The sequence below is a fragment of the Leptolyngbya sp. CALU 1928 genome (assembly GCF_056784215.1).
The window spans coordinates 115343-346028 of record NZ_JBXBCE010000001.1; the positions used below are offsets into that span (position 1 = coordinate 115343).

Annotated in this window: 217 protein-coding genes, 2 tRNA genes, 2 pseudogenes and 1 riboswitch (1 of these 222 only partly in view); of the genes and pseudogenes, 110 read left to right on the plus strand and 111 right to left on the minus strand. The window is 47.9% G+C overall.

Features of this window, described 5'->3' with window-relative positions; genetic code table 11:
• Positions 1-317: the start of a PEP-CTERM sorting domain-containing protein gene (locus AC1S5B_RS00495; RefSeq protein WP_482033761.1), read on the minus strand. 559 nt of this gene lie to the left of the window's left edge; only the first 317 of its 876 coding nucleotides appear in the window; it begins with the start codon at positions 315-317; its stop codon lies off the left edge, out of view.
• A 598-nt stretch (positions 318-915) separates the two neighbouring features.
• Between AC1S5B_RS00495 and cobO the strand changes: the two genes are divergently transcribed.
• Both cobO and pyrR read left to right on the plus strand, forming a co-directional pair.
• Positions 916-1581, plus strand: coding sequence for a cob(I)yrinic acid a,c-diamide adenosyltransferase (gene cobO / locus AC1S5B_RS00500; protein ID WP_482033762.1), 666 nt, complete (start codon positions 916-918; stop codon positions 1579-1581).
• A gap of 53 nt (positions 1582-1634) precedes the next feature.
• The gene (gene pyrR, locus AC1S5B_RS00505; protein ID WP_482033763.1) at positions 1635-2171 is read left to right on the plus strand and encodes a bifunctional pyr operon transcriptional regulator/uracil phosphoribosyltransferase PyrR; all 537 of its coding nucleotides are present in this window, start codon (positions 1635-1637) and stop codon (positions 2169-2171) included.
• Between the two features lie 26 nt (positions 2172-2197).
• Here the strand turns inward: pyrR and AC1S5B_RS00510 are convergent, their stop codons facing one another.
• Positions 2198-2869, minus strand: a complete 672-nt coding sequence (locus AC1S5B_RS00510) for a response regulator (protein ID WP_482033764.1) — start codon at positions 2867-2869, stop codon at positions 2198-2200.
• A gap of 47 nt (positions 2870-2916) precedes the next feature.
• Positions 2917-4086 carry a hybrid sensor histidine kinase/response regulator gene (locus AC1S5B_RS00515; RefSeq protein WP_482033765.1) on the minus strand — a complete coding sequence of 390 codons (1170 nt, stop codon included), beginning with the start codon at positions 4084-4086 and terminating at the stop codon, positions 2917-2919.
• 139 nt (positions 4087-4225) lie between these two features.
• Here AC1S5B_RS00515 and AC1S5B_RS00520 point away from each other — a divergent pair, with 139 nt between their 5' ends.
• The 5 genes from AC1S5B_RS00520 (at position 4226) to AC1S5B_RS00540 (ending at position 7533) form a co-directional block, all read left to right on the plus strand.
• A complete protein-coding gene (locus AC1S5B_RS00520; protein WP_482033766.1) occupies positions 4226-4558 on the plus strand; it encodes a ribbon-helix-helix domain-containing protein in 333 nt (110 codons plus the stop codon).
• Between the two features lie 111 nt (positions 4559-4669).
• On the plus strand, positions 4670-5722 hold the full coding sequence (locus tag AC1S5B_RS00525; protein WP_482033767.1) for an ABC transporter ATP-binding protein: 1053 nt from the start codon (positions 4670-4672) through the stop codon (positions 5720-5722).
• A gap of 42 nt (positions 5723-5764) precedes the next feature.
• Positions 5765-6103 carry a papain fold toxin domain-containing protein gene (locus tag AC1S5B_RS00530; RefSeq protein WP_482036587.1) on the plus strand — a complete coding sequence of 113 codons (339 nt, stop codon included), beginning with the start codon at positions 5765-5767 and terminating at the stop codon, positions 6101-6103.
• Positions 6104-6115: 12 nt separating this feature from the next.
• Positions 6116-6574: a hypothetical protein gene (locus AC1S5B_RS00535; protein WP_482033768.1), complete on the plus strand. Its 459-nt coding sequence runs from the start codon at positions 6116-6118 to the stop codon at positions 6572-6574.
• A gap of 83 nt (positions 6575-6657) precedes the next feature.
• Entirely contained in the window at positions 6658-7533 is an 876-nt protein-coding gene (locus AC1S5B_RS00540; protein WP_482033769.1) for an ABC transporter permease, read from the plus strand.
• A gap of 1 nt (position 7534) precedes the next feature.
• Here AC1S5B_RS00540 and AC1S5B_RS00545 read toward each other — a convergent pair whose 3' ends face one another.
• Positions 7535-8044: a hypothetical protein gene (locus AC1S5B_RS00545; protein WP_482033770.1), complete on the minus strand. Its 510-nt coding sequence runs from the start codon at positions 8042-8044 to the stop codon at positions 7535-7537.
• Between the two features lie 153 nt (positions 8045-8197).
• Complete coding sequence (locus tag AC1S5B_RS00550) at positions 8198-9475, minus strand: S41 family peptidase (RefSeq protein WP_482033771.1); 1278 nt, start codon at positions 9473-9475, stop codon at positions 8198-8200.
• 57 nt (positions 9476-9532) lie between these two features.
• Here AC1S5B_RS00550 and AC1S5B_RS00555 point away from each other — a divergent pair, with 57 nt between their 5' ends.
• A complete protein-coding gene (locus AC1S5B_RS00555; RefSeq protein ID WP_482033772.1) occupies positions 9533-10621 on the plus strand; it encodes a dipeptide epimerase in 1089 nt (362 codons plus the stop codon).
• Between the two features lie 41 nt (positions 10622-10662).
• Complete coding sequence (locus AC1S5B_RS00560; protein ID WP_482033773.1) at positions 10663-11697, plus strand: N-acetyltransferase DgcN family protein; 1035 nt, start codon at positions 10663-10665, stop codon at positions 11695-11697.
• 29 nt (positions 11698-11726) lie between these two features.
• Here the strand turns inward: AC1S5B_RS00560 and AC1S5B_RS00565 are convergent, their stop codons facing one another.
• Positions 11727-12194 carry a hypothetical protein gene (locus tag AC1S5B_RS00565; protein ID WP_482033774.1) on the minus strand — a complete coding sequence of 156 codons (468 nt, stop codon included), beginning with the start codon at positions 12192-12194 and terminating at the stop codon, positions 11727-11729.
• 640 nt (positions 12195-12834) lie between these two features.
• Between AC1S5B_RS00565 and AC1S5B_RS00570 the strand changes: the two genes are divergently transcribed.
• Entirely contained in the window at positions 12835-13635 is an 801-nt protein-coding gene (locus AC1S5B_RS00570) for an FHA domain-containing protein (protein WP_482033775.1), read from the plus strand.
• A gap of 81 nt (positions 13636-13716) precedes the next feature.
• Here AC1S5B_RS00570 and recA read toward each other — a convergent pair whose 3' ends face one another.
• A complete protein-coding gene (gene recA, locus AC1S5B_RS00575) occupies positions 13717-14811 on the minus strand; it encodes a recombinase RecA (protein ID WP_482033776.1) in 1095 nt (364 codons plus the stop codon).
• 249 nt (positions 14812-15060) lie between these two features.
• Between recA and xseA the strand changes: the two genes are divergently transcribed.
• Entirely contained in the window at positions 15061-16302 is a 1242-nt protein-coding gene (xseA, locus tag AC1S5B_RS00580) for an exodeoxyribonuclease VII large subunit (RefSeq protein ID WP_482033777.1), read from the plus strand.
• Between the two features lie 75 nt (positions 16303-16377).
• Positions 16378-16623, plus strand: coding sequence for an exodeoxyribonuclease VII small subunit (gene xseB, locus AC1S5B_RS00585; protein ID WP_482033778.1), 246 nt, complete (start codon positions 16378-16380; stop codon positions 16621-16623).
• Positions 16624-16719: 96 nt separating this feature from the next.
• On the opposite strand, the gene AC1S5B_RS00590 is transcribed toward xseB, so the two are convergent.
• The 3 genes from AC1S5B_RS00590 to AC1S5B_RS00600 all read right to left on the minus strand — a co-directional run bounded on the left by AC1S5B_RS00590 (position 16720) and on the right by AC1S5B_RS00600 (position 21043).
• Complete coding sequence (locus AC1S5B_RS00590) at positions 16720-18489, minus strand: M48 family metalloprotease (RefSeq protein WP_482033779.1); 1770 nt, start codon at positions 18487-18489, stop codon at positions 16720-16722.
• A 261-nt stretch (positions 18490-18750) separates the two neighbouring features.
• Entirely contained in the window at positions 18751-20124 is a 1374-nt protein-coding gene (locus AC1S5B_RS00595) for a TIGR03279 family radical SAM protein (protein WP_482033780.1), read from the minus strand.
• A 40-nt stretch (positions 20125-20164) separates the two neighbouring features.
• Positions 20165-21043: an undecaprenyl-diphosphate phosphatase gene (locus AC1S5B_RS00600; RefSeq protein WP_482033781.1), complete on the minus strand. Its 879-nt coding sequence runs from the start codon at positions 21041-21043 to the stop codon at positions 20165-20167.
• Between the two features lie 528 nt (positions 21044-21571).
• Between AC1S5B_RS00600 and AC1S5B_RS00605 the strand changes: the two genes are divergently transcribed.
• From AC1S5B_RS00605 to AC1S5B_RS00625, 5 genes are all read left to right on the plus strand, one after another.
• The gene (locus tag AC1S5B_RS00605; RefSeq protein WP_482033782.1) at positions 21572-22297 is read left to right on the plus strand and encodes a DUF3120 domain-containing protein; all 726 of its coding nucleotides are present in this window, start codon (positions 21572-21574) and stop codon (positions 22295-22297) included.
• A gap of 147 nt (positions 22298-22444) precedes the next feature.
• Positions 22445-22972 carry a hypothetical protein gene (locus AC1S5B_RS00610; protein WP_482033783.1) on the plus strand — a complete coding sequence of 176 codons (528 nt, stop codon included), beginning with the start codon at positions 22445-22447 and terminating at the stop codon, positions 22970-22972.
• Positions 22973-23034: 62 nt separating this feature from the next.
• On the plus strand, positions 23035-23295 hold the full coding sequence (gene grxC / locus AC1S5B_RS00615; RefSeq protein WP_482033784.1) for a glutaredoxin 3: 261 nt from the start codon (positions 23035-23037) through the stop codon (positions 23293-23295).
• Positions 23296-23505: 210 nt separating this feature from the next.
• On the plus strand, positions 23506-25707 hold the full coding sequence (locus AC1S5B_RS00620) for a GumC family protein (RefSeq protein WP_482033785.1): 2202 nt from the start codon (positions 23506-23508) through the stop codon (positions 25705-25707).
• Positions 25708-25766: 59 nt separating this feature from the next.
• Complete coding sequence (locus AC1S5B_RS00625; RefSeq protein ID WP_482033786.1) at positions 25767-26807, plus strand: NAD-dependent epimerase/dehydratase family protein; 1041 nt, start codon at positions 25767-25769, stop codon at positions 26805-26807.
• 20 nt (positions 26808-26827) lie between these two features.
• Here AC1S5B_RS00625 and AC1S5B_RS00630 read toward each other — a convergent pair whose 3' ends face one another.
• The 8 genes from AC1S5B_RS00630 to AC1S5B_RS00665 all read right to left on the minus strand — a co-directional run bounded on the left by AC1S5B_RS00630 (position 26828) and on the right by AC1S5B_RS00665 (position 38347).
• Positions 26828-28060 carry a glycosyltransferase family 4 protein gene (locus AC1S5B_RS00630; RefSeq protein WP_482033787.1) on the minus strand — a complete coding sequence of 411 codons (1233 nt, stop codon included), beginning with the start codon at positions 28058-28060 and terminating at the stop codon, positions 26828-26830.
• Between the two features lie 107 nt (positions 28061-28167).
• Positions 28168-30027, minus strand: a complete 1860-nt coding sequence (locus tag AC1S5B_RS00635) for a glycoside hydrolase family 9 protein (protein WP_482033788.1) — start codon at positions 30025-30027, stop codon at positions 28168-28170.
• 85 nt (positions 30028-30112) lie between these two features.
• The gene (locus AC1S5B_RS00640; RefSeq protein ID WP_482033789.1) at positions 30113-31258 is read right to left on the minus strand and encodes a glycosyltransferase family 4 protein; all 1146 of its coding nucleotides are present in this window, start codon (positions 31256-31258) and stop codon (positions 30113-30115) included.
• A gap of 172 nt (positions 31259-31430) precedes the next feature.
• Positions 31431-32582, minus strand: coding sequence for a glycosyltransferase family 4 protein (locus tag AC1S5B_RS00645; protein WP_482033790.1), 1152 nt, complete (start codon positions 32580-32582; stop codon positions 31431-31433).
• Positions 32583-33175: 593 nt separating this feature from the next.
• Positions 33176-34099 (minus strand): glycosyltransferase family 2 protein, encoded by a 924-nt coding sequence (locus AC1S5B_RS00650; RefSeq protein ID WP_482033791.1) that lies wholly within the window; start codon positions 34097-34099, stop codon positions 33176-33178.
• Positions 34100-34200: 101 nt separating this feature from the next.
• Positions 34201-35331 carry a Gfo/Idh/MocA family protein gene (locus AC1S5B_RS00655; RefSeq protein ID WP_482033792.1) on the minus strand — a complete coding sequence of 377 codons (1131 nt, stop codon included), beginning with the start codon at positions 35329-35331 and terminating at the stop codon, positions 34201-34203.
• Between the two features lie 85 nt (positions 35332-35416).
• Positions 35417-36715: an oligosaccharide flippase family protein gene (locus tag AC1S5B_RS00660; protein ID WP_482033793.1), complete on the minus strand. Its 1299-nt coding sequence runs from the start codon at positions 36713-36715 to the stop codon at positions 35417-35419.
• A gap of 318 nt (positions 36716-37033) precedes the next feature.
• Positions 37034-38347 carry an O-antigen ligase family protein gene (locus AC1S5B_RS00665; protein ID WP_482033794.1) on the minus strand — a complete coding sequence of 438 codons (1314 nt, stop codon included), beginning with the start codon at positions 38345-38347 and terminating at the stop codon, positions 37034-37036.
• A gap of 711 nt (positions 38348-39058) precedes the next feature.
• Between AC1S5B_RS00665 and gshB the strand changes: the two genes are divergently transcribed.
• The 9 genes from gshB (at position 39059) to AC1S5B_RS00710 (ending at position 52749) form a co-directional block, all read left to right on the plus strand.
• Positions 39059-40021, plus strand: a complete 963-nt coding sequence (gshB, locus tag AC1S5B_RS00670) for a glutathione synthase (RefSeq protein WP_482033795.1) — start codon at positions 39059-39061, stop codon at positions 40019-40021.
• 125 nt (positions 40022-40146) lie between these two features.
• A complete protein-coding gene (locus AC1S5B_RS00675; RefSeq protein ID WP_482033796.1) occupies positions 40147-41295 on the plus strand; it encodes a PEP-CTERM sorting domain-containing protein in 1149 nt (382 codons plus the stop codon).
• 237 nt (positions 41296-41532) lie between these two features.
• The gene (locus AC1S5B_RS00680) at positions 41533-42441 is read left to right on the plus strand and encodes an SDR family NAD(P)-dependent oxidoreductase (RefSeq protein WP_482033797.1); all 909 of its coding nucleotides are present in this window, start codon (positions 41533-41535) and stop codon (positions 42439-42441) included.
• Between the two features lie 198 nt (positions 42442-42639).
• Complete coding sequence (locus AC1S5B_RS00685; protein WP_482033798.1) at positions 42640-43734, plus strand: sugar transferase; 1095 nt, start codon at positions 42640-42642, stop codon at positions 43732-43734.
• 133 nt (positions 43735-43867) lie between these two features.
• A complete protein-coding gene (gene smc, locus AC1S5B_RS00690) occupies positions 43868-47548 on the plus strand; it encodes a chromosome segregation protein SMC (RefSeq protein ID WP_482033799.1) in 3681 nt (1226 codons plus the stop codon).
• Positions 47549-47599: 51 nt separating this feature from the next.
• The gene (locus AC1S5B_RS00695; protein ID WP_482033800.1) at positions 47600-48595 is read left to right on the plus strand and encodes a PRC-barrel domain-containing protein; all 996 of its coding nucleotides are present in this window, start codon (positions 47600-47602) and stop codon (positions 48593-48595) included.
• Positions 48596-48600: 5 nt separating this feature from the next.
• On the plus strand, positions 48601-49245 hold the full coding sequence (locus AC1S5B_RS00700; RefSeq protein ID WP_482033801.1) for an SET domain-containing protein: 645 nt from the start codon (positions 48601-48603) through the stop codon (positions 49243-49245).
• Between the two features lie 133 nt (positions 49246-49378).
• Positions 49379-51553, plus strand: coding sequence for an ATP-binding protein (locus AC1S5B_RS00705; RefSeq protein WP_482033802.1), 2175 nt, complete (start codon positions 49379-49381; stop codon positions 51551-51553).
• A gap of 83 nt (positions 51554-51636) precedes the next feature.
• Positions 51637-52749, plus strand: coding sequence for a TRAP transporter substrate-binding protein (locus tag AC1S5B_RS00710; RefSeq protein ID WP_482033803.1), 1113 nt, complete (start codon positions 51637-51639; stop codon positions 52747-52749).
• Positions 52750-52756: 7 nt separating this feature from the next.
• On the opposite strand, the gene AC1S5B_RS00715 is transcribed toward AC1S5B_RS00710, so the two are convergent.
• From AC1S5B_RS00715 to AC1S5B_RS00725, 3 genes are all read right to left on the minus strand, one after another.
• A complete protein-coding gene (locus AC1S5B_RS00715; RefSeq protein WP_482033804.1) occupies positions 52757-54100 on the minus strand; it encodes a TRAP transporter large permease in 1344 nt (447 codons plus the stop codon).
• A gap of 75 nt (positions 54101-54175) precedes the next feature.
• Positions 54176-54796, minus strand: a complete 621-nt coding sequence (locus AC1S5B_RS00720; RefSeq protein ID WP_482033805.1) for a TRAP transporter small permease subunit — start codon at positions 54794-54796, stop codon at positions 54176-54178.
• A 131-nt stretch (positions 54797-54927) separates the two neighbouring features.
• A complete protein-coding gene (locus AC1S5B_RS00725) occupies positions 54928-55398 on the minus strand; it encodes a hypothetical protein (protein WP_482033806.1) in 471 nt (156 codons plus the stop codon).
• Positions 55399-55742: 344 nt separating this feature from the next.
• Here AC1S5B_RS00725 and AC1S5B_RS00730 point away from each other — a divergent pair, with 344 nt between their 5' ends.
• The 3 genes from AC1S5B_RS00730 (at position 55743) to AC1S5B_RS00740 (ending at position 57902) form a co-directional block, all read left to right on the plus strand.
• A complete protein-coding gene (locus tag AC1S5B_RS00730; protein WP_482033807.1) occupies positions 55743-56759 on the plus strand; it encodes a glycosyltransferase in 1017 nt (338 codons plus the stop codon).
• A complete protein-coding gene (locus AC1S5B_RS00735) occupies positions 56749-56874 on the plus strand; it encodes a hypothetical protein (RefSeq protein ID WP_482033808.1) in 126 nt (41 codons plus the stop codon). Before AC1S5B_RS00730 ends, AC1S5B_RS00735 begins: the two co-directional genes overlap by 11 nt.
• 122 nt (positions 56875-56996) lie before the next feature.
• Entirely contained in the window at positions 56997-57902 is a 906-nt protein-coding gene (locus AC1S5B_RS00740) for a S1 RNA-binding domain-containing protein (protein ID WP_482033809.1), read from the plus strand.
• A gap of 128 nt (positions 57903-58030) precedes the next feature.
• Here AC1S5B_RS00740 and AC1S5B_RS00745 read toward each other — a convergent pair whose 3' ends face one another.
• The 6 genes from AC1S5B_RS00745 to AC1S5B_RS00770 form a co-directional block, all read right to left on the minus strand.
• Positions 58031-58327: a type II toxin-antitoxin system RelE/ParE family toxin gene (locus tag AC1S5B_RS00745; protein ID WP_482033810.1), complete on the minus strand. Its 297-nt coding sequence runs from the start codon at positions 58325-58327 to the stop codon at positions 58031-58033.
• Positions 58324-58548 (minus strand): addiction module protein, encoded by a 225-nt coding sequence (locus AC1S5B_RS00750; protein WP_482033811.1) that lies wholly within the window; start codon positions 58546-58548, stop codon positions 58324-58326. Before AC1S5B_RS00750 ends, AC1S5B_RS00745 begins: the two co-directional genes overlap by 4 nt.
• A gap of 38 nt (positions 58549-58586) precedes the next feature.
• On the minus strand, positions 58587-58934 hold the full coding sequence (locus tag AC1S5B_RS00755; protein WP_482033812.1) for a hypothetical protein: 348 nt from the start codon (positions 58932-58934) through the stop codon (positions 58587-58589).
• A 52-nt stretch (positions 58935-58986) separates the two neighbouring features.
• Positions 58987-59988: a TM2 domain-containing protein gene (locus tag AC1S5B_RS00760; protein WP_482033813.1), complete on the minus strand. Its 1002-nt coding sequence runs from the start codon at positions 59986-59988 to the stop codon at positions 58987-58989.
• Between the two features lie 186 nt (positions 59989-60174).
• The gene (locus AC1S5B_RS00765; RefSeq protein ID WP_482033814.1) at positions 60175-61251 is read right to left on the minus strand and encodes an S-layer homology domain-containing protein; all 1077 of its coding nucleotides are present in this window, start codon (positions 61249-61251) and stop codon (positions 60175-60177) included.
• A 216-nt stretch (positions 61252-61467) separates the two neighbouring features.
• Positions 61468-63063: a B12-binding domain-containing radical SAM protein gene (locus tag AC1S5B_RS00770; protein WP_482033815.1), complete on the minus strand. Its 1596-nt coding sequence runs from the start codon at positions 63061-63063 to the stop codon at positions 61468-61470.
• Between the two features lie 349 nt (positions 63064-63412).
• Between AC1S5B_RS00770 and AC1S5B_RS00775 the strand changes: the two genes are divergently transcribed.
• The 3 genes from AC1S5B_RS00775 (at position 63413) to AC1S5B_RS00785 (ending at position 68866) form a co-directional block, all read left to right on the plus strand.
• Complete coding sequence (locus tag AC1S5B_RS00775) at positions 63413-64273, plus strand: Tab2 family RNA-binding protein (RefSeq protein WP_482033816.1); 861 nt, start codon at positions 63413-63415, stop codon at positions 64271-64273.
• Between the two features lie 89 nt (positions 64274-64362).
• Entirely contained in the window at positions 64363-65691 is a 1329-nt protein-coding gene (locus tag AC1S5B_RS00780) for a TldD/PmbA family protein (protein ID WP_482033817.1), read from the plus strand.
• A 268-nt stretch (positions 65692-65959) separates the two neighbouring features.
• Complete coding sequence (locus AC1S5B_RS00785) at positions 65960-68866, plus strand: ATP-binding protein (protein ID WP_482033818.1); 2907 nt, start codon at positions 65960-65962, stop codon at positions 68864-68866.
• Positions 68867-68872: 6 nt separating this feature from the next.
• Here the strand turns inward: AC1S5B_RS00785 and AC1S5B_RS00790 are convergent, their stop codons facing one another.
• From AC1S5B_RS00790 to AC1S5B_RS00800, 3 genes are read right to left on the minus strand one after another with little or no spacing between them, the layout of a single operon-like run.
• Complete coding sequence (locus AC1S5B_RS00790; RefSeq protein ID WP_482033819.1) at positions 68873-69361, minus strand: hypothetical protein; 489 nt, start codon at positions 69359-69361, stop codon at positions 68873-68875.
• Positions 69362-69416: 55 nt separating this feature from the next.
• Complete coding sequence (locus AC1S5B_RS00795) at positions 69417-70076, minus strand: ligand-gated ion channel (RefSeq protein ID WP_482033820.1); 660 nt, start codon at positions 70074-70076, stop codon at positions 69417-69419.
• A 23-nt stretch (positions 70077-70099) separates the two neighbouring features.
• Positions 70100-70627: a ligand-gated ion channel gene (locus AC1S5B_RS00800; protein WP_482033821.1), complete on the minus strand. Its 528-nt coding sequence runs from the start codon at positions 70625-70627 to the stop codon at positions 70100-70102.
• 165 nt (positions 70628-70792) lie between these two features.
• Here AC1S5B_RS00800 and AC1S5B_RS00805 point away from each other — a divergent pair, with 165 nt between their 5' ends.
• Together AC1S5B_RS00805 and AC1S5B_RS00810 are read left to right on the plus strand one after the other, a co-directional pair.
• On the plus strand, positions 70793-70933 hold the full coding sequence (locus tag AC1S5B_RS00805; protein ID WP_482033822.1) for a hypothetical protein: 141 nt from the start codon (positions 70793-70795) through the stop codon (positions 70931-70933).
• Positions 70934-70985: 52 nt separating this feature from the next.
• Positions 70986-74456 (plus strand): type ISP restriction/modification enzyme, encoded by a 3471-nt coding sequence (locus AC1S5B_RS00810; RefSeq protein ID WP_482033823.1) that lies wholly within the window; start codon positions 70986-70988, stop codon positions 74454-74456.
• Here AC1S5B_RS00810 and AC1S5B_RS00815 read toward each other — a convergent pair.
• The 11 genes from AC1S5B_RS00815 to bchB all read right to left on the minus strand — a co-directional run bounded on the left by AC1S5B_RS00815 (position 74435) and on the right by bchB (position 84170).
• Positions 74435-74569 (minus strand): hypothetical protein, encoded by a 135-nt coding sequence (locus AC1S5B_RS00815; protein ID WP_482033824.1) that lies wholly within the window; start codon positions 74567-74569, stop codon positions 74435-74437. The two genes, AC1S5B_RS00810 and AC1S5B_RS00815, sit on opposite strands and share 22 nt — an antisense overlap.
• Before the next feature lie 36 nt (positions 74570-74605).
• The gene (locus tag AC1S5B_RS00820) at positions 74606-75133 is read right to left on the minus strand and encodes a pentapeptide repeat-containing protein (RefSeq protein WP_482033825.1); all 528 of its coding nucleotides are present in this window, start codon (positions 75131-75133) and stop codon (positions 74606-74608) included.
• A 10-nt stretch (positions 75134-75143) separates the two neighbouring features.
• Positions 75144-76064 (minus strand): alpha/beta hydrolase, encoded by a 921-nt coding sequence (locus AC1S5B_RS00825; protein ID WP_482033826.1) that lies wholly within the window; start codon positions 76062-76064, stop codon positions 75144-75146.
• 100 nt (positions 76065-76164) lie between these two features.
• Positions 76165-77745 (minus strand): mechanosensitive ion channel family protein, encoded by a 1581-nt coding sequence (locus AC1S5B_RS00830; RefSeq protein WP_482033827.1) that lies wholly within the window; start codon positions 77743-77745, stop codon positions 76165-76167.
• A gap of 179 nt (positions 77746-77924) precedes the next feature.
• Positions 77925-79424: a hypothetical protein gene (locus tag AC1S5B_RS00835; protein ID WP_482033828.1), complete on the minus strand. Its 1500-nt coding sequence runs from the start codon at positions 79422-79424 to the stop codon at positions 77925-77927.
• 129 nt (positions 79425-79553) lie between these two features.
• Positions 79554-80027 (minus strand): Spy/CpxP family protein refolding chaperone, encoded by a 474-nt coding sequence (locus tag AC1S5B_RS00840; RefSeq protein ID WP_482033829.1) that lies wholly within the window; start codon positions 80025-80027, stop codon positions 79554-79556.
• Between the two features lie 186 nt (positions 80028-80213).
• On the minus strand, positions 80214-81866 hold the full coding sequence (locus AC1S5B_RS00845; protein WP_482033830.1) for a hypothetical protein: 1653 nt from the start codon (positions 81864-81866) through the stop codon (positions 80214-80216).
• A 34-nt stretch (positions 81867-81900) separates the two neighbouring features.
• Complete coding sequence (locus AC1S5B_RS00850; RefSeq protein WP_482033831.1) at positions 81901-82044, minus strand: hypothetical protein; 144 nt, start codon at positions 82042-82044, stop codon at positions 81901-81903.
• A 66-nt stretch (positions 82045-82110) separates the two neighbouring features.
• Entirely contained in the window at positions 82111-82392 is a 282-nt protein-coding gene (locus AC1S5B_RS00855; protein WP_482033832.1) for a type II toxin-antitoxin system RelE/ParE family toxin, read from the minus strand.
• Entirely contained in the window at positions 82392-82613 is a 222-nt protein-coding gene (locus tag AC1S5B_RS00860) for a hypothetical protein (RefSeq protein ID WP_482033833.1), read from the minus strand. The genes AC1S5B_RS00855 and AC1S5B_RS00860 overlap by 1 nt, the downstream gene beginning before the upstream one ends.
• A 30-nt stretch (positions 82614-82643) precedes the next feature.
• Positions 82644-84170, minus strand: coding sequence for a ferredoxin:protochlorophyllide reductase (ATP-dependent) subunit B (gene bchB / locus AC1S5B_RS00865; RefSeq protein WP_482033834.1), 1527 nt, complete (start codon positions 84168-84170; stop codon positions 82644-82646).
• Between the two features lie 847 nt (positions 84171-85017).
• Between bchB and AC1S5B_RS00870 the strand changes: the two genes are divergently transcribed.
• Positions 85018-85158, plus strand: coding sequence for a PIN domain-containing protein (locus AC1S5B_RS00870; RefSeq protein WP_482033835.1), 141 nt, complete (start codon positions 85018-85020; stop codon positions 85156-85158).
• 213 nt (positions 85159-85371) lie between these two features.
• On the opposite strand, the gene AC1S5B_RS00875 is transcribed toward AC1S5B_RS00870, so the two are convergent.
• The 3 genes from AC1S5B_RS00875 to AC1S5B_RS00885 form a co-directional block, all read right to left on the minus strand.
• Positions 85372-86133 carry a 16S rRNA (uracil(1498)-N(3))-methyltransferase gene (locus AC1S5B_RS00875; protein WP_482033836.1) on the minus strand — a complete coding sequence of 254 codons (762 nt, stop codon included), beginning with the start codon at positions 86131-86133 and terminating at the stop codon, positions 85372-85374.
• Complete coding sequence (gene sir / locus AC1S5B_RS00880) at positions 86133-88076, minus strand: sulfite reductase, ferredoxin dependent (RefSeq protein ID WP_482033837.1); 1944 nt, start codon at positions 88074-88076, stop codon at positions 86133-86135. Before sir ends, AC1S5B_RS00875 begins: the two co-directional genes overlap by 1 nt.
• Before the next feature lie 368 nt (positions 88077-88444).
• Positions 88445-89041, minus strand: a complete 597-nt coding sequence (locus AC1S5B_RS00885) for a hypothetical protein (RefSeq protein ID WP_482033838.1) — start codon at positions 89039-89041, stop codon at positions 88445-88447.
• A gap of 933 nt (positions 89042-89974) precedes the next feature.
• Between AC1S5B_RS00885 and AC1S5B_RS00890 the strand changes: the two genes are divergently transcribed.
• Positions 89975-90229 carry a CRR7 family NDH-1 assembly protein gene (locus AC1S5B_RS00890; RefSeq protein WP_482033839.1) on the plus strand — a complete coding sequence of 85 codons (255 nt, stop codon included), beginning with the start codon at positions 89975-89977 and terminating at the stop codon, positions 90227-90229.
• A 5-nt stretch (positions 90230-90234) separates the two neighbouring features.
• Here the strand turns inward: AC1S5B_RS00890 and AC1S5B_RS00895 are convergent, their stop codons facing one another.
• The 5 genes from AC1S5B_RS00895 to AC1S5B_RS00915 all read right to left on the minus strand — a co-directional run bounded on the left by AC1S5B_RS00895 (position 90235) and on the right by AC1S5B_RS00915 (position 94952).
• On the minus strand, positions 90235-90456 hold the full coding sequence (locus AC1S5B_RS00895; protein WP_482033840.1) for a hypothetical protein: 222 nt from the start codon (positions 90454-90456) through the stop codon (positions 90235-90237).
• A gap of 178 nt (positions 90457-90634) precedes the next feature.
• The gene (locus tag AC1S5B_RS00900; RefSeq protein WP_482033841.1) at positions 90635-91603 is read right to left on the minus strand and encodes an Npun_F2552 family protein; all 969 of its coding nucleotides are present in this window, start codon (positions 91601-91603) and stop codon (positions 90635-90637) included.
• Between the two features lie 26 nt (positions 91604-91629).
• Positions 91630-92097: a single-stranded DNA-binding protein gene (locus tag AC1S5B_RS00905; RefSeq protein ID WP_482033842.1), complete on the minus strand. Its 468-nt coding sequence runs from the start codon at positions 92095-92097 to the stop codon at positions 91630-91632.
• Between the two features lie 145 nt (positions 92098-92242).
• Positions 92243-93256 carry a DUF389 domain-containing protein gene (locus tag AC1S5B_RS00910; protein ID WP_482033843.1) on the minus strand — a complete coding sequence of 338 codons (1014 nt, stop codon included), beginning with the start codon at positions 93254-93256 and terminating at the stop codon, positions 92243-92245.
• 247 nt (positions 93257-93503) lie between these two features.
• Entirely contained in the window at positions 93504-94952 is a 1449-nt protein-coding gene (locus AC1S5B_RS00915) for an isochorismate synthase (RefSeq protein WP_482033844.1), read from the minus strand.
• Between the two features lie 201 nt (positions 94953-95153).
• Between AC1S5B_RS00915 and menA the strand changes: the two genes are divergently transcribed.
• Both menA and AC1S5B_RS00925 read left to right on the plus strand, forming a co-directional pair.
• Complete coding sequence (gene menA / locus AC1S5B_RS00920; protein ID WP_482033845.1) at positions 95154-96077, plus strand: 2-carboxy-1,4-naphthoquinone phytyltransferase; 924 nt, start codon at positions 95154-95156, stop codon at positions 96075-96077.
• Between the two features lie 75 nt (positions 96078-96152).
• Positions 96153-97151, plus strand: a complete 999-nt coding sequence (locus AC1S5B_RS00925; protein WP_482033846.1) for an o-succinylbenzoate synthase — start codon at positions 96153-96155, stop codon at positions 97149-97151.
• 112 nt (positions 97152-97263) lie between these two features.
• On the opposite strand, the gene AC1S5B_RS00930 is transcribed toward AC1S5B_RS00925, so the two are convergent.
• Complete coding sequence (locus AC1S5B_RS00930) at positions 97264-98043, minus strand: HAD family hydrolase (RefSeq protein ID WP_482033847.1); 780 nt, start codon at positions 98041-98043, stop codon at positions 97264-97266.
• Between the two features lie 343 nt (positions 98044-98386).
• On the opposite strand from AC1S5B_RS00930, the gene psbZ reads away from it, so the two are divergent.
• The gene (psbZ, locus tag AC1S5B_RS00935) at positions 98387-98575 is read left to right on the plus strand and encodes a photosystem II reaction center protein PsbZ (RefSeq protein ID WP_482033848.1); all 189 of its coding nucleotides are present in this window, start codon (positions 98387-98389) and stop codon (positions 98573-98575) included.
• Between the two features lie 120 nt (positions 98576-98695).
• Positions 98696-99277: a 6,7-dimethyl-8-ribityllumazine synthase gene (gene ribH, locus AC1S5B_RS00940; protein WP_482033849.1), complete on the plus strand. Its 582-nt coding sequence runs from the start codon at positions 98696-98698 to the stop codon at positions 99275-99277.
• On the opposite strand, the gene AC1S5B_RS00945 is transcribed toward ribH, so the two are convergent.
• Positions 99264-100601 carry a four-carbon acid sugar kinase family protein gene (locus tag AC1S5B_RS00945; RefSeq protein WP_482033850.1) on the minus strand — a complete coding sequence of 446 codons (1338 nt, stop codon included), beginning with the start codon at positions 100599-100601 and terminating at the stop codon, positions 99264-99266. The genes ribH and AC1S5B_RS00945 overlap by 14 nt on opposite strands.
• 231 nt (positions 100602-100832) lie before the next feature.
• Between AC1S5B_RS00945 and rplS the strand changes: the two genes are divergently transcribed.
• Both rplS and AC1S5B_RS00955 read left to right on the plus strand, forming a co-directional pair.
• A complete protein-coding gene (gene rplS / locus AC1S5B_RS00950; protein ID WP_482033851.1) occupies positions 100833-101198 on the plus strand; it encodes a 50S ribosomal protein L19 in 366 nt (121 codons plus the stop codon).
• Between the two features lie 127 nt (positions 101199-101325).
• A tRNA-Trp gene (locus AC1S5B_RS00955) sits at positions 101326-101398 on the plus strand.
• Positions 101399-101586: 188 nt separating this feature from the next.
• Here the strand turns inward: AC1S5B_RS00955 and AC1S5B_RS00960 are convergent.
• Positions 101587-103782, minus strand: a complete 2196-nt coding sequence (locus AC1S5B_RS00960; protein WP_482033852.1) for a recombinase family protein — start codon at positions 103780-103782, stop codon at positions 101587-101589.
• Positions 103783-103874: 92 nt separating this feature from the next.
• Here AC1S5B_RS00960 and AC1S5B_RS00965 point away from each other — a divergent pair, with 92 nt between their 5' ends.
• The gene (locus tag AC1S5B_RS00965; protein ID WP_482033853.1) at positions 103875-105212 is read left to right on the plus strand and encodes a proton extrusion protein PcxA; all 1338 of its coding nucleotides are present in this window, start codon (positions 103875-103877) and stop codon (positions 105210-105212) included.
• A 207-nt stretch (positions 105213-105419) separates the two neighbouring features.
• Positions 105420-106886: a GTP-binding protein gene (locus AC1S5B_RS00970; protein ID WP_482033854.1), complete on the plus strand. Its 1467-nt coding sequence runs from the start codon at positions 105420-105422 to the stop codon at positions 106884-106886.
• A gap of 32 nt (positions 106887-106918) precedes the next feature.
• Here AC1S5B_RS00970 and AC1S5B_RS00975 read toward each other — a convergent pair whose 3' ends face one another.
• The 6 genes from AC1S5B_RS00975 to AC1S5B_RS01000 form a co-directional block, all read right to left on the minus strand.
• The gene (locus AC1S5B_RS00975) at positions 106919-107068 is read right to left on the minus strand and encodes a photosystem I reaction center subunit IX (protein WP_482033855.1); all 150 of its coding nucleotides are present in this window, start codon (positions 107066-107068) and stop codon (positions 106919-106921) included.
• Between the two features lie 229 nt (positions 107069-107297).
• On the minus strand, positions 107298-108392 hold the full coding sequence (locus tag AC1S5B_RS00980; RefSeq protein WP_482033856.1) for an NAD(P)/FAD-dependent oxidoreductase: 1095 nt from the start codon (positions 108390-108392) through the stop codon (positions 107298-107300).
• A 76-nt stretch (positions 108393-108468) separates the two neighbouring features.
• Complete coding sequence (locus tag AC1S5B_RS00985; protein ID WP_482033857.1) at positions 108469-108936, minus strand: MFS transporter; 468 nt, start codon at positions 108934-108936, stop codon at positions 108469-108471.
• Positions 108933-110012: an ISAs1 family transposase gene (locus AC1S5B_RS00990; protein ID WP_482033858.1), complete on the minus strand. Its 1080-nt coding sequence runs from the start codon at positions 110010-110012 to the stop codon at positions 108933-108935. Before AC1S5B_RS00990 ends, AC1S5B_RS00985 begins: the two co-directional genes overlap by 4 nt.
• A 55-nt stretch (positions 110013-110067) precedes the next feature.
• Positions 110068-110922, minus strand: coding sequence for an MFS transporter (locus AC1S5B_RS00995; protein ID WP_482033859.1), 855 nt, complete (start codon positions 110920-110922; stop codon positions 110068-110070).
• A gap of 83 nt (positions 110923-111005) precedes the next feature.
• Positions 111006-112022, minus strand: a complete 1017-nt coding sequence (locus AC1S5B_RS01000) for a zinc-dependent alcohol dehydrogenase family protein (protein ID WP_482036588.1) — start codon at positions 112020-112022, stop codon at positions 111006-111008.
• Between the two features lie 144 nt (positions 112023-112166).
• Between AC1S5B_RS01000 and AC1S5B_RS01005 the strand changes: the two genes are divergently transcribed.
• From AC1S5B_RS01005 to AC1S5B_RS01045, 9 genes are all read left to right on the plus strand, one after another.
• Positions 112167-112424 (plus strand): winged helix-turn-helix transcriptional regulator, encoded by a 258-nt coding sequence (locus tag AC1S5B_RS01005; RefSeq protein WP_482033860.1) that lies wholly within the window; start codon positions 112167-112169, stop codon positions 112422-112424.
• The gene (locus tag AC1S5B_RS01010) at positions 112405-112575 is read left to right on the plus strand and encodes a winged helix-turn-helix transcriptional regulator (protein ID WP_482033861.1); all 171 of its coding nucleotides are present in this window, start codon (positions 112405-112407) and stop codon (positions 112573-112575) included. Before AC1S5B_RS01005 ends, AC1S5B_RS01010 begins: the two co-directional genes overlap by 20 nt.
• Positions 112572-113477 carry a glycine betaine ABC transporter substrate-binding protein gene (locus AC1S5B_RS01015; RefSeq protein WP_482033862.1) on the plus strand — a complete coding sequence of 302 codons (906 nt, stop codon included), beginning with the start codon at positions 112572-112574 and terminating at the stop codon, positions 113475-113477. Before AC1S5B_RS01010 ends, AC1S5B_RS01015 begins: the two co-directional genes overlap by 4 nt.
• A 289-nt stretch (positions 113478-113766) precedes the next feature.
• Positions 113767-114756 (plus strand): PDDEXK family nuclease, encoded by a 990-nt coding sequence (locus AC1S5B_RS01020; protein WP_482033863.1) that lies wholly within the window; start codon positions 113767-113769, stop codon positions 114754-114756.
• Between the two features lie 171 nt (positions 114757-114927).
• Positions 114928-115296 (plus strand): transposase, encoded by a 369-nt coding sequence (locus tag AC1S5B_RS01025; protein ID WP_482033864.1) that lies wholly within the window; start codon positions 114928-114930, stop codon positions 115294-115296.
• A gap of 151 nt (positions 115297-115447) precedes the next feature.
• Complete coding sequence (locus tag AC1S5B_RS01030) at positions 115448-115741, plus strand: transposase (RefSeq protein WP_482033865.1); 294 nt, start codon at positions 115448-115450, stop codon at positions 115739-115741.
• Between the two features lie 81 nt (positions 115742-115822).
• Entirely contained in the window at positions 115823-116296 is a 474-nt protein-coding gene (locus AC1S5B_RS01035; RefSeq protein ID WP_482033866.1) for a type II toxin-antitoxin system VapC family toxin, read from the plus strand.
• A gap of 546 nt (positions 116297-116842) precedes the next feature.
• A complete protein-coding gene (locus AC1S5B_RS01040) occupies positions 116843-117190 on the plus strand; it encodes a PIN domain-containing protein (RefSeq protein WP_482033867.1) in 348 nt (115 codons plus the stop codon).
• Positions 117171-117386: a hypothetical protein gene (locus tag AC1S5B_RS01045; RefSeq protein WP_482033868.1), complete on the plus strand. Its 216-nt coding sequence runs from the start codon at positions 117171-117173 to the stop codon at positions 117384-117386. Before AC1S5B_RS01040 ends, AC1S5B_RS01045 begins: the two co-directional genes overlap by 20 nt.
• Here AC1S5B_RS01045 and AC1S5B_RS01050 read toward each other — a convergent pair whose 3' ends face one another.
• The gene (locus AC1S5B_RS01050) at positions 117387-117542 is read right to left on the minus strand and encodes a hypothetical protein (RefSeq protein WP_482033869.1); all 156 of its coding nucleotides are present in this window, start codon (positions 117540-117542) and stop codon (positions 117387-117389) included.
• A 13-nt stretch (positions 117543-117555) separates the two neighbouring features.
• On the opposite strand from AC1S5B_RS01050, the gene AC1S5B_RS01055 reads away from it, so the two are divergent.
• From AC1S5B_RS01055 to AC1S5B_RS01080, 6 genes are all read left to right on the plus strand, one after another.
• Positions 117556-117810 (plus strand): hypothetical protein, encoded by a 255-nt coding sequence (locus tag AC1S5B_RS01055; protein WP_482033870.1) that lies wholly within the window; start codon positions 117556-117558, stop codon positions 117808-117810.
• Positions 117807-118142, plus strand: coding sequence for a type II toxin-antitoxin system RelE/ParE family toxin (locus tag AC1S5B_RS01060; RefSeq protein WP_482033871.1), 336 nt, complete (start codon positions 117807-117809; stop codon positions 118140-118142). The genes AC1S5B_RS01055 and AC1S5B_RS01060 overlap by 4 nt, the downstream gene beginning before the upstream one ends.
• A 224-nt stretch (positions 118143-118366) precedes the next feature.
• Positions 118367-118717, plus strand: coding sequence for a hypothetical protein (locus tag AC1S5B_RS01065; protein ID WP_482033872.1), 351 nt, complete (start codon positions 118367-118369; stop codon positions 118715-118717).
• Between the two features lie 8 nt (positions 118718-118725).
• On the plus strand, positions 118726-119127 hold the full coding sequence (locus AC1S5B_RS01070; RefSeq protein WP_482033873.1) for an HNH endonuclease: 402 nt from the start codon (positions 118726-118728) through the stop codon (positions 119125-119127).
• Between the two features lie 595 nt (positions 119128-119722).
• The gene (locus tag AC1S5B_RS01075; protein WP_482036589.1) at positions 119723-120739 is read left to right on the plus strand and encodes a sodium-dependent bicarbonate transport family permease; all 1017 of its coding nucleotides are present in this window, start codon (positions 119723-119725) and stop codon (positions 120737-120739) included.
• Between the two features lie 89 nt (positions 120740-120828).
• The gene (locus AC1S5B_RS01080; RefSeq protein WP_482033874.1) at positions 120829-121161 is read left to right on the plus strand and encodes a P-II family nitrogen regulator; all 333 of its coding nucleotides are present in this window, start codon (positions 120829-120831) and stop codon (positions 121159-121161) included.
• 408 nt (positions 121162-121569) lie between these two features.
• Here AC1S5B_RS01080 and AC1S5B_RS01085 read toward each other — a convergent pair whose 3' ends face one another.
• The 3 genes from AC1S5B_RS01085 to AC1S5B_RS01095 form a co-directional block, all read right to left on the minus strand.
• Positions 121570-122790, minus strand: coding sequence for a BaiN/RdsA family NAD(P)/FAD-dependent oxidoreductase (locus AC1S5B_RS01085; RefSeq protein WP_482033875.1), 1221 nt, complete (start codon positions 122788-122790; stop codon positions 121570-121572).
• Positions 122791-122802: 12 nt separating this feature from the next.
• Positions 122803-123711: a hypothetical protein gene (locus AC1S5B_RS01090; RefSeq protein WP_482033876.1), complete on the minus strand. Its 909-nt coding sequence runs from the start codon at positions 123709-123711 to the stop codon at positions 122803-122805.
• A 159-nt stretch (positions 123712-123870) separates the two neighbouring features.
• Complete coding sequence (locus AC1S5B_RS01095) at positions 123871-124518, minus strand: class I SAM-dependent methyltransferase (protein ID WP_482033877.1); 648 nt, start codon at positions 124516-124518, stop codon at positions 123871-123873.
• A 295-nt stretch (positions 124519-124813) separates the two neighbouring features.
• On the opposite strand from AC1S5B_RS01095, the gene AC1S5B_RS01100 reads away from it, so the two are divergent.
• The 4 genes from AC1S5B_RS01100 to AC1S5B_RS01115 all read left to right on the plus strand — a co-directional run bounded on the left by AC1S5B_RS01100 (position 124814) and on the right by AC1S5B_RS01115 (position 127585).
• Positions 124814-126112, plus strand: coding sequence for a glucose-1-phosphate adenylyltransferase (locus tag AC1S5B_RS01100; protein ID WP_482033878.1), 1299 nt, complete (start codon positions 124814-124816; stop codon positions 126110-126112).
• Positions 126113-126204: 92 nt separating this feature from the next.
• Positions 126205-126684, plus strand: coding sequence for a hypothetical protein (locus AC1S5B_RS01105; RefSeq protein WP_482033879.1), 480 nt, complete (start codon positions 126205-126207; stop codon positions 126682-126684).
• A gap of 8 nt (positions 126685-126692) precedes the next feature.
• The gene (locus AC1S5B_RS01110) at positions 126693-127001 is read left to right on the plus strand and encodes an MGMT family protein (protein WP_482033880.1); all 309 of its coding nucleotides are present in this window, start codon (positions 126693-126695) and stop codon (positions 126999-127001) included.
• 98 nt (positions 127002-127099) lie between these two features.
• Positions 127100-127585, plus strand: a complete 486-nt coding sequence (locus AC1S5B_RS01115; protein ID WP_482033881.1) for a universal stress protein — start codon at positions 127100-127102, stop codon at positions 127583-127585.
• Positions 127586-127679: 94 nt separating this feature from the next.
• On the opposite strand, the gene rnc is transcribed toward AC1S5B_RS01115, so the two are convergent.
• Together rnc and AC1S5B_RS01125 are read right to left on the minus strand one after the other, a co-directional pair.
• Positions 127680-128372: a ribonuclease III gene (rnc, locus tag AC1S5B_RS01120; RefSeq protein WP_482033882.1), complete on the minus strand. Its 693-nt coding sequence runs from the start codon at positions 128370-128372 to the stop codon at positions 127680-127682.
• On the minus strand, positions 128373-130382 hold the full coding sequence (locus AC1S5B_RS01125; protein ID WP_482033883.1) for a protein kinase domain-containing protein: 2010 nt from the start codon (positions 130380-130382) through the stop codon (positions 128373-128375).
• Between the two features lie 225 nt (positions 130383-130607).
• Here AC1S5B_RS01125 and AC1S5B_RS01130 point away from each other — a divergent pair, with 225 nt between their 5' ends.
• Together AC1S5B_RS01130 and mscL are read left to right on the plus strand one after the other, a co-directional pair.
• The gene (locus AC1S5B_RS01130) at positions 130608-130934 is read left to right on the plus strand and encodes a hypothetical protein (protein WP_482033884.1); all 327 of its coding nucleotides are present in this window, start codon (positions 130608-130610) and stop codon (positions 130932-130934) included.
• A gap of 46 nt (positions 130935-130980) precedes the next feature.
• Positions 130981-131382 carry a large conductance mechanosensitive channel protein MscL gene (gene mscL, locus AC1S5B_RS01135; protein ID WP_482033885.1) on the plus strand — a complete coding sequence of 134 codons (402 nt, stop codon included), beginning with the start codon at positions 130981-130983 and terminating at the stop codon, positions 131380-131382.
• A 59-nt stretch (positions 131383-131441) separates the two neighbouring features.
• On the opposite strand, the gene AC1S5B_RS01140 is transcribed toward mscL, so the two are convergent.
• Both AC1S5B_RS01140 and AC1S5B_RS01145 read right to left on the minus strand, forming a co-directional pair.
• Complete coding sequence (locus tag AC1S5B_RS01140) at positions 131442-132839, minus strand: mechanosensitive ion channel (protein WP_482033886.1); 1398 nt, start codon at positions 132837-132839, stop codon at positions 131442-131444.
• A gap of 55 nt (positions 132840-132894) precedes the next feature.
• A complete protein-coding gene (locus tag AC1S5B_RS01145) occupies positions 132895-133050 on the minus strand; it encodes a hypothetical protein (protein WP_482033887.1) in 156 nt (51 codons plus the stop codon).
• Between the two features lie 170 nt (positions 133051-133220).
• Between AC1S5B_RS01145 and aqpZ the strand changes: the two genes are divergently transcribed.
• Positions 133221-133997, plus strand: a complete 777-nt coding sequence (gene aqpZ / locus AC1S5B_RS01150) for an aquaporin Z (protein ID WP_482033888.1) — start codon at positions 133221-133223, stop codon at positions 133995-133997.
• 212 nt (positions 133998-134209) lie between these two features.
• Positions 134210-135298, plus strand: coding sequence for a Gfo/Idh/MocA family protein (locus tag AC1S5B_RS01155; RefSeq protein ID WP_482033889.1), 1089 nt, complete (start codon positions 134210-134212; stop codon positions 135296-135298).
• Between the two features lie 78 nt (positions 135299-135376).
• Here the strand turns inward: AC1S5B_RS01155 and AC1S5B_RS01160 are convergent, their stop codons facing one another.
• Positions 135377-136177: an alpha/beta fold hydrolase gene (locus AC1S5B_RS01160; protein ID WP_482033890.1), complete on the minus strand. Its 801-nt coding sequence runs from the start codon at positions 136175-136177 to the stop codon at positions 135377-135379.
• A gap of 334 nt (positions 136178-136511) precedes the next feature.
• Here AC1S5B_RS01160 and AC1S5B_RS01165 point away from each other — a divergent pair, with 334 nt between their 5' ends.
• A complete protein-coding gene (locus AC1S5B_RS01165; RefSeq protein WP_482033891.1) occupies positions 136512-137075 on the plus strand; it encodes a Uma2 family endonuclease in 564 nt (187 codons plus the stop codon).
• 66 nt (positions 137076-137141) lie between these two features.
• Here AC1S5B_RS01165 and AC1S5B_RS01170 read toward each other — a convergent pair whose 3' ends face one another.
• Entirely contained in the window at positions 137142-138362 is a 1221-nt protein-coding gene (locus AC1S5B_RS01170) for an RNA polymerase sigma factor, RpoD/SigA family (protein ID WP_482033892.1), read from the minus strand.
• A gap of 486 nt (positions 138363-138848) precedes the next feature.
• On the opposite strand from AC1S5B_RS01170, the gene AC1S5B_RS01175 reads away from it, so the two are divergent.
• Complete coding sequence (locus AC1S5B_RS01175) at positions 138849-139499, plus strand: RNA polymerase sigma factor (RefSeq protein WP_482033893.1); 651 nt, start codon at positions 138849-138851, stop codon at positions 139497-139499.
• A gap of 45 nt (positions 139500-139544) precedes the next feature.
• Here AC1S5B_RS01175 and AC1S5B_RS01180 read toward each other — a convergent pair whose 3' ends face one another.
• Positions 139545-142127, minus strand: coding sequence for a PAS domain S-box protein (locus tag AC1S5B_RS01180; protein WP_482033894.1), 2583 nt, complete (start codon positions 142125-142127; stop codon positions 139545-139547).
• A gap of 243 nt (positions 142128-142370) precedes the next feature.
• Between AC1S5B_RS01180 and AC1S5B_RS01185 the strand changes: the two genes are divergently transcribed.
• A complete protein-coding gene (locus tag AC1S5B_RS01185) occupies positions 142371-143474 on the plus strand; it encodes a hybrid sensor histidine kinase/response regulator (RefSeq protein WP_482033895.1) in 1104 nt (367 codons plus the stop codon).
• A 74-nt stretch (positions 143475-143548) separates the two neighbouring features.
• Here AC1S5B_RS01185 and obgE read toward each other — a convergent pair whose 3' ends face one another.
• From obgE to AC1S5B_RS01200, 3 genes are all read right to left on the minus strand, one after another.
• Positions 143549-144556 (minus strand): GTPase ObgE, encoded by a 1008-nt coding sequence (obgE, locus tag AC1S5B_RS01190; RefSeq protein ID WP_482033896.1) that lies wholly within the window; start codon positions 144554-144556, stop codon positions 143549-143551.
• 162 nt (positions 144557-144718) lie between these two features.
• Complete coding sequence (locus tag AC1S5B_RS01195) at positions 144719-147082, minus strand: CHAT domain-containing protein (protein ID WP_482033897.1); 2364 nt, start codon at positions 147080-147082, stop codon at positions 144719-144721.
• Between the two features lie 17 nt (positions 147083-147099).
• On the minus strand, positions 147100-147963 hold the full coding sequence (locus AC1S5B_RS01200) for a tetratricopeptide repeat protein (protein WP_482033898.1): 864 nt from the start codon (positions 147961-147963) through the stop codon (positions 147100-147102).
• A 252-nt stretch (positions 147964-148215) separates the two neighbouring features.
• Here AC1S5B_RS01200 and AC1S5B_RS01205 point away from each other — a divergent pair, with 252 nt between their 5' ends.
• Together AC1S5B_RS01205 and AC1S5B_RS01210 are read left to right on the plus strand one after the other, a co-directional pair.
• The gene (locus tag AC1S5B_RS01205) at positions 148216-150537 is read left to right on the plus strand and encodes a protein kinase domain-containing protein (protein WP_482033899.1); all 2322 of its coding nucleotides are present in this window, start codon (positions 148216-148218) and stop codon (positions 150535-150537) included.
• A 95-nt stretch (positions 150538-150632) separates the two neighbouring features.
• Positions 150633-152102 (plus strand): WD40 domain-containing protein, encoded by a 1470-nt coding sequence (locus tag AC1S5B_RS01210; protein WP_482033900.1) that lies wholly within the window; start codon positions 150633-150635, stop codon positions 152100-152102.
• Between the two features lie 8 nt (positions 152103-152110).
• Here AC1S5B_RS01210 and AC1S5B_RS01215 read toward each other — a convergent pair whose 3' ends face one another.
• Together AC1S5B_RS01215 and AC1S5B_RS01220 are read right to left on the minus strand one after the other, a co-directional pair.
• The gene (locus tag AC1S5B_RS01215; protein ID WP_482033901.1) at positions 152111-153238 is read right to left on the minus strand and encodes a geranylgeranyl reductase family protein; all 1128 of its coding nucleotides are present in this window, start codon (positions 153236-153238) and stop codon (positions 152111-152113) included.
• A 265-nt stretch (positions 153239-153503) separates the two neighbouring features.
• Positions 153504-154199, minus strand: coding sequence for an adenine nucleotide alpha hydrolase family protein (locus AC1S5B_RS01220; protein ID WP_482033902.1), 696 nt, complete (start codon positions 154197-154199; stop codon positions 153504-153506).
• Positions 154200-154351: 152 nt separating this feature from the next.
• A riboswitch (cyclic di-AMP (ydaO/yuaA leader) is annotated at positions 154352-154496 on the minus strand.
• A gap of 317 nt (positions 154497-154813) precedes the next feature.
• Between AC1S5B_RS01220 and AC1S5B_RS01225 the strand changes: the two genes are divergently transcribed.
• Positions 154814-157492, plus strand: coding sequence for a DEAD/DEAH box helicase (locus AC1S5B_RS01225; protein WP_482033903.1), 2679 nt, complete (start codon positions 154814-154816; stop codon positions 157490-157492).
• A 7-nt stretch (positions 157493-157499) separates the two neighbouring features.
• On the opposite strand, the gene AC1S5B_RS01230 is transcribed toward AC1S5B_RS01225, so the two are convergent.
• Positions 157500-157721, minus strand: coding sequence for a helix-turn-helix domain-containing protein (locus AC1S5B_RS01230; RefSeq protein ID WP_482033904.1), 222 nt, complete (start codon positions 157719-157721; stop codon positions 157500-157502).
• 246 nt (positions 157722-157967) lie between these two features.
• On the opposite strand from AC1S5B_RS01230, the gene AC1S5B_RS01235 reads away from it, so the two are divergent.
• Positions 157968-160223, plus strand: a complete 2256-nt coding sequence (locus AC1S5B_RS01235; protein ID WP_482033905.1) for a PAS domain-containing protein — start codon at positions 157968-157970, stop codon at positions 160221-160223.
• A 110-nt stretch (positions 160224-160333) separates the two neighbouring features.
• On the opposite strand, the gene AC1S5B_RS01240 is transcribed toward AC1S5B_RS01235, so the two are convergent.
• The 6 genes from AC1S5B_RS01240 to AC1S5B_RS01265 all read right to left on the minus strand — a co-directional run bounded on the left by AC1S5B_RS01240 (position 160334) and on the right by AC1S5B_RS01265 (position 170007).
• Positions 160334-161779, minus strand: coding sequence for a DUF4335 domain-containing protein (locus AC1S5B_RS01240; protein WP_482033906.1), 1446 nt, complete (start codon positions 161777-161779; stop codon positions 160334-160336).
• A complete protein-coding gene (locus AC1S5B_RS01245) occupies positions 161776-162384 on the minus strand; it encodes a DUF3038 domain-containing protein (RefSeq protein WP_482033907.1) in 609 nt (202 codons plus the stop codon). The genes AC1S5B_RS01240 and AC1S5B_RS01245 overlap by 4 nt, the downstream gene beginning before the upstream one ends.
• Before the next feature lie 168 nt (positions 162385-162552).
• On the minus strand, positions 162553-164916 hold the full coding sequence (locus AC1S5B_RS01250; RefSeq protein WP_482033908.1) for a GAF domain-containing protein: 2364 nt from the start codon (positions 164914-164916) through the stop codon (positions 162553-162555).
• 275 nt (positions 164917-165191) lie between these two features.
• The gene (locus AC1S5B_RS01255) at positions 165192-166355 is read right to left on the minus strand and encodes a CO2 hydration protein (RefSeq protein WP_482033909.1); all 1164 of its coding nucleotides are present in this window, start codon (positions 166353-166355) and stop codon (positions 165192-165194) included.
• A 39-nt stretch (positions 166356-166394) separates the two neighbouring features.
• Positions 166395-167993 (minus strand): NADH-quinone oxidoreductase subunit M, encoded by a 1599-nt coding sequence (locus tag AC1S5B_RS01260; RefSeq protein ID WP_482033910.1) that lies wholly within the window; start codon positions 167991-167993, stop codon positions 166395-166397.
• Between the two features lie 178 nt (positions 167994-168171).
• Positions 168172-170007 (minus strand): NAD(P)H-quinone oxidoreductase subunit F, encoded by a 1836-nt coding sequence (locus AC1S5B_RS01265; protein ID WP_482033911.1) that lies wholly within the window; start codon positions 170005-170007, stop codon positions 168172-168174.
• A 643-nt stretch (positions 170008-170650) separates the two neighbouring features.
• Between AC1S5B_RS01265 and AC1S5B_RS01270 the strand changes: the two genes are divergently transcribed.
• From AC1S5B_RS01270 to ccmO, 6 genes are all read left to right on the plus strand, one after another.
• Positions 170651-170959: a carbon dioxide-concentrating mechanism protein CcmK gene (locus AC1S5B_RS01270; protein ID WP_482033912.1), complete on the plus strand. Its 309-nt coding sequence runs from the start codon at positions 170651-170653 to the stop codon at positions 170957-170959.
• 104 nt (positions 170960-171063) lie between these two features.
• Positions 171064-171405, plus strand: coding sequence for a carbon dioxide-concentrating mechanism protein CcmK (locus AC1S5B_RS01275; RefSeq protein WP_171574167.1), 342 nt, complete (start codon positions 171064-171066; stop codon positions 171403-171405).
• 6 nt (positions 171406-171411) lie between these two features.
• Complete coding sequence (gene ccmL / locus AC1S5B_RS01280; RefSeq protein WP_482033913.1) at positions 171412-171714, plus strand: beta-carboxysome shell vertex protein CcmL; 303 nt, start codon at positions 171412-171414, stop codon at positions 171712-171714.
• Between the two features lie 143 nt (positions 171715-171857).
• Positions 171858-173948, plus strand: a complete 2091-nt coding sequence (ccmM, locus tag AC1S5B_RS01285) for a beta-carboxysome scaffolding protein CcmM (RefSeq protein ID WP_482033914.1) — start codon at positions 171858-171860, stop codon at positions 173946-173948.
• A 134-nt stretch (positions 173949-174082) separates the two neighbouring features.
• Positions 174083-174712, plus strand: a complete 630-nt coding sequence (gene ccmN, locus AC1S5B_RS01290; protein WP_482033915.1) for a beta-carboxysome scaffolding protein CcmN — start codon at positions 174083-174085, stop codon at positions 174710-174712.
• Positions 174713-174805: 93 nt separating this feature from the next.
• Positions 174806-175777, plus strand: coding sequence for a beta-carboxysome assembly protein CcmO (ccmO, locus tag AC1S5B_RS01295; protein WP_482033916.1), 972 nt, complete (start codon positions 174806-174808; stop codon positions 175775-175777).
• 47 nt (positions 175778-175824) lie between these two features.
• Here ccmO and AC1S5B_RS01300 read toward each other — a convergent pair whose 3' ends face one another.
• The 4 genes from AC1S5B_RS01300 to AC1S5B_RS01315 all read right to left on the minus strand — a co-directional run bounded on the left by AC1S5B_RS01300 (position 175825) and on the right by AC1S5B_RS01315 (position 179965).
• Positions 175825-176655, minus strand: a complete 831-nt coding sequence (locus AC1S5B_RS01300) for an ABC transporter permease (protein ID WP_482033917.1) — start codon at positions 176653-176655, stop codon at positions 175825-175827.
• The gene (locus tag AC1S5B_RS01305) at positions 176652-177587 is read right to left on the minus strand and encodes an ABC transporter permease (RefSeq protein WP_482033918.1); all 936 of its coding nucleotides are present in this window, start codon (positions 177585-177587) and stop codon (positions 176652-176654) included. Before AC1S5B_RS01305 ends, AC1S5B_RS01300 begins: the two co-directional genes overlap by 4 nt.
• A 39-nt stretch (positions 177588-177626) precedes the next feature.
• The gene (locus AC1S5B_RS01310; RefSeq protein WP_482033919.1) at positions 177627-178739 is read right to left on the minus strand and encodes an ABC transporter substrate-binding protein; all 1113 of its coding nucleotides are present in this window, start codon (positions 178737-178739) and stop codon (positions 177627-177629) included.
• Between the two features lie 89 nt (positions 178740-178828).
• The gene (locus AC1S5B_RS01315; RefSeq protein ID WP_482033920.1) at positions 178829-179965 is read right to left on the minus strand and encodes an ABC transporter ATP-binding protein; all 1137 of its coding nucleotides are present in this window, start codon (positions 179963-179965) and stop codon (positions 178829-178831) included.
• Between the two features lie 455 nt (positions 179966-180420).
• On the opposite strand from AC1S5B_RS01315, the gene mrdA reads away from it, so the two are divergent.
• Together mrdA and trmFO are read left to right on the plus strand one after the other, a co-directional pair.
• Positions 180421-182241, plus strand: a complete 1821-nt coding sequence (gene mrdA, locus AC1S5B_RS01320) for a penicillin-binding protein 2 (protein WP_482033921.1) — start codon at positions 180421-180423, stop codon at positions 182239-182241.
• Positions 182238-183656, plus strand: a complete 1419-nt coding sequence (trmFO, locus tag AC1S5B_RS01325; RefSeq protein ID WP_482033922.1) for an FADH(2)-oxidizing methylenetetrahydrofolate--tRNA-(uracil(54)-C(5))-methyltransferase TrmFO — start codon at positions 182238-182240, stop codon at positions 183654-183656. The genes mrdA and trmFO overlap by 4 nt, the downstream gene beginning before the upstream one ends.
• A gap of 34 nt (positions 183657-183690) precedes the next feature.
• Here the strand turns inward: trmFO and AC1S5B_RS01330 are convergent, their stop codons facing one another.
• The 4 genes from AC1S5B_RS01330 to AC1S5B_RS01345 all read right to left on the minus strand — a co-directional run bounded on the left by AC1S5B_RS01330 (position 183691) and on the right by AC1S5B_RS01345 (position 186240).
• Positions 183691-183927, minus strand: a complete 237-nt coding sequence (locus AC1S5B_RS01330; protein WP_482033923.1) for a hypothetical protein — start codon at positions 183925-183927, stop codon at positions 183691-183693.
• Positions 183928-184025: 98 nt separating this feature from the next.
• Positions 184026-184529, minus strand: coding sequence for a pentapeptide repeat-containing protein (locus AC1S5B_RS01335; protein ID WP_482033924.1), 504 nt, complete (start codon positions 184527-184529; stop codon positions 184026-184028).
• Positions 184530-184624: 95 nt separating this feature from the next.
• On the minus strand, positions 184625-185626 hold the full coding sequence (galE, locus tag AC1S5B_RS01340; protein WP_482033925.1) for a UDP-glucose 4-epimerase GalE: 1002 nt from the start codon (positions 185624-185626) through the stop codon (positions 184625-184627).
• 110 nt (positions 185627-185736) lie between these two features.
• Complete coding sequence (locus tag AC1S5B_RS01345; RefSeq protein WP_482033926.1) at positions 185737-186240, minus strand: hypothetical protein; 504 nt, start codon at positions 186238-186240, stop codon at positions 185737-185739.
• 46 nt (positions 186241-186286) lie between these two features.
• Here AC1S5B_RS01345 and AC1S5B_RS01350 point away from each other — a divergent pair, with 46 nt between their 5' ends.
• Positions 186287-186844 carry a helix-turn-helix domain-containing protein gene (locus AC1S5B_RS01350; RefSeq protein WP_482033699.1) on the plus strand — a complete coding sequence of 186 codons (558 nt, stop codon included), beginning with the start codon at positions 186287-186289 and terminating at the stop codon, positions 186842-186844.
• Positions 186845-186873: 29 nt separating this feature from the next.
• Entirely contained in the window at positions 186874-187620 is a 747-nt protein-coding gene (locus AC1S5B_RS01355; protein ID WP_482033698.1) for a transposase, read from the plus strand.
• A 4-nt stretch (positions 187621-187624) separates the two neighbouring features.
• Here AC1S5B_RS01355 and AC1S5B_RS01360 read toward each other — a convergent pair.
• From AC1S5B_RS01360 to AC1S5B_RS01370, 3 genes and pseudogenes are all read right to left on the minus strand, one after another.
• Positions 187625-188780 (minus strand): annotated as a pseudogene (locus AC1S5B_RS01360) (IS630 family transposase).
• Positions 188781-189136: 356 nt separating this feature from the next.
• The gene (gene hrcA / locus AC1S5B_RS01365; protein WP_482033927.1) at positions 189137-190207 is read right to left on the minus strand and encodes a heat-inducible transcriptional repressor HrcA; all 1071 of its coding nucleotides are present in this window, start codon (positions 190205-190207) and stop codon (positions 189137-189139) included.
• A 201-nt stretch (positions 190208-190408) separates the two neighbouring features.
• Positions 190409-190750, minus strand: a complete 342-nt coding sequence (locus AC1S5B_RS01370; protein WP_482033928.1) for a rhodanese-like domain-containing protein — start codon at positions 190748-190750, stop codon at positions 190409-190411.
• Between the two features lie 381 nt (positions 190751-191131).
• Between AC1S5B_RS01370 and AC1S5B_RS01375 the strand changes: the two genes are divergently transcribed.
• Complete coding sequence (locus AC1S5B_RS01375) at positions 191132-191746, plus strand: hypothetical protein (protein ID WP_482033929.1); 615 nt, start codon at positions 191132-191134, stop codon at positions 191744-191746.
• A 117-nt stretch (positions 191747-191863) separates the two neighbouring features.
• Here AC1S5B_RS01375 and AC1S5B_RS01380 read toward each other — a convergent pair whose 3' ends face one another.
• Together AC1S5B_RS01380 and AC1S5B_RS01385 are read right to left on the minus strand one after the other, a co-directional pair.
• A complete protein-coding gene (locus AC1S5B_RS01380) occupies positions 191864-193507 on the minus strand; it encodes a GspE/PulE family protein (protein WP_482033930.1) in 1644 nt (547 codons plus the stop codon).
• A 90-nt stretch (positions 193508-193597) separates the two neighbouring features.
• A complete protein-coding gene (locus AC1S5B_RS01385) occupies positions 193598-193846 on the minus strand; it encodes a hypothetical protein (RefSeq protein ID WP_482033931.1) in 249 nt (82 codons plus the stop codon).
• Positions 193847-194218: 372 nt separating this feature from the next.
• On the opposite strand from AC1S5B_RS01385, the gene AC1S5B_RS01390 reads away from it, so the two are divergent.
• Positions 194219-195019 carry a hypothetical protein gene (locus tag AC1S5B_RS01390; protein ID WP_482033932.1) on the plus strand — a complete coding sequence of 267 codons (801 nt, stop codon included), beginning with the start codon at positions 194219-194221 and terminating at the stop codon, positions 195017-195019.
• A 134-nt stretch (positions 195020-195153) separates the two neighbouring features.
• Here the strand turns inward: AC1S5B_RS01390 and AC1S5B_RS01395 are convergent.
• Positions 195154-195240, minus strand: a tRNA-Ser gene (locus tag AC1S5B_RS01395).
• An 80-nt stretch (positions 195241-195320) separates the two neighbouring features.
• Between AC1S5B_RS01395 and AC1S5B_RS01400 the strand changes: the two genes are divergently transcribed.
• From AC1S5B_RS01400 to AC1S5B_RS01440, 9 genes are all read left to right on the plus strand, one after another.
• A complete protein-coding gene (locus AC1S5B_RS01400) occupies positions 195321-195686 on the plus strand; it encodes a 2Fe-2S iron-sulfur cluster-binding protein (protein ID WP_482033933.1) in 366 nt (121 codons plus the stop codon).
• Between the two features lie 31 nt (positions 195687-195717).
• Positions 195718-196560, plus strand: coding sequence for an inositol monophosphatase family protein (locus AC1S5B_RS01405; protein ID WP_482033934.1), 843 nt, complete (start codon positions 195718-195720; stop codon positions 196558-196560).
• Positions 196561-196627: 67 nt separating this feature from the next.
• A complete protein-coding gene (locus tag AC1S5B_RS01410; RefSeq protein ID WP_482033935.1) occupies positions 196628-197602 on the plus strand; it encodes a J domain-containing protein in 975 nt (324 codons plus the stop codon).
• Positions 197602-198837 carry an ATP phosphoribosyltransferase regulatory subunit gene (locus AC1S5B_RS01415; protein WP_482033936.1) on the plus strand — a complete coding sequence of 412 codons (1236 nt, stop codon included), beginning with the start codon at positions 197602-197604 and terminating at the stop codon, positions 198835-198837. Before AC1S5B_RS01410 ends, AC1S5B_RS01415 begins: the two co-directional genes overlap by 1 nt.
• A gap of 110 nt (positions 198838-198947) precedes the next feature.
• The gene (locus tag AC1S5B_RS01420) at positions 198948-199175 is read left to right on the plus strand and encodes an indolepyruvate ferredoxin oxidoreductase subunit alpha (protein ID WP_482033937.1); all 228 of its coding nucleotides are present in this window, start codon (positions 198948-198950) and stop codon (positions 199173-199175) included.
• Positions 199176-199212: 37 nt separating this feature from the next.
• The gene (locus AC1S5B_RS01425; protein WP_482033938.1) at positions 199213-199941 is read left to right on the plus strand and encodes an ABC transporter ATP-binding protein; all 729 of its coding nucleotides are present in this window, start codon (positions 199213-199215) and stop codon (positions 199939-199941) included.
• Complete coding sequence (locus AC1S5B_RS01430; RefSeq protein WP_482033939.1) at positions 199938-200453, plus strand: M67 family metallopeptidase; 516 nt, start codon at positions 199938-199940, stop codon at positions 200451-200453. Before AC1S5B_RS01425 ends, AC1S5B_RS01430 begins: the two co-directional genes overlap by 4 nt.
• A gap of 21 nt (positions 200454-200474) precedes the next feature.
• Positions 200475-201647 carry a molybdopterin-synthase adenylyltransferase MoeB gene (moeB, locus tag AC1S5B_RS01435; protein ID WP_482033940.1) on the plus strand — a complete coding sequence of 391 codons (1173 nt, stop codon included), beginning with the start codon at positions 200475-200477 and terminating at the stop codon, positions 201645-201647.
• 57 nt (positions 201648-201704) lie between these two features.
• Positions 201705-202376, plus strand: coding sequence for an ABC transporter ATP-binding protein (locus AC1S5B_RS01440; protein ID WP_482033941.1), 672 nt, complete (start codon positions 201705-201707; stop codon positions 202374-202376).
• 24 nt (positions 202377-202400) lie between these two features.
• Here the strand turns inward: AC1S5B_RS01440 and AC1S5B_RS01445 are convergent, their stop codons facing one another.
• The 3 genes from AC1S5B_RS01445 to AC1S5B_RS01455 form a co-directional block, all read right to left on the minus strand.
• A complete protein-coding gene (locus AC1S5B_RS01445; protein ID WP_482033942.1) occupies positions 202401-203567 on the minus strand; it encodes a serine/threonine protein kinase in 1167 nt (388 codons plus the stop codon).
• A gap of 63 nt (positions 203568-203630) precedes the next feature.
• Positions 203631-204926, minus strand: coding sequence for an FAD-dependent oxidoreductase (locus tag AC1S5B_RS01450; RefSeq protein ID WP_482033943.1), 1296 nt, complete (start codon positions 204924-204926; stop codon positions 203631-203633).
• A gap of 4 nt (positions 204927-204930) precedes the next feature.
• Entirely contained in the window at positions 204931-205161 is a 231-nt protein-coding gene (locus tag AC1S5B_RS01455; protein ID WP_482033944.1) for a hypothetical protein, read from the minus strand.
• Positions 205162-205414: 253 nt separating this feature from the next.
• Between AC1S5B_RS01455 and AC1S5B_RS01460 the strand changes: the two genes are divergently transcribed.
• From AC1S5B_RS01460 to AC1S5B_RS01470, 3 genes are all read left to right on the plus strand, one after another.
• Positions 205415-206146 carry an HNH endonuclease gene (locus AC1S5B_RS01460; protein WP_482033945.1) on the plus strand — a complete coding sequence of 244 codons (732 nt, stop codon included), beginning with the start codon at positions 205415-205417 and terminating at the stop codon, positions 206144-206146.
• A gap of 259 nt (positions 206147-206405) precedes the next feature.
• On the plus strand, positions 206406-206579 hold the full coding sequence (locus AC1S5B_RS01465; RefSeq protein ID WP_482033946.1) for a DUF6888 family protein: 174 nt from the start codon (positions 206406-206408) through the stop codon (positions 206577-206579).
• Positions 206576-206788 carry a DUF6887 family protein gene (locus tag AC1S5B_RS01470; protein WP_482033947.1) on the plus strand — a complete coding sequence of 71 codons (213 nt, stop codon included), beginning with the start codon at positions 206576-206578 and terminating at the stop codon, positions 206786-206788. The genes AC1S5B_RS01465 and AC1S5B_RS01470 overlap by 4 nt, the downstream gene beginning before the upstream one ends.
• A 15-nt stretch (positions 206789-206803) precedes the next feature.
• On the opposite strand, the gene AC1S5B_RS01475 is transcribed toward AC1S5B_RS01470, so the two are convergent.
• Positions 206804-207106 carry a UPF0175 family protein gene (locus AC1S5B_RS01475; RefSeq protein ID WP_482033948.1) on the minus strand — a complete coding sequence of 101 codons (303 nt, stop codon included), beginning with the start codon at positions 207104-207106 and terminating at the stop codon, positions 206804-206806.
• Between the two features lie 376 nt (positions 207107-207482).
• Here AC1S5B_RS01475 and AC1S5B_RS01480 point away from each other — a divergent pair, with 376 nt between their 5' ends.
• The gene (locus AC1S5B_RS01480; protein WP_482033949.1) at positions 207483-207650 is read left to right on the plus strand and encodes a hypothetical protein; all 168 of its coding nucleotides are present in this window, start codon (positions 207483-207485) and stop codon (positions 207648-207650) included.
• A 194-nt stretch (positions 207651-207844) separates the two neighbouring features.
• On the opposite strand, the gene AC1S5B_RS01485 is transcribed toward AC1S5B_RS01480, so the two are convergent.
• From AC1S5B_RS01485 to thrS, 3 genes are read right to left on the minus strand one after another with little or no spacing between them, the layout of a single operon-like run.
• Positions 207845-208042 carry a type II toxin-antitoxin system HicB family antitoxin gene (locus AC1S5B_RS01485; protein ID WP_482033950.1) on the minus strand — a complete coding sequence of 66 codons (198 nt, stop codon included), beginning with the start codon at positions 208040-208042 and terminating at the stop codon, positions 207845-207847.
• 13 nt (positions 208043-208055) lie between these two features.
• The gene (locus AC1S5B_RS01490; protein ID WP_482033951.1) at positions 208056-208286 is read right to left on the minus strand and encodes a type II toxin-antitoxin system HicA family toxin; all 231 of its coding nucleotides are present in this window, start codon (positions 208284-208286) and stop codon (positions 208056-208058) included.
• A gap of 13 nt (positions 208287-208299) precedes the next feature.
• Entirely contained in the window at positions 208300-210111 is a 1812-nt protein-coding gene (gene thrS / locus AC1S5B_RS01495; protein WP_482033952.1) for a threonine--tRNA ligase, read from the minus strand.
• A gap of 334 nt (positions 210112-210445) precedes the next feature.
• On the opposite strand from thrS, the gene crcB (AC1S5B_RS01500) reads away from it, so the two are divergent.
• From crcB (AC1S5B_RS01500) to AC1S5B_RS01515, 4 genes are all read left to right on the plus strand, one after another.
• On the plus strand, positions 210446-210844 hold the full coding sequence (crcB, locus tag AC1S5B_RS01500) for a fluoride efflux transporter CrcB (RefSeq protein ID WP_482033953.1): 399 nt from the start codon (positions 210446-210448) through the stop codon (positions 210842-210844).
• 71 nt (positions 210845-210915) lie between these two features.
• Positions 210916-211338, plus strand: coding sequence for a fluoride efflux transporter CrcB (gene crcB, locus AC1S5B_RS01505; RefSeq protein ID WP_482033954.1), 423 nt, complete (start codon positions 210916-210918; stop codon positions 211336-211338).
• 267 nt (positions 211339-211605) lie between these two features.
• Positions 211606-211863 carry a DUF6737 family protein gene (locus AC1S5B_RS01510; RefSeq protein WP_482033955.1) on the plus strand — a complete coding sequence of 86 codons (258 nt, stop codon included), beginning with the start codon at positions 211606-211608 and terminating at the stop codon, positions 211861-211863.
• 73 nt (positions 211864-211936) lie between these two features.
• Complete coding sequence (locus AC1S5B_RS01515) at positions 211937-212731, plus strand: hypothetical protein (protein ID WP_482033956.1); 795 nt, start codon at positions 211937-211939, stop codon at positions 212729-212731.
• Between the two features lie 138 nt (positions 212732-212869).
• Here the strand turns inward: AC1S5B_RS01515 and AC1S5B_RS01520 are convergent, their stop codons facing one another.
• From AC1S5B_RS01520 to AC1S5B_RS01545, 6 genes are all read right to left on the minus strand, one after another.
• Positions 212870-213082: a DUF2839 domain-containing protein gene (locus AC1S5B_RS01520; protein ID WP_482033957.1), complete on the minus strand. Its 213-nt coding sequence runs from the start codon at positions 213080-213082 to the stop codon at positions 212870-212872.
• 59 nt (positions 213083-213141) lie between these two features.
• Positions 213142-214701: an ATP-dependent DNA helicase gene (locus tag AC1S5B_RS01525; RefSeq protein WP_482033958.1), complete on the minus strand. Its 1560-nt coding sequence runs from the start codon at positions 214699-214701 to the stop codon at positions 213142-213144.
• 136 nt (positions 214702-214837) lie between these two features.
• Positions 214838-216445, minus strand: coding sequence for a pentapeptide repeat-containing protein (locus AC1S5B_RS01530; protein WP_482033959.1), 1608 nt, complete (start codon positions 216443-216445; stop codon positions 214838-214840).
• 301 nt (positions 216446-216746) lie between these two features.
• The gene (locus AC1S5B_RS01535; RefSeq protein ID WP_482033960.1) at positions 216747-219197 is read right to left on the minus strand and encodes a hypothetical protein; all 2451 of its coding nucleotides are present in this window, start codon (positions 219195-219197) and stop codon (positions 216747-216749) included.
• 149 nt (positions 219198-219346) lie between these two features.
• The gene (locus AC1S5B_RS01540) at positions 219347-220249 is read right to left on the minus strand and encodes a carbohydrate ABC transporter permease (protein WP_482033961.1); all 903 of its coding nucleotides are present in this window, start codon (positions 220247-220249) and stop codon (positions 219347-219349) included.
• A gap of 20 nt (positions 220250-220269) precedes the next feature.
• The gene (locus tag AC1S5B_RS01545) at positions 220270-221607 is read right to left on the minus strand and encodes an ABC transporter substrate-binding protein (RefSeq protein ID WP_482033962.1); all 1338 of its coding nucleotides are present in this window, start codon (positions 221605-221607) and stop codon (positions 220270-220272) included.
• 162 nt (positions 221608-221769) lie between these two features.
• On the opposite strand from AC1S5B_RS01545, the gene AC1S5B_RS01550 reads away from it, so the two are divergent.
• The 4 genes and pseudogenes from AC1S5B_RS01550 to AC1S5B_RS01565 all read left to right on the plus strand — a co-directional run bounded on the left by AC1S5B_RS01550 (position 221770) and on the right by AC1S5B_RS01565 (position 224469).
• On the plus strand, positions 221770-222390 hold the full coding sequence (locus AC1S5B_RS01550) for a chorismate lyase (protein WP_482033963.1): 621 nt from the start codon (positions 221770-221772) through the stop codon (positions 222388-222390).
• Positions 222391-222523: 133 nt separating this feature from the next.
• On the plus strand, positions 222524-223027 hold the full coding sequence (locus AC1S5B_RS01555; protein WP_482033964.1) for a Tic20 family protein: 504 nt from the start codon (positions 222524-222526) through the stop codon (positions 223025-223027).
• A 126-nt stretch (positions 223028-223153) separates the two neighbouring features.
• Positions 223154-223306 (plus strand): annotated as a pseudogene (locus tag AC1S5B_RS01560) (hypothetical protein); the annotation flags it as partial.
• A gap of 29 nt (positions 223307-223335) precedes the next feature.
• Positions 223336-224469, plus strand: a complete 1134-nt coding sequence (locus AC1S5B_RS01565; protein ID WP_482033965.1) for a cob(I)yrinic acid a,c-diamide adenosyltransferase — start codon at positions 223336-223338, stop codon at positions 224467-224469.
• Here AC1S5B_RS01565 and AC1S5B_RS01570 read toward each other — a convergent pair.
• Positions 224466-225026, minus strand: coding sequence for a pyridoxamine 5'-phosphate oxidase family protein (locus tag AC1S5B_RS01570; RefSeq protein WP_482033966.1), 561 nt, complete (start codon positions 225024-225026; stop codon positions 224466-224468). The genes AC1S5B_RS01565 and AC1S5B_RS01570 overlap by 4 nt on opposite strands.
• Before the next feature lie 137 nt (positions 225027-225163).
• Here AC1S5B_RS01570 and AC1S5B_RS01575 point away from each other — a divergent pair, with 137 nt between their 5' ends.
• Positions 225164-225346, plus strand: coding sequence for a TLTLP motif-containing protein (locus AC1S5B_RS01575; protein ID WP_482033967.1), 183 nt, complete (start codon positions 225164-225166; stop codon positions 225344-225346).
• A 164-nt stretch (positions 225347-225510) separates the two neighbouring features.
• On the plus strand, positions 225511-226152 hold the full coding sequence (locus AC1S5B_RS01580; protein WP_482033968.1) for a DUF3318 domain-containing protein: 642 nt from the start codon (positions 225511-225513) through the stop codon (positions 226150-226152).
• Positions 226153-226328: 176 nt separating this feature from the next.
• On the opposite strand, the gene guaA is transcribed toward AC1S5B_RS01580, so the two are convergent.
• Positions 226329-227936, minus strand: coding sequence for a glutamine-hydrolyzing GMP synthase (gene guaA / locus AC1S5B_RS01585; protein WP_482033969.1), 1608 nt, complete (start codon positions 227934-227936; stop codon positions 226329-226331).
• Positions 227937-228026: 90 nt separating this feature from the next.
• Positions 228027-229148 (minus strand): cobalt-precorrin-5B (C(1))-methyltransferase CbiD, encoded by a 1122-nt coding sequence (cbiD, locus tag AC1S5B_RS01590; protein WP_482033970.1) that lies wholly within the window; start codon positions 229146-229148, stop codon positions 228027-228029.
• 242 nt (positions 229149-229390) lie between these two features.
• On the opposite strand from cbiD, the gene AC1S5B_RS01595 reads away from it, so the two are divergent.
• Positions 229391-229798 (plus strand): STAS domain-containing protein, encoded by a 408-nt coding sequence (locus AC1S5B_RS01595; RefSeq protein WP_482033971.1) that lies wholly within the window; start codon positions 229391-229393, stop codon positions 229796-229798.
• The last annotated feature ends 888 nt before the right edge of the window (positions 229799-230686 follow it).

Below are 230686 nucleotides of genomic sequence, written 5' to 3' on the forward strand. Positions count from 1 at the left end.
CCAATCCAGGATGTATCTTCAAACACAAAAGCATGTAAAAGTTGTAGAAATGCTCCGGGATTTCCACCCGTTTCAAGGCGCAGCCCAACACCAGTAGATAAGTTGCGAGGTGAGCCAGATGAATACGGATTATCTGTTGTTAAGTGAAATATTTCCCAGTTGGCAAAGTCGCCGTCCACAATCGACACCTTTACTGGGGTGAGTGATGCTGCTGATGTGGGCAGTTGAACCGCAGCAGTGAACCCAAGGGAAGCGATCGCGGCAAAACTCGGTAAAATTCTCGACAGTAATGAATCAGAGGATAAGGGATTGAACATTAGAAAGCTCCTTCAATAAGTGGTTAGCCTTTGGATGCGATCGCGATTTACCTTTTGGGCACAGTCTAATAAGTCAAATCATCCAGAAGGTGATTTGGAACTCACTAACCATCTCGCAGGATAAATGCAATATCTTTATGCGGAGCTAGGTGGTTGTCTATATCAACGGTAAAATTCCAGCTAATTATGCAATTGTGCAATAAACCCGATAACGCTTAGCTGGCGGGTATCTAGCGGGTTAACCCAATTCGGCGCAAAAAGCAATCCGATTATACCTCTCCCTACAAAATAACCTGGGACTTCCGTATAACTTTATGAGAATCTCACAAAACTCTCAGGATAATTACGGGGAGATAAAGCCTTAGATCCAAAGATATTCTGCAAGGGTATTCGGCGATCGATCAAACACCAAGAACACTAGGAGCCTGCACAATCGAAAAGCACCTTAACGCGTCTAGCCAGCTAAATCTCTTGCTTACTCTAGGAAGCAACAAAAAGCCTAATCGATTTGGCATCCCAAACTTTATCGTTTCCTCATCCAAATCGAGCGTGTTTTAATGAACAAGCGGAGCCAGCTAACAAATATTTCTCGACTGCTATGAATGATTCTATAGAATCCCCTCAACTGACTGAAGCGACTGGTCTGACGACTGAGCAATATAAACGGAAGATGGAGCGTCGCAAGGAGGTACAAGATCAGCGGTTGGCAGGGATGGTTGCCGAAAAAGGATTGGTGATTGTGCATACGGGAACGGGCAAGGGCAAAACCACAGCCGCGCTGGGAATGGTGCTGCGATCGCTGGGTCATGGCTATCGAGTGGCGATCATCCAGTTTATTAAAGGAGCCTGGGAGCCTGCAGAAAAAGCTGCGTTTAACCATTGGACTGGGGCGACGGAGAATCATCCGGCTCAACTAGAGTTTCATGCCATGGGGGAAGGCTTTACCTGGGAAACTCAAGATCGAGAGCGAGATACTCAACTAGCCCAGCAAGCTTGGGAAAAAGCTTTGACTTACATTGCAAATCCTGACTTTAAGCTGATCTTTTTAGATGAAGTGAACATTGCTTTAAAACTAGGATATTTATCCGAATCACAAGTGCTGGCTGGGCTAGACCAAAAGCCAGAGCAGTCGCATATCATCTTAACTGGGCGGGGCGCTCTCCAAAGGATAATTGATCGCGCTGATCTAGTAACCGAAATGACCTTAGTGAAACATCCGTTTCGAGAACAAGGGGTAAAAGCTCAGCCGGGAATTGAGTTTTGAGTAATAGAGTTACTCCGTAAAGAAAGTATTCAACGCTAAGGTAAATGCAGCGTATGACCAGCGAAGTGATCGAAATTTTATCGGCTGAAGATATCCGTCGCACGATGACGCGCCTTGCCTCCGAGGTGATTGAGCGATCGGGAGATCTTTCAAAACTGGTGTTGCTGGGAGTGTATACACGCGGGGTGCCGTTGGCTCAACTGCTTGCCCGACAGATTGAAATGCTGGAACAGGTGGCAGTGCCTTTGGGAGCGATCGATATTACGTTTTATCGGGATGACCTGGATGTGATTAGTATTCGCACTCCTGCTAAAACCGAAATCCCGTTTGATTTATCGGGTAAGACAGTGGTGTTGGTGGATGATGTCATTTTTAAGGGGCGCACTGCGCGGGCTGCGTTGGAAGCGGTGAAAGACTATGGTAGACCGGAGGTGGTGCGCTTGGCGGTTTTGGTCGATCGCGGTCATCGTCAATTGCCAATTCACCCGGATTTTACGGGTAAGCTGTTACCCACCGCTCGTGAAGAAGCGGTCAAAGTATATGTACAAGATTTAGATGGGAAGGATAGCGTGGAACTGATAAAACCTTAATTTTACGGTGTGTGCCGCTGCGATCGCTATACCAATCCGGCTCGGAGTGCCACAACTGCCGCTTGGACGCGATCGTCTACTGCCAGTTTATTCATAATTCCCCGCACATGGGTTTTGATCGTATTGGGGCTGAGATAAAGCGACTCGCCAATCTCAGTATTATTTTGCCCTTCTACCAACAGCTTCAACACGTCCATCTCTCGTACAGTCAGATGCCCCACCTGGATATTTGGCGCGGGTGGCTTGAGATTCTCCAATACCGTTCGGGCGATTTGCGGATCGAGGTATACCGCCCCAATTTCAGCCGCAGAAATGGCAGTCATCATCTGCTCAATGCTGGCTCCTTTTACACAATAGGCATCTGCGCCACTGGCTAAGGCTGCCATGACCTGAGTTACATCCGTATGGGAAGTGAGCATCACCACGCGCACAGTTGGTAGCTGCTGTTTAATTTCCTGGGTGGCAGCAATGCCGTCTTTACGGGGCAACCCAATATCCATAATAATCAAGTCGGGCTTGTGCTTCAGTGCCGATCGCACCCCCAAAAAGCCATCCTCCACAATTTCCACAATTTCAAACTGCGGATAGTCTGACAAGATTCGCTCTAGCCCTAGCTGAATCATCGGGTCGTCTTCCACTATCAAAACTCGTAAAGGCTTTACACCAAGGGGCAATGGTGATTTGGCGGGGTCTACCACAGTTCATTCTCCGCAAAAACAGGTGAGTACAGATGCTACTTCACACTCTATAGTGCCCGTTGAAACAGCGGTAGGGTAAACCAGAAAGTCGCGCCCGTTCCAGGATGACTGGCGAGTCCAATTTGTCCACCATGAGCCAAGATGATTTGACGGCAAAGGTAAAGTCCTAACCCTAAACCCACTGTGCGACGCGCTTGTGTTCCTCGCTTATAGAGTTCAAAAATGGTGGCAGATTGTTCAGAGGGAATCCCGATGCCGTCATCTTGAATAGTGCAGCGCATCATGGGAATAGGCTGGGAGACGGGATCAAGTTCAGCCGTTAAAGTGAGAGTCACACCGGGAGGATTGTGTTTGAGAGCGTTGGCAATCAGGTTTTCATAAACACGCCAAAGCTGGTTAGAGTCTGCGTCAATCAGCGGGAGGTCTGGGGAAACTTGATGGTGTAAAACTGATTGATCTTGCTCTAACAGGGGTTGCCACTCGATCGCAAGTTGAGTAACCAACGTAAATAGATCCACGGGTTGACGTTCCAAGGTGATCCCGCTCATCTGATTCGCATGGGTTTCCAACAGGGAATTAATTAGGGCAAGCTGGCGATCGTGGCTTTGAACCATTCTTTGCAAAATTGACCGAGAAACCGCCACGGCTCCCCCCTGCGCCTCTGCTTCTTTTTGCAAACTTTTCAGCACCATTAGCCCGCCTGTAACCGGATTTCGCAGATCGTGGGAAACGGCATGGAGGAAAACCTGCACGGCTTCTTGGGCTTTTTGGCGATCGCAAATTTCGGCTTGCAGTTGCTCAGTTTGAGTTTGAAGCTGATTTTGCAATTTCTGAATCGCCAAGTGCGTATTCACCCGCATTAGCGCCTCTTCGATTTCAAAAGGTTTTGTGATGTAATCCACCGCACCCGCTTGAAACCCTTTGACCTTATCGAAAAGATCGGATAGCGCCGTCATAAAAATAACGGGAATGGCTTGAGTGTCGGGAGCAGCTTTCAAACGGCGACAGGTTTCAAAGCCATCGATTCCTGGCATCATTACGTCTAACAAAATCAGATCTGGCTTGGCGTAGGGAATTTGAGCGATCGCGCTTTCCCCATCCTGAGCCACCCGCACTTTATAGCCCGCCGCACTCAACGATTGAACCAAAATGCTTAAATTAGTGGCATTATCATCCACTAACAAAATCACACTCGCCTCGCCACCGTTGCTACTCATCCAACTTCCACTACTCGAACGCAACAACAGACTAACTTGCAACTTTGCTCTAAAAACAATCTACAGAAAAACTCTGAACCAATGCGAGTTGTATTACAATTGTAGTACGAAATATCTAAAAACTTTGCGGAGGCACTCCATGCATACTCTCACCCGAACATCCACCACCGAAATGGAAGTCACCAGCATTCGTTTAGAACGAGAGCTAAAAGAGAAGCTGAAAGAATTGTCTGGCAATCAAGGCTATCAAGCCCTAATTCGGGACATTTTGTGGAACTATATTCAGCAGAAATCCGGCGAATATCACTCGTCTGTTTCCCTTCCAGAAATTCGCGCCACGATCGCCGCCACTGCCCAACAGGAGGAACGATGCGCCCTCACTGGCAAAGTGATTCCCTTGAATGCGGCGATGCTCTTAGGATTTACGCTGACAGGAACAATGGTTCCCCTTAGTACGGATAGCCTTTCATAGAAAGCAAAGGGTGTCCTGCGGCGGGTGATTTTAGGGCGATCGCATAAAAGCGATCTCAAAAATACTCCCTATTCAGGGATCTCACCCTCAGATGGGTCTTTCCCCATTAAAATGAAGTTGAGATTTGTATCAATCGGGGGGAGTATGGCTCCTGCGGTGTTAATCGAAAAGCTACAAAAGAAGTATGGCGCAGTAGAGGCAGTCAAAGATGTCTCGTTGCAGATTGAGCCAGGAGAAATTTTTGGGTTGCTGGGTCCCAATGGCGCTGGTAAAACCACTGTTTTGCGGTGTTTATGTACATTGGCAGAACCGGATGCTGGCAGAGTGGAAGTGTCTGGGATTTCGGCTTTAGATCATCCCAAGCTGGCGCGGCAAAAGCTAGGATATGTTGCCCAAGAGGTAGCGATCGACAAAGTGCTGACCGGGCGAGAGTTACTGCAACTGCAAGCCGCGCTCTATCACCTGCCCCGTGCTATTTTGAGCGATCGCATTGAATGGGTTATTGAGCGCTTAGGTTTACAAGACTACGCGAATAAAAAAAGCGGCACCTATTCGGGCGGCATCAAAAAGCGACTCGATTTGGCGGCAGGTCTGCTGCATCAACCCGATGTGCTGGTGTTAGATGAACCCACGGTCGGCTTAGATATTGAAAGTCGCTTAGTGGTGTGGGATTTTTTGCGGAGGATTCGCGAGGAGGGCACAACTGTTTTGATCACCAGTCACTATTTAGAAGAAATCGATATGCTGGCGGATCGGGTGGCGATCATCGATAAAGGCGTAGTGATTGCCTGTGGAACTCCCTCAGAATTGAAAGATAAGGTGGGCGGAGATCGCATCACCCTGCGAATTCGCGAGTTTACATCCCCAGCCGAAGCCGAAACCGCAAAATCCTTGCTGGAATCGCTACCATCGGTTCAGGAAGTGATCATCAACACGGCGCAAAGCAACTCCCTAAATCTGGTAGTCACGCCTCAAAGTGATGCGCTGCTCACTGTACAGCAAGCGCTTCAGCAAGCCGGACTACCCACTTTTGGCATTGCCCAATCCCGCCCCAGCCTGGATGATGTCTATCTTGCTGCCACTGGACGGACTCTGCTCGATGCCGAAATTGCCGCCAGCAGCACCCGCGACGAAAAATCCGAACGCAAAAAACAGATGCGGTAAAGGATTTTTTGAATAATGTATGGTTTTGAACTCCATCAGTAAATTACTAAGCTTGCGCAAGAGTTTTACCTATTTGAATGTGTTCAATGTGCCGAAGCAATTAAACAGTTTTTGATCGAGCAAGGAATTAGCGGTCAACATATCAAGTTATTTACAGGCAGCGTCGAAGATCCTTTTAGTAATATTTATCATGAGGTGCTTAAGCAAAATATTTCTACGAACGGTCGGCACGAGGCGATCGCGGTCAATATAAACAATGAAGAATTAATTTTTGACAACATTCATCCTCAAGGAATTTCAAGACAAGATTGGTTAAATAACCTGTATTCGCCGATCAATGACATAGGTAAGGATTTTCAGATTACAGAAGTTGGCTTTTGAGGAAGGAGCATTATGAGTAATTTCTATCAACTCATCTCAAAAATTAAAAGAAGACCTTCTATGTATCTCGGAAAGCCTGCGATCAGTAATCTGCGGTCTTTTCTATCAGGCTATATTTTGGCGCGGCGTGAGTTAGATATTCCCCAAACCCAGGAGGAAAAAGAGTTTTCAGAGTTTCAAGTCTGGATTCAGTCAAAGTTCAAGATTTCATCAGACCAATCTTGGGACAAGACCATTCTTTTTTTCTCAGAAGATGAGCAAAGTGCGATCGCATATTTTTTCAACTTGTTCAATGAATTTGTAGCTTCCAAGGTAGACAAATCTCACCGTGAATTGGAAGAAGTTCAATCCGAACCTTCTATAAAGAGAGGACGTTCTCTCTCTGAAATGGCTGATCTAAAAGGAGCAATTATGGTTGAGGTAAAGAAAGAGGCTGAGGTAGAGAAAAAGACTGAGGTAGAGAAAATGTAGAGAAAAAACAATTCAGCAAACCACTCAGCCTTATTCTTCAAATTCTCTCTAGTTAGTTACTTAGCCCAATCATTGTTAAATTTATGACGACTCTGACTCCCTCGACTTTGAATGGCAAAACGCCTGATGCTTCTGTGCTTCCTTCCAGTTCGTTTGCCGATTTTGTTCAAGAAACCACTGCCTTAACCCGGCGATTATTTATCCAACTTCAGCGTCGCCCTTCAACGTTGATTGCGGGCATTATTCAGCCTGTGATGTGGCTAATTTTATTTGGGGCACTGTTTCAAAATGCACCTCAAGGCTTTTTAGGTAGCAGCGTCAGCTATGGCAAGTTCATTGGTGCCGGAATTATTGTGTTCACTGCCTTTGGCGGTGCGTTGAATGCGGGTTTGCCAGTCATGTTCGATCGCGAGTTTGGCTTCCTCAATCGCTTACTGGTGGCTCCGCTTGCCTCCCGATTCTCGATTGTGATGGCTTCGGCGATTTTCATTACGACTCTCAGCGCCATTCAAACGGTGGCGATCGTCGCCGTGAGCGCGGTTTTAGGTGCCGGGTTGCCCAATGCGTCCGGCTTGGCGTTGATGGCGTTGATTGTGTTGCTGTTGGTTTTAGGCGTAACCGCAATCAGCCTGGGCTTAGCTTTCACTTTGCCGGGACACATTGAGTTGATTGCGGTGATTTTTGTGACTAACTTGCCCTTGCTGTTTGCTAGCACTGCCTTAGTGCCGCTTTCTTTTATGCCCACTTGGTTGCAATGGATCGCGTCGCTGAATCCTTTGAGCTACGCGATTGAACCGATTCGATATGTCTACTTACACCAAAATTGGTCGCTCAGCAGCGTGGTCATGCAGGCACCCTTTGGCGAAGTGACCTTGGGTGCGGCGTTGCTAGTTCTGCTAGGCTTTACCACCGTTGCCCTGCTGAGCATCCAACCTAGATTGCGGCGTGTGTTTGTTTAACCTAAAACTGAATTTGGCTTTTGTGAATGTATCCATTAGTGCCACAAACGTTGGTGCGATACCACGATCCGGTAGGCTCAAACACCTGAATTTGGGTGCGTCCTAGAGAGCAAATGATTCTGCCATTGGGAGTGGCACGAACGTTGGAAGGCGGATCAATCACACGAGCCGTTCGGGAGGTTGTGGAAACATTTCGTGTGCGATCGCAGACAAAATTAACCATATTTTTAGTGGCGGTTGATTGAGGATATTGGGTCTGTTTTTCGGGAAATGTCGTCCAGTTGCGAGCATCGCAGTTGGCTTGGGCAAAAATCCGCTCTTCTCCCAGATAGTAAATAAAATTGACGCTGCGGGCACTGGCGCGATTAATCGAATCAGTATCGACGCGAACGGACTGTCCATTAGAAGCGGTGCCTGCATAAAAAGACTCGGCTTGGGCTGGGGCGATCGCGCCTATGCCAACGGTCAAAGTAGTGGTCAGGGCAGCGGTTAAAAGGGTATTGAATCTCATCAGGAATGTCCTTACAGGTGGGTCTGAGAAGTGTTGGATCTGAGTTGTAATTAGCCATTTGACTTACAAAACAAACAACACCTCTTGACTTCACCATTTCGGATTCTGATTCTTACCCTTACGGGTGAAATTCCTGCAATTACTTTGCCCCGTCTATTCTTTTAGCTGCTGAAGTAAGGTCGCGATCGCCCTCTCTTTCTGTGGGTCTTTGCCTTGAGCATATTCAATCGTCATTGGCACTTCAATATCAGGGATTACCCCTTTTCCTTCGAGTCGCTGTTTGCCATCTAAATACACATCCGCGACCGCGACATAGAGCAAGTTGCCATCTTGCATCAAAAACGCTCGCCCTGCAACCACGGCACCAGGCGTTTTTGCACCCACCACCGTACCGATTTTATATTGCTGAAAGCCATAGGCAAGGATTTCTTTGGCGCTGCGGCTGCCTTCGTTCACAATCATCACCACGGGCTTGTTCCACTGAGCTTTGATCACATTGCGATCGCCACTGCGAGGAATACTCGTCAAGCTCGGACCCCGCGCCGTATAAATATTCAGCGCAGTCAGGGGCGCACCGCCCCACCCGTCCCGTAGATCTAGCACCAACCCATCCGCCTCTCGCAGTTTTCCATAGATTAGATCTTCCTCAAGCTGCTCTTGATATTGGTCGCCTGCATAGGACCAGAGGTGAACATAGCCAATTTTTTTGCTGTCTTGCTGCAAGATACGAGTGCTGGCGCGTTGCGTATCCAAAAACATCGTCAGCGGGTCAAGCAGTTTAGGCGTTACAGAGATATCTTGAGGGGCGCTGTTGGCTGATCGTTGTACTTGGAGAACCACTTTTTGCCCTACCTTGCCTGCAAACGATCGCACCGGATGAAACGGGCGACCCTCCGCACTCAACAGTTCATCACCCAGTTGTAAGCCTGCCTGCGCCGCCGGACTGCCTTCTAACACGCCGCTGATAAAGGTTTTGTTGGCAATCGCTTTCGTGAAAATGCCAATACCGCTATATTCCAGCTTGTTGTTTGGAAAAATCTCCTTGGGCAAGGTTTTCAGTTCCCGACTGCGCGGTTGAAAAATACCCAGCAGTTGGTAATATGCCGTTTCGTTCGGGGTATAAAAGCGGGTATGGGAAGTCTTCAGCTCAGATAGCATGGCATTCACCATCACTGCCAAATCATCCGCCGACTGAGCTTGAGCCGCTTGAAGGGCATATTTTTCGCGTAGGGCTTTCCAATCTACGCCGTTAAATTTGGGATCAAAAAAGTTGTCATTCACGGTTTTCCAAGCTTGTTCAAAGGTTTTGACTTGGGGGGAAGCCGCCTGAGAAATGATGGGAATCATCAGCCAGCCCAGCAACACTAGGGATGCTGCCAAAATGCCAGCAATCCAAGTACGAGTTTTTGTGAGTCTGAAGTGAGAACGCATATTCAATCCAATGCTACGGTAATGAAATTGGAAGTGCCGTTTGAGGGGTGCCTTGTCATGCAGGTTCGGATCGCGACCTTTACGGTGCAGAAGCGGTTTGCGTTAACGATTAGTCGAGGCACTACCGCGCAAACCACCAACATTTGGGTTGAAATTGAGCATGAAGGCATTCAGGGCTGGGGAGAAGCCTCGCCTTTTTCCATTGGGGAAACGCCTCAAACTACCGAACTGATTGCACGATCGCTGCAAAAGTTTGTGCCTTTGCTCAAATCCCTCAGTCCTTTGGAGGGTCAGCGAATTGAGCGATTAATGTTCGATGCGCGACTCCCTTCCGCCGCACGAGCCGCCTTAGATGTGGCATTACACGATTGGGTTGGTAAGTATACTCATCTCCCCCTATGGCAATTCTGGGGCTTAGAGTGCGATCGCATTCCTCCTACCTCCGTCACCATTGGCATCAGTACACCCGAAGCCGCTCAACAGCGGGTGAAAGACTGGCTAGGGAAAGGCGATACGGCGGTTCCTTTTCAGAGTATCCAAGCGTTAAAGGTGAAGCTGGGTAACCCTTTAGGAATTGAAGCAGATCAGGCGATGATGATGGCAATTAAAGAAACCGCTCCTCACATTTCTCAGGTTAGCGTAGATGCGAATGGAGGGTGGAGTTTGGCTGAAGCCTTACACATGGCAGATTGGCTAGTCGAACAAGGCGTGACATACCTAGAACAGCCCCTTGCCAAGGGACAGGAAGGCGACTTACCCGAACTGTATCAGCGATCGTCCCTACCCATTTTTGCGGATGAAAGCTGCTTCACCAGCTACGATATTTTGCCCCTAGCCGATCGCGTCCACGGCATCAACATCAAACTAATGAAATCCGGTGGCTTAACTGAAGCGCTGAGAATGATTCACACTGCCAAAGCATGTGGCTTGAAAGTCATGTTTGGTTGCTACTCCGATAGTGCGTTGCTCAACACTGCCCTATCTCACCTTTCCCCTTTGGCAGATCATATCGACCTCGATAGTCACCTCAATCTAGTCAACGATCCCTTTGCTGGCGCATCCTTTCACAATGGGCGACTTGTGCCCACCGATCAACCGGGCTTGGGTGTTCACCGATATTTGGACGAAAAAAAGGACACGCTTTAAGATGGCGTTTGGGTAAAGCGTTTGAGCAATAGGGGGCTTCTATGATTCAATCTCATCATCGACTGGCGATTCTTTTGCATGAAGGCATTCAAGGCGATCGCGGTAAAACCGGGCTGGCACTATTGCGATACACGGAATCGCCAGTGGTTGCCGTCATCGATCGCCAATCGCCCGGAGCCTCCCTGTCTGATCTCACCGGAATTTCACGTCCTGCGCCCATTGTGGCATCGGTCACAGAGGCACTTGCCTATCAACCGGATGTATTGGTGCTGGGAACCGCTCCGACCGGAGGTGCATTACCCCAGGAGTGGCGGCAGGAAATTAAGCAGGCGATCGCTGCTGGACTGTCGATCGCCAATGGACTCCATACCCAGCTTGCCAGCGATCCCGACTTCCAACCGCTGCAACCCAATCAATGGATTTGGGATATGCGCCAGGAGCCGCCCAACCTACCCATTGGCACTGGAAAAGCGCGATCGCTTGCCTGTCTGCGGGTGTTGACCGTGGGAACTGACATGGCGATCGGCAAAATGTCCACCAGTTTGCAGCTTCACCAGGCATCACTCAAGCGAGGACTGCGCTCAAAATTTGTGGCAACTGGGCAAGCCGGAATGATGATTGCGGGGGATGGCGTGGCTCTCGATGCCGTGCGGGTCGATTTTGCCTCCGGTGCCGTGGAGCAGGTGGTGATGCGGTACGGTAATGATCATGACATTTTGCAGATTGAAGGACAGGGTTCTCTGCTGAATCCGTCTTCTACTGCCACCCTGCCACTGATTCGAGGCAGTCAGCCGACTCACCTAATCCTAGTGCATCGTGCCGGACAAACCCACATCAGCCGCATTCCTGAAGTTCCCATTCCGCCCCTACCCGAAGTGGTGCAGCTTTATGAAGCCGTTGCCAGAGCAGGAGGAGCGTTTGCATCGGTGCCCGTCGCCGCGATCGCCCTCAACACCCATCATTTAGACGAATCTGCTGCCCAAGCTGCGATCGCCCACGTCGAAACTCAGACAAACCTACCCTGCACTGATCCCGTTCGATTTGGAGCCGATAAGTTACTGCAAGCAGTTTTATGAGCAAGGGGACAGAATTCAGATACCAGGTGTCAGGGGTTTGAAAGAAAGTCCTGCAAAAAGGTGAAGGGATCATCTTCCCAGCAGGGTTCTGGTCGCAGTCGAAGCAGCAGTTGAGCCACGTCAGCTTCAATGGCGCTCATTGCATCGGTTGAAAATAATGCTGATAGTGCGGTGAAATCTCTATCCCTTAAGGGAGAAAGCGGTGCAGCAAAGTTTCCGACAAGCTGGTCACCATCAAAAGAAACGACCTCTTTCCGAATTGAGCTATCGCGTCGCTTCTGCTGTTCGCCTAAGTATGCGACTTGACGCAGGGCTTGCAGTTCAGAGGCATTGTCTAGCCGAGCTAGGGGCGATCGCTGTTGAGCCAAGGGTATAACTGAGCGATCGCTCACAGAAAACGATTGCAACTTAGTAGGCGACCGAGCCAAATCTGCGGCACCTCGCACAATCCCTAGGTCAGTAAGGATGGAGCAGTCATTATTTGAATCAATCAACATAGCGCACGTCAACGACTCTGCACACTTGCAGAATTAACAAAAACTAGAGTTTTCTAATGAGATCATGAACAGTCCATCAACCTCATGACTCAGCCGTAGACGCACACCAGAAATGACTATCCCCTCATTGTAAAAAAGGTTTGGGTATTCTGTGTTCGAGCTTACAATACGCAACATTTTTTAAATTAATAATTGCCTCAATCTCTACCCTCACACCGCCCCAAATACCGTTCCAAGCATTACCATGGCAAATATTTTGGCGCTCCCGTACCTTGCCCTAGACACCCTTACCGATCAGCTAATTTATAGTTGAGCAGATTTCCCCAAAAATAAATGAAGAGAACATCGCCAAAAGTTTTACCGTTGGCTCTCAGGCACTAAGTATGATGTTTCTAAGTGGAAGGATTATCAGTAATCGTGCGGATATGTCTTCAGCCTATTCGCTTTACTTTAGGAATGGGAGGTGCGATCGCCCAGCAGATTGGCTGAATCAAACCGTTTTTAGCCAATATTAAAATCCAACACCACAAATAGATTGACTGCTTTGGTGAATTGCAGATATCAAGGTAGTTTGATGAAAACGCTTTTAGAAAGACAAATTTTTACCTTTTTCACCTCGAACAGCTAAATACCGCAGATTATGTTTGACCTAAACTCAATAGCAGACTTTTCGCCAAATTTGCAAAGCCCTGCTGGTCATCCACCTGATTTGGAGCAGCGATTGGGACTGTACCAGGTTTTTCTCAAGTTATATGAACATCATCGCGAACTATTAGATGAAATCATTGAACTGGAGAATACAGACAATCGCCATCGTTTGCGGGGTGTCTGTCAATATGTGCAAGCAGTCATTAATGGCAAACAAGCTTACCTGATGACTAACTTGCTGCCAGACCAGACTCAAATTGTGACCCAATCAGAAAACTTATGGATCATTGGGCGCGATCGCAAAGCTAGTTTGCCCATTCCAGATAAACGCCTATCTCGTCGCCACGCGGTCGTTCAGTATGTTTCTAACAAAGGGTTTTTTCTGATTGATTTAAACAGCACAAATGGCACCTTTGTAAACAGTGAACCCATACGTCAGCCTGTTTTATTAAAAGACGGCGATCGCGTTCGCTTAGGAAGTTTGTCGTTCGTTTTCTTTCTGTGCGAAAGTAGTCGCTGTGCAGAACCCATTCCACCCGATGTCCTCTCTGGCATTAACCTCGTTTCGTCTGGCTTAAAAACTCTCTCTCCTGAAGAGTCGCCAGCAAAGAATGCAATGGAGCTAAAAGTAAATCCACCCGATTGGGATGCGCCCCTACAGGGAAATGAAAAAGAAACCTCAATGTTTCTCAAACCGACTGCCCGTCAACGAGATGAAGCTCCGCAAGCCAGCAATCCTCACCTCAGTCCTTCTCAGCAAGCCGATATTCTGGATCGTTTCTTAAACCGTTAAAAGTTTAACTCAACAAAAAAATCATAGGCTGGGATCTAAACCATCAGTTGCAAATCCCAGCCTACAAAACTGGAGCAAGCCTTATTCTTCCTCCAACCCTTCCTCTTCTTCCTCATTGGTATCGGCATGTCCCACCGAGTTAGCAGAGACGACTGCCCCTGTTTCCAACTTTTGCCGCACTTCTAAGTCAATCTTTTTGGCAAATTCGGGGTTTTCTTCCAGATTTTTAATGGCATTGTCTCTCCCTTGAGCCAAGTTGTCGCCGTTATAGCTATACCAAGCTCCTTTACGGATAATCACGCCCGTTTCTTCTGCCAAATCCACCACACAGCCCAAGCTAGAAATGCCTTTGCCAAAGATAATGTCAAACTCGGCGATCCGGAATGGAGGCGCAACCTTATTTTTTGCAACCTTCACCTTGGCGCGGTTGCCATACTCATCAGTGCCTTTCTTCAGGGTTTGAATGCGGCGAATATCCAGCCGAACTGACGCATAAAACTTCAGCGCTTGCCCGCCAGTAGTAACTTCTGGGTTGCCATAGGTCACCCCAATCTTTTGGCGTAACTGGTTCAGAAAAATTACTGTGCAACCCGATCGCCCCATATTCCCCGTAATTTTTCGCAGGGCTTGGCTCATTAACCGAGCTTGTAACCCAACATGGGTATCCCCCATTTCTCCTTCAATCTCGGCACGAGGCACCAGAGCCGCCACCGAGTCGATCACAATAATATCCACCGCAGTAGAGCGCACCAATTGATCCACAATTTCAAGCCCAGCCTCACCCGTATCAGGCTGAGATACTAGCAAGTTGCCAATATCTACGCCCAATGCTGCGGCATAAGTTGGGTCGAGGGCATGTTCTGCATCTACGAAAGCGGCAACCCCACCTGATTTTTGCACCTCAGCTAAGGCGTGAAGCGCTAGCGTTGTTTTTCCAGAGCTTTCAGGACCATAGATTTCAATGATTCTACCTTTTGGCAATCCGCCCCCAAGCGCCAGATCTAAGGTCAGGGCACCCGTGGGAATTGTTTCAACTTTCATGCGCGTCGCATCGCCTAAACGCATGATGCTGCCCTTACCAAAGTTGCGCTCGATTTGTGAGACGACAAGGTTCAGAGCTTTTTGTTTCTCAGAAGCTTGCTTGTCAGAAGCAGAGTTGTCAGTTTTACTAGCCATGAATACCTCAACGCAGATGTTTGGTCAAAAGGAGTGGAGAAATTGGGTGTCAAAGGACTTCTATTCTATGTCCGTTGCTTCAAAGAAGAAAGGCAACAGCATCCTGTCAGATCTAGAGAAGTCTCGCTACCCTATAAGCAGTTCGTCGTTACAGTCGGTTGTTTTTATCGATTTACCTAGGGAGCCTGGGATGCGTTTTTTGCAATCCCTCTTTAATCGACCCCTTGATTCATTTTCTTATTGCAGGTTATGACCTCCTATCTTTCTGATCTATTAGTTCCTGATACAGCATTATCTGTCGCTGGATTAACGACCTACATTCAAGCACTGTTTGAGCAAGATACGGAGCTTCGGCAGGTTTGGGTAACGGGGGAGGTTTCTAGTGCAACTCAATACCGGAGTGGATTGTTTTTTACGCTACAAGATCCTGATGAAAAAGCGGCGATTAGCTGTGTGGTTTGGAATAGCCAGATTGATCGCCTCACAAATTTGCCCACTCAAGGCGAGCAGTTCATTATTTTGGGTCGCGTTAATGTGCATCCGCAGCGAGGACAATATCAACTGATTGTCTGGCAGGTGTTACCCGCAGGCAAGGGTCTGCGGGCGTTGCGCTATCGACAGTTGCGGCATCGTTTGGAAATAGAGGGCTTGTTTGATTCATTGCGGAAGCAAGCGTTACCCGCTCATCCTAGGGTTGTAGCAGTAGTCACTTCGCCTCAGGCAGCGGCGTGGGGAGACATTCAACGAACGCTGCGGCGACGGTATCCAGGTTTACATGTGTTGTTTTCTCCAGCGTTAGTTCAAGGGGATCAAGCGCCCGATTCGATCGCCCAAGCGATTCGTCGAGTAGTTGCCGACAACAGAGCGGATGTACTAATCCTATCACGCGGAGGTGGTGCAACGGAAGATATGGCGTGTTTTAATGATGAGCGCGTGGTGCGGGCGATCGCAGAGTGCCCGATTCCGATTATTGCGGGAATTGGGCATCAGCGAGATGAATCTCTGGCGGATCTGGTGGCGGACTGTTGCGCTCACACTCCAACGGCGGCGGCAGAGCAAGCGGTGCCTCAATTGGCAGATTTGTCTGCCGAGCATCGAGAACGGACAGTGGCTCTCAGTGATGCTCTTCAGCATCGATTGGAAGTTACCCGCAGTCGCCTGCAACAACTACGAACTCGATTACAACAACTCAAGTTAGACCGCAAATTAGCCTATGAAGTCCAACTGTTAGGCTGGATGCGGCAGCGACTCATTCAAAGCAACGGGGATCAGTTGCAGCAGGCAACCCAACATACTCAGCTTTTGCAGCAAAAATTAAAAACCCTCGATCCGCAAGCAGTTCTGAAGCGAGGCTATGCAGTGGTGCGAGAGGCAAACGGCGGCATTGTGCGATCGGCTGATACGCTAGGATTGGGGCAAGATCTTCTGATTCAGCTAGCCGCAGGACAGGCAATCGTTACTGTAAAAGCAATCTCAGAGACTTCAGACTGAAATTCCCCGCGATCGCAAAATATTTGCAAATATCTGCCTAAATTAGCCCAACAGCTTCTTTTTAAGAGTAATCTCGTGAGCGATTCAAAACCCGATAATAGTGAGCAGCCGTCTGGAATCCTTCAGGATGAATGGCGCTATGAGACAACGGTGAAAAAAATTGAAGCCGCGATCGCTCAAATTGAATCCGGCGAGTTAGATCTTGCCGATGTATTTGACCAGTTTTCAGCCGCCGTTGAAGATTTACGACTCTGCGAAACCTTTTTGAGCGATCGCCAGCAACAAGTTGATCTATTAATTGAAACCCTGAGCGAGGAGTGAATAGATTTCAGGTTTCAGGGATGAATAGGTTTCAGGTTTCGGGTTTCCCAACTCCGTACTCTCAACTTCTGACCCCTGACCCCCGACCCCTAATTCCTACCTTCCTGAACTCCACCAAGATGAACTGGAGTTGCTGCCAATCAGTTGCTGTGCTTTAGCTCGAACTTGAGCATAGCGGTTGCTGCTGCTGCTGTTTATTAGGCTGCCTTGGGTAAAACCAGCAGTAGTAAGTAAGCGAGTGCCGACTTCTTGAGCTTGGCGATTCATTTGAGCCGTGTAGTTAGGTTGAACTGCTTTAGTAATGACATTGCTTAACAAGCCAGTCATCACATTGCCGACTAAGCCGTTACTCAAGCCCAGTTTGGGTGCCACTAGGTTTCCAAGCGTCGGCAGAAGACGAGTGATCGTGTTGGTAGAGTTTGTGCGATTGACCAATTTCATCGGGTGAGAGAGAGAGGCGTGTCCGATTTGGCGCGCTAGTACGTTTGCTAAAGATGCTTCGGAATCAGCATTGGCGATCGCGCCTGCACTAATAAATACCTTACCGCCCGGAAGCGCCAACGCTCCAGTATCGCGGTCTTTCACCACATAAAACTCATAGGGCAAATCGGATCGATTGGAGGCTTGCGCCAACTTTTGCCCAATCTCGTTAATGTAGCTCGTCACCTCCGCATCGTTGACCAGTTCCACTTTGCCCAGCAGTTCTCGCGCCATTTGAGCGCCAATGGAGGCTTCACTTTGGTTGTTGCTTGTCCAAGCAGGAGTTTGCCCAGAAGTCACTGGAGAGGACACTTTGCCTGTAAGTAGATAACCCAGCCCCGCCGTCACCACGTTGCCTAGCAACCCATTTCGGGGTTGGCTTTGACTGATCCCTGAAGTTTGCGGCAGGTTGTTTCCAATCAACCCTGCCAATTCCGTGACGACAGGGCTAGTGGGATATTTGAGAGCAAATTGACGGGCAAGCGAGTTTGCTTCCGTCCAGCGGTTTGCTTTGCCGTAGGTAGACACGAGCGATCGCACCAAATCGGGCTGATTGGGATTTTGAGACAACGCTTGCTGCAAGATAAAAATTGCATCTTGACGGCGGTTGCTCGCTTCAAAAGTTTGCGCTAGGCGGAGATGCCCAGGAATGAATTGGGGATAGCTTTTCACCAACTGCTGCAACAGCGACAACGTTTGACTATCCAACGTTTGGCTATTGGAAATCTGCTGCCAAAAGGCTTGCGCTGCTGGAGGCAAACCATCAGCATTATTACTCAACCCGGTGCTAGGTTGAGTCCAAGGCATCGGCTGCGGATAGCCGACCGTGGGATATCCTGGCGAATAAACTGGAACTCCATACCCACCCGGTTGCATCACCGGATATCCTTGGACAGGCGTGCCTTGGATGGGAACCCCAGCCGGATAGCCTTGGCTTGGATAGGCTTGATTTGGATAGGCTTGATTTGGAATTCCAATTTGAGTGGTCACCTGTACCGAAAAACCGCCAGGAGCATTCTGTGGAACGCCATACCCAGGAGCAGGAACGCCGTATACCGGAACATTAGATGGATAGCCATATTGCGGAGTTGTTACCGGATAGCCATATTGGGGCGCTGCCACTGGATATGCATACTGGGGCGAACCCATTGGCAGATATACGGGCACTTGAGTTGGAGCGATCGCAGACTGCACAGGAGCCGCTGGAGTCGGGGTCGTTGATACCGCAGGTGTAGCCGTCGTGACCGTTGGAACTGGGTTAGAAGTAGTAGTAGTGTCGGTAGGAGTCGGTTGAGTTTGAGCCGACGCGATCGTCGGTGCAAAGAATAGAAGAACCGCGCTTAAAGGTAAGGTGTGGCTGAGCAACAGAGAACAAGAGTTTTTCATAGAGCGTGGAGAGTGGTTGTCAAAGGTAATTAAGGTTGGTAGCCGCACCCTTTGACAGGGCATCTTGCCTGAGCAGATTGCGTTTTAATGAGATGTTGACGAGCAAAAAAGTGCTAGACCCATGAATAGGGCAAGCGCAAAAAACTATTCTCTGAAAGCAATTCACTGATGACGGTTAGCGAGTCGCTTTCATGGATAAATGCTGTCAACTTAGTTAGCTGTCTACTTTGATAGAAAAATCTTGGTAGATGTTCCGCAATGTCAGATTTCTCTCTGGCTTGAACACCCCGGCGATCGCGTTAAAGGTTCTGTGGTGCAGGTTTTAATCAACTCTTCTACATCGCTTACCGCGATCACTTCGGTTTCTAACTGGGCGGCAAGTTCATCCAGGGTCATATCATCGAGAAAGCGGGGATCATCGTGCTTTAACATGACGCTGGGAAGCAGCAGCGCATCGCCCAAATCTTTTCCCTGAAGTGCGCTGAGAATATCTTGTCCGGTGATTAAACCCGTCACGGAAATCTCTTGTCCCCAATAGTGGCTGGCGATCGCCACCATTCGCACCTCTAACCCTTCCACCTCGTTCAAACGCTTCAGCATCGGCTGAAATGCCAACTCTACGGCATTACCTACAATCCAGGTAAAGCGTCGGGTTGGAGAGACGGTTTTTGGAAGATTTTTTGCTGCGTTTTGAAAGGCTTTGAGAAACTGACGAATCGAACCAACGCCATTGCCAATTTGGGGATAGTCTTCGTAGTGCGACTCTGGCGGCAGTTCTCGCCCCGCGATCAAAAACCACTCATCCGCTAGCCACACAAACGTAGAGCCAATCTGCTGTCGAAACTTCGTTTGCAGTGCTTGAACTTGATCAATCACTTCTCGCGCTTTTTCAGGCGTAACGGGGATTAGATCATCGTCAGCCGGACGAAAGCGGGTCAAACCCACAGGCACTACGGCAACCGACGCGATCGCCGGCAGATCGGTTTGGTGAAAGCGAGCTAAATCTAGGAGCGTCTGAGTCAAATGTGATCCATCATTCACACCGGGGCACAGCACCACCTGAGCATGAATCTGCAAATCACGGTCTTGAAACCATTGCAGATGATCCAGCAATTGTGCGGCGCGAGGGTTTTTCAGCAACCGAGTCCGCACCTCTGGCTCTGTCGCATGAACCGACACATACAAGGGCGAGAGGCGGAGTTGCTCAATCCGATCCCATTCTCGCTGGGTTAGATTGGTGAGAGTGAGGTAACTGCCATAGAGAAAGCTGAGACGATAATCATCGTCTTTGAGATAGAGCGTTTCTCGTTTGCCGGGGGGCTGCTGGTCAATGAAGCAGAAGGGACAGCGATTGTTGCATTGAATCAGCCCATCAAACAGAGCAGTGTCAAATTCTAAGCCCAAATCGTCGTCATAGTCTTTTTCGATTTCAACCTGATGCGCTTTGCCGTTGACATCCAGCACTTCCAATTCCAGCACTTCATCGGCGCAGAGGAAGCGATAATCGATTAGATCACGGGGGCGCTCACCGTTGATGGAAACGAGGCGATCGCCTGCTTCAAACCCAATTTCTGCCGCGATCGAGTCGGGCAAAACAGCAGTGATTAAAGCAGGACGAATCGACAGTTCGCTCATTGGAAGAAGTTTTGAGTTAAATAATAATCTTCATTCATTCTTACGTGTTTTTGAGCCAGCCGATCGCAACCGATGCCAGAAGCGTGATGCCAAAGGCTAACCGATACCAGACAAACACCCAAGTGCTTTGACGTTGCAGATATTTCAGCAGCCACGCGATCGCCAGATAGGAAAAAATAAACGTAGAAACCGTGCCTGCCAGCAGCGCAATAATACTGTCAATGTTGCTAAAGGCTTTGCGCGCCTGAAATAGAGTGGCGATCGTTAACGTGGGAATGCCGAGCAAAAAGGAAAACCGGGCAGCCGTTCCTCGCTGTAAACCCAAAAATAAGCCTGTCGTAAGCGTGGAACCAGACCGAGAAGCACCCGGAAGCAGGGCGATCGTTTGTCCTAATCCAACGAGAAGCCCGTCTTGAATAGTGAGGGAGTCAAAATCTCGCTTGCGGCTGCCAATTGTTTCAGCCAATGCCAACAACAATGCCATGACAATCGACATAATTGCAATCAGCACAATGTTGTCGGGCAAAACATCTTTCAACAGAAAGCCGAAAAACAAAGCGGGGATCGTTCCTACAGCGATTCCGACTAAAACTTTCCATTCTTCTCGCTGCCAGTCTTTTTGCCGATAGGCAGCCCATGCGCCGGACAGAATTTGAACAATATCCTTCCAAAAATACATGACGACCGCGATCACGCTGCCAAATTGAATGGCATCCACAAAGTATTTCTGCCCCAGTGCATCCCAGCCCAGAACTTTGGTAAAAACCAGCAAGTGAGCCGTGCTGCTGATTGGCAAAAATTCAGTAATGCCCTGCACTAATCCCAGCGCGATCGCCTGAAGCACTTCTATAATCAACCCAGGGGATTGAGTTGGTTTTGTTGCAGTTTCTATGACTGCCAGCAACATGGTTGAAATCAAGATGAGTCCTCCGCTTTCACTAAAGCCCGTCAATTTTAAGCTGTTAATGTTTTGCACCCGATCGAGTTAACGACCAGCGAGTAAGGCTGTGTCGCAACAGCGCTTTTTCGTAGACAGTATGGCATTCGTTTGATGAAAATTTGCCATTTTCAACAGTCTTGATTCTTATCTTTAATATTTCTGATTGCTAGGGCTGGTGGGGAGACACAATCTCTAGGATTCCCGCGATCAACAGATTGTTTATATCTTCATACGATGTACGAGGTTTTTACACACTGCAAAGCCCACACCCTAGATTCATGCCAGCAGGAGAGGAAAGCAGCGATAACCAAGAAAGCGAACTGGAGAAAAGCTATATCCGTCTCTCGCAGTCTATAATTCAGGATATGCCCCCCATGGGGATAAACGGCTTCCTATGCTATGTTAAATAAAGTAAACTAAATTAGAAATATTACACACTTTCACCGACACCTTACTATTTTTTAACCTACTTTGATTTCCTATCCTCCCCCTTCCCCAAGTAGTTATGTGCCTGAATCACCCTTTTTACCTAAGGTTGAGAGTGCGCTTGACAACATCTCCTTTGCTGAGACCGTTGAAACAAAAGTTATCGACATCACGGGTCAGCACTGGCGTTTGTTTGCCGTAGCGGTGCTGTTGGTATCAGTACCTGTATTTGTTCAGGCTCCATTAGTGCGATCGCATCCCTTTATCAGCCTGCTGGCAACACTGGGGTGGTGGATTTTGTCTAATCGTTTGTCGTCTCAGCCTAAAACTCAGGTTTGGGGAGACTTGTTGTTAGGGTTTACTTGGACTTGGCTCGCAGGCTCTTTATATTGGGGTTGGTTCCGCTGGGAGCCTTATTTTCATTTGCCTCTTGAATCAATCGGCTTACCCTTTGCGATTTGGGGCATTACTCGCAATCAAAATAAAATTGGGCATTTCTTTTACCTAGGGTCCCTTTTAGGAACGGCGATTACAGATATTTATTTTTATCTAGTGGATTTAATTCCCCATTGGCGCGCACTGATGCTAGTGAATGAAGAGTTGGCTCGTCCGATTTTTCATGCTGCGATCGCTCAAGTTCAAACTCCGTGGGGAACTGGCTGGGCTTCAGTTCTAGTCATTTCGCTACTATCTTTTAGTCTCTTGCCCCTTCGTTCTTCCAAGCTGCATTGGTGGGTGTTCAGTGGTGCGGTGTTGAGTACGATTTTAGTAGACGGTTTATTTTGGGTGGCGGCTTGCTTTGCCTAATAATGAACGTCGCGACTATAGCCCTACCCTATTGACCCACTCCCACCCATAAATGAGGTGACTTTGCTTGTTTTTCTATAAGGCAATGATCGACTGCTACAGTTGGGTAAAGGTCAAAAGCGATCTGGTCTAGCCGAGTCGTTCACCATGTCAAAAAACCAGTCTTGGATTGATCAAATCAGCCGAGTGGCTTCCCCCGTTGCGATCTTGGCAATTATTGGCTACGGTACTTGGGACTTAATCGTTCAACCCTTATTCAAAGTTGAGCTATCCAGTCCCGTTTGTACAGCCAGAATTATGAGCGTCTCTGTGAATCGGCTAAGTCTTAGCCCAGAGTTTCCAGATGATGAACCTCAGATTCTTGAGGGGCTTCCTATTGTCATCCCAGCCGGAGAAAAGCGGACAATTACTGTACGGTTAGAGAATCCAGATCGAAAACCCGTACTATTTACTTGGAAAGCCGATCGCGGCAAAATTAGTCCTCAAGGCAGTTCTGCCAGTAATCGCGCGATTTATACAGCACCCAAAACGTTGATGAATGATCCGGTGAGTGTTCTGGTTCAAGTCCAGGGATGCGATTTAGAAGAGCGTTCTTTAACGATGGCAGTGGTGCCTGCAAACCCCATCGCTCCTGTCCCGTTATTGGTTGATCCCCTATCGCTCAGCAAACCGTGATTTATCGCGCTGCGACCTTCCACAAACGAGTAGAATTAAGCTAAACATAAGTGTAAAGAACTATGTCTGCCAACGTTGAAGTGTATACCTGGAGTACCTGCCCCTTTTGCATTCGGGCAAAAGCCTTGTTAACTAAAAAAGGGGTTGAGTTTACAGAATATTGTATTGATGGCGATGAAGCAGCACGGGCGGTTATGGCAGAGCGATCACACGGACGGCGATCGGTACCTCAGATTTTTATCAATGATCACCACATTGGTGGCTGCGATGATTTGTATGCCTTAAACTCTGCGAACAAGCTTGATCCACTATTGATGGCTTAGTTCTTATCGCTTGATAAATCACCTACCGTCCTACAATTTCTATCAATTAGTTGGACGCTTTATGAAGAGACAGTAAATTGTAAACATAGTATTTAGGCGAGTAGGCTACGCTAGTTCTAGGAGAGTTGCATACCTGCTCTCCCAATGCCTGGATGGGTTCATCGTATCAAAATCTACTTACACTCACTTCCTTCATAGGTTTGTAACGTTGTGCACTCTAAAGAGCCATCCATAGAGATCGATCTAAAACAATATTGGTGCACCTTAAAACGGTGGTGGTTACCTGCTCTTGGAGTCTTTGGGCTAGTGGTAGGGTTGGCAACACTTGTGGCGATGAAGCAAGAAACCGTCTATCAGGCAGAGGCGAAGCTCTGGTTCAAAACTAGTCGTAGTCCTGGACTAACAGGTTTAGCAAAAGATATTGATATTGGTCGATTAGAAGCACTCACCTTAGAAAACAACCCCTTAGATACCCAAGCGGAGATTGTTCGCTCGATCCCAGTCTTGCAGGAAGTCGTAAGGTCACTCAAGCTAGATATGACCCCTCAACAGTTGTCGCGTCAGTTGCAGGTTAAGGGTGTTGTTGGCACTGACGTAATGCAAATTGGCTACCAAAACAGAGATCCGAATCTAGCTGCGGCTGTAGTCAATAAGCTTGCAGATGTTTATATTCGTAGCAATGTTCAGGCAAACCGAGCAGAAGCGGCATCCGCTCGCAAATTTATTCAAGCTCAGTTGCCTAGAACAGAAGCGACTGTGGATGAAACCGACTCAAACCTACGACGTTTTCGAGAGCAAAATAATGTCATTCTATTAGATGAGGAAGCCAAAGCTGCTGTTAGAACGATTTCTAACCTTGATGATCAAATTGCTGTGGCAAGAGGACAACTAGCAGATGAGCTTGCCCGCTCACGGCAGTTGAGCAACCAAATTAAATTAAATCCCCAGCAAGCGATTGAATTCACTAAATTAAGTCAATCCCCTGGAGTTCGAGAGGCGTTAACCGCTCTTCAGGCTGCTCAAGCGAAACTAACCGTTCAAAAAACTCGCTTTGTTGGCGGTCCTTCTATCAACACCTTAGAGCTACAAGTGGATGCTTTAGAACGCTTACTCCAAGACCGTATTCGCCAAATCAGCAGTAGCAATGATGGTGTTGGGGCGGGTAATTTGCAGATTGGGGAGTTAGAGTCCACCTTGATCACAGATTTTGTGAAGTCTGAAACCACAAAACGAGGCATTGAACAGCGCATTTCTGAGCTTGCTTTTACTCAGCGTGTTTATCAGGAAAGAATGTCGCGGTTGCCTCGGTTAGATCAAACTCAGCGAGAACTAGAGCGCAAACTCAAAGCAGCCCAATCAACCTATGAAACTTTGCTAACTCGGTTGCAGGAAGTTCAACTAGCAGAAAACCAAAATATTGGGAATGCACGCGTTATTTCGCCTGCTCAAGTACCGGAGCAAGGATCATCTAAAAAGAAAATTATTTTGGCTATGGGCATTGTAGCTGGCGTGTTGTTGGGAATTGCAACTGCTTTCTTCCTTGACTTGCTCGATCAATCAATTAAAACCATAAAACAAGCTAAAGATCGCTTTGGTTACAGCGTATTGGGAGTGATTCCTCTGTACAGTCACTCTAGTGGAAATTATTCTAGTAGTCCTATCAAAGGAGAATTTGATAAAGCACGCTTGATCTTTTCAAGGCGTGACGCTTCGCACGCATTACCTGCGGAAGCTTACCAGATGCTTCAGGCAAACTTGAAATTTGTCAGTTCAGATAAACCCCTTAAAACAATTGTGATCACAAGTTCAGTGAGCAAAGAAGGGAAATCCGAGGTTGCTGCTAATTTGGCGATCGCAATTTCTCAAGTAGGTCGCCGAGTACTGCTGGTGGATGCGGATATGCGATGTCCTACTCAACACGCGACTTGGGGTTTGACCAACAGTGCGGGGCTAACCAATTTGATTGTTGATCGCGTTGCCTTAGATGAGGCAGTGCAGGAGGTGATGCCTAATTTGTGGGTTTTGACCTCAGGAGATATTCCTCCCAATCCGATCGCACTGCTTGACTCACAGCGGCTATCGACTTTAGTGGACGAATTTAGCGATCGCTACGATGTCATTTTGTTTGATACGCCTCCTTTGGCAGGGATTGCGGATGCAGCAGTTTTAGGCAAGATGGTAGATGGGTTGCTGTTGGTTGTTCGTCTTGGCGTTGTTGATTCTAAAAGCGCGATCGCAGTCCAAGAATTTCTGCTCAAATCCAATCAAAATGTTTTGGGCATGGTGATCAATGGGATTGACAGCAAAAATGAATCAGACACCCGCTTTTACTACAACGCGAGTTATCAAAGTAAAAGTCTACAACCATCCGTTAACTTGTCAAAAGAGAAATCAAAATCCTCTCGAATGTAAACTCATCTAACAATTAGCCACAAGTTCCAAGTCAACTTTAAACGCAAGGAGGGGCTAACATGCTAACGGTCGGAATTGTTGGAGCGAGTGGGTTTATTGGTCGTTGGGCAACCCAAATATTTTGCCAGAAGACTGTTGCAGAAGTGCGTCCAATTGTCCGAACAGCATCAAGTGCTATGGCGCTGAATGAACTTGGACTTAAGGCTTCCATTGCAGATGCCACCAATGTTTCATCGCTTAAACCAGCCCTAATAGGCTGCGATGTGGTGGTTCACTGCGCGGCTGGAAGCCCGTGGTTTATTCGTAAAACGGCTGAGGTTACTTACCAAGCTGCTGACCAAGCTGGGGTAAAACGGTTGGTTTACCTCAGTACAGCGTCCGTACATGCACAAGCGCCCACACCCGGTACAGATGAAGAAAGTGTGTTGAGCGATCGCCAGTTTCCTGCCTACAACAACGCCAAAGTGCAAGCAGAACGGACACTCTTACGATTACGAGAACAGGGAACCACTGAAGTGGTAATGATTCGACCTGGAATTGTGACGGGTCCTGGCTCTAGCTGGATAGTTGGGTTTGTGAATGCCTTACTATCAGGAACTGCTTATGTCGGAAATCAGGGAAAAGGCATTTGCAACAGTGTCTATATCGACAACTTGATAGAGCAGATTTACCTCGCTTTAACTGCTGAAAATATTGATCGTCAAGCATTTTTAACGGGCGATCGCGAAACAGTTACCTGGGCAGATCTCTACACCCCCTTTGCCAATGCCTGCGGCTTTAAAATTGAGCAACTTCCTAGTGTTGACTGTGCTAACTACCAGCCAACCAGTAAAGAGCGTCTGCGGGAAGGATTACGGAATACCAAATTGTTAGGAGAAGTGGTATCGCTTACATTAGGTAAACTCAAACAAGCAAAACCTGCTCAATCGCCCCAACAACCCCCGTTGAATTATGAAATGGCAAGGTTATATGACTGTCAATATAAACTGCCCTATCAAAAAGCCCAAAAAATGTTGGGGTATGAGCCAATCGTATCCTTTGGGGAGGGGTGCGATCGCACATTAGAGTGGCTGCAAATGAAGGGATATCCAGTCAAATAGTAGTAGTAGAAACTCAAGTATTAATAGTGCTTGACGGGGTGTAAATCTGATTCATTATTCAGACTACTCATTGCAGAACAACCTCGTTGGTTCTTAGCTACATCTAATAAGATGTGTTCAATTTTATCCATCATTTTTTGAGAACTAAAGTTATCAAGAATATGCTGTCTGCAACCTTGTCCAATATCAGGACGAGAGTATCGCCAGTTTTTCAAGCTAAGTAGTTTTTCTAAAAGCTGCACATGATCACCCGCTTCAAATAACCAGTCTTTAAATGTGGGCATTAATTGTTCAGGAATACCACCCACTGAACTGGCAACAACCGGAGTGCCAACGGCTAAGGACTCAATCACAACTCTTGGAAAAGGATCTGACCAAATACTTGGAACCACAGTTACATCACTCGCCTGATGAATCTTCGCGGTATTAGAAACACGTCCAAGGAAATGGATAAATTCTTCGGCACCCAACTCAACCGCTAATTGTTCAAGGGACTGTTTATACTTAATCCGTGCTTCAGAAGAGTCATCTTTTGGATCTAACACAGGACTCCCTATGATAAATAAATGCATTTTGATACCCTGGCGAACTGCTAGGGCGATCGCTTTAATCGCAACCTCAACGCCCTTGTCCGGGTTTAGCCTTCCTATAAAAGAGACAATCATGTCATCCTTGGAACCATTGGGAAACCCTAACTCTTTCCGAACTGCATCAAGATCGGGTGCAGGTTGAAATATTTCCACATTAGCCCCGTTATAAACTAACTCAGCTTTTGTTTCTGGGACTCCTAGTCTTACCCAACTCTCTTTAGTTTGTTTTGAACAAACAATAAAACGAGCAACTCTAGCAAGCCCAGGTCGCCATTTAAATTTAAATTCACAGGCAGGCAGTAAGACGTGATACACCAAAGGAAGGTTGTTTAAGCGAGCTAGAATGGAACCAAAAAAAATAGAGGAAAAATCGTTACAAAAAATGATCGCATCATCCGTGATAGGAATTTTTTTAACGTCGTTTCTAAGTCCAAGTAAGAACTGAGAATAAGCGTGAATTGTTTTCTCTTTCACAGAGTAGCGCTCAATTAAAACGATGTTTTTACAGAAAAGTTTGTATTTTGGTAGTAAGTCTCCTTCCTCTAGATAGACCAGCGACACACTATGCCCTCGTTGAGCAAGCATACTACTAATTTCATACATGTTAAGCTCTTGCCCACCCAATTGAGACGATGGGGTCTTCTCTAATACAACTACATGCACAGCCTCTTCCTTAAAATTACGTAGATGTCCGTAATTTATTTTGGCAGAAATTTATCAAGATAGCTCCTACTCTTAACTTTCTGAAATGAATCCGCGATCGAATCAAATCATTTAGTTAACCCAGCAAACTTTGAAACGAGCTTGATATAAGCACCTTGATAAACAATGCTTGGTTCTGTCACTTCCCACATTTTCAACTTAGGATCATTGCTATCTAAATAGGCTTTCATTGGGGGTTGTTGATGTAAAGGAGCGGAGCCTGTATAGCCCTTATTCGGACCGCCTGTTATGTAACCTGGTGCCGGACCGTTAGGCGATGTTAATGCGTTACTATAAATTCCTTTGCCAAACCATTCATGATACATTTCGTTGGCAGAATATTCTGCTCCAGACTGATACATATTCGTCAGATAGACAATTCCCAAAGGATTTACCCCATGTAAGTAGTGGAGTGAATCTAATGCCCGATTTGCGTAACGCTGCGCTGAATTAGGGCTAGCTTTGTGAATCAACACATCGTAGTTTGTGTTCCCATAGTTTGCCTTGACAAAATTACTGCCCCAATGATATTGATCATCGGGCATATAAGCACGATAGGGATCTAATGTTCCAGCATCTCCATAAGCACTTAAGTTGGTCTGAATAAGTAGTCTAAACCGCTCCATAATCAGTTTTCGCAAACTATTATTTGCATTTGGCAACTGTGTATAAAACAGCAGTGCATCCCCTTGGGTTGGTTGATAACGCGACCAAACATCATCTAAAAAAGGTTGTGTTTCGGCAAGGTGTTCTTTGATGTAGTCTGTGTACTGAGCTTCGTTAGTTGAAGCAAAGAGATAAGTCGCTGCCGCAACTGCATCTCCAATCTGCTCTTGAACTGTTTTGTCAGCATCCCCAGATTGAATTTCCTGAGTATCACAATTGGTTTCTATCGGGTGCGATTCAAACCATTTCCACGCTTTGTTTGCTTTCTGATTCAAAACATCAGCATATTGAGTGAGTTCAGGAAATTTTCTAAAAACTAGTGCGGCGTGGGAAAACATCCCGGCAACCGAGATCGTGGCAGAAGAGCATTTGGGCGCGTAAAACCGTGGACGCTTATCTAAGCCAGGTTTCTCTGCATAGTCATGATCTAGTGTGCCAACTTTAATAAATACTCCACCATCATCATCTTGCATCCGTTGCAGCCAATCCAATTCAAACCGAATTTCATCAATCACATCAGGAATGCCATTACCCGATTCTGGGAGATTGAAATCATCCGTCCAAGCAGTAGGATTTTGAGTATAAGCATGGAGTAGTTGCTGCACAGGATAGGCTGCAAATGTCACATATTTATTGGTATCTCCCGCGTCAAACCAGCCGCCCCGAAGATCCCTCGCCAGACTAGCATTTTGCTTATCGTTAACAAATCTCGCTTCGGTATCTTGATTGGCCCCTAAAAATGCGGCTTCGTCCTGCCACCGAGCATCTGCATAAGGGAGCCGCTTAGCAAAGCCGCTCCTTTGATAGAAATACATGCGAGTTGCAGCTATCAAAACTTTGCGGTAAACATTGTCAGCAATATCAAATGGAACCGATTTTTCACCCATTTTAGATCGGATGACATATTGACCAGGTTGTTGAATAGATGAAAAGTTGAATTGCCAAACGCGATCGCCCGATTGAGAATGAATTTTTCCTTCGTTCCATAAAGCAGCACGACCCGAATAAACAACCTTTCTAGTTTTCACATTAAAAACTTCAAAATAAGTTGCTGATTTTTCAGATTGGTTGCGGGAGGGACTGATTTCTCTAATAACAGCTACTTTTTGATCGCGCGGTCTATAACCAAACTGATCAACTAAAACAGATGGCGATCGATAAACAACTTGTGACGAAATAAAAAAACAATTTAGGACAACAAGAAGAGATGTAGCTGCAAAGAGTACACCGATTATCAAAAAATATCTCTTTCCAAGTTTCATGAGGTATTTCTATCAATCCTTCGTTACATCCTAATGATCCTAAGAATGATAATTTGGACTCTTACAATGTTTCCTAACAATTTTTTCAAACTAAACGCTGCATACATTGAACAATTTTCTGAGTAAAATTTGTCAGGTTATATCTTTTTTCTGCTAGATACCGCCCTCTCAAACCCATTTCTTGAGCTTCTTCTGGATGATCTATTAAATATTGAACCGCCTGCCTCCAGGCATTTATATCTTTGTGTGGAACCGTAAGACCAATTCCTTCTTTCTCCAGTTCAAAGCCCATATCCTTGTTTTCGGTTGTAATAACCGCTCTACCCATACACATAGCTTCTAACAAGCTAGATAACCCTACAGTGTTATGAGGCTTGTTAAGCGGCAAATCCAAGGGAATAGCAACAGCTAGTGCATTTTTATATTGATTTAACATTTCACCTGTCGTAAGTAGTTTTTCAACAGTTTTAACATTTATGGGAAGCCTTGATGAGCGTAAGCTTTCGCTATATTCTCCCTCTGAAATTGCCTTATAAGGAATAGTAATCTCGACGTTTTCGGGTAAAGTTTCAAGCGAATCAAGAATGTTATTGCTGTAGCCAATAATATTCAGCGGATAATCTAATTCAGAAAAAGCTTCAATTAGAGTTTTATAATCCCTGAATGATTTACCTGTACTCAATATATAGCCGTTTTGTCTGATCTCATCTAGATTCATCGGCTTTGCCTTATGGAAAACCGTATCGTATCCCCATTCAATCACTTCCAATTGCTTGGACGGGAGATTGAAATCTTCTTCAAAATGCTCTTTAATTCCTTCACTTAAACATATTAATTTATCATTTCCACTCACGAATAAATTCACATAAAGGGCTGCCCAGTTGCTCTTACGCGGCGCTTGAAAGGCGATCGCAACAATTGGCTTTCTTAAAATTCCAAATTTCCGCAAAAAGGCTAGGAATGAAGTAGTTATGTAATGTCCTGAATAAATCAGATCGTAATCTTGGTTCGTTGCTAAAACTCGAATTTCCTGATCAAGATCTCCTAAAACTTTAAGCCGCTCACTAAGCTTCTTTAGCAGATTAAACTTTTTATATGGCAACATTGATGCCTGAATTTCATAGTCTTCCATTTTGGTGATTCCCCAGACTTGGTGAGCAGCCTGACCATCACATTGCCACTCCTTCAAAATATATTCAAGATCGTAGTTATTTAAAGTTAAAATCTTCATCTTAATTCTCTGTAAATAAGCTCAACTAGGTCAAAGACTTTGATAGTTTCTAGTTTTTTGTCATAGCCCTGAAAGAAACAAGATCGGAAAGTCATGTTGTAATCATCAATTGAATGGCTGGGGCATCATATATTATCAATTTCAACTGTCTACCTACGTCAACTTCACAGCTTTAGATTGTATCTAGTAAGATATTCTCAATGCCATCCACCATTTTTTGAGAACTAAAATTGTCAAAGATATGTTGTCTACATTTTTGACCAATCGAGGGCTGAGAATATCGCCAGTCTCTCAGGCTCAACAGAATTTCTGAAAGTTGTAAATAATTTCCTGGTTCAAACAACCACTCTTGAAATGTTGGCATCAATTGTTCAGTGATACCACCAATTGAGCTTGCAACAACAGGAGTACCAGTAGCCAATGCTTCAATCACAACTCTTGGGCAAGGGTCAGGCCAAACACTTGGAACAACAGTTACATCACTTGCCTGATAAAGCATAACCGTATTAGAAACATGTCCAAGGAAATGGACATATTTCCCAATCCCCAAATTGACTGCTAATTGCTCTAAAGACTGCTTATATTTAATCCTTGCCTCCGGAGAATCCTCTTGGGGAGACAATACAGGATTGCCTGCAATGAATAGATGTATTCTAATATCTTGTCGGATTACTAGAGCAATGGCTTCAATCAAAGTTTCAACACCCTTATCTCGATTGAGTCGTCCTACATAAGAAATAACCATGGCATCATTTGGAAACTTCAACTCCCTTCGAGTTTCATGAAAGTCATCGGAGGGTTTAAATTTATTTGTATCAATTCCATTGTAAACAACGCTAGCTTTTGCCTCCGAAATTCCTAGCTTTATCCAACTGCCTTTAGTCTGTTTAGAAACTGCAATAAAACGATTAACTTTGGCTAAACCGGGTCGCCACTTAAATTTGAATTCATAGGCAGGTAGTTGAATATAATGAACAAGAGAAATTTTCTTTGATCGAGATAGAATTGAACCGAAAAAGACGGAGGAAAGATCATTACAGAAAATAATTGAATCATTACAAGTAGGAATCTTATGAAGATCTTTTGGCATACCTAAAGAAAATCGAAGAAAACTCCAAATTGTTTTTTCTTTTACACCGTAGCGTCTAACCTGAATCAGATAATTACAGAAGAGTTTATATTTCTCTAATAAGTCGCCTTCTTCTAAATACACCAGTGTTATGGTGTGCCCTCGTTGAGCAAGAGCATTAGTAATCTCATATAAGTTGAGCTCTTGACCACCTAGTTGAGATGAAGGTTTTTGCTCTAATGCAATAAGATGCATAATTCTTCCTTGTGTAGATAGATGCTTGTGATTTTCAGACGAAATGGTTTGCGTGTACTTTAGCTGCCGAATTTTCACTCTGTATCGGAGATACTATGCCGAAATTGCAAGTCTATCAATAATTATTAATTCAGAAGAATTTTACTGTATAAAATCAGACTTCTAATGTTGAATTAACTGGGTTTTAAGATGATCTAGGAAGCTCTGAATTGCTTTAGTACCAAAAAAGAATCTAAAAGTTGTTTTTCTGCTTTTTTATAATTGTTTGTATGCAAACAATTACAGATTTGACAGGCAAAAGAAGGATTATCTTGAGCAATTCTGAAATATTTTCTATCTCTTCTGGCAAGCTAGTTAAGCCTTCAGGAAATGAACTTTCCGTTGCTTCCAACCTACGTCGTTTATTTTTGGAATACAAGGAGTTAAGAATAGAAAACTCATTTTTCTAGCCTAGAACTACTTGTAATTGCCCAGCTAAATAGTAGCTACTGGCTTTTTAACACATTCTGATTAGAATCAAATCTTGATTACTCACTACACCTATTTAATGCACTAAGTTTTAGATACCTTTAACTCATAAGATAGCGCTTTAGTTACCATTGACCTTGAAGCCCGATTAACCCTGAAAATGTTCCTAGCCCACGGGATACATTAATCATCGACCTGGCAATAGATGACTTTCCCTTAAACAAAGAAAACGGCAAACTAAATAGTCCTAAAACAATTAATCCAAGTCCTTTTAATGCACGGATTACTTGTCCTTTTGTAGAGGTAAAAAATTCCTTTTCAAATAGGCTGTAAGAACTCCATCCCCAAAAATTTCGTTGAAGAAGCCAGTTTAATTCAGTGCGAGATGCAGGAATCCATTCGTGGACAATGGCTTGCTTTGCCCAAACAATTTTATGCCCACTACTAGATAACTTCATGAATAAGTAAGAGTCTTCAGCACCCTTGAAAGCAAAACGTTGATCAAATACTGGATTCATCCCCTTTAAACATTCTGCTCTAACCAAAACGTTATTAGTAAAGGCAACATTGAGTAGATGACCAGTTTCATAAGTATGCGGCTCAAAGAATTTTCCTTTTATGATCCAATCCGGCGTATTTGGGTCTTCAAAATGGGGATAGACTGGTCCGGTTACAACATCCGCACTAAATGCAGCTTGAACGCTTAAAAGCTGGTCTAACCACTGGGGATCTGGAACTTCGTCGTCATCAATCATGACAATAAAATTTGTATTGTCGGTAGCATCAGAAATAGTTCGATTTCGAGCATGAGTTACCCCTGGTTCTGGCTCAACACTATATTTAAGATCCCAGCGAATTTGCGATCGCACTTCCTCACAGAATGCCCGTGCAGAACCTGTCGCGTCATTATCTGCAATGATAATTTCTATATTTGGAGGAGCTGTAGTGCTAAATGTTAACTTATTTAAGCCCAAAATAAGCCGCTTCAATCCTGCTGGACGTTTGTAAGTTGCAATGCAAATAGAAACTAAAGTGTCGTGAGCAGTCATAGGTATTGTCAATAGGTTATTTGATCGGCAATCTTAGCATCTGTAATATGTCTAAGCTTTATTAGGATTATTAAAGCCCAATTGCATCGTAAAAGCTTTGACTAAACTTTAGCCCAATCCATAGGCGAGATTGGTTCAAATGACGATTTCATCACATAAGAACTACCCGTTTCAAACGCATTTTGAATCGTTAAAACTAGTTCATTTACATGAAGTGAATATTGAGCCGATAAACGACAGGGACGCTGCTCAAGAATTGCAGAGGCTAACTCATCCACTCCCCGACAAAAGTCCATTTTCTGAGCGCCCTTTTGAGTTAGCTTCGAGGTATTGTCTTCAGTAAGGGAGTATTTTAGCTTCCAAGGACTCAGGATAGTTTTGCGCCGAATATTGTATCTGCGGGTGATACGTACAGGCGATTTGTAATCCCAACAGTCATGGACGTGAAGGATACCCTTGTCTCCAATAATTTTCAAGGAATGATCGTGGGGAGCAATATTACTACAAGTTAACCGTACAACAACTCCCGACTCAAATTTTATGCAAGCAACCGAAAAATCAGGCGCATTCACGTCTAGTGGCTCATCTGTTTCCTTATCAGGAACCAAGCAAGAAGAAAAAGCTGTCACTGTTTGGGCTGGACCAAAAAAGGCAGGAAACCAGGTCAGGTAATACCCCGCGTGTTCTAACGTACATCCGACTTCAAATTCATCTTTATAGGGCCAAGGTGTTCCTGATGCATTTACCCACTTTCGATAAGGCATTCGATGAACAAACCCATCATCCATCTCGGCATATACCAACCGAACTTGCCCAATTACGTTTTCACGTAATGCTTTCCAGACAGACTGAGCCGTTTCACCCAGCAAACTGCAAGGCGCAGAAGCAAGATACAATCCTCGCTCTGTTTCTAAATCAACCAGTGTCTGAGCCTCTTCATAACTCATTGCTAATGGTTTTTCTGAATATACATGTTTATTCGCTTCCAAACAGGCTTTAGAAACCTCAAAGTGGCTTCTAGGATTCGTCAGATTTAAAACAATATCTATACGGGAATCACTTAAAACTTCTTCCAACGATGAATACATCGGAACGGAGTAGAAGGTGGAAAACTTTTCTGCGCGTTCTTGATTTCGATCCATCACCCCTAATAACTTTAAGTGGGGGTAATTGGCTAGGGTATCGATGTAGTAGTCGGCAACGAAACCACACCCGATCATGGCAATGTTCAAAGACTTTTCTCCTAATTGATAATGATTGATTTAATCCAGTAAAATTTTGCGTTAAAACAATAGCTCTTTAGGCTTAAAAAACAATCTATTCAGGGTGTTTGGATATAATATTATGCTTTCGATATAAAAAAGCGATAACTAGCCAAAATCCTAAAGTTTTCAAAGCCTCAGAGGTTAGAGTTGCAGATGCAGCACCCTTCCAAGAAAAAAGTGGAATCAACCATAGGTTCAAGCCTAGGTTTAGAAGAGCGGATGTGACCTGAATGGCACTCCGATACCCTTGAAAGCCTGCTCCTGTTAAAACATCTGCTGCTAATAATTGGATGTAGCTAATTAGATGAATAGGAGATAGCCATTGCAACACTTCTACGGAAGCAAGGTATTCCTTTCCTAACATCAGCGGCACGATAAAAGGAGCAAGAAGAAATAAACTAGCTGAGGTAATAATCCCGTATATCGCAGCAACCGGAAGTAGTTTTTTTGCGAATCCAAAGCTCCCGGTGATACCGGATGCGCCATGTTTAAAGAAACGAGCATAGGTTGCCCCAGATATGGCAAAAATGATGTAGTAGCAGATATCAATAAAACGATAACCTGCGCCATAAGCTCCAGCAATTTGCAAGCCTGCCAAATTAGCCAGCATTGCTTTATCTATGTTTGAACTAATATTTCCTGCGGATGTATCCACTGAAAAAAGAAGACCTTGTGTTAGCTCTGGCTTAAACTTGAGCAAGTTGGGGATCGGTTTATCGAGTGAAAAATGAATTAGTAGCAATGCAATAGTTGCGGGAAAGATTGAACTAATACAATACAAAACTGACCAGATTAATATGCTGGGGTCTTTAACGAACATTACTAATACGATCGCAGCAGCTAATTTACTGAAGTTGTAGAGCATTTTGATTTGGGCTGCTCGTTTCACTTGAAAGACTGCGACAAATGCTGAACTAGAAATCTCTAAAAGTCTAAGACCGATTAAGTCTGCAATTAGCAAAAGGGCGATCGCTGCTAGAGGCAAATTAGCAGGGAATAAAAAAGATGAACTAGCAAGAATAATTAAAATGGCAGGAATGCTAGTGCCAAAACAAATCAGCAAAGTATTGCCCCATTGTTCTCCAAATAGCTCTCTTGCTTTAGAGACATTTTTAATTAGAATATTTGCACTTCCCAATCCAACGAAGGGGAAAATGATAGAAGCAACAGCCGCAACCCCAATAAATGCTCCATAGGAAGCTATATCCAACGTGCGGGCAACTAAAATAAAGTATGTCGCCTGAGTGACAACTCCTATTCCTTGACTAAGCAGCATCCATATACTGTCTTGCACCAATGATTTTTGGAGCAACTGAAGGATATATTGCTTGAAATTTTTTAATTGATTCATTGCTCACAGAGATTTCTTCATAATGCTAATACTGGTGCGTAAAAATGTTGAGCAGGATCTAAAGTTCCAGAGCTGTTTCAATCTAATGAGATTAGTTCTGCACCACAATATTTTTAAGGCTCAGCAACAGGTAGAAGAGTTACAGTTTTGACACGCAAGGAATCATTATGGCAATGGAGTCATCTTTGATTCAAATACTAACCCCCTCCTGGGGATTTTTAAAGACATTGATAGACTGCATTGCATGAAACTTTTTAATTGATGCGGTATTTAAAGATTCTCCTTCACAATCTTAATGTGCGAAAAACTAGACTAAATCTACAGGGCATTGCTCTTTGAAGCGCCAGATTGAAAGCTTCTCTGCTCTAGTGAAAGGGTGAACACTAAAGCCGTATACATTACCCAAATCAATGAATTGCGCTCTAGGAGAGCAGATTCTGTCAGGTTGGACATTATCATAAAGAGCATGAGGAGTAGAGACCATAAGCTAATCCAGGATTGAGTTCTACGGATCCAAAGAACTGAACCTATCAGCGCTTGAAAAAAGCTTGCAGCAAACAATCCAATACCTAATAGCCCAAGATCTATTCCTAAATCGATAAAACCATTATGAGAATTTGGGACTGGCCACTTTAGAGCGCGAACAATAATCGCAGATTCTCCTTTTAAACCATTCCAAAAAACTGCAAATCCATAGCCTAAGAATGGTCGCTGAGAGATTTTCTCAATTGAATAGGGCCAGATATCAGCTCGTCCGGTGCCGGAAAGATCTTTGCCTACCGATCCCACGACTGCCTCGGCAATACTAGTTGAACTCAATGAGAGAACAACTCCGACCGCAATTATGCTCAACAGAACAGGAATTAATAATTTGGTATGAAAACGAAGTATTCGGCTTACCCACACCACAGACACAACAAGTACAGCATTGATTAATGAACTACTTGAACGAGATAGTAGAATCAATAGAAAAGCGAGGCTGAAAAAGAGCCATAGAGTTCGATGATATTTCTTAGCATCATTTGCCAGCAAAAAGAATGTTCCCGAAGCTAATACCATCATTCTGCCCAGCCAGTTTTTATGAGTATAAATGCCGCGCCAAGCGCCTGCATGAACCCCTGCCATGACTCCATATTTACGGAGGGCGATCGCAAACAGAAAGCTAAGAATAATCGATATTATAAAAGACCAGCCTAAAAGCTTAAGTTGTTGCTTAGGAGAGTAGTTGCTGGCTAAGTATAAGCCAAATAAACAAGTGCCGATCATTGCAATTGAGGCACTCAAAGTCTTTCCAGGTTCAACAGACCAAAGAGCTGAGAGCGGAACTAAAGCGACTAACAGCAAAAATAACGCATTAGACCATGACATTAAGGTACATAGGGTTTTCTCCCACCGTAAAATCAGCAAAAATAAAGTGATGAAATAATTGAAGAAAAATAGAAGGCGATTAAGCGCAAAATCAAACTCTTGACTTGAACCTTTTTCTCCTTCACTTGCACCTCCCATTAGAAAAAGAACAACAACTCCTGCGGCATACAGAATTAAGTAGGTAATAACAAAAGCTATTTCAGAAAACTCTAGAACCTTTTTAAATGATTTAACTGGGAAGTTAACTTTGTCGATAACAATCATGTTTATCCTGTTAGTTTAGCTTCGAGCTAAGTTATTCCTTTCTAGTCCCCTAATCTCTGCAATGTTCTTGTGACTACGCACTTAGTCACCATCTAAAGTTTTTAAGATTAAACAAAAAATGGGTGCATCCCACTTTTACAGCCCTCACTCTAAATCTCTCTCCCGCTTTGGGAGAGGGACTTTTATCTGCCCCCCTTCTCTTTTTATTGGGAGAAGGGGTTGGGGTACGGGGGTGAATTTGTGTGATTGGAATCCACTCCAAAAAATTAACTAAGTACAAGATCTCTAAAGAATATGAAAGGGAGTTAATACGCTTTTACAGATTTAAGCCCAGTCATCCAAACATACTGTATCTTTACTGATAATCCAAGTTTTTGCTGATGGAAGGTGCAAGCTCAGTGTAAAGCGTTCTCCGAGCGAAATATTGGGCTCTTCCGTGGTCAGAACTTTGACTAATTGCTGTGCTGAAAATGATGAAACAAGGAAGCGATCGCCATCCGTGCGATCGCTTCCTTGGATTTCTATCAACGATCGCCATTTTGGCGGCTGCAACGACCTGTATGCCCTAGACTCTATAAAGAATAAGCTTGGTAGAAAAGAATAAGCTTGGTAGACTGTTGAGTTGGTTTTTAGCCATTGTTGACCAGAGATTATGAGATTTACTAGATTGGATACTTATCAAAATATTGCTTTCGCTTTAGGAATGACTCTGTGAAATTTGCATTTATCATTGACCCGATCGCCCGCCTAGATCCTGGTCACGACACCAGCGTGGCGTTAATGGAAGCTGCCCAAGTATTGGGGCATGAGGTTTGGATTACTCAGGTCAATTCGCTTGCAGTTAGCGATGGCAAAGCATCGGCATTGCTTCAGTCGGTGCAGCTTACACCAGTCACTTTAGTAGAGGGACTGTGGGTCGCGGCAACGCCTTGGTTTGAAGTAGGTAAACTGGAACGACGACTGCTAGAAGAAATGGATGCCGTTTTCATGCGAACCGATCCGCCCGTCACGGTGCCCTATCTCTATGCGACTTACATTTTAGATTATGTCGATCCGGCAAAAACCCTGGTGATCAATGCGCCCCAAGGCATTCGAGCAGCCAATGAGAAAATGTATGCGCTGCAATTCACTCACGCGATTCCTGAAACCATCGTGAGTCAGGATAAGCAGGTAATTCGGGAATTTTTGGAGCGCCAGGGAGCCGCCATTATCAAGCCGTTGGGCGGCAAGGCAGGGGAAGGAATTTTGTTTCTTGACCCCGGCGATCGCAACTTCAATTCCTTAGTGGAAATCAGCACCTTTCAAGGTCAGGTGCCTGTGATGGTGCAAACCTACTTGCCAGAAGCCAAACTGGGAGACAAGCGGATTATTTTGTTGAACGGCGAACCGATTGGAGCCGTTAACCGCATTCCCACCGGAAAAGAGTTTCGCGGCAATATGGCAGTGGGCGGCAGAGTTGCCCAAACTGAGATTACCGATCGCGAATTAGACATTTGCACTCAGCTTGCACCCACCCTGCGCCGCGATGGACTGCTCTTTGTGGGAATCGATATTATCGGCGGCTACCTGACCGAAGTGAATGTGACCAGCCCCACAGGCATTCGAGAAATCGATCGCCTCGACAATCTCCGCTTAGGACAGCAAGTAGTTGAGTGGATTGGCAAAAGACCCTAAGCTACAATCAGGCAAGCTTCACCGTATCTTTACAGATCACCTTAGAATTTCGTTGTCTTGAATACATCGTAGATATACTGAGACTTCGACAATCAGCATATCTATCGTGCCGATTTGAAAACTTCATGATCAACTCATTCAAAGCTTCTGTTGCATTCAGTGTTTTTACGATCCTAGGCATCACTTCAACGTCAGCAAACGCGGCTCTTCTCGTTGGTAACAGCGCCAGCGATCGCATTATTCGTTTTGATGAGACTACCGGAACTTTCTTAGGAGACTTTACCAGTCCCGGAAGTAACGGATTAGAAGATCCAGACGATCTCACCTTTGGACCCGATGGCAATTTATATGTCAGTGTGGGAGGCGACAGTGGCGGCAATTTATTTGATCCCCTTTATCCCACTAATTCTGCTGTGCTGCGGTTTAGTCCCTACGGGCAATATTTAGGCGTGGCAGCATCGGGCAATGGGCTAACTCGTCCCTATGGCAACGCCTTTGGACCCGATGGCAACCTATATGTCAGTAGTTTCCGTAGCAATCAAATCCTTAAATTTGATGGGACAACGGGCAATTTTTTAAGTGTTTTTGCGTCTGATAACAATGGCGGCTTGGGCAGCCTTAATGGGTTGAATGGTCCGAATGGGCTGCTGTTTGCACCTGATGGCAGTTTATATGTCACCACGGAAGGTACAGTCAATCAGCCGACTGGGGATCTGGGATTTCTCTATGCCAGTCAAGTTCTGCGTTATAGCCCAGAGCAAGTCTTGGGGGTAGCACCGACCACTACGCCCACCGTCTTTATTGATCAACCCGCACTCTTGCCCGAATCACCCGGATTTATCAGCCTTTTGGGATTGGCGATCGCGCCCGATGCTCAAAGTCTTTATGTGAGTGATTTTGCGGGTGGTATTCGCCAGTATGACTTTGCAGGAACTCTTTTGAGCATTCTGTCCACCAATTACACCGGCACCACTCCCAGCAAAAACTTCGTTGGTAGCCTGACGTTTGGTACGGATAGCAACAGCCTGTACGCGATCGGGTTCGATACCCGTAACCAAAACATTGGCTCAATTCTGGCATTTGACCAAGCTCAAGGAAGCGCCTCTGTTTTCTCAGGGGATTTATTTACTGATGGCAGCTTGCTCCGTCCCATCGGCATCACAGCGGTTCCGGCGGAAGCAGTTCCCGAACCTGCAACCATTCTGGGGGCACTATTGGGCTTGGGTGGACTTCGTGCCCTCAAACGCCGACTGAAAACCAGTCAGGGTGCATAGATCTCCGTGACAGTCAGCGAATGCGGAGTCTGGTGTGCAAAGCGGAAAAAACTACAGATGTTTTTCCGCTTGCCTAAAATAGAACCTGAAACCCGACCCCTGAAACCTGAAACCAAAAAATATCTTGATGAAGATACGTTGAAACTCTTTATCCTATGGGCACAATTAGTGCGGTTTACCCCGCAGGATGCCAAGATAGTAGCGTCCTCACCGAATGGATTGGTTTCCTCGTAATTCATGCCTCCATCTCCTAACCTTGCCGAACAAGTCGTTCTAATCACAGGTGCTTCTACCGGAATTGGTGCTGCCCTCGCGCAGGTTTTATCCCAGCAATATCCAGGCATTCGATTAGTTTTAGCGGCTCGTAGCCTCGAAAAACTTGATGCAGTAGCCGCCCTATGCCATAAATTTGGTGCAGAAACGCTAACCGTTGCCACGGATCTAACGCAGCTTGATCAAGTTCAAGCGCTTGCAAAAGTTGCATTAGAGCGTTTTGGTCAGGTGGATGCACTGGTCAATAATGCAGGGTATGGACAAATGGGCGTTTTAGAACTGGTGCCGCCTGAAGCAGCCCGTCGTCAGTTTGAGGTAAATGTGTTAGGTCCGTTGACGCTGATTCAAGCGCTGATCCCGGCAATGCGCGATCGCGGCGGCGGCAAAATTATCAACATCAGTTCCATCGGTGGCAGAACCGCCTTTCCGTTTGGAGGGCTTTATAGCGCTTCCAAATTTGCCCTCGAAGCCCTTAGTGATACTCTGCGAATGGAGCTACAGGCTTTTAACATTCAGGTGAGTGTGATTGAACCGGGTCCCGTCAGCACAAATTTTTTTGAAGTGGTGAGGCAAGAGATTACGAAAATATTTCCCAACCCAGAAGCTACGCCCTATCATGCAGCTTTTCTAAAAATGGAGGCGCTAGAGAAGCAAACAAGCGCTAACGCTTGGACTTCGGAGCAAGTGGCAGGAGTGATTATCAAAGCACTCAATACCCGTCGTCCTCAGCCGCGCTATGTGGCAGCCACGGGAGGTCGGTTTTTATTGTTTTTCCTAACGAAGGTGCTGTCTACTCGAACTGTAGATCGCTTCTGGCAGCATTTCTATGGGCTTGATTTGGTTGCGGAGGATTGGAAGCGATCGCACCAATGATTGGATTTTGCTGTGAGGCTGATTGATCGGTGAATGCTGGTGAAGCGGGTTCAAAAGATCACAAATGACTCGATTTCCACAACTCATTGAACGATCTCATGATGAAAGTGTAGGGTGCAACATTACAGCATATTTCAGTTCAATAGGCTGTCTTATCTACCAATTACATAGTCCACTTACACAAGTTGAGCTAGCGCCGTGGTTGAATCTAACGAAAACCCTAATCAAGTAACAATATTGGATCACGCCTGCTCTATTCGGATTCCGCCCGTTTTTACGGTCAAAAAAGCAGTGGAGTTTAAGCAGATCTTTCAAGAAGTTTGTCAAAATAATCCTGATTTAACGCGGATTGCGCTGGACTTCAGTGAAACCAAGTTTATGGACAGCAGCGGTATTGGTTCCCTCGTTGCCAGCCGCAAAATGGCGCAAAAAACAGGATTTAATCTTGTGTTACAAAATGTGCCGCCACAAGTGATGTCAGCCCTAGCGTTGGCTGATTTAGATAAATTTTTTGTGATTGAACAGGGGGTGCCATCGGTCTTTTCCTCTAGCTCCATGACAGATTCTCAGTCTGCTGCTTCATCTCCAAACTCAATGCAGGGTTCGGCTGAGAATACTCCAGGTCGGTTAATGCCCCAGCGTCTCAGAAATATGGTGAAAGCGGATGAGCAGCCGTTTATTACTCATCCTTCTGTCAAATCGGTGCCCAAGCGGATGATTGATATTGTGGGTTCCATGATTGGGCTACTGATTACGGGTGTGCTAATTATTCCGATCGCGATCGCCATAAAGCTCGACAGCCCTGGCCCCCTGTTTTTTGGGCAAGTCCGCTGCTCTCAAATGGGCAAGCGCTTCAAAATGTGGAAGTTTCGGTCAATGGGGACCGATGCCGAAGCCAAGAAGCACTTGGTTCAAAATGATGCCGAAGGCGCAATCTTTAAGGCGAAAAACGATCCTCGGATTACCCGCGTCGGTCGAATTTTGCGAAAAACCAGCCTAGACGAACTGCCCCAATTTTGGAACGTACTCAAGGGTGAAATGAGCTTGGTGGGCACCCGTCCGCCGACTCCAGATGAAGTGGAAAAATATGAGATTCCTCAGTGGCAGCGGTTGGATATTAAACCCGGCATGACGGGAGAATGGCAAGTAAACGGGCGATCGTCCGTGAAAAACTTTGAAGACATCGTGCAGCTTGACCTGAAATATCAGGAAAACTGGAGCCTAAAATACGATCTAGAGCTAATTGTCAAGACCGTTCTGGTTATCTTCAATAAAAAATCCGGCGCAATGTAGTTTTCTTGTAAGATGCTTGTTCTGGTTTGTGCTACAAGGAAGGAAAATTTCGAGATTTTTGTTTAGTTTCACGGTTAGCCATTACACTTAACACGACTTCTTGCCCTTCTCTAAACCCTAAACCTAACAGGCTGTGTATATTAAGCGCCTGGAACTTTCTAACTTCAAATCTTTCGGCGGCAAGGTGACCATTCCCTTACTGCCGGGGTTCACCGTGGTTTCCGGTCCAAACGGGTCAGGTAAATCTAATTTGATTGATGGATTGCTGTTTTGTTTAGGATTAGCAGGCTCTAAGGGAATGCGGGCGGAACGGCTCCCCGACCTCGTAAACCAGACTCAAAGCACACGCAATCGTTCCACCGTAGAAGCCAGCGTCACCGTCACTTTTGACCTGAGCGATGAGCCACTATCGGTGGATGACCAAATTGAGCAATCGGTGAATGCGGATGGTTCAATGGCGATTGAGTCCGATTCATTGAATGGTGCGGAGCTTAACGAACAGACTGAGCATGGCGCAAAGGGTAACGGGAACGGGCATCAAGCCGCCGCACGAGAATGGAGCGTCACCCGTAAGCTGAGGGTGACCCAACAGGGCACCTACACCTCAAACTATTACATCAATGGCGAACCCTGCACGCTCACCGAACTGCACGACTCCTTAAATCGGCTGCGGGTTTATCCTGAAGGCTACAACGTCGTGCTGCAAGGGGATGTGACGCGAATTATTTCGATGAACTCGCGAGAGCGCCGGGAAATTATTGATGAACTGGCAGGTGTGGCAGCGTTCGATCGCAAAATTGTCCAGGCGCGAGAAAAACTGAATGCTGTCAAAGATCGGGAAGACAAATATCACATCGTTGAGCGAGAACTGATTGACCAGCGCGATCGCCTTGCCCAAGACCGAATTAAGGCTGAAAAATATCAAAAGCTCAGGCAAGAGCTACAGCGCAAAGAACAATGGGATGCGGTGATTCAATATCGCCAATCGACCCGTGCCGTGCTGCAACTGCAACTGCAGCTTAGCAGCGACGAACGGGCGATCGCCGATCTGACTGACCAACTGGCGCTCCTTGCCAGTGAAATTCAGCAATCCACCGCCGCGCTCGACCAACTCAACGTCCGTGTCAAAGCCTTAGGCGAAGAAGAACTGCTGGCATTACAGGCGACTTTGGCAACTCGCGAAGCCGAATTGCGCCAGTTGCAGCGGCAAGAGCAAGAGTTGCAAACGTCTAGCCGCGAGTTGACCGTGAATTTGAGCCGCGCGCAGCAAGAACTACAAGAGCAGCAGCAACAGTTGAATGGTTTGACTCAAGAGCAGAAAATATTAGAGACGCGGGATTTTGTGACGTTGAAGGCAGAGCGCGATCGCGCCCACCAACAGCTAAACCACAGCCGCGAAGTCGCTAGTGCCAGTGCTGCCAGTGCCGAAGCCTGGGTGCAAGAGCAAACAAATCTGCGGCATCAAATTGATGCAATTTTGGCGATTCTAGACCCGCAACGCACGGAGCAAGCCCAACTGCAAGAGCGCATCCACCGATTAGAGCGCCAGATACAAGAGCAAACCCAAAACCAGCAAACTTTAGAACAGCAGATTGCCGCCCAAAAGACTCAGCAAGTTACGGTCGAAACTCAACTCGTGGCGGCTCAACAACAGGTGCAATCCCTAGCGCAAGGATTGGCAAATGCCGAGCAAGAAGTGCAAATTCAACGAGAAACCCGCGATCGCCTGCTCAATGAACAACGGGAAAAACAGCGCCGCCTCGATAAGCTAGAAGCCCAAACTCAGGCGCTCCAAGAAGCCCAAGGCACCCACGCCACCCAGTTGATTCTGCAAATGAACTTGACCGGCGTTTGCGGCTTAGTTGCCCAACTGGGACGGGTGGAACCCCGCTATCGACTGGCGCTAGAAACTGCGGCGGGTGCCCGACTGGGAAATCTGGTCGTGGACGATGATGGCGTTGCTGCCGCCGCCATTGAACTGCTGAAACAGCGCAAAGCCGGACGCGCGACCTTCTTGCCACTGAATAAAATTCAAGCGGGGAGATCGCCCAATCGGGGGACATTGCGATCGATCGCTGGCTGCATTGGCTATGCCCTCGACCTGATTGAATTTGACGATCGCTATCGCGATGTCTTTGCCTATGTCTTCGGCTCCACCGTTGTGTTTGAAACCCTCAGCGATGCTCGTCGTCATCTAGGCGATTACCGGATTGTGACAATTACCGGCGACCTGCTGGAATCTTCTGGAGCCATGACCGGAGGCAGTAGCAACACTCGCTCATCTCTCCACTTTGGCACCATGGATGCGGATGACTCCGATGAAGTGAGAGCGTTGCGCGATCGCCTCCAGGAAATCGATCGCATCCTGATTCACTGCGACAACAGCATTCACCGCGCCACGGATCTGGTTCGAGAGCGAACTCAAGCCCTGACCGAACACCGTCAGCAGCACCGGGAAATCGAGATTCAAAAAAACCAATTGACTAAAGACCTGCAAACCCTAGAAGCCAACGTTGCTCACCTGCACGATCAGCACACCCATCAAACCCAAGAATTCACCACCGCCCGAACCCGCTTACAGGCTTTAGAAGCCGCGATCCCCGTTCAATCAACCCAGTTAAACCAATTACGGCAAACCCTGACTGAGTTAGAGCAATCCCACACCCACAGCGAATGGCAACAAATTCAAACAACTCTGCGATCGCAAGAAGCCGACCTCAGCCAAAAAGAACTGGCACTGCGAACCGTCGAACAACGCCTGCGCGATTTAGATACCCAATTCCAGCGTTTAGCCGAGAAAATTGCTCAGTCTCAGGAGCGTTTACAGGAGTATCGCACCCAGCAAACCGCCCAGCTCCAGCAGCAATCCGCGCTCAGCACTCAGCAGTCCACCATTAACGACCAGATTACCGAGGCACGATCGACCCAAGTTTCCCTGGAAAAACGACTAGGAGCCGAAAAAGGCCAACGAGACAGCGCCGAACGGCACCTGCGCGATCGCCAATTGCAGCAGCAACAGCGAGAATGGGATCGGCAAAAGGTTCAGGAAACTCAGCAAACCCGCCGGGAACAACTCATCGCTTTGCAAGAGCAAGTCCAGGCTCAGCACGCTAACCTGCCCGATCCCCTGCCCGAAGTACCCGAAGACATCGGCTTAGAACAACTCCAGCAAGAACTGCGATCGCTGCAAAAGCGCCTCCAGTCGATGGAACCCGTCAACATGTTGGCATTAGAAGAATACGATCGCACCCAAGCCCGACTGGATGAACTGACCGAAAAACTCCGCACCTTAGAAGAAGAACGCACTGAACTCTTGCTCCGTATTGAAAACTTCACCACCCTTCGACAACGCGCCTTCAAAGAAGCTTTTGATGCCGTCAACGAAAACTTTCAATCCATTTTTGCCATCCTCTCCGATGGCGACGGACATCTGCAACTGGATGATTCCACCGATCCGTTTAACGGGGGCTTAAACTTAGTTGCCCATCCCAAAGGCAAACCTATTCAGCGGCTTGCGTCCATGTCCGGCGGCGAAAAATCCCTCACCGCTCTCAGCTTTATCTTCGCCCTCCAGCGCTACCGTCCCTCCCCGTTTTACGCCTTCGATGAGGTGGATATGTTTCTTGATGGGGCAAATGTAGAGCGATTAGCTAGAATGATCAAACAGCAATCCCAGCAGGCGCAGTTTATTGTCGTGAGTCTTCGTCGTCCTATGATTGAATCTGCCCAGCGTCAAATTGGTGTGACCCAAGCTCGTGGTGCGTTCACCCAAGTTTTAGGAATTGACCTAGTTCCACAAAGAGCCTCTTTGTGATTTGATGTAACATCTAACATGACTCGCGGATTAGGATTCGGGAAAAAATAAATGGCATCTGAAGCAATTCGCCAACGCTCTGACATTCTGGGTACGTTAGTGGTCACTCGCGATAGTGGAAAAAAGCTTGGCGTAGTCAGTCAACTTTGGGTCGATATTGATCAGCGCGAAGTTGTAGCGCTGAGTCTTCGTCCTAATCTGCTCTATGGCACTCCTCAACCGATGCTGCTAACTAGCATTCGGCAAATTGGTGATGTCATTCTGGTAGACGATGAAGATGTGATCGAAGACATTGATACAGAAATTTACAGCAGCTTAATTAACTCTGAAGTGATTACAGAAAGCGGCGAACTACTAGGGAAAGTACGTGGCTTCAAATTTGATGTAGACGACGGCAAAGTTACGTCTTTAATCATCGCGTCTATTGGTCTGCCTTTAATTCCCGATCAAGTCGTTAGCACCTATGAACTGCCGATTGAAGAAATTGTTAGCAGTGGACCCGATCGCCTAATCGTGTTTGAAGGCTCGGAAGACCGCCTAATCCAGCTATCAGTGGGCGTATTAGAGCGGTTAGGGATTGGTAGCCCACCTTGGGAACAAGACGACGACGATGGCTACATTGCCCCAATGCGGTCTGAGAATCAACTGGGAACCGGATTACGAACCCCCGTGAATGCTCAACTGCGGCAGCGGGAGCCTGTGGTTCAAGAAACCTGGGATGACGATAATTGGGGAGAGCCAGAACCCCGCCAGATTCGTCAGCAAGAGCGTCGTGCAGAACCGCTTTATTACGATGACGAGGAGGATGACGGCGATAATTGGAGTGAGAAAACTGCGGGCGATCGCTACGAGCGTGAACCCCAAGCTTCAATCCAACCCTACAGCGAAGGGGACTACGACGACGATTATGATGATCAGTACGATGCGCCATTCGACGATTTAGAAGAAGATGCTTGGGCAGATCAACAAGAGAGTAGCTACAATGCCCCTCGCGTTAATATTCCCGAAAAAGCAAAAACCCCTGAATATGAAGAGGAAGGCTACTAACAATAATGATGCATCCACATACAGAACTTCGATTCATTGACGAATCCATCGGTTATGGTGTGTTTGCAACTCAATTCATCCCAAAAGGCACTATTACCTGGATTTTGGATGAACTCGATCAGAGATTTGACGAAGCTTACGTCATGTCTTTAGATTTACTACTGCGCGATCGCCTGCTTAAATATTGCTTTCGCGACGAACATGGGCAATACATTTTGTGCTGGGATATTGCCCGCTACGTCAATCACAGTTTCAATTCAACCCTAATCGCCACCCCCTATAAATTTGAGCTTGCCGCCAGAGATATTCTTCCCGGCGACGAAATCACAGACGACTACGGCTACTTCAACCTAGATCAACCCTTCTACTGCTTGCCTGAGCCAAACACCACCCGCACCAAGGTCATGCCCGATGACATGCTGCACTACTATCCAGAATGGGATCGCCAAGCTTCAGAAGCAATGCAATACTTCAACCGAGTAGAGCAACCCCTCAAGCACTTGATTGATCCCGTCCATGATGCAAAAGTCAATGCGATCGCAGCGGGAAAAGAAGCGATCGATTCCATCCTCACCTGCTACTATCAAACCCCCAACTTGTTGAAAGAAGAAAAAAGAAAGAAAAAAGAAGAAAGGATAAATATCCTCTGACCCTAGTCACATCAATTTTGTGCCCATCGAGCTAAAACAGAGTAATTTGTAAGAAATCCTTTTTAAGCTGGGCATATTGGTTCAGCGTAGTCATAGGCGGCAGTACCGCTATGCTCAATCCAAGAGTTTCCTTATGCAGACTACTCCCCCACCCAACTCAACCGAGTCTGCCCCTCCTCGCCGCAGTTCCAATTTTGCCATGCTGCGATCGGTCGGATCACGCCTATTTCTCTCCGTGGTGGGTGGCTCCTTAATTGGCTTATTGGGCACTACTTATTGGTCATATCGGGAACTCACCCGGCAATCTGAAAACGAGTTGCTCTCCAATCTTCAGGTAAAAGCTGAAAGTTTAGAAGGCTCATTCAATACTGTTGAATACACTACTAAAACCGTTGCCGATGCATTACAAAGCCTCTACGGGGCGGGTGAACGGCGTGAACAGGTCTATGTAGACTTGATGCGGCGATCGCTAAAAACCTCTCCAGTGGGGACAGGGCTAGGATTCGGGCAACCTCCCACGAGCCGCTTAATCCTGCCAGATCGTCAATTTGCCTACCCCTATGCCGTACGGGATAAAAGCGGTCAAATCACTTCCAAGGGCGGAGAAAGCGATCCGGGTGATTATCAAAAGCGGTACTTTACCGAGCCGATCGCCGCTGGTAAACCCGTTTGGTTAGAGCCAGAATCCTACCTGGAAACAACGCTAAATCCACCTCAGCAACTCGTTAGCACTGCCTATTCTCTCCCCTTCTATACAGACACGCAGAAACTTCTTGGAGTATTAAGCCAAGATTTAGAATTGGGCTTCTTAAGTCAAAAGCTCAACGTGCCTGCTATGCGAAATGCAGGCTACTTTGTTTTGGTTAGTGCGAAAGGCAACCTGCTCGCCTATCCCCCCAATCCTCAAAAAGCCTTGGCTCTCACGCCCTTTCCTCAAATTAGTAACTATCAGGGACTATGGGAAAAAATCCAAACGAATTTAACAGCTGATGAAAAAACGGGCGTACTACGCTGGAAAAATGCCGACGGCAAATCAGAATTTTGGGCGTATCAGCAAATTCCCAATAACAATTGGATTTTAATGGCACAGGTGCCGGAATCAGTAGTGTTGGGACCTGTTTGGCGATTTCTAGCAGCCGGAATTTTAGGAGCCGTCATTGGGGCTTCTTTGGTTCAAGGAGTCGTTGTGTTTTTGTTTGTGCGGCGGTTAAATCAGCGGTTGCAGCCGATTATGGATGAGTGCAATCGCTTGGCGGAAATGAATGCGAAGAGTGAAGAACTGATGAGCCGGGAAGATGAATTAGGACGGCTAACGATTTCTTTTTATGCCTTGCTGGGTCAGGTGACCGTGAACGAGCGGCGGTTGCGGAAGGAAACTGCAAAATCGGCTCAGGCGCTTCAAGCTCTGCAACAAACTCAGGCGCAACTGATTCAAACGGAGAAAATGTCTAGCTTGGGGCAATTGGTGGCGGGGGTTGCCCACGAAATTAACAATCCGATTAACTTCATTTATGGCAATTTGCCTCACGCTTCAGAGTATGCCCAAGATTTGATGAATCTGGTCAAACTGTACGATGAGACCTACACGAATCCTAACCCAGCGATCGCCAGCTACCAACAAGCCATTGACCTAGACTTTTTGATGGAAGATCTACCAAAAATGCTGGAGTCTATGAGCATTGGAGCCGATCGCATTCGAGAAATTGTGTTGTCTCTGCGAAACTTCTCGCGGTTAGACGAAGCCGAAATGAAGCGGGTAAATGTGCATGAAGGTATCGATAGCACCCTGCTAATTTTGCAAAATCGACTGAAAGGCACCGCCGGACAGATCCCGATTGAAGTGGTCAAAGACTACGGAGAACTACCGCTCGTTGAATGCTATGTCGGGCAGTTAAATCAAGTGTTTATGAACATTTTAAGCAACGCGATCGATGCTTTGGATTACTATAACCAGCAGCGATCGCGGGAAGAAATTACTGCCAGCCCGTCAATCATCGCCATCCATACTGAAGTAATTCCTAAAGAGAACTCTGACGCTGCGTCAACTTCCGCACTCCGCTCCGTTCCTAAATCAGTGCTAATCAGCATTCGCGACAATGGATCTGGCATTCCGGCTGCCAACCAATCTCGCCTGTTTGACCCATTTTTTACGACAAAACCGATTGGTAAAGGAACCGGATTGGGCTTGTCAATCAGCTATCAAATCGTGGTCGAAAAACATCGCGGAATGCTCAAATGCATTTCGGAACCCGGAAAAGGCGCAGAATTTCGGATCGAGATTCCGGTATTACAAGAAAATGATGAATAGTTGAGAAGGCTGAGGATGCTTTTTTCCGGATAGTGTAAATCGTAATCGAGTACAATCGAATGATTTTTTACTACAGAAAAAGCGTGAAACGTAAACAGTTTGTCCAGACCGCGATCGCCAGTGCCGCTACCGGTTCAGCCCTGGTTGCTTGTCGAGCCAATACAGGTGCATCCACTGCGAGTGCCTCTTTGCCCACGATTAACTGGCAAATGGCGACGAGTTGGCCAATCGCCTTGGATACTATTTTCGGCGGTGCCAAAACATTTTGCGATCGCGTGGCGGCAATCACTGGAGGCAAATTTAAGATAACTCCGCGTGCAGCCGGTGAACTAGCGCCGCCCCTAGAAGTGCTAAATGTCGTGTCCCAAGGTGCCGTCCCCTGTGGTCATACGGCTGGCTATTATTACGTGGGTAAAAGCCCTGCTGCTGCATTTGGCACCACACTACCCTTTGGCTTAAACGCTCAACAGCAAAACGCTTGGTTGTATGAAGCAGGGGGACTAAAAACGCTGCAAGCTCTGTATGCGCGAAAGTTTGGCGTGATCCAGTTTCCTGCCGGCAATACGGGGGTGCAGATGGGCGGCTGGTTCCGCAAGGAAATCTCGAAGGTGAGCGACCTACAAGGGTTAAAGATGCGAATTCCTGGATTGGGGGGGCAGGTCATGGGCAAACTGGGCGTGACGGTGCAGACTTTACCCGGTGGGGAAATTTTCCAGGCATTGCAAACAGGGGCGATCGATGCGGCGGAGTGGGTGGGTCCCTACGACGACGAAAAGTTAGGACTGCACAAAGTTGCCAAATTTTATTATTACCCTGGCTGGTGGGAACCGGGTCCGACGTTGGAGGTGCAAATTAACCTGAATGAATGGAAAAAACTGCCCGTCGAATATCAAGCAGCGATTCAAGCCGCCGCCTTTGAAGCCAATATCATGATGCTGGCTCGGTATGATGCCCGAAATAATGAAGCACTCCAACGCTTGCTCCAAGACGGTGTTACTTTGCGACCCTACAGCAATGAGATCTTGGCGGCAGCGGAAAAAGCATCATTTGAGTTGTATGACGAATTTTCTGCCAAAGATGCGGATTTCAAAAGTATCTTTGCAGAATGGAAGCCGTTCCGCGATCGCATCTATGCCTGGAACACCATCAACGAAGGCAGTTTTGCCCGACACAGTTATGCCAACCTCAAGCTATAGCCTCAAACTATAAAATTGGCTGTGCAGACAGATCAACTAGCCAGCGAACGGTTTGGGGAAAGCTGATCACCAAGAGCAATATCACCACCTGCAAAACCATAAAAGGCAGCGCACTTTTGTGAATATCAACCGTGCTGACTTCCTTTGGGGCAACACTTTGCAAATAGAACAGAGAAAACCCGACGGGCGGGGAGATGAAAGCGGTTTGCAAATTAATCGCCATCACCACCCCAAACCACACCATATCCAGTCCTAGCTGTTGGGCGGCAGGCACTAACAGGGGCATGGCGATAAAGCAAATTTCGATAAACTCCAAAAAAACACCCAGAATAAAAATCACAATATTACTCACAATCAGAAAGGCAATCTTGCCACCCGGCAAATTGACCAACAGATTGGTAATTAGGGTTTTGCCGCCCAATCCATCAAAAACAATGCTAAAAAACGCCGAGCAAAACAAAATCATCAACACCACCGATGACACCACTGCCGTGGAGTGAGCCGCCGATTTAATTAATGCCCAATTGAGTTTCCGATTCAGCGCCGCCAGCCCACAGGCTCCCACCGCTCCCACTGCGCCTGCCTCCGTCGGCGTGGCAATGCCAAAGAAGATGCTGCCTAACACGGCAAAAATCAGCAGTAAAGGAGGAATGACCGCTTTTATCACCCGTTGCACCAGTGCCATTCCAGTGATTTGTCGAGCTTCTAGGGGCAGTGCAGGCGCGACATTCGGTTTGAGAAATGCGAGTCCCAACACATACAGGGCATAAGATGCCGATAGCATCAATCCTGGAATCAACGCCCCCAAGAAGAGATCACCCACCGATACACCCAACTGATCGCTTAAGACGAGCAGCACCAGACTGGGAGGCAGGAGTTGTGCCAAGGTGCCCGATGCGATGATCACCCCCGCCGCCAGTTGTTTGTCATAGCCATAGCGCAGCATTACTGGTAGTGCCAGCATTCCCATGACGATCACCGTAGCGGCGACAACGCCTGTGGTGGCTGCCAACAAGGTGCCGACAAAAATCACCGCCAGCGCGACCCCACCCCGCAGCGATCCTAGGACAATTCCGATCGTTTCCAGCAGATCTTCTGCCAGCCCCGATTTTTCTAAGACTGCCCCCAAAAACACAAAAAAGGGAATTGCCAACAGCGTGAAGTTGGACATGGTGCCAAACCAATTGTTCGACAATAGCAACAGCCGACTCGGATCGAACGCGCCCACCAGCCAGCCGATCGCCCCAAAAATGATCGCTGTCCCTGCAAACGAAAATGCCACCGGGTAGCCCGTCATTAGGATCAAAAAAAAGCCAACAAACATCGCGATCGCTAACCATTCAAAGCCCATAGTTTTCCTGCTCAAAAGTGATGTTTCGCGGTGTTAGATCATTCAAAGGATTGGAGCCAATTCGATCTATGCGTCCTATTCAATCGGCAATTGTTTGGCATCTTCCTGCAAGATGTGGACACCGTGCGTGTATCCCTTCAAAATCGCCAGATACTTAATCGCTTGGGACATCGCCTGAGCCAGTAACAGGGTGAAGCCAACAATTAGCATGGTTTTGATCGGCGCTCGTGGCAACCCATCAGCATCCGGGGATACTTCCCAACTGCCCAAAGTGCCATCCGGCAAAACTCCCCAAGACTGCAAAACAGGATTGGTACTCACCCAAATTCCCAACACACAAAAGGGAATCAGAAAAAAGACGGTGCCCAGAAAATCGACTAGCGCTTGTCGTTTTTCACTCCAACGGGCATAGAGAAAATCAACTCGGACATTAGCGCCCTGTTTAAGAATGTAGGCAAAACCCAGCAAAAACATTAATGAAAACAAATACCATTGCAGTTCGATTAATGCGTTGGACGATAGTTTGAGTCCAATTAGCCGTCCAATGTAGCGGGCAACGACGTTATAGAACCCAACTGCGATCGTCAGAATCACCATCCACGCACTAAAGCCACCGAGAACGTCCGTGACGCGATCGATAGCTTGAGAAAGTTTAAGGAGGGCACGGATATGAGAAGGCTTGATAAAGGTATGCAAGACTAAGTGCTTCTATAGAGCCTACAAGTTTTGCACACGATAATATCATGTCAGTTCAACGGGGAAGGCGATCGCTCTCAATCGCTCTAAACAATTAAGACAGTTAAGCGATCGCTTTTTAGTTGATTCAGTTATTGTCCAACCGGAGCAGGGGAGGACTCTGGGATCCGCTGTTCTGGCGCTGGCTGGGCTGCTGGAGCAACTGGTGCGGCGGGTGCTTGCGGAGCTACAGGGTTGGGGATCGTCACATTCACATTAGGAGCCGGAGCCGCAGATTGTTGAGGAACGGGAACGATGCGATCGCGTTCAATAATGCGTTCTTTCACTTGAGGCGAAGGGCTGCTTACTGGGTTAGGCGTAATGATAGTCGTATTAGTAGGTCTTTGGTTATTCAAGAAATAATAGGCAGCAGCCCCCAGACCCACTAAGGCAGTTAGCAACATACCTAACATTAATCCGCCAAAGGCATTACTATCTTCGCGATCGCGCTGGGCAGCTTCGGAGGTGCGCTGTTCAGCAAGTCGGCTTTGAGTATCAATATTTTGAGGAGGTACGGAGGTAGAGGGGCGATCGTTGGGCTGCGGGGTATTAAAGTTTGTCATAGTCAATGGCTCAGAACTCAGTCACTTCACGATACTGGTATTTCTTATCACTCCGCCTGTACCCATAAAGCGATTTCAACTCGTCCGAAAGATAGAGTTACGTAGAGCGCATCCGTAATTTTCCACATCTGTCTTCTGGACGATTGAGATTTGAAATAAGAGCGTGATACGGTTCGTATAAACCAATGTGAAGAAATACAACAGTACCTTCACGAGAATATATTCCGTGTGAATGCACCGAGACTCCGTGTGAATACACCGAATTAAATTTTAGAAATTTTAGTTGGACTGACTCTACTACGTAGTGTGTTCGCAGTTTGAAGCTCTGTCAAAAATTTAGGATTATGCACTGGACTGTTGCCGCACCATTTTTTACGCCAAAATCACATCCGACTGCCGTATGGTTGGATAATTTTATTCCAGGCAATCGTCACTTTTTTACTAAGATCTTTCGCCAAGACACTTTGGCAGAGCAAAGCTGGCATCATCGCACCTCTCGCACCACTCAGACTAAAGAATGGCTGGGCTACTGGCAGCAAAGTGGGTTTGCTTGGCAATCTACTACAGGCGGAGTGATTACCGTATTTCCTCAGCTTGCTAGCATGGTGGGTTTAAGAAAACGCTTCTCTCGGAAAGACGTGCCGCTCATTGCTTGGTGTTTCAACCTAGGAACCCTGTATCCCAATCTAAAACAGGCACTTTCTCGAGCAGCGCTTAAAGACGTAGATAAGTTTGTGGTTCACTCCCGGCGAGAGTGCGAAACCCTTAGCGATTGGCTAGGAATGCCTCAAGAAAATTTTGAGTTTGTTCCTCTTCAGCGATCGCCCATTCCAATTCTAGAAACAGAAGATATCGAGAATCCATTTATCTTGGCAATGGGGTCTGCGAATCGAGATTATCAAACCTTTTTTGATGCTGTGGAGCCACTTGGGATACGCACCGTGGTTGTCGCAGGTCATCATGCTCTCAGTCATCTCAAAATTCCTGACAACGTAAAAATTATCTCAGGACTCACAACGGAGGAATGCTATCGTCTGGCTCAAAAAGCCAGGTTGAACGTGATTCCCTTAAAAGATACTGCCACGGCTGCGGGGCAAGTAACTTTAGTTGAAAATATGCGAATGAGCCGCCCCGTGATCGCAACGCACTGTGTTGGCACTGAAGACTACATCCAGCATGGAAAAACAGGACTATTAGTCAAACCCTATTCCACGAGTGCGCTCGTGGATTCTATCGCTCAGCTATGGTCTGATTCCGTCTTTCGCAATGGTCTAGCAAAGCAGGCTGGCACTTATGCCGCAGCAAATTTCTCAGATGAAATCACTGGGTCGCGCTTAGGTAAAATTTTGGATGAATTTTGAAGCGATCGCCCTCAACACTCGCTTGGCATCTCACTCAGCGATCGAAGCACGCACTCTATCGCTGGGATATACTGATCAATCCTGCCAACATGCCGCTTTATTGTTTGATGCGTAAGTGACCTAGGCATTGGAATTACAGTGGCAAAGTCCCCTTGATTATTTCAACCCCACAACTTGTCACACACCACATTTCTCGACAAGCTTTATAGTAGGAAAGCTCACTAATTTGTCAGACCTATGGAACCAAAATCAACTGCCTCCCACTCAGCGGCGGAATCTTTCTCAATGGATGACTTTGCCAAAGCTTTGGAGAACTATGATTATGGATTTAAGAGCGGACAAACGGTATCCGGCAAAGCCATCAGCTATGAAACTGACGGCATTTATATCGACATTGGCGCAAAATCCCTAGCCTTTCTCTCTGCGGATGAAGCGAGTTTGCGAGATATTCGCGATCCAGAAATGATTTTGCCCATTGGAGAATCACGCGACTTTTTGATCATCCGCGAACAGGATGCCGATGGACAGGTGACGCTCTCGCTCAAGCAGCTAGAAATTCGGCAGATGTGGGAACACATGGCAGAGTTGCAAGACAGCACCCAAAGCATGTCTGTTAAGGTAACGGGTGTTAACAAAGGCGGCGTGACGGTAGATGTGCAAGGATTGCGCGGCTTTATTCCGCGATCGCATCTGCTAGAGCGCGATGACCTAGAATCTCTCGTGGGCACCACCCTCACCGCCAATATCTTAGAAATCAATCAGGAAAAGGGGAAACTGGTTCTTTCTAATCGATTAGCAACTCGCTCCGCTGCGGTTAGCCAGTTTGAAATTGGGCAACTTATAGAAGGCAAAATCAGCGGTATTAAACCATTTGGTGTGTTTGTCGATCTGGGCGGCACCAGCGGCTTGCTGCACATCAACCAAATCAGCAAAAACTATGTAGAATCCCTGCCAAATCTGTTTCAAGTCGGGCAAATCATCAAAGCGATGATCGCCGACTTGGACGAAGCAAAGGGCAGAATTTCCCTTTCTACCAAAGTGTTAGAAAACTACCCTGGTGAAATGCTGGAAAAAATGGCAGATGTGATGGCAGAAGCTGAAAACCGCCAGGAGAAAGCTCTCAAGCTGTTAATGAATGGGTAAGCGCAAAATTGTCGAAAGACGAGAAAACGCGGTGGGGGAAGACACGATGACACGGAAATCTGGAATGGCATCCAAACCTTCCTATCGTTCCGGTTGAACGGTTGCCGACTAACTTTGCCACAACGTTGTTAGGTTCGCGTCTGCCCCACTTTCGGATTTCTACGCCCGTGAAAGACTGCGGTTACTATCACTCGACTAGATACGATACGGTAGTAGATGATATAGGGAAAGCGTCGTACTACGGCTCGCCGAACATCACGATAAACAGTAGGGTAAGACTCTGGCATCTGGCAGATTCGATCTAAAGCCTCGTCAACCTGCTCTAGAAAATCGTCGCCTAGCCCTAATTCTTGACTTTCATACCAACTGTACGCTTCATCAAGTTCTTTACGAACTTCTGGGCGGAACACCAGTACATAATTCATCTTCGTGCTTTAACCGAAGCTTTAACTTCTTCCCAAGTCAGCACGTTGTCAGGATTCGCTTCATAATCGTCAATTCGACGATCTAGTTCCTGTTTCTGAAAGTCTGTAAGGTCGAGATAGTCTTGTTCTGCTGCAATACTGTCTAAGATGGCTTGCACGAGGCGAATGCGATCTTGAATACTGAGTGTAATGATCTGATTTAAGGTGGTTGTGATGTCCATACAGCGACCCAAAATGCCAGAGGCGTAGCTATTACATCTTAAATGTAACGGACAGGGTTCTGCCCCACAAACTGAACCGCACAATTAATGATGTGCCCATCTAAAAACTTTATAACGAGCCTACCATCCCCTGATCTATAACTAGCGCTTTGGTCAAATATACCTTCAATCATTTGCGTGCCACCAAAGTTCACAACTTGAATATGAGTAATCTCTTGAACCTTGTCTTCTGCTACAACCCAAGCCGCAGATTCAGACTTGGCAAGTAGATCCAGCAAATTATCGTTTGTTCGGACTTGAAGTGTTAGCCTTTCCATGATGATTTGTAAAGTGATATAACGGCAAAATGCAACCGTGGCAAGCAACATCAGCAACCCCAGCAGCACTTTTGTCCGTCCCCTGCTATGACTTGCTAGCTTGACGACGCTAGAACACGGCTCAAAATTCAATACGACCAAAAGCACCTTGAACTTTCTTGGCTTTGCGCTCAAACTCCATATCCGACATGGTGAGGTAACGAATCCCTAAAATTAGCCCTGCGATTGCAGGAAGATACGTCCAACATAACAGAATAGAGATAAGCCCCCAACCCCAAGCCTCTAAGTAGAAAAAATGGATACCGAGACCACCTAGCAAGATTGCCAAAAGGGATGTTGTAATCCTGGATTTTGATGTTTTAGCTTGTATGGAAGTTCCGTGATTTGCATATGTTGGCACTACTTTGCCATTATCGGTTGTTACTTTTTGGGTGTAGTACATAGCGGAGAAAACAACGCCGATAATTAGCAAAGCCACTCCAGCAATGGGAAAAATAAATAGCATTAACAAACCAAGACCAGCAAAAACAAAGCTCATCTGGTTGTATTTATTGGCTTGTGTAGAAGATTCTTGCTGTTTAACAATAGATTCAATCTCTGCCAACTCCCGCACATACATCCATTTTTTCAGAATGGGATTGTAGGCATAATCAGTTAGAGCAATCTGACCTTTATGAATCCACTCTTTTAACTGCTCAATATCAGATGCAACAAGCTCTTGACCGTTGTGTTTTACTTTAAAGCCTGTTTCATCCTCAGAAGCTAATCTGCTTTTGCTTAAGTAAAGATCAGAGGTTTGTCCCTGATTTTGAGGGGTTGTAGATTGATCTGCTCCTAAAGCAATGATCCGGCTCCAAGATGGTACATCATCTCCTGCTTGCCGCCCAAACACTTGAAGTGTATCAATGCCAACTACTTCAAGTTTTTTGATGCCGTTACAAACAAATTCAACCAGACTTAATTGGTTTAGTACCGCGCTTGATTCCAGCATAATTCTTAGGCAAGAGCCTTTTCTGCTGACTTTTGCAACAATCCCTTTTTGCTGAAGGTTTCGGTTTATTAAAACAGCAATAGCATTAGGGTTTCCCTGTTTAGCTGATTCAAGGACATTTTGCTGGGACATATGAAGCAACCTAAAATTCGGGGAATAGATATTTTGTCGTAGCTTTTTGAGGCATAGAGCAGTGATTTATCTGTTTCAGTATTCCCATGAGTGAGTAAAACCTAACCACCTGTTCTATTGCACCCAACCAGCGATCTTATTGTCTCCATGCTCCCCTGATTGCTGTTCTCCTTTATCTGTCAAGGATTATTTGACATCTTGTTGGTGATTATTGATTAATACCCCTGATGGGGCGATCGCCTGCTGAGTCACAGTTTCCACTGGCTTTGTGGGTTCAGTTTGCTCGATTGGCTGCTGAGCCGTAGGTGCAACTGCCCGAATCACGAGGCGATCGTCCTGCTGCACCATCACATCTGGGCTGCGATCGCTCGTTTGAGCATTTGCTAGATTCACCCGAATCACGTTTGGTTTCCCATCGTCGCCCATTCGATGGATTTCTACCTGCTGGAGATCTGCGGTGGCAAGACTGCCTCCGGCTTGACGAATCGCGTTAGCTACGGTGGGCATACTATTTTTACGTGAAATTCGGGCATCGTTCAGTGCCGCTAAGGAATAGGCACCGGGGCGCACCACTTCGCCGCTGATTTGAATGCTAGTGACGATGGGTGTAGATTCAGTTTGCGTCAAATTCCGATAAATAAAGGCAGCGGCTTCGGCGCGAGAAGGCGTATGGTTTAAGGCGGTTTTTAAGGTGCCATAAGTCATAGACGACGAAGGGTTCCCTTGAAAGGCAAGTTGAGCCATGGTAGAAAATTCTATTTCAGTGACCGCTTGATCGGGGCGAAAACTGCCATCAGGAAACCCTTGGATGACGCTGCGGGAGACTAAGCTTTCAATGTAGTATTCCGCCCAGTGACCAGCAACATCATTTTGGGAAAGCGGCGCGGCGGGGGCAGGATTCTCTTGCTGCAAGCGTTTAATTTCACGTAAAGAAATAGTCTCAGGCGGGGCAGCACTTCTGATGAATTCAGCGGGAAAAGTGCTATTGGGCAGCGGCTTGGGCGATCGCTCCGATTGAGCAACCCTCACCATGGGATTTTTACGAGGCGTTAACTTTTCAGGCTTTGAAATTGCACTCCTGCTACTTGAGGGAGTCGTTTGCTCTGGTTGGATTGCATCTTGCTCGTCATCGGGTGGGCGATTCGTGAAACCATCCCTAGAGGAATCGCCCGTTTCAGTCCCTAATTCGTGAACGGCATTGTAAAGAAAAAACCCTGAAAGTGAGGTCAGGGTTGTCACGGTCATAATCTTTGCAAACTGCATAGGCTGTATCCGCTGTAGAGAACATGAAAAAACTCCAGCAAATTGCTGGCAGTCCACTAACGGATACAGCGTTTTAGCGCGCCATCAGGAAAATACAGCAGGTGTCAGGTGTCAGGTGTCAGGTATCAGGTGTTGGGAGGTAAAGAGGTATGTATACCTAGGTTTACGCCCTATTGCTTGTCCTAACTATTTTGACTACCGCTATATCAGGAACTCCTATGCGACGGGATGGGCGACTTTTTCTTTTTCTTCTACTGGTACGGTTGAATCTTCCTTCAAAAACTCGACGACCTGTGCCTCAATTTCACGGCGAACAATTTCGCGGTATTCAACAAAGTGTTCAATCTGAGCGCAGGTTGAAAGATAGCTGCTAAGACCGCCTCGGTTGTGTTGATACATGCCCCACAGATAGCGCCAAAACATCCAACGAGTATCTCGTACAACCCCTTGCCGCCAAAAAATGATGGCGATCGCTCTCAGGGCTACCCGATCGATTTTCTTCTGGGCTACTTTACCTTTATCTGGGTAGTTGGCTTCACTCAGCAGCATGAAATGGCGGTAGGTGCGTGATAAAAATTTCTTGGGTTCATACAGTTCCCAAAACGCTTCCACAAACTCGTGGGCAATGTCTTCTAAAGGACGGGTGGGCACAAAGTTCATCAAAGCAGTTTGGTTGCCAGAAGTAGACTCACCGCGAAGCCGTCCTTCTTTGATCAACCGATGCCATAGGGCGGTGTCAGGCAACGCTTGCAGCATACTGAATAGCGCCGTTGGAATGGTCGTTTCTTCTACAAATTTGACAATTCGTTGACCAGCCCCCGCTTTTTCACCATCAAACCCGATGATGAATCCTGCCATGACGCGTAATCCAGACCGGGCAATATTCTTGACCGCATCGCTGAGAGGATCTCGCGTGTTTTGAAACTTTTGGGTCATGGCAAGGCTGTCTTCATCCGGGGTTTCAATTCCTAAAAACACCGAGCCAAAGTTGCAAGCGACCATCATGTCCATCAGTTCTTGGTCTTGTGCCAAATCTACCGACGCTTCAGTGGCAAAGGAGAAGGGAAAGGCATGTTCCACCATCCAAGGCTGCATCTGCTTCAAAAACAGCTTGACGTTGCGCTTGTTGCCAATAAAATTGTCATCCACCATGAAGATGCTACGTCGCCAACCCAAGTCATAGAGATACTGAAGTTCGGCAAGAATTTGTTCGGGAGCTTTAGTGCGAGGTTTGCGCCCATACAGGACGATAATGTCGCAGAATTCGCATTGAAAGGGGCATCCCCGCGAAAACTGAACCGACATTTCGGCGTAGGACTCCATTTGCAGCAAATCGAACCGGGGAACGGGAGTGCCTGTGACATCAGGCTTTTCGCCACCTGCCCGAAAAATACCGGCGCGATCGCCCCGCGCGATCGCCTCAACAAACATGGGCAGAGTAATTTCCCCTTCGTCCAAAATCATGTAATCTGCGCCCGCAGCCTTCGCTTCATCGGGCAATGCGGTCGGATAGGGACCACCTACTGCTACTGCCTTACCGCGTCGTTTGCATTCTCGAATTTGGGCGAGTAAATCGTCTTTTTGCACGATCATCGCAGACATGATCACCAGTTCTGACCAGTTCCACTCTGCCTCAGTCGCTTCCCGAATGTTTAAATCAACTAGTTTAAAGTTCCATTCTTGGGGCAAAATTGCTGCCACTGTGATCAGCCCAAGAGGTGGGAGCATCGCTTTTCGGTTGAGCAGGGCTAGCGTCTTTTCAAACGACCAAAAGCTTTTGGGAAACCGAGGATAGAGGAGTAAAACGTTCATTCAAACTCACACATAGTATTAGGAGTTGGGTCGTAGTATGACAGTTAATCCAGTACGATCTGTCCATTATGGCACTGGCTTAAGATGTCATGACCTGGATTAGATTGACTGATGGTATGGGCGGAAGTTCCTACCTTATCTAGACAATGAATACCCATGCTTTACCACGACTCTGGTTTATGATGTCACGACAACCCTTCAATTGACTATTAATCTACAGAAATCTCCTAGGACGATCAACAGATAGCCAGGAAAGTTGTTGAGTCAGCCAGAATTCCGTCACTTCCGCGAAACCTAACTGTGATAGGGTTTACAGGTATCTTGGCTTTGTTCTGCTGGTGGTCCCTATATGACGACAATTTGGGAAATAGATTTTTACTCACGTCCGATTTTAGATGAAGATGGAAAAAAAATTTGGGAAGTGCTGGTTTGTGAGAGTCCGGTTGATATAGGAGCTAAGCCAGAAGACCTGTTTCGCTATGCCGAATATTGTTCTAATGCGGAGGTGAATTCGGTCAAGCTGAAGGAGGTTTTGGAAAACGCGATCGCCCAAGCTCCCAGCCCACCAGATAAAATCCGCTTTTTTCGTCAGGCAATGAACAATATGATCAGTAAAGCCTGCTCGGATCTGGGGGTTTCGGCAACCATGAGCCGGCGAACCTATGCCCTCAACCAATGGATGCAGCAGCGGCTTGAGCAAGACTATCCGAAAATGCCCGGATTTCAGCCTGGAGCGAATCCTACTGTTAGTTTTGGAACGACCACTGCACGCTCTCTACCGGATGCTTTGCAGGGGCAAAAGTGGGCACTGGTGACCTTGCCAGCTCTGGCATTTGATGACTTGGGCGACTGGGATGTTGGGTTTGGCGAATCTTTTCCCCTGAGTTTGGCTGGGTTGACTGAGGCTGCTGTCATTCCAGGTTTGGTGATTTTTTCCGATCGGGCCACTCCTTTGGCAGCGTGGATGTCTGGTTTGGAGTTGGGATACTTTAAATTTGACTCTGATCCGCCTCGGCTGCTGTTAGAAACGGGGGTGAGCGATCGCTGGATTCTTGCCGATTTAGTGAATGCCAGCCTTCAAGCCGAAGCGATCAACTTTGAAACCGCAAAACAGCAGGCAAAAGGAGTGCATTTTTTAGCGGTTCAATCCTCGCCTGATGTAGAGTCGTTTGCTGGATTCTGGTTATTGCAGGAGTCCAATTTAGCGTAAGTTGATGATAGTCGTGAAGTGTTAGTCGGTTAGATCCTAACGGTTGACCCCTTCTCACTCAAAACGCTAATTGCCATCGATTGAAAATTATGAGTTCGCAGGATTTGCAGAAACAAACGCTGGCAGAGCAACTGCTTGAGCTAGCGATGAAATCGGGTGCGGAGGCGGCAGAAGTATTTCAGGCGCAGTCTTTGTCTCGTCCGGTTTTTTTTGAAGCAAATCGGCTAAAACAGCTAGAAAGCGCTCAGGCAGAAGGCTTGGCGCTGCGATTATGGCGGCAGGGCTGCCCTGGGTTAGCGGTTGCCTATGGTCCTGTGGAGCCTCAAGACTTGGTGACGCGGGCGCTGGCACTGAGCGACTTGAATGAGCCAGAAACCATTGAATTGGCAGAGGCGACGGAGGTGCAGTATCCCGATATGGGAGCAGCCGTATCCGTGGAGCAGCTAGTGGACTGGGGCAAACAGGCGATCGCCTTGGTGCGCGATGCCTATCCGGAGGTGCTGTGTGAAGCGGAATGGGAATGTGATGCTGAAACCACGCGGTTGATCACGTCCAAAGGAATGGACTGTGGCTACACTGATACGACGCTGAGCGCTTCGCTATCGGCTGAATGGGTACGCGGGGATGATTTTTTAAGCATTTATGATGGTCAGACTCAGCGCGATCAACTAGATCCCAATGCCTTGGTTGAACAGATCTTGCAGCGCTTGCATTGGGCGACCGACAACATTCAAACGGTGAGTGGACGAATGCCCATTTTGTTTACCTCCAAAGCAGCAGATATGCTGTGGGACACCGTGCAGGCAGCATTAAATGGGAAACAGGTGATTGAAGGCGCTTCACCTTGGAGCGATCGCTTAAATGAGATCGTCACTTCTGAAGCATTGACTCTTTCACAGCATCCCAATCGCGGACCTTTTAGCTGCCCGTTTGACGATGAAGGCGCTCCAACTCGACCCATTACTTTTATTGATAGCGGAGTTTTGAAGCTGTTTTATGCTGATCGCACCACCGGACGAACCCTCGGCAGCGGCACAACGGGCAATGGCTTTCGTTCGGGATTGGGCAGCTATCCTACACCGGGCTTATTTAACCTGATTGTGGAATCCAAAACACCACGATCAACCGATGCAAAATCGTTAGATCAACTGATCTCCAGTTTGGATGACGGCATCATCGTAGATCAAATGCTGGGCGGCGGAGCCGGAATTTCGGGTGAATTTTCAATTAACGTGGATTTAGGCTATCGCGTCAAAAATGGCAAAATTTTAGGGCGAGTGAAAGACACGATGGTGTCAGGCAACGTTTATACGGCACTCAAAAATTTAGTTGAACTAGGCGGCGATGCTGATTGGAATGGCTCTTGCCATACGCCCTCCCTGATCGTGGATGGGTTATCGGTGACGGGGCAAGGTTAGCGATCTCATTTGTCAGCAATTCGAGACAATCTTTATCGAGAATTCAACAATCTCAGCTTACTAGGCAATCTAAATTCCCTTAAATTATTGGGAATGTTAAGTTTAATAGGCTTTTGCGATCGCCTATTGTCACAAAATGCGTAGGTTTTTCTCTAAAAAGCATCTGCCAGTGCGATACGTCTAACTTTTGAACTTTTTGTGTCTTGTCTAGCAGTTTCTAGGCTAGCCGGAGTTTGCATAATTGTTTCTGTAACAACCTGGTTTATTTATGACCTCCCTTGATAGCCCTGCGTTGCGTCAGTCTCCCTTCACCCATCTGACTAGAAGCCTCAGCGCTGCTGAAACCTGGGGCTTTGGGTTGACTGGGCACATTATCTGGATCAATGTCGCGCCGTCGGTGCATGAAGCCCTTGGCTTTCAAGCTATCTATGTTTGGATTCCAGCAACCTTATTTGGCATGTTGCTGAACTACCAGGTGAAGCGATTAGGAACCCACTTTATGGATGTGGCAGGCGGCACCCCCAACTATGCTACGCGCCTACTCAAGGAATATCCTTGGCTTGCGCGCTACGCCGCTATTGGCTATTTTTTTAGCTGGGTATCGGTGCTGCCGATTAATGCGATCGTGCTGACAGATTTGATCAGCGTCAATCTAAATATGCTGGGGATTGCCTGTCCCGAAACACTATTAAAGGTTGGATTTACACTATTGCCGTTTGTGGTGGCATTTAGCGGTACTCGTGCCCTGAGTATTCTGCATTTGTTTTTTGTGATCCCCGCGATCGGATTGCTGCTGGCATTTTGTCTTCAGGGATTGGGTTGGTTGGCGCTTTCTCCAGCAAGTCCGGGCTTTTTTCCCAGCGATTGGACAGGGCTGCAAAGCGTGGCTCCCCCTAGTTTTTTCGAGTGGGCAAAATGGTTTTTGTTTGTCAGCTACGCCTCCTATGCCTGCGAGTCTGCGTCGGCATTTGTGGCGGATAGTCGCAATCCTCAAGGGTCGCTGCGCTTTTTGGGCGTGGCTGCCTGGTTAATGCCCTGTATTTATCTGGGCGGCTCTTGGGTGCTGCTACGGCTTTCTACAGGCACGCACGAAAATCACTTTCTCAGCCTGTTGACGGCGGCTCAGCCTTTTTGGGGCAACTGGGCAGCGTTGATTATTACCTTTTTGCTGGCAGCGGATTGTTTGCTGTGCTGTGCCACCGTTGTCTCCAACTGTCCCCGGATGTTGTATCAGCTTGCGTTGGATCAGCATCTTGCGCCTGTGTTTGCGGTGGTATCTAAACGGGGCGTGTTGGGTCCTGCCTTGACTTTAACCTTGGGGCTGAGTTTGCTCTGCTTGCTTCGGGGCAATGTGGCAGAAACCGTGGTTGTGGGGAATGTGGGCTGGTTAGTTTCGATTATGGCGGTACATTTGGGGCTATGGTTGCAGCGGCATAAACCGGAGGTTTTGTTGCCTTGGGTGGCGATCGCCATTTTTGGTCTGGAAGTGGCGGTGCTATTAGTCGGCGGCATTGCCTGGGGCTGGCAAGCCTTTGTGCTAGGGTTGGCGGTCCCGTTGATCATTTTGGCGATCGATCGGGGAATTCGCCTTGCGCCCGTTGGCATTTGTCAGCCGGAGTGGTGGATTCAGCAATATAAGCGATCGCCATTGACCATCGCCCGCGATTCAGTCGTGGTGCAGGTGACGATGTTAATCGTGTTGCTGTGTGCGGCTATGCTGACGGGCTGGCAATTTCGGGCAATTTTAGATGTCGCTCAGCAAGCGCAAGGTAGCCATCTGATTGTGGTGCTGTTAATGCTGGTGGCGTTCGTGGGAGTCGCGATCGCCTGCTGGACAAGCTTGCCCCAAGTGGTAGCAATGGCAGAAGCTCGTGAATCTGCCGAATATCTGTTTACCATTGCCCAAGATGGCATTGTGGTAGTGGATGAAACGGGAGTGATTCGGCAAGCAAACCCCGCCGCGATCGCTCTCTTTGGGCTACAATCCGCTGACTTAATTGGACATCCCTTAAGCGATCAATTAACTGAGTTAGCCCGTGACCCAGCGCAGTGGAAAGCCAGAAGCGAGCAGCGATTATCTTCTCCAGACTGGCCTCAGACCTTGGAGGTATCCATCTCTGATCGCGCTCAGGAAGATCGGCAAGAATACGTGGTAATTCTACGGGACATTACCGAACGCACCTTAGCAGAAGCATCATTGCGACAATCGGAAGGACAACTGCGGCAACAAACCCAACAGCTAGAAGAAGCGTTGCGCTATGTGCAGCAAACCCAATCCAAACTGGTGCAGAGCGAGAAGATGTCTAGCTTAGGGCAACTGGTGGCAGGGGTTGCCCACGAAATCAATAACCCCGTCAACTTTATTTCTGGCAACCTCAGTCATGCCGACCAATATACTCAAGATTTGCTGGGCTTAATGAAGCTCTATCAGGAACAACTTCCTAACCCCGGAGAAAAGATTCTTGCGGAAGCGGAAACAATTGATCTGGAGTTTATCCTAGAAGATCTGCCCCGGATGCTGAAGTCTATGAAAGTAGGAGCCGATCGCATTCGGCAAATTGTCGTGTCTCTCCGCAACTTTTCTCGCACCGACGAGGCGGCTGTAAAAGAAGTGGATATTCACGATGGCATTGAAGGCACCTTAATGATTTTGCAAAGTCGGCTAAAGGCTAAAGGCGATCGCCCCGATATTCAAATCATTAAAGACTACGGCAAGTTGCCCCTCGTGGAATGCTATGCCGGACAGTTGAATCAAGTATTTATGAATTTGATTAGCAACGCGATCGATGCCCTAGAAGAAAGCCCACAATTCTCAGTATTGAGTTCCACAGAACCTAAAACTCAAAACTTAGAACTTAAAACTCTGCACTCTCCTACCATTCGGATTTACACCGAACTTTCGCCTACAAAACAAATTATTATCCGCATAGCCGATAATGGATGCGGCATTCCAGAAACAGCCCAGCGGCGACTCTTCGACCCTTTCTTTACCACAAAGCCTATCGGCAAGGGCACCGGGTTAGGCTTATCCATCAGCTACGACATTGTGACAGAAAAGCACGGGGGACAACTCAAGTGCATCTCTGCTCCTGGTAAAGGCACAGAATTTATGATTGAAATTCCCCTCTATCAATCACAAGAGGAGATAGAAAAAATACTGAGTGCAGAGTATTAAGATTTTTTATCCTGCTGCTGGAGTTGCTGCCGCGATCGCACGTTGAATTAAACTGAGGTCTTCTTCGCAAGCATGATCAGTGAAAAATACAAAGATTGCGAGAATCTCTGGTTCGCAAAAAACTGGGAATCCAAACCCGGCTTTGAGATTGAATGCTTTCGCAATTTGGTTACGAAGAAAGTAGCCTTCTGACTGTGTAGAAATATCGTTAATCCACTCAGTCTGGCGCGATCGCCAAATCCTTCCCGGCAATCCTTCGTCAATCGATAAAGCGAATTGTTCACTACAGGCTCTAAACTTTCTCAGATCATCCAAGCGATCGCTGCTTCGGTTTTGATTCCCATACCAAACCGGATTGATTTCAAGCAATGTTCCTTCTAGATTCGGCATCCAAACTTCGCCATAGTCCCAATTAATTTCGTGGCAAACCCGACTGAGAGCAGCAGCACAATCTAAATGAAGTATGGAGGCATCGGCACGAACAAAATTAACCATAATTGAGTGAATAATCTGAAGATTTCTACAATCTATAAATAGACAATCAAGAGTTCTAATACACCATTGTGAAAAACAGGAAAATGACACCTATGCAAGCCACATATAACAGTGGATAAGTTTTTCTGAAATTGATGTTGAGCCTTTTAGATAGAACATCTTTTTGCATATATTCTTTCAAGAATATAATTGCACAAGACATGATTAAACTCAGGATTAAAATAAGAACCGTCATCCCAAAAACAGCATCCGTCAACGTAATGTAATTGACAGCAGGAATCTCTTTAGCCAAGGCAAACTTGAGCGTGATGGTTGTCAGAATTAATATGATTGTCCCTAGCACTCGTGGCGCAGTGTGAGGAGCAGTATGGGTTGGGTTAATCCAGGTGACGGCAGCGGCAGCCACAAAAATAATAAATAGTGGGATAAAAAAGTTGAAAATGATGTGTTGCGGCTTATGCTGAATGTCCATTAATAGAACGATCTGGGGAAAACCAAGTTTGGAATCAAGACGGTTAAAACTTCTCGTATTCGCATTAAGTTTTTGCAGCGACCAGCGTCCAATAATCTGTTGGGCTGGATCGGGAGAATTAAACTTGAATTCTTGGACACTAAATCTCACGGTACTGAGATCGTCAAGGGCAGAATTAATCGCTAGCGTAAGTGTTTGGCTACTAAAAGGAAATGTGTGGACATCTGCATCAAATTTCACCACATCATTAAACTGTTCGTAGACTCTTACCCGTTGGAAGCAACCTGAATTGAACGATTTTGTGTTTGTCGTGGCTGAATTTCGTTGTCAATCGTAAAACTTGGCGACCAAATTCTTCCTAAGATTGAATCAACATCATTGCCATTAAACTTTAATAGAGCATTTGTTTCTTTACCGTAAGACTTAATAGCCAATCGACCATCTTGCCATTCCAAAACAACTTCTGCGGATACATTGTAAGTTTTTTCGGGTAGGTTGATTTGTGAAATGGTGTTTAACCTGACATAAACGTAAACAATAGTTGGCTGATAGGGACTGGGCTGACGCACCGAGTTTGATGATTCAGTTTGCCAAAAATTATTTGATGATTCTGTTGGAGCCGATGGGTCAGGAATTTGACTAATAACCTGCAATTCTGGCTCTAATTTTGATAAAACAATTTCGTTTTGTCCTTCTATATTGGAGGCATGAGCCTGATGAGTAGAAGCAATAATGCACCATACGACTGTTAGAACGCAGACTAATATAAATTGGCAAAACCTACGTCTTTTCATTTTCAAAGTTAAGCTTAACCCTCATATAAACAGGCTTGCTCTAATTAGACCACAGCAGTCTGATGAGTTTCAGTAGTTAATGCTTCGACGGGTTGTTTGACTTGCTCCAGCCATTTTCAGCGTTCGAGTAGTTAGCCTCTTGTACCTGTTGGAAACCGCTTCACGATGAGCCAGATTCACTTCAGTTTTAGCGATCGCCATGAACACTTCAAACACATCGTCTGCCTAAAGCCCAAAGTTTTGTGTGTAGAGGCTGACATTCCGGCGCTTGAAGATCAAGGATGGAGAACTAAGTGGGAATACTGAACTCCAGCCTCTGCTTTATTTGGTCTTAGCGTTTGCCTGTGAGAAAATTATCATGAGTGCTTTTGAAACTTACATTCGAGATTTGCAGGAAATACGGGCGACTGGAGCGGCTGTTAAGGAGACTTCCTATTATGGGGCGTTAGAGAAGCTGCTGAATGAGTTGGGTAAGACGCTAAAGCCGAAGGTGCGCTGTGTGATGCAGTTGAAGAATATCGGCGGGGCGGGAATGCCCGATGGGGGTTTGTTTAGCGCTAGTCAGTTTCAGAAGAAGACAGGAGACACGCCCGCTAATCCTACAAATCCAGAGAGAGGCGTGATCGAGATCAAGGGGACGGGGGATGATGCCTGGGTGACGGCTCAAACCAAGCAGGTTTCTAAATATTGGAACCAGTATCGTCAGGTGTTGGTGACGAACTATCGAGATTTTGTGCTGATTGGGCAAGATGCCAGTGGGCAGCCTGCAACGCTGGAAACCTACCGTCTTGCTAAAAATGAGGCGGAGTTTTGGCAGAAGGCAAAGAATCCTAAGCAATTTGCCGAGGAGCAAGAGGAGCAAGTCATTGAATATCTAAAGCGGGTGATGCTTCAGTCTGCCAGCATTGCCAGCCCGCAAGATTTGGCGTGGTTTTTGGCTTCTTATGCAAAGGATGCGAAGGCACGAGTTGAGAAGACGGATCTGCCTGCATTAGAGACGCTGCGAAAGGCGTTAGAAGAGGCGTTGGGGATTGCGTTTACGGGTGATAAGAAAGACCCGAAGAAGGGAGAGCGATTTTTTAAGTCTACGCTGATTCAAACGCTGTTTTATGGCATTTTTTCGGCGTGGGTGTTGTGGCACAAGCAGCAGGAACGGGGACGGTTTGATTGGCGGGTGGCGGGTTATTATCTGCACGTTCCGATGATTAAGGCGTTGTTTGAGAAGGTGGCGACTGCAACCCATGTTCGCAAGCTGGATTTGGAAGAGGTGTTGAATTGGACGGGGGAGGCGTTGAATCGAGTCGATCGCGCTTCGTTTTTCTCGAAGTTTGAGGAAGCCCAAGCGGTGCAGTATTTCTATGAGCCGTTTTTGGAGGCGTTTGATCCGACATTACGCAAGGAGTTAGGGGTTTGGTATACGCCACCGGAGATTGTGCAATATATGGTGGCGCGGGTAGACACAGTATTGCGCGAGGAGTTGCAGATCGAAGATGGGTTGGCTGACCCGAATGTGTATATTCTTGACCCTTGCTGTGGAACGGGCGCGTTTTTGGTGGAAGTGCTGAAGCGAATTGAAGCCAATCTGCAAGACAAAGGCATAGGTGCGCTAGTGGGTTCGCAACTCAAGGATGCCGCAATGAAGCGGGTGTTTGGCTTTGAGATTTTGACGGCTCCGTTTGTGGTGGCGCATTTGCAGTTGGGGTTGCTGTTGCAAAATTTAGGGGTGCCGTTGAGTGATGAAGAGGAACGGGTGGGGGTGTATTTGACGAATGCGCTGACCGGATGGAAACCACCCAGTGAGGAAGGAAAACAACAGCTTCAACAGCTTGCTTTTACATTTCCAGAACTTAAACTCGAACATGATGCAGCAGATCAAGTTAAACAAGAAAAACCAATCTTAGTTGTTCTCGGAAATCCTCCCTACAATGCTTATGCAGGAGTAAGCCCTGAAGAAGAACAAGGTTTAGTAGAGCCTTACAAAGCTGGACTGATTTCTGAATGGGGTATCAAGAAGTTTAATCTTGATGAACTTTACATTCGGTTCTTTCGGTTAGCTGAACAAAGGATCACTGAAAAAACACAAAAAGGAATTGTCTGCTACATCTCTAGCTCTTCGTACCTCAGTGATGCATCATATGTAGTCATGCGAAAGCATTTCCTAAATGAGTTTGATAAGCTCTGGTTTGATTGCATGAATGGAGACAGCCGAGAAACAGGAAAACTGACTCCCGAAGGTAAACCCGATCCATCAGTCTTCTCAACTGAATACAACCGTGAAGGAATTCGAGTGGGAACTGCAATTTCTTTGATGGTTCGTAAAGAAATCCAAGATGAAAAGTCAACCATTAACTTCCGTCATTTTTGGGGAGTTAACAAGAAGATAGAATTACTTGAGAGTTTAACAAAGCCAAACTTCAACCAAGATTATCAAGCATCTTGCCCATCCATAAGTAATCGCTTCTCTCTGCGATCTTCTGACGTTGCTTTACATTACTTAGAATGGGCTAAATTAACTGAGCTATGTGCTGAAACTCCGATTAACGGTCTCTTTGAGAAGCGTGGGGGAGCGTTGATCGACACTGATAAAGATGCTCTCTCACAACGAATGGAGATGTACTACGATTCCGATGTCAGTTGGGAAACGCTCCAAGCATTAAAAACTGGGTTGACTGAAGAAGCTTCTGGATTTGAGCCTAAGAAGGTCAGAACTAAAGTGCAAAATACAGAGAGCTACAGCCTGAAGCGAATCTATAAGTACGCAGTTCGTCCGTTTGATACACGCTGGTGTTATTACAGCGATGTTAGTCCTTTGTGGAATCGGTCGAGACCAACTTTTTATGCCCAGCTTTGGAAAGGCAACTCTTTTCTAATGAGTCGTCCTGCTGGTGCTGCAAGTTCAGAAGGAGTCCCTTTATTTTATTCAAAAACTCTTGGGGATAATGATTTTCTGAGAGGGCACGCGTATTACTTTCCATTGCGATTATGTTCTGCTAACCTCACCACAACCGATCAATCGGTTCGTCAAATGGGGATTAATGGTCTTGATAGTGAAGAAGATCTGAAAACAACTGCAAACCTCTCTGATGCTGCACGTAACTATCTAACCTCATTGAACATCGCAGACATAGACAACGATCCTGAGAATGCTGAGTTGATTTGGATGCACGTTTTAGCAATTGGTTATTCAACTGCTTACTTAACAGAGAATGCAGATGGTGTTCGCCAAGACTGGGCAAGAATTCCCCTACCCGATCGCCGCGAAACTCTAATCGCCTCTGCAACGATCGGTCGTCAAATTGCCGCACTTCTCGATCCAGAAACTCCCGTTCCCGGTGTCACCTCTGGCAAACTTCGCCCCGAACTAAAAACCATTGCCGTCGTCTCCCGTGTGGGCACTGGCAACCTTGACCCCAACACCGACTTCGCCCTCACCGCAGGCTGGGGTCATGCAGGGCAAAACAACGTCACCATGCCCGGAAAAGGAAAAGTCAGCGATCGCCCCTACACATCAGAAGAACAAACCGCGATCGCAGAGGTCATTGAACAACTTGGCACAGCGACCCGCGATATTTACCTCAACGACATCGCCTATTGGAAAAACATCCCCGATCGCGTCTGGAGTTATACGATCGGTGGCTATCAGGTAATCAAAAAATGGTTGAGCTATCGAGAACAGGAATTGCTGGGGCGATCGCTCAAGCCAGAGGAAGTGTTGGAAGTTACCACCATGGCAAGACGTATCGCCGCTATTTTATTGCTGGAACCTGAGTTAGATGCCAATTACCAAGCGGTAAAACAGTCAACCTATCAATGGTTGCAAGAGAAATGAACGACATCATCAGAGGCAATCTGGACTCGACATTTATACTTATCGCGATCGCTCATCGGAAGAGCGATCGCAGAGATTTCGGTTAGATTAATAATGCGTTGACGATCAGGCATGGTAGGAGATAGGAAGGGAATACCGCAGGCTTTGCCTTACCTTGCCTCTCTGCCATCGGGCATTCGTGCGCCCTTCAAAATTGCGCCTTCCAGTTTGACTCCCGCCATCCGCGCTTTTAATAGGTTCGCTTTTTGTAAGTTAGCTCCCCTGAGATCGGCTCTCCGCAGGTCTGCCCCTTCCAATACGGCTCCTTGCAGATTTGCACCTGTTAAATTTGCGTCAGTCAAATCGGCTCCCAGCAAACTCGCGCCTGCAAGGTTGGCTCCGCTTAAATCGGCTTCCTGCAATTTGACCAGCCCTAAGTTTGCTTTTTCCAGTTTGCCATTGGTTAACACGGCGTAATTGAGGTTTGAGCCTTGCAATGCCGCCGAGGTCAGGTCAGCCCCTTTCAAATTAGCTCCCGATAGATCGTAGCTGTAGAGGGCCGCATTAGTCAGAATGCAGCCCTCACATTGGCGAGTGTTGATCAACTGTTGCACTTGCTCAGGGTTGGCAGCGAGAACAGCGGTGGTTAATCCCAAAAAAGATAGGGAGGAAAGCAGAAGGGCAAAAGAAGATTTCATGAATCTCACATCACGAGAGGACTTTAGTCAAAAAAGGCAAAATGCCGCTCATTAAAGTACGAGAATATTCTTCGTGTAATCCCAAAGAACCCGGCATCCGGTAGACTTGCACTCCAGAAAAATGAACCACAAACTCCATTTCTTCACGAGATTTGGGCGGGGTCTGTTCACCGATCACCATTAAGACAGGCACGGGCAGCGGTTGAAAATAGTCGATAAATTCTTGACGGGTGCGAATTGGATCAAGTGCGCCAGTGACGAACGCAGCAGAGGCAAACCGGGCGTTACGCTGTTGAGTGGTGCGCCATTTTGCAGTAATGAGGCTACGAGTAATATTTTTGGGGTCACCGTATACATGGCGGCTGATCATCCGGCGGAGAAACCAAGGAATGGTCGTGAGCAGATAGAGAAATTGCCCCACCACTGGTAGCCCGATCAACTGCTGTAGGCGCTTATAAAACCAGCGGCGATCGCTCATAGTCGGTAGAGGACCGCGCCAAGTGGGAGCAGTGAGGATGACGTAAGACCAGGGGCAGGGATCTTGATGCGCCAGTTGCATGATGAACCCAGCGGAGTGACCGGCGGCGATCGCCACCACGGGCTGGGAAAACATCGATCGCACAAAATCCCGCAGAAACGCATGATATAACGCAGGGCGGTAGTCAATCAGCGGACGAGAAGACTCGCCAAAACCGACCCAATCGACGACAAATACTTGAAATTTCTCAGCAAGCTGTTCGGCTAACCCATGCATTTCAGCCCGACTAGAAATTGTACTGAAGGCAGGCAACAACAACACCGGGCTGCCTTCTCCCCACACTTCATAGGCGATCGTCATGGGCTGCCCCTTCCATGACCAGTTAAATTCTTGCACCCGACGACCCATGCTCAAGTTATTTGGCGATTCCGCTAAAGACGATTGATTAGTCACTACAAATTTACTGTACGACGCACCGCGTTACTAATTTACCGCTGATGTGCAAAGAAATATAGTGAAGAAAATAGAAAAAGGAAACGGCTATCCATTTCAGCTAGAAAACACGTCCTGAACCTGCTGCTCCCATTGAAACGCGCTCTTGGTCAAAGGCATGTTTCAGCCGTTTACGGAGCAAGCGCTGGATATAAAGATGTTTCCCAGGTTTGACTTTGGTCAGGGTACGGAGGAGAAGAGTCTGTTCTCCCATGTTTTCCAGTCCATCTATCTGAGTGGGTTCAAGTACCTCCAAGTAATCTGCCTTGAGTTGCTGTCCCACTGCCTCAATCACCTGGTAGGCTTGATCAAGATTAGCCGTGTGTGAAACCGGAACTTTGACGGTCGCATAGATGTATTGCTTAGAGTAATTAATAATAGAACCGATTTCTCCATTGCGGATAATTTGCAACTGACCATCGGGATGGCGAATATGGGTTGTTCGCAGTTCGATCGCTTCTACAATGCCTTCAACCAAGCGCTCCTCTATTTTGCCCGCTTCAATGTAGTCCCCGACCAGATAGTAGTTCTCAAATAAAACAAAGAACCCGCAGACGATATCATTGATCAGATTTTGTGCCCCAAACCCTATCACAATCCCGACGATTCCTGCCCCTGCCAGCAGCGGAGTGGGATCTAGGTTGATCAACTTAAGCATCGCCAAAGCGGCTGTGAAGTAAATCGTGTATTTGAGGAAACTCTTGAATAAAGGAATGATGGTGAGTCGGCGCTGTTGCTGAAGCTCAGTCAGGTGATCCGTTCTCAGGACTAGATCTTCAAGCACGGCATTGGCAATTTCAATGCCCAGTCCAGTGATAAAGTAAATTCCAATAATGGCAATAATTTCATCGGCGTAGTCTGCGACCCAAGCGATGAAGTCAATGTCTTGAATTACTATGGTAGCGATGCCCACATAAAGGACATACTCCAGGCATTTTTTGAGAACGGGAACCAGATGGCGGAAGCGATCGTAGTGGCGCAGTAGATTGTCGGGGCTGGAATATTGCAGGCTCAACGCATCGAGGGTATCGACCACAACGGAGACGGCTTTGATCAGCAATCGTCCTATGGCGATCGCACCATAGGCTTTCAACCCGATGAACAGATATTTAGGAATTGCGGCGGGCAGATTCAAAAATTGGGTGCAGAGAATCCCAGCAAATATCCAGATGCTAGTGGTGAGAATCTTTTTGAGGGTTTGGAAAAATGCCTCAACGCTGTCATCGTTGGCAGTAATCCGGTCGTAATTTTTGGCGGAGGTCGTTGCCAGATCCAGCAGACGATGCAGCAAGGGTAGACTAAATTTGACCAACAACAGCAGGCTGACACATTGTGCGATCGCGGCAACCAGCGTCATCCAAAATTCGGCTGGAATACTTTGAAGCAGATGGATTTGAAAAGCTAGAACCTCTTTGCCCTGATAGATCAGGACTCCATTGACACTGACGATTAAAAGAATCAACCCAAGCCCCGCCAACAGACACAGTAGGCTGAGGTTTTGCCGCAAACTAACGAGCCGTCGGGCAGTTTTCTCTTTCTGGGAAGCCGCCAACGTTTTGAGGATCTTGCTCAGAAGCCAGTTCAAGAGGGCAAACGCAAAAATTACAACAGTGACTTGAACAATCGTAATTACAATATTCACCGGTCATCCAAAATACCGTTTTGAGTTGCAAGACAAAAAAGCACCGCTGTTTTCAAAAAATCATCTATGAGGTTTCAATTGCAAACTAGGATCACAGCCTGAGTTTGAGGGCGGTACAATTTTTCCTTCAGCGTTAGTATACCTGGAAGTCTTTAGTATCTGAGATGCTCCTGATACCTTTAAATCCAGGGTTCATCGTCTTCATCTTTCACAACCTCCACTACGATGGTTTGCTTGGGTTCAGGTTCAGCGGTTAAGGAGAGCGATCGCGATTCTTCCTGGTCTTCAACCACTTCAGCCGTAGCAGTATAGACAGTCTCAAGCGGATTGAAGTCTGTTGATTCGGGCGGATTAAGGATCTCAGTAGGCGATCGCTCTAATTCTTCAGCTTCTGACTCTTCGGTTTCTACCTTTTCGGTTTCCAACTCCTCAGTTTCTACCTCTTCGGTTTCTAGTGGAAATTCTGAAGCATCCAGCAAAGGAATATTTAAGTTGGTGGGAGGTGGCAATTCAGTAATATCCCAAGGATCGTCGTCCTCATCGTTGACATCCCACTGATCTCCCTTTTTCGCATCCCAAAATTCAACCTTCTCAGCACTCCAAGGCAACTCTTCAATCCAAGGCGCATCTGGACTAGGTGGGGCGACCTCTGCACCGGGCACCTTTGAGACTGGACTGGGTGGAACCCCAAAAATTTCGTCGATTTCGTCAAAAATTTCGTCGATTTCGTCAATGATCAAGTCATCAAGGTTAGCAGTCTCAACGTTTTCTTCAAAGTCGTCTTCAAACCAACTGTCTACTTCAAGATCTGTCTTCGCTGAAGATCGGTTTGAGCGGGGAGGAACAACTTCCTTGCGGGAAGGGCGATCGCTGACTAAATTATCGGCTTGCTCCTGAATCCGTTCCACAAAAGTTTCGGTTGTTTCTTTCGCCTGTTCAACAAACGTTTCTGCTCCGTCTCGGATCTGTTCGTTGAATTCCTGCGCTCTTTCTTTGGCCTGCTCTGCTAGTGATTGCGCCCGATCTTTTGCCTGCTCTGCCAGATTCCTCAACTGAGAAGTGGTTTGCAATCTAGTATCTTGGGCGCGTTGGGCAATGGATCTTAACTCCTGAGTAACCTGCGTGTAGTCTTCTTTAACCGCGTTACTGGCTTTGGAAATTTTTTGTTGAATGCCTTCGCGATACAAGGGAAAAGATTGAATGGTGCGATCGCTCACTAAAACTCGTTTTCGACCCAAACTGCTGATGCGATTGATCGGCAAACGATAAATGGTGCCAGCCAAGGTACTCAGGCGATCTCCCACCATGAGATACTCTGAAATCGCCCCAGTTTGCAAATTAAAAACACAATCAATAATCTTGCCCACCTTCTCGCCGCCATTGCTCCACACTTCAGAGTGAATCAATGACTCAAGCTGTCGAACCCGCTCAGCATCAGTGGCATCGGGCTGGGAATGAGTCAAAATGCCGTTGATCCCGATCGCCTCAATTTGGGATAGCTTAAACGCCGATTTTTGATTGCCTAAAAACCCCGATTTGCAAATAAACCCCAAAACGCGATGGGCGGGAGGATACATCCACAGTATCTCTACCCGCCCAAACTCTTCCAATGTGGCGCGGTTTAGCACCAACTGATTGAGTAATTCGCTGTGTCTGATCGCTTCAGGGACAGTGGTCATGGAAGAAGATTAGGGGGCAGGTGTCGGGTGTCAGGGGTCGGGTTATCAGTGATAAGACAAACCTGGCTACCTCGAACAACCCTACCAACTTTTTAACACTATTCCCTGTTCCCTAATCTCTATCTCCTATTAAATTCCTGATTGAACAGGTGCTTGTCCAGGTTGGAATTGTCCGGGTTGAGCTTGACGGCGTTGCTGCCCACGGTTCTTCATGTTGCCGCGACGTTGTTGCATCATGGCTTTTTGCTCAGGAGTCAACAGCGCTTGAACCTGTTGTTTCCCTTTTTCGCGGATTGCCTTGATTTGTGCCTTTTGAGCGTCACTTAGATTGAGCGATCGCATTCCTTCGCGAGGATTTTGTCCTTGAGGAACGGTAATTCCTTGAGATTGCAAATAGGCATCAACTTCAGCCTTTGTTGCCTGCTTAATTTGCTGCATTTGGGTCTTCTGAGCCTCTGTCAAGTTCAAACGATCCATGCCCCGTTTGGCGGGAGACGCTTGATTAGGCGCAGGTTGATTTTGAGCAAATGCGGGTATGAAAGGCACAGCGGCAAGAGTTAGCGCTAACACGCCTGGGAGTAGCAAGATAGATTTAATGTTCATAGCTCAGTAGTAGAAACTGTTAAAGGATTCGTAACGTTCATTCAAATGGTGAATGTAGTTTTTAAGACTGTTTCAATTTAAAAAAGGTTCACGAGTTGCCAATATTTGAGACTACAAAGCGGCTAAGTTAGCCCATAAATCAGGTCGTTCCTTTCTGCTTGCACCCTTTAGCCTACTGAGTTGATCTCACTGTTTGGGGTTGGCGCGGATAAAATCTGTCAAACCGAGATATTTCGGAGCAGTGTTGATATCCTGATTTTGATATTCCAGTGCGCCCCAGAAGCCCCATTTACTCGGCGCTGCCACATCGTTGAACTGATTAAATAGCTTGCCACCGCTTTGCTTCCACTGATTGAGATAGGCTGTGTACACGCCTCTCATGCGAGGGTTGCGATTGACGGCGGTAAATAAGGTGGTCATTTTAGCCACTTTGTCTGGAGGAAACTGATAGCTCGTCAGGTGTGGACCGCCTTCATAGGCAACTAGGTCAACTCCAAAACGTTTGGCAACCGTGGCATTGCCATCGAGCATCGCTTTGATTTCTGTGGAAATTTCGTGCATCATGCCATCAATAATTTGGTCAGGCGTGAGGTTGACGGTGGTGTTGATGTTTTTGACATCGTTGATGTTTTTCCAACCGCCTTTGCCGTCATTGCTTAAGCCATACAAATAGGGCGCGATCGCATAGACATCAGCGTGTTTATAGGCATCTTTCCAGCCTAAGATTTGTTCTGCTGTCCAAGGATTGACTGCTTGACCTGCCAACACTCGTACTAAGCGCGGTTTACGGTTTGTGCCAAAGACATCTTCCCAAATTTTGAATATTTCCACGGAACGCTCTGAGTAATAGCGCAACCCTGCACCCCAACTCTTGTCATCCAGTCTCCGCTCCAGCCCTTTCTCTCCCACATATTTTGCCTGACTGAATATGCTGTTCCAAACTTCGTTGGAATATTCCACATGCACTTTGAGGGATGGATCGAGGCGATCGCGCACCATCATCGCAAACTGACGCACATAGTCATCACTCGCTTGGGCGGGCAATGTGAACCATGGATCGATTTTGAGCGTGTTTGCCAGTTGAATCAGGTGTTCCAGCGCAACCCCATTGCCGCTTGCCTGAGTTGCACTGTTGGGAGTCGTGCGATCGCTCCAGTTGACCAGTTTGGAATTATTCGTGGCTCCCCAATCCATAAACCTAAGCGTTTTGAATGGTTTCAAGCGCTCCAAAAACACGGGATGAAATGGCTGAGTTTGATAGGTTTTCTCAAATCCCGGCATGATGAAGCGGATATTGCGAATGGGATTGCTAGGATTCGTCTCCAAGATTTTTAGAAACACGCCTTCCCCATCGATCGCCACATCTACCACCATTTTTCCGGGGGCTTGACTGATGATTTTGGCGGTTTTGAAGGTGAACCCCAGTTTGCCGCTCCCCTCATACAGCAATGTATATTTACCAGCGGGAAAATGTTTGCCAATCATCATCACCGTTTCGGCAGTTTGACCGGGTTCCAGGGAGGCAATCCAGCCCTCACGGGTGAGCTTAAGGGTGCCGCCTTTCCCCCAAGGTGCGCCCTGTCGCTGGGGAATCCACGCGCGTGAGGTCTTAAACGCATCCACAAATGCCCACTGGCTCGACCAATCGGCAATGCCTGACAAGTTTATGCCTACGCTGACTTTTGGGTCTACCGCGATCGCATTGGCACTATCATCATTTTTGGTGGCAAGCGATTGCAGCGGATTACTGCCTTGTTTCACAAACCAGGCAAGCCCAAGGCTAAGCAGTAGGGCAGTGCTAATCAAAACAATAGTTCTGCGACGGTTGCTGTGTCTCATGGGGATGTTATGGCTAAAACTCTGCGTTCTCAGGCTACCCAGATTCACCGCTAGCATAACTTGCAGTTAACGGATTTGGGTTAGAAAGCGCGATCGCATCAGTAAAACCATTTATTTCGGCGAGCTTCAGACCAAATTGCTGTTTCAGTCCTTCAATCGTGAAGTCACTGTATGCCATCGCTTTACCTCAAGCAAAAAGGATAACCCGAAGGCTATTCCTAGAATAACGAAAAGCAAGTTGCGGCTAATACACATCATCGTGTGAGCCAATGTCTACCAGCAAGATAAAGCTCTCATCAGAATCGTTATTTTGTTGAAACTCAAAAGTGATTCTGCAATCATATTCAACAGAGCAAGCCCACAAGCCTTGAAGATTTCCTTTAAGCTTATGAGTTTTCAAGGTTGGGGTGAAAGGATCTTGAGCCAAATCATCAAGAGTGTTTAGAATACCTTGCTGTATCCCAGGATTTTTGCGAACCAACCGTTTGAATGCTCTGCGAAAGTACTCGCTCCAAACGATTGTCATTAATCCTCCCGCAATAGATCAGCTTTTAAGTCTTCAAATGAACCTCGTTTAGCAATTCCAGCTTTGAAATCTGCTCGAAGTTGTGCCGCATTTTCGGCGATTTCTGCTCGTCGCTTTTCGATGCGGCGTTTACGAATCAGGTCAAACAGCATCTCTTGATCGTCTGTGGAGAGTTCGTCAACATACTCGACGAGTTCATGAAACAAAACTGAGCGAGTCATCAAAATCTCTCCACAAAACGACTACCCCTATTATGCGCCAACGGCTTCTTTGGCAGCGTAGAGAACTTCAGCGGTGATCACTTCGATGTTGCGATCGCGGGCAAATTTCTCGGTATTGCGCTTCACCTTGCCGCGTACAAAACCAGGGATTTTGTTCAGTTCTGCCGTACCGTCCTTGCTCCAGTTCATATCAGAGTCAGCAGACATTCCCCGCGTGATCACTTCTTTGGTGTCATGACCGCCGAAGATTTCCAGCAGGTGGTCTTCCATGCCCAAGGTGAAGGAGTTGTAGATTAAATCCACAAGCTGATTGGTGCCTTCATAGCCGAGGAATGGCTTGTAGCCGATCGGGAAGTTTTGCACATGAATCGGGGACGAAATCACGCCGCAGGGAATATCCAACCGCTTACCCACATGGCGTTCCATTTGGGTGCCAAAAATAGCAGAGGGTTCCACACGGGCAACTGCATCGCCGACCACGCCGTGATCATCGGTGATGATGACTTCATCGCAATAGCCGCTAACCTGTTCCCGGAACCACTCTTCGTCATATTTGCAGAAGGTGCCTGCCCAAACGACGTGAATCCCCATTTCGCGGGAGAGGACTTTGGTTATAGCGGCGGCGTGGGTGCTATCACCATACACCACGGCTTTTTTGCCCGTCAGGTTTTGGCAGTCGATCGATCGCGAGAACCAGGCAGCTTGAGAGATATTTACAGTTTGGTTTTCGATGTAGTCATTGTAATCAACGGCTCCACCCTGAGCATTGATCACTTGCTGAATTGTGCGAATGCAGCGCGCCGTTTCCACTACACCCATCGGCGTAATGTCGATGTAGGGCATGCCAAATTCTTGCTCTAAATACTCCGCCGTCATCATGCCCAGTTCCCGATAGGGCACCAGGTTAAACCAGGCTTTGGGCAGATTTTTCAGATTGTGAACCGAAGCGCCTTCAGGGATGATTTCGTTGACCTCAATGCCCAAGTCTGCCATCAGCCGTTTTAGCTCGGTGCAGTCGTGGTTATTGTGAAAACCTAAGGTGGAAATGCCGATGATGTTAACAGAAGGCTTTTCGGTTTTGGCGGTAGCGATGTCGCCTTTTTTACGGGCCTTTTCAATGTAAAACTGAACAATTTGATGCAGAGTGCGATCGGCGGCTTGCAGTTCGTTGACGCGATAGTGGTTCACATCTGCCAGCAATACGTCGCCTTTCGCCTCGATTTGGGCGCGCTGGACAAAGTTTTCCAGGTCTTCTTGCAAAATGCTGGAGGTGCAAGTGGGAGTTAGCACAATCAAGTCAGGATGTTCTTCGGCATCTTTGCGGACGATGTTGTCTACTACTTTTTCTTGAGAACCACGCGCCAATACATGGCGATCGACCACGCTAGTCGTCACGGGAGTAAAATCTTTTTCTCGCGACAGCATCGATCGCATGACGTTGAAATAATCATCACCAATGGGGGCATGCATGATGGCATGGACGTTTTTGAAGGAGGTGGCAACGCGGAGAGTGCCAATGTGCGCTGGACCTGCGTACATCCAATAAGCCAGTTTCATAGAGTGTCTCTTTTAGGGAATAGGGGACAGGGAATCAGGGGGAAGCAGACGATGCGTTTAAGGCGGGAATTCGGAGTTTTGAGTTTTAAGGTTTGTTCGCGTAGCGTTGACCTAGGAGATATTTTAAGGTTTGAATTGATATTTTTCTCAGGACTCAACACTCTGTATTCCAGTGTTGCTTATTGATTGTCTCAAAGACGGCGATGATAGTGGAAAACTATTTGAGTTTCTTTAGATGATTTGAGAGCAATCAAGATCAATAAACAAAGTAGATAAAAGCTCTTGTATGATGAGGTTACAAGAGTTTTGATTCAACTGAATATCAGGTGCTTTCTGACATGATTCTTATTGTATTTCGCCTGCTGGAATAGGCTCGCATTGAAATTTTACTGGGATTGCTTGGCTTTGGGTTTGCTTAGCAGAAACCACCAAAGCTCTAAGCTGATTAGGAACAGCCCCCCTGCTGCGATACCCAGCTTGACTTCTAGAGGTTGCTCAATTCGTTCAAATTCTCTCTGAGGGGTTGTCTGAGGGGTTGAATGATCCATTGGCATTTCAGCCGCAGTGATGCCAGAAGGCTGTCCTTAAAAGTAGCCCTACACCCGCTAAACTGCCTAAAATCTGCTGCTTGTTGAACATTGAAACTCCTGAGTATTAAGTTAATGGCTTAGGTTGAAAATTTCGGAGTCGTAAGGCATTCGTTACGACTGAAACAGAACTAAATGCCATGGCGGCTCCCGCAACGATGGGGCTGAGCAACCAGCCAAAGGGTGGTGTTCTAGACTTGTTGCTTCGCCTTAACTGGTTAACCCAAATTCAAACCGATTGATGAATAGGCAACGCTGTTGTGTTTTGGACAGACCGAAACCAAGTTGAAGCACTTCGAGCAGGTTTAGATCCAGGTGAAGCCGAAGCCATTGGGTTGGCGATTGAACTCAATGCCGCCCTGTTGATTATTGACGAAAGACTCGGCAGAGCGATCGCCTGACAAGAGCGATCGTCTGACAAAGGAGTATTCCGATCATCGGTGTATTGGGCGTATTCCTGGAAGCGAAGCAGCAAGGGTTTATCGTTGCTGTCAAACGCTGTCAAACCTTTGGTTGATCGCCTGATCAACGAACTAGCTTTTCGGGTCAGCAGTCAGCCATACAAGGTAGTTTTAAAGTCTGCTGGTGAGGATTAATAGGCGATTTACGGCTTCTCAATCTAGATCGCCCTTGAGACTGGCATTTCTTTCCTGCACTGCGGAGATCAGGGAGAGGGCGACAATGGGAGCGGTGACGGCACGCAGGATGCGGGAACCAAGGGAGACGGGTTGATAGCCAGCCGCGATCGCCTGCTCAACTTCGGCATCCGTCCAGCCGCCTTCGCAGCCAATAGCGAGGGAAAGGGAGGCGAGAGATGAAGGGCAAGGGGCGAGGGAAAGCAAGCAATTGAGCAGGTGGGGAACGGTGCGGCGGGTGACACAGAGGTAGTGAGGGTCTGAGGGTGTGAGATGGGTGAGGGATTGAGTGAAAGGGATTGGATCTTGAAGAGTGGGAACCTGTTGCCGTTCGGATTGCTCGGCGGCTTCTTGGGCAATGCGTCGCCAGCGATCGCATTTTTGGGGGCTGGGTTTCAGCAAGGTGCGATCGCTGAGCACGGGCACAATATAGGCGACACCCAGTTCGGTTGCCTGCCGTACTACGTCATCAAAGCCGTTTCCTTTGGGCAAAGCCATCACCAGCGTGACACGAATCGGCAATTCGGTGTGGGTTTGTAGAGGCTCAATAATTTCTGCCTGAAGTTGATCGTTTAAAGTGATCAAGCTTGCTAGCCAGGACTGTCCTTGTCCATCCATGGCAATAAAGCGATCGCCCGCTTGCAGCCGCAACACCCGTCCTAAATAGTGCTGCTGATCTTGGGTCAGGGCGATCGCTTTCAGGCAAATTTGGCAGGGATCAATCACAACCCGCTGGTACACTAGCCCAAACTCTTGAGATAGTCCTCGATCGCAGTTGTCGCGAGTTTGCTAATCGGCTTTCCTTCCCGAAATGCCACTTCTTGTAGGCGGCTGTAGACTTCGGGGGACACGCTGACCCGATGGCGCTTTTTGTCCGGGGTGATGCTGGGATGAATGCTAGAGTCAGCGATCTCAGTTTCCACACTGGGTTGATAGGTGGAGGCAAACTGATGTAACCCTTCCATACCCACGCGATCGCAGAAATCACCAAAACTTTCACTGAGATTGCGCGATTGTTTGAAGTAAACCAGCAATGGCTCCAAGGTCAATTCCAACTCGTCAATTGGCATCTTTTCCAGATAGACCTGCGCCAACCGAGTTTGGTTAGGCGATGCGCCGAGCCAGAGTTGATAAGTACCGGGTCCGTTACCCACAAACGCAACTTCCGCCAGATAAGGACGGGCACAGCCATTAGGACAGCCCGTCATCCGAACGATAAAGTGTTCGTTGGGGAGATCTACGCGATCCAGCAACAGACGAATTCGTTCAAGCACGCTGGGCATGACGCGCTCCGATTCGGTGGTCGCCAAGCCGCAAGTCGGCAAAGCAGGACACGCCATGGAATCGCGCACGAGGGAATCGATTTCATCCTCGCGCTTAATGCCGCAGCGCACCAAAATTTGTTGAATTTCGGCTTTGTTCGCGGGATCAATTTCATACAGCAACACGTTTTGGCTGGCAGTGATCCGCATCGGTAAATGGAATTTTTCCACAATTTCCCGCAGCGCAGTCTTTAGCTGGAAATCGCCTTCGTCTTTAACCCGTCCGTTTTCAATGGACAAGCCCAAAAACAGCTTGCCGTCGCCCTGTTCCTGCCAGCCCAGAAAGTTCAAAAACTTAAAGTCGGGAGTCGGTTTGAGCGGCTGAATTGGCTTACCCAAATATTGCTCTACCCGAGCCTGAAATTTGGCTACGCCCCAATCCGCAATCAGATATTTCATTCGGGCATGGCGACGATCGCTGCGATCGCCATAGTCCCGCTGGGTTGCCACAACCGCCTTCACCAGATCAAACACATCTGCCTTATCGACATAGCCGATTGGATCTGCCACCCGTGGGAAGGTTTCCTCTTTATTGTGGGTGCGTCCCAAACCACCGCCCGCGTAGACATTAAAGCCTTCTAGTTCGCCTTGGGGATTTGTGATCACGACCAAACTTAAATCTTGGGAAAACAAATCCACGGAGTTATCTCCAGGCACCGTAACACTGCACTTAAATTTGCGCGGCATATAGTGGGTGCCATAGATTGGCTCCACGGAATCATGAATAATCGTGCCGTTGCCATTCCGCTGACGAGCTGCAACCACTGCCGGATCTTCTTCCGCAGAAATCGCCTTTTCGCCATCTAACCAAATTTCGTAGTAAGCGCCTGCTTGAGGCGTAAGCAAGTCGGCGACGCTGTCGGCATACTCCCAGGCATACCCATACTCAGGACGATTTTTGTAAGGCACAACGGGAGCCATGACGTTACGGTTTAAGTCGCCACAGGCACCCAAGGTTGATCCCAGATTGTTCACGATCGCCGCGATCGCGGCTTTCAGGTTTTTCTTAAGAATGCCGTGAAGCTGAAACCCTTGTCGGGTTGTCGCTCTAAGGGTATGGTTGCCATACTCATCCGAAAGCTGATCCAATGCTAGGTAAAGCTCTGGCGGAATAAACCCACCTGGATTCCGCGTCCGTAGCATAAACTGATAATCTTTCTCCTGCCCCTTAATCCGATTATCTCGGTTGTCCTGTTGATAGGAGCCATGAAATTTGAGGATCTGAGTGGCATCCTCAGTAAAATGAGTTGTGTCCAACAGCAATTCAGACGCGACAGGCTCGCGTAAAAAATTGCTGCGCTCTTTCAAGCCTTCTACTTTGGAAGGTTTACGAACTATGGGAAGGGCGGAAGTGTTGACCATCGGGACTGCTGCAAAGTGTTGAGGGATCGTTATTATAACGGGTTGCATTCCTGAGCAATTTTCTAGGAAAACTATCTGTTCAGGATTGCCGCGCAACCGGACGGAGTCAAACTAGACTGAAAATTCCCGGTAAGCCGATAGGAATTTGATAGATAAGTTAATCGTAGCACTGCCTTTATGCACCCTATCGCGTTCTTAGGAATTCTGACCAGGACTTAAGAGGATTTTTATAGTTAGAAACACCGTTAGAAACAGCCACATAATTGCTGCGACTTTAAAGAACAGATTGAAAATCAAAAAAATAGGCTCCTGCCGATGCAAGAGCCTCATAAATTGGTCTACTTCGATTATTTGCAAATCATTTGAAGCTAGAAGCGATACCCAACACCCGCTTGGAAACTGAGCGCACTAGCTGGGCTGTTTTCATAAGCTTTAATACCTAGTTTGGCATCCCCGTAAACAACGATGTCGCGAGTGACACTGCTTTCAGCTCCGACGGTGATAACAGGAGCGTTTTTATTGCCCAATGGTGTTGGTTTGCCATTCTGCTCAACGAAAGAGTAGCCACCCCCGACATAAAGGTTAGTGTTGGCAGCAATCGGCAAATCATAAGTGACTAAGGGCATAATTGCGGTGGTTTCCTTGCCAAATAGAATTGCAGCCCGCGCTGAAACCGGAACGTTGGCAAAGGGCGCAATTCGACCTTGAATGTTGCCACCAAAGGTTGCCGCGTCGCCATTCTGTCCACCGTTGGTCACGCCAGCAGAAACACCGCCCCCAACGTAGGCACCGCTAAAGCCGCGAGTTGGAGTATTGACTACAACAACGTTTGTGTTGCCAGACTCAACATTGACGGTTTGATTAACGGATTGAGCCGAGGCGATGCCAGCAGATAGGATAGCGGAGCTAGCAGCAGCGGCGGAGAGTAGCGCGATCGCTTTAGAAACAGTCTGAGAGAGTGTCATTTGAATAGCCCTCAATTCTCTTTTGTATGGTGTATGCGGTTATAGATTCAAAGTCGAAAGAATGGTCGAATATGTTCCAAAGATTTTTAGAAAAAAGGATTAAATAAAAAATCTTAGCTGTAGAAAGCCCTGCGAAAAAGTCTTTAATCAAGCAGGTTTTTATCTGTAATCTATTTTAACCTGATTTCTATAGACGGAATCAGAAAAACCTTAGCTGATGTTTATCACCCTGTAAATCACAAGGGAACGTGGCAACTATCCCCCTATCTAACAAAATGATTGACAAAGCTGTAATCTCTCTGAGAACTAGTTACGCCAGAAGATTCAAGCGATCGCTTTCCTCGCAAAAATCTATTTTTAAGGGTGTTCGAGCTTTTTGAGGGTGGCTCTAGCTGAAGGCGTACTTTCCTCTAAAACGAGGTTTTCCCGACTGTCTCCCTAAATTAAAGCGCCGAATCAAATGACCCAGTTAAATTAGTTAACTAATACTCTACTTGGCTAAATCGACTAATCAGGAGAAAACTGAAAATAAAAACTTACAACTTTTAGACTACTTAACTTTTTCCTCAAACAATGAAGGATTCAACGGGTTCTAAAATTATTTCATGCCTAAGACATGCCTAAGAATTTAGTGTTTTAAAGTGAGCAATTCTAATGGGTAAGCGGGTGTAATCCAAACTGCCGAAACAAGAGGCTTAAGCCCCTTGTTCAAAAAGCTTTCTGAGTTTTTAAGGGTTCCAACTAAATAATGATTAGTTTATAAATCCACTAACGCAGTAAATTAGCCGTTTGAGGACGATTTTAGCCGCGTAAATTATAGAGTTAATTTCTCGACTTGATCAAAATATTTGACCGAGGAATGAATAGTTGGGGAGCGATCGCGTAAACCTGCAAAAATAGAGGTATTTCCTCCATGATTGAAAAAGTGATGCCATGCCAGATCCACGATTATATGAAAGTGATACCTATGTCGTGCTTGAGCCAGACCAACCTGAGCAGTTTTTAACAACCGCAGAACTGCACGAAAAGTTGCAGGCAGTCTTGGCAACACAAGAAGAATTGCCCGCCGAACTCCAGCGATTTTCATCGTTATCAGAACAAGCCAAACATCTCCTGGAAACCGCCTGCGAATTTGACTTGGGTCCAGGCACATTTATCCAGTGGTATGTGGTGAGATTGGAAAAATGAAGAGACTAAACCAAGGCGTGACGGCTTTGGGCAACATCGCGAATCAAGGGCAGACGCGATTGCAAATAATCGCTGAGCAGGTTGGCTTCGTGAGAATCGAGCGATCGCTGGTTCGCGACTTGGCGCAGCAGCCAGTCCACCAAACTTTCATCGTCTAGGTTCAAGAGGACTTGGGATTGTGTGGTTTCAACCAAACCCCAAATTTGTCGCAGCAGGAGTGGAGACATGCAGCAAGTTCCTAGCGAAGTGAGCAAAAGCGAATTAGCGAATTATTTAATCTTATTTATAGGAGATATGAAAAGCATTTTATGTGCTTGACTCACAATATCCAATCTTCGACAGATTGGAAAGCAAAACAATAAGACGATACAACAGTTACCAAACGGTAATGAGCTTTCTCAGAATCTACCGGGCTGAATAGGCTGCCATCGGTTCTTTGATGAAACGAATGTAAAGATGCTTAAAGGTGGATTGAAAGACGCGTGGCATCCCAAAATCGATCGGCATCATTTTATCCGGCAAGCGCCAATCTGCAATGGCTAACTCGTGAGGATGACACTGAGGAAAGGCGATCGCGTCCAGTGCCGGATCAATCCCCAAGAGTTGAGCAGCGGAGATCGTGGGTATAGTCGCCGGATTCACCTGCAAAATTTCTACAATGGCGCGATCGAGGGCAAAAACATTCGGCGACGCAGCCAGAATACCTAAATTGCGGGGTTCGCCGCCGCTGGGCCCATTCCCTTCATGCCCAATAATGCCGTCCAAAATCGTTAGGTTTGGGTTAATGGTGCGCGCCGTCTCGACCAACATGGCTCCAAAGCGCTCTTTGCTCTTGCCTGCTTCCATATGCCACCAGGCTTTCATTTTGCCCGGAACGCAACCAAATAAGTTTTTCACTCCCATCGTCAGCGTCAGTTGCACATGGGATTTCACCTTAGGCAGGTTAATCACCACATCCGCATCCATCGCTTCTTTCGACAGCAGCAAATGGTTAAATTCTTGGCTAACGGTTTCATAACGCTTGCCGTGAAATTCCACGATGGGTAGCCCCAACTCTTCAACCAAGGGCATATAGCCGTTTGCCCGGGCTACGCCCTCAGCGCTGCCAAAGGCAGGTCCATCGCCCAAAAATGGAATGCCTCCTGCTTCTCGTACCAGTTGGGCGACGCAATAAACCATTTCGGGACGAGTAACGCATTCTTTCGTGGGACGCGCACCCGTGAGCAAATTGGGTTTGAGCAAAACGCGATCGCCTGGTTTGACAAATGCCGCCATCCCTCCCAAGGGCTGCAACACCGTTTCAATTGACTGACGAAGTGAAGCGCGATCGTAGGATTGAGCGCGAATCAGGCTAACAATGGGCTGGGAAGTCATAGGAATTTGGCTGGCTAATGGGTTGGCTAAAAGGGAATGTCATCTAAATTGGATTCTGGCTGCGGTTGAAACGTGCCAACGGGTTCTTTAGCTTTATAATCTGCCGCAGGAGAGGCTTTTGGGGTGTTAGGGGCAGGTTGGCTAGAACTGTTCGTGGACAGGACTGTCGTGGTAGATGTGGCGACTGTATCCGATGCTAACCGATGCACCCGTGTGGCGGTCATTTCTGCTCGTTTTTCTTTAAAGCCTTCTGGGCGATCGATGGTATTCATATTGAGACGACCCTCAATCACCACGCGATCGCCCTCGTGGTAAGTCGCCTGAATTTCTTGCGCCAAGTTGCCCCAGCCAATCACCTTGAGGGTAGAAGGCGGATCTTCAGGACGCATCCCGGCAAACTGCACGACCATTTCTGCCAGTGGCGTTTGATTATCTGCGGTGTAGCGCAGTTCCGGTTCTTGAATAATGTCCGCCATTAAAATGCATTGGTTCATTGAGCAACCCCAAAAAGTAAATTTATTAGTACAGTTGAATTAATTTAGCTCTAGCATCGATCTTAACAATTTTTGCTTGAGGTGAATAGAGGAAATGGCGAAGGGCACTTCTTGGATGGGATAGGTTCTGGTTCGAGAACGACTTTTAACTTTGCTTTAAGACGGGAGACTCTTCCCGACGGATTTCTTCAACTTGTCCAACCACAAAGATTAATGTAAAAGGCTGTTCCATTTCGCGGCTCACAAATTCTTCCAAAAGTTTAACCTGCCTGGGGGTAATGGGTTCTCTAGCTCGTACATTCAATCGGACTTTTGGGGGCTTGGCTAACCAATTTGTGTTAATGCTCAACAAATCAACCTGTTGGAAAGTAAGAGTGCGATTTATTAATGCTTGTTGTAAATTGGCTTCTAGGTGCGCCTGCCTCACTAACAGAGTGAAGCTAAACCCCAAAGGAATTAGCAACACTGCGGTGAAAGTCAAGGTCAAGGTCAGTGCTTTACGGGCGTGGTGAAAGGAAACATAGCCAGCCAGCAGAAAAGTGACCATGCAGGATAGGGTGATACCCAGCAGATTTGTGAGATACAGCAGCATAGCTCCCTGGCTGAGGTTCCAGTTTGCCTGAGACAGTCCTAAGCCGATCACACAGAGGGGCGGCATTAGGGCAACTGAGATCGCCGTTCCCGCAAGACTTTCTGAGATTTTTGGTTGCACCTTTGCATACCCACTAATTCCTCCAGCCGCAACCGCAATTCCCAAATCCAGCAGGGTGGGTTCTGATCGTGCCAACACTTCGCTGTCAAAACTGGCAATGCCAACCAATTTACCCAACATCAAAGCCAATACTATTGCCAGGGTAGTTCCTATCGCCAGGGCAGCCAACCCACGCCGAAACAGTATGCCATTTCCTTTGAGTGCCCCAAATGCCAGCCCCCGAATCGGCAGCATCAGCGGCGCAATAATCATCGCGCCAATAATGACCGCCGTGCTATTTGACAACAAACCGAAGGTCGCGATCGCGCAAGAACCCACAATCAAGATCAAGTACGACAGGTCGGGCGTTGATTCTGCCAGCAATTCTGTTTCAAGCTGCTGTAGCTGAATGAAGCCCTTTTCCTGGTTTTTCATCTGACGGAGGCGATCGCGAATAGTGGTTAGCACTTCAACTCGTCCTTTTAAGATGAGAATCCTATTGCATCGAGAGTGTACGCAATTGAAGTGATGACCTCAACATCTCAATATAGATATTGTCAGCATCTTGAGCCGTAATATCCTTGGCTTCTGGGGCTGAGCGCCGCTCTTGGGACTACGCGGTACTAAAATTCGCATTATTACTCAATTTTCATTTATAGACATTCCTTCAAAACGGACAATGTGGCTCTTGATTCAGCAATGCCGAGATACAACCTCAAACCAAAGCTGATAGAAGAGCCTGTAGTTTAAGCTGCACTTCTGCTAGCTCTCGCTCTGGCGCTGAGCCAGCGACAATTCCCGCTCCAGCAAATAGACGGGCAGTACATCCATCAATCAGGGCAGATCGAATCCCGACGGCAAATTCCCCTTCGCCCCGGTAATTTACCCAGCCAATCGGTGCGGCATAGAGCGATCGCTCAAACGGTTCATAGCGATGAATCTGCTCACAGGTAATCTCTCTCGGTCTTCCGGCAACGGCGGGAGTGGGATGTAGCGCTGCCACCACATCAAGCAAATGGATTTCCGATGGCACGATCGCCCGAATCGGCGTGTGCAAATGTTGAATATTGGATAATTGCAGCAAGCGCAGGGGGGAACAGGATGGCTCCAAGCCTAGCTGGGCAAGCTGATGGATGATGAAATCAATCACCACTTGATGTTCGTGCAGTTCTTTGATGCTGTGGAGCAAAATATTGGCTAACCGGGCATCGTCACAGGTCGTTTTGCCTCGTGGGGCTGAACCTGCCAAGGCATCGGTGATCAGGTGATGGTTTTGCACACTGACCAATCGTTCTGGGCTAGCCCCCACGAAATGCTGTCCTTGAGCGTTGGTTGTGGAAAAGATGTAGCAATCTGGATACTGAGTTCGCAAATTGTTGAGGGAAAAAATTCGATGAAAGGGAAGTGGCGAAACCACATCCACCGCATGAGCAAGGACAATTTTATCAAAGTGGTCTGCGTGAATTGATTTTAGCGCGCTACAGACAGAGTTTTGAAACGTTTCGGTGCCTGCAACAGAGTATTGTTTTAACCAATTAGAAGTATGCAGAATGGGATTAATCAGTTCATATTGAACAGCATTGATTTTTTGCAAATTTTTCCACAGCCTTTCAACCGTTGAAGCGAGACAAGTTTGAGCATCGATCGCAACATTGGCAACAATCATGCTGCGATGATTCCAATAGGAAATTTGCCAGCTTGGAAGAAACACAGTTGCTGCTGCAAAACCATTATCAGCTTGATTAGAGAGGCGATCGCCGAAGGAAAAACTGCAAAAGAAATGGGGTCCAGAGAACGGAAAGTCTGATGTTCCAGCCATGATTGTGTTTGCCAAGATGTCTTGAATAAAGGCTTTAACCTGTTCAAAACGTTGGCTCCCATCAGTCTGAAATTGAACGACAGAATTGATCGCCGCGATCGCGACTTTATCATCGTTAAAATCTGTTTTTCTAGACAGATCTTGTTTTTCAAAGTAAAAACTTAGCTGACCCAGTTCAGCCATTTCATGTAAAACTGTGAGGGGATCAACTGCATCAACTTCTAATGAGATACTAGCAATTTGAGCCTGATTTTTCTCACAAGAAACTTGCTGGCAATTTGACAGGAATTGATAAAGATCCCGCTGAGTTTTAAACTGCTGATTGCAACAAAGTGTGACTGGCATGTAATAGAAGACAACACAATTTTATAACCAGTATAGTTCCGTAAATGTCTACGGGTCGCCATTTACAGTCTACAAGCGCATCATTTCTTAACATGTTTCAAAGTTTAAACTCTTCCCCTATTTTCTCAGTCTGGGAATTGTTGGATCATAGAATGATTAGGCAACTTTACGCTGAAAGATGTCCACTTAACAACATCTAAAATGGTTACAAAAACTGTTGATTTACATACTAATAATGATTTGCCTGCAAAAAAGCTATGGTTAGCCGCCATTAAGCCGCCCATGTACAGCGTTGCCATTATGCCTATTTGGGTGGGCACGGCGATCGCCTACGCAGAAACGAGGCTGTTCCATGCCGAAATTTTTGTTACATTTCTTGTCTCGGCAATTTTGATCTTGGCTTGGGAAAATCTTAGCAACGATGTATTTGATGCCGAAACTGGCGTAGATGTAAACAAAGTAAATTCCCTCGTTAACATCACCGGGAACAAGTCGCTAATTTTTTGGATCAGTAACGGCTGCTTGGCATTGGGGCTACTTGGCATTGGGGCGATCGCGTTTTGGCAGCAAGACCTGACGGTGATTGGGCTGATTTTGCTCTGCTGCGCGATCGGCTATATCTACCAAGGACCGCCCTTTCGCCTCAGCTATCAGGGCATGGGTGAAATTCTTTGCTTCTTTGCCTTTGGTCCAATCGCCTTTGCTGCCGTTTACTATAGCCAGACGGAATCTTGGTCACTCACCAACTTTGCCGCTTCCGTCGTGATTGGCATTGCCACCAGTCTGATTCTCTTTTGCTCTCACTTCAATCAGGTGAATGATGATGCCGCCGTGGGGAAGCGATCGCCCGTGGTGCGCCTAGGTGCCAAACGCGCTGCCGAGCTTCTTCCCTGGATTTGCGGCAGCGTCTATGGGCTGACTATTCTATTTATCTCGATTAAACTCTTTCCTATTTGGACGCTACTGGTGTTTGCCAGCCTGCCCTACGCCGTCAAACTGTGCCGAACGATCGCTGCGAACTATCATCAACCCGAAACCCTTCTGCGGTGCCGATTGATCGCCGTTTCGTTTCACTTTGTCACTGGCTTAATGCTGGGTTTAGGATTTGTTCTCTCCAAAGTCTAAGATTAATCAAACCCAAGATTTTTGTATACGCATAAATCTTAGAGAACGCTTCCGCTATAGCCTTTCACACACTTGATGCTTTATCAGGTTCAGTTTCAGCCTTACCAGCGACCCTTCAAAGTTCCTCTGCAAACTAGCCACGGAACTTGGAAGGTACGCGAAGGGATTTTACTCCAACTGACCAATCAAACGGGGCAAGTTGGCAGCGGCGAAATTGCTCCTTTGCCGTGGTTTGGCTCTGAAACCTTAGAGCAAGCGCTAGATTTTTGTCGCCAGTTGCCCACTGTTTTCAGGTCGGATACCATTTTTGATATTCCTGACACTTTGCCAGCCTGTCAATTTGGCTTTGAAATGGCGTGGGAGCAGGGAACAGGTTTCAGGGAACAGGTTTCAGGGAACAGGGAACAGGAGGAAGAAGACAGGAACAAACACTCCGTACTCTACACTCCGCACTCCACACTCCTGCAAAGCGCGTTGCTGCCTGCGGGAAAAGGTGCAGTGTCAAGCTGGGAAGCGTTGTGGGCAGAAGGCTATCGGACGTTTAAGTGGAAGATTGGCGTGGAAGCGCTGGAAATAGAGTTGGCATTATTGGAAAGGCTGGCTCACGAGTTACCCCAAGCGGCGCGGCTGCGGTTAGATGCCAATGGTGGATTAAGTATAGAAACTGCGATCGCCTGGTTGTCAGCGTGCGATAGCGTAAGCGCTGACTTGTCAGTTCGCAGCCCCAGGATCGAATATTTAGAGCAGCCGCTTCCTCCTAGCCAATTGGCTCAAATGCTGGAGTTAAGCAAACAGCATTCCACACCTTTAGCACTAGATGAATCGGTGGCAACGCTAGCTCACCTGCAAGATTGCCATACTCAAGGCTGGCGTGGAATTTTTGTGATTAAACCCGCGATCGCAGGTTCACCCCGTCGTCTGCGCCAGTTTTTTCAAGCTCATGCTATCGATGCCGTTTTTTCCTCAGTATTTGAAACCGCCATTGGACGACAGGCAGGCTTGAGATTGGCGGCAGAACTGGGAAATTGCGATCGCGCCATGGGCTATGGCACAGATCACTGGTTTGACGAATGACGTAAAATCTGCGATCGCGTAGGGTGCTGTTGAGTCATGCGAAACGCACCACTCATAGCCATCCAACTCATAGCCATCCAACTCATAGCCATCCAACTCATAGCCATCCAACTCATAGCCATCCAGTAAAATCTCCAGCAAATTGAGCCAACGAAATCAATTGAATGCGGGAATCATTCACCGTTTGTTCGCGATCGCGCGGGGTGTTGTAGCCCCAATCCGCCAGAAACAGTTGAACGGTATTGAGTTCCGGTTTTTTAGTAATGCTTTGCAACGTTTTCAGGCGGTCTTCAACAAACCAAAAAGTGGCATCGTTGCCAAACACCTGCATTAACTCAAACAAAATTTCACTTTTAGGACGTTTTACCTCTTTGCCGAACAGTTGCAGATCGGTTAAATCGATGCCTTGTTGTGCCAATAGCTGTTGAATAAACCGCCCTTCTTTCGTGCTGATGATGGCAACTTGGGTATCCGTTTGCAGGGTTGCTTTCAGGCGATCGCACACCCCCGGATAAAACCGATGCTCTGCCAGCCAACTGTCCACATCTGCCGCAATCCACTGATCCCGAATGCCATCCACTTCTGCAATCAATGCTGCCGGATCTAACTGCTCTGTGGCGATGAGTTGCAGAGCGATCGCTGTCCAATTTTGCAGCACAGCCGCCTCCGACACTCCTTGCAGCACCGCATGAAGCACCAACGGCATTTCCCATCCCGTTTCAACCACGGGGCGCAACCGATAAAACGATTCAGCCAAACCCTCTGGCGGCACCAAACTTGTGGGCTGCCAAAGAGTGCAGTAGGCTTGCCATGACGTTTTGAAGTACTCTCTCAAGCCGTCGCACAATACCCCATCAAAATCAAGCGCTAAAACGGTCGGAGTCAGAATCATCGTCCATTTCTCATCTCAGGAACCCTGCCGCCTCAAGATACCGCAATAATCCTCTGACAGACGAGTATTCTTAGACAGATTTCACCCAACGTGCGACTTTTGTGGCTTACCTGTATGGGCGCACGGGTAGGGGAATGATGGCGCTTGCGGGCATGGTCTTCTAGGCTGCGGGCGCGTACCATAGGTAATCTGGCTCCTCTATTTTGCCGCTTGACTTTTGAGCTTAAACCTTAACCTTTCACAATTGCCCGACACCTGACACCTGATATTTTGGGTCATTTTTTTGATAGGTTAGTGAGTAACCTTACTTGCCTAGTTTATTGCCCTATCGGGAGACGCGACCATGACAATCCTTTTTCAGCTTGCGCTAGCAGCCTTAGTTTTTCTATCTTTTGTGATGATTATTGGGACACCCGTTGCCCTAGCCACCCCACAAAACTGGGATCAATCCAGACGCGTAATCTTTTTGGGTTCTGGCGTTTGGGCGATATTGGTGATTGTGGTTGGCATTCTTAACTACCTGGTCATCTAAGTAAAATGCGATCGCCCTCTTTCCACGATCGCCCATTTAATCCGCCTACCTTTGATCAATATCCAAAACCCGTGAGCCTTATAATGATGAGGATTACGGGTTTTTTATGCCGGAGCAGCAATGGCAGTTTTTGAAGGAACATTTACCCAAACAGATTCTTTTCGGTTTGCGATCGTCATTGGTCGCTTCAATGACTTGGTAACCACCAAATTGCTGGAAGGCTGCCAAGATTGCCTTAAACGGCACGGCGTAAACGTTGATCCTCAGGGAACGCAAGTGGATTATGCCTGGGTTCCCGGCAGTTTTGAAGTCCCCATTGTGGCGCGTCAGTTAGCGCTTAGCGATCGCTACGATGCCATCATTTGTCTGGGTGCCATTATCAAGGGGCAAACTCCCCACTTTGACTATGTAGCCGCAGAAGTCTCCAAAGGGATTGCTGCCGTGGGGTTCCAAACTGGCGTTCCCGTAGTTTTTGGAGTTTTAACCACCGATACCCTCCAGCAGGCTCTAGAACGGGCAGGCATCAAAAGTAACTTGGGCTGGAACTATGCCATGAGCGCCCTAGAAATGGCAAGTCTGATGAAACAGATGAAAAGTGTGCCAGCGGCGGAAAATGGCAGTAATCATCTTGCAGCCGGCACAGCAGCAACCCTCCCCGCAACCGCTTTAAAGAGTGCTTCACCGGAGCCTACTGTGGGCTAGACGAAGGATTCGATAAGCGCTGGTAGGCGATCGTCAAAGCGGTAGCATCGCCCACGTTTCCTGGAAACAACACAACGGGCAAATTGGGAAACTGGGGATGGTCGGCGGCAGTTCGCACCATCGAAACACCGGGTAGTACTTGCCCTAGTAACCATGCCGTTCTCAGGGCTAACCCAGTACTCAAAGTGTCGTTAGAGGTAATGCCGCCTTTGCTAATTAAGAAACCGATCGCGCTTGGCAGGTTTTGTAGCACATCCATCAGCAAACCAGAAACCGCTTCCCCAAAATTTAATCGAGTTTGAGCATCGTCGAAGGTGAGCTCTTGCCGACTGGTATAGACGACTGAAGTTTTGCCATCGGTATAGATTGCGTTTGTCCGATCCACAATTTCGGCTAGAAGTTGCAATCGCGCCTCATCTCTATCGGGTGCCAACAGCCGCGCCACATCCACTTGCACCCCAACAATTCCAGGTTGTTCTAATAAGTGCTGGAGTTGTTCCGTGGTTTTTTGGACGTGAGAACCGACAATCACCGCCCCTGGTTTGCCGCACCGAACATACTGCGCCATGGCTTCCGGGGCGATCGCTTGGGCAGGCAACGCCGCCAACGCCGTCAGCAAACTAGCAGCACTCCGAAACAAAAACCGTTTTCCTTGAGCGGCAGCAGCAAGGATATCAGTGGCGAATCGGTTCAAATCCGCTTGCGTCTCTGCATCCACCACACAGCACTGGTTATCGTGCAGGTTCAGCAATCGCTCCAATACACCCTGCCGAATGTCTGCTAGCAAAAAGCGCTCAACCTGCTCGGCTTGAATGCGTCCTTGAGTCTTTTCTTCCACATAATCTGGCAAATAGCTATGGCTGTAGCCAAACACAGAATCGTGGGCAAACTCAGTTTCATGCACTGGAGTCTCCACGCCAGCCACCTTTAAGTAATGAACGCTATCACGGGTAGTGCGTCCTCCTTCAAAAAAAGCTGGAGTCAAAAAGTGAGCATCGAAAGCGCCCAGTTCCGAAGCGATCACATCGGTTTCAATGGGATAGTGTCCGCGCAAGGTGGAATCTGAGCGACTCACCACCAAAAAATCTTGAATATTCTCTAAATCAAGCGCTTGCTTCAGATTTTGGCAGGTTTCGCGGGTAACGGCAGCCGCTTTCTCAGGAGTCAGCGATCGCGTGTTCGTCAGCACAAAAAATATTGGTGCGTCATCCTGCAATCCCAGCCTGAGCGTTTCCACATCCCACTGCATCAACAACAAGCAGCTATGCACCGTTTGAGAGCCAGTCGGGTCATCATCTAAAACAATAATTTTGGGGCGAGTCATTTTTGTTAATGCGGCTGAAGTAGCTGTATACCATTATTGAGCTAGGCGAGTCCTCTTTTATAGTTGGGTGATACGATCACTTCAATAAATACTGTAGTGAGTCAGCCTGCGATCGCTGCGACAAATCGATCCCACTTGCTAATTCACTGAAAATAAACCCTCCCCCCTATAGACGTTTCCCCCCTTGCTACTGTACAGTGGAAGACTGTGAGTTTTTGACCCGCGAGACTTATGCTGCACGCCCAAGAAATTATCCGCTCGATTGAAGCGGAACAAATGAAATCGGATCTGCCAGTTATTTATGTTGGCGATACCGTTAAAGTCGGTGTGATTATTCAAGAAGGTGGGAAAGAACGCACTCAGCCTTATGAAGGAGTTGTCATTGCCAAACGCGGCTCTGGCATCAACCAAAATCTTACCGTTCGTAAGGTTTTTCAAGGAATCGGAGTAGAGCGCGTTTTCCCAATTCATTCTCCTCAGATTGAAAGCATCAAAGTGCTGCGCCGTGGTAAAGCCCGTCGTGCTAAGCTTTACTACCTACGCGATCGCGTAGGTAAGGCAACTCGCCTGAAGCAACGGTTTGACAGAGCGTTGTAAAGTTTTGCAATTAGCTTTCAGTTCGTAGTGACTACCTGAAGTTCCTCGCTGAAAGCTAATTACTCAATGCTAAGCTAACTGTAATAACTGATGTATTGAGTTTCACTTTCTCGATTTTTACTGTTTTGCGCTCTTAGTTCAGTTGGTAGAACGCAGGTCTCCAAAACCTGATGTCTGGGGTTCAAGTCCTCAAGGGCGCGCTTTTTTACATAAAGAAATAACCTAGAACCCCTGCTAGTCAAAAGCTTTAGACTTTACTGAAACTTTTGACTATAGCTGATAGGATTCCATTTAATTGGATATAGCCTGTAAATCTAAGCAAGATTTAAGCAAGGGGAGGAGATGGGCAAAGTGCAGAGTGATTTTCTTTGCGGGTTTCCTATTTGCTTCATACGGCTGTCATGGGAGTAGCTGAATTGACCAGCGTTAATAAAGTGCCTGTTTGTTCTTGTCCATTGGTTGCCAAATCGCTGTGACATAGATAAATTTGCTGTTCTGTGCGGGCTTGCAAATCGAGTAAAATCCGGCGTAGGCGTTGCTCGTTGGCATCCATAGCATTGGCGGCAGTCCACAAACCGCCCGACCAATGCTGCAAAAACAATGGAGCCGCAAATAATGCATCCACACCGCTCAGCCAGCGGGGAGAAGCCGCATCCAACCAGAAGTGCCAGCGATGGCTGCGACGGCTAGAACGGTATTGAAAGACAGTAGCTAAGGTGACGGCATTACTGGCTGCCCCCATGGGACGCACTGGATAAGGATTGGCGGTGACAGTGCTGTTGCGTAAAAGTTGAATAAAGGGGCTGATGGTTGCAGCAGATGGAGAATCTTGGCGTGTCGTGCCGCGATCGCTGAGGTTCACATCACTACGGCGCAGCCGATCTGCGACTTCCCAATAGTGTTGTGCCGTTTCCAGCAGTTGACGGAGGGCAGACAATTGATCAAAGGCTAAAGCACTGCCGCCCAAGAGAAAATGTTGGATGGCGCGATCGAGCAATGAAACGGCATTCGGGATCAGACGTTGCTCTAGCTGAGATTGCTGAGTTTCGATCCACTGAATCACTGCCTGGTATGCCTCTGCGGTTTGATAACCCAACCGATCCCACCGAGGAAAGGTAGTGGCGGGTAATAAACGAGGACGCTCTGGATGGGGGGCAAAGCAATAGTCGGCGAGTAAGCCAGCGCGAACGGGATCAATGGCGAGAGTGGGCGGTGAGGGAGCGGCTGAGCGGCTGTCAATCGTTTGCCCTTGATTGCCCAGCACAACGAGCATTTCAGCGATCGCATCTCGATCCACTAAGCGACCTAAGCCAGGATAGATCAGCGTTAGCAACGTCAGCAACGCCCGAACGATGGCAAAGCTAATCAAGGGACGCTGATCATTGAGTGATTCGACTGGAATTTGGTGTTTGGTCAGAATATTGATCAGGGCATATCGAGCGATCGCGTCCAAACCAGGACTGATGACCGCCAAGTGTCGCGGCTCCACTTGCCCCGCTTGCACGGCGGTAATAATCGTCTCTGCCGTTTGACGTAGCAAATCAGAGCGCGAGACCGTTTGGATCGCTTGAATTGACTCTGGTAATGCCAGAAATATCATGGGATTCATCGCGAAATCTACTAGGGTTTCACCCAGATCATTCGATAAGCTTGGGGTTGAGCGATCGCGCAATTCTACAACTTCACACCGATGGGCTAAGTCTGCTAAATAGGCAGGATCGGCTCCCAACCCTAAGCGCACTGCACCATCAGGGTTAAAGGTGAATACGGCAGAGGCTCCCGCATTGAGCAGTGTTTCAAACAGATGCCGAGCGATCGCGGGATATTCATCCACATCATCCGCCAAAATTAGCGGGTAGCGCTGAACCAAGTGCGATTGATAAGTGGGATGCTCTAGCAACCATTGCCAATACAGCCCTGCCGTAATCCCATAGGTCAACAGACCCCGATCCAAACACCACTGCTGCCATTGCTGCAACATCATTCCAACCGTTTCAAACGGAATCGGCAGTTCGCTATTTTGCGACCCTAAGCCCTGTTGCAATCGAAGTGGAATAGTTTCAACGGGAATGCCAGCTAATCCAGCAAGCTGTAGCAAATCCAAAATTTTTCTGACGAGGCGCGCCTCATTCACCGCTGCTTGCGCCCCGATCGCCCGATCAATCTCCGGTTGCCACAATCGCGCCGCAAGCTCCTGCTCATTTTCTGGATTAAGCCTGAGGGGAAACTGTGCTTTCAAATCAAGCTGCTGAATTAGCAAGGGCCAAAACAGCGTCACTTCGTCTTGAAAAAAACCCAGCGGAGTGGTGGAGTAAAAAGAATATTGACCTTGAGTGGCGGTAACTAAGCGATCGACTAGATCAATTCGGTTATCCCCAATCGCTGCAAAGAGCAACACTCCTGGCAGTTCTGTAGAGGGCTGTAGGCTTGCAGGGGTTTGACTCTCTGGAAGTAAGGATGTTGACACCTGGGCAGACACCGCCGCCTCAGGTTGAGCAACCCATTGGCAAAACTGGCGAATCAGGTAACTTGTTTTACCGACTCGCGTTGCTCCTGTAATCCAGATTTGTCTGTTGTTAACCAATTGTTTTTAGGTGATTTTGCTAGAATCTCTCGTACCTTAACTTAAATGACTGGTCTAACAAATAATATCTAAACGATGAACCTGTTCCCATTATGAGATCATCCTTTCTAACATCGATCAGTCGATATTTACGCGGGGCTAACCACTGGCTCCTACAAACACCCGAAAGAGCGCTTGATCAAGCCTATGAAGCGGCTTTAATGATCAAAGCGATTGAAGACCAACATTTTGATGGTGAAAAAATTTCTAAAAAATCCACGAAGCACAGTGAAAATGTGCTTACTTATTTTCAATCTGAACTGAATAAATATTTGAAGTTTGCCGAGGTTCGTCTCACAGAGTTTAGAGCGAGCCGCATCATTGTAGATTCTACGAATGCTACCCTTTATAATCGCCGCAGTTCTTATATCAGCACGCATGAGCAAGCAGCAACCGTATTAGAAAAACTGGCGTTTATTGATCAGATTCTCGATCGCTACAAACCTTCGCCAGTGAATTCAACGGCTTTAGTTCCGCTAACTCAAGGAAATAATATCAATCTTTCTGGAACGATAATTGATCAAAATACGGGCGATCGCCTGTACAACCAGGCGATCAATACGGACAACGACGATGGCGGCATTCTAGATAAAACAGGTGTGCTACCCCGCTCAATTTTAGGCACGCTGAATCGAATTAAGCGAGATTTAGACCCAAATTCTGAAGAACAAGTGGTTCAAACTTTTCGGTTTTCTAAAGCAAAAACCTTAATATCCATTCGGCTAATCTTGCTGTTAATTATTGTGCCGTTGCTGACTCAGCAAATTTCTAAGGCGTTTGTCGTAGGTCCTTTGGTGGATCGAGTTTGGCAACCAGAGCAAGTCGGCATTTTTCTTAACACGGAGTTAGAAGAAGAAGCGCTAAGAGAATTTAATTTGTTTAAAGAACGATTAGAGTTCGATCGCTTTCTGAGTGCGGCTCAACCTGAGCGGCTTCCAGAAAACACCGATGCTGAGATTCTTTTGAAAGAAAAGGCTCAGGAAATTTCAGAGATTTATTCTAAGCTGAGTGCCCGTGCCATCAAAAATGTGTTTGCAGACTTACTTTCTGCGATCGCATTTGCGATCGTGTTGATGACTAATAGCAGAGGGATAGAAACGCTGAAATCTTTTATCGATGAAACCGTTTATGGATTAAGTGACAGCGCCAAAGCTTTTATTATCATTTTATTTACAGATATGTTTGTTGGCTTTCACTCGCCTCATGGCTGGGAGGTAATTTTAGAAGGGGTTGCCAAGCATTTTGGATTGCCTGCCAATCGAGATTTTAACTTTCTGTTCATCGCCACATTTCCTGTGATTTTGGACACCGTTTTTAAATACTGGATCTTCCGCTATCTCAACCGCATTTCTCCGTCTGCCGTGGCGACTTATAAAAATATGAATGAATAATAAAAAACCTGTGAATAGAGAAAACAACCATTCGCCAGCGCTCACACAAGCCATTTAGCTTAAAGGTGATTGCTATGAACCAAATAATCCTCTTGCTTAGGCAGAGGAATGTCTAGGATGGAAGAAATTGTATTAGCCGCGATTCCATAAGAAGTCTTTGGGACGCTTCCCTAATTTCACGAATCCTGAACTTTTCCTTGTTGCTCCATGCCTGACTCCCCCGATTTGAATCACGCTCCATTTTTGACCCAACACGAACTGGATGAAGCCATCCACAACTTTGACACGATTCAAGGAGAGCTTAATTATCGACAAGCGCAAACCGCTCTACGGGACTTAGTTGAAGGGTTAGATTTGACGGCTCAAGAACGACGGGGGTTGGAACCCGAAATTACTGGGCTGGAATCGATGCTGGATAAGCTCGATCGCCAGATTGTCCACATCGCGGCGTTTGGCATGGTGGGGCGCGGCAAATCATCTCTGTTGAATGCGCTGCTGGGCGAGTCGGTGTTTGAGACGGGGGCGATTCATGGTGTCACCCAGATTCGGCAAACTGCTAACTGGACGGTGACGAATGAGGCGATCGCGGGCAGTGAGCAATCTTTGACGCGGGTAACAATGAACGCGATCGACAACTCTCAAATTCAACTGATCGACACTCCCGGTATCGATGAAGTGGATGGCGAAGCGCGGGAAGCACTGGCGCGCCAAGTTGCTCAACAAGCCGATCTGATCCTGTTTATCGTTGCGGGAGACATGACCAAAGTAGAATATCAGGCGCTATCAGCTTTGCGGACTGCCAGCAAGCCGATCATTTTGGTATTCAACAAAATTGACCAATATCCCGATGTCGATCGCCAACTGATTTACCGCAAAATTCGGGATGAGCGCGTCAAAGAACTGCTGTCACCGGATGAGATTGTGATGGCGGCAGCCTCTCCCCTGGTCGCAAAAGCAGTCCGTCGGGCAGATGGTCGCGTGGCAGCTCAACTCAGTGCTGGAACGCCCCAAATCGATGATTTAAAGCTGAAAATCCTTGAAATTCTGGATCGAGAAGGCAAGTCACTGGTGGCAGTCAACTCGCTGCTGTTTGCCAATGATATTAACGATCGCTTGGTGGATCGCAAAATGGCAATTCGGGAGCAAAGCGCCAATCGAATTATTTGGAATGCGACGATGACAAAGGCAGTGGCGATCGCCCTCAATCCCATCACAGTGGTAGATATTCTCAGTAGTGCAGTGATTGATGTGGCGCTGATCCTGACGCTCTCCAAGCTCTACGGCATTCCCATGACCCAGCCCGGAGCCTTAGCCCTGCTGAAAAAAATCGCCCTGACCATGGGCGGCATCAGCGCCAGCGAATTGGTTGCCAACCTAGGATTAAGTTCGCTCAAGGGTTTGCTAGGGCTATCCGCTCCGGCAACGGGGGGAGTGACGCTGGCTGCCTATGCGTCGGTGGCAGTGACGCAGGCAGGCGTGGCAGGTGTTTCAACCTACGCGATCGGTCAAGTGACGAAAACTTACCTCGCGAATGACGCGTCTTGGGGAGTCGATGGACCCAAAGCTGTGGTCACTCGCATTCTTGCATCCCTGGATGAAGACTCGATTTTAAGCCGGATCAAAGGTGAACTCCGCGCCAAGCTCAATCTCAATCAGCCGCGATCGCGTCCTTAAACAAAATCAGCAACCAGTCGCTGAGAATCGCTTTATGGTGTTGGATAAAACAGCAGATCGGGAAAAAAGTAATTGATGACTGCCCAAGTAGAAAAGGCGACAGAGGTTGCAATGATTGTTAGAACAGGCGCAGTAGAAAGATATCGCAGGAAAAAATTAACTTGGTTGTTTTCTTTTGCCATGATGCGGTGCTAGATGACTGTAGAACCCTTTTAGCCTAACGAGAACAGCGATCGCTGTTCTCGACCATAAGAAGGATTCAATTCGATTTTTGACCGTTAGGGTCGTCAATATTTTCCCCATGGAGTGATCAGTTTTAACAAACATCGGTATCCTCCCAGTCACTCTACCTTAGAGTACGCCAATTTTTTGGTGATGGTGAAAGACCGCTGATGAAGGCGATCGCTCAGTCTACATCGCTTGCCAAAATCGAGGGGTGGTAATCGCGCGATCGCCCATTTGCGGGTTGAGATACTCTGCGGCTGACAGTCCAGACAACAGAGCGCTTTCTACCCGCATCCCGCCGCACCAATCGCCCGCACAAACCAAGGGGGCAGTTGTTTCGGCTGACCAATAGCGATCGCTCAACGGGGTCGCTGGAAAGGAGTAGCGCCAGCGATGCACTTGCTTCCATTCGGGTGTTGCTAACCAGGGAAGCAGTAAGTCTGCGGCAGATTGCAAGAGTTTTTGTCCTACTGGAGACAGGTCGGCAGCGTCCAAAAATTGGTTGGCAAATGCCGCCGTACTTTGAACGACAAATATGGGCTGAGAGGAACTGCCCCGTTTGCTGCTATCTAGACCAATCCAACCTAAATCTGGATGTTGAACCGCGATCGCCTTCACATCGCCATAGGTTGCCTGCCACTGTTGTAAGCAATCTTCTGGATAACCTGCCATGACTGCAATACAGGGATCAAACTCCACCGATTTCAGTTGGCAGATTAATTCACTGGAAACAATAGTTTGTTCGAGCGGTTCCAGTAAAGTGACCGCTTGAGGCGCGGGGATAGCGACCAGCACGGCATTCGCTAATAAAGTTGATGTCGCTGCGGCATCTGGCTGAGTATTTTCGATAGTCAATGTCCAAGTTTGGTTAGAGGCTAGCTCTAATCCAATCACGCGCTGACTAAATCGAATATCGAGTCCTGTTGCTAGATATTTGGCGATCGCGCTCATGCCGTCGGGTGCCACATAGCGAGGGATGCTATCAGAGCTGGGGTGCAGAGTGCGATCGCGATCCAGTGTATAAGCCGTATCCGTCCAAACCTGAACTACATTTTTTTCTAGTAAATGTGCGATCAAGTCCCCAAATAATTCCCCTTTCGGCGAAAGATAGCAGGTGCCATGATCGGCGCGATCGTGGGGAAGGCGACGAGTTGCCAACCGTCCACCGACTCCGCGAGATTTTTCTAGCACTGCCACTCGGTAGCCTGCTTGCTGTAACTGTTGAGCGCAGGTTAACCCGGCAATGCCTGCCCCCACAATGGCAATATCAACCGCTTCCAATCCGGTTTACTCCTAAATAAATCCCTATTTAAGCCTATCCCGACTTTTCAGCAGGCGTTGTAGCGGATTGACTATTTTATTCGCTTTTCATGTCTAGCTTGCTTCGTTGGGTTTCAAACAGGCGCAACACGAGCAGCCCCAGGCTTGTACTAGCGGCGACTGCTAGCCAAAAATTGTGGGCGATGTTGGCAGGCTGATCCATTGCCCAACCGCCAACCAAAGGACCGATAAAATAGCCGATCGCCCAACATTGAGAACTGACCGCCACATAGGCACCCCGCAAATTTTCTGGCGCGAGTTCTGAGACGATCGCAGCGGCAAACGGTTTGTAGGTGACGGAGGCGATCGCCATGATACAAAAAGCCGCCACGCCAGTCCAATACTGGTAGGCTGCAACTGTGCCAGTCACCCATAACAAGCCAAACCCAAAGCTAGAAAGCAGCATGGCAATCATCAGCACGCGTACACAGGGAACCGCAGTAAACGCTTGGGCGATCGGCAGTTGAGCCACGGCTCCCACGCCGATATAGCAGGGCTGATTCATTGGCAGAAGGAAAATAGGCGAGGGATATCATGAGCAACCTGTCGAATCGCCTGAGTCAAAGAGTCAAACCCATGCTGCCGGAAGAGATTAAGGGCAAAGGTTCGCACAATTGCCATATTAATCAAAGCGTGACCCTCACACAGTGGAGTCGTATCTTCTTGAAAGACCACATCTTTACACCAGTGGAGGCGATTCTCAATGTGCCAATGCTGCCGGATACGACGGGCAAACTCGGCGGCATCGGTTGCCAGCGAACTGATATAAAACACCGTCTGTGAAACGGGTATGCCTGCTCTTAGTCCGGTGCGTTCGACCCGAATCACTCGTTTAAGAGCGACCCAACTTGGGTCAATGGTGGCACTTGGCTCCAATACACACACACGGCGTTGGGTTGAGCGATTGCGCGTCCGCTCTGAGTCCACGTGACAACTGAGGGGAGACGAGTGTTCAAACTGCTGCTGGATTTGGGCTAATAATTTGGGTTGATTCCCTTTGATGGCAATTAAGTAGTGGTTCTGACTGGCTATAATTTGCTGAACTGTTTTTTTTTTGGCGTGCAGGGCATCAAAACTAAAACACACCCCTTGCAACTGAAGGTGCTCCAACAAGGTTTGTACCGTTACAATTTCACTACTCGTTTTGTTGTGCATGGATTGCACCCCAACGACCAGTCCCAGTCGAGTGCTGACCACCGACACCACACTGACAAAATCTTGATACGCCTGGTCGTAATCTCTCAGACTGACTCGGATGCTCTTGCCGTCAACGGCACAAGCGGCTTGCTCTTCCAGCTCAACCGTTTCCTGTGCCCATTGATTGAAAACCTCGGTTAACGCCTCAAAGTCCACTCGCACCAAAGCGCGGCGAATCGTCGAGTAGCAGGGTAACCGCTCATAGGGCACTTCGAGTACCCCTAACAATTGGGTTTGATGGCGCTCCACAAAGCACGCGATCGCTCGATACCCCACACACCCGCTCATCGTTGCCATCAGTACCAGCAACAAAATCACCCACAATGGATACTGGGGTTGGGTTCGATAGTCTCGTACTTGTTTGAGAGCATCAATCAGGCTCATGGCTAGCTAGGGGTGAAAGAGCATCACCCATTATCATTTTTCTACCACTGATGAACTAGCCCTGCACGCCGATATAGCACCAGGTAAATAGGCTGGCGGTGCTTGATAGCGATGCGTTGGGATTGGCTCCCATGGCGGGAATAAAATTGGTGAAATAAAGCGGCACTGTGGTCGTGACGAGCGCTACATAGGTGGTGAACAGCAGGTTCGCCAGAATGAACGTGAGCAAAGCTTTGTCTTGCAATGCGACCAAAAAACCTTGGGTCGGGGTATGGGGGGTAGTCGTGACCTGTCGGGTTTCTGCGATCGCGGTTTGTACCAAGATTAAAAACAGCAGAAAAATTAGCCCACAGCCCAAAAACAGTAGTTCGTGACGTTGATTGGCGATCGTCAACAGTACGCCGCCGCCCAATACACCAATCCCCACGCCCACATTTTCCGCCACGCTCATGATGGCAAACGCCTGATGCCGCTCTTCTGGCAGCGTCACATCCATCACTGCTGCATCTGCCGCCGTCCAGTAAAAGCCCACGCTTAGCCCCAGCAGCAAACTTGCCACAATCAACATCGGTAGGGTTTGGGTGACTGCCAGCACCAACGACACGAAAACACCCAGTCCGGCAGAAATAGACAGCGTGGTTTTGCGCCCAAATCGAGGCGAATCTGCCAACGCGCCGCCCAGCAGGTGTCCGGCAACGCCAGCTAGAGAGCTAATGCCGACGCTCAACCCGACGGAGGTGGCAGACAGCCCCACCTGATTGACGAACACGAGGGGAATGTAGAAGTAAATCAAGCCGGAAGCGACTTGGCACAGCGATCGCCCCGCAGCTTGAATCCAAATTTGCCGATTATCAAGCTGGAGCGCTGTTAGGAAGGATGCTGATGCGGTTGGTGGAGTGTCTAGGGACATGAAGTATACAGATGCGATCCGCACCCAACGTTAAAAATAGGAAACCCGTTCAGCTTAACGCAGGCATTGATCCGCACAGTGGACTAGCCAATTTGAATCACGACTTTACCAAAGTGGGAGCCACTTTCAAGGTAGGCATAGGCATCTTTCGCCGCATGAAAGGGGAAGGTGCGATCAATCACAGGATGCAGTCTTGCTTGAGCGATCGCCCGATTCATGTCCTCAAAAATATCGCGGGAGCCGACATAAATCCCCTGGACTTGCACCTGTTTATGCAAAATTGATGCGGTGCTGATATCCCCCGCCAAGCCCGTCAACACGCCGATTAGCTCAATCTTGCCGCCATAGCGCACCGCCCGTAAGGACTTGGCAAACGTGCCTGCGCCGCCCACTTCCACCACATGATCAACCCCGCGCCCTTGGGTCAGTTCCCACACCTGCTCTTCCCAGTTGGGCGTAGTGGCATAGTTAATCCCCACATCGGCACCTAGTTTTTTAGCACGTTCCAGTTTCTGATCGCTGCTGCTGGTGATGATCACCCGTGCGCCCATGAGCTTGGCAAACTGAAGCGCAAAGATTGATACGCCCCCTGTTCCTAACAGCAATACGGTGTCTCCCGCTTTCAGGTGCCCCTGGGTGATCAAGGCATTCCAAGCAGTGACAGCGGCACAGGGCAAAGCTGCGGCTTCTTCGTAGGATAAGTGATCAGGAATTTTGACTAGACCTGCTTGATCAAAAACCTTGTATTCTGCCAGCACTCCGTCGATCGCGCCCCCCAACGCAGACTGGGCTTTTTCGGCAGTCAATTCTCCGGCGATGAACTGCTGCATGAAGATACCCGCGACGCGATCGCCCACCTGCACCCGCGTTACGCCCTCACCCACGGCAACCACTTCACCCGCCCCATCCGACAAGGGCGCGATCGGCTCCGTTTGTTTAGCTCCATAGGTTCCCTTTGCCACCAGCAAATCGCGATAGTTCAACGAGGCGGCGTGCATTTTCACCAACACTTGATTGGCGTTTGGCGTGGGGTCAGGACGCTCCACTACCGTCAAGGCATCCAATCCCGGTTGGTCATTGCGGAGTTCGTAGGCTTTCATCAACACTTACCTCAGATTACGTTACCTACTGATTTTGGATGCTTGGTTTGAAGTTGCCAAGTATGTACATTTTTGTTAGATACTATTCAATCTGTAGCATACTTACAAAAAGTATCCTGTTAAAGTCCACACTGCTCAAAAACAATGGTTAAACGATCTTCTGAGAGTCGCTATGGCTGTGCGGTGGAAGCCACGCTAGACGTGATTGGCGGACGCTGGAAGGGAGTGATTTTATTTCATCTACTCGCGGGAACCCAGCGCTTCAATCAACTGCATCGCCTGATTGACGGCTGCACCCAACGAATGCTGACGCTGCAACTGCGGGAATCTGGAGCAGGATGGCGTAGTCGATCGCAAGGTTTACGCCGAAGTGCCGCCCAAGGTGGAATACTCACTCACTGAGTTTGGTCGCAGTTTAGAACCAATTTTGCTGTTGATGCGAGAATGGGGTGAACAATACACGGCTCAATTGGCGCAGAAACCAATCCAGGATGCGTTATCGATTGATCCGTTATCGATCTCCGTTGAACCTCCCGTTGAGAAAGTCTTGTGAAGCGATATCCTGTGATTTTTGTGATCGTGTTGGTGGTGTTGATGGGGGCGATCGCAGCTTGTCAGCCCAACCTCAGCAATAGCGGTGGTGGCGATATCATCGTTGCCTCTAAAGACTTCACTGAACAGGATGTGTTGGGTGAACTGTTGGCGCAGCAGATTGAAAATAAGGCAGGGCTGAAGGTCGATCGCAAATCTCGCCTGGGTGGTTCTTATGTATGCCATCAGGCGATCATTAACGGCAAAATTGATGCCTATGTGGAATACACCGGAACTGCCGCCACCGTCAGCAAACTGTTTGAAAATCAGCCGATTCCCTCGGAACCCAAAGCGCTGTTTCAGCAGCTAAAAGACGGCTATGCCCAAAAATTTAATCTGACCGTGATGCCCGGTCTTGGCTTTGAAAACACCTTCGCCATCATCATTCGCGGCGACGATGCCAAACGAGATGACATTCAAACCCTGTCCCAAGCGGCACAATTTACCCCGCAATGGCGCGGCGGCTTCGGCTACGAATTTTCTGAACGGCAGGATGGTCTGGCAGGCTTATCCAAAACCTATAACTTTCAGTTTGCCAACCCCCCGCAAATCATGGATCTAGGGCTAATCTATCGGGCACTGATCCAAAAACAGGTAGACCTCGTGGCAGGCAACTCCACCGATGGGCAAATTGCCCGACTGGGCTTGGTGGTGCTGAAGGACGACAAACGCTACTTTCCACCCTACGAAGCCGTGCCGATAGTGCGCGAAGCCACTCTACAAAAATATCCCAAACTCCGCACTGCCCTAGCAGAACTCAGCGGACTCGTCACCGCCGCCGAAATGCAGCGAATGAATTACGAAGTCGAAGGCGAATTCCGCGATGTAAAACAAGTCGTCAAAGAGTTTTTGGCATCCAAATAATGATGCAGTTTTGAAGGATTTTGATTGTAAATAATAGCCAGAAATGCTTTACCTATTAATCTATTTCTGAGCATTATCCAGGATCTTTCTACCCATTTACTCACTTTTAAGTGTTATTCAAAAACCGTCTACCCACGTTACCCAATTTGGGATTTTATCCAGAAACTTCAGTCTAATAATAGTTAGGTGGCTCAGATCTGGGTTGGGCAGTAGCCCATGTAAACTGTGTTGGCGTTAAGATGATCAAGTCTTAGATCTGATTGCCAAATGAATATATAAGTTGGTTGTTATGGATGAATCACAGCGCAATCGAATAACCGCAATCATCAAAAACCGTAATCACCAATACCTAAGCTCTTTAACAAGTTTAGATTATTACCCAAAATTTCAACAAAGGTTTACTAATTTAACTCGTAAAACTCGATCTCTAACACGTAAAGACTATGGCTCCGCAAACTCCATATCAGAAGTTTCGCGTTTAGGTCGGCTCATAGCAGGATTCATGGAGGATATGAGGCAGAAGAAAGCACCTGTCTTTGATTTCCTTGAATACAAGAGTGTGCTTAATGAATATCTGATCAATTACTTGGAAGCTAAGCGAAAAAGTAATTATGATGGTCGATGTGCTTCCTATGGAGAAACATTATTCGTCCTGTATCTAGATTTGTTCATTACTGCGACTATCAATGAGATAGATAGAGAACTACAAGTTAATCCGCCATTTCTTATTAATCCTAAAACTTCAGCAATTCTGGAAATAGATGTCTTCTTTGAAATCTTTAAACTAGCTTTTGAATTTCAAGGAGAACATCATTATACTGATTCAAAAACTCAAGAAAAAGATTTATTCAAGCTAACTGAATGCCGAAATAAGGGGATTGTCTTAATTCCTGTAAATATCTCACAATTGAACAGCAAGATACTTCAGGCTCTTATTATTAACTCAGTTAAAGATTTCTTGGGAATTCATGATCTCTTTACGTCAAAGAAAGACGCATTCAAGCCAACAACCGCCCTTAAACCAAAGCAATTGCTGAACTTTTGCAAAATTACTGACAGGTTATACACTTCTACCGTTATATTTGATGCTTCTGCTGCGTGGCTTGACAGTAAAGCTGAAAAATATATAAGCAATATTCAGTTCAGAAGCCCAATATCAAGTACAGCACCTGCGCCCAGACAAATCCCACCAATGGGAGATTTTGATATTGTTACTCTATACAGAGGATTGAAAGATATTGCAGTTTTTCGTAAAACGTTTCGCAAAGCTACAAGATAATTTGTATGAGAAGGGATCGCGGATTTGAAAATGCGAGCCGCAGGATAGAATGGGCTGGATTTGCCTCACGCGATCGCCCTAAGAGAGTGTTTGTAAATAAACATTGCGAAAGTATTTACGAAATCTAGTTAAAAAGCGTACTAAGAAGCCAGAGTTGAGTGAGGTTGAGAGATGGGAGCACTTAAAACCTACAGCAGTGATTTAACCGATGCCGAGTGGCACAGAATTGAGCCTTTATTACCCACAGAAAAACCCGTAGGACGCTTGCGGGAAGTGGATTTACGGCAGGTGTTAGATGCCATTTTCTACCGGGTTGAAAATGGAGTGAAGTGGCGCAACCTACCGGCTGATTTTCCAGCTTGGCAAACGGTGTATGGCTACTTTCGCTTGTGGGTGCGTTTGGGGATATGGGAATCGATTAATCAGGCTTTAGTCAAACAGGTACGATGCTCAGTCGGACGAGCAGAAGCACCCCGTTTGGGCATCATTGATAGCCAGTCAGTCAGATTGGGAGAAAAAGGGGGGAGCACATTGGTGTAGATGGCTTCAAAAAGATCAAAGGTCGAAAGCGAACGATTGTTGTTGATGTCTTAGGACTGGTGCTCAAGTGTCATGTGGGAGCGGCGAATCAAGCGGATGTGAAAGCGGGGCTCCATGGGTATTATTTAGGGCAATAGACACGTATGGGCGATTGGCTAAGGTTCTAGCAGACCAGGGCTATCGAGGAGACCTAGAAGTTGATTTAGCCCAGGTCTATGAGGTTGACTTTGAGATTGTGGAGCATCAGGGAAAAGGATTCTCAGTCCAACCAAAGCGCTGGATTGTGGAACGAACTTGGGCGTGGTTAGAAAATTGTCGAGGATTAACCCGCGACTACGAACGATTGCCAGAGAACCATGAGGGGTTGGTGTATGTTGCCATGATTCGGTTGATGCTGCGACGACTAGACAATAATCGCAGAAGGTGGAAGAAAGAAACTCCTTAACACTCTTTTACAAACATCCTCTAAAGACCCGTTGCAAACGCGATCTCCGTACACAATTAAAGCTGACTCAAGACATCCGCTATGACTGAAACTGTTTACATTGAAACCAGTATCGTCGGCTACTTGTCTGCTAGATCCAGCAATAATCTGATTTTGATGGCAAATGTGGAAGCAACGCGGCAATGGTGGGATAGTCGCCGTTTTCAGTTTGCACTTTACATTTCGCAAGTGGTTTTGGATGAGGTGGCACGAGGGGATAGCGCTATCGCCGCTCAGCGGATTGAAATCCTGCGTGACTTTCCCTTACTTGAAGTTGATCAAGCAGTGCAAAATCTGGCAGCACAATTTCTGAGTCAGAGTAATCTTCCACCCAAAGCCTCTGATGACGCACTCCATATCGCAGTTGCAACTGTTTACGGCTTGGACTATCTGCTAACGTGGAATTGTAAGCATATTGCGAATGCTCAAATTCAAAAAAAGTTAGCTCAAATTAGCCTCAACGCCGGATATGAACTGCCAACAATTTGTACACCCTATGAGCTAATGGGAGAGTAAAAATGTGGAGAGATGAAATCCTCGAAGAAATTCACAAAATTCGAGAAGAACACGCTAAAGCTTTCAACTATAACTTACAAGCAATCTGTGATGATCTACGACAAAGACAAGCTGAAAGCGGCAGATCAATGATTTCAAGCCCTTTGAAACAACCTCGTCAACGCCAACAGTCCAACAATTTGAAGCAGCCAACTGTTTAAGTCGTCACTTTACAGGTTTATTGATGAGGACAATAGCAGATATGAGGGAAGCTGTGATCGCCCCAGAGGTTCATTACTGACTGCGATCGTGGGTTGGAATGCGATCGCCCCAAAGACTCATTGATGATTGAGATCGCGGATTTGAAAATGCGATCGCTCCAGAAATTCATTGATGACTGCGATCGCGGGTTGGAAATGCGAGCCGCAGGATAGAATGGGCTGGATTTGCCTCACGCGATCGCATGATAAGAATTTATCTAGATACCAGTGCCTACAACCGCCCATTTGACGATCAAACCCAACCCAAATATTCCTCGAATCACAAGCTGTTGTCATTATCTTAGAAATGATTGAAACAGGAATGGTCGAACTGGCAAGTTCTTCAGCGTTGGAGTATGAAAATAGTCGAAATCCTTACCCTATCAAGCAGCAAGCCATGAGCCGTTCACTTCAAATGGCTGAGTTAAGGCAAGTAGTAAATGAAGCCATTCAACAAAGAGCCGAGCAATTAGAACAGAATGGACTAAAGTCACTGGATGCCTTACATATTGCCTGTGCTGAAGCAGTCAATAGCGATTGGTTCATTACCTGTGACAAACGGCTGATCAATCGATGTTCAGGGTTGACAATGAAAGTGATAAATCCAGTCAATTTTGTCTTGGAGATGAGCAGCAATGATTCAAGTGAAGAATGAGCAACAAGTCTTACAGGAAGGACTACAGGTTCTTTTAGCCAACATGGAACCATCCAAAGTTGCTCGGTTTTGGGCAGCTTGTAATGTTGGAAGTGGCGATTACTTGCAACTTAAGGATGAGCTTTTTGGGCAAGAATCAGTGAAAAGTTTATCTGCCAAAATTTTGGAGTTTCAGGAATCGAAGCCCAAAGCTTGATCACTCTAACGGGGTGGATACTGTTAGGTTTTTGATTTTATGGCAAAGGTGAGCGATCGCGGGTTGAGAATGCGATCGCATATAAATACACACTTCTGAATTTAGGGCTGGTTTAACTGTTGTTAATGGATTGCTAGAATAGTGACTTGCTGCCAAAGGATATATTCCGATGTCGATTGTTGTGACTCTTAGCCCAGAATTAGAAGCCATACTGCGGGATAAAGCTGCTCAGAAAGGTCAAGATGTCAGTCTTGTCGCATCAGAATTGCTTGCTAACATTCTAGAGTGGGAAGAACAAGATTTAGTAGAGTCTGTTCAAGGGATTCAAAAGGGGCTAGATGATTTTAAGGTAGGTCGGTTTCAGTCCTTCCAGGAGTTTGCCGAAGAACAACGCTGCAAGTACAATCTGTCAGCAGATGAATGAAGTACCGCATCGAAATTTCAAGCGTGGCAGAGTCTGAAGCAGACAGCGCATTTCTCCGGTTATCCCAAACCACGTCTCCCACTAAGGCACGTCAATGGTATTCAGGGTTGCTTCAAGCAATTGAATCTCTATCTCAAATGCCGAAACGCTGCCCACTCGTACGAGAGGATGAGTATTTTAGCCAAGAGATTCGGCAGTTACTCTACGGCAGAGGACGTAGTTCATACCGAATTCTTTTCACTATTTTGGAAGAGCAGGAAGCGTCCACAATTCGCATTTTGCACATTCGCCATGGTACGCAACAAACCCTTGGTCAAGACCCAAAAACCTAATAACCCTATGGGAATATTAGCGAAATTCGCTGATAGATTGGGACACTGTGCCAGGTGCGCTGTGAGATCGCTTCAGAGGTTCATTGAAGACTGCGATCTCGCCTGGAAATGCGATCGCCCCAGATTATTGATAACTGCAATCTCGCTTGAAAATGTGATCGCTGAAATCTTGGGTAGAGTTGCCTAGAGCTATAATCTGAAGCAAATGATCTCAGGCTAAAAGCATGACTACAGTAGCGATCTTGCCCATCTCTGATGCTAGTGGTGAGAAATTCTATCGAGCGATCGCGGGAGATAAATACTCTGTTGGTAAAACGGCGGGGCAAGCTTTAGATGCATTAACCATCCAGCTTGGTGAGATTGAATTTAGCGCGCTACTGGTTATTCAAAGTTTCCGCCCAGACTCCTTTTTCAGCGCCGAGCAACAAGAACAGTTATCAGAGTTGATGAATTTATGGCGGGTAGCCAGAGATCAGGGGCAGGAATTGCCACCAGAACAACAAGCAGAGCTAGATAGGTTAGTTGAAGCTGAATTGAGAGCGGCAACAGCCCGCACTGCCGCATTGATGCAGTAAGGAAATTCATGAATCCTGATTATCCTGCGATCGCGGAACGAGCTAACCATCGTTGTGAATACTGCCAAGCTCCTGAAATGATTTTCAATTTTCCGTTTGAAGTGGCACATATTGTCCCAGTCTCACGGCAAGGTGGAAATGATGAAGCGAATCTAGCTCTTGCCTGTCGCTCCTGCAACCTCCGTAAAGGAAATCGTGTCAGCGGCACGATACCTGATTACAACACTGAGGTTCGATTCTTTCATCCAAGAGAAGATCAGTGGGGTAAGCATTTTCAGGCGAGTATTGAATCTGGCAAGATTACAGGTACGACCTCGATTGGAAAGGTCACTGTGAAATATTTAGAGATGAACAGTTCTACTCAGGTAACAGCACGACAATTATGGATTTGTTTAGGTTTGTTTCCGTAATTATTGCGTTTTTGGTTAGGGAGATCGCGGGTTGAAAATGCGATCTCTCCAGAAATTCATTGATGACTGAGATGGCGGGTGAAAATGCGATCGCTTGGATCACGAATTCAAAATACTCACCGCTGAGCGAGTTGCGTCATTGACTAGCTATAACTTCATTTTAGAAGCTTTATTTCATGCAGCCCTATAGAGAATTGGTATTAGTTTTTTAGGATTGCAACTTAAATGACGATTAGCTTATGAGAGTTTCCCGAAATAACAGAAGAGAAACTTATTGCTTAAATTTTATGTTGCGCCTCAAATCATATCAAGGAGCGCAAAAAACTGTATATTTTAGGATAAGCTTAAGCGCATAAAGATTCAGATACTCATAGACAAAATTCTATGCAAGGTGGTGTAGGACAACTATGCTTTCTCGCTCTACTCGCAGAGTGGCTAGCGTTGTACACCCTGTTGCTGGGTTTCCATGCAACACATGTTGCTCTGGAGGTGAAGTACTTCACCTTTGATCTTTAAAAATGCTCATCTATCACAATAATTAACTCCTCGTCAGAGGCAGAAGGAGGTTTTAGTGGATTTCTTGTCCAATTTCATGATGGACTTCGTTAAGCAATTGCAGTCCCCAACACTCAGCTTTTTGATTGGCGGGATGGTGATTGCCGCTCTCGGCAGCCAATTGGTGATTCCAGAGGCGATTTGTCAGATCATCGTCTTTATGCTGCTTACCAAAATCGGTCTAACCGGTGGTATGGCGATCCGCAATTCCAATCTGACGGAGATGATTTTACCCGCAGCGTTTTCTGTAATATCAGGCATTCTCATTGTATTCATCGCGCGCTATACACTAGCCAAACTGCCGAAGGTCAGAACTGTGGATGCGATCGCGACCGGGGGGTTGTTTGGTGCTGTGAGTGGCTCTACGATGGCTGCCGCCCTGACGCTTCTAGAAGAACAAAAGATGCCATACGAGGCATGGGCTGGCGCGCTCTATCCCTTCATGGATATTCCAGCACTCGTAACTGCGATTGTAGTGGCAAACATTTATCTCAACAACAAGAAGCGTGGTGCAGCAGGCGAGTCTCTCGGCAAGCAGCAGAGTCCTGCGGATAGTCGGGTTAAGATCTGGCCGATCGTGAAGGAAAGCCTCCAAGGGCCGGCTCTATCGGCAATGTTGCTGGGCGTTGCGCTTGGACTGATCGCCCGACCGGAAAGTGTCTATGAAAGCTTCTTCGATCCCCTTTTCCGCGGATTGCTCTCGATCTTGATGCTGGTCATGGGTATGGAGGCCTGGTCAAGGGTTAACGAACTACGCAAGGTTGCCCAGTGGTACGTTGTGTATAGTGTCGTGGCACCGATAGTACATGGATTCATCGCCTTCGGTTTTGGCATGATTGCCCACTACGCTACAGGATTCAGCCTAGGCGGGGTGGTGATTCTGGCGGTCATCGCTGCGTCCAGTTCAGACATCTCAGGTCCACCCACGTTACGAGCCGGTATCCCATCGGCTAATCCCTCTGCCTACATTGGTGCCTCCACAGCCATCGGTACGCCAATTGCGATCGGCATAGCAATACCGCTCTTCCTCGGAATTGCCCAGACGCTCGGCGGCTAATTTCAAACGGGTTGCAGTCTGCCCGATCAAAGGATTGCTAACAGGCTAAGTAAACTGACATACATTTGTTACATGAGGAGGTAGCCACTATGGCTAAGCCAGCTAAAAAGCTCGTTATCGTCACGGAAAAGATTCTGTTGAAAAAGATCGCCAAAATCATCGAGGAAGCCGGGGCGACCGGTTATACAGTGGTGGACACTGGCGGTAAAGGCAGCCGCAATGTGCGATCGTCGGGACAACCCAACGTTTCTGACACCCAGGCGAATGTAAAGTTTGAGGTGCTCACCGAAAATCGAGATATGGCTGAGAATATTGCGGATCAGATCGCAGTGAAGTTTTTCATCGATTATGCGGGCATTGCCTATATCTGCGACGCTGAGGTACTGTACGCTCACACTTTTTGCGGTCCAGACGGCTGTTGAATCGAGACGACTCAGACCTAAAAAGCTGGGACATGCCCCCCAGTCTTTGGTTGACCGTATTTCTTGCCTGCATGACGTTAACATCAGCGAAGCAGGCATTGGTTCACTCACACATATATATGCGCGGCGGTTGAATGGAAACGACCTAGATCTTGACATAGCCGCCGCGACAGAAACACAGAAAAATGGTAGCCTTGCTTGCTATCGTGCGAATCCGAGTGGATGAAGGGAATACCATCGCGTTAACATACACGTTGCGTCTAATCCCAATTTGAAATTGAAACGTGACAGATAGCTTTCTAAAAACGGTAATCCCTCTGTATTTTAGAACTCAAGACTCACACTGGTATCAGTAGCCCCCTCAACATAGTCCAAGCTTGAACTACTGCTAATCAAATCGTGTAGAACTCATTCCCCTATTGCTTGACCTGCTAACCAGCCCGTTGTCCAAGCACTTTGGAAGTTGAAGCCCCCCGTCACGCCGTCAATATCTAAGATTTCGCCTGCAAGGTAAAGTCCGGGACATTGGCGACTTTCCATGGTTTTGAAATCTACTTGATTCAGCTTAATGCCACCACAGGTGACAAATTCTTCTTTGAATATGCCTTTACCGCTGATGGTGTACTGTCCTTGGGTCAGTTCTTGGATCAGTTGATTTAGGGTTTTGTTTGATACATCTGCCCAGCGAGTTTCATCTTGATCAATGCCAACAGTAGCGATTAATCGTTCCCATAGACGACGTGGAATAGGCACTGGGCAACTGGTGGCAACGAGTCGGCGGGCAAGTTGAGATCGCACTGCCATCATTTGTTCGCGGATGACCTCTGGGTTCATTTGAGGCAGTAAATTAATCCGCAGGGTGGCGTGATATTGCTGCTCGTGTAGCGCTCTTGCTCCCCAAGCAGACAGTTTTAGCACAGCAGGACCGCTCAAACCCCAATGGGTGATTAACAGCGCTCCCGTTTGCTTGAGTGAGGTTTTATCGTCTAGTTGAAGCTGAAGTTGAGCAGAGGATACCGATACTCCCGCCAAATCATCGAACCGCGAGTCTTTGACATTAAATGTAAACAGGGACGGAACAGGTGGCTCGATCGCGTGTCCCAATGATTGGGCGATCGCGTAGCCTTGTGGGCTGCTTCCGGTTGCCAGCAGAAGGCGATCGCTGTATATCAGTTCTTCTGACTTTAGCTGAATCTCAAATCCGTTTTTATGACGGCTCACCTGCTGCACTTGCGCACCCGTGTGAATGACTACACCCGCCTTCTTTGCCGCCCACATCAAGCAGTCTACAATCGTGCCAGAATCGTCCGTGGTTGGAAACATCCGTCCATCGGCTTCGGTTTTGAGTTCCACGTCTTGCTGTTGAAACCACTCCACCGTGTCTTTTGCCTGAAATCGACTAAAAGCTCCCCGCAGCGCTTTGCCGCCACGAGGATAGTTTTGCACCAGTAATGCCGGATCAAAGCAGGCATGGGTAACATTGCAGCGCCCTCCACCCGACACTCGCACTTTGGATAAGGGCTGACGAGCAGCTTCCAGCAAGGTAACCTGCGTGTGAGGATGGGCTTGGGCACAGGTGATCGCGCCAAAAAAGCCTGCCGCGCCTCCGCCAATAACCACAACATTCATGAGAAAACCACTTTAAACAAATTCGCTATCCACCAAAAAGCCATAGCACGAAGCCACCAAAGAATCTTCACGACCATTCATCAAACATTCTCGCCGCCCACAGTCTAAACAGTCTGCCTGCATGGGCAACACCAAATCCATCGCTGGATATAGGCTGACACCTTGATGAATAAACGCTTGGGCTTCTAGATCAGAAATTGTATTGCAAATCAGAATCGCCTGTTTGCTACCCAACGCTGAGCGCTGTTGGTTCAATTGTTGCAGCGTTTCTCCAAACCCTTGTTCTTCATCCCGAATCGCTACCAGCACCTGTTGAGAAAGGCTGGTGAAACAGGTGGGCTTTTCACTTTCAAAAAAATCTTTATATTGTAGGGTCAGCGTGCCATCTGGGTAATGCAAGGTGCGAAGGCAGCGCAAAAAAGGGATGGTGAAACGCTCCTCTGCATCCAAGGCAACCCACCACGATTTATGCCAAGCATAATGGGGCAAGCGTAGGATTTCTTGAATGTGGGGCGGTGAAAAGCCAACGTTTGCCAGCAGCGAGATCGCCGGAGCCAAGGGCAAACGCTGAGCGATCGTCTGCATATCAGATTCGTGCTGAGTCAGCCTTGCTACTTCCTTGCTGTCACTTGTCCAAGCGCTGGTGCTATGGTCTAACTGGAGCTGCGTCTGTGCCAGCCGACAATGAATCGCTTCAAAGTGTAAAATCCCGTCTGCCGCCACGCGATCGCCCATGGGAACTCCAACCTCGCTGACAATCATGCCGAGCCGCTCCGGTTGAATGATTGCAGGGAGGCATTGAGTCAACAGAGCTTTGAGCAAATTCAAATCGGCGATCGCCAGCGCCATCTGAATCTGGTCTCGCCCACTGACCGACCTCACTTGCTGATTAATCGGATGAAATAGCGGATTATTCGGCATTGCAGGAGACCTCCTACCAGCACTGGGCAATCAATTGAAAAATTCTAACTTGCTTAATATATTGACAAAGTATCCCAATCATCATTCCAGACCTAACAGCATTCTCGCAATTCCGCTTGATTCTCTTAAGATTGCTCAGTTGAAAGCAAAGCTCTAAGTTTAATCATCACGGTAAGCCACGATCGCATAAAAAGGATCACCACCCGACATTCCTAGCCACTGCAACATCGCCGGAGCTTGCGATTGCCGCGCAATCACTTCTGGCTTGCTAAATCCTGGCACTGCTTCAAAATAGCGCTTCACCAGCGCCACTCGGCTTGCCTCAGAACCCTCTCGCCATGCTGCGATCGCCTTTTGGTAGAACATCCGGTTCGAGAAGCTAATAATTGCGATGCCACCCGGTTTCAAAACTCGATGAATTTCAGAAAAAATGGCTTCAGGATATTGAACATACTGCACTGACACTGTGTTCAAAACCGCATCAAAAGATTGATCTTCTAAGGGCAACTTCGGATCTTGATTCAAATTCTGGACAAAATAGTGATTGAGCCGCTGGTTGCGCGCTAACTCCTCACCATTGAGTCCATGCCCTTCCACATGGGCAAATTCCATGTCTGGCAAGTGAGACACCCAACTGCTCATCATGTCAAAAACTCGCGTGTTGGGCTTGAGGCGATCGCGATATAAATCAGTCAGTTGTTGAATAAAGCCATCATCCACATGGGTGACGAATCGGGGGGAGTCATAAAACTCGGTGTCGTCGGTGTCATCCAGTTTCGTGCGTTGATTGGGGTTAAGCAGAACCATAGGGCAAAGAGTGATTACAGAACATGATTACAGAACAACTATGAACTTATGTTAACAATTTGCTGGTCTGTAAGGACTTAAAGCCAGAAAGTAAGTGCGCGTCTCTCATTTAGCGAGTTCTAACGCACGTTTAGATAGAGTATTTCAGCTTGAAATGCCCAATTGTGAGGGCGATCGCGTGATCTAGCCATAAAAACTTTTCAGTTGATTCTTGTATTATCTAGCCCTTGCCAAGGAAGCCATACCGCATCACACTAGTGGTGAGAGAACGGCAGAGGCAGAGGGAGGTTATTTGGTGAAGCGAGTACTGGCAATTATTTTGGGTGGCGGCGCAGGAACCCGTCTCTATCCACTCACTAAAATGCGGGCAAAACCAGCCGTGCCACTAGCCGGCAAATATCGACTGATCGATATTCCGGTAAGCAACTGCATTAACTCCGAAATTTATAAGATTTACGTTCTAACCCAGTTCAACTCCGCATCTCTCAATCGTCATTTATCTCGCTCTTATACATTTTCTGGCTTTAATGACGGGTTTGTTGAAGTCCTAGCAGCGCAACAAACCCCTGAAAACGCCAATTGGTTTCAAGGAACAGCCGATGCGGTGCGGCAATATCTTTCTCTTTTTGAAGAGTGTAATGTTGATGAGTTCTTAATTCTATCCGGCGACCATTTATACCGGATGGACTACAGCAAGTTTGTGCAGCGCCATCAGGAAACCAACGCCGATATCACCATTTCAGTCGTGCCCATGGATGAACGTCGTGCGTCTGACTTTGGGTTGATGAAAGTTGATAGCGCTGGGCGCGTAATCGATTTTAGCGAAAAGCCTAAAGGCGATGCGTTGACTGAAATGCGGGTCGATACGAGTGCCTTAGGACTGAATCCCGAAGATGCGAAGCAAAATCCCTACATCGCCTCAATGGGAATTTATGTTTTCAAAAAAGAAATCTTAATTAAAGTCCTTAAAGAATCCCTAGAGCGAACCGATTTTGGGAAAGAAGTGATTCCTGATGCGGCGGCGAAGCATAACGTTCAGGCGTACTTATTTAACGGATATTGGGAAGACATTGGAACGATTGAATCATTTTATGACGCAAACATGGCGCTGACTCAGCAGCCCCTGCCGCCCTTCAGTTTCTACGATGAAAAAGCGCCAATCTATACTCGCCCTCGCTACCTGCCGCCGACGAAGCTGCTGGATTGCCACATCAAAGAATCATTGATTGCCGAAGGCTGCATTTTAAAAGAATGCTCGATCAATCATTCGGTGGTGGGGGTACGCACTCGGATTGAATCCGGTTGTTTGATTGAAGACACCATGATTATGGGTGCTGACTACTATCAACCGTTGGCAGAGCGTCAATCCGGTACAATGATCTACTCTGCGGCAGATGTGCCTTTAGGAATTGGCAAGGACACGATTATTCGGCGTGCCATTATTGATAAAAATGCTCGAATTGGAAGCAATGTGCGAATTGTCAACAAAGACAATGTGCAGGAAGCTGAGCGAGAAAATCTTGGTTTTTTCATCCGCAGCGGCATTGTGGTGGTGTTAAAAGGTGCCAGCATTCCAGATGACATGGTGATTTAGGAAAAGTGAAAAAACTGTCTCTTTGATGCCACGACAATAACTAGGACGCGCTACCTTGAAGAAGATAAGCTTAATCGCCTAGGAGAGTAGCAGTGTTGAGTCAGATGTGGGGCAAGGTTGGCAAACTGCTGGGTGGATTGAGCTTAGTGAGCGGCGGTACGGTTTCTGTCGGAATTTTGCTAGGGGTGGCGATCGCTCATCCAAGCGGCATTTTGCTGACTGTCCTATTGACCTTGCTCGTGTTTTTTGGCTTGGCTCCAATGGCAATCGGCGGTTTGCTGCTCTACAGCGGTTTTAAGGCAGAGCATTACGCCATTCGCGATCGCTTCTTCCAGGTGTTACGCCTCAGCCAAGGACGAATGACCGTGCTAGATTTTGCGGCGGCGGCTCGTTTAGAACCCCTACTTGCCCGTCGCCATTTAGATAGTTGGGCAAAAGAGTTTGATGCCAACTTTGATGTGAGTGATGAGGGCGATGTCTATTATGTGTTTCCGCCGCAACTGACTGCCCTACCCGAAAGCCGTTTTCAAGCCGTTGGTCAGGCGGTACGCGAAGTTTTGCGATCGCTGTAGAGAAATGAATGGCAGCTTACGAAACAATTTATGCGATCGTCCGGCAAATTCCTGCTGGGCAAGTGGCAACCTATGGACAGGTCGCAGATTTAGCCAATATGCCCGGAAGAGCGCGGCTAGTTGGCTATGCTCTGTTTCGGGTTGCACCAGATTCTGATATTCCCTGGCATCGAGTGATCAACGCAAAAGGTGAGATTTCAGAATCGCCAGAGCGCTTTGGATCGGATTATTTACAGCGATCGCTGTTAGAAGCAGAAGGCATTCAATTTACACCGCAAGGCAAAATCAGCCTGCGAGATTACCGCTGGCTTGGTTAGACTCTGCCAGTTTAGAGAACTTAATGTGTTGTTAGTCTTCAGCATTTATTGTTTAGATTATCAGCAATAAAATTTAGGTTTTTATCAAGAGAATTCTTATGTTTAAACGCATCATCGTTGCAATTACACCCGTTAAAGACAACGATCATATTTTGGAAGAGGCGATCGCCTTGGCAAGGCTCACAGATGGCGAACTGATGCTATTGCATGTTTTATCTCCTAGCGATGACGGCTATCCTGCGCCCATCTATCCCAGCATTGGCAGTATTTATGAAGGTGCATTAAGAGAAGACGCTATTAAAACCTATGCCCAGCAATGGGAGTCTTATGAGCGAGACAACTTTGATTTCATTAAAGCCTTAACGGCTCAGGCAGCCAATGCTGGGGTGAAAGCTGAATTTACTCAAGCCCCAGGCGATGCAGGAAATATGATTTGCAAACTCGCTGAAACCTGGAATGCCGACCTGATTATGCTAGGTCGCCGTGGACACTCTGGGTTGAAAGAATTATTTCTCGGCAGCGTCAGTAATTATGTCTTGCATCACGCACCTTGCTCTGTCTTGACCATTCAGGGCGCAAGTTAAGGGCAGGCAGAAGCTTTGGCGTTCTGGCGATCGAGCAAGAAATCGAGAATTGGGAAAGCAAGAAAAGACCTTACTTTTTTCTTGCTTCCCCGATTCACAAAATCCCTAATTTCTTTAATGCCTCTTTTGCAGCATTTTTTTCTGCCTCTTGCTTTTTGTGCCCTATTCCTCGCCCGTAGACGTTGCTGCTAATGTGAACTTCCACCTCAAATTCCTTAGCATGATCCGGTCCCAATGCTGAAATAGTGATGTACTGGGGATTTTCGCCCTTACGGACCTGCGCCCACTCTTGAAGTCGGCTTTTGAAATTGACAGTTGAGGCATTCGTCTCTAGGCGATCGCACACCGACTCAAAAAAAGGCTGCACAAACTGCCGCACGGGTTCCACATCAGAATCGCAGTCTAGGAAATAAGCGCCCACCACCGCCTCAAAAGTGCTGCTGAGCAAATTAGGATTAGTGCGTCCTCCGTCTCGATCTGCACCTTTCCCTAGCCGAATCCGTCCGCCCAAATTTAACTCCCTGGCAAATTTTGCCAACTGCACCTCGTCTACCAGCAGCGATCGCATCGGGGTTAGCGCTCCTTCTGGCTTTTCACGATAGCGCTGAAACAAAAACTCCCCACTCAAAAAGTTCAGCACCGCATCCCCCAAAAACTCCAGCCGCTCATTATCTTCTAATCCTGAATTTTCATTCGCATAGGATGTATGCGTCAATGCCTGTTGAAACAGAGCGGAATTTTTGAACTTTGGTAGTTCTGGCGATCGTTCTGGCTCCGTGTGTCTCACCTATCTCACCTGCCACACTTTTACAGTATTGTCTGAACTGCCACTGGCGATCCGATAGCCATTAGGACTGATGCTCACGGCATTCACGCCACTAATGTGGTCGCCGAGGGTTGCCTTCAAGTCGCCTGTTTCCACGTTCCATAGTCGGATAGTAGTGTCGCTGCTGCCGCTGACTAAGGTTTTGCCATCGGTGCTGAGGGCGATCGCGTTGACTGAATCGGTGTGTCCGCTGAGGGTGCGAATCACTTCACCTGTGGCGAGGTTCCAAATTTTGATAGTTTTATCTTTACTGCCGCTAATGAGAGTTTTGCTGTTGGGGGCGATCGCGATCGCATTCACCGCCCCAAAGTGGTTTCTGGGTAGCGTTTGGATTAGATTCCCTGTTTTGAGGCTCCATAGCTTGATTTGGTTATCCAATCCACCGCTAGCCAACAGTTGGCTATCGGGACTCACCGCCACCGCTCGAATCATCCCTGCCGTATTAGAAAAAACTCGGAGGGCTTCCCCCGTTGCCAGTTGCCAAATCCGGGCTGTCCGGTCTTCGCCACCACTGGCAAGCAGGTGACCCACGCCATAAAACGCCACTGACTTCACATCATCAGAGTGTCCCGTTAAGGTGTGAAGCAAACTGCCATTGGTCAAGTTCCACAGCTTAATCGTATGATCATCGCTGCCACTCGCCAACATGCGGCTATCGGGACTGATGGATAAACAGTTGACGGCTTTAGTATGTGCTTTCAAGGTTTGCATCAAACTGCCCGTTTCCAAATTCCAGACCCGAATCGCATCATCTAATCCACCGCTGATGACCGATTGACTATCTGGACTGATGCACACTGCCATCACCCAGCGAGAATGCCCAGTCAAGGTATATAAACAGCGATTTCCTTGACCGCTAGAGGGGGGAGTTGACATGCGCCCTGCCGATACGCTGGGTTTGGAGATGGCAGCACCGCCAGATTGACTGCGAGATTGCCCAGAGCGCGCGCCAGGACTGGAGGCTGGAGAAGGCGGGGTGCTGCGAGGCTGAGAAGGCGGCGGCGAAGAGGCTGGCTGGCGTGTTTGGGAGACAGACGCACTAGCGGAAGTGGGCGCTGAGCCTGCTGCTGGACGGGACAATGCCGATCGCAAATCTCGCATGACCGCATCAGCAGATGGATAGCGTTCGCTAACTAAATCTTTCAGCATTTTGTCGAGAATTTGAGCGATCGCATTACTGATGCTGCCGCCTTGCTGATACAGGCGATCGCGCCACAGCCAACGTCCCTCCATCGGGTCATACAAATCATCGGGTTTAACATGAGTCATCAAAAAAATGCAGGTTGCCGCCAAGCTATAAATATCACTAGCGGGATAGGCTTTTCCGCCGCGCAATTGTTCCATCGGCGCATAGCCCTCGGTTCCAATCCGTGTTCCTGGTTGCCCGGTGGCTTCTGCCGACAGCAGTTTTGCCACGCCAAAATCAATCAGCACCAGTTTGTTGTCGCTTGCCCGCCGAATGATGTTAGACGGCGTAATGTCGCGGTGGATGACGTGATGATCATGCACAAACTTGAGCAATGGCAGTAAGCCCACCAACACCTCCCGAATTCGCCGTTCGCCAAAATGTCCATATTGTATGGTTTCTTGCAGCAAGGTTTGTCCTTCAACGAACTGCTGTACCAGATAAAGCCGCTGCTCATGCTCAAAATAGGCAAGCAGGTTTGGAATTTGGGGATGCTCGCCCAGTTCGTTGAGCCGCTCTGCTTCCTGCTGAAAGAGTTGCACGGCTTTATCCAGCGACTTTGTGCCTTTCACTTGGGGCGAAAATTGTTTGATGACGCACTGAGCGTTGAGGCGATCGCTATCCAGCGCCAAATAAGTTCTGCCAAAGCCTCCTTGCCCAATCGGACGCATAACCCGATAGCGACCTCGCAATATGGGAATTAGCTTGGCACCACAACTCAGACAAAATTCAACATCAGTAGCATTTTGCGGCTGCTGGCATTCAGGATTTAAGCAACAGGTCATACACAGACATCCAGGACATATCTATCATTTTCGCCTGTTCCCAAGATTTACAGCGATTTTTAGAGAAAGAAGGCAAAAAAGGGATTGAAGTAAAAAGATTCACGGACATTTTGTCTGTATCAAAATGCTTTCATCGCTAGCAATTAAAGTGACCTCTAGCTTAAGATTTTCTCAATACTTCTGATTGCCAAGACAATGCTAAAGAATCTGCTTCTGTTGATAAGTATGGCTTTTTTGGTAACGGTTCCCGCATCCTATTCTCAAGATGCCACTTATGGCTATAGGTCGCAGGGAAAACTTTTGAACAAGAGCTACGAAGGTTGTATGAAAATTGCCAAGCAAGCAGTCAGCTTAGTATCTGAAGCTAAACCTCAAGCCGATGATCGCACCTACTACGGTTGGGCGAGTGGTAATAATGTCTCTATTCAAGTTTCGTGCTTGCAGATTGATCAGAATCGTTCAGTTGCTCTTATATTTACAGTTTACGTAGGTCGCGGGCTTTCAGTAGGAAATAAAATTTTCAGCAAAGTGTACAGCTTTTTTGAAGAATAAATGTGATTACGCAAGTTTGTTTGCAGTGTGCAAGGAGTTAATGATTATGACAAGACGAGCAAGAACGAGTGCAACGGGTTTCCTGAGAGACTTTCAAGAGTTTATTTTGCGCGGCAATGTGATTGAGTTGGCAGTTGCCGTAATCGTCGGGGGTGCCTTTGGCAAAATTGTAGATGCGTTTGTCACTTGGCTCATGTCTGTTGCGTTGAAACCAGTCCTAGAAGCGGCAAATGTCAATCAACTGAAGGATCTCCCCTTTGGGTTGGGCGATTTAGCGATCGCGATCGTCAATTTCGTAATCATTGCTTTTGTCGTCTTTTTGATCATTCGCGCACTCGAAAAGTTTATGCGAAAGCAAGACGCAGACACTCCCCCTGACCCGATGCTGGAATCTCAGGAGCGTCTGACAGCGGCGATCGATCGTTTAACTGACACCATGCAGCGTTAGGCACCTTGCAAACAAAAGGCACCTGCTAGCAGGTGCCTTTTGTTTAAGATTTAGGATTTCTACTGGCGCTTAAACTTGGTAAGCCATTCCCGCAGTTGCTCAGAGGCAACATCCCGTCCGCCTAAACCAAAGGCGATCGCGATCGCCACCGAAATTGCGCCGAGCAGCAAGCCAAACGCTAGATTAATAATATCGGGCGCAATCCCTACTTGCCGCAGTGCCAAGGCTGACACCAGCACCAAAATCGAAATTCTTGCCGTTTGCCCCAATATCTTAGATTGAGGGGTGCCAGAGCTAGCAATTAAATTGTAGGCAAGGTTGGCAAAATATAACCCCACTGCAAAAATTGCTAGACCCACCAAAATTTGCCCGAAAATCACCAACAGCCCACTGACCAAAACGGTCAAAGCAGGAATATTTAAAACGTCGATCGCCGCCACTGCTGCAATCAGCAAAATGCCAATCAGCGTCACGATTCCGGCAATTTCAGAAGGAGTACGGGTCGAAATCCCTCTGCCTGCATCGGGTTCAATGAGCAAGGGATCGTTGTTGTAAGGGCGATCGATCGGGGGCGGTGGGGGAATGACAACACCTTGGGACGGCAACCCTAACCAGACCAAAATATTGTTAAACCCAATGCTAGTCAGAAGATTAGTGACCAACTTCTGGACAAATTGCCCCACCACGTAGCCCGCTACCAGAATGAAAATCGCGGTGAGGATTTGCGGGATCGCTGCCAAAAATTGGTTGAGCAGACGCTGCACCGGCTGCAAGGGTCCTTGAAGGTCTAATACGTCAAAGAACGCAGGCAAGAAAAACAGCAGAATAAACCAGTAGAGAATGTCTCCTAAGGTTTCGCTGAGTCGCATCTGCCCCGATCGCGCAGTGGGACGATCGGTCGCTTGGTTTAACTTGTCATCCAATGAAAAAGAGTGAGCAATCCGAATTGCCACTAGTCGAGTAATGGTTGCCACCAACCACGCGATCGCTGCAATAATTGCCGCCCCACCAATCCGAGGCAGGTAAGCAAAAATTTGGTTGAGAAAATTATTCAGGGGTTGCGAAACGGTATTGAGGTTGAGTACGTTCAACGCTGCGACCACCGCGAGGATCATCACGATCCAAAACACAACCGTTGAGGCAATCCCCTCAATGCTAGTTTCGTTTTCTGGACTACCCGTCAGGTTCGTAATCCGATTATCTAAGTTTGTGCTGTTGAGCAGCTTGCGAACTAGGGATGCCAAAAATGCCGCAATCGCCCAACCAATTAGGAAGATGGCGATCGCTCCTACCAAATTGAAGAGCAATCCTGGTAAATCTCTTGTGATGTTGTCGAAAGCATCAGGAGCCGATGTAGTGGGAGTCACCACGGTAGGCGTTTGCCCAAGCAGTAGATTAAAACTCCTCATCGCACCACTGGCGATCGAGTACCCAGTACCCAAAGAACATTGAATCATGGTGCCCCTTTGAAAATTTCTAACGTCAAACAGCCTACAAAAGCCGTGAATCGCTCTAGTTTGCGCTAAAAAGCAAGGTTTGAGGATTTTTGTCGTTATTTATGCCGTGTTTCATTGCCAATAATACGGCAATCGCCAGAATTTCTTTGCTTTTCTCAACACGAATAAATACTGAGTTACGCGATCGCCATGCGATATACCCAATAGCCAAGATTGCCAGTGACCCCAATCGTCTGCACCTTAGAAAAAGGTAAGCCCACTAGAAACATTTAATAATTTACATTCTATTGATACTATTCAAGAGCTAAAAAAAAGCTTGGTAGCATAGATTACCAAATGCCGCATTTAGCAATTTGATTTTATTTGGAAGGATGAGCCGATATGCCTCTAACAAAAAAACTTCTTGCAGAATTTATTGGAACCTTCTGGTTAGTCTTGGGCGGCTGCGGTAGTGCTGTGCTTGCAGCCGCGTTTACGGGTGGAAAACTGACGGATCAAATTCCCTTTCCTTTAGGAATTGGGCTATTAGGCGTTTCGCTTGCCTTTGGTTTAACCGTTTTCACGGGGGCTTATGCGTTGGGTCATGTCTCCGGCGGTCATTTTAATCCAGCCGTGTCGTTTGGGCTGTGGGCTGGCAAGCGCTTTCCTGGCTCCGAATTGTTGCCCTACATCGTGGCTCAAGTACTGGGCGGAATTTTGGGCGCTGGCGTTCTCTATGTGATTGCGAGTGGTAAGCCAGGATTTGCGATTGATTCAACGGCGGCAGGTGTTTTCGCCACGAATGGATATGAGGCTTTTTCTCCCGGTGGCTTCAGTTTGCTTGCCTGCTTTGTCACTGAGTTTGTTTTGACTTTCATTTTCTTAATCGTCATTCTAGGGGCAACCGATCACCGCGCTCCTGTTGGGTTTGCGGGTTCTGCCATCGGCTTAGCGTTAACTCTGATTCACCTAATCAGCATTCCAGTGACGAATACTTCTGTGAATCCTGCTCGGAGTCTAGCGCCTGCTTTGTTTGTGGGTGGCACTCCTCTGGCACAGGTGTGGCTCTTCTGGTTGGCTCCAATTTTGGGCGCGATCGCCGCTGGCTTTTTGTACTACAACTTCTTTGAGCATCCTCGTCGAGTAGATACTCTAGATGAAGTCGCTAGCATCCGTTAGGGGGCTAACGACTGAGTTGAAGATTTTGATCAGGAGCGGTCAGTTTTTAGAAGGCGCGATCGCTCCTTTTTACGAATCGTCAGGATATATGCGGCACTTCCCCCAACAACCGCAGCGCAAATGATGGGAAAATAGGTTTTGCGGAGTGGAACCTCTGTTGGGGCACATTATCGGGAATCAAATAGTCAATTTTCTTTTTTCCCTTTTCTTTTATGTCTAAAATTGGCGTTGCGATTGTCGGCACTGGCTTTGGTCAAAAAGTCCATATTCCTGGGTTCCAGGCTCATCACCGAACTCGGATTGTGGCGGTCTATCATCGAGACTTGGCAAAGGCTGAAGCGATCGCCCATGCCCACAATATTCCCCGTGCTTGCAACAGTGTTGAGGCGATCGCGGCGTTGCCAGAGGTGCAGTCAGTCAGCATTTCGACCCCGCCGTTTCTGCATTATGAGATGGCAAAAACGGTTTTGAATGCCGGAAAACATTTGCTGCTGGAAAAACCGATGACGTTGAATGTGGCGGAGGCGGAAGAACTGCACGATCTAGCGATCGCCCAAGAACTCGTTACCACCATGAATTTTGAGTTTCGCTGTATTCCGGCGTGGCTGCGGTTGCAAGAATTATTGACCGAAGGCTATGTCGGAAAACCACGGCTGATCAAAGTAGATTGGTTGGTTTCTGGTCGAGCCGATGCTTCGCGTCCTTGGAATTGGTACGCCCAGAAAGAGTTAGGTGGCGGTGCTTTGGGGGCGATCGGTTCCCATACTTTTGATTACATTGCTTGGCTGTTTGGCTCCGTGCGGCGGCTGAATGCTCGATTAAGCGTGGCAGTCACCCAGCGACCCGATCCCCTCAGCGGTGCGCTGAAACCAGTCGATGCCGATGATGTTTGCCAGATTATGCTGGAGTTAGCAGACGGCACCCCTTGCCAAATCACCCTCAGCGCCGCTACCTATCAAGGGCGGGGGCATTGGCTGGAAGTATACGGCGATCGCGGTACGTTGATTTTGGGCAGCGCCAACCAAAAAGATTATGTCCATGGCTTCAACCTCATGGGCAGCCAAGCCGGGGAACCGCTCACAACCCTAGAAATTCCCGATCGCCTCGCCTTTCCGCACACTTGGGACGATGGACGGATTGCGCCCTTTGTTCGCATCATCGATCGCTGGGTTCAAGGCATCGATCAGGGAAAATCCCTAGCGCCATCCTTGCAAGAAGGGGTTTATTCTCAACTGTTAATGGATCTCGCCCACCAATCGAATCAATCTGGAACCTGGATCGAGGTTCCTCAATACCATTAAGGCAGATGACCGTAGGGGCGCGGCATGGGGGAAATTTTCTGGAACCCACTCACAATTTTGATACCCAATGCTACGCCCTTAATGACCCAAAGGCAGGGTGCAAACATTCTCCTCGATCAATAGTTTTTCTAGCAAATCGGAGATTTCGGCGGCTTGATTCATCACCATCAAATGTCCACCTGTGGTCAGGATGTAATCCGGCTTGATGAAGCGCATGAGAAAAATGCGATCGCCCGCACCATGAATATGCTGGAGATTTTCAGGAATCACATTATTTTTCCAGGTCACCACTTTATGGAACGACCACTTCAAAAAATGAGGATCAATATCTCGCAAGATTGCTTTGAGCATTTGTCGTTCTTCTATAGTCTTCAAGCTGAAAAACCAGTAGGCAAGCCAATATTCCGCCCAGAGCAAACTTTTAAAGGGAAACACACGATGAATTGGGAACCAGCGAAACATCCTGAAGTAGAACGGAACTTCACAGCAGGTTTTAATGCTAGAAATCAAGATTACTTTCTCGGTTTCAATTTGCTTAGCAATTTCAATCGCCATCATGCCGCCAAAAGACAACCCCACAATAATCGGGCGATCACAGTGAATTTGGGCAGTCAACCGCTGGGCATAGTCTGGCATCGTCTCGCCTCGCTCTGGCGGCACCCAATGAATATGCACTGGTCGATAGCCCTCACATTGCAACAGGCGAAACACCCGCTCATCGGTGCCTAACCCGCTGACGAAGTAGACATCTTTAAGCGACTTCTCAAGCTGATCTGTTGCCTCAGCCTGCCGAACAATTTCCTCTACCACTTGTTCCGGCGCTTGAGCTAGCTCAGCTTTTACCGATTCTAGAACAGCATTAGACTGGATCTCTGTCATCGCGATCGTTCTCTTAAAAGCCCATTTCCCTATTGTCAGGTTTTACCCCAAAAATGCAATAAACAATCCGTTAGGGCACCTCGATTCATTGGGGTACAGCAAGTTGAGAGTCAAACCCAATCTCACATCTAGAATGACTCAAATGACTCACTCGATGAACCAAGACTCCCCAGTCGCCCGCGTGAGGAGTGTCAAGATCTCACCTCTTTCTCGATTTGGGACACTCATTTTCGGATTTTTTGAGGTGCCCTGCATCTACAGAGTCAAATGCTATTCCATGGGCTTCTGTCTTAGAATTGACCCAAAGCCTCCAAACTTCTTGATCAAGCAGGTCATGGTACAAACCCCATCTAAATCTATAACTTTAGAGAGTTTCCTCACGCTGCCAGAAACCAAACCTGCCAGCGAATATATTGATGGACAAATCATCCAGAAGCCAATGCCACAAGGAAAACACAGCGCAATTCAAACTGAGTTTTCCACTCGCATCAACGCAACTCTCAAACCGCCCCAAGCTGCACGAGCATTTTCAGAGCTACGGTGTACATTTGGTGGACGCTCAATTATTCCAGATGTGTCTGTGTTTACGTGGGAGAGGATTCCACGGGATCAAAGTGGTGAGGTTGCTAATACTGTTCTAGTGGCTCCTGACTGGGCAATTGAGATTCTGTCGCCCGACCAAAGCCAAACGAAAGTGACCAAAAACATTTTGCACTGCCTCAATCATGGAACGCAAATGGGTTGGTTGATTGACCCCACCGAGCGAACTATTTTTATGTATCTGCCCAAGCAACAACTGCAAGTATTTGATGAACCGGGGCAAAAACTTTCAGTTCCAGCCTTTGCTCATGACTTACAACTCAATATCAAGTCTATATTTGACTGGTTGTTAGAGTAGCTTTTACCATGCGGGAAGCAAAAACTATAGCCACACCTGCGCGATCGCCCTTGATTCAGTTGCCCTTCAACCCAGCCAGCCCTTCAACTTTTCTGCCACTTGAGGACGACGCAGCTTTCGCATTGCTTTGCTTTGAATTTGGCGAACGCGCTCCCGTGAAAGGTTGAACAATCTGCCCACTTCTTCCAAAGTACAAGGCTTGCTGGAGCTTAAGCCATAGCGCAATGAGATAATGTCTTTTTCGCGCTCCGTGAGGACATTGCCCAACACTTCCCAAATGTCTTGTCGCAGCATGGTTTCGCTAATTTGTGATTCCGGCGATCGCGTATCAGAATCTTCTAGCAAATCCACTAGCTCGGTGTCTTCATCTTTGCCAATGCGATAGTTGAGTGAAAGCGATCGCCGATGCACCTGATGCAAGTTTTGCAGTTGCTCTGGGGTCACATCCAACGCCTGCGCCAGTTCTGTTTCAGTAGGATTCCGATTTAAGGAGCGCTTTAAATCTCGCTGGATCACCTTGAGCTTATTCAACTTTTCGACAATGTGAATCGGCAGACGAATAATCCGAGAATCATTGGCGATCGTTCGAGTAATGCCTTGCCGAATCCACCAATAGGCATAGGTCGAAAACTTATAGCCCTTTTCGGGATCAAACTTTTCAGTAGCGCGATTCAGCCCCAGGGCACCTTCTTGAATCAGATCTAGAAAGGGAACACCGCGATTGAGATAGCGTTTGGCAATAGAAACCACCAAGCGCAGATTGGAGCGAATCATGGTGCGCTTGGCAACCCGACTGCGATGAAGCTGGTGATCTAATTGGCGTTCGGTAAGCTGCATTTCTTGGGCAAGGGTTGCCTTGCTGGGCAATTGCCCTGAGTCACTTTGCAAGCGCGATCGCGTGGTTTCTACCTCTGCCATAAACTGAATGCGTTGGGCTAGTTCCAACTCCTCGTCAGCGGTTAATAACGGATACCGCGCCATCTCCTTAAAAAAAGCACCTACCCCGTCATCGGTTAACACTTTGCTATGACCCGACGGGCGCGCCGACGCAATTTCCTCTTCATGACTATCAATCAAATGATCAATGATCAAATCAGAATCCAGGTCTGGTTCAGGAGGGAGATCTAAACCTTCTAATACGCTCCCTTCTCGTGAAATATCATCCTCTACCAAGGGGGTAAGAGCATCCGCCAACTCAACTTCAGATAAATTTGACCGTTCTTCCACCTTGCCCAATGAGTAAGATAGCCTTGCAGAAGCATTGGAGGGTTTCATCGCTGGGGACATATGCATCTCAACTCGGTAAAGGGGAATTTGCCTGAACAACTTGAAGCGCGATGCCAAGACAATAAAAAATTGGGCGCAGGATATCTGCATATCTTAGCGACTCTAAAACCAAACCGCCTTAAACCTAGGACAGAGCAATTATGCTGAATACTAATGTGCTTGAGATTGCATCACTAGGTTTTGCAAAAGTCCTCTTTAGCTAAAATACTGGAAGTGAGTTTCTAAGTTGTTCCTAGAGTTACCAATGCGGGGTCTGAATCAAGATTTCACATTAAATGCGGTTTGCGAAATGCAAGGTGTCAAACCTGCATCTGCAATGTTTCTGGAATGACGCGCCATGCTCACATTGGCGACTGGGCATTCAGGCGACTGGGCATTCGTTCGAGGCATTCTCCACACTGAGTTAGGACAAACCATCAAAAAAGTTTTGTTGTTTGGCAAAAAAGGCGTATAGTAGGGGACATTTCGCTGTCACACGTGGTCAATATGGTGACTATTCCTACGTTTCCTGAAGCCAATCATCCCCTAATCAAATCCTTGGCGCACTACAGCGATCAGGAACTGCTGACCTTGTTTCAACGCCATTCCGATGCAGGGCAATACTTTACCGCGATTTTCTGCCGCTATAGTTCAATGGTTTATACCTTGATTCGCCACTCGGCGCGATCGCCCGTACAAGCCGATTACCTATTTGCCACCACTTGGCGACACATTTTTTATGAACTCGGCGGGTTAGATTTGCGATCTGCCACGGGCGAACCCATTTTGACGCTGCAAGCTTGGCTGCTCAACATTACGGCAATCTGCATCAACCAGGCTGATCTGCCTGCCGTGGAAACCATTCACTATAGCCTCAAAGAAGCCCCGCCGCCGCTCTGGTGCTACATTGAGCAAGCGTTAGACCAGATTCCGCCCGTGCTGCGGTTGATTGTGCTGATGGCGCAAACCTTTGGCTGGAGCGAAACCCGGATCTCTGCTTATTTGCAGGCAGAAGGGGAAGGCATGTCAGCGGCTGAAGTGCGGGTACGGCTGCAAGAAGGCTATCAGCGTTTAGAAGAAAACTTACCCGAAGATATTCGCGCGATTTATTTGGTTACTGAACAGTGGACGCAGGGCGATCGCGTGGCTGTGGTTTAGGCAAGGCAGGTTTCAGGTTTCGGGGACTGAATTTGCCATTTGCTTTCAGGCTTCGTTTGCGATCGCAAATGTAACTTGAAAAGCCGTTCCTGATCCGGGTAAGAGCGTTATATTTCCCTTAAGTTGATGAACCAGATTCCGCACAATTCGCATTCCTAAAGAGGGGGAATTTTGCCAATCCACAGCAATAGGAATGCCGACCCCGCTATCGCTCACTAACAGGGTGACCTGACATAGGTTAAGGGGCTGCTTAAAAACAGAAGTAAGACAAATTTTGATTTCCCCGAATTGCTCGTTGGGAAATGCATATTTCAAAGAATTGGAAACGAGTTCATTGATGATTAAGCCGCAGGAAATGGCAGTGTTGAGATCTAAATAGGTGTTGTGGGTTTCGATGCTGAAGGTGACTTGGTGAGAGTGGATGCCATAGGAACGGAGAAGATTGTTAACCAAGCTATGGAGATATTCATTCAGGTCAATCTCGGCTAGGTTGGACGATTGATAAAGTTGCTCATGAATCAATGCCATGGATTGCACTCGATTTTGAGCTTCTTGCAGGATGGTGAAGGTTTGTAGATTTTCTACTTTGCGGGATTGCATTCGCAGCAGACTTGAGACAATTTGCAGGTTATTCTTTACCCGATGATGGACTTCTTTGAGCAGCACTTCTTTTTCTTGCAGCGATTTTCTGAGGCTGGCTTCGGCTCGTTTACGATCGCCCAATTCGGTCTGCACTTGCTGATAAAGCGCGGCTTGTTGAATTCGCAGTAGTTGTTCGCGATCGGCTTGCTGGCGTAGGGTTTCTTCTGCTTGCTTGCGATCGGTAATATCGAGGGCAACCCCAAACAGGCGAGTCACTTGACCCGCAGCATTGCATTCTACCTGCCCCAAGCTAGATATCCAGGCAATAGAACCATCGGGACGAACAATGCGATGATCCACGGCATGGGGTTCGCCCTGCTCAAATGCCCGTTGTATCACCTGAGAATACAGGGCGCGATCGCTGGGGTGAATCAATTGGAGAATCTCTGCTATCGTGGGTTTGGGGCGATTGGGATCTAGCCCAAACAGGCGAAACAGTTCCGCAGACCAAACGCCTTGCTGGGTAATCAAATCGACTTCCCAACTGCCCACATGAGCAACACGTTGGGCTTCTGATAAACTTGCCTGACTGCGCCGCAGGGCTTCCTCGGTTTGGCGGCGCTCGGCATCTAACCGCTTGGCTTTAGTGATATCTTGGGGCATACAGAGGCTATATAATGGCTCACCTTGGGTGTCATAAACTAAGGCAACGGTCAGATCGACCCAGATGAAGTCGCCATTTTTGCATCGGTAGCGCTTTTCCAGGTGGAAGCGGGAGATTGAACCGGCTAAAAGTTGATCAAATAGGGTTAAGTCAGCAGTAATATCGTCGGGATGGGTGAGATCCATAAACGTCATCTGACAAAGTTCAAGGTCGCTATAGCCCAGCATTTCTTGATATTTGGCGTTGCTGCGTACCATGTAATGATCGTCTAGGGTCGCCAGCCCGATCGCCATGGGTGAGTTTTCAAAAAATGCGCGAAACTGCTCTTCACTCTGGCGCAAGGCTGCTTCGGTTTGCTTGAGCGTGGTGATGTCGCGCTCAATCACCAGAATGGATACCAGATTGCCATCCGGATCAAATTCAGGAATATTGTGAGATTGGAACCATTGCCCGTTGTTATAATTTGGGGTAAAAAATTCAACCGTCACGAGTTCGCGGTGTTGCACCACCATTTGCAGCGTTTTCTCCCAAAGTGCGACTGTCTCGGTCGGTAAGTTCAATTCGCGATCGCTTTTGCCTAACACTCGCGATCGCGGTAGTCCTAGAGTCCTTTCAGCCGCCGGGTTGAGATAGAGGTAGCAAAACGCGAGATCAAAGCGAAAAATCGCATCGGGGGAGTTTTCGGCAAGGGTGCGAAATTCTTGCTCTTGTTGGCGCAGGCTAGCTTCTGAAGCTTGCAGTTGCTGAGTTTGGGCTTGCACGTGCCGTGCTAGTTCAGCGTTTAGATCATGATAGGCTTCTTCGATCGCTTTAGACTCAGTAACGTCCATCGAAACTCCTAACATTTGCACCGGCTGTCCGGCGGAGTCATAGCGCCAACGGGTACGGTCAACAAGCCAGTGAATGCTGCCATCCGGGTGAATGACTCGATAGTCTATCTGGCGCACTGATCGGGTTTGGATTGCCTGTGCAGGCGTTGTTTCAACTCGCTCTCGATCGTCTGGATGCAGGCGATCGAGCCACCGTTCATAGCTGGGTTCCACTTCCCCCGGTTCATAGCCCAGTAGCTGATAGTTCGCCGCATTCCATTCCGTCTTTCCGGTGGCACGATCCCAAGCCCACAAGCTAACCTGGTTTAGGTCGATCGCCAGCCGTAGCCATATTTCACTTTGATCTAAGGTGGCAGCGATTTGCAGATGTTCGGCTTCATAACGCTGCTGATCAATCGCTTTTACAGTAGAAGCCGCTTTTATCTGCGCTAATTCTTGCCGACACTGCGCCAATTCTGCCTGTAGATCAGCGTTTTGAGTTTGCACGATAGATAAAGAATGGGCGATCGCCGCAGATTCAGAATCACCTTTAAAGTGGAAAAAGTCAGCCATAACTCAAACGGGTGAAAGATAAATAATCACACTACACATAAACTGTAGGGGCAGCAAGCCACAGTTATTGGTAAAAAGTCCTGATCCAACCGAGCGGCGGCTTTTGATGGAAATAGCAGCCAGAATAGGGCTCTTTCAGTATCCCCAAACTCTCTTGACTTATTATCTTCATGTCAGATTTTAAGTGGACTTTAACAATCAACTGTCCTGATCATATGGTTTTCACTGGGGGCACACGGGTTCATGACAACAATTTTGGTGATTGACGACGATGTATCGGTGCGAGAATCTCTCAAAGATCTGTTGGAAATGGAGGGATTTCAGGCGATCGTGGCGGACAACGGCATTGCGGGGGTGATGCTGGCTGAGCAACAAGTTCCTGATGCGATTTTGTGCGATGTGCAAATGCCAGACATGGATGGCTATCAAGTGCTGCAAACCCTTCAGGAAAGCTCGACGACTGCAACGATTCCATTCATTTTTTTAACCGCCAATGCGAGCAAGGAGAGCGTGCGCCGGGGCATGACTCAAGGAGCCGATGATTACCTGGTTAAGCCCTGCACCACTGAGGAATTGTTGGCAGCGATCGCCTCCCGCCTAACCAAACACACCGTCTTCCAATCCCAGTCTGAAAAACAGTTGAATAACCTCCGCAGCAGCATTTCGCTTTCTCTGCCCCATGAATTTCGCACTCCCCTAAGTGCCATTCTCACCTCGGCAGAACTGCTGGGTGGGATTGCGGATGAAGCGACTCCAGAAGAAATTTTAGAAATTGCCCAAACCATTCAATCGGGCACTAAAAAGCTATATCGCCTCGTTCAAAACTTTTTGTTGTATGCCAAGCTAGAACTGCTTCTGCGCGACGATACGCGATCGCAGACGCTGCCACAGGGCGAAACCTACGAACCGAGTAGTTTGATTACAGAAATCGCTACAAGACTGGCAAAACAGCGCGATCGCGCCGACGACCTGCAAATAAACCTAGATAATGCCATACTTGCCTGTCCTCACTTTGAGGTAGAAAAAGTAATAACGGAGTTGACGGATAACGCCTTCAAGTTCTCCCAACCCAGAACCCCCGTTCAAGTTTCAAGCCATCACGATCACACTGCCTATCACGTCACCATCATCAATCAAGGGCGCGGCATGACCCACGCTCAAATTGCTAGCATCGGTGCCTATATCCAGTTTGAGCGACAATATTATGAACAGCAAGGCGTAGGACTCGGACTCGCGATCGCCCATCGCTTGCTCAGCCTCTACAACGGACAGTTGATCATCAACAGCATCCCCAATCAATCAACCTGCGTAAAAGCCAGCTTTCCGCTATGGCAAGGTGAAGAGTAGGGGTCAGGGGTCAGGGGTCAGATATTTATGCCTCTCCGAAACCTGAAACCCGAAACCTGCTGTGAAACCTGACGTTATTCAACACTCGTCAATTGTTCTAGCTGTTGCCATACTTGATTCAGAACGCCATCCAATCCTTGGCGGGTGGCGGCGGAAATTTTGAAGATGGGGGCATGGCTGAGTTGATGCAGTTGGGCAGCGATCTCGTCTATATCCACAGATTCATCCACGGCATCTAGTTTGCTGAGTGCCACAATTTGAGGACGATCCGCTAAGCCGCGATCGTAGGCGTGGAGTTCGGCTTGAATCGTTTGATAGTTGGCGATCGGGTCTTCGCTGGTCACATCAATCAGGTGGAGCAATAGGCGAGTGCGTTCAATGTGACGCAAGAAGTCAAATCCTAGCCCAATGCCCAAATGTGCCCCTTCAATCAATCCCGGAATATCAGCAAACACGGTGCCGTCGCCCGTGGGTTTCCGTACTACGCCTAGATTAGGCACCAGCGTTGTAAAGGGATAGTCGGCAATTTTGGGTCGCGCGGCTGAGACTGCTGAAATGAACGTAGACTTTCCGGCATTGGGCAACCCGATAATCCCCACTTCTGCCAGTAATTTCAACTCTAACCGCAGCATCCGACCATCTCCGGGCAATCCGGGCAGGGCTATTTCGGGAGCGCGATTGTGATTGGTCAAAAAACAGGCGTTGCCTAAACCACCTTTGCCGCCCTTCGCTACACATACGGTTTGTTCGGGTTCTACTAAGTCGCCCAGTAATTCTTCGGTTTCTGCATCAAAAATGATGGTGCCACAGGGAACTTCAATAATGCGATCGTGCCCCGATGCTCCTGTGCATTTATTCGGTCCACCCCGAACCCCGTCATCTGCCTTATACAAACGGTTGTAGCGAAAATCTAGCAAAGTTTGCAGGTTCTCTACAGCTTTCACCAGCACCGAGCCACCCCTGCCCCCCGTGCCGCCGGAAGGTCCACCCGCAGGCACATACTTTTCTCGCCGGAAAGCAACCATTCCGTCGCCGCCATCCCCTGCCTTCACTTGAATTTCGGACTGATCAATAAATTGCATAGAACGCTCAGAATTCTCTCAATAGCAGGGTTCGATGGCGATAGTATTCACTTAAAGATATGAACTAGACACTATCGCAGCGATCCACCATTATACACGCAAACCAAGCCCCCTGTTTTGATGGTAAGTCGTGCATCCTTGATTCGGCAAATAGGCTGAACATCACAGCCCGTTTCCCGTCAAAACAAACGGTGCCCAGTAATAGGGATGCTGATAATTGGGATGGTCAATTAAGCTCAACTGCGCTCGTCGCAGGGCTGATGATTGCGTCACCGGTGCTGAGGGTGTGCTTTTGGCAAGCTGACTATAAAACTCATGCATCAGCCCTTGGGTGCTGGCATCATCCACTAGCCAGAGCGATGCCAGCACCGTACCCGCACCGCGAGTGAGGAAGTAGGAACTTAATCCCGAAATTTCGATGCCGTCTTGGTCTGCGCCTCCCAATGCCGTTTGACACGCCGATAGCACCACCAGCGCCACTTGGTTCAAGTACTGCAACGTTTGAATTTCAGGAATGGTCAGCTTTTTGCCGTTGCCCAAAAGTAGGTAGGAATCTTCGGGGCGACCCGGCACAACCGCCGCATGAGTCGCCATATGCAAGACTTGATGTCCTATTAACTTATCTCGCAAAATAGGGAAGTTAAACGATTGATTGAGAAACTTCAAGCCGGGATAAATGCCTTGGGGATCGGTGCCATTTTGCCGGACGATCGCATCTAATTCCTTCGGGACATTTGGCAACGCTCGTTCCTCTTTAAATTCAGAGGCACCCAATGCCAAAACGCGAGTATCGGCAACTCGGACGGGTAGGCGTTTAGTCAGATCGGTTGATCCGGCAGTCAGAATGGTAGAAACAATGTAGGTTTCAATCAGGTATTGCTTGCCGTCAAACAGGGCAGCCATTGGAATGTAGCGGGTGACGCGATCGAGGGAAAATACCAGGTTTTTGATTTGGTTTGCTTTGAGTTCTTTTTCAATCGGCTGAATGAGCCACTTGTATAGCACTTGCCCTTTTTCTCGGACTGTTTTCTGCCCCAAGCTATATTGGGACACCGCTTCCCGAAACTCCAGTACGGCTTTGCCCAATTCCTTCCGACTCACGGGCACTTCCTGACTTTTCAAAATGCCGCCCTTCGATGCCCACAGCAGCCACAGTTTCTCGTCTTGAACAAAGGGATAAATCAATACTGTGTCGGGTTGGGCTTCTACAATTTGCCGGATTTTGCCCGTGTGCGTGGGGTTTAATGCATCGGGATCACCCCGCTTTGCTAAATCTTTGACCAGTGCGTTGGCAGTTTGAATGTATTGCCCGATCAGCATATCGAGTTGGTCGCGCAGTTGAGTTTGCTGGGCACACTGGGTGCGATCGCACTCGTACAGTTTTTTGCCAAACGCGATCAGGCTGCCATGCTGTTGCTGAATCGTAGTTTCGATTTTGGTCAGGGCGATCGCGGTGGGGTTGGTGGATGGATTAGCATTACGAGTGAACTCTCTGAGTTCTTGAACTTTCAGCAGTTCCAACACAGCTTGCGCTTCTAAAATGCGCCCTTGGGAGAGCAGTAAGTCGGCGAGGGTTCGATAGGTCTCGGCAACCGTCTGAGTGTAAGACTCTTGATCATCTTGGGGCAGTTGGCGTAGATTGCGCCGGATGGCTTCGCGCGTATTGACGGATTGTTTGTAGAAAGCGATCGCTAAATCTGGCTGCTGTTGAATTTGCGCCACGGTGCCAATGTTGCTCAAAACCGTTGCCTCCCCTGCGCGATCGCCCACTTCCATATAAATGCCCAACGCGTGCCGAAAGGGTATGAGTGCTTGAGAATACTGCTGAAGTTGAAACTGAGTGACCCCACTGTAATTGAGCAAATTAGCCTGGTTTGGGCGATCGCCAATGGCTTGATAGACTTTAAGCGATTGCTGATAGCGCTCCAACGCTTGAGGATATTCCTGCAAAAAATAGTGAATTAGCCCCAACATCGTCAAGTTTCTGGCTTCACTCTGGCGATCGCCCGATTTTTGCGCCGATGCCAAATCTTTTTGCACAATGTCTCGCCGTTTCAGCAACTCTTGAGAGGTCGGCTTTTGATGCAACCGTGCATCTGTTTTGCCAGCCACTACCAGTGCCGTCTGATAAAACTGAATCCAAGGGGATGTATCGGGACGCTTAGAAAGTCGGTTAACAAAATCGGTGAGTGGATCATTTTTCCCCAATTTGCGGTAAACCAGCGCTAGCTTACCCTGGATCATTACCTGCCCAATCCTGTCATTATTTTCTTCAAAAAAGTTGTCTGCCTGTTTGTAGGTCGCTAGAGCATTGGCATATTGCCCTTGAATATCTTGAATATCGGCGATCGCCATCAGCGTTGCTCCAGCCGATGAGTGATAGCCCAGCTCTTTCCGCAAGGCAAGGGCGCGACGATAGATCTCCAGCGCTTCGGGATATCGTCCTTGGGCTTGATATACCTCACCGATGTTGTGCAATGCCTGTGCTTTCTGTCCCTTGGATGATCTCTGTTCGGCGATCGCCAATGCCGCTTGATATGCCTCTAGCGCTTTGGGGTATTGAGCTTTTTTTTTTGCAGTTCGCCAATGTTGTTCAAAATTTCGGTTTCTATTTTAGACTCCGGTATCGTTTTGGCGATCTCTAACGCTTTTTGATACAGTTCTAAAGCTTGAGCATCTTGCTTCTGCTCGGAATATACTTTCCCCATGGCATTTAGAATGGTCGCTTCCCACAATGCCTTTTCAGGAATATCCTGAGCCGCTGTAATGGATTGTTGATAAAACGAGAGTGCCTGATCAGTCTGCTTAAGCTTGCGATAAGCTGCCCCCATGCCAAACAGCGCAAGAGATTCTCCCCGCTTATCCTGCGCTAGTCTAAACAGCGTCAACGCTTCACGATACGATTCCAACACTTTGGCATGTTGTTTAGTATCTTGCTGCAAGTTGGCGATCGATAACAACACAAGACCTACTCTTGAGGGCTGGTTTAACGCTTTACGAATTGCCAATGCTTTCTGATAAGCCTCCATCGCTTCTGCTGTTTGTTTTTGGGCTTTATGTAGGGTGCCTATTTTTTGCAGAATGGTGCTTTCTAGGGCGCGATCGCCTGTTTGTTCCGCCTGTTTCAGCGCTTGACGGTAGGTTGCTAGCGCTTCTCGAAATTGCTTGGTTGTTTGCTGCTGTTCCGCTTGCTGCATCAACTGACGCATTTCGGTTTTAGCTTGGACAATGAACTGTTTCCGAGCGTCTTTCGCAAACTGATTCGCCTCTAAACGGCTGTCTGCCCTGGTTGGGTCTGCAATCGTTTGAGCATTTGCAGCGCGTGGAGTAAAAAGCGGCAGCGGAGCCAAGAAAAAGCAAAGGAGAGAAGCCGGGATAAAAATCAGCCAGCGGTGAAGTAGGTTCATAGAACGGGGTGAATAGAGTAAATCACTAAGCTAGTGCTGCTCAATTTATCATCAGGGAACCCAAAAAATATGCAGGTTTATCTCATACCGTTTTGAGTTTTGAGTTCTAAAACACAGAGGCATTGCCGTTTTCAGAAAGCCATCTGTCACGTTTCAATTTCAATTTCAAATTGGCATTACAACTGTCTTGAGATTGGCAGAGGCGAAAGCTAGCAAACGGCTATCATAGGCTGTACTTGGTGACTACCAGTCATGACCTATTGCCTCAACCCTGATTGCCAAAAGACGCGCAATCCTGATAGTGCAAAAATCTGCCGCAACTGTGGAGCAACGCTGTGGCTGAAGGATCGCTATCGGGCGATCGCCGCGATCGGTCAAGGGGGTTTTGGCAGAACCTTTTTGGCGGTGGATGAAGACAAGCCCTCCAAGCCGCGCTGTGTGATCAAGCAGTTTTTGCCTGTTGCCCAAAATCCACGCAATCTCAAGAAAGCCGCCGATTTATTTGAAAAAGAGGCGGTGCGGCTGGAAGAACTGGGGCATCATCCGCAGATTCCCGAACTGTTCGCCTACTTTCGCCAAGACGGACAGCAGTATTTGATTCAAGAATTTATCTATGGCACAACCCTTGCCGATCTGCTGACCCAAGGAGCCTTTGCCGAAGGACAGGTGCGGGAAGTGCTGACTAGCCTTTTGCCTGTGCTGGAGTTTATCCACGGGCATAACGTGATTCATCGGGACATTAAACCCGGCAATATTATCAGCATGACCAATGCACGGGGCGATTTGGCATTTCCCCCACCCGGCAAACTCGACTGGACAACATTGCAGCAAGCTCTTGCGACTGAAGCCGCTCAGGGTTTTCGGAATGTCATCAGTCCGTCCTACCGATTTCATGAATTGCTTAGTTTTAGTTTGTCTCAACTGCCGAGAGAGTTTGCGATCGCGCTACAAACCTACGGTGAACAACTCTCTGCCCAATTCATTCGCTATCCCGCTCTACCCCTAGCCCAACGTCAATATCTGGTTGCCGATGCCAATCGCTTGGTGTTTGAACTACGGCAAGCATCCGAATCTAAACGGGAAGAAGTGGCGATTCCCGCAGGGATCGTTCCACGAATCGGGCGCTTAGGGCTGGTGGATTTTGGAGCCGCCAAATCGGTGAAGGGGTTGGAGCCGATGCAAACAGGAACCACGATCGGCAGTCCAGAGTATGTGGCACCGGAACAGGCGCGTGGGAAAGCTGTTTTTGCCAGTGATTTATATAGCTTGGGCGTAACTTGTATTCACTTATTGACCCAGCTTTCGCCCTATGACTTGTTTGATCCCCATGAAAACTCCTGGATTTGGCGTAAGTCCTTAACCTATCCCGTCAGCGACAAGCTGGGGTTTGTTTTAGATAAACTGCTGGAACCTGCCCTTCCCCGGCGATATCACTCTGCAATCGAAGTATTACAGGATTTAGAGGGAGCGACTCCCGTAGGGATTCCTGTGGAAAGCTTTGCGAACGTTCCACGAATCGCCGTCTCCGCCGCCGCCCTATCCGCTGCATCCATGCCGATCGCCATCTCCCCGGCTCAGCCCTCGTTTCAAATTACTCCCCGCCCCCGCTTAATCTCTCCCGGATTAGCACCTGCCTTGGAAGCCGATCCGACAATTTTGAATGCGCCGCCAGAACCACCAAAGTCAAAGCGTAAAGTTTCACCAAGCTGGCACTGCACTCATACCTTCGAGGCGATGGGCAGAATTTATGCGATCGCCCTCAGCCCCAAGGAACCCATTTTGGCAAGCGCGATTGGCAACACGATTAAACTCTGGGATCTCGACACCCTCCAACCCCTCCGCACGCTCACCGGACATCTGGATATTATTCCCGCGATCGTCATCAGTCCCGACGGCAATCTGTTGATTAGCGGCAGTGCCGACAAAGCCATTACCTTCTGGGACATTGCTACTGGCAGGCGGCTGGCAAATCTGCCCCTACACGCCGATACCGTATTAGCCCTCGCCGTATCGCCCGTGGAAAAACTCCTTGCCAGCAGCAGTTTTTACGATCCCATCACCCTATGGGATATGGCGTTGGGGCACAAACGTCATGGCTTGTTAGGGCATTCTACCCGGATTGATGCGCTGGCGTTTAACCCTGATGGCACCCTACTGGCAAGCGGCAGTGGCGATCGGACGATCAAACTCTGGAGTACAGATACTGGCGAAGAATTCCGTACTCTTACGGGACATACTCATCAAATTTCCAGTCTGGCGTTTAGTCCCGATGGCAATACTTTGGCAAGCGCCAGTTGGGATGGCACGGTCAAACTATGGAACTTGAAAACCCGCCGCCCAGGACGGTCTCTAGAGGCATCGGGACGCGTGAATAGTCTGGCATGGAGCGCTGATGGTAATAAATTGGCGATCGCCAGCGACACTCTCCAAATTTGGACTCCTGCCTCTCGGAAAACCAATCCCGTCCTATCGGGACATACGGATGCTATTACTGCCGTGATTTTTGGACGCGATGACTTTACTCTGATTAGCGCTAGTGGCGATCGCACCATCAAACTTTGGCGTTGGGAATAGGCTCAATTTGCTGTGGACTCGTTACAGCAAAATCAATTAAGGGAACGCTAAGTACTACGTCTCACGAGTTTTCTTTAGCATTGCAAATTTGCTGCATGGTGGAAATCAACCGCTACTACACAATCCTAGGACTTGCCCCCAACGCACCTCTCGCAGAAGTCAAACAAGCTTACCGAACTCTGGCAAAAATTTGGCATCCCGATCGACTTAGCCAAGAACCTCAGCTAAAGCTACAGGCGGAAGCAAAGATCAAGCTGATTAATGAAGCCTATCAACACCTCAAAGATCACCTGTCCACGCCGATGCCCGTCGATCGCGCCACTCTTGAATCACCGCCAGCATCACCGCCAGCCTCTACGGAAGTCTCCACTAGGCACACTAGACCAGAGATTTACTACAACCAAGGAGCCGAACACGCTAAAGACGGTCGCTATAAAGAAGCTTTGCATGACTTCAGCATGGCAATTCGACTGAATCCTAACTATGCTGAAGCCTATCGCTATCGGGGGTTTATAAACTCAATGTTGGGATTTGAGTTGGGCGCAGAAGCCGATTTGCAGAAGGCAAAAACACTTGGATTAAAAAAATCATCCACTGCCCAAAATACCTCAGCCAAGCAACAAACGCCTGCGGCTCATGCTTCAACAACACCATCACCCACAGCGAAGAAAGCGCCTTTTTCTCAATCGTGGAAATGTGTGCAAACCTGGCAAGACCCCTCAGGGGCTGTGACAACTATTGCCCTCAGTCCAGATGGGAAAATGCTGGCAAGTAGCAGCACAGACAACACGGTGAAACTTTGGAACCTGCGAACGGGCAAAGTATTTTGCAGCCTAACGGGTCATACGGCTTGGGTTCTATCGATCGCATTTAGCCCCGATGGGCAAGTGCTTGCTAGCGCCAGCGAGGATCACACTATTAAACTTTGGCACCTAAAAACTGGCTCGTTAATCCGCACCTTCACTGGGCATACCCAAGCGATCGCAACTATTGCCTTTAATCCAAATAGACAAACTCTGATCAGCGCAGGTCAGGATGGACTAATCAAAGTGTGGAATTTATCTGCTGGAAAATTTTCTCACGATCTGCCCTTACCGATGATTCCAGTTCGGGCGATCGCCATTAGCCCTGATGGTCAGATATTGGCGATTGCGAACCGCGATCGCACACTCATACTGTGGCATTTACCGCTCAATCAAATTCTCCGAACCTTAATCTGGGACAGTGACTTAACTGCTAACGTCACTTTTAGCAACAGGGGTCGATATCTGGCTTTTGCCAACGCCGACCACACTATCAAAATTTGGGATGTGCAATCAAACGCGATCAAACACACTATTTCTGCCCACTCAGACTTAATCAAAGCGCTGGCATTTAGCCCTAATGAAAAAGTGCTTGCCAGTGGCAGCAAAAATCAAACCATCAAACTGTGGAACATGGAAACAGGCAAGTCATTAGACACTCTAAAGGGTCATCGAGACACCATTAAATCAGTTGCATTCAGCCCAGACGGTCAAACTTTATGGAGCGCCAGTTTCGACAAAAGCATCAACCTATGGCGTTGAGAATAGGCTCATCCCATACCAGGAATTAAACCACCGCTCAAGCGGCTCATTGCAGTACTAGCGATATCAGAATAGCGAAGTTGACCGCATAGAATTTTCCCAAAGGCAGCCGTTGCTGTGGGTCGCTTAATGCCTTTTTTGTAGGCAAGCCCTGGAAATCGGTAAAAAGCTCCGGCAATGCGCTGTGCCCAAAGCATTTCTGATCCCCAGCGATCGTGGATTACCTGAGTGTAGTTTTCTAATGCGTTTAATTTGCCCACCAGCGCTTGGTCGATCGCCTCGGCTGCTTTTACACCCGTAAACATTGCCGGACGAACTCCCTCGGCAATCAATGGATCGACCATGCAAGCGGCTTCTCCTGCCAACACAGCATTTTGCGTGTGCAGCTTTTGGTTGCCATCCCATAAACAAATCGGCTGCACAAACTGCTGACAGTCCGCCGGATTAATTCCCGTTTGCTTAGCAAAGTCTGCCATGATAACGTGCAAGTCCGACGGCTCGTTTCCGCGAAAAGTTGCCCCCGCAATCGAGCAGCGATCGCCCTTGGGAAAGCTAGAAATATAGCCATTTTTGACCATGCCAAATTCAAACTTGGCGATATGAGGCTGGTTGCCAGCAGTAGAGGATTCTAGGATCGTTCCCATCCGTTGTTTAGCCTGTTTGAATCCCAACCATTGCCGCATTGAACCAGCGGCTCCATCGGCAGCAATCAAATAGCGGGCTTCAATCGTGCCATTGGCGGTTCTAACGTGCCAGCGATCGCCCTTAAACTCAATGCCCGTTGCAGTTGTGTTATCTCGTAGTTCCACGCCTTGCGCTTGCGCCTGCTGCACCAAGAAATGGTCAAAAACATCCCGCTGCACCATCCACATGGGTTCTGTGGCTTCGAGATGCGCTTCCACTGGATCTTCTAACTTCCACGTATATCGCAGGTTTTCGACCTTGCAAGCGATCGCGGGTGAAAAGTCAAAATCAAACCATTGGGCAACTTCAGGAGATACGCCACCCGCACAAGGTTTGTATCGAGGGAGTGCCTGCTTTTCTAGCAAAATTACCGAACGTCCACGTTTTGCTAAGTGATAGGCGGCAGAAGCACCCGCCGGACCTGCCCCTACAACGATACAATCAAACGCCATGACGGAACACTCCTCTAAATTAATCCAACTGCACTGTATTTTGCCAAGTTAGCTTACCGCCGCCCTATCAAACAATGGTTTAGAAAAGAGTTCTTTAAAGCTCCATAGAAGCGCTATTTTAAGGCGCAACACCCCGTTTATGAAACAGATTATTTGCTGCGCCCAACGCTCAAAACACTATCCTCCCTAGCTTAGAGAAGCCAATATATTTACAGGTGTTTAGTAAAGGAGCTTTACATTCTCAGGCGATCACTCAGGCGATCGCCTAAGGAAAAGATGGAATTCCTAACACTGGGCAAGGAAAGTCATGGACAAACTGCTGCACTAACGGGTGATTGGCAAACTGGCATCCTAAAACTAAAACAGTTGCAGACTCTGCTTGAACAACTTGACGAAGCTCGTCTGCCAAATTGCCAAACCGCAGATGGGTTTTAAGAGAACCCCGCCACTCGTTGGCTAGATGACGCGCTTGCCACAAAATATGATCTGCCTGTTCAAATTGATGCATTTGCCAATCAAAAGCACTGCAACTATCATCCTGAGCCAAGGGCAATTCAGCCACCAAGCTAGTACTCGCTTTATGGATAGCCTGAGCCTGAATAGATTCACCACACTTGCGAATCGGCAATGAATACGCCGGATCTTTTGTCAGATCGGGGCGATCAAGGAGATCTAAATAGCCGGTGCGATCGCTCCCCTCCAAGCTTCGATCCACCACATAAATGACCTGAACCATTACCGACTTTTGGGTTGCTAAGCGTGTTTGATGAGCAATCCATAAAGTCAAATCTAGCGCCGTCTGGCTATTTGGAGAGGCATTGTAGCCAACTAAAAGATTAATTTCATTAGGATTTGACAACGCAGCGTTATTTCCCTGGTTGGAAACTAGCACCATTCGCTTTGCCATTTCAGAACAGCCCAGTGCGTTTTCAAGACGCACCAACATTGGAAGAATTTCCACAGTATTTATCCCCTCTTAGACATTGGTTTACGAGAGGTGGGTCAAAGCGATAAACATGTTTAGACTCTGTGCTAGATGGCTATCCAGCATTAGAGGTCAACTACATATCTATCAGGAGGCACCAATAACCACGACTAGAAAGCCTCAGCATTGGGCGCTCCTTCCATTGCCGACGGAGTTAGCTGACGGGCTAAGACTGGAAGGTGTCTCTCTTACGAGCTTACAAGTCGCAAGATTCGCCCCAAAGAAACCGGTTCCTCCGCTCTGATACGTGCGTCAGTTTAGCTTAATTAAAAGCTATTACACTGCACCTCAGATTAGGCTACCCACTAAATTGACAGGTGAAGCTGATAGGTGAAGTTGATAAAGACGCTGATGTTGGGTAACGTTTATGAACTATTCCCCAGTTTATGGGAACTCATTGCACAAAACTGCCACCTTCAAAACAATCAGCCTTATGATGGATCGAATCTAGCCTAACAAATACCCTCCGCTAATATAGCCTGCTGATTTTAAAACAGCTATGTTTCTTCGGGATGGTTACAGCGACTATAGAATATGCACAACACCCGATTCGACGATAGATTTCTTGTACGTAATTGGATTTTTTGGGCGTGACTTCCCTTACAACTTCAGGACTTGACTTAAACCAATTGTTTCCGTTTAATCTAGATGATTTCCAGATTCAGGCGATCGCCGCACTAGAGTCAGGCAAATCGGTGGTCGTGTGTGCGCCTACGGGTTCTGGCAAAACGTTGGTTGGAGAATATGCGATTCATCGAGCGATCGCACGTGGACGGCGGGTTTTCTACACCACACCCCTCAAAGCCTTATCCAACCAAAAGCTGCGAGATTTTCGTGAAATGTTTGGGTTTGACCAAGTGGGGCTGCTCACGGGGGATATCTCCATCAACCGCGATGCCCCCGTATTGGTGATGACCACCGAAATCTTTCGCAATATGCTTTACGGCACGCCGATTGGAGAAGTGGGCACCTCGCTCACGGGCGTAGAAGCCGTAGTGCTAGATGAATGCCATTACATGAACGATCGCCAGCGAGGCACCGTTTGGGAAGAATCCATCATCTATTGCCCACCAGAAATTCAACTCGTTGCTCTTTCCGCCACGGTTGCCAATAGCGATCAATTGACGGATTGGATTCATCAAGTGCATGGACCCACCGAGTTGATCTATTCTGATTTTCGCCCCGTGCCCCTCAGCTTTCACTTTTGTAATCCCAAGGGGTTGTTTCCCCTGCTCGACGTTAGTCAAAAGCGGATTCATCCCCGGCTCAAACCTAAGGGCGGCAAAATGGCGGGTCGGATGGGGGGCAGTCAGCGATCGCCCAAACAAGACAGCCCCTCCTTGGCATATTTGGTCAGCCAGTTACAACAGCGGGATATGCTACCCGCGATTTATTTCATCTTCAGTCGGCGGAACTGCGACCAGGCAATTGATCAAGTGCGTCACTTATCCTTGGTCAACCGTGATGAAGCCGCGCGGCTGAAGCAGCAAATCGATGATTTCTTGGAACGCAACCCCGAAGCCGGACGAGCCGGACAGGTGGAGCCGCTGTATCACGGGATTGCCGCCCACCATGCGGGCATATTACCTGCCTGGAAAGGATTGGTAGAAGAACTATTTCAGCAGGGGTTAATTAAGGTCGTGTTTGCCACGGAAACTCTGGCAGCGGGAATTAATATGCCAGCCCGAACAACGGTGATTTCTAGCCTTTCCAAGCGGACGGATTTGGGACATCGCTTGCTGAACGCGTCTGAGTTTTTGCAGATGGCAGGACGCGCCGGACGACGCGGCATGGATGTGCAAGGCTATGTGGTGACGGCGCAAACGCAATTTGAAGGCGCACGGGAAGCTGCCTATCTAGCCACAGCGGCAGCCGATCCCTTGGTGAGTCAGTTCACTCCCAGCTATGGCATGGTGCTAAACCTGCTGCAAACTCACAGTTTGGAAGAAACCCAGGAATTAATCGAGCGCAGTTTTGGACAATACCTCTCGACGCTATACCTCCGTCCTCAACAGGAGGCGATCGCACAACTGGATGCGGAGCTTGCCCAGATTAACGCTCAAATTGAAGAGGTGGATTGGAACCTGTTAGGGCAATACGAAAAACTGCAAGAGCGGTTGAAGGAAGAGCGTCGCTTATTGAAGATCTTGCAGCAGCAGGCAAATGAGGTGCGATCAACCGATATGGGCATGGCGCTTTCCTTCGCCGTCGCCGGAACGATTATTAGCCTAAAAAGTTCGCAAAATGGCAGTCCTCACCAACTCGCTGCCGTTCTAGTGATGAAGATTGCGGGATCAGGGCAGTTTCCTTATCTGGTTTGCCTTGGCAAAGACAATCGCTGGTATATCGCCACGGTGGGTGATGTGGCAGAGTTGCGTGGCGAGATTCCTCGAATGACTGAGGTGGATGACCTGACTCCGCCGTCTGATATGCCGCCCAAACCCGGACAAACTCGTAAAGGTGATGAAAAAACTGGGGCGATCGCTCAAAAAATCCCCCCAGCCCCCGCTCTGGCAGATCATGCCCCGGAAGTGCATACCCAACAACAACGGATGCAGGGCGTAGAAGCTGAAATGCAGGCGCATCCCGTGCATCAATGGGGCAATCGCGCCACCATTCAAAAGCGCCAAAAACGCATGATTTCTATTCGCGACGAATTGAGCGATCGCCGCAACAAACTCAATCATCAAGCCCATCGCTATTGGGAAGCCTTCCTCGACCTGATCGACATCCTGCGCGATTTCGGCTGTCTAGATGACCTGATTCCCACGCCTCTAGGTCAATCCACCGCTGCTATTCGCGGCGACAACGAGCTTTGGCTAGGCTTAGCCCTAACCTCTGGCGAACTAGGGTCATTGGCTCCCCATCACCTCGCTGCCGCCTGCGCCGCCCTCATCACCGAGGTTTCTCGCCCAGATATGTGGACTCACTATAAAACTCCGGGTGAGGTAGAAGAAGCCCTAAATGGACTCCGCACTACTCGTCAGCGCTTATTTCAGCGCCAGCGGCGGCTTCAGGTGGTGCTGCCTGTGTGGCTAGAGTATGAATTTGTCGGCATTGTGGAACAGTGGGCGCTAGGCATTGAGTGGACTGAGATTTGCGCCAACACGAGCTTGGATGAAGGCGACGTGGTAAGAATTCTGCGCCGCACATTGGATTTTCTCTCCCAAATCCCCCATGTGCCCCACTTGCCCAACGAGCTAAAACGAAACGCCGTCAGAGCCATTCAACTGATCGATCGTTTTCCCGTCAGTGGCGCAATCGAATAAAGGAGAGTTATCCAGCATCAGCAATGACCTGTCCAATTTCTTGGGGGGTCGCACCGATCGCTAGCATTGCTCGGATCAACAATTCAATAGAAACTGAAGCATCGCCATTTTCTGCATTCGCAATCCGGGGTTGGCTAGAATGCATTTTTTCTGCCAACTCAGCCTGGGTCATCGTTTTTTGCCTGCGTTCTTTCAGATGGCGGCTAAGCGATAACTTGATCTCAATCAAAGCAGTTTCTTCTGAAGTTAGCTCTAAGAAATCGGAAACGGTGCCAACCTTTCAACCCTTCGCTTCTAAATGCTCTTTCTGAATCTGATCCATCGCTAGCCCTCCACTCTTTGTCATATTAATCTGATAAATATTTTTCTCTTACAAATCACTATCCAATGTGTCTAGTATTAATGCATAAGGGCGGTATCATGCAGGGCATACTGAAAACGCCGACTAGCGATCGCGGAGTTTTGTACAGCAGATATGAAGCAAGCGGCATATCAGGATATTAATCCAGTATCTTCACCGTCCCACTTACAAGCTTTCTTTAACTGTTCTAGCGATGTCATCATCGAGTATGACCCAGCGCTTAGATGTTTAGCGGTTAACCCAGCCGGAGTCTTGGTGTTGCAAATTTTGCCGCAGGACTTTATTGGTAAAACTAGCCAGGAATTTATTAATCATCAGCTAGACCCTTTACCGCATTTGTCGTTCTTTCAAGCCCTATCAGCTTGCCTCGAACAAGTGCTACAAACGGGAGCGCCGATGCAGTCTCTTCACGAAATTACTGGAGAGCAAGAAACTCGTTTCTATGAATTTTCTTATACCCCGATTCAATCTGCCACGGGCATTGTTGCGATCGTCAGCGTAGGACGGGAGGTCACCGCTTCTCAGCTACGACAAAAGCAGATTGACCAGGTATTACGCAGGGCACAAACCCGACTGTTGTCGTTAATCCGAACGATCAATTCCTGCAACCTTGCCCATGAATCGCTACGGCAGCGAGAGGCAGTGCTGCAAACCGTTTTGGATAATATGCCTCAATACATTTTTTGGAAGGATGCGGAGTCGATTTATCAAGGGTGTAATCGGCAGTGGGCAGATTTGGTAGGCATTGCCAACGCCGATGAAATTGTGGGTAAAACCGACTACTCTTTTGCCTGGAGCCGAGAGGAGGCTGATAGCTACCGAGCATTTGATCAAACCGTCATAGGCAGCGGAGTGCCCCAACTGCGTGTATTGACTTCTCGGCTGCATGTCAATGGAGAGCAAATTTGGTTCAATGGCAACAAAATTCCCATTCAGGGACGTGATGGTAAGGTGATGGGAATTCTTTGTATGTTTGAAAATATCAGCGATCGCCAACGAGCAGACGAACTGAATAAAAGCGCTGAACTTCTGCAACTGGTACTCGACAATATTCCCCAAGCATTATTTTGGAAAGATAGAGAGTTAGTATATCTTGGTTGCAATCGCAACTGGGGCAAGGCGGCTGGTCTTGAAAACCCACTAGAAGTCGTGGGCAAAACTGATTACGACCTAATTTGGAAAGAGGAAGCCGAACTGTATCGCGAACAAGATCGTCAGGTGATGGAAACGGATACGCCCGTTTTGCACCTGATTGAACATCGTCATAATGCCGATGAACAGGAAGCCTGGATTGATGTAAATAAGCTGCCAATTCATGATGCTGATGGCAATGTGATTGGTATTCTGGGCACGATCGAAGATATTACTGAACGGAAACTGGCTGAAATTGCCTTACAGAAGTCGGAAGCTCAACTACGACAGCAAACCGAACAATTAGCCCAAACTCTGCGCGACCTGAAAAAGGCGCAGGCGCAGCTTGTGCAAACCGAAAAAATGTCGAGCTTAGGGCAATTGGTGGCGGGAGTTGCCCATGAAATCAATAATCCAGTTAATTTTATCTATGGCAACGTCAATCATGCCCACGACTATACTCAAGATTTATTGGGTTTGATCGAGCTTTATCAGCACCATTACCCGACCCCAGTACTCGCTGTGCAGCAAGAAATTGACGCGATCGACCTAGATTTCTTGCTGGAAGATTTGCCTAAGAGCTTGTCTTCGATGAAATTGGGGGCTGAGCGCATTCAAACGATTGTTTTGGCGCTCCGCAATTTCTCTCGCATGGACGAGGCAGCGGTAAAAGTGGTGGATATTCACGAGGGAATTGACAGCACGCTGATGATTTTGCACAGCCGTCTCAAGACTAAATCCAACATTCCTGATATTACAGTCATTAAAGAATATGGAAACCTGCCGAATGTGGAATGCTATGCAGGGCAACTTAACCAGGTGTTTATGAACATTTTGGCGAACGCGATCGATGCTTTGGAAGAGGGATCAGGGGTTAGAGATCGGGGGGCAGACAACAATCGACCTGCGACGATTCGCATCCGCACGGAAGTCACTGAGCATCAGCACGTGCGAATTTGCATTGCCGATAATGGGGTGGGTATGACAAAGGAAATCCAAAATCGCCTGTTTGATCCATTTTTTACCACCAAGGTTGTAGGCAAAGGAACCGGACTAGGACTTTCCATTAGCTATCAGATTGTTGTAGACCTGCATAAAGGACGCTTGCAGTGTTCTTCGGAACCAGGACAAGGCTGTGAGTTTTTGATTGAGGTGCCCATCAATCAAATGATGCCAGAAGACACTAAGTCCAGCATTGTTGAGGCTTTTTGTGCCGAGCCAACCCAGGATATTACGTGATCAGTAGGGGGAAATTAATTGCTGCTAGGACGCGATCGCCCTCAGCCCGCAATAGTTCACTTCATTTGAACCGAAGCTGTATCTGACACCTGACACCTGACTGAATATCTCTAGTTCTGCCAGCCACGCCAAGGATTAATTTCTACTGCCCCTTCTGGGGGCGTAAACACCACCTTGTAAAGAGCAAGAGGTTCTTGCACGGGTGCAGGTTTACCATCGGTGATTAATTTGCCTAGCTTGCTCAGTGGGGTTTCTTGGGCATAGCGAGCCGCCGCATCATTTTCGGCGCTGTAGTCCACCACGGTGCCATCTTCTTTAACCCGCACTTTATAAATGAGATCCTCACTAAAATTGGGAGCCGTTGTCCAGCCTTGATTAATTTGGCTCCGTAGTTTGGGCAAAATTGCTTCTAATTTGGCGGATTCTGTGATTTCGGTAATGCCTGTAATGGGCGAGGTCATCGTCTGTTTCCAGGGTGTGACTTCCAAATTACCGCTGGGGGTAAAAACTACTTTGAAGCGGGCGAGTGGATCGGTCGCGGGGCGATCGCCCTGACGAGCCACCAAACCCAGCAAGGGCGTTTTCGCAGCATTGTCTAAAGCGGCAGAATTTATTGGCTTATAGCCCAAGATTTCACCATCCTTACCCACGCCAACCTGGTAAGTTAGGTCTTGAGAAATGGCAGGTTTGGGAGTCCCCTGCTGCTCAATTTTTCCACGAAGTTGATCGCCTAGCTGCTCTAAAGTGGCACTATCTGTAATTTCAGGAGCCGCTACTAACGCTGCTTCCAGCTTTTGCAGATCGGCGGCAGGGCTAGGGCTAGGGCTTGAACTGACCGCGCTGGCGCTAGGCGATGGAGTCGGTTGGGGTGTGGAAGGAGTTGGAGATCCGGAAGGCGCGGGAGTGAGGGAGTTTGCAGCCTCGCCCGATCGCACGGGGTATAAATCTTTTGGCGGTTCTACTTTAGGGAAAGGCAGCAGCGAAAAGGCAAAAGCCGCCGCCGCTAAACTTGCCAGCCCGATCGCCCCTGGCACAACTTGCTTCGTGACGGGTTCAGTTTTGGCAATTTCTTTACGCGATAGGGGCTTTAAATTAAGCGATAAATCGGGCAGAGTTTGCGTATCTGCCAAAAGTTGATCGATCGCTTCCACCAGATCAAACAATTCGACGGTGCTGAGATCAATTTGGGTTGGATTAGGAGCGGTGATGTTCGTGCTGCTATCTAATACCATGGGCGATCGCAGACTAAGGCGATGGGTATTGTCATTCACCCGCTCAAGCTGCACTATTCCGATAGCCGCCTGCTTAGGCAGTCTCGTGGCGTGTAATCCACTCAAAAACTCTTGCGCGTATTGACTCACCACCGCGACTAAACTGTCTAAAAACTCCCGCCCCCCAGTTAAGGGCTTTTCCAATCGTGCCAACCGACATTCCGCATTGATCAAAATCGACAGTAACGGACGAAATTCAGTTGAATTTAGCAAAAAACTGTCGCTAAAGCCTTCTAGCATCAAGCTACAGTTAGGCAAGCTATACAAACGCTGAATCGTTGTCATGCTACTTCTCCATCAAACAAGCTGAACCAAAATCGCTGAATTCCATAGGTGCCCGTGCAGAATAAAAGCTGAGACAGGAGACTGAGGGCAAGCTGATTTAGCTTTTCATCCGAGTAATTATCTGCTACAGCAGCGCGACGGGGGTTCATTCGCGATCGAAAATGGGCGCGAAATCGCTCTAGATAGTCATTCAGGCGAAAGTGATGTTCCATAGACAACTGCTTTTCGGTCAGTTGATCATAGGCAATTAATAATTGTCGAATCAGCACCGTTAATTGTCTTGCAAGAGAACAGCCGACAATCACTAGCGCTTTGGCTTCCGTTAAGGTCAAGTCTCGGCGTTGATTATGACGGCGCAGCGGATTGGTGTTCCGTAAGCGCCAAAGAGCTACCCGATCCTTAATAATTTCGTCCAGTTCTAGCTCTTTTGAAGTCTGCAAAATGGCTTCTGAGCCATCAAGTTCTAAAGCTTCGATCGCCAATAGCAATAGATCAATTTCTATACGGGCACGCCGAGGACAGGTTTGATCGGGAATTGGGGGATCGGGCAAACTACCCAAGATGACGGGGGGGGAAGACTGGACGAGTGGACTATTCAACTGCATCACGCTCACAAAAGACGGTGTTTCTGACTATCTGACACAAACTCAAGTTCAAACGAACATAACAAGGCACTCAGTCGCATTCTATCGAAATCGGTGCATTTCAGGATAATCCTATTCTTGCGGTTGACAACACGATCATTCAGGGTTGCTTAGGGAAGTTGGATCAAACTAGTCTGGGGTTTGGTGCAACGGTAAGTCAAGCACAAAGCGGGTCAGGCGATCGCAACTGCTGGCTTGAATACTTCCTCCTAGTGGCTCCACCAGTTTTTTAACCAGTGCCAACCCTAGCCCAGTTCCGCCATGTTTCCACGGATCATTGTTTGGAATCCGATAAAACTTATCAAAAATATGGGTGAGTTGCTCTGGCGAAATTTCTACCCCAGAATTGCTGATTTGAAAACTCCAGCGTGGTTTAGTAGACGCGATCGCGCTCTGCGCTCTGTAGCCATTTGCCATAGTCTTTGGCAGTATTCTCCCATTGTTTCCGGACATCACACTCGTTTCCTGAAATACCTCTTGGCTCAAAGCGATTGCTTCTGGCTGAATTAGCTGAACCGATAAGGTGATTGTCTCACCAGTCGGCGTGTATTTACAGGCGTTACTGAGCAATTCACTCAGAATCCGCTCCAATCGGGAAGGATCGGTGATGAAAGGGGGCAAGCTAGGGGGCACATCTAGCTGAAAGAGTTGGTTTTGGCTATGGGCGCGTTCTAAAAAGGGTTGCGCTAGCCTGAGTATCCAGGTAGCAAGGTCTATTGTTTGCCAGGTAGGGCTATCCGCCCCAGTTTCTAGCCGAGAGAGATCGAGCAAGTCATTAATCAAGCTAATCTCTCGCTGACATTCATTTTTTAAGATTTGAAAATATCGAACCAAGGAACTGGAGGGGTTATCGAGCAAATGTTGGCTTTCCAAGTTGATTTCTAACATTTGAGTTGCCAGTTTAATGTTAGAGATTGGCGTTCGCAGTTCGTGGGATACGGTACTCAAAAAATCATCTTTGAGCAGATTTAAGGTTTCTAACGCTTCAACTTGAGCCTGCGCTTTTTGGTAGAGTCTTGCCTGCCGAATGGCGATCGCGCATTGATTCGCGACCTGCTGCACCAGGCGAATATCTTGGTCATTGAAGGCGCGATGTTTTTGACTCACCAGCCACAAATCTCCTAGGACTCCTTGATCATCCAAAATAGGGCAGGCAAGCATGGCAACATGCCCTCGGAGCGGGTTGGGCACCAAAGAGCAAAACTGAAAATAATAGCCCTGAAGCAATTGGCGATATCCTTCAGGAAAATTATCCATAATCACCGTTCGCCCTTGTAAAGGCACGATTGAATCGGTGTATTCATAGGAAACTTTGGACGTGCGGTTTTCTAGGTCATAGATTGCGGCATTACAGCCCGTTACCCCAATGCCGATCGCCAATTCCCGTACAGCGGTTTGCAAAATTTGGTCTTCATCCAAATTGTCCCGCACGCGATCAGTGATTCGCTTTAAGGTGGCTTCAAATTCTGAGGCAAGCTGTAATTCTGCCGTGCGAATTTGCACCTGACGTTCTAGCTCTGCATTGGTGCGCTGCACCTGCTGATAAATTTCTGATTGTTCAATCGATCTGCCGACCTGAGAGGTTAATTGCTTCAAAGAGTCAATTTCAAAGGCTGTCCAGGAGCGCGGGGCACAGCAGTGATGGATTACCAGTAGCCCCCACAGTTGATCTTGGTGCAAAATGGGCAGGGTTAAAATAGCCCTCACCTGAAGGGTTTCTAAAAAGGTGAAATAGCAGGGTGTCAGGTTGGCGGTGTGAATATCCGAGATCGCCTTAATTTGCCCTTGCTGATAAAAGCGCTTGGAATTAACAAAACAGGGATCTTCAAAGGTTTTACCGAGCAGAGTTTCCCAGCCTACAGCAATGGATTCGCTTAAAACCATGCCGCTCCAGTTGGGGCGAAACCGAAATACTCCGACGCGATCAGTTTGCAAAAATTCACGAATGCCGTTTACATACAGGCTAAAGATTTCCTTCAACTCAAGCGATTCGCGAATTTGATTGGCAATTTGGGTCAGTCGATGAGTTTGTTCTGCTTGCTGCTGCCGACTTGTTTCTGCCTGTTTTTGATCTGAGATGTCTTCAATCACATACAGAACACAGAGCAACTGGTTTTCGTCAGGCTGGTTTTCTACAAGCTGATCACCTTCAACCAGAGGCACTCGCACGATTTTTAGAGTTTTCTGTTTTTCAGCAGGGTATTCAATGGTTTCTTCAACCGTTGTTTGAATTCCTTGCTGCAATACGATGCGATCGCACACTTCCATGCGATCGGCTAAGGTCTGTGGTAAAAAACTATGTAGGGTTGTGCCATGCACCTGTTCCGCAGCGATGCCAAACAGTAACTCTGCCTGTTTATTCCAGAACGTGATCACGCCATTCTGTGCCTTAACAAAAACAGCGACAGGAAAATGCTGATATAGGCGTTGCGCTAAATCGTGAGAAGCAGCGTGAGGTTTAGTCACAGATGGCAATAGTGGCGGTTCAACCAAGACAGATGATTCTCCAATATGGGGGGCGAGGCAAACTACTATTCAACCGCTGATTTGCTGAAACCTTGGAACTTATAGTTTGGCAGCCGATTCCCCTAGTATTGACCATATAAAGATAGTTTGTATCTACCAGTTCGAGAAGGTTTAAACGAAAAGATCGTTTAAACCTGCTTTTTCTTTCTGATGGATGGTCATTTTTTAAAGCTAACCATTTGCGATCTTTTATGCCACCTCTAAACAGTTATTTGACTGCCAACTTTCGAGTGAGATGTCCCCTAAATCGTTGAGGCTCTAGATGTCGAGGCTTGTAACGTGGGCAGCCGCGAGTCTACTAACCGATCCAACCAGGCTTCTAGATAAACTTGATTGGTTTGCTGCTGATCCAGGTCGGTTGTATCGATTGGATAAGGCATTAATCCCAATATGGCAGCAGTCATCACACAAAACATAGATTTCTGAAAGCTGACGCAAATCAGCACCCGCAGGTTTTCTTCGCCTCTAGGCGATCGCTGGTAAATTGTGTGTAGATAATCTGGCAAATAATGGCGCATATCCTGCATTAGCAGCGTCGGAGGAATGCCCGCCCCGCCGACTGGCAAGGGATCGGCATATAGAGCCCCGTAGTTAAAACGACCGGGATCGGGAGAAATCTGGCGAGCTTGGGCGTTATAGGAGATGGTGCCCATGAAGGGAAACGAGCGAAAAAACACCGCTTCGATGTAGGGGACGGCGGTGTCCATTAAAAAGGTGATTTCGGCAGATTTAGGAATAATGTCGTAGTTTTGGTCGCCAATTTTGACGGCGTAGGTGATGGGCTGATTGGCGGCTTCTACCAAGGCTGCCAAAATGTGGGCGACGATATCGGGAATGGTCTTAATGTCTCCTTGATCATAGCGATCGGACAAGCTGAGAAACATGGCGCTCATCACGTTCCAAAACTGCCCTAAAGCGCTGTAATAGGCTGATTGTCGAATTTGTTCTGGCAAAAATTCAGGGAACGTATTAGAAAGCCCCTGCATCAAAAAGTTACCTTTCAGTTTTGCCGCGATCGCCTGCTGTGCCAGTTCGTTAAACTCAGGTGTATCTAAGTACGCGTCTAGCTTGCCGCCCCCGTGATACATCATGGATTTCATGCAGTATTCGGCAAATTCGTAGTTAATGCGATCGTGTCCCCAATGCTTTAAAAGCTTATTGAGCGACAAGTCACCATTAAAGTATTTGAAAAAAGGAAAAAGCTCCAAAAACTGATGTTCTGAAATGTAGATGAGATTTTTCCAATAGGCATCTAAAACAATGCCATAGCTTTTGAGAATGCCAACGACCTCAATCACATTTTCTGGCGAATCGGGCAGTAACGCTCCTCCCGCTTGCATCTGATGAATAATCTCGATGAGGGGATGGCTAGACGTGGATGGTTTGGGGGCGATCGTCCTGTTCATAGTGAGGAAGTTGAAAAATCAGTAGTTAAAATAGGTGCCTTAGGGAGAATTTGCGGCAGAGGTCGATTGAACAATCGGCAGTAAAATTGCAGGCTGCTTGGGCAGTGGGGGGATTTGTGGAGCAATTGCGATTGCGGATGGGGGTGCCAGTAGTGCCGTCGTCGTCTCGCTCCAATACCCTAGCCAATTGGGCTGCAAGCCGAGGACTACGATTAAAAGCGCTAGAGCAAAGGCAGGTAAGCGTTCCGACCAAGCAACTCTGGGTAAATTAGCAAACTGTTCAGGTAAGCGTCCAAAAAAGGTGCGATTTACCAGCAGCAAAAAATAGACGGCTGTTAGCCCAGTACCAATCATAGAAATGAGAGTTTGCACCGGGAAGACCGGAAAACTGCCTCGGAAGATCAAAAACTCAGAAATAAACCCCGTCATGCCCGGAATTCCGGCACTTGCCATGACTCCTATCACCATGAGCGAACCAACGATGGGCATTCCCCGCTCAGGATTGAGCAATCCGCACAGAACGGTAATATCACGGGTGCCTGTCTTTTTATAAACCACTCCCACTAACAGAAACAGCATGGCAGAAATCAGCCCATGGCTCACCATTTGGAACACCGTACCCAAAATGCTCAAGGGGGTAGCAGCGGCTCCAGCGAGCAACACATAGCCCATGTGCGCGAGGGAACTGTAAGCAACCATCTTTTTCATATCAATCTGGGCGATCGCGGCAAACGCACCATACAGCACACTCACCACTGCCCAAGTTGCTAACCAAGGCGATAGCACCGTCCAGGCTTCAGGCAGTAATCCCAGTCCAAACCGCAATAGCCCGTAGGTGCCCAGTTTAAGTAGCACCCCTGCCAACAGCACCGAAATTGGGGTAGACGCTTCCACATGGGCATCGGGCAACCAAGTGTGAAAGGGGAAAAGCGGAATTTTGATGCCAAAACCCACCAGCAGCAGCCCCAGTAATAAACATTGGGTGATTAAGGGCAGTGATTCAGTATGAATATCCGCATAATCAAACGTGGATGACTGGCTCAGCCAAACGATTCCTAAAAATGCCGCCAGAATAAGAATGCCCGAAACAGCCGTATAGATTAAAAATTTGGTTGCCGCATAGCTCCGTTGAGCGCCACCCCAAATTGCAATCAGGAAGTATAGCGGAATTAACTCCAACTCATAAAACAGGAAAAATAATAGTAAGTTCTCTGATAAAAAGGCTCCAGCCACACCCGTGTTGAGCAACAGTACCAAAATGTAATACAAGCGAGGACGCTGAATTGATTTTTCTGTACTGTAAATGGCAATCCAGGTCAACAACCCGTTTAAGACGACTAACGGCAGGGATAAGCCATCCAGTCCTAGCTGATAATTGAGTCCTAGCGGCTCAAGCCAAGGAATCTGTTCTTGAAACTGAGACGGGAGGCTGCTCGAATCAAACTGGAGTGCCAAAGAGATCGATAGCACAAAGGTGATTGCGGCTGTAATCAGGGCAATGAGTCGCTCAGCGTTAGAGAGCAGCGATTCCCATAGGGATTGTTTCACGAATCGTGCGGTTGTTGACTCATCAGTTTGCGGCAACAGTCCAATTAAGACGGCTCCAAGTACGGGAATCCAAACTAGGGCACTGAGCATATCAAAAGAGAATAAAGAATAAATGAACTAGTTAGGGCAAACAATCAGTAAAGGAGTGAAAGAGTAAAACCGTGAAGGAGTCCCTAATCCTGTAATGCTTTCCCTCTAGCCAAAGTTGATAGGCTTTTACAGAGTAAAGTTTGGATGCCCGGGGGTTTGGGTTGCGTTGTTTTCAAACTTACCAGAGACGATAAGTGAGTAAAACTCCTAACACACTCACTCCAGTGAGAATTGTGAATAGATAAAGCTGCGATTGTCCAGAAGCGCTATATTTCAAGCTTTCACCGCTGAAAATTGAAGCGATGCCAATGAAATTAACGAAGCCATCTACTACGACGCGATCGCACCATGCGCTCAGCCGCGACACCATAGCTACAAATCCAACCACTGTCACGCGATAAAGCTGATCCACATAAAAGTCATACGCCAATAAGTCTTGAATCAACTTAAACGGCATTTGAACCGGACGAGACCAGACGCGAGTAAAAGGAACGAAACACCCAGCAAGAAAACCACCCAAACCCGATAGCATTAGCAAAAGAACCGCCCTATGGTTCAAATATGCCCAATCGGGAACCAGCGAGAGCCGCTGTAGCATGGCGGGAACTAATAGGGTCATGATAGTTAGCGATACCATGGGGACTGCCATTGTCCAAGGCACTTCTGGAGCGCGGCGAGTTTTGACCTGAGGATCACCCAAAAAGACAAGTCGAAAAACACGGGTCAAGTTAAAAGTGGTTAAGGCATTGACTACCAGCACCACAACCACCAACCAAGGGTTGTCATACCAAAATGCATTCACTCCTTCTCGCAGTGCCCAGAAACCGCCTAATGGAAACAGCCCAACCAAGCCAGCACTGCCGACTAAAAATGCTGTGGTTGTTGCTGGCATTCGTGACCATAATCCACCCATTTCGGTTACATCTTGAGTCACAGTAGTAGTGATGATGGAGCCAATGCTCATAAATATTAAGGCTTTTGCGATCGCGTGAGTAAATAGAATTAGCAGGGCAACATCACTCCACTGCATGCCAATGGCAATAAACACCAGCCCTAGATAAGCACTGGTGGAGTGGGCAAGGGCACGCTTGATATCAATTTGGGCGATCGCCACCAAAGAAGCGCCGATCGCGGTCATGGTTCCAATGACCACAAGCGCAATCGATGACACTGGAGACAAAATTAAAATCGGTTGGAGTTTAATTAAGACGTAAGCTCCGCAAGAGACCACCACCGAATTTCGCAGAATAGACGCTGGGTTAGGTCCTTCCATCGCTTCATCTAGCCACCCATGGAGCGGAAACTGCGCGCACTTTCCGGTTGGTCCTGCAATCAGCGCCAAGCCTAACAACGTGGCAACAGTGGGGGGCAACAATGCTGTTTCAGACCATTCGTATAAATCCACAAAGTTTAGCGATCCCGCAAAGGTTGCCAGCGTCACCACTCCCATGAGCAACAACACATCCCCCACCCGCTTGGTCAAGAACGCATCTCGTGCGGCGGTCACCACTAAAGGCTGAGCGTACCAAAACCCCACCAATAGATAAGTAGACAGGGTGAGGGTTTCCAGTAAGGCATAGGTCAAAAACAGGGAGTCACTGAGCGCTAAACCCGTCATGGCAGCTTCAAAAAAGCCCATTAAGGCGAAGAAGCGGGCGATCGCCCAGTCTTTCTCCATATATCCTAAGGAAAAAATCTGAGCTAAAAGGCTGAGTGTACCCACCAGTTCGGCAGCACCCAAACTCACCGAAGAGATATCGATCGCGAAGGTAAGCTCAAGATCGGCAGCATGGAACCAATGAAACTGAATGAGTTGCGGATCAACCTGTAGACTCGTCCGAAATGCGATCGTGCCATGCACTAACGCCGCCAATGTCATCAGAATATTAAAATATGCAGCTGGGCGAGGACCTGTTCGACGAACGTATCCGATTGACCAAGGCAGCGTCAACACCGCTCCTATCAATCCATAGATTGGAAGACACCAGCTTGTTTGCAGTAGAAACTCGCCCATCCAGACAGCCTTCTATTAAGTACTTTATGGTAATGACTACAGCGACACAGACAACTGAACGCACCCTATCAGAGCTAAAAATCAGTTAATCTGCGTCTTAGCAAATCTTAATTAATATTTAAGCTATCTTGCTTGCAATTCCCTCACCATATCAATGTTTGTCTAGGAAAAACAATCTTAGCGAACTGCTAACTTATTTGCATAAATGTAACTTATGTCTACGTAATGTTTTCTTGAACATTGTTTAGAAAAAGTCTAGGCTGACTCAAGAGCTACTGGTTACAAAAATTGATGGGCGATCGCGCTGATATCATCCCTTGTTAAGCCCTTAAAGCATTGATAGACGTAAATTTCAGCATTTTAAATCCATTTTTTAGAGATATAAAAGATAGGGCACAAAATGTGAGAAGATCCATGTCAGAGCTGAAATAGTGGCAAAAATTACAATTCCACTAATTTGATAAGCTTCTCTGATGTCCAAGATTTGCAACTATCATTGGTCTTTATATTGCATAAGTGTCGGTTCCGCCTCTATGCTTGTTATGCCTAGTGAAAAACTCGACAAGCCTTGGAATCGTGGGATCTCCGTCAAAATTTTCACTCTTGTTCACAATGATTAGTTTCACTTATCAGGAGACTAGGGATGCCGATTGCAGTTGGAATGTTAGAAACCCGGGGTTTCCCGGCAGTTGTTGAAGCCGCAGATGCCATGGTGAAAGCCGCTCGCGTCACATTAGTAGGGTATGAGAAGATCGGCAGTGGTCGCGTTACCGTGATTATTCGAGGTGACGTGTCCGAAGTTCAGGCTTCGATAGCCGCTGGTGTTGAAAACGTCAAGCGAGTCAATGGAGGTGAAGTTCTTTCCACTCACATCATTGCCCGCCCTCACGAAAACCTGGAATATGTTCTACCGATTCGCTACACCGAAGCCGTAGATCAATTTCGCAGCTAATGCTTAAACAGTGCAACTCCGTTTTCGGGCGGTAGAAGTAGGTTCAAGTTTTGTTTGGTCATATCACACATTGCTTAAAGTTTATTTGGAAGGGAATTTATACAATGGCAATCGCAGTTGGAATGGTTGAAACCCTAGGTTTCCCAGCAGTAGTCGAAGCCGCAGACGCAATGGTAAAAGCGGCTCGCGTTACCCTGGTCGGCTACGAAAAAATTGGCAGTGGTCGCGTGACGGTCATTGTCCGGGGTGATGTCTCTGAAGTGCAAGCTTCTGTGGCAGCAGGTATTGAAAACGTCAAGCGGGTTAACGGTGGACAGGTTCTTTCCACTCACATCATTGCTCGCCCTCATGAAAACCTGGAATATGTTCTGCCCATTCGTTACACCGAAGCCGTAGAGCCATTCCGTGAGAGCGTCAGCGGTATTCGTCCTCTTAACCGTCCGTAACGTCGAATGCAGATTGCCAGAGTTCTTGGCACGGTTACCAGCACGCAAAAAGAACCCACTCTCAGGGGTATTAAGTTCCTCGTCCTTCAATTCATTGACGATGATGGGGAACCGCTTCCTGGGTATGAGGTTGCAGCGGATAACGTCGGTGCTGGTATTGATGAATGGGTGTTAGTGAGTCATGGTAGTGCCGCTCGTCAAGTCTCAGGAAGTGAACAGCGTCCTGTTGATGCAGCAGTGATTGCCATTATTGATACAGTTAGCCTTGAAAATCGGCTTCTCTACAGCAAGCGAGATCAAGATCGCTAGCGTAAACGAAGCGTCTTCATCTAAGGCGTTTATGGTTAGAGCTTGGTTTTCCAAACTCAAATTCTGTTCTACGCTTCGCTTTAGGCATTGGCACAGGCTGTAACGCCAACTCACTACGGTTTCAGTTTGGAGAGTTTGATTCTATGGTAGCCCGTGGTTATGCGGATGCTCCGACATCTCGTGCAAACCTAGTCAATGATTTGGTTGATGAAACAGCTCATATCCATTCATTCTCTAATGTCATGGGGGATGTTCGGGTGGGTGCCAATGTTGTAATTGCGCCGGGTGTTTCTATCCGAGCAGACAAGGGGAATTCGTTCCGAATTGGTACAGGATCTAAAGTTCAAGATGGTGTGGTAATTCATGGGCTAGAGCAAGCTCGTGTGGTTGGGGATGATGGCAATTCCTATTCTGTTTGGATTGGGCAAAACGCATCTATTGCTCATATGGCATTGGTTCATGGACCTGCTTATATCGGAGATGGATGTTTTGTTGGGTTTCGCTCAACAATATTTAATGCTCGAATTGGACGCGGCTGTATTGTGATGATGCACGCTTTGGTTCAAGATGTGGAAATTCCACCGGGGAAGTTTGTGCCTTCGGGGGCAATTATTACTAGCCAGCAACAAGCAGATCAGCTACCAAATGTACGGGAATCTGATAAACAGTTCGTGGTTCAGGTGATGGGTGTTAATGATGCGCTGCGATCGGGCTATCACTCTGCCGAAAGTGTTGCCCCTGTAACATCATTTCAAGAAAGGCAACAGTCTACCGCAACTAAGGCAAGTGAGGGCGGTGAATCTCACAGCCGTCTTACAAAGGGAGGAAGTATGGATACAGAGGTCATGGGTCAGGTGCGTCAACTGTTGGCGCAGGGATATCGGATCGGAACAGAACACGCGGATAAGCGACAGTTCCAAACGGGTTCTTGGAAAAGTTGTGCGCCTATCCAGACAACGCGTGAATCCGAAGTTGTGGCGGGCTTACAAGCTTGTCTTTCAGAACACACAGGGCAATATGTGCGCCTAATTGGGATCGATCCACAGGCGAAAAAGCGGGTAGTAGAAACGATTATTCAGCGTCCTCAGGATCAGCCTGGTCAACCCTCAACTAGTTCTAGTCGTGGCAGTTCTGACTATTCTGCCAAGAGTTATGCGATTCCTAAAGCAGCCCCTAATGTTGGGACTCATAATGGGCAGTCTCCGTCTGGCAAGTTGGCAGCAGAGGTGGTTGCTCAAGTGCGAAACCTGTTGATGCAGGGCGCACGAATTGGGATGGAACATGCCGATACACGGCGATTCCAGACTAGTTCGTGGACAAGTTGTTCCCCCATTCAATCAACGCGAGAAAGCGATGTGCTGGCGGGTTTGGAAGCTTGTATTCGTGAGCATTCTGGCGAATATGTGCGGTTGATTGGGATTGATCCACAGGCAAAGCGGCGGTTGGCTGAGATGATTATCCAGCGTCCCGATGGGAAAACGTCTCAGGGTGCTAATCAAAGTACGGGTTCGGCTCAAAGCTCTGCTCATGCGGCTAGCAATCCGTCTTCCTATGCAACTTCTTCTAGTAGTATGGGTTCTGATTTGTCGAAGCAGGTTGGGCAATTGATTGCTCAGGGCTATCACATTGGAGTGGAGTATGCGGATGAGCGGCGCTACAAGACCAGTTCTTGGCAAAATGCACCGATGATCCAAGCGCGACGTGAAGCGGATGCGATCGCGGAGATTGAATCATTCATCAGTGCCCATAACCGTGATTATGTTCGGCTGGTTGGGATCGATCCCAAAGTGAAAAAGCGAATGGTGGAAATGATTGTGCATCGTCCTAACGGCAAGACTGGCACAACACCGGCGGCGGCTCCCAATCGATCAGCTTCTAGCCACAGTAGTCACGCTCATAATAATCACGCTCATAATAATCAAGCCCAGAGTCATCGTTCGAGCAATGGCGCTCAAAAAGATGGGGCGATCGCTGAACAAGTGCGTCATTTATTAGCTCAAGGCTTTAAGATTAGCACTGAATATGCGGATGAGCGGCGCTACAAAACCAGTTCTTGGCAAGGTGGAACTGCCATGCAGGGAACTCGTGAGGCGGATGTAATGACGGCGCTAGATGGGTTTATGAACCAACATGCGGGTGAATATGTCCGGTTGATTGGCACTGATCCCAAAGCAAAGCGTCGAGTAGTTGAAAAGGTGATTCAACAGCCCGGTAAGCAACCAGCCAGTCGCTAGTGATGAATCTGAGAGTCTTGCGGGGTTGGTTGTGGGTTTCGTTCGCGTAGCATCTCCGTAGGAGATATTTTTGAGTTTTGAGTTAAAAGATGAATTGATTTAACTCAAAACTTCAGACTCCATCAAGGGGGATTATGTCTTTGCTATCTTTGCAACTGCGACCCATCAGCATATCGCACTACTACATTAGTGGCGATGTGACGATTCAGGAAGGAGTTGCGATCGCTCCCGGTGTTCTAATTCAGGCAGATCCTGATAGTTGTGTGATCATTAAAACCGGAGCTTGTATTGGCATCGGTGCGATTCTTCATGCGTCCAAGGGCATCTTGGAGATTGGAGAAGGTGCAAACATTGGAGCGGAAGCGTTGCTTGTTGGGCAGGTTTCGATTGGCAGAAATGCCTGTATTGGGGCTGCTTCAACGATTCTGAATAGCTCAGTTGCATCGGGCATCTTGATTCCCTCCGGTTCAGTGATAGGCGATTTAAGCCGTCCGCCTGATGAGTTGCAGGTGACCGAAACCGTATTTTATCCGCCTGCCGAATCAGTGCCCCCAGCGAAAACGCCACCCCCAAAGCCAGACTTTGCCCAAGCCCCAGAGTCCACGCTGGTCAATAATTCCGATCCTTCAGCCCAAAGCCTAAACGTATATGGGCAAGTGTATGTCAACCAGCTTCTAGTGAAGATGTTTCCCCATCACCAACTCAATCAGCCCCCCCCTTCATCCACTCAGCTATCCAATGCGGATGATCCTTGGGAAGATTAAGCGGTTAACGGTTGGGTGAAAGACGCTATTTCAACGCTTCTCTTGGTTAATTGCAGTTAGGATAAGAGTACCGATGGATACCCGCTTTCACGCATGAGCAACCGACAAGATTTCACCGATACCGCGTTGGGTTTGGTTTCTGCCCAGAGCTTTCCTGCAATTGTTGGAATTGCCGATCACATGCTGAAGTCCTCTGGGGTGACGCTCGTGGGCTATGAAAAGATTGGCAGTGGTCACTGTACGGCGATCGTGCGAGGCTCCGTTGCGGATGTGCGCCTAGCGGTGCAGGAAGGCGCTGAACGAGCGCAGCAATTTGGGCAAAAACTTTCGACCCTTGTGGTGCCGCGCCCCATGCCTAACCTAGAAGTGGTGCTGCCGATTGGGAATCGACTCGCGCAGATCGCCACAGGTCGCGGACATAGCAAGTTGAGCAATCAAGCCGTGGGCTTGCTAGAAACACGCGGCTTCCCGGCTATGGTCGGGGCAGCAGATGCCATGATGAAATCGGCAGATGTGGTGCTTGCGGCTTACGAAACAATTGGCGCAGGATTATGTACGGCGATTATTCGAGGGTCAGTAGCAAATGTAGCCATGGCGCTGGATGCTGGCATGATCGAGGCTGAGCGTATTGGTGAACTGCACGCCGTCATGCTCGTTCCCCGACCGCTGGAAGATCTCGACCAAACCCTACCGCTGGCAAGCTGCTGGATTGAGGAAGTTCAACCCCTACGGATTCCGCTAACGGTAAAAGAAACGGAAAAGGAGCTGGTGGCACTGCCCGAACTGGTGCAAGATGCTCAGCCCTTAGCTATACCACTGGAGCAGAAACGGTTAGAACCGATTCAAACTGCTCCAGAGTTTAACCCGATCGCCGCTGAACCGAGGGAAGTTGAGCCTAAGGAGGTGGAAGTTTTGCAGGATATAGCCGCCCCCGATCCGCTGCTGACCCTGGAAGTGGATGCTCCAACCCTCGACGTTAGCGCGGCTTCAGAGGTTGATGCAGCTTCATCTGCAATCGCCAAAGTGCGCCCTAAACATCATCGCCACCGTTTCCGTCACAAGTAAGCGCCAGAATAAATGCCAGAGCAAGGCATTCTACTCGGACTCATGCTTCACTTCAACCGCCTTTGTTCACTTTGGTAGCGGAAGTATTCAGCAATCACGAAGAGAAAGCCAGATGCGCTAATGAGGATGACGCTAAGGGCATTAATATCGGGTTTAACTCCTGTGCGAATGCGGCTAAAAATCTCCATAGGCAGAGTGTTTGCACCGCCGCCTGCGGTAAAACTGGCTATTAGAAAATCATCCAGGCTGAGGACAAAGGCAAGTAGGCAACCAGAGACGATCGCCGGGGTGAGTTCGGGCAGCAATACTTGAATAAAGGCTTGAAAAGGGGTTGCGCCTAAATCTAGCGCAGCTTCTTCCAAATGGGGATCAATGTTGGTGAGCCGGGTAGAGACAACGAGCGCAACATAAGAGATGCAAAACACCACATGAGCAGCCACGATCGTACCCAGGCTAAGTTGGATTAAGCCACCGCTCCAAGGAATGGCAACTGCTGCCAGGAAAACCAAAGTGGAAACGGCGATCGCAATGTCAGGAATGATCAGCGGTAAATAAGCAACGCCTTGATAGAGGTCTTTACCCGGAAAGCGATAGCGCGACAAACCGACTACCATCAGGGTGCCCACCACCGCCGCGATCGCCACCGCACACAGCGCCACAATTAAGCTGGTACGCAGCGCCGCAATAATTCGCTCATCGCCAAAAAACTTTTGATACCACGTTAGCGTAAAGCCAGTCCAGCCAGCACTATAGGGCGATTCATTAAAACTATAAAATGTCAGCACCAAAATCGGCAAATACATAAAGCCAAACATCAGCAGGGTGAAAAGTGCCTGCCAAGGGAGTGAAAACCGAGGGGTGTTTTTGGAGGTAATCATAAATTTGCACTACTCCGATCGCCATATTTCAGCAGCAACCCAATCGAAATACTCACCGCAAAAATGATAATCATGCTCAGGGCTGATCCAAATCCCCAGTTTTGGCTGGCTCCTAAAAATTGGTTATAAATTAAACGAGCTAGTGTCATACTAGACGCGCCTCCCAATAATTCTGGGTCTATAAAATCGCCAATGCTGGTAATGAAAACCAACAGCGATGCGGCAGCAATTCCCGGCAATACTTGAGGAATGGTCACTTTCCAAAACGCTTGTATGGGAGTGGCTCCTAGGTCAGCGGCAGCTTCCAACAACCGTCTATCCAGCTTTTCCAGGGAAGCATAAAGAATCAGCACCATGTAGGGAAGCAAGCTGTAAGTCATGCCAATGTAGACCGCCGGGGGGCGATTGAGCAGGTTCAAAGCCGGTAGCCCAATTGCCGTGAGGATACTGTTTAAAACTCCTGTTGGGCGCAAAATCGTAATCCAAGCATAGGAGCGCAGCAGGGAAGAAGTCCACAGGGGTAAGACAAACCCGACCAGCAGAAGGTTTCGCCAGTTTTTTGGCGCTTTGATGGCGATGAAATAAGCCACGGGAAAGCCCAATAGCAGACACATGAGCGTGGTTCCGATCGCAAATGATAGCGATCGCCAAATCACCTTTAGATAGACAAATGATGTCACAGCGGGTTCAGTAGCGGTAGCTGGTTTAATTTCTACCGCTTGAAAAATTTTCAGATAATTATCTAACCCCGAAGGATTGACCACTTCTCCAGGGCGGATTCCTGGCACCAAACTTAACTGAAAAATTAACAGGGTTGGAATGACGAGTAACAACCCTAGCCAAATTCCAGCGGGAGCCAGCAACGCGATCGGTTCTAGCCACTGGGGCATAGATTTGGAACTGGTTTCTGACGTGGCGGGGGGGGAAGTCATGGGAGTTGCGAGTTACGAATGGCAAAGTGGGAAATATAGTTAGCTGCTGGTGAGAATTGTCCAGTATTTTTCGTAAAGTGCTTCTGCGGCACGGGGCAAGGGCACAATGCCCTCAGAGTGTTGCAGGACGCTATCGGGCGGAAATAAGGCTTCGTTGTTGCGGACTGGAGCAGGCAGTTGATCAAAGGCGGCTTTGTTGGGAGTCGCAAAAAAGAGACGCTCAGTGACTTGGGAGGCAACGGCGGGTTGCAACATATAGTTGATCCAAGCGTAAGCCGCATCTGGATTGGGCGCATTTTTAGGAATCACCATGGCATCACTCCACAATGAGGTGCCACTTTTCGGAACGACATAGTCTATTTTTGGGTTTTGTTGGGCAACCAGTACGCCATCGATCGAAAAGCCCATTGCCATGACTAAATCTCCAGCTAATAGCTGATCTCGCCATGCGTCGGTGGTAAAGCTAGCGATCGCAGGTTTTAGCACCTTCAGTTTTTCAAAGGCTGCCTGGATTTCCTGAGGATTCGTAGAATTATAAGAGTAACCCAGAGATCGCAGCGCCGCCCCAAATACTTCCCGCGTATCGTTTAAGAGCGTGATTCGACCACTTAATTTTTCCTGATTTTCCCAAAGATAATTCCAATCTTCAGGTGGCGGGTCAATCTTATCGCTGTTATAGATTAAGCCCGTGGTGCCCCAACTGATCGGCACATGATGACGATTGCCAGGATCGTGGACGGAAGCCCGAAATTTAGGCAAAATATTTTCCAAGCCTGAAATTTTAGATTCTTCTAACTCTTTCAGCAGCTTGAGTTCCAGCATTTTGGCAACCGAATAGTCCGACGGGTAAACAATGCTGTAGGCGGCTCCTTTACCTGCCTGAAACGTTGCCAGCATGGTTTCATTCGCATCAAAGGTATCCGCAATCACCCGAATTCCAGTTTGGGCAGTAAACTCCCGCAGCAAATCAGCATCAATATAGTTAGACCAGGTATAAATATAAAGTTCATTCGCTGCGCCTGATTTCCCTTGCACTGGGCGCACTTCTGCCAATGTCCAGCCACAGCCCGATAGCGCTAACCCAGAAGCAGACGCGATCGCGGTCTGCAAAAACTGACGACGACCCAGATGATGAGATGAAGAGTGATGCAAAATTGCTGTGTATCTCCCTATCTAACTATCTAACTATCTAACACCTGATACCCGATACCTGACACCTGATGCCTGATACCTGCCTCCTATTACCTTTCTCCCGTCAACGGGAGCGCCAGACAGTCATCCATCTCCCATACAAGATAGAGCGGAGTATCTTCGCCAGGGAGGTCACCAGAGAAGCTAGGCTGTCTAACAGTGAGGCGATCGCCCGATGCTAACTCCACCACATAGTGAACATGGGTTCCTAGATACATCACGGTGCGAAGCCGCCCTTCAAAAGTGTTGGCTTCGTGGTCAAAGGGCGATAGACTCAAGCGAATTTTTTCAGGGCGGACACTCACAACCACCGAGCCAGAAGTCAGGGATTCTCCATTGGATGGCTTTGCCTTCATTTTCAACCCGTTATCGGTAATTAGCCATAGGACATTCGCAGAAAAACCCTCGATTTTGCCATAGAACAGATTAGTATCCCCAATGAAGTCTGCCACAAAGGATGTTTTGGGATGTTCATAAATCCGTTCTGGAGAATCAATTTGCTCAATGTTGCCTTGATTCATGACTGCAATGCGATCGCTCAAACTCATCGCTTCTTCTTGGTCGTGAGTCACCATCACAAAGGTCAAACCCAGTTCCTGATGAAGCGTCGATAGCTCTACCTGCATTTCTTTCCGCAGTTTCAAATCGAGCGCGCCCAAAGGTTCATCCAACAACAGCACCGCAGGGCGATTAATTAAGGCTCTTGCCAACGCCACCCGTTGCTGTTGTCCACCAGAGAGTTGGGCGGGAAATCGCTTGGCAAACCCGTCCATTTTGACCAGATTTAACGCCTGATCTACTTGACTTTGTACTTCTGCCTTACTTTGTTTTTTAAGTCGAAGCCCAAAGGCGACATTTTCCCAAACCGTGAGATGGCTAAACAACGCATAGCTTTGAAAGACGGTGTTCACTGGGCGACGATAGGGCGGCACTCGATTGACCGACTGACCTCGAATTAAAACTTCTCCTGAAGAGGGAGTCTCAAAACCCGCAACCAAGCGCAGCGTGGTAGTTTTGCCACAGCCAGAGGGACCTAGGATGCTAAAAAATTCTCCTCGACGAATGGTCAAATCAATGCCGCGAACGACAGGGTCGTGATTATAAACTTTGGAGACCTTACGAAGCTCGACATCGAATTCGGTGTCGGCTGTCGTGAAAGTTCGATTTTGGATTGCAGCCTGAGACATAGGGGAAGATGTTCCTGTAAGCGTTCAATCCTCATCTCGTAATTTGATAAGGTATTAAAGCAGACATTTGGTTTATTGTATCCATTCATTCTCTGTTCACAAAGCCAGGTTAAGCCCACCTAGCTTGCAATTACGCCATACGTTCATCTAGACCGCACCCAAAGTAGACTATCCTAGCAATCTAGAGGAATTGCAAATTTCTTTAGATTGAATGATTATAAGATGCCCAACTCGCAAAGAGAGTTATCAACTAGTCATTTTTCTTTTGCGTTGCGCCTATCGAACTTTCTAGGGCACAAGGGGAAACTTTATCACTTTGATACTGGTAATGCACTGGTACTAGTGATGCACTGATATCTGTGATGCACGAATGGCAATCACCTCTTGCGTTAGGGTTTATGTTTACTCAGTGGGTCTTGGCTGCTAAGTGAACACGTTGTTACTGTTGCTGGTTCATGACGCTAACTCAATCGCCTTTTACGACAGCTACTCAATCTGAAACCCGCACGGTGGGACAGCGCTATCGCTCGATTTTTTTGATGGCGATCGCATCTTTCCTGGTATTGGGAGGGTTGGGCGGTCGCCTAGTCTATCTACAGCTTTTAGACGGAGCGACTAATCGAAAACTCGCTGAAAACAATCGCATTCGGCTAATTCCGAAGCAACCTGAGCGCGGCAAGGTTTTGGATCGCAAAGGTCGGATATTAGCAGGAAGCCGATTGTCGCATTCAGTTTTCTTGTGGCCCCTAGCTCGCAAAAAAGGAGAATGGGGTAGCACAGTGAAGCGGCTAGCTCAAATTCTCAAAATTCCTGAAACGGTTGTTCAATCCCGCCTTGATCAGGCAGGGTATAACTCACCGTTTTTGGTACGGATGGCACGGGGCATCAGTCCGGCGCAAGTGACGGCTCTCACCGAATATAGTGCAGAGTTGGACGGGGTGCAGGTAGATGCGGAGGCGGTGCGCTACTACCCGAATGGAGATCTGGCAGCCCATATATTGGGCTATACGGGCGAACTCAGCGATGAGGAACTGAAGCAGCGCAAAGACGATGGCTATCGATTGGGCGATGTGACGGGGCAAATGGGAATTGAATTGGCATACGAGAATTTGCTGCGGGGAGAATGGGGCGGTCAGCAGGTGGAGGTAGACGGTGCCGGACAGGTAGTGCGAATTTTGGGGCAGAAAGCTACTAAGGCAGGACAGGATGTGACACTGACGCTGGATGTGGATTTGCAAAAGGTGGCAGAGCAGGCATTGGGCGATCGCAAAGGGGCGATCGTGGCGCTTGATCCTCGCAATGGGGCTGTTTTGGCAATGGTGAGTCGTCCCGCATTCGATCCTAATTTGTTTTCAACCCGGATCACCGATGCCCAATGGAAACAGTTACAAAGTGCGGATCATCCCTTTGTGAATCGAGCATTGCAAGCCTTTCAACCCGCGAGTACGTTTAAGATTGTGACCACGGCGGCAGGTCTGGAGTCTGGCAAGTTTGGTCCAGATACCGTATTGCCGACCTATCCGTCCCTCACCATTGGCGGCATTGTATTTAATGATTGGAACCGGGCAGGCTTTGGTCCGTTAGGTTTTCCGGGGGCGATCGCCCATAGCAGCGACACTTTTTTCTACCAAGTCGCAATGACGGTGGGCGACAAAACCCTGATCGACTGGACTCGGCGCTTTGGCTTTGGGCGCAAAACAGGGATTGAGCTAGGGGTTGAAGAGTCTCCTGGGTTGGTGCCCGATGATGCTTGGAAGCGCAAGGAATTGAAGGAAGGCTGGTTTTTGGGCGATACCGTAAATATGTCGATCGGGCAAGGTTACCTGTTAACCTCGCCGCTGCAAGTTGCCGTGATGTTTGCGGTGCCTGCCAATGGCGGCTTTTTGGTGAAGCCTCACTTGCTCAAAGACAATGAAGAATCGAAAAACTGGCGAGAATCTTTAAATATGCTGCCGACCACATCGCAAAAGATTCGTGAAGGGCTGCGAGAAGTTGTGACTTATGGCACGGGCGGGGCAGTGGATGATCCAAGTTTACCCGCGATCGCGGGTAAAAGCGGCACTTCTGAAGATATGGGCGATGGATCGGATACGTGGTTTGGTGCCTATTCCCCCGCAGAATCGCCTGAAATTGTGGTAGTCGCTTTTGCTGAAAAATCCGGGGGTGGGGGTGGCTCTGTGGGTGCGCCGATTGTCCGGCAAGTGCTGAAGGCATACTTTAATTTGAAGAAAAAAGGTGCTTCTGCGCCTAAATCTGAAGCCAATCTAGTACGGTGAAAAGAGGCAATCAGAACAGTTCAGAACAGTATGGAGAAGCGGGTGGTATGCAGCAACCCATTCATGTGATTGGCGGCGGATTGGCAGGAACCGAGGCAGCATGGCAAATTGCTCAAGCAGGCGTGCCTGTGATTTTGCACGAAATGCGCCCCCAGCGGCTGAGTCCGGCGCATCACTCCGAGCATTTGGCAGAATTGGTTTGCAGTAATTCCTTTGGGGCACAGGCAAGCGATCGCGCCTCTGGACTATTGCATGAAGAACTGCGTCGGCTTGGTGCGATCGTGATTTCCACTGCTGACAGTCACTCCGTTCCGGCTGGAGGAGCCTTAGCCGTAGATCGCGCCGTCTTCAGCCAAACTTTGACCGAAACCCTGGCTAATCATCCGTTGATTGAACTGCGACGAGGCGAAGTTCGCACCATTCCTGCGGATGGGGTTGTCGTGCTGACCACAGGACCTTTAACCAGTCCCGATTTAACGGACGATCTGCGTCGCTTGACGGGCATGGATTATATGAGCTTTTTTGATGCAGCAAGCCCAATTGTGGTTGGCGAATCGATTAACTATGATCTTGCTTTTTTGGCGTCTCGGTACGATCGCGGCGAAGCAGCCTATCTCAACTGCCCCATGAACCGGGAGCAATACCTGCACTTTTGGCAAGAACTTTGCCAAGCAGAACAGGCAGAATTAAAAGACTTTGAGCGAGAAACCGCCAAGTTTTTTGAAGCCTGCCTGCCGATTGAAGAAATGGCGCGACGGGGCGAAGATACCATGCGCTACGGTCCACTCAAACCCGTCGGCTTGTTTGATCCCCGCCTAGGAGATTTTCGCGAACCCGAAAACAAGGCGAAGCGCCCCTATGCGGTGGTGCAACTGCGGCAAGAAGATAAGGCGGGTCAATTGTGGAATATGGTTGGGTTCCAGACCAACCTGCGCTGGGGCGAACAAAAACGGGTATTCAAGTTAATTCCGGGTTTAGAAAACGCTGAATTTGTGCGAATGGGGGTGATGCACCGCAATACGTTTATCAATGCGCCGGAATTGCTGCACCCAACCCTGCAATTTAAACAGCGCTCAACCTTACTGGCGGCGGGGCAGTTGGTGGGCACAGAAGGTTACACGGCAGCAGCGGCGGGTGGTTGGCTGGCGGGAACCAACGCGGCAAGGGTGGCATTGGGGCAAACACCCCTCGTGTTGCCGGGGACGACGATGATCGGAGCGCTGTTTGAGTTTATTAGTTCGGCATCGCCCAAACATTTTCAGCCGATGCCGCCAAACTTTGGCATTTTGCCTGCGCTGCCCGATCGCATTCGCAATAAACAAGAACGCTATGGCATCTATCGCGATCGCTCCTTTGCTGATCTAACCCTTTGGAGCCAACATCGAGCCGGAGCAAGGCTAGAAGCAGCGATTTGACGGGACATGGCTACCCGATCTCATCATTTTGAGGTCAGTTTGGGGTACGGGGTAGGGCGTTTTGTTCTCGTTGGGCGGTGACTGTCCATCGTCGATACCGCTGAGGATAGACGCAGCCTGTACTGTAAACACTTTCTAAATTGCTGCCCGACACCATGCGGAGACAGGTTGGATATCTGCCAAGTTGCCAGTAAGCAACGGCAATGCCGCCCAGCAAAAGACTAAGTCCCCCCGCGATCGCGGCAGATTTAACTGAAGGATTAAATTGCATAATGGCAGCTTCTCAAACTCAGCCTCATCTGTCAGTTACATAGGGAACGGTTTAGTTTAGAATTCGGAGTTTTGAGTTGGGGAGTTGAAGTTTTGAGATCAGTTCTCTGCCCTCCGCACTTTGTCCTCCTGCCGTACCCCACTAGCGCCATCTAAATCTGCTTGAAGCAGGTTCGCTCCGGTGAGATTAGCGGCTTCTAAATCGGCAAATCGTAAGCTTGTTTGTTCCAAGGATGCATTTTGGAGGTTGGCTTGGGAGAGAATTGCCCCACTGAGATCCGTTTTTTCTAGACTAGCACTCAATAAATTGGTGTTAGCAAGGTTAGCAAGACTGAGATCTGAATCTTGCAAGCTCACCTGAGTCAGATTCGCTCCCTGTAAGTTCGCTTCACTGAGGTTGATGCGGTTTAGTTTAGCGTTCTGCAAATTGGCATTTTGCAAATTGGCTCTTGGCAACTGTGCGCCCTGCAAATCGCAGCCAGGGCAATATCGAGTGACAATCAGCCATATCACTCGTACTTCTAGCGATCGCGCCATGCTAACAACCCCGCCCCCCAGCAATAGCCCCATGATTACAAGCCCGATGATTTTACGCTGAGGCATTTCTTTTTTCCATATGGCAATTTTCTAGGGTGCGTTTCGATTTCACTCAACGCACCCACGGCGATCGCTTTTTTTCATTCGTCACTCAACCGTTGTCAAGCACCATTTCCGTGTCGTTTTTGGTGCCACTTCCAGGCATGGGCAATGATCTGTTTCAGGTCAGCGTATTGGGGATTCCAGCCTAAGATGCTGCGGGCGCGATCGCTGCTGCCCACTAGCGCAGGTGGATCGCCAGGACGACGGGGAGATTCGACTACTTTAATCTCACGATCAGTAATTTGACGCGCCGTTTCAATCACCTCTTTGACTGAAAAACCGTTGCCATTGCCCAAGTTGAATACCGTCGTCTCGCCGCCTTTGAGCAAATACTCCAGCCCTAACACATGAGCCTCTGCCAAATCGGTGACGTGAATATAATCGCGAACGCAAGTGCCATCGGGAGTTGGGTAATCGGTGCCAAAAATAGAAATAGACTCTCGTTTGCCCAAAGCCGTCAGCAACACAAGGGGAATTAGATGAGTTTCGGGAACATGATCCTCGCCTAATCGCCCTGCCGGATCAGCCCCCGCAGCGTTGAAATAGCGAAAACGAACGGATTTAAACTGATAAGCGCTGTCGAAATCTTGGAGTACTTGCTCAACCATCAGTTTGCTAACCCCATAAGGGCTAATTGGATCTTGGGGATGATCTTCTGGGATGGGAACAGTTTTAGGAACACCGTAGGTTGCACAAGTGGATGAAAAGACAAACTTATCAATGGAAGCCGCCATCATCGCTTCCAGCAGTGTGAGGGTGCCCACAAAGTTGTTGCGATAGTATTTTGCTGGATCGGTAACCGATTCGCCGACATAGGTAAAGGCAGCAAAATGTATCACAGCAGCAATATCGCGAGTAGCAAAGAGGTTATCCAATAGCGGGCGATCGCAGGTATCCCCCACCACCATCTCCACCTTCAACACATCCTTTGCAATATCTTGATGCCCATAGGCAAGATTATCTAGCACCACCACCCCATAGCCTGCCTGCTGTAATGCCAGCACCGCGTGGGAGCCAATGTAACCTGCTCCGCCCGTTACTAAGATCGTTGGTTGCGCCATGATTCTGTTGCTTCCTACTTTTATCCATACCAGACTAGCTTTTCAAGTACAGAATGCCCAAGTTCAAAATAAGCTGTTTGCCTGACACATCTCGGTAAATTCCAAGCACATCAAGTTTTACAGGTTAATGACCGGACACGAGAAAACCAAATTTCGTCGTAGAAATCTCGCTCTGCCCGTTTCGAGGCAAACACAGGTTGCGGATCTTTCGGCAGTAGTGGAACTGGAGTGAGCAGATTCCGTCCTTTATGAACCACCCCTTTCAACCACCTGAGACCAATTTTGAGATAGCTAATGCCACGCCGCCAGTGCGGGTCAACCTGCTGACGCAAGCCCGCGATTTGCACCGACATTCCCTGCGCGGTGGCATAGAGCAGAGTTAATGCAGCCACCAGATAGAGTCGTTCCAAGGCGGCTTCACGCCGTAAGCGAGAATCTTCTAACTCAAATGCCCCTGACTTGCTATCCAAAAACAATTCTCCGACTCGAAACCGCAGCGCGTATTGCCATAAGGTTCGCAACAAGGGCATCTCATCGGTGGCGACTGCCCAGGATTCTTTAGCTCCTTTAACGCTCGCCAGCACTAGTGGGTCATTTGCTACGGTTGCTGCCATTCTCTAAAGGCTCGAAAATGATGACATTCTAGCGTGAGGTGAGGCTATGACTCGTCATCAAAAACATCCCCTTCGGAGTCTCACTCCAGAAGAGCAGCAATATTTAGAAAAAGTGAGTCGGTCGCAAAGTGAAAGCGCCAGTCGAGTTACCCGCGCCAAACTATTACTGGCGGTAGCAGAGGGTTGCGATTACACGGATGCAGCTCGAAGAGTCGGACGACGCTCTGGAGATGCAGTTGCCCAATTAGTGGCACGGTTCAACCAAGAAGGGATTACAGCACTGAACTTCCGACATGGAGGAGGCCCTGAAGTTGTGTATGGGAGTGAACAACGCTCCAAAATCCTTCAGGCAGTGCAACGCAAACCGGAACGACTAACCGATGGAACGGCAACCTGGAGCTTGAGTACTCTACAGCGGAGCATTCGAGAGCAGGAACCAGAGTTATCGCGGGTGAGTACCTACACCTTACACAAGGTGTTGAAAGAGTCAGGATGGAGTTGGCAGAAGAACCGGAGTTGGTGTGAAACCGGGAAAGTGGTGCGAAAACGAAAATCGGGAGTGGTGACAGTGGTAGACCCGGATGGTGAAGCAAAAAAGCATTAATTGAGCAAGCCTATACCGTCGCAGAGGCAATGGGATTAGCCGTTTGGTGTGAAGATGAAGCAGGTCCGTTTACCACGGTTCCTTACCCAGGCGAGAGTTGGCAACCCCAGGAACATCCAGCAACTTATTCGCATGAGTATGTCAAAGATGGGACTGCCAAGCTGTTAACACTCTTTCATCCCAGGGACGGGAAAGTCCGAGTCAAAGGGGTACAAAGCTGTACCAATCAGGTATTACATCCTTGGTTGAAACAAGAATTAGCAGAGATTGTCCAATCTCTACCTGCCCCGATTGCTGCAACGAGTGCAACGGATACGCGTTTATTATGGCAACGATGGCGCGAAAATCTGAGCATCAAATTTACATTGCCCCAACCACTGCCGCCCTTAAGAATGCTGTTAATTTGCGACAATCTGGCAGGACATAAAACACCTGAGTTTGTCCTCTGGCTATGCGCTCATGGCATCTTACCCCTTTACACTCCTTTGGGCGGAAGTTGGCTCAATATGGCAGAATCCATCCAACGGATTTTGAAACGACGAGCCTTATCTGGGCAACATCCCCAAACCCCTCAGCAAATTATGGATTGGTTTGAAGCAGTTGCTCAAGCTTGGAATCAGCATCCAACTCCCTTTGAGTGGAGTGGCAAACGGTCTGCGCGACGACAGAGAGCACGAATCCGACGGCAGCATCAGTTGGGTGGTTCAGGTGCTTGTACGGCTTCCCCAATTTCTAGAAATCGTCCCTCTAAATATGGCAATACTCATGCCAAATGACCCACTAGTGGTTTACCAAGCTAACGTTGCTGGGTTCAACGACAGAATACAATCGCCCTAATTTAACTCGCGCATCGGTCGTTTTGAAGCGCCAATTGACCGTTGCTTTTTGCCGATTCCGTTGCTGTTGCCAAGTGCTAATTTCGTCGCTCAATTCCTGCTGAGTTGGAATACGACGGTTTAGACATTGGCGTGAGAGCACCGAGAATTCAATTTCGACTTGATTGAGCCAACTGGCGTGCTTAGGGGTGTAGTGAAATTCTAGTCTCTTGAGAATGCGATTAGCTTCCTTTGGGGCAAGCGTCTCATACAGAGCAGACGGATGATGAATGTTGAGATTGTCCACGACTAAGCGGATGTAGTCTACATCAGGACGATGAATGTCTACGAAACCCTTCATTTGTTGAGCAAAGTCAGTCTTGGTGCGGCTATTGGTGACTTCCATCTGTCGCCATCGAGCTAGCGGTTCAAATAAGCCAAACAGATTAACCACGCCATTGCGTTTGTACTCATAGTCATAGCGCTGGGGCTGTTTCGGTCGAGCGGGAATGTGCGTTCTCATTTCCTCAATGAGCACACAGGGACGTTCATCCAAACAAATGACAGGGCGTTTGGGGTCCTAGGCTTCTCCATAAAAGTCGAGTAAATCTTCCATTCGCCAGACATGGACGGCATCGACTTTGGGAATGCACTATTGCTCCTTCAGCCACGGTTGGATGTCGTTTTTTTCAGCGTTTGCCGCACGGTCTCATCCGATATTGACTCGATATTGACTCCACCATTCCCACTTCGACTAAACGGTCTGCCAATCGCTGCATCGTCCACTCTGCTCGCCCAGTTGGTGCATCCGAACAGGCGGTGGCAATTAAAAACGCTTCAGCGCTGGCATCAAGTTTGCGGGCTTTGGCTGGCTGGGGTCGGTCTTTGAGCGCTGTTTCCAGGCTACCTGCAAATACATATTTCTCGCGGGTACGTTCGACCGTTGAGACATTGACTCGTAGATTTTCGGCGATGGCTTGGTCAGTTTGTCCTTTATGCACTTGCAGCAAAATCCGCGCACGGCTCTGCCTCCGAGCCGAATGCTTTCCAGCTCTCAACAGGGCTTCTAACTCATTGACTTCTTTATCGCTTAGGTTCACGGTATATTTCTTCTGGCTCATACACTCTCTGTTTTTTAAGTCAGAGTACCAGCCGCCATTGAACTAGGCAAAACTCCTTTGGTAGACTGCTAGTAAGGCGAATGGGATTAACACTTGTAGCTTTGCCTTCTGGCTTACGGTTTGAGCATACCGCAGACTTTTTGCTAATATTCTTCACTCTCGCTGATCTCGATCTTCAACGATCGCGCCATAAACAATCGGCTTCACGACTCTACGCCCTATTCTATGCTTCTTAAAATAGAGTTGGTATGACAAAGTTGATCGATCTAGTACGCGCAACGGTGAGAAGTGCAGTCAAAAGTTTTGAGTTTTGAATTTGTCCTTCGCCACCTAGCCCCTACCCACTGTTCCCGCTCTTAACTAATTGCCTCTGAAATATAGTCGGCAGTGGCTTCTACTAAGGCGATCGCGTTTTCATACGCCATCCGCGTGGGTCCTAACATGCCAACGCTGCCCACAGGGGTTTTGCCTTTGCAGTAGGTGGATGAAATTAGGGTGCAAGCGCGAATCGGCTCTAGAGAATTTTCCGAGCCAATCCGAATGGAGACGCGCTTGCCGAAAGGAGAGGGTTCAAAAATCAGGGGAATGAGTTGATCTTGCTCATCTTCAAGCAAATGCACAATAGTTTGAACCTGATGCACTTCGGAAAATTCGGGTTGGCGCATCACTTCTGATATCCCACTCATCATCAGTTGGGTTGGCGCAGGAGACTGAGAGCGGCGCGTCAGTTCGGTTAAGATGTTTTTGAGAAAATCGCCATACCGTTGAAATTCGCGATCGAGTTCAGTCCAATCCATTTGGGTAAGTTCTGCGATCGCCTTACCGCGCAAATGGCTATTCAGAAAATTGGACAAAATCTGCAATTCACGTTCCAGCAGTTCTGCTTCGGCAGGTGTGTTGTCTTCTCCCGTTGCCAGATCTAACAGAGCCGACTGGGTTTCGTATGAATCGGTGACAAAGATGAGCATCACCCGATTGGAATCAACCAGCACCAGTTGAATGTGATGTAGCCGCGCCGTGTAGGTTTGAGGCATGGTAATCAGGGCAATATAGCCGCTGACAGTTGCCAAAATGTGAGCGGCTCCCCGCAGCATCGCTTCCAAGCTGCCATCTTCGCGGGTGCGGCGATCGCTTAACAACTGCTCGATCTGAAGTGCGAAGTCACTGGATGGGGTCAGCAGCTTGTCTACATAAATTCGATAGCCCGAATCGGAAGGCACTCTGCCCGCAGAAATATGAGGCTGATAAAGCAGTCCGACTTTTTCCAATACGCCCATTGAGTTACGAATTGTGGCAGAACTAACGCTCAGGTTATATTCCTTCAGCAATGCTTCGGAGCCAACGGGTTCTGCGGTGGCAATGTAGTGACGAACGGTTGCCCAAAGCACCTGCTGCTGACGATTTGTAAGTTTGATGGGTGACGACATGAGGGTAAGGCGCGAATTCTAAAGGGATGGCATTCAGGGCGATCGCACGGCTCATCGCTATGTATAGAAAATCATTATGAGTGAAATGCTGAATGAAAGGCGTTCTCAGCGAACTATTGAGTAGATGGCTTCTAAATCCACTATAAGGTGGAAAGTTATTGACATGCCACTTTTGGCAAACCATACTGCCAAACCTCAACCTTAATATCGAGGAATGGCAGCATCAACGACGCAGGAGTAAGCATCAATGCCGCCTGTCACATTTTTTACATTCGTAAAACCCTGATTCATCAGCCACTGGCACATCTGAGCAGAGCGCATCCCGTGATGGCACAACACCAAAGTTTCTTTATTCGCATCCAAGCGGCTATGAATGTCGGTTGACCACTCACCATGCTGACTTAGGGGCAAGTTGACAAAGCCCTCTAACTGAGCCAATTCCAATTCATGAGGTTCCCGCACATCGACAAACTGGAGATCGCCCCCTTCCTGTAACAGAGTCGCCAATTGATCAACCGTAATTTCTGGCAGCGATGTAAACATAACAGTAATGCCCTAAAAAGGTAGGATAGCGTACCGTAAGAGGCTTTCACACTGCGATCGCCCCTAACACTTTAGGGTTCGCTTTTTGCCCTCCGGAAATCCCCGTCACTCCAGCGATTTCATACCTTCATCATGGAGTTTGCGCTTTAAGACTTTTACTGTTTCGCCACGTTGCAGATCCCACAATTGAGTTGCTTGCTTGAGAAAGGCGATCGCGCTGCGGAAAAAGGGAGCGATCGCAGTGGTATTGACAAAATTTCTGGAAATAGGGTGCTAAGACAGTGTAATTGTTGATTGGGGGAGCTTGAAAGCTGTGGGCACATTGCCAGCAAAACTAAAGTCTCACCCCACTTCTGCCCATTCACAAACGGAAAACGAGCGATGAAACTGACTAATGCCCTCTTGATTTCACTCTGTGTGTCGGGTGTCTCTCTACTTTATTTAGGCAATGTGTCTGCAAAAGCTTCTGATTTAGCATCAGTTACGCCCGCTAGGACGATCGCCTTGAAACCGATCGCTCAAGCTAAGCCAAGTTTGGCAGTGTTAGCCCTCGACTCCCAGGGCTTACGAGTGGTGAATAAGTCTACGGGAGCCACTCGGTCGATCGAGTTTGGCACCAAGGAAGCCGATGTGGTTTCAATCCTGACGAACTTACGGGGAACCCCCCGCAATCGCGGCGTGAATCAAGAGTGCGGAGCGGGTCCACTTGGCTTTGCCAGTTGGGCAGATGGATTGTCCCTCCAGTTTAATAAAGGTCTCTTTGCTGGATGGAGCATCAATAGTCGCAGCAAAGGAGCCAATAAACTGACGACTATCTCTGGAATTGGCACTGGCTCAACTCGAACTCAACTCAATAAGGCTTACACCGTCAAAGTAAGCCAAAGTTCTCTAGGAACCGAATTTTCTGCGGGTGGTCTGGGAGGGTTGCTGAGTGGGAACAAACCAACCGATCGCGTGACCAGCCTATGGAGCGGCACCACCTGCTTTTTCCGGTGATGTAGCGTTTCAAATGCCTTTTTGCCCGGTTGCAAATCCCATAGTTGAATGGGTTGTTCCACACAAGCGATCCTTCACAGACGGGCACTATGACCATGATTTCGCAAGCAACAGATATCAGGATAAGTTGACAGAGCGGCGACTCATGGCGCTGTGGGGCAAAACGCGCAGCACTTCTTGAAGGGTGGTGATGCCGCTGGTGACTTTGGCGATCGCTGCCATCCGAAACGACTCAAACCCCGACTCTGCAAGGTAGCGATACATCTGAGTCATGGTGCCTTCATAGATAATCTGCCGCAGCGTATCATCCACATCCAGCAATTCGATAATTGCCTCCCGCCCGGAATAGCCAGAGTGAAAACAGCGAGCGCAGCCCTTACCCATCCGCCACTCCTCTGGTTTTGCCTTGTCTGGATGAAGCCCTAGCAGTTTCAAATCAGACTGCGTAGGCGTATAGGGAGTTGCACAATGAGGGCACACTTTGCGGACGAGTCGCTGTGCCACAATTCCCAGCAGCGCATCACTAATCAAACCGGGATCGGGACCAATATCTTTGAGCCGAGGAATGGCACTGGCAGCATCATTGGTGTGGAGTGTGGTTAGAACTAAGTGCCCAGTCAACGCGGCTCGGAAGGCAGTTTCGGCAGTTTCGTGATCTCGGATTTCTCCTAGCATAATGATATCGGGGTCTTGTCGCAAAATGGCGCGGAGTCCGGCGGCAAAGGTCATTCCTGCCAGTTCATGCACTTGGGTTTGGGTGATGCGGGGCAGAATATATTCCACTGGGTCTTCCACGGTCACCACATTCACATATTCGGTCGCCACGGTTTGCAGGCTGGTGTAGAGGGTGCTAGTTTTGCCGGAGCCAGTGGGTCCAGTAAAAATAATCATGCCTTGAGGTTGCTTCAGCCAGCCTTTGTAAAGAGCGAGGGTGCGATCGCTAAAACCCAACTCATCCATGCCAGTAAACGGATTTTCGCGCGGCAGCAAGCGAATCACCGCTTTTTCACCGCCGACGCAGGGTAAGGTGCTAACTCGCATATCCAGACCCAAGTCGGACTCAGAGCCGCTAGTATATTTATCGCCAATCCGGGCATCTTGAGGACGGCGGCTTTCGGCAATATCCATATCCGCCATGACTTTCAATGCGACGATCGCTCGTCGGCTAATCTCCGGCGGCAACAGGGTAATATCTCGCAAAATGCCGTCGATCCGATAGCGAATTCGCAAGCCGTCGGTGGTGGGTTCTAAGTGAATATCACTGGCACGGTTCCGCAAGGCTCCCGAAATGATGGTTTTGATCCGTCCAATTTGATCGACGGCTTTTGCCAGCAGTTCACGGGTAATCTCGCTAATGTTTTCCTGCTCATGTTCTCCCGTCAGCGGATTGATGAATGGCTGAGAACTGAGGCAGTTTGCATCAATATTTTGGGTGCGATACCAGGTAGTGTAGCTTTTGTCGGTGATGGGAATGATTTTGATGTTGGTGAAGGTGCGATCGCTCAACTTGCGAATCGTATCCAGCGAGACAGGCACCGGACAGCCCAGGTAAAAGCAGTTTTGCCACAACAACAGTGGCAGCAAGGGCGGCAGCGTCGAGCGATCAGGAAACTCTCGCAAAAAGCGGTAGCTAACTTCAATATCCAGCAAACTTAAGGTAACAGTGCCATCTTCATCAACAAGCCATCGCAACGCTTCTTCACAAGTAATTTCGCGCTTTTTAAGCTGTTGCCAAACGGAGAGGGTCGAGGTGGAATTCATTTAAAAATGACGAGTGATAAATGACGAGAGTACAGATAAACAACAGATAAGCATTGGACACTAGCACCTCACACCTCACACCTGTATAACCTATTCCCGGTTCTCTTCTCTTCTCTGTTGAATCACAAATTGTTTTAGCGCAGTTTGGCGGTTTTCCATAAAGCGGTTCCAGAAGCCTGGAATTAAGCCGTCCATGGTGTGAGCGATCGCCCAAACTTCTAGCGCCATTGAGTTATAAAGAGCGCGATCGCTATGGCGCAGCCGTTCAAGCCATTGGTCAATATCCATGTAGGCAGCCGATTCAAGGAAGTCGTTTTCAGGAATTGAGTTCTTAGACATAGGATTGGGTGTGCCCTAGTGGCTGACAGGTTTTTCAAAGCCTTGTTTTTAGCGCCTTGAATATGGGCAATTTGCAGTTACCCCTTGCTCTCAGTCTAGAGTCTTCCCTGTCTGGTGTGATTCAAGGAATGCTATGGAGCATGACTTTATCACCACGAATCTATTGATCAAGTGGCGCGATCGCGGTTTGAAGTGCCGGGGCACTCAGGCTTCAGGTGTTTTCATTGGTTTGACCCATTCTCACCCGGACAATCACCCTCTCGTAACGTTTTTTATCTGCTTACCTCACTTCTGCCTACCTCACTGATGGCAGAGTAAAATTTAATTACATTGATCTAAGCAATCATCAGGGTTTTGCTAAAGGATTGACGGATGGCACTGCTCAAGCAAAAAAATAGTCCAAGATGGTTGGGATTCGTCGGGCTAGGAGCGATCGCCCTTGCTGCTCTGGTTGGCGTGATTGTGATGCAGCGATCGCAGCTTGATCAACCATCCCAATGGGCAGAAAACCCAAAACAGGCTGAAGAGCAAGAAACCCTAAAATTAAAGTTGTTGAGCCGTACTCCCACTTTTGGGTTTGATAATGTCTTGTCGGATTGGGTATTCCTCAACTTTTTGCAGTACTACGGCGATGAGGACGCACGCAAAAAAACCGGGTACGCTCTCAGCCCCCAGTATTTTGACATTGTGACCCGGCTTGATCCTCAGTTTATTGATGTTTATATGTTTATTTCGGGTGCCGTGTCTTATCAATTGGGCAAGCCCGACCTTGCCGTTGACCTGATGAAGCGGGGTACAGCCGCTCTTTCGCCCAAAGCAAATCCAAAGGCGTTTCAAGTCTGGCGGTTTATGGGGCTAGATCAATTGTTATTGCAAGGAGATGTTCCCGGCTCCATTCGTTCCCACGAGATGGCAGCCAAGTGGGTCAAAGGATCACCAGATGAGGATCTCGCGCCGCTTTTTCAAGGAACTGCAAATTTTCTCCGCAAAGATCCTAATAGCATCCCTGTACGAGTTTCTGCATGGGGATCAATTTATGAACAGGCGCAAATGGTGGGCGATCGGCAAACTCAAAAACGGGCAAAAAAAGAAATTGAAAAGCTAGGGGGCAAGATTTTTGAAAAAGATGGAAAAATGATGATTCAGCCCCCGGTGAGTAAGCCAAAGAAATAAGAGAGAAGAAAAACTAGGACAAGCATGATTCCTCAATGAGTGCAGCAGGCGTTTCAAGAAGAAACTAGAAAGATGCTGCAAAACCTCAGAAAACAACGGTCAGAAAAAACTGCAAGACTTGTAAAGTTTGGGAACGGAGAGAGAGGGATTCGAACCCTCGTTAAAGTTACCCCTAAACAGCATTTCCAGTGCTGCGCCTTCAACCACTCGGCCATCTCTCCAAAAAGTTGTGCTGTGTAAACAGCCATGAGAGAACTATAGTAGCAAAACAAGTGTCATTTTGGTAATAAAGACTGAATTCATGCCTTTTCACACTATTCAAATTCGCGATCGCCGAACCAATACGCTTCACACTGTTCAAATTCCTGAAGATCGCTACATTCTGCAAACGGCGGAAAATCAAGGGGTTCCACTTCCTTTTGCCTGTCGCAATGGAGCCTGCACCACCTGTGCCGTTCGGGTTGTTTCGGGTGAGCTATACCAGCCTGAAGCCATGGGTCTGTCTCCCGCTTTGCAGCGTCAGGGCTATGCGTTGCTCTGCGTTAGCTACCCACGTTCCGATCTAAAAGTAGAAACTCAAGATGAAGATGAAGTGTATGAGTTGCAATTTGGGCGATACTTTGGCAAGGGTAAAGTCAAACGCAGACTTCCCCTTGATGAAGAATAGTGTGTCCGTCAGATCTCGTCCTTAAGTTTCTATGCCGCTCTCTCCTAGTCAACTTCAAATCTTTCTGGATATTGCCACTGAAGCCGCCTTAGCCGCAGGCGCAATTTTGCAGCAGCACTGGGGCAACTTGGAACGTGTGGAAGAAAAAGGGCGCTCTGGAGATCTGGTGACGATCGCCGATCGCCAAGCAGAGGCGGCAGTTTTGCAGGTGCTTCAACGCCATGTGCCAGATCACAACATTTTGGCTGAAGAATCGGGGCAACTGGGCAATTCAGAAAGCGAATTTTTATGGGCGATCGATCCATTGGATGGCACCACCAACTATGCCCACTCCTATCCTGTCTCTGCCGTGTCGATCGGTCTCATGCTAGACGGAGTGCCGATTGTTGGAGCTATTTTTGACCCATTTCGGCAAGAGTTATTTCGGGCAGCGGCAGGGCAAGGAGCTACCTGCAACCGCCGCCCCATTCGCGTCTCCAAAACCGCTGACCTGAGCCAAAGTTTGCTGGTGACGGGCTTTGCCTACGATCGCTGCCAAACTACCGATAACAACTATGCTGAATTTTGCTACCTCACCCACCTGACCCATGGCGTGCGGCGCAGCGGCTCGGCTGCGATGGATCTCGCCTATGTTGCCTGCGGTAGGCTGGATGGCTATTGGGAGCGGGGCTTAGCTCCTTGGGATATGACCGCCGGGGTCATTCTGCTGCAAGAAGCAGGCGGCACAGTCACAGCTTACGATCAATCCCCTTTACAGATTAATTCTGGGCGCATTTTGGCAACGAATGGAACCATTCACGTTAATCTTAGCCAAGCACTGCAACAGGTTCCTCCGTTAGCAACCTGGGCAGATTCCACCAAGTTTGTTGGCTGACCTTAGCGCAGACCATGAACAGTCAGATTACACTAGAGAAAATTCCACGGCAGGCAAGCAGTACACCATGTCTTTCCAATTTGAGCGAGGGTTGTTTCTATTAGATTTTGTAGACCATCACGCCATACTAGGGGTGCCCATTGATGCAGATGTGCAAACCATTCGGAAACGCTATCTTAAAGTGGCTCGTAAGCTGCACCCTGACAGCGGGGCCCTAGAGGGGGAAGCAGACAAAAAGCTGGCTAGCGAATTGTTATCAAAGCTAGTGAATCCTGCCTGGGAAAAGCTTTCTCAAGAAAAAGACCGCACAGAATACGGCATCGTGTTGAATTTGAAAGGGCAGCAAGCGAGTCGTCGGGGAAACTGGGAATTGGGCAATTTGGGCAAAGAGATTGCCAATGCCAGCAATCCTGAGCATTTTTATCGCGCTTCGTTGAAAGGGCTTGTCGATAAACAGTATGAGCACTTAGAACAAGCGCTAGAAATTACAGGGCAAATCAGCGAACTCAATATGGTCTATTTGATGCGGAAGGAAAGCCAAGGTGGGCTTAGCACGGGCGAACCTCAACGAACAATTTACACGGGTAGCAATCTACCAGATTCTTCGCAATCCTCCACTAGACCCGCCGCAACCCAGCAACCGCAGGCAGCACGCCCAGAGTCAGTCGCCGATCAATATTACCGTCGGGCAGAAGGCTATATGGCAAAAAACAATTATGCTAAAGCAGTTTTGGAACTGCGAGATGCCCTCCAGCTTGAACCCAGAAATAGCAGTTGCCATGCGTTGCTAGGCGCAGTTCACTTAAAGCAAGGTCAGGCAACCATGGCAAAAATTCACTTTAATAAGGCGCTGGAGTTTGATCCGACGAATGAAATCGCGCTTGAAGGGAAACAGAAGTTAGAAAAAGCAACGGGCACTTCAACAAACTCCAAACAATCGACCCAGAAACCCGACGATAAAAAAAATAAGTCAGGCAACAAAAATAAACCCGACGATAACGCAGGTGGCGGTCTATTTGGTTTATTTGGGAAAAAGAAGTAATGGTCTATCAACCGCCTGCGGGAGCCAGAGATTTGCTCCCTTTAGATGTTGCTCAAAAGCGTTGGATTGAAGAGCGCTTGCAGCAAGTGTTTCATCAGTGGGGCTACCACCGCATCATCACCTCAACCCTAGAGCGCTTAGACACCTTGATGGCAGGGGGAGCCATTCAGCGGTCAACCGTGTTGCAGCTACAGGGGCTAGATGAGGAAGATTTGGGATTACGCCCTGAATTAACCGCCTCGATCGCCAGAACGGTCGTAACGCGCATGGCAGACGCAACCTACCCGCTCCGGCTCTACTACAATGCCAACATCTTTCGCCGCGCCCAAGAAACCAGCCACACGCGCCAGCAGGAGTTTTATCAGGCAGGGGTCGAGCTACTCGGCAGCGGGGGATTGCTGGCTGACGCAGAAACATTATTGCTATTGATGGATTGTCTCCAAAGCCTGGGCTTGAGCCAGTGGTCGATTGTGCTAGGCGAAGCCGGATTAACGCGATCGCTGCTGTCTGTGTTTCCATCAACCATACAAGCAGCCGTGCGGCAGGCGATCGCCACTCTGGATCGCATTACCCTCGAAACCTTGCCCATGAGTCAGGAACTCCGCGATCGCGCCTTGCTATTGCTCGATCTGCGCGGCACTCCTGCTGAAGTTTTGCAAAAAGTATCTAGTTTAGATCTTAACCCAACCCAGCAGACCGCCCTAGATAACCTCAAATCCCTAATTGACCTATTACAAAATACGCCCGACACCCGACACCCGACACCTTATGCCCTCGTTCTCGACCTCAGCTTAATCCAAACCTTGGACTACTACACCGGCATTGTGTTTGAAGTGGTTAGCGATACTCCTAATGGGCAGCAAGTATTGGGGCAAGGCGGACGCTATGATCAACTACTAGGGTTGTATCATCCCCAAGGCGAAACCGCTCCAGGGATTGGATTTGCCTTACAAATTGAACAACTGCATCAAGCGATCGCCCTCACGAACCAAATTCCTCAGCACATTTCCACCAGCGATTGGCTCGTGGTTCCAGAAAATCCCCAAGCCTACACTGCGGCTCTTGCCCATACTCAAAAACTTCGGACAACTTCAGATACAGTAAGAGTCGAACTAGATTTAGGAGGACGCACTCCCGCCGAAATTCATGATTATGCCCAGCATCGTCAAATTGCCGCGATCGCCTGGATTTCGCCAGACGGCACCGCCAAAATTGAACCCGTCAAACTGGAATAATTGAGTAACGAAATGGGGATGAGGTTTCGGGTTTCAGTTTTCAGATAATGAGAAAGCCCTGACCTCTGCCCCTAGTCCCCTCGCCCTTTGCCCCCTGTTGGAGATTCTCTGTGCCCCATTCAATTGTGACTGAAACCTGTGAAGGCGTAGCAGATTGTGTTGATGCCTGCCCCGTTGCCTGTATTCATCCAAGTTCTGGCAAAAACCTGAAAGGAATGGATTGGTATTGGATCGATTTTTCCACCTGCATCGACTGTGGTATTTGCCTGCAAGTGTGCCCCGTGGAAGGCGCGATCATTCCAGAAGAGCGCCCCGACCTGCAACAAACACCTCTTTAATGAACTCTCTTTTGCCTATTCCCTATCCCCTCTTGCCATGCCCGACTCTGCACCCCTACTCGAAGTTGAAAATGTATACGCTGGCTATGTCAAAGATTTAAACATTTTGCAGGGCGTGAATTTTCGGATTCATCCAGGGGAACTGGTGGCGGTGATTGGTCCTAACGGAGCCGGAAAATCGACCCTAGCAAAAACAATTTTTGGCTTGTTGACTCCTGAGAAGGGCAGCATCGTGTTTGCTGGCAAAAGCATTGTGGGCTTGAAGTCAGACGAAATTGTGCAGCAGGGCATGTGTTATGTGCCGCAAATCTCTAACGTGTTTCGATCACTCACTGTGGAAGAAAATCTAGAAATGGGTGCCTTTGTGCTGGATCAGCCCATCCAACCGCTAAAAGATGAGATTTTTACGCGCTTTCCTAAACTGGCAGAACGCCGTAACCAACGGGCTGGAACCTTGTCTGGTGGAGAACGGCAAATGCTGGCAATGGGCAGAGCGCTAATGCTAAAACCCAAACTGCTGCTGCTGGATGAACCGTCTGCGGCATTATCGCCTTTGTTGGTAGACAGTGTGTTTGAGCAAATTCGAGAAATTAATCGGACGGGAACCGCGATCGCTTTAGTGGAACAAAACGCCCGTAAAGCTTTGGAGATGGCAGATCGGGGCTATGTGCTGGAGGCAGGACGCGATCGCTTTGAAGGGCGGGGAATTGATCTGCTCAATGATCCCAAGGTGGGCGAATTATATTTGGGAGCGACTAAACGATGACGCTAAGGCTAAGCGCTGATCACATCCAGGCGATGACGACCCATGCCGAACGCGCTTATCCTGAAGAGTGCTGTGGTTTGATGCTGGGCAAAGTTCAGGAGAGGAATCTCGCTGACGAATCCATGCGGGTTGTGACCGCGCTCTATCCCGTTGAAAATAGCTGGGATCAGCACGTAGCCACCGATCTCCAAGATGAATCACCCTCCAAAACCCGCCGATACGCGATCGCGCCCGAAGAAATGTTAAAGGCAATGCAAGATGCACGCCGCCGTAATTTAGCTATTATTGGGATCTATCACTCCCATCCCGATCATCCAGCAGTGCCCTCAGAGTGCGATCGTCGCCTCGCATGGCACCACTATTCTTACAGTATTATTTCCGTTCAGCAGGGAAAAGCCACAGAGTTTTATAGTTGGAGTCTAGATGTAAATCATCAGTTCCAATCGGAAGTGGTGATCCAGGAAGCCATTCCTCATGAATCTATACTCTGCCCCCTGATCCCCAATCCCTGATCCCTATTTCTTATCACCGCTATGCTAAATCCAAATCTGGACGACATCCAGTTAGACAAAGAAGAATATGAGCGCTATTCGCGCCACCTGATTTTGCCCGAAGTGGGTCTAGAAGGACAAAAACGCCTCAAAGCCGCCAGCGTTTTGTGCATTGGTAGCGGCGGCTTAGGGTCACCCCTCCTGCTCTATCTCGCTGCCGCTGGCGTTGGGCGCATTGGGCTGGTAGATTTTGATGTGGTCGATCGCTCCAATCTGCAACGTCAAGTGATCCACGGGACTTCCTGGGTCGGCAAGCCTAAGATTCAGTCTGCCAAAGATCGGATTTTAGAAATTAACCCCTACTGCCAGATTGATTTGTATGAAACGCGCCTGAGTTCCGAAAACGCTCTGCAAATCATGGAACCCTACGACATCGTAGTGGATGGCACCGATAACTTTCCGACTCGCTATTTGGTGAATGATGCCTGTGTGCTGCTGGACAAACCCAATGTTTACGGCTCTATCTACCGATTTGAAGGACAGGCAACCGTCTTCAACTACGAAGGTGGACCCAACTACCGCGACTTGTATCCCGAACCACCCCCACCTGGATTGGTGCCCTCCTGTGCCGAAGGTGGCGTATTGGGCATTTTGCCGGGGATCATTGGCGTGATTCAAGCCACAGAAACGGTCAAGATCATTTTGGGTAAGGGCACCACCTTGAACGGTCGCCTGTTGCTCTATAACGCGCTGGATATGACATTCCGTGAGTTGAAACTGCGCCCCAATCCCGTCCGCCCCGTGATCGAAAAGCTGATTGACTATGAAATGTTCTGTGGCATTCCGCAAGCAAAAGCAGCGGAAGCAGAACAACAGTCCGCGCTCAAAGAAATGACTGTCACCGAGTTAAAACAACTGTTTGATAGCGGTGCAGATGATTTCGTGTTGATTGATGTTCGCAATCCAAATGAGTATGAAATTGCCCGAATTCCCGGTGCGGTGCTGATTCCGCTGCCCGACATCGAAAACGGCGCTGGTGTGCAGCAAGTCAAAGAGGCGTTGAATGGTCACAAATTGATTGCCCATTGCAAACTGGGTGGGCGATCGGCGAAGGCGTTGGGCATCCTCAAGCAGGCTGGCATCGACGGAATCAATGTCACAGGCGGAATTACGGCTTGGAGCCGAGAAGTCGATCCATCGGTTCCAGAATACTAAAGGGCTGTAGAGACGCGAAATTTCGCGCCTCTACCGTCGCGGCTAGGAGGCGGTGAGATGGCAACGATGATCTGGATGGAAAACATCACGAAAACCTACCGATTGGGTGAGGTGGATGTGCCTGTGCTAAAAGGGATTGACCTGACGATTGAAGAAGGGGAATATGTCTCGATTATGGGGGTTTCTGGGTCGGGCAAATCGACGCTAATGAATATCTTGGGTTGCCTCGATCGCCCAACTCAGGGGCATTATGTGCTGGAAGGCAGAAACCTGACCACACTCAATAATGATGAACTAGCTTACATTCGCAATCGTCGGATTGGCTTTGTTTTTCAGCAGTTCAACTTGTTGGCTCGTGCAACCGCACTAGATAACGTAATGCTGCCGATGGTCTATGCCAATGTCTCCAAGTCGCAGCGCAAACAGCGGGCAGAGGAAGCCCTGAGCCGTGTAGGGTTGGCAGAACGGATGAAAAACCGTCCTAATCAGCTATCGGGAGGGCAACAGCAGCGAGTAGCGATCGCCCGTGCTTTGGTCAATCGTCCCGCGTTGGTGCTGGCGGATGAACCCACAGGAGCCTTAGATACTGAAACTTCTCAAGAAGTAATGCACCTGTTGGCAGACCTCAACTATCAGGGCATTACGATTATCATCGTCACTCACGAACCTGATATTGCGGCTCAAACCCAACGAGTCATTCATGTTAAAGATGGCTTAGTTGTGGATTGAAGTAGAAGAATCGATAAGCTGTGCTCAACGGCTGATCGGCACTTTTAGCCAAGTGGAAAGCTCATAGGTCAGCCAGTCCAGTTCAGGTTTAGTAAAGGATGGCGTACTTTTGAGTTCATATTTTTGGGTGCCTGCCCAAATGATCAAAATAGCCTCTCCATCCGCCGATTGCGAACATGCCAATTGAGTGATGTCTTTGCGGGGTGAAGTTTGCGATCGCCCGGTTTGAATGCCCAATCGTTTCTGGGTTAGGGAGATCTGTTGCTGATCAATTTGCAGTTGAATTTGCCCCATACGAGAGGGTAGGGTGACTTCTAAAAAGGTCGGTTCCTTCTTCAAAGTAATTTTAGTATCAGCAGGTTTTCGGGCTGGGGGAATTTTGGCGGGTGTTGCCTCAATCTGCCGTCCGTGATCCAACGCGTGAAGGGCTTCCTGCGTTGACTTTGCCCGCCGATCTAAATTGGGTTCATAGAGCCAGCCTAGCCAATCGGCAAACTCTGGGCTGATATTGGGCAGTTTCGCATAGTCGATTTTGGTGCCCAGACGCGGCAGGCTGGAGGGGTGAGTGCCAGTGATCAATGCCAACAAAGTCGCCCCTAAACTAAATAAATCGGATGCAGTAACGGCTCTGCCGCTGAACTGTTCGGGTGCCATATAGCCATAGGTGCCCACAACCGTGAAGGCGGTGGTATCGTTCCCAGAGACACGCTTGACGGAACCAAAATCGGTTAGATAAAGCTGGCGATTGGCGAGTAACACGTTGCTCGGTTTCAGATCCCGATGAATGATCGGCGGTTGCCTTCCGTGCAGATAGGTCAAAATCCCCAACAAAGCTTTGGCAATCTGCTTCGTTTCTGGTTCAGTAAACAATCGCCCCTGCTGCAAGCATTGCTCTAGGGATTTGCCTTCCACATAGGTTTGAATCAGCGTCAGCGCTTTGGCGTTGGGTAGCTCGTGTTCAAAGTAGCCCAAATAAGATGGGATCGATGGGTGGGAAAGAGCTTGAAGGATTTCGACCTCGCGCTCAAATAGCTTCAGGTCATCCCATTGCAGTTGCTCATCAATAAATAGCAACTTCAAGACAACCAATTCCTGGGTTTGAAGGTCACGGGCAAGCAGCGTCCAGCGCCCGGTTTGTTTACCGATCTGCCGCTCAACTTGGTAGCGATCGCCCAAAATTTGACCCGCCATGTCTTTCTCTCCAGCGCCTATAGCTTCTTATCTTCGTAGCAAAAGGTAGCAAAAGATTTTATTCTAGTCGAGTTTATGGATACGATCAGCTTCTCGCCAGCCTGAAAGCAGCGCCCCGTGAACGGTTGCGGCATATTGTCGAGAAGTCGCTTCTCCTGCAAAAAACAGGCGATCGCCCACGGGTTCCGCCAGCCTATCGTAATCTTCATCGGTGGCGTGAGTTGCCAAAAACGAGTAGGCACCGTGAGCAAACGGATCTGCGCCCCAACGCGTAATGGCGTAATGGGTGGGGTCGGGGACTTTTGCACCGTAGATTGTTCGCAGGGTTTGCATCGCGGCGGCTACGATTTTCTCATCCGACCAGTCTTCCAAAGTTTGGGCATAGCTACCGGCATTAAACCCAACCAGAATCGGCTTTCCAGTAGTGTGATAAAGATTAAAAAATTCGACCCATTCACCCTTTTTCTTCGGAATGTAGCCAATCACTTCTGCCGACTTCTCCCAAAACACCTTGGAAAAGCGCAAAACAACTTTATTCAGCCCCCCCATCCCCAAGCGGTGAATCGCTTTTTGCTTATCGTCCGGCAAGGCTGGAGAGAACGTGACTGAACCTGCCTTCAAGACTCCCAGTGGCACCGTAACGATCGCATAATCGGCTTCAAACGTGGCATCATCACACTGCACCCGCACACCCGTTTTTCTGTACTCCACCGTTTGCACAAGATGCTCTAACCGAATATCTAAATCCTCTGCCACTGCGGTCACAAGCTGATCGTAACCTTTGGAAAACAGGCAATCCTCGCCGTCAAATTCTTCGCCTTCATCCCAGTAATAGCAAGAAAGATCAGCACTGTCGGCGGCATATTCATGTTCGATCAACGAGGCAATCGCATAATCCAACTCGCGCCGATCTTGGGCAGAAAGTTCCCACTTGCTCAACACAATGTCCAATGCAGTTTGCAAAGAAATATCCGCTTCATCTGCCTCCTCCATTTGCTCGACGAGTTCTTCCACCTCATCCAGAACTTCCCAAAATTGATCCTCTAGCTCTACTTGATCGTCATCTTCCAAGACAACGCCCTTGGTGTCGTGCAGCCAAAGGTTTTCATAATCCGTAATCACCGTTTCCAGATCCCATTGCTGCGCCAGATCCATCACCGGGTTGCCATCCATGCCATGCACCCACGTTGCCCCCAGTTCTATGGGAACGCCCCAGCCGCGATCAGTGTGGATTCTGCCGCCAATGCGATCGCGCCCTTCCAATACAATCACGCTATATCCAAAGGACTGAAGCCTGCTAGCCGCCGCCAGCCCCGCAATTCCAGCACCCACCACAATCACACTGCTCGTTTTAGACATACGCTCAACTCAATCCACAGCCACTTGCACCCACGCCTTTAATCCTATTACAAAGACCTGACACAACTACGGCATATGTTGAAGGGCGATCGCGCTTCTCCCCCAACCACGGCTGATCAAGAACTAGATGGTGATCGTTAAGTTTGTGACAGGTTTTTTGTCCATTTACCAACACAATACCCAACGCAGAAAGTTTCCGCCGCTCTCCCGTTTTATGGTGATACGCAAAACTCATCTGTCTATTCGCCTAATTCAGGATGATATACGGAAATTTCCTTACTAAATTAATTTGATTCGCAGAGGCGTTTTTGAGGACAGTCTTTCAAGATTGCCTGTTGGTGGTTAAGCTCAATTTACGATCAAGTTACTATGAAGCAATCTAGAAAAGGTATTTGTAAAGACAAGTCCAAGCTGCGTATGCTTATTAGATAGATTGTTACACTGATTCATAAATTCATCTTCCACATTATTTCACTAACGCAATTGCAATGGCTTTCCCTGCTAATATCGCTGAAAAGGCACTTCTAGATTGTGGTAGATGCTGTAGCATATGTCACAAGTTTTGTGGTTTCAAAATAGAGCTTCATCACATTATTCAGAGATCAGAAAAAGGTGAAGACTCCTATGAGAACTGCATTCCGCTTTGCTTAGATTGTCATGCGGAGGTGAAAGCTTACGATCCCAAGCATCCAAAAGGACGAAAATATACAGAGTCAGAGTTGATAGAACATAGAAATAGATGGTACGAAAAAGTAAGAAATGATTGTTTGTTGCTTTTTCATCCAGAATGTATTGAACTAGATCGAAAGCTTTTTCTTAAGATTAAAGAGATTCTTCCAGTAACAGGAGGATCAATTGCTTTCATTCGCAATCATGATTATGCGGTTCCTTGGTTTTTTGAAGCGCATGATGATTTGAAGAATTATAGATTGTATTGTCAAAATCCTGATTTTGAGTTCATCGACTTAGATTTAGAGATTCATAGATGCCAATTAACAAAATGTATAGAAAAATTCATAGAAACATTGTTTAGAGTCGGTTTTACAACTGATAGATGGACAGAAAAGTATCCAGAAATAGCGGTTTATCCTGACATCAAAAATTCTAAGCACGACATATACAAAAAAGCTATTGATGATATGCATCAGACTACCAACCAAATTTGTTCTGCTTATGACAATCTGATTCGGCTGGGTCGTAAGAAACTAGCAGTTGAGTAGTGATTTCAGACTAACAATCGAGTACATCGGCATGATTGGCGACTATATGCTTGGTTCAAGATTTGTGCCGTTTTAAGAACAATGCCGCCGAAAGAATCGAGGTGTAATTTCAGGCATCACTGAGTTACTATTCACATTTTTATGCCCACCAAAATTCCGCGAGATCATCTACTTTTAACAGGATTTAAAAAGCTTACTTTATGTTTTCCCTTTAGCTGCTACTCTAGGCAGAGCGATTTGGTTGTGAGGAATATAGATTTTGCCAACTGCTGAACAAGGAATTAGGTGTGTTGTATTGTGCCAATCCTTAACTAATACATTTACTCCCATTTTTGTGGTTCGTCTCGACGATCGCACAGGCAATGTGTTTATTTTGGCAGGAGATAACATAGAGATAGAAATCTATCGCAATGGTCTTTGGAGGTTCTTGTGATTCAGCCTGATTTTAATGCAATGACCAAAGTCGAACTAAGAACTTATGTCATTGCTCATCCTGATGATAAGGCAGCGTTTCGTGCCTTTGTAGATCGCTTCACCTCTGATGCATCCTCAGAGACTTTTGATATTCCAAAATCAAATGCTGAGTTTGAGGAAGTTGACATCTTGATTAGGCAAAAGTTAGAACAACTGAAGACGGGCTAACGCTTAGCAGTTGCTTTAAGCGATCGTTACAAGCATCTGTTCTGCGTCAGTGATTATGACTGAGGTTACTTGAAACCGCAATCCCAGCGACTGAAGCGTTTTAATGTCAGATTGAAAATCTTCCACATCGTAGTTAATATACAGTCCCCGTTTTGCCAATTCGTGTTGGAACTCAATGACGGTTAGCCCTGTCCAAGCCCGAAGTTTACCACTGCTGATTTGTTGTTGCTCGTACAGCATGATGGCAATTTCTAATTTCAATTCATCCTCGGTCATCTTAATCGATTGGAGGATGTCATTAGGGATTACAACACTCATCGGTTTTTGGTAGAAGAGATTGGGCTATCTTAGCTTTAAGGATAAGCGATCTCTAAGCAGTAGCGCGATCGCTTTTAGCTAACCCGCCAACCATAGACTACTGCATCAGTTGAGCGATAATTTCAAGCATTGGTTCTGCGGTAAGTAGTTACGACTGAGTTGCTTGAAATCGCGATCGCTCTTTTTGGGTTTCTGTTTCTAATCGAGATCGCCCTACTGCCCGTTCTGTAGCAACTGCACCAGTTTTGAGAGATCAATATCACAACTGCAAGAGTTTAAGATCACTTCAGGAATTAGAGCGATCCTAGATGATGATCACTGTAGGCACTTAAAGCAACATCTCACATCATAGTTCCTACCTAACTAGGAGGTTCCCATGCAACCGAGTTCTGAATTTCCACTCTTTTTTCAAACCGCGATCGCGCTCTTTGGTTTTCTGTTTCTAATTGCGATCGCGTCTTCTATCCCCATTCAAAAAACTCAACCTAGCACTACACTAGGCGCTACCCTACAAGTTGCCAAAAACTTAAAGATTTCTTTCTGAAAACTTGAGTTTTACTCATCTTCAAAATAATCAGAAACTTTTTTATCCTTTTAGAGTTGCTGCTAATAATCCTAGCAACACCTCTAGCGGAGTGAGAGAAGCCTCATTCAGGTCGAATATTATGTAGTTCCTTCCAGTTTCAGAAATCGACAAATGCTGCCCGTGGTGACGATGCCGTAAACCGAGGACGACTTCTAGGCGGCTTCACAAACAGTCGGTTTTGGTAAGGATTCACCCGTCGCTTCATAAGCCATGATCAGCGACTCCAACGCTTCAATACCATTACTGACGGCTAGTTCATAGGTGTTGCCATGCGTTCGCCAGCGTTGCCCTGGAAAGTCGGGAAACCCAACTAAAAAGCAGTCGTCTTCATCAGACCATTGGATTACCATTGAGTACTTCAGTTTAGCCATCGTCTTCCATTGCCTCAACTGCTTCAATTGCTTGTTCTATTTCCTTTTCTTGATAGCGTTTAGCATCTGCGCCGTCTTTACCAGAAACCGTGATTTTTCCAGCATACAAAGGATGAATCCAGTTCGTATGGCTTCCTTTACCAGGAAGTTGGCTAAACCAGCCTAACGTAACATCTGCTTTAACTCTCGGATCTTTTTGGGCATGATGTGAAGTCAAAGGCATCCTTGTAGTTAGGCTAAAAGTTGCCGTGGGATTGGTTGGCAATGTTCAGGCGATCGCAGACTTCCGCGACCGGCAAGGCACCCAGTTCACCAGCGGCGCGGGTGCGGATGCTGAGGGCATTGGCTTCTACTTCTTTTGCGCCGATTACTGCCATGACGGGAATTTTGGCTTTCTCAGCATTGCGGATTAGTTTGCCAAGGCGATCTCCGCTGGTGTCGGCTTCCGCCCGAATCCCCAGCAGTTGCATCTCAGTCGCCACCTGTTTCGCAAAGGGCAATTGCTCCTCGCCCACGGCTAACAGGCGCACCTGAATTGGAGCCAACCATAGGGGAAAATCTCCGGCATACTCTTCAATCAAAATGCCGATCAGCCGTTCTAAAGAGCCAAAGGGCGCACGATGAATCATCACCGGGCGTTTGCGGGTGCCATCTTCTGCCACATACTCTAGTTCAAACCGCTCTGGCAAGTTGTAATCCACCTGCACGGTGCCCAGTTGCCACTCTCGATCTAGCGCATCCTGGAAAATAAAATCTAGCTTGGGACCATAAAACGCGGCTTCGCCAATGCCCTCAAAGTGATCCATGCCCAAAGTTTCCACCGCACGCCGGATTGCCCCTTCCGCTTTTTCCCAGGCATCATCGGAGCCAATATATTTGTCAGAGGTCGGATCGCGAAAACTGAGACGGGCGCGGAAATTTTTAAGCTGCAAACTTTTGAAAACTTCCAGGATCAAATCTACAACACTGAGAAATTCCGAGTCCAATTGTTCAGGGGTGACGAAGAGATGCGAGTCATCCACCGTGAAGCCGCGCACACGGGTTAAGCCGCCCAATTCGCCGGATTGCTCATAGCGATAAACCGTGCCAAATTCTGCCAGTCGCATGGGCAATTCGCGGTAAGAGCGCAACTCACTTTTATAAATTTGAATGTGAAACGGACAGTTCATCGGCTTCATCACAAAGCCCTGTTCTTGGGCGCGATCGCCGTCACTATCCGCCATCATCGGGAACATATCTTCGCTGTACTTTTGCCAGTGCCCCGACAGTTTGAACAGGTCTACGCGGGCAATGTGGGGCGTAACGACGGGTAAATAGCCGCGCTTCACCTGTTCTTTTTTCAAAAAGTCTTCCAGGAGCGATCGCAAAATGGTTCCCTTGGGAGTCCACAGGGGCAAACCGGGACCAACGGGATCGGCAAAGATGAACAGCCCCAATTCTTTACCCAGCTTGCGGTGATCCCGGCGCAGAGCTTCTTCCTTGCGGCGTTGATATTCTGCCAGTTGCTCAGGGGTTTCCCAGGCGGTGCCATAGATGCGTTGCAGTTGGGCTTTGGTTTCGTCGCCCCGCCAATAGGCTCCCGCCACACTTTCTAGGGCGATCGCGTCCGGGTTCAACTCTGCGGTGGTTTCCACATGAGGTCCGGCGCACAAATCCCACCATTCTTCGCCCAAGTGATATAGCGTGATTGGGTCTTGCAGCCCTTCTAGAATCTCTAGCTTGTAAGGCTCGTTGACTGCTCGAATGCGGCGATCGGCTTCTTCTCGGCTAACTTCTTCCCGACTAACCGGTAACTTTCGCCGAATGATCTTTGCCATTTCTTTCTTAATGGCTTTCAAATCCTTCTCAGTGAAGGGGTCTGGACTGTCAAAGTCGTAATAGAACCCATTTTCAATAAACGGACCAATCGTCACCTGGGCTTTGGGAAACAGCTTTTGCACCGCCATCGCCATCACATGGGAGGTGGTATGCCGAATCTTTTTAAGCTGCTCGGATTCGCTGGTTTTGGGCAGATGAATTTTTTCAGGTTGAGTTTCTATTGCAGGCATGGGAATCGCTCCAAATTTCTAGACCATTTGCAGAATGACAGGCTAAGTGAATGAGTGGGGCTATAAACCTTGCCCCTAGCTAGTTCGCTCGATGCCATTTGCAATGAGAAAGGAGACAAGCTGGATTTGGAATTCCCAAAAAATCATGGTTTTGCTGATTTCTGCACAGCTATTAAGTCTAACCTAAGTCTGCCAAGGCACACCGCAAATTGACAAGCTGAATTAATCTTTCAGAGATTGCCCCTAGAGAGAAGTGTGAACTTAGATATTCACAGCATTATATTTTTGGTGATCAGTTTCTCGCCACCTATGAATTCAGCTAGGAGCCTCTTCAGTGCTACAGAATGTTACTGTGCTTGGTTTGTTTGCGATCGCGATCGGTGCGATTCCAGGGGCTGTGAGCCGCTATTATTTGACTGAGTTTTGCAAAAGCGCCATCGGTACAAACTTTCCTTATGGCACTTTTATTATCAATGTGACAGGCTGTTTACTCATGGGATTTTTCTTCACCTTATTTAAAGGGATTCCAGGCTTTCCACCTGAGATAGACTTGCTGGTCAGAACGGGTTTCTTGGGTGCTCATACCACCTTCTCAACCTATGGATACGATACATTGGCGCTGTGGCGAAATAACAAGCCAGGAGCCACCCTATTCTATTGGGCTGGTAGTGCAGTGTTAGGAGTAGTGGGGACTGCGGTAGGTCGCTCTTTAGCCATGCTATTTGTGAAATAGTAACCGTTCACACAACCGAAACGAACACTCCAGTTCTGACCAAGTCTGAATCAATTTCAGGAACTCCTTGCATGACGAAAAACACGTCTATTCCCACTATCATCGCGATTAGTGCGGGTGCGATTCCGGGCGCTTTAGGACGCTACCTCATCACTGAATTAGCCAAAGCAATGTTTGGCAAAGATTTTTCTTACTACGGTACGTTTTTTGTTAATGTGACGGGCTGTTTTATCATTGCTCTGTTTTACACCTTGAACGAACACCGGATTAGCAAATTTCCACCTGGCGTTCGGCTGGCGATCGCAACTGGGTTTTGCGGTGTTTACACCACGTTTTCCGCCTATGGATTAGAGACATTCAATCTAATCGATCAAGGGAATACAACCATTGCTTTAATTTATTGGTTCGGGAGTGTGCTCGTTGGCATGATTGGTGTGAAGTTGGGTGTCATGTTAGGAAGGTTGAATTCTGAGTCTAATCAAGCCGATATTTAGCGATATCAACATCTGCTTGGGGTAAGGCAATCCTTCTATAGCATTTTGCAATTTTTGTTGATGTCTTCGCTCACCAGTGGGCAATTGATTTCTCCTGGGATGCACTCACGATCGCCTCTAGATCCAAAAGCTAAAGCTGCGATCGTTCAAGGTATAATTTCTCAACCTCCGCGATCGCACGTTAACGATACCTACAGACACTCAACTTAAGACAAGCAGGCTTAAGACTCTTTATCGCATGACATATCTAATCTAAGTCCTAACATTATGACAACGGCTATACCAACTGTTTGGAGCTATAAGCCATGGTGGTGTCAGCCCTGGTCAATTTTACTGACGGGCTGCTGCCTAATCGTCGGCAGTTGGGGGCTATTCCATCCCATCCATGTTAGTACAGGGATTGTGGCAATCCCTGTACTAACATGGATGGGATTTTTTCTCTTAGTCTATCCCCAGCTAATGAAGCGTGAAGCAATAGTGGAAGATACACTCGTAAAGGATGGTGATGAAGCCGATAGTCGGTGAGTCAAACTGGGAATATTAAGCGAACAGTCTATCCCGTTTGTTTGTCACGTTGTTTCAATGGCGCTTTTTTGCCATGCCTATTCAAACTATTTCGCTTGATGCTTGTCAAAAAGTTCGTCAGCATATTACCAACGCTTTGAGGGTGCCCAATGCGGAAAACCATCCGCGATCGCAGGGGTTAACCGATGATGAACCGCCAGAACCAGATTCTCTGAGCGATTTGGGCGGTCTGTTTAGCCTGGGTGGAATGCCCGAATTAGAAACCTATGCTCCTAACTGTAACGGGCAGTGGTTTGTTAGCGCTGCCGATCCGGGAGCCGCTTTGATGAAACTACCGGGGTTAAAACTAAAACCTACTTTGCGGTTAGTTACCTATTTACTTCGATCTGGAACAGACGGCATGGGAGCCGTTTGGGCAGTACCAGAAAAGTTCAGTACTACGGCTCACTTGCAAGAAGCACTGGTCGGAGGCACAGGTGTTTCCAAAACTCCTCAACCAAACGGATGTTTAGCTGATGTGATGGATGCGCTGGAGGGCGATCGCTCCCCACTGTCCTATGTGATTGCCTCTATATTGCGGCACGAATTCAAGGAAATGGGTGCCCTAGGAAAATCTTGTGATTGGTCGCATCATCGTTTGATCAACGCCTTACCCAGTCAGCGAAATTGGCAATGGCGAGTGCCAACTCCACCCAAAGACCTATCGCCTAAGGTAATGATTTATCCAGATAAGCGAGCTACTACAGAGTTTTTTACCTGTCGGATCACTGCGCCTGTGGCAATCTATCAACATGTGGATCAGTATGCTGCTGATCACTACAAAGCGAATAGCATTAGCCGCGCGATCGCGATCCCCCAAAAAGCCTAACAAAAGGACTCAGGCTGGAAGCGCGTATCCATTCAAAACTCAAAATATCTCCTACCCTTCGAGAAGCCAAAGCTAGGTCAACGCTGAGTGCAATACACACGCTGCGCGAACGCGAACAAAACTGTTAAAGTGCTTCCACTAATCAACCTGCCACCAGCCTAGAGCGGGACCAATGAACCGGACACTCAGCCACCAGGCAACTAGCAGCACAATACCGCCCCACGCTCCGCGGCTACTCCACTTCACAAAGTCACCTGACTGGGCTTTTGTTATCGGCAGCCAGGGAAAAATTCGAGGAGACTGTCCATATTCTTCGCCCAGGCTATCTTTTCGTCGTTTTGCTTCGCCCATGATTTGTTAGCCGTTGATCAACTCTATCTATTTAGTCTAAAACGATTGGTCTCAGACTTTCAGTCTAAAACGGAATAGTCTGACCGAGAAAACAAGCTGGCATCAATATAGTTGATCCGTGCTACGGGGTTCATTGCCGCCAGCACATGGTGTCCATAGCTTCGATGAATCACGCGGCTATCGAGTAGGGCAACAACTCCTTGCCGTTCACGAACGGGGGCGATCGCCCGTTGCAGTTCACTCAAGGCAGTGGGCAGCAAATATAACCGGAACCAATCTTGGCGCAGTTTTTTGTAATAGTTGACTCGTCCCGCCACCAAGGGATCTTCCAGGGAGGGAATGGGTAAGGTGGCGATCGCCAATAGACGCGGCGACGGCAACACCTGCTGATGCTGTCGCCAAAAATCCCATCCCGTCACCAATACGCCATTCTCATCCAGACAGGTGCGTTCGACTTGAACGCGTGAGCCAAACTCCGAGGCTAAAAGCGACCCTACTTGGGCTTTCAACGGCATATCGCCTACTAACAGCACCGTTAGCCCTGGCGTGCCTGAGCTTACCCGGAGCAGGGTATGCATTTCCTGAATTAAGGCAGTCTGAAACTGGGGAGTATTAGGCAGGGGCAGTTTTTCAGGCAAATAAAGCTGAATCAGTTCGTCTTGGCGATCGGGCGAGAACTTGAGACAGGTGACATCCCCCACGCCCAACCGCTGACGGTAGACGGTTGCCTCTGCTTCCAAATCTAGGGCACCCCCCACTAACACAATCGGCTGCCGCTGCCAAATCGGCTCCATGATTGCGGCAATATCTGCCAAGCCACAGTGGAGGGAAAAAGCGCCCTGCTGGCGGGTGAGGGTTGCCCAAGTGAGAGCTTCTTGACGCTGAAGAGCATCCCAAAATGCTTGCCATGGAGTGGGCAAAGCTGGAACACTCGGAGGCTCAGAAATGGCGGAAGTAGCTGGCACCAAAGTTTGAAAAAAGTTTTGAAGCAGAGTTTGTTCGGGTGGCTCAATCAGGTAGCAATCGTAAGGATTAGCAGGACGCTGAAAAATAGCTTTGGTCAACTGCACTCGCGCATCTCGAATCACATTGCACTGTTCAGGGCAAGCCAACATGAGGGCATCCCAATCCCCAGGCTGAAGGTGGTGAGTCAGTTGCGATCGCGCCCAAGTTTCCAAATCATCCACCCCATCAATAATGATGGGAATGCCATCAGGAAAGCGACCTTGGGGATTAAGCCGATCGCTCAGCCATGCTTCGGGAGTCGTCAACAGCAAGCCCTGAAAGCCTCCAGCGGGAACGCGATCGCCCACTTGAATCGACTTCGGAAAGCGAATCCACTGGCGTAGCTGAGGAATTTCCACCATGAGCAACCGCTGCTGAACGGCTTCAGATGCGACCACAACCACGGGCGCTTGCCACATTAAAACGGGCACCAAATAGCTGAGGCGATAGCGCTCGTGATACCCAGAAAATGCACTAGTTTGAATCAGCGCACTTCTGCCCAACCGCAGCGCTCGTGCCACCAATCGCGCCATCGTTAAATGGTGGTGCCAGTGAGGTTCACCCTGCTGCCGCAAAAAGGCGCGTAACTGCTGATGAACTTCTACCTCAATCACAAGCGATCGCTCTTCTGAAATGAATGCCCTTCAATTTTGACATATGCAGTCCTGATCATTGTGAGATTGAACACGACACACCATGGATCGCCCATAGCCATGACATTGCTTCTCAACTGTCTGGAGTGGCAATTACTCAGCTAACTCTATCGCCTAACTCTATCGCCGGCTGGGGCGATCGCTCTATTGCAATTTCCTGAAAACTATGAATAAACTCGATTAACAGCCCAATAGCAGGCAAGCTAGGTTGCTTCTCTTCTAGAGCGATCATGGGTAGGGTATTGCCTACATTGCCTACCGCTTGCTTTGACCGCTTGCCAAAATGAGGATTGTTGTAAATGGCGAGAGAGTGATTTTTTGAAGTAATTAACGTCATTTGAGTCGGCGAATCAAAAAACTTCACTTTAGCCAGCAGGGTTGCTAGTTCAGATCCAAAAGTGAATAGCTCAGTATTGCCTCTAATGCTATTTAGCGTGCGATCGACCCAATGAACCAGGTTAGAGTTTTTGAGTTTACCGCCGCTGTTGGCAGATTGCAGAATATCCAGCACTGCTAGCAAGTTGCTCTGAGCATAAACAGCATCATTAAACGGGCAAATTGCTAAATAGGCGGTCATAAATAACTGAGTATCATCTTGTATTTCAAACGTTAGCGTGGTTCTGCGTCGTCCGAGCCGAATGTTAGGCGGCTCCATAGGCACTTGATAGTGCGTTGCTAACTGGCGATAGGCGATCGCCAAAGCATAGTGAGCGTCTTGGTCAAAAGTCGCATCCACCGTCAGGCTAACCGTTGGCGGTGCCTCATGAAAAAAGGTATTAATACTGACGGCATCTAGCTTATAAATTTTGCTTTGATCGCCGTTGGGGCTAAGGTCTACCCATTCACAAATCATGCCTTCTGTTTTAATGCCAAACCGCAACACCCCATACAATTTAGCGCCGCTGAGGGTCGCGCCACTCAAATCGGCTCCTGCCCAATCCACATCGATTAGACTGGCGCGGGTGAGATCCGCATGAACCAAAATAGTGCCCAAAAGATTGGCATTGCTCAGGTTGACTCCCGTCAGGTTGGCACCACTTAGCCGCGCACCGCTCAGATCTGCCCAGCTTAAATCTGCACCGCTCAGATCTGCCCAGCGTAAATTGGCTCCGCTCAAGTTAACACCCTGAAGGTTTGCCCGACTCAAGGTGGCTTGGCGTAGTTCGGTATGGTTAAGGTCGGCACCGCTCAGATCTGCACTGCTCAAATCGGCACCGTGCAGATTTGCCATTGAGAGATTGGCACCCGTGAAAGTTGCCCATTTCATGTCTGCCCGACTCAAGTTGGCATGGCTCAAGTTGACACTCCTCAACTTGGCATCTTTCAAATCTGCCCCCGATAAATTGGCATAGCTCAGATTTGCCCCACTCAAATCAGCCCGTGCCATTTCGGCTCGAACCAAAGACGCTTGGCGCATTTCCGCGTTACTCAAGTCTGCTAAGGTCAAGTTGGCAACGTTAAGGTTCGCTTCATACAAATTGGCTTTGGTCAAATTTGCGCCGCTCAGTTTTGCCACATTTAGCTTAGCTTTGCTGAGATCCACTTCACTCAAGTTACTGCCACACAAGTTCGCTACGGTGAGATTGGCTCCACTCAGGTTTGCTTTGCTCAGGTTCACTCCACTTAAGTTCGCTTCAGTCAGGTTTACGGCTGAAAAATTGCGTTCTCCTGTGGCGTACTGTTTTAAGATTTCTTCGGCGTTCATCAGGTACTCCTCTGCAATTATCCCTGGCTGTCTTTCCTCAGGATTCCCTAACCCGCTTATTTCACACTCTAAGCATAGATTTATTCGATGGGTTTCAAGCGGATTTGGAGCTAGATCTATCTATAGTGCCTGTGGAGCACAGATTTAGTGTGCTTTTTAGAAAACATTCGCTTTATGAAGTCGCGATCGCACTCTTCATCGAAAGAATAAATTTTAGCAGCATAAAAATAAATCCGTGCCTGCCTTAGGAGGTAACACGCTCAAATCAACCGGAGAAACTAAAAGACTTTTCAAACATCCCCTAATAACTACCTAAAGCTGAAATGAGCCAATAATCATTCAAATAAGAAGTCAGGACTCGCAAAGCCACTGCCAAATCAACTTCTAAATCTCTTTCTTGAATATCAATAATCAGGTTGTAAGTCAGGTCAAAATTTACTCGATCGCTCTGCTCACTAATGAGAAATTGACCATTTCGGCTGTGGTTCAGTTTTGCAATTTCATCTGAGCCGACTTTCCCAGTAATTGCAGATTCACGGGCATCTCTAACTAAAAAAAACTTAGTTCGGGGGTAACTAGTTACTAATTGGTTAAAGTTTTTGATGCGAGCCGTAAAGCCACTTCCACTGGCATTGAGGAAGCCAATCACAATTTCTCCTTGGGAAGTCTTAATATTAAAATGCTCTGGTAATTTACTCTTTCCTAGCCGCAGAGGATAAAACTCTAATGCTCGATAAAGCTTAAAAGCCTCAGCGATCGCAGCTAACTTTCCGATATCATCCGCATCATTAATGATGGTGGGTTTATTATAGGCATCGAGCAAATCATCTTTCTTGTATTCTAGATATTCAAGAATCGAGTCTTCTACAGAAAGCTGCCTTCTTGGAGTTACTACCATCTGAGGTTGATTGCGAAGATCAACGGGTGAGTTATTGACTGCTTGCGCAGCAGTTGAGGGTATTTCTAGACCTTCAATGTTGGAGACAGCTTCTATAGATGGGCTGTTTATAAAAGGTCGAACAAGATTTCCAATCTGAGAAATTACCTGTTCAAGTTGTTCGACTCTAAACTCGATCGAAGGCTTTTCGGTATCGGTAGAGGGTTGATGGTCGATCGGTACTGGAATATTGTGGACTTTGTAGCGAAAGTAAGCACTTGCACGATTAAAAACCGCCCGAATTGAGTTTTGATTAAGAATATTATTAAGTTCTGATGAATTGAAAAGATCGGCTAACTCAAGCCCCACAGATGTTGCTTTAAGGACTAAAAGTTTCTCTAGTTGCTCAGTGCTAGGGCGTTCTAATCTGACGATACATTCAGAAACTCTATCAATCACAGAACCATCGAAAAATGTTTTGAATTGCTCCCAGCGCTCAGGAAATAAATTAAGAATAACCAAACTATTGGGAACATGCGTCAAAATTTCTTTGACAGCAGATCCAAAACTCTCCAAAATGGGTGCGTTATGAGCTAATCCCAAGCTTTCTAGCTGATCAAAAACAATAATTAGAGGTTCATCAAGAGTTGATAGTTTGCCAAATACGCTAATTGCTTCTAGCGCAAACTCTTCTCGGCTAATATCTGACTGCCAATCGTCTAAACCAATGCTTTGGGCTTGCCCCTCTTCAAGCTCGTAAGCAGCTAACCATCGTCTTACCAAGTCTTTTTTATTTAAGTCACTATAGGTACAAAACTTGATAATCCCTTTGAGGATTGTTGTAGAATAACCAGCCGCTGTGTACTTTTGACTCCACCATTCGTTGAGATGACGCTCAATATATTGCCAGTTTTCTCGATTGCGTTGGGTATCTTCTCCTCCTAAACGACTGTAAAGATTTAGACTGTTATTCTCAAGCGCAGCGAGAATCTCCTGTCCCCTTTGAGTGCCAGTCACCATAGGGAGTGAATTAAGAATTTTGACAAAACTATTCGCAATTAGCAGTTCGAGTTGAGTCCGATCGCTGCCGACTACCTTCTCAGCGAAAGATTCCAAAATTCGAGAATAGGTGTGGTGTAGAACATGCTCGGCGTTGTTGGGTTGTCGGATGAACAGTAGGCGATTGGTACGCAATAGTTCCTTAGCCATCCGCATGATCAGGTGAGTCTTGCCCGAACCGGGTTCACCGATGACGATCGCGCCTTTGCTTTGTTGATTAGGGTCAGCTTTAATGTCACCTAGACTAGACTTAAGAAGTTCAAATTCAGTGTGATAAATTGATTGGAAATCAACGTGATCTTGAAAAGGGGTATCAACACGACTACTGCTAAACGGATTGGCGGTGGAATGCGATTGGATTTGTGTCATTGCCTGCTGATTGTCTAGAATTTTTAAGTAGAGTTGATATGTAAACTCTGCATCATACCGAGCAGTGTGAGCCTGATTTGAATTGAAGCGCTTGCCGTTGACTTTGAGATGTAAATATTTGCTTAGGTGGTCTAACGAATAGCTATCTACCTGAAATTGTTGTTTGGCAAGTTCCCAAGTACAGGCAAAAGCAACGTCTATCCAAGGGACTTGCGCTTTGTAAAAGCTATGTTGTAACACTTCTCGATCATGTTTGGCATAGTGGCAGATTACACGCCTCGATTGGATGATTTTGGCGACATCTTGAACAATTTTATTCAGCGGCTTCAGGTTGAGTCGGATGTTATAGTTTTCGAGATGATCAGAAGAAAAAGCTTCATAGATCAGATGTCCTTGACAGTTGAGAATTGCAATCTCCCGAAGTTCTGGACTACCTTCCGTATCCATCACAATAAAATCCAAACTGCTTTGCTCCTATGCCTATTGCGATCGCACTTTTTTACAGCATAAAAATAAAACGAATCAGCCTTCTATAAAAGTGCAGTGGGGTAGTGAATCAAGCGGTAAGCTACGGTGCATTAATAGCTTTTGCAAATCTATTCATTGACCGAAGTCGATCGCTGGATCAGCCAACTGCTCAACAAAATGGCAATTACTAGCAGCAAAAAGGTGACAACGATCAGGGCAGAAGCATAGCCAAAATCTAGGTAGCGCATGGCATTTGCGTAAATGTAGAGCGATACTACTTCCGTAGAGCCGCCGGGACCGCCGCCCGTCATTACTTGCACTAGATCAAAAATGCCAAAGGCTTGGGCAAACCGAAACAGCGCCGCGATCACAATTTGAGGGAGCAAAAGCGGCAGCGTAATTTGCCAAAAGCTTTGCCAGGAAGAAGCCCCATCCAAAGAATGAGCTTCGTAGAGATCGCCTGAAATGGATTGCAACCCTGCCAGCAGCAAAATGCTGACGAAGGGGGTCGTTTTCCAAACATCTGCCACGATCAGCGCTAGGGTTGCGGTGAAGGGTTCTCCTAACCAGTTGATCCCCGACTGCACCAGATTCAGCCGGAGTAAAATATCGTTAGCAATGCCGTACTGATCGTTAAAAATCCACGTCCAGCCCAGTGCAATTAGCGCGGTGGGCAATGCCCAGGGAAGCAGGGCGATCGCCCTTACCGCATTTCTCCCACGAAACGTCTGGTTTAGGATTAGCGCAATGCCAATGCCCAAGATCACTTCCAGCAGCACCGATAACACTGTAAATCGCACCGTAATCCCAAACGTTTGCCAAAAGTGTCCATCCCCAAAAATGCGAGCATAGTTACTGATGCCCACAAAAACAGGTTTCAACTCGGTTCCCAAGTTTTGGGCAAAAAAACCTAACCACAGCGATCGCCCAATTGGATAGGCAAACACCAGCAGTAAAATCGCGAGGGCAGGCAATATCAGGTACAGCCCAGTACGTTGTTCTTGCGATCGCAGAGTTGATTGGTTGGTCATTGGGTTTCAGGTTCCAGGTTTCAGGTTTCAGATTTCACCCCTCTCCCCGCTTCCACCAGTCGCCGTGTCTCTGCTGCGGCACCTTTCATCGCCTGCTCAGAAGATTGCTGATTGGTGAGGGCGGCGCTGAGATAGCGCTGAAGGATATCGGAGGCTTGGGCATATTGGGCGACCGGGGGACGCAGCACGCCGTTTTGTACCACTTTTTGTAATTCAGGATAGTGGTTATATTTGGCGACTACGGCGGTATCGGTGAATAGGGCTTCACGAGTTGGCACATAGCCAGCATCCAGCACGACTTGCTTTTGGGCAGTTTCACCTATCAAAAACCGAATTGCCTTGAGCGCTTCCTTTGGATGTTTGGAGGTTTTGGAAATGCCTAAGCCCCACCCACCTAAGCACGATCCGCCCGTTTGCCCAGCAGCAGGAATCATTGGCATAATGCCCACTTTTCCTTTAACCGGGGAGTTATCTGCATTCAGCAACGACCAAGCGTAGGGCCAATTTCGCAAAAAAGCAGCCTCTCCATTTTGAAAAATCCGGCGCGTGTCTTCTTCCCCATAGGTCGTTACGCCGGGAGGAGAAATGCCCTGACTGACGGTGTTGCGAAGAAACTCGACGGCACGAATCGCGGCGGGTTGATCTAGCCCCACTGCCAGCGTGTCGGGATTCACCCAAAAGCCACCAAAGCCTTGGAGTACCTCGACAAACATGGCGGCGGCACCTTCATATTGTTTGCCCTGCCACAAGTAGCCCCAACGAACGGCTTTCTGCTGTTGCAATGCTTTAGAAATACGTTCTACATCTTCAAAGGTTCTGGGTGGGTCAAAGCCTGCCGCTTGTAGTAAATCTTTGCGATAGTACAACATTCCGGCATCGCTGCGAGTTGGCAAGCGATAGAGCCGATTTTGGTAGCGTCCACCCGCGATCGCAGAGGGTGAAAAAGGGGCTAAATCCTGCTCCGAAAACTCCTCTGTCAGATCTTTTAGCCAACCTGCTGCCGCAAACTTGGGAGTCCAGACAATATCCATGCTGACCAGATCGTAAGGAGAATCGCCCAACAAAAACGCCGTAGTGTATAGGTCTTCTAGCAAACTGACATTGTTCGGACCTTCGATCACTTGCAGACGAATTCCTGGATTCTGCGCCTCAAACTCCTTCACCAGATAATTTGTCCAAGGTGGGACATCGGGCGCACTCATCAGCAATTTCAGCGTCACGGGCTGCTGAGACAGCACCGGTACGGCAACCAAAAGCGCAGTCAGTAAACAGAGAATTACCCAGCCTACCCTACGAGACGCTTTGGCTGAAGGAATGAGAGAGATGAGAAAGCGGGCGATCGCAGAGAAAAAAAGCATGGGCGGCAGATGGGGAGTTTTGAGTTTTGCCTAGATCGCATCTTAACGCTGAAACTTTTCTCTCTGCCTACTTCTCAACAAATCACAGCACTCCAATGAAATTCGCAATTCCCCACTCGTCACGGGTTATGATTGAGAGGAGGTTAAGTTGTGTAAAGAAAATTGACTGCAACCTTTATTCCCACGGACAGCGCCCTATTGCCAAAGACTTGGCATTCTCTAACCCCACTTTGGCAGGCAACTGAGACAGACATTCAACGAGGATTGCCCCACGATCAGCTTTCTCCCGCATGGCAAATATTAATGTTGGGCGATGGTTCTCCCACCCGGCATCTTCAGCTTTTGACTGGCGAACCGACGGAAGTAGATGTGATTGATATGTCAGCGATCGGCATGGAATCAGATGGAGCGCCAAAGCAAATCCAGGTGCTTCCCAGCCCACGCTTGCGCCGTCAAGTCTGGCTGCGAACGGCTTCGGGTCAGCGTCTCGCCTATGCTACATCCTGGTGGGAAGCCAGTCACGTGGATGAATATCTACAAAATCGATCGCTCCCTATTTGGGCAAGCCTCGCCCGGTTGCGAACGGAACTGTATCGAGACGTACAAGGTGTGTACTATGGACATTCTGTTGAACTAGAACAAGCTTTTGAACAACCGGGTCCTTTGTGGGGACGGCACTATCTCTTCTGGCATCATGGGCAGCCGCTCACGCTGATCTATGAAGTGTTTTCGCCCTATCTAGAAAAATATTTGGGCGCGGCAACTACAGGCACTAGTTCCTAAGGCACTAATTCCTGAAACCCAATACCCAACAACCCATTCCGTAGGCACCTGCGCTATCCTTAGCAGTATTCAAGATTAACAATATCCAAGAATTTGTTAGCGTCACTAACCCCACAAATCGGAGAAATAAAATATGTCTTGGCGTGGTTCTGTCTCCCCTTCTGATCGCATTTTTTCCTGTCTGGCTTATCTATTGCCTTTGCTGGATGTTTTTGGGGTTGTTGTTGGGGTTATTGTTGGCTCAGGCTCTTTTCTTGCGCCCTTGTTGATTCTCATCTTTGCACCATTGCAGCCGCTGATAAGCATCTACTACGGCTTTGGCGGATTTATGCCGCTGATAATTTTCTTTGCGCTGTATATGCTGGTCGTTCGGAACGACAAAGTTTCACATTTTATCCGCTTCAACGTCATGCAGGCGATTCTGATTGGAATCGTGCTCAGCCTATTTTCAATTGTCTGGCGGTTGGTGCTTGCGCCCATTTTTCCAACCACTAGCATTGTGACGCAGACTCTTTTCAACACGCTATTTTTAGCAGCAGTCGGCGCGGCTGGCTATTCGATTGTGCAGTCTGCGCTGGGTCGCTATGCAGAAATTCCCACGATTTCAGAAGCCGCCTACAGCCAAGTTCGCTACTAAGGAGATTTCCAGGAACAAATCTACCCACCAGCAGGTTGAACCAGGATGTCCCATTTGGGGAAGTCTGGATTGCGCTGCAATCGAGTTTCAATTTCACGCATCGCTGATTTTGAGAGTGAGATACCAGTGTCTCGCTTGGTTCGCAAAACCTTATCTTTCTCAAAATCAGTAGAGAATCACATTGGTGCCATTTGGTATTTCATCCATCACTACAACGCATCACTACAACGCATCATTACTTGTGTAGCACTACCCAGCAGCGAAGTGGATATTCGCTAGGATGAAGCAGCAGGGAAATAGTGAGAACAATGACACGAAGCGGAGTGGGCATTCGGACGGCTCAAACCAGATCGGAGCGCTTGACGGGGCAAATCCATGTTTACGATGGGGCTGGAAAAGGCAAATCTCAAGCGGCATTAGGCGTAGTGTTGCGATCGATTGGATTGGGCATTCACAGCGATTTGCAAACCCGCGTGTTGTTGTTGCGCTTCCTCAAAGGTCCAGGGCGCACCTACGATGAAGATGCCGCGATCGAAGCTTTACAACGGGGCTTCCCGCATCTCATTGATCAGGTGCGCACTGGACGGGCTGAATTTTTTGGAGTCGAGCAAATTACTCGATTTGACACGCTAGAAGCGCAGCGGGGTTGGGATGTGGCGAAAGGCGCGATCGCCTCTGGGCTATATTCCGTTGTGGTGCTAGACGAGTTGAATCCGGTTCTCGATCTAGGTTTGCTGCCTGTGGATGAGGTGGTCAGCACATTGCAACGCAAACCTGATCACATGGAAGTGATTGCCACCGGGCGCGCTGCACCCCAACCCTTGCTAGATATTGCCGATTTGCACTCAGAAATGCGTCCTCACTATCACTCCAAGGCGCAGAATAACGGCATTGAGGGGATTGAAATTTATACGGGCGAGGGCAAGGGTAAGTCTACCAGTGCTTTGGGCAAGGCGCTTCAGGCGATCGGGCGCGGCATTAGTCAGGATAAATCCCATCGGGTGCTGATCATGCAGTGGCTCAAAGGTGGCTCAGGCTATACCGAGGATGCCGCGATCGCTGCCCTGCGCCAAAGCTATCCCAATCTAGTGGATCATCAGCGCTGTGGACGGGATGCGATCGTCTGGCGGGGACAGCAACAAGAATTAGACTATGTGGAAGCGGAGCGGGGCTGGGAAATTGCTAGAGCTGCGATCGCCTCTGGACTTTACAAAACTTTGATTTTGGATGAACTCAATCCCACTGTTGATCTCGAACTGTTGCCCGAAGAACCGATTGTGCAGGCACTCCTCCGCAAACCCCGCGACACTGAAATCATTATTACTGGGCGCTGCAAAAACTTGCCCGCCTACTTTGATCTGGCAAGCGTTCACTCTGAAATGATCTGCCACAAACACTATGCTGAAAAAGGCGTAGACCTGAAGCGAGGCGTAGACTTTTAATCAATATTTTGATGGGCAAGGGGAGTCGGTGAGCCATCTACGCTAACGGAATTTTTTTGCTGGCGATAGTCTTGTAACCCGTCTTCTCCCTTTTTCGTTGCCCACTCTAATAAGCGCGATCGCTGGTCTTGCAGTTCATACAGCGGCACGCCCAAGCCACAAGACGTTTGCACCCGATCAACTTCTGCCACAATAATTTGGCGCGCTCCGGGCAAAGGAGAAAACATCGAGTAGATCTCCTGCCAATCGGAGTCATGCGGCAGCACGACGCGCCCCTGACCATAGAGCCGCAGAATCAGAGGCGGTTCCTGAAAAGCGCAAAACATCAGCGTGATCCGTCCGTTTTCCAGCAGGTGTGCCGATGTTTCATTGCCGCTGCCTGTCAAATCGAGATAGGCAACTCGATTCGGCGACAAGACCCGCAAGCTATCCAATCCTTTGGGCGACAGGTTGACATGCCCAGTGGCGCTGAGTGGAGCCGTTGCCACAAAGAAGAGGGGCTGCTGACGAATAAAGTCTTGCAACTCATCAGAAATGCGATCGTACACTTTTGCCATAGTTGTCCAAGGGTTGATTGAGATTAGTGACTAAGAGAGACACTTCTAAAATCTCTCGTTAAGATAGGATATGACGGGAACGTTACATCACACCGTTATTTAACCCCTTACTTCAAGATTTCACTCGAACATCATTTATGGATATTGGCAGTCGTTCTAATCGTGCATCTCAACAGTCTGATCATCAAGTCGCAAATGTCGTAGGAACCCTAATTGCTGTCTTAACGCTGATATTACCCGCTTTTGTGATTCTCTACTATTCTCAGTTCAATTCTGAAGCCCCTTCAAACAGCAATTATGCGCTAACGCGATTCCCGTAGGAGTCCTGTGAAAAGCCTCGCTAACATTTCACAAATCGCAAACCTCTTAGCGTCCTCTTCAGCTTTTATTAATCAAAAATTATTTTACTCCCCAAATTGGCACCAAGATCGCTATGATCCTAGAGATAAAGTTGTATTGATTTTGGAAGTATTTTAAGTTGTCCATGGCATCTTATGCATCCTCTACGGCAAGAGCCGAAATGAGCGAATTGCGACGACTGCGGGGTCTGCTGCCTCCAGAGTTGCAAAGTTGGGTTTCAGTGGAAGCGACGACTGCTGTCAACCCCGCGCTGATTCTTTCTGAAGAAATCGGCAAAGATGAGGTTGAAGTTCAGATTGATATGGTTAAGTGGGAACAGTTGGCAACCGACCAGCGCAACCTGCTGTTTTGGCATGAGGTTGGGCGCATTCAAAACGACACTATTCCACGAGATGGGTGGGAAATGGCGGCGCTGGCGATCGGCTTAGGTGGTGCGGTGGGTGAGCTATGGGTACAAGATGGCTTGCTGCTTGTGCTGGCTTTGTCTCTGTGCGGCGTGTCGGGCTGGCGGCTTTGGCAAAAAAATAACAATGAAAAAACGTTGCAGGAGCTAACGGATGCGGATGAGCGCGCGATCGCCCTTGCCACCCGGTTTGGCTATACGTTACCCAATGCTTACAAAAGTTTGGGAAGTGCCTTAAAAGTACTAATCGAGCAATCTCCTAAAAAGAAGCTCCGATCAAAGTATGAAGCACGGCTTAATGCTTTAAAGAAAAGCGCTGCAAAAGCCAAGTCGAAGATCAAAGAGACAGAAGAAGCCCTTTAGGGAAAAGCATCTACTATCACTTTCTAAAACTTAGATGCCAGAAACAGGTGGGCAGTTTCTCTTTGTTTCTGGCTTTCTTTTCCCCAAACTAATACAGGGGTTTTCCACAGGAGACATGCACAATATGCAGGTTTTCCACAGATTCTTTCAAGTTTTCCACAGTTCTTTGAATAAACTCACTCCCATTCAATGGTTCCAGGCGGCTTGGATGTAATGTCGTACACCACTCGATTGACTCCTTTCACCTCATTCACAATCCGGTTGGAAATGGTCTCCAATAAATCGTAAGGTGCCCGTGACCAGTCTGCCGTCATGCCGTCTTCACTGCTGACAAACCGCAACACAATGGGATACGCATAGGTGCGCTGATCGCCCATGACTCCCACGCTACGAATGGGCAACAGAACCGCAAATGCCTGCCAAAAATCGTCATATACTCCATTACGGTTGATTTCTTGCCGAACAATTAGATCGGCATCTCGCAGAATTTCTAAGCGCTCTTCAGTCACCTCACCTAAGATCCGAATCGCTAAACCGGGACCGGGAAACGGATGACGTTTGATAATTTCGTCAGGCAAGCCGATCGAAGTCCCCACTCTGCGAACTTCATCTTTAAATAGTTTTCGCAGCGGTTCTACTAGCTTAAAGCGCAAATCCTTAGGCAATCCGCCCACATTGTGGTGACTTTTAATTTTTACGGCAACGCGATCGCCCGTTTTAGGATCAACATTGGTATCCGCCGATTCGATCACATCGGGATACAGTGTGCCTTGCGCCAAATAGTCAAACGGTCCCAAGCGCTTAGATTCTTCTTCAAAAACGCTAATAAATTCGTGACCAATACGTTTGCGCTTTTCCTCCGGATCGGTAACACCTGCAACCGCTGCCAAAAAGCGATCGCGTGCATCCACGTACTCCACTGGAATATGAAACTGCTCATGAAATAACTTGACCAAGCGTTCTGGCTCCAGTTTTCGCATAAAGCCTTGGTCGATAAACATGCAGGTGAGTTTATCGCCGATCGCCTGATGCAGCAAAAACGCCAGCGTTGAGGAATCAACCCCGCCCGATAGCGCCAGCAGCACCCGCTTATCCCCCACCTTTGCCTGAATATCTCTCGTCGCTTGTTCGACAAAGGCGGCAGTCGTCCACGTCGGTTCACAATTGCAAATGTGATAAACAAAATTGCGAATCAGCGCCTGTCCCCCGATCGAATGCACGACTTCTGGATGAAACTGCACGCCATAGAGTTTTTTCTCATGATGGGCGATCGCGGCAGAAGGCGTATTGTCTGTATGCGCCAAAACCTCGAAACCCTCTGGCAAATGGGTTACCGAATCGCCGTGGCTCATCCACATAGTTGTGAGATCGTCCACATTGGTCAGCAGGTCAGTGGCATCATCAATCACCAGAGACGCTTTGCCATACTCGCCCCGTTCCGACTGTTCCACGCCGCCGCCCAACTGCTGCACCATCAACTGCATCCCATAGCAAACCCCCAAAATGGGAATGCCTAAGCTCCAAATTTTAGGATCACAGTGGGGGGCACGCTCTCCATACACAGAACTGGGACCACCCGATAAGATAATGCCTTTAGGCGCAACCTCCTGAATCTCTTCAGCGGTTGTGCGATAGGACAACACTTCGGAATAAACTTGGGTTTCGCGAATGCGGCGAGCAATCAACTCAGAATATTGAGAGCCAAAATCCAAAATGATAATGATTTGGCGATCAAGCTTCTCTACCGATTCAGCTTGTTCTTGTTGAGTTTGTAGAGTCACCATAATTCTGATTTGAGTAAATGTGAGCAAGAATTTAATTTAAAGGTCTGCCTAGAGAGGGCTTTACAAATATTAAAAGTTAATCCTTTTATTCTAACCCGACTCAATCAATCGTTTAAGTAAACCTGCTCCTGTTTTGCTGGCTACAATAATTTTTCGATGACGATCAAACAAAACGCTGCCAATCGTCAGCGCGCGATCGCTGTGGGCATGAACGTAGGTCTGCGATCGCTGATCAATCGCTTCAGCAATTTCGCCATAGACCTGTTCTGTCCACGTTGTACCGCTGCTTGCATCCAGATTTCTTAAATACTTCAACCCATCCTCAGCGGTCGGCACCGCAAAAATAATTGGCAAGTCAGCAGCAGGCACCCCCACTTTTGCACAGTGCGCCGTCAAAATTTCCATGCGCCCATCGGCAACATGATGATGGGTATGAAAAATTCCACCTGCCAGTTTCAATAGTTTTCCATGATAGCCAAACAAAAGAATGGACTGCACCCCTTGGAGCGCCGCTTCCACTAACATGGGTCCTAACCAGTTTGCAGTTTTCACCAAGCGGTTCGGCTCGATCCCAAGCTGTTGTGCCAAATCCAGACCGTTTTCACCAATGCAAAACACCAATTCATTAAACTGAGTCTGCTTTTGTTTGAGATCTGCTCGAAAGAGTTCCAACTGCCCTGGAGCGCTCAACGGCTGGGAAATGCCGCTCGTTCCCAACAGCGACAATCCTTCAACCACGCCAAAGGCTTCATTGGAGGTACGTTTTGCTAACTGCCTCCCTTCCGGCAAAATCACGGTGACCCTGAGCTTTTTTCCAGGTGGCAGTAAAGGCAGCAGGTTTTCTAGCAGTAGCCGTTTTGCATAGGCATAAAAAGCCGCCTGTCCATCGGCAAGCCGCCCCACGCCCTCTCCACCCTGCAACGAGATCGCGTCGGTTTGCTCAGCGGTGCCCCATTCCACAAGCGCCCAAATGGGAGTATGACGGGTGAGATCTAAGTTATCGCCCGGATCGCTGCGAGTTACGGCAAGGGCAACTCCCGGCTGTAAACAAACCGCTTGCTCGATCGCAATTTCTACCCGTTTGGGCGGTTCAATCAAGTTGAGAAAAACCGATGGAACCGGATCAGGATCTTGCAGTTTTTGCAAAGCTGCGATCGCCGCCGCACAAGCAAAAACCGGCAGCGTATATCCAGCGCGAGGGGGAGTAGGCATAAAAACAATGAATAGGGGTGATATGTGATCTAGATCCTAGGGAAAGGTGATAAACAACACGCGATCGCAGGACATAAAACACGCCCTATCATGACCAGCGGCACACTTTGAACTGATGGAAAACACAAAAAGGTGTGACCCAGCAATAGGCTTTTTCCATGCAATTATCCCACTGTAGAGGAGTGAGAACTTCTCCTTTCCACTGTCTATCGTCACCCATTCAAATTTTTAATCAGGTTCCTATGGAAAGCACACTTCGTCGCCCAGAAATCCCCTTTGAAATTGACCCATTCAATTCCTGCAACCCACAAACTATCGTGCTTCAGCCCAATAATGACCTGGACTCTTTTTCTAGCAACAGTTTTCAACACTCCTTAGAAGAAGCGCTAGATTTAGCCGGAGAGAGTGTAATTGTAGATTTTCTGTGGGGGGATGTCACTGACTCTAAAGGAATAAAAGCATTAGTGGCAGGGTTGGAAAAAGCAACTATTCTAGGAAAATCCCTTTCTTTTCAGTCAATGAATCCTCAAACCCGCACTTTAGTAGAAGCGGAATGGGATCGCCAGCGCAACCTTCGATTTGGCGCTTGGGATGATGTTTTTGAATTAGAGTTAGAGCGTTTTTTAGATGCTATTCACCATGCCTCTTAACTAAAGCTACTTCTGAGAGGCAGTCTTAAAAGTCCAGGCATAAGATCAGGTGGGATTAAAGCAGCCCTCATCCTCAAACCTGTCAGAAGAAATAGCGCTAGACAGAAAAATGAGAGGGATGAAACTATCCTATCCGACTGACAGGAGCCAAGAGCAATGGAACTTCTGTCTACATCGTTGCCCTCGGCAAAATCGGGTGGACGACCCCGACGGTCTATCGCGACTTTCAACGAATGCACGAAGTCCAGCCCCTACCAATTGAATCCTGGATATCATCGAACCTGATTGAGCGATCGCTTGAGGTGTCCTCGCTGTTCCGTTCTACTCAAAATGCCCCTCATCCATCCGCCACCCTCAGAAAAAAACTGACTTTTTCATGACTTTTTACCGACCGCCAAACCCTATCTCAGGCAGTTAAGTTGTTTGGAAGGTTCGTTCTAATGAGGGTTTAAGTTCAATGATGAAGCACAAAGGAATTTATATTGCTGTAGCTGCATCGCTTACCGTCGCAGAGTTTTGTCGCCTTTCAGCATCAACTGTCTTTGCTCAGTCATCAAGGGACTTAGTTTTCGTTGGTATAGTTCGGAGCGAGATGAAGAGATTCTAGATAGTGAAGTTTATGCGATTCAGGGCTGGAGTCTTCATCTAGATTAGTCAGAAAAGTATGGAACCAAAAGGCGATCGCTCTAGCTTCATCCGATGCGCGATCGCGTCGTTCCCATCAGTATTTCGCGTTCCTCAACTCAACACTCATGCAATGAACATGGGTGTTGTTTTCTTGACATCAACTCAATCTATCTACTGCCAATCAAAATACTTTTATAGATTACAAGTTTGCAGGATTTCTAAAGCAATCAGGAGCGATCGCCCTTGATTGCCAAAACGCAC

Excerpts from the sequence above, each read along its gene's own strand:
- AC1S5B_RS00595 (WP_482033780.1), bottom strand. The coding sequence starts at position 20,124 with ATGAGCGAACTGTCGATTCGTCCTGCTTTAATCACTGCTGTTTTGCCC.
- thrS (WP_482033952.1), bottom strand. The coding sequence starts at position 210,111 with ATGCCTGCAATAGAAACTCAACCTGAAAAAATTCATCTGCCCAAAACC.
- AC1S5B_RS00730 (WP_482033807.1), top strand. The coding sequence starts at position 55,743 with ATGCACTGGACTGTTGCCGCACCATTTTTTACGCCAAAATCACATCCG.
- AC1S5B_RS01000 (WP_482036588.1), bottom strand. The coding sequence starts at position 112,022 with ATGAAAGCCTACGAACTCCGCAATGACCAACCGGGATTGGATGCCTTG.
- AC1S5B_RS01455 (WP_482033944.1), bottom strand. The coding sequence starts at position 205,161 with ATGAGTTTTGCGTATCACCATAAAACGGGAGAGCGGCGGAAACTTTCT.
- ribH (WP_482033849.1), top strand. The coding sequence starts at position 98,696 with ATGGCAGTTTTTGAAGGAACATTTACCCAAACAGATTCTTTTCGGTTT.
- AC1S5B_RS01370 (WP_482033928.1), bottom strand. The coding sequence starts at position 190,750 with ATGTTTACATCGCTGCCAGAAATTACGGTTGATCAATTGGCGACTCTG.
- AC1S5B_RS01475 (WP_482033948.1), bottom strand. The coding sequence starts at position 207,106 with ATGAGTGTTGTAATCCCTAATGACATCCTCCAATCGATTAAGATGACC.
- AC1S5B_RS01200 (WP_482033898.1), bottom strand. The coding sequence starts at position 147,963 with ATGAACCTACTTCACCGCTGGCTGATTTTTATCCCGGCTTCTCTCCTT.
- AC1S5B_RS01025 (WP_482033864.1), top strand. The coding sequence starts at position 114,928 with ATGGGAGCACTTAAAACCTACAGCAGTGATTTAACCGATGCCGAGTGG.
- AC1S5B_RS00725 (WP_482033806.1), bottom strand. The coding sequence starts at position 55,398 with ATGACAAACTTTAATACCCCGCAGCCCAACGATCGCCCCTCTACCTCC.
- guaA (WP_482033969.1), bottom strand. The coding sequence starts at position 227,936 with ATGGTGACTCTACAAACTCAACAAGAACAAGCTGAATCGGTAGAGAAG.
- AC1S5B_RS01040 (WP_482033867.1), top strand. The coding sequence starts at position 116,843 with ATGATTGAAACAGGAATGGTCGAACTGGCAAGTTCTTCAGCGTTGGAG.
- obgE (WP_482033896.1), bottom strand. The coding sequence starts at position 144,556 with ATGCAATTTATTGATCAGTCCGAAATTCAAGTGAAGGCAGGGGATGGC.
- AC1S5B_RS00975 (WP_482033855.1), bottom strand. The coding sequence starts at position 107,068 with ATGGCAAAAGAAAACAACCAAGTTAATTTTTTCCTGCGATATCTTTCT.
- AC1S5B_RS00775 (WP_482033816.1), top strand. The coding sequence starts at position 63,413 with ATGACGACAATTTGGGAAATAGATTTTTACTCACGTCCGATTTTAGAT.
- AC1S5B_RS00645 (WP_482033790.1), bottom strand. The coding sequence starts at position 32,582 with ATGCATCTTATTGCATTAGAGCAAAAACCTTCATCTCAACTAGGTGGT.
- AC1S5B_RS01160 (WP_482033890.1), bottom strand. The coding sequence starts at position 136,177 with ATGACAGAGATCCAGTCTAATGCTGTTCTAGAATCGGTAAAAGCTGAG.
- AC1S5B_RS01055 (WP_482033870.1), top strand. The coding sequence starts at position 117,556 with ATGTCGATTGTTGTGACTCTTAGCCCAGAATTAGAAGCCATACTGCGG.
- AC1S5B_RS01440 (WP_482033941.1), top strand. The coding sequence starts at position 201,705 with ATGGCAACGATGATCTGGATGGAAAACATCACGAAAACCTACCGATTG.
- ccmM (WP_482033914.1), top strand. The coding sequence starts at position 171,858 with ATGGTAGCCCGTGGTTATGCGGATGCTCCGACATCTCGTGCAAACCTA.
- AC1S5B_RS01035 (WP_482033866.1), top strand. The coding sequence starts at position 115,823 with ATGACTGAAACTGTTTACATTGAAACCAGTATCGTCGGCTACTTGTCT.
- AC1S5B_RS00740 (WP_482033809.1), top strand. The coding sequence starts at position 56,997 with ATGGAACCAAAATCAACTGCCTCCCACTCAGCGGCGGAATCTTTCTCA.
- AC1S5B_RS00835 (WP_482033828.1), bottom strand. The coding sequence starts at position 79,424 with ATGACCACTGTCCCTGAAGCGATCAGACACAGCGAATTACTCAATCAG.
- AC1S5B_RS01385 (WP_482033931.1), bottom strand. The coding sequence starts at position 193,846 with ATGTCTAAGAACTCAATTCCTGAAAACGACTTCCTTGAATCGGCTGCC.
- AC1S5B_RS01430 (WP_482033939.1), top strand. The coding sequence starts at position 199,938 with ATGACGCTAAGGCTAAGCGCTGATCACATCCAGGCGATGACGACCCAT.
- AC1S5B_RS01515 (WP_482033956.1), top strand. The coding sequence starts at position 211,937 with ATGCCTATTCAAACTATTTCGCTTGATGCTTGTCAAAAAGTTCGTCAG.
- AC1S5B_RS01595 (WP_482033971.1), top strand. The coding sequence starts at position 229,391 with ATGGAAAGCACACTTCGTCGCCCAGAAATCCCCTTTGAAATTGACCCA.
- AC1S5B_RS01545 (WP_482033962.1), bottom strand. The coding sequence starts at position 221,607 with ATGCTTTTTTTCTCTGCGATCGCCCGCTTTCTCATCTCTCTCATTCCT.
- mscL (WP_482033885.1), top strand. The coding sequence starts at position 130,981 with ATGACAAGACGAGCAAGAACGAGTGCAACGGGTTTCCTGAGAGACTTT.
- bchB (WP_482033834.1), bottom strand. The coding sequence starts at position 84,170 with ATGAAACTGGCTTATTGGATGTACGCAGGTCCAGCGCACATTGGCACT.
- AC1S5B_RS00855 (WP_482033832.1), bottom strand. The coding sequence starts at position 82,392 with ATGACAATCGTTTGGAGCGAGTACTTTCGCAGAGCATTCAAACGGTTG.
- AC1S5B_RS00565 (WP_482033774.1), bottom strand. The coding sequence starts at position 12,194 with ATGTTGATTGATTCAAATAATGACTGCTCCATCCTTACTGACCTAGGG.
- AC1S5B_RS00535 (WP_482033768.1), top strand. The coding sequence starts at position 6,116 with ATGAGTAATTTCTATCAACTCATCTCAAAAATTAAAAGAAGACCTTCT.
- AC1S5B_RS01125 (WP_482033883.1), bottom strand. The coding sequence starts at position 130,382 with ATGACCTGTTGCTTAAATCCTGAATGCCAGCAGCCGCAAAATGCTACT.
- AC1S5B_RS01265 (WP_482033911.1), bottom strand. The coding sequence starts at position 170,007 with ATGGGCGAGTTTCTACTGCAAACAAGCTGGTGTCTTCCAATCTATGGA.
- xseA (WP_482033777.1), top strand. The coding sequence starts at position 15,061 with ATGACCTCCTATCTTTCTGATCTATTAGTTCCTGATACAGCATTATCT.
- AC1S5B_RS01345 (WP_482033926.1), bottom strand. The coding sequence starts at position 186,240 with ATGGCAGCAACCGTAGCAAATGACCCACTAGTGCTGGCGAGCGTTAAA.
- AC1S5B_RS01460 (WP_482033945.1), top strand. The coding sequence starts at position 205,415 with ATGGCTTTCCCTGCTAATATCGCTGAAAAGGCACTTCTAGATTGTGGT.
- galE (WP_482033925.1), bottom strand. The coding sequence starts at position 185,626 with ATGGCGCAACCAACGATCTTAGTAACGGGCGGAGCAGGTTACATTGGC.
- AC1S5B_RS00815 (WP_482033824.1), bottom strand. The coding sequence starts at position 74,569 with ATGCCTGATCGTCAACGCATTATTAATCTAACCGAAATCTCTGCGATC.
- AC1S5B_RS00900 (WP_482033841.1), bottom strand. The coding sequence starts at position 91,603 with ATGACTTCCCAGCCCATTGTTAGCCTGATTCGCGCTCAATCCTACGAT.
- recA (WP_482033776.1), bottom strand. The coding sequence starts at position 14,811 with ATGGCTAGTAAAACTGACAACTCTGCTTCTGACAAGCAAGCTTCTGAG.
- AC1S5B_RS01355 (WP_482033698.1), top strand. The coding sequence starts at position 186,874 with ATGGGATTAGCCGTTTGGTGTGAAGATGAAGCAGGTCCGTTTACCACG.
- AC1S5B_RS00985 (WP_482033857.1), bottom strand. The coding sequence starts at position 108,936 with ATGAATCAGCCCTGCTATATCGGCGTGGGAGCCGTGGCTCAACTGCCG.
- AC1S5B_RS01065 (WP_482033872.1), top strand. The coding sequence starts at position 118,367 with ATGACTACAGTAGCGATCTTGCCCATCTCTGATGCTAGTGGTGAGAAA.
- AC1S5B_RS01580 (WP_482033968.1), top strand. The coding sequence starts at position 225,511 with ATGGCATCTTATGCATCCTCTACGGCAAGAGCCGAAATGAGCGAATTG.
- AC1S5B_RS00550 (WP_482033771.1), bottom strand. The coding sequence starts at position 9,475 with ATGCGTTCTCACTTCAGACTCACAAAAACTCGTACTTGGATTGCTGGC.
- AC1S5B_RS00905 (WP_482033842.1), bottom strand. The coding sequence starts at position 92,097 with ATGAACCAATGCATTTTAATGGCGGACATTATTCAAGAACCGGAACTG.
- AC1S5B_RS01075 (WP_482036589.1), top strand. The coding sequence starts at position 119,723 with ATGGACTTCGTTAAGCAATTGCAGTCCCCAACACTCAGCTTTTTGATT.
- AC1S5B_RS01445 (WP_482033942.1), bottom strand. The coding sequence starts at position 203,567 with ATGGCGGGTCAAATTTTGGGCGATCGCTACCAAGTTGAGCGGCAGATC.
- AC1S5B_RS01415 (WP_482033936.1), top strand. The coding sequence starts at position 197,602 with ATGGTCTATCAACCGCCTGCGGGAGCCAGAGATTTGCTCCCTTTAGAT.
- AC1S5B_RS00650 (WP_482033791.1), bottom strand. The coding sequence starts at position 34,099 with ATGACTGCTCACGACACTTTAGTTTCTATTTGCATTGCAACTTACAAA.
- AC1S5B_RS01540 (WP_482033961.1), bottom strand. The coding sequence starts at position 220,249 with ATGACCAACCAATCAACTCTGCGATCGCAAGAACAACGTACTGGGCTG.
- AC1S5B_RS01170 (WP_482033892.1), bottom strand. The coding sequence starts at position 138,362 with ATGTCCCCAGCGATGAAACCCTCCAATGCTTCTGCAAGGCTATCTTAC.
- AC1S5B_RS00540 (WP_482033769.1), top strand. The coding sequence starts at position 6,658 with ATGACGACTCTGACTCCCTCGACTTTGAATGGCAAAACGCCTGATGCT.
- AC1S5B_RS00925 (WP_482033846.1), top strand. The coding sequence starts at position 96,153 with ATGCTTTATCAGGTTCAGTTTCAGCCTTACCAGCGACCCTTCAAAGTT.
- AC1S5B_RS00965 (WP_482033853.1), top strand. The coding sequence starts at position 103,875 with ATGAGATCATCCTTTCTAACATCGATCAGTCGATATTTACGCGGGGCT.
- AC1S5B_RS00780 (WP_482033817.1), top strand. The coding sequence starts at position 64,363 with ATGAGTTCGCAGGATTTGCAGAAACAAACGCTGGCAGAGCAACTGCTT.
- AC1S5B_RS01215 (WP_482033901.1), bottom strand. The coding sequence starts at position 153,238 with ATGGCGTTTGATTGTATCGTTGTAGGGGCAGGTCCGGCGGGTGCTTCT.
- cobO (WP_482033762.1), top strand. The coding sequence starts at position 916 with ATGAATGATTCTATAGAATCCCCTCAACTGACTGAAGCGACTGGTCTG.
- AC1S5B_RS01080 (WP_482033874.1), top strand. The coding sequence starts at position 120,829 with ATGGCTAAGCCAGCTAAAAAGCTCGTTATCGTCACGGAAAAGATTCTG.
- AC1S5B_RS01450 (WP_482033943.1), bottom strand. The coding sequence starts at position 204,926 with ATGTCTAAAACGAGCAGTGTGATTGTGGTGGGTGCTGGAATTGCGGGG.
- AC1S5B_RS01110 (WP_482033880.1), top strand. The coding sequence starts at position 126,693 with ATGGCAGCTTACGAAACAATTTATGCGATCGTCCGGCAAATTCCTGCT.
- AC1S5B_RS00735 (WP_482033808.1), top strand. The coding sequence starts at position 56,749 with ATGAATTTTGAAGCGATCGCCCTCAACACTCGCTTGGCATCTCACTCA.
- AC1S5B_RS01380 (WP_482033930.1), bottom strand. The coding sequence starts at position 193,507 with ATGAATTCCACCTCGACCCTCTCCGTTTGGCAACAGCTTAAAAAGCGC.
- AC1S5B_RS01255 (WP_482033909.1), bottom strand. The coding sequence starts at position 166,355 with ATGAACAGGACGATCGCCCCCAAACCATCCACGTCTAGCCATCCCCTC.
- hrcA (WP_482033927.1), bottom strand. The coding sequence starts at position 190,207 with ATGTCGTCACCCATCAAACTTACAAATCGTCAGCAGCAGGTGCTTTGG.
- AC1S5B_RS01510 (WP_482033955.1), top strand. The coding sequence starts at position 211,606 with ATGACAACGGCTATACCAACTGTTTGGAGCTATAAGCCATGGTGGTGT.
- AC1S5B_RS00660 (WP_482033793.1), bottom strand. The coding sequence starts at position 36,715 with ATGAATCAATTAAAAAATTTCAAGCAATATATCCTTCAGTTGCTCCAA.
- AC1S5B_RS00635 (WP_482033788.1), bottom strand. The coding sequence starts at position 30,027 with ATGAAACTTGGAAAGAGATATTTTTTGATAATCGGTGTACTCTTTGCA.
- AC1S5B_RS01020 (WP_482033863.1), top strand. The coding sequence starts at position 113,767 with ATGGATGAATCACAGCGCAATCGAATAACCGCAATCATCAAAAACCGT.
- AC1S5B_RS01400 (WP_482033933.1), top strand. The coding sequence starts at position 195,321 with ATGCCTTTTCACACTATTCAAATTCGCGATCGCCGAACCAATACGCTT.
- AC1S5B_RS01300 (WP_482033917.1), bottom strand. The coding sequence starts at position 176,655 with ATGATTACCTCCAAAAACACCCCTCGGTTTTCACTCCCTTGGCAGGCA.
- AC1S5B_RS00590 (WP_482033779.1), bottom strand. The coding sequence starts at position 18,489 with ATGAAAAACTCTTGTTCTCTGTTGCTCAGCCACACCTTACCTTTAAGC.
- crcB (WP_482033954.1), top strand. The coding sequence starts at position 210,916 with ATGACGAAAAACACGTCTATTCCCACTATCATCGCGATTAGTGCGGGT.
- AC1S5B_RS01565 (WP_482033965.1), top strand. The coding sequence starts at position 223,336 with ATGACACGAAGCGGAGTGGGCATTCGGACGGCTCAAACCAGATCGGAG.
- AC1S5B_RS00845 (WP_482033830.1), bottom strand. The coding sequence starts at position 81,866 with ATGAGACACAGCAACCGTCGCAGAACTATTGTTTTGATTAGCACTGCC.
- AC1S5B_RS01535 (WP_482033960.1), bottom strand. The coding sequence starts at position 219,197 with ATGGATACGGAAGGTAGTCCAGAACTTCGGGAGATTGCAATTCTCAAC.
- AC1S5B_RS00570 (WP_482033775.1), top strand. The coding sequence starts at position 12,835 with ATGTTTGACCTAAACTCAATAGCAGACTTTTCGCCAAATTTGCAAAGC.
- AC1S5B_RS01240 (WP_482033906.1), bottom strand. The coding sequence starts at position 161,779 with ATGACAACGATTCAGCGTTTGTATAGCTTGCCTAACTGTAGCTTGATG.
- AC1S5B_RS00675 (WP_482033796.1), top strand. The coding sequence starts at position 40,147 with ATGATCAACTCATTCAAAGCTTCTGTTGCATTCAGTGTTTTTACGATC.
- ccmN (WP_482033915.1), top strand. The coding sequence starts at position 174,083 with ATGTCTTTGCTATCTTTGCAACTGCGACCCATCAGCATATCGCACTAC.
- ccmL (WP_482033913.1), top strand. The coding sequence starts at position 171,412 with ATGCAGATTGCCAGAGTTCTTGGCACGGTTACCAGCACGCAAAAAGAA.
- AC1S5B_RS01115 (WP_482033881.1), top strand. The coding sequence starts at position 127,100 with ATGTTTAAACGCATCATCGTTGCAATTACACCCGTTAAAGACAACGAT.
- AC1S5B_RS00515 (WP_482033765.1), bottom strand. The coding sequence starts at position 4,086 with ATGAGTAGCAACGGTGGCGAGGCGAGTGTGATTTTGTTAGTGGATGAT.
- AC1S5B_RS00915 (WP_482033844.1), bottom strand. The coding sequence starts at position 94,952 with ATGCCAGTCACACTTTGTTGCAATCAGCAGTTTAAAACTCAGCGGGAT.
- sir (WP_482033837.1), bottom strand. The coding sequence starts at position 88,076 with ATGGTCAACACTTCCGCCCTTCCCATAGTTCGTAAACCTTCCAAAGTA.
- AC1S5B_RS01070 (WP_482033873.1), top strand. The coding sequence starts at position 118,726 with ATGAATCCTGATTATCCTGCGATCGCGGAACGAGCTAACCATCGTTGT.
- AC1S5B_RS01490 (WP_482033951.1), bottom strand. The coding sequence starts at position 208,286 with ATGCCTTTGACTTCACATCATGCCCAAAAAGATCCGAGAGTTAAAGCA.
- AC1S5B_RS00695 (WP_482033800.1), top strand. The coding sequence starts at position 47,600 with ATGGCATCTGAAGCAATTCGCCAACGCTCTGACATTCTGGGTACGTTA.
- AC1S5B_RS01155 (WP_482033889.1), top strand. The coding sequence starts at position 134,210 with ATGTCTAAAATTGGCGTTGCGATTGTCGGCACTGGCTTTGGTCAAAAA.
- AC1S5B_RS00640 (WP_482033789.1), bottom strand. The coding sequence starts at position 31,258 with ATGAAGATTTTAACTTTAAATAACTACGATCTTGAATATATTTTGAAG.
- AC1S5B_RS00930 (WP_482033847.1), bottom strand. The coding sequence starts at position 98,043 with ATGATTCTGACTCCGACCGTTTTAGCGCTTGATTTTGATGGGGTATTG.
- AC1S5B_RS00850 (WP_482033831.1), bottom strand. The coding sequence starts at position 82,044 with ATGGCATACAGTGACTTCACGATTGAAGGACTGAAACAGCAATTTGGT.
- ccmO (WP_482033916.1), top strand. The coding sequence starts at position 174,806 with ATGAGCAACCGACAAGATTTCACCGATACCGCGTTGGGTTTGGTTTCT.
- AC1S5B_RS00800 (WP_482033821.1), bottom strand. The coding sequence starts at position 70,627 with ATGAAAAGACGTAGGTTTTGCCAATTTATATTAGTCTGCGTTCTAACA.
- AC1S5B_RS00885 (WP_482033838.1), bottom strand. The coding sequence starts at position 89,041 with ATGACACTCTCTCAGACTGTTTCTAAAGCGATCGCGCTACTCTCCGCC.
- AC1S5B_RS00750 (WP_482033811.1), bottom strand. The coding sequence starts at position 58,548 with ATGGACATCACAACCACCTTAAATCAGATCATTACACTCAGTATTCAA.
- AC1S5B_RS01260 (WP_482033910.1), bottom strand. The coding sequence starts at position 167,993 with ATGCTCAGTGCCCTAGTTTGGATTCCCGTACTTGGAGCCGTCTTAATT.
- AC1S5B_RS00680 (WP_482033797.1), top strand. The coding sequence starts at position 41,533 with ATGCCTCCATCTCCTAACCTTGCCGAACAAGTCGTTCTAATCACAGGT.
- AC1S5B_RS00945 (WP_482033850.1), bottom strand. The coding sequence starts at position 100,601 with ATGACTCGCCCCAAAATTATTGTTTTAGATGATGACCCGACTGGCTCT.
- AC1S5B_RS01270 (WP_482033912.1), top strand. The coding sequence starts at position 170,651 with ATGCCGATTGCAGTTGGAATGTTAGAAACCCGGGGTTTCCCGGCAGTT.
- AC1S5B_RS00805 (WP_482033822.1), top strand. The coding sequence starts at position 70,793 with ATGAGCCAGATTCACTTCAGTTTTAGCGATCGCCATGAACACTTCAAA.
- AC1S5B_RS01060 (WP_482033871.1), top strand. The coding sequence starts at position 117,807 with ATGAAGTACCGCATCGAAATTTCAAGCGTGGCAGAGTCTGAAGCAGAC.
- AC1S5B_RS00895 (WP_482033840.1), bottom strand. The coding sequence starts at position 90,456 with ATGTCTCCACTCCTGCTGCGACAAATTTGGGGTTTGGTTGAAACCACA.
- AC1S5B_RS01575 (WP_482033967.1), top strand. The coding sequence starts at position 225,164 with ATGGATATTGGCAGTCGTTCTAATCGTGCATCTCAACAGTCTGATCAT.
- AC1S5B_RS00840 (WP_482033829.1), bottom strand. The coding sequence starts at position 80,027 with ATGAACATTAAATCTATCTTGCTACTCCCAGGCGTGTTAGCGCTAACT.
- moeB (WP_482033940.1), top strand. The coding sequence starts at position 200,475 with ATGCTAAATCCAAATCTGGACGACATCCAGTTAGACAAAGAAGAATAT.
- AC1S5B_RS01180 (WP_482033894.1), bottom strand. The coding sequence starts at position 142,127 with ATGGCTGACTTTTTCCACTTTAAAGGTGATTCTGAATCTGCGGCGATC.
- AC1S5B_RS01085 (WP_482033875.1), bottom strand. The coding sequence starts at position 122,790 with ATGAATGTTGTGGTTATTGGCGGAGGCGCGGCAGGCTTTTTTGGCGCG.
- AC1S5B_RS00770 (WP_482033815.1), bottom strand. The coding sequence starts at position 63,063 with ATGAACGTTTTACTCCTCTATCCTCGGTTTCCCAAAAGCTTTTGGTCG.
- AC1S5B_RS01005 (WP_482033860.1), top strand. The coding sequence starts at position 112,167 with ATGGTTAAACGATCTTCTGAGAGTCGCTATGGCTGTGCGGTGGAAGCC.
- AC1S5B_RS01520 (WP_482033957.1), bottom strand. The coding sequence starts at position 213,082 with ATGGGCGAAGCAAAACGACGAAAAGATAGCCTGGGCGAAGAATATGGA.
- AC1S5B_RS00785 (WP_482033818.1), top strand. The coding sequence starts at position 65,960 with ATGACCTCCCTTGATAGCCCTGCGTTGCGTCAGTCTCCCTTCACCCAT.
- AC1S5B_RS01410 (WP_482033935.1), top strand. The coding sequence starts at position 196,628 with ATGTCTTTCCAATTTGAGCGAGGGTTGTTTCTATTAGATTTTGTAGAC.
- AC1S5B_RS00715 (WP_482033804.1), bottom strand. The coding sequence starts at position 54,100 with ATGGGCTTTGAATGGTTAGCGATCGCGATGTTTGTTGGCTTTTTTTTG.
- AC1S5B_RS00560 (WP_482033773.1), top strand. The coding sequence starts at position 10,663 with ATGATTCAATCTCATCATCGACTGGCGATTCTTTTGCATGAAGGCATT.
- AC1S5B_RS01480 (WP_482033949.1), top strand. The coding sequence starts at position 207,483 with ATGCAACCGAGTTCTGAATTTCCACTCTTTTTTCAAACCGCGATCGCG.
- AC1S5B_RS00555 (WP_482033772.1), top strand. The coding sequence starts at position 9,533 with ATGCAGGTTCGGATCGCGACCTTTACGGTGCAGAAGCGGTTTGCGTTA.
- AC1S5B_RS01245 (WP_482033907.1), bottom strand. The coding sequence starts at position 162,384 with ATGCAGTTGAATAGTCCACTCGTCCAGTCTTCCCCCCCCGTCATCTTG.
- pyrR (WP_482033763.1), top strand. The coding sequence starts at position 1,635 with ATGACCAGCGAAGTGATCGAAATTTTATCGGCTGAAGATATCCGTCGC.
- AC1S5B_RS00990 (WP_482033858.1), bottom strand. The coding sequence starts at position 110,012 with ATGAGCCTGATTGATGCTCTCAAACAAGTACGAGACTATCGAACCCAA.
- AC1S5B_RS00610 (WP_482033783.1), top strand. The coding sequence starts at position 22,445 with ATGTCAAAAAACCAGTCTTGGATTGATCAAATCAGCCGAGTGGCTTCC.
- AC1S5B_RS00970 (WP_482033854.1), top strand. The coding sequence starts at position 105,420 with ATGCCTGACTCCCCCGATTTGAATCACGCTCCATTTTTGACCCAACAC.
- AC1S5B_RS01390 (WP_482033932.1), top strand. The coding sequence starts at position 194,219 with ATGGCACTGCTCAAGCAAAAAAATAGTCCAAGATGGTTGGGATTCGTC.
- AC1S5B_RS01570 (WP_482033966.1), bottom strand. The coding sequence starts at position 225,026 with ATGGCAAAAGTGTACGATCGCATTTCTGATGAGTTGCAAGACTTTATT.
- AC1S5B_RS00545 (WP_482033770.1), bottom strand. The coding sequence starts at position 8,044 with ATGAGATTCAATACCCTTTTAACCGCTGCCCTGACCACTACTTTGACC.
- AC1S5B_RS00525 (WP_482033767.1), top strand. The coding sequence starts at position 4,670 with ATGAAGTTGAGATTTGTATCAATCGGGGGGAGTATGGCTCCTGCGGTG.
- AC1S5B_RS00520 (WP_482033766.1), top strand. The coding sequence starts at position 4,226 with ATGCATACTCTCACCCGAACATCCACCACCGAAATGGAAGTCACCAGC.
- AC1S5B_RS01305 (WP_482033918.1), bottom strand. The coding sequence starts at position 177,587 with ATGACTTCCCCCCCCGCCACGTCAGAAACCAGTTCCAAATCTATGCCC.
- AC1S5B_RS00760 (WP_482033813.1), bottom strand. The coding sequence starts at position 59,988 with ATGTCCCAGCAAAATGTCCTTGAATCAGCTAAACAGGGAAACCCTAAT.
- AC1S5B_RS01405 (WP_482033934.1), top strand. The coding sequence starts at position 195,718 with ATGCCGCTCTCTCCTAGTCAACTTCAAATCTTTCTGGATATTGCCACT.
- AC1S5B_RS00820 (WP_482033825.1), bottom strand. The coding sequence starts at position 75,133 with ATGAAATCTTCTTTTGCCCTTCTGCTTTCCTCCCTATCTTTTTTGGGA.
- AC1S5B_RS00860 (WP_482033833.1), bottom strand. The coding sequence starts at position 82,613 with ATGACTCGCTCAGTTTTGTTTCATGAACTCGTCGAGTATGTTGACGAA.
- AC1S5B_RS01140 (WP_482033886.1), bottom strand. The coding sequence starts at position 132,839 with ATGATTCAATGTTCTTTGGGTACTGGGTACTCGATCGCCAGTGGTGCG.
- AC1S5B_RS00765 (WP_482033814.1), bottom strand. The coding sequence starts at position 61,251 with ATGCAGTTTGCAAAGATTATGACCGTGACAACCCTGACCTCACTTTCA.
- psbZ (WP_482033848.1), top strand. The coding sequence starts at position 98,387 with ATGACAATCCTTTTTCAGCTTGCGCTAGCAGCCTTAGTTTTTCTATCT.
- AC1S5B_RS01090 (WP_482033876.1), bottom strand. The coding sequence starts at position 123,711 with ATGCCGAATAATCCGCTATTTCATCCGATTAATCAGCAAGTGAGGTCG.
- grxC (WP_482033784.1), top strand. The coding sequence starts at position 23,035 with ATGTCTGCCAACGTTGAAGTGTATACCTGGAGTACCTGCCCCTTTTGC.
- AC1S5B_RS01235 (WP_482033905.1), top strand. The coding sequence starts at position 157,968 with ATGAAGCAAGCGGCATATCAGGATATTAATCCAGTATCTTCACCGTCC.
- AC1S5B_RS00810 (WP_482033823.1), top strand. The coding sequence starts at position 70,986 with ATGAGTGCTTTTGAAACTTACATTCGAGATTTGCAGGAAATACGGGCG.
- AC1S5B_RS01375 (WP_482033929.1), top strand. The coding sequence starts at position 191,132 with ATGAAACTGACTAATGCCCTCTTGATTTCACTCTGTGTGTCGGGTGTC.
- AC1S5B_RS01485 (WP_482033950.1), bottom strand. The coding sequence starts at position 208,042 with ATGGTAATCCAATGGTCTGATGAAGACGACTGCTTTTTAGTTGGGTTT.
- AC1S5B_RS01555 (WP_482033964.1), top strand. The coding sequence starts at position 222,524 with ATGTCTTGGCGTGGTTCTGTCTCCCCTTCTGATCGCATTTTTTCCTGT.
- AC1S5B_RS00665 (WP_482033794.1), bottom strand. The coding sequence starts at position 38,347 with ATGATTGTTATCGACAAAGTTAACTTCCCAGTTAAATCATTTAAAAAG.
- AC1S5B_RS01330 (WP_482033923.1), bottom strand. The coding sequence starts at position 183,927 with ATGCAATTTAATCCTTCAGTTAAATCTGCCGCGATCGCGGGGGGACTT.
- AC1S5B_RS00625 (WP_482033786.1), top strand. The coding sequence starts at position 25,767 with ATGCTAACGGTCGGAATTGTTGGAGCGAGTGGGTTTATTGGTCGTTGG.
- AC1S5B_RS01095 (WP_482033877.1), bottom strand. The coding sequence starts at position 124,518 with ATGGTTCTGCTTAACCCCAATCAACGCACGAAACTGGATGACACCGAC.
- AC1S5B_RS00995 (WP_482033859.1), bottom strand. The coding sequence starts at position 110,922 with ATGTCCCTAGACACTCCACCAACCGCATCAGCATCCTTCCTAACAGCG.
- AC1S5B_RS00790 (WP_482033819.1), bottom strand. The coding sequence starts at position 69,361 with ATGGTTAATTTTGTTCGTGCCGATGCCTCCATACTTCATTTAGATTGT.
- AC1S5B_RS00700 (WP_482033801.1), top strand. The coding sequence starts at position 48,601 with ATGATGCATCCACATACAGAACTTCGATTCATTGACGAATCCATCGGT.
- aqpZ (WP_482033888.1), top strand. The coding sequence starts at position 133,221 with ATGCCTCTAACAAAAAAACTTCTTGCAGAATTTATTGGAACCTTCTGG.
- AC1S5B_RS01350 (WP_482033699.1), top strand. The coding sequence starts at position 186,287 with ATGACTCGTCATCAAAAACATCCCCTTCGGAGTCTCACTCCAGAAGAG.
- AC1S5B_RS01175 (WP_482033893.1), top strand. The coding sequence starts at position 138,849 with ATGGTGACTATTCCTACGTTTCCTGAAGCCAATCATCCCCTAATCAAA.
- AC1S5B_RS01205 (WP_482033899.1), top strand. The coding sequence starts at position 148,216 with ATGACCTATTGCCTCAACCCTGATTGCCAAAAGACGCGCAATCCTGAT.
- AC1S5B_RS01165 (WP_482033891.1), top strand. The coding sequence starts at position 136,512 with ATGGTACAAACCCCATCTAAATCTATAACTTTAGAGAGTTTCCTCACG.
- AC1S5B_RS01210 (WP_482033900.1), top strand. The coding sequence starts at position 150,633 with ATGGTGGAAATCAACCGCTACTACACAATCCTAGGACTTGCCCCCAAC.
- AC1S5B_RS01530 (WP_482033959.1), bottom strand. The coding sequence starts at position 216,445 with ATGAACGCCGAAGAAATCTTAAAACAGTACGCCACAGGAGAACGCAAT.
- AC1S5B_RS01185 (WP_482033895.1), top strand. The coding sequence starts at position 142,371 with ATGACAACAATTTTGGTGATTGACGACGATGTATCGGTGCGAGAATCT.
- AC1S5B_RS01335 (WP_482033924.1), bottom strand. The coding sequence starts at position 184,529 with ATGCCTCAGCGTAAAATCATCGGGCTTGTAATCATGGGGCTATTGCTG.
- AC1S5B_RS00890 (WP_482033839.1), top strand. The coding sequence starts at position 89,975 with ATGCCAGATCCACGATTATATGAAAGTGATACCTATGTCGTGCTTGAG.
- AC1S5B_RS01130 (WP_482033884.1), top strand. The coding sequence starts at position 130,608 with ATGGCTTTTTTGGTAACGGTTCCCGCATCCTATTCTCAAGATGCCACT.
- AC1S5B_RS00705 (WP_482033802.1), top strand. The coding sequence starts at position 49,379 with ATGCAGACTACTCCCCCACCCAACTCAACCGAGTCTGCCCCTCCTCGC.
- cbiD (WP_482033970.1), bottom strand. The coding sequence starts at position 229,148 with ATGCCTACTCCCCCTCGCGCTGGATATACGCTGCCGGTTTTTGCTTGT.
- AC1S5B_RS01315 (WP_482033920.1), bottom strand. The coding sequence starts at position 179,965 with ATGTCTCAGGCTGCAATCCAAAATCGAACTTTCACGACAGCCGACACC.
- AC1S5B_RS01275 (WP_171574167.1), top strand. The coding sequence starts at position 171,064 with ATGGCAATCGCAGTTGGAATGGTTGAAACCCTAGGTTTCCCAGCAGTA.
- menA (WP_482033845.1), top strand. The coding sequence starts at position 95,154 with ATGGTTACAAAAACTGTTGATTTACATACTAATAATGATTTGCCTGCA.
- AC1S5B_RS01425 (WP_482033938.1), top strand. The coding sequence starts at position 199,213 with ATGCCCGACTCTGCACCCCTACTCGAAGTTGAAAATGTATACGCTGGC.
- rplS (WP_482033851.1), top strand. The coding sequence starts at position 100,833 with ATGCTGCACGCCCAAGAAATTATCCGCTCGATTGAAGCGGAACAAATG.
- mrdA (WP_482033921.1), top strand. The coding sequence starts at position 180,421 with ATGACGCTAACTCAATCGCCTTTTACGACAGCTACTCAATCTGAAACC.
- AC1S5B_RS01045 (WP_482033868.1), top strand. The coding sequence starts at position 117,171 with ATGATTCAAGTGAAGAATGAGCAACAAGTCTTACAGGAAGGACTACAG.
- AC1S5B_RS00745 (WP_482033810.1), bottom strand. The coding sequence starts at position 58,327 with ATGAATTATGTACTGGTGTTCCGCCCAGAAGTTCGTAAAGAACTTGAT.